At 72.2% G+C, this 217,720-nt stretch carries 235 protein-coding genes, 3 tRNA genes and 79 pseudogenes (2 of these 317 running past the window's edge); 199 read left to right on the top strand and 118 right to left on the bottom strand.

The genetic code is table 11. The features are described 5' to 3' along the window. Together G5V59_RS22230 and G5V59_RS22225 are read right to left on the bottom strand one after the other, a co-directional pair. Positions 1 to 600, bottom strand: partial view of an aldehyde dehydrogenase family protein gene (locus G5V59_RS22230; RefSeq protein WP_278259998.1) — the 5' portion only. 357 nt of this gene lie to the left of the window's left edge; 600 of the gene's 957 nt are visible here — the first part of the coding sequence; it begins with the start codon at positions 598 to 600; its stop codon lies off the left edge, out of view. 76 nt (positions 601 to 676) lie between these two features. Next, a pseudogene (locus tag G5V59_RS22225) lies at positions 677 to 1,879 on the bottom strand (aldehyde dehydrogenase family protein); the annotation flags it as partial. Positions 1,880 to 2,320: 441 nt separating this feature from the next. Between G5V59_RS22225 and G5V59_RS37415 the strand changes: the two are divergent. The 6 genes and pseudogenes from G5V59_RS37415 to G5V59_RS22200 all read left to right on the top strand — a co-directional run. After that, positions 2,321 to 2,536: pseudogene (locus G5V59_RS37415) on the top strand (hypothetical protein); the annotation flags it as partial. Between the two features lie 97 nt (positions 2,537 to 2,633). Then, positions 2,634 to 2,927 carry a TetR-like C-terminal domain-containing protein gene (locus tag G5V59_RS37410; protein WP_341351285.1) on the top strand — a complete coding sequence of 98 codons (294 nt, stop codon included), beginning with the start codon at positions 2,634 to 2,636 and terminating at the stop codon, positions 2,925 to 2,927. A 357-nt stretch (positions 2,928 to 3,284) separates the two neighbouring features. Further along, a pseudogene (locus tag G5V59_RS22215) lies at positions 3,285 to 3,776 on the top strand (alpha/beta hydrolase fold domain-containing protein); the annotation flags it as partial. Positions 3,777 to 3,867: 91 nt separating this feature from the next. Beyond that, complete coding sequence (locus tag G5V59_RS22210; RefSeq protein ID WP_278259997.1) at positions 3,868 to 4,080, top strand: hypothetical protein; 213 nt, start codon at positions 3,868 to 3,870, stop codon at positions 4,078 to 4,080. A 303-nt stretch (positions 4,081 to 4,383) separates the two neighbouring features. Then, on the top strand, positions 4,384 to 4,626 hold the full coding sequence (locus G5V59_RS22205) for a hypothetical protein (protein ID WP_278260334.1): 243 nt from the start codon (positions 4,384 to 4,386) through the stop codon (positions 4,624 to 4,626). 48 nt (positions 4,627 to 4,674) lie between these two features. Continuing rightward, positions 4,675 to 4,851, top strand: a complete 177-nt coding sequence (locus tag G5V59_RS22200; protein WP_278260333.1) for a hypothetical protein — start codon at positions 4,675 to 4,677, stop codon at positions 4,849 to 4,851. A 114-nt stretch (positions 4,852 to 4,965) separates the two neighbouring features. On the opposite strand, the pseudogene G5V59_RS37405 reads toward G5V59_RS22200, so the two are convergent. After that, positions 4,966 to 5,442, bottom strand: a pseudogene (locus tag G5V59_RS37405) (DnaB-like helicase C-terminal domain-containing protein); the annotation flags it as partial. After that, complete coding sequence (locus tag G5V59_RS37400) at positions 5,412 to 6,236, bottom strand: DnaB-like helicase N-terminal domain-containing protein (RefSeq protein WP_341351284.1); 825 nt, start codon at positions 6,234 to 6,236, stop codon at positions 5,412 to 5,414. The gene G5V59_RS37400 and the pseudogene G5V59_RS37405, both read right to left, overlap by 31 nt. 758 nt (positions 6,237 to 6,994) lie before the next feature. Here G5V59_RS37400 and G5V59_RS22190 point away from each other — a divergent pair. From G5V59_RS22190 to G5V59_RS22180, 3 genes are read left to right on the top strand one after another with little or no spacing between them, the layout of a single operon-like run. Continuing rightward, positions 6,995 to 7,786, top strand: coding sequence for an MATE family efflux transporter (locus tag G5V59_RS22190; protein WP_278257890.1), 792 nt, complete (start codon positions 6,995 to 6,997; stop codon positions 7,784 to 7,786). Then, entirely contained in the window at positions 7,693 to 8,187 is a 495-nt protein-coding gene (locus tag G5V59_RS22185) for an MATE family efflux transporter (protein ID WP_341351283.1), read from the top strand. Before G5V59_RS22190 ends, G5V59_RS22185 begins: the two co-directional genes overlap by 94 nt. After that, positions 8,184 to 9,020, top strand: a complete 837-nt coding sequence (locus G5V59_RS22180) for a hypothetical protein (protein WP_278257889.1) — start codon at positions 8,184 to 8,186, stop codon at positions 9,018 to 9,020. Before G5V59_RS22185 ends, G5V59_RS22180 begins: the two co-directional genes overlap by 4 nt. Positions 9,021 to 9,445: 425 nt before the next feature. On the opposite strand, the gene rplI is transcribed toward G5V59_RS22180, so the two are convergent. From rplI to rpsF, 4 genes and pseudogenes are all read right to left on the bottom strand, one after another. Beyond that, entirely contained in the window at positions 9,446 to 9,892 is a 447-nt protein-coding gene (gene rplI, locus G5V59_RS22175) for a 50S ribosomal protein L9 (RefSeq protein ID WP_278257888.1), read from the bottom strand. A gap of 28 nt (positions 9,893 to 9,920) precedes the next feature. Then, positions 9,921 to 10,157: a 30S ribosomal protein S18 gene (gene rpsR / locus G5V59_RS22170; RefSeq protein ID WP_038682917.1), complete on the bottom strand. Its 237-nt coding sequence runs from the start codon at positions 10,155 to 10,157 to the stop codon at positions 9,921 to 9,923. Positions 10,158 to 10,226: 69 nt separating this feature from the next. After that, positions 10,227 to 10,800 (bottom strand): annotated as a pseudogene (locus tag G5V59_RS22165) (single-stranded DNA-binding protein). Positions 10,801 to 10,921: 121 nt separating this feature from the next. Next, a pseudogene (gene rpsF / locus G5V59_RS22160) lies at positions 10,922 to 11,210 on the bottom strand (30S ribosomal protein S6). 214 nt (positions 11,211 to 11,424) lie between these two features. Between rpsF and G5V59_RS22155 the strand changes: the two are divergent. After that, positions 11,425 to 12,216: a deoxyribonuclease IV gene (locus G5V59_RS22155; protein WP_278259995.1), complete on the top strand. Its 792-nt coding sequence runs from the start codon at positions 11,425 to 11,427 to the stop codon at positions 12,214 to 12,216. Between the two features lie 4 nt (positions 12,217 to 12,220). On the opposite strand, the gene G5V59_RS22150 is transcribed toward G5V59_RS22155, so the two are convergent. The 3 genes from G5V59_RS22150 to G5V59_RS22140 all read right to left on the bottom strand — a co-directional run bounded on the left by G5V59_RS22150 (position 12,221) and on the right by G5V59_RS22140 (position 13,755). Then, complete coding sequence (locus G5V59_RS22150; protein WP_278257887.1) at positions 12,221 to 12,784, bottom strand: hypothetical protein; 564 nt, start codon at positions 12,782 to 12,784, stop codon at positions 12,221 to 12,223. Positions 12,785 to 12,976: 192 nt separating this feature from the next. After that, complete coding sequence (locus G5V59_RS22145) at positions 12,977 to 13,573, bottom strand: hypothetical protein (protein WP_278257886.1); 597 nt, start codon at positions 13,571 to 13,573, stop codon at positions 12,977 to 12,979. Continuing rightward, positions 13,510 to 13,755, bottom strand: coding sequence for a hypothetical protein (locus tag G5V59_RS22140; protein ID WP_278257885.1), 246 nt, complete (start codon positions 13,753 to 13,755; stop codon positions 13,510 to 13,512). Before G5V59_RS22140 ends, G5V59_RS22145 begins: the two co-directional genes overlap by 64 nt. An 86-nt stretch (positions 13,756 to 13,841) precedes the next feature. Between G5V59_RS22140 and G5V59_RS37395 the strand changes: the two genes are divergently transcribed. The 11 genes and pseudogenes from G5V59_RS37395 (at position 13,842) to G5V59_RS22080 (ending at position 24,345) form a co-directional block, all read left to right on the top strand. Continuing rightward, a complete protein-coding gene (locus G5V59_RS37395) occupies positions 13,842 to 14,747 on the top strand; it encodes an ATP-binding cassette domain-containing protein (protein WP_341351003.1) in 906 nt (301 codons plus the stop codon). Beyond that, the gene (locus tag G5V59_RS22130) at positions 14,636 to 14,926 is read left to right on the top strand and encodes a TOBE domain-containing protein (protein ID WP_341351282.1); all 291 of its coding nucleotides are present in this window, start codon (positions 14,636 to 14,638) and stop codon (positions 14,924 to 14,926) included. Before G5V59_RS37395 ends, G5V59_RS22130 begins: the two co-directional genes overlap by 112 nt. Before the next feature lie 737 nt (positions 14,927 to 15,663). Beyond that, entirely contained in the window at positions 15,664 to 16,884 is a 1,221-nt protein-coding gene (locus tag G5V59_RS22120; RefSeq protein ID WP_278257884.1) for an extracellular solute-binding protein, read from the top strand. After that, a complete protein-coding gene (locus tag G5V59_RS22115; RefSeq protein ID WP_278257883.1) occupies positions 16,877 to 17,062 on the top strand; it encodes a hypothetical protein in 186 nt (61 codons plus the stop codon). Before G5V59_RS22120 ends, G5V59_RS22115 begins: the two co-directional genes overlap by 8 nt. A 117-nt stretch (positions 17,063 to 17,179) precedes the next feature. Then, the gene (locus tag G5V59_RS22110) at positions 17,180 to 18,871 is read left to right on the top strand and encodes an aldehyde dehydrogenase family protein (RefSeq protein ID WP_278257882.1); all 1,692 of its coding nucleotides are present in this window, start codon (positions 17,180 to 17,182) and stop codon (positions 18,869 to 18,871) included. 105 nt (positions 18,872 to 18,976) lie between these two features. Next, positions 18,977 to 19,132, top strand: a pseudogene (locus tag G5V59_RS22105) (aldehyde dehydrogenase family protein); the annotation flags it as partial. A gap of 143 nt (positions 19,133 to 19,275) precedes the next feature. After that, positions 19,276 to 20,610 (top strand): annotated as a pseudogene (gene gabT, locus G5V59_RS22100) (4-aminobutyrate--2-oxoglutarate transaminase). A gap of 61 nt (positions 20,611 to 20,671) precedes the next feature. After that, a pseudogene (locus G5V59_RS22095) lies at positions 20,672 to 21,682 on the top strand (aldehyde dehydrogenase family protein); the annotation flags it as partial. A 163-nt stretch (positions 21,683 to 21,845) separates the two neighbouring features. Continuing rightward, the gene (locus tag G5V59_RS22090; RefSeq protein WP_278259993.1) at positions 21,846 to 21,989 is read left to right on the top strand and encodes an aldehyde dehydrogenase family protein; all 144 of its coding nucleotides are present in this window, start codon (positions 21,846 to 21,848) and stop codon (positions 21,987 to 21,989) included. Between the two features lie 118 nt (positions 21,990 to 22,107). After that, positions 22,108 to 23,216 (top strand): annotated as a pseudogene (locus G5V59_RS22085) (peptidoglycan bridge formation glycyltransferase FemA/FemB family protein); the annotation flags it as partial. Between the two features lie 832 nt (positions 23,217 to 24,048). Next, positions 24,049 to 24,345 (top strand): hypothetical protein, encoded by a 297-nt coding sequence (locus tag G5V59_RS22080; RefSeq protein ID WP_278257881.1) that lies wholly within the window; start codon positions 24,049 to 24,051, stop codon positions 24,343 to 24,345. Positions 24,346 to 24,372: 27 nt separating this feature from the next. On the opposite strand, the gene G5V59_RS22075 is transcribed toward G5V59_RS22080, so the two are convergent. The 6 genes and pseudogenes from G5V59_RS22075 to G5V59_RS22050 all read right to left on the bottom strand — a co-directional run. Continuing rightward, positions 24,373 to 24,699: a hypothetical protein gene (locus G5V59_RS22075; protein WP_278257880.1), complete on the bottom strand. Its 327-nt coding sequence runs from the start codon at positions 24,697 to 24,699 to the stop codon at positions 24,373 to 24,375. A gap of 2 nt (positions 24,700 to 24,701) precedes the next feature. After that, complete coding sequence (locus G5V59_RS22070) at positions 24,702 to 25,805, bottom strand: glycosyltransferase 87 family protein (protein WP_278257879.1); 1,104 nt, start codon at positions 25,803 to 25,805, stop codon at positions 24,702 to 24,704. A gap of 3 nt (positions 25,806 to 25,808) precedes the next feature. Continuing rightward, a complete protein-coding gene (locus tag G5V59_RS22065; RefSeq protein ID WP_278257878.1) occupies positions 25,809 to 26,219 on the bottom strand; it encodes a hypothetical protein in 411 nt (136 codons plus the stop codon). Beyond that, positions 26,135 to 26,935: a penicillin-binding transpeptidase domain-containing protein gene (locus G5V59_RS22060; RefSeq protein WP_278259992.1), complete on the bottom strand. Its 801-nt coding sequence runs from the start codon at positions 26,933 to 26,935 to the stop codon at positions 26,135 to 26,137. The genes G5V59_RS22065 and G5V59_RS22060 overlap by 85 nt, the downstream gene beginning before the upstream one ends. After that, positions 26,932 to 27,486 (bottom strand): transglycosylase domain-containing protein, encoded by a 555-nt coding sequence (locus G5V59_RS22055; protein WP_278259991.1) that lies wholly within the window; start codon positions 27,484 to 27,486, stop codon positions 26,932 to 26,934. The genes G5V59_RS22060 and G5V59_RS22055 overlap by 4 nt, the downstream gene beginning before the upstream one ends. Positions 27,487 to 27,595: 109 nt before the next feature. Continuing rightward, positions 27,596 to 27,679: pseudogene (locus G5V59_RS22050) on the bottom strand (transglycosylase domain-containing protein); the annotation flags it as partial. Between the two features lie 693 nt (positions 27,680 to 28,372). Here G5V59_RS22050 and G5V59_RS22045 point away from each other — a divergent pair. Together G5V59_RS22045 and G5V59_RS22040 are read left to right on the top strand one after the other, a co-directional pair. Further along, the gene (locus tag G5V59_RS22045; protein WP_278257877.1) at positions 28,373 to 28,873 is read left to right on the top strand and encodes a PadR family transcriptional regulator; all 501 of its coding nucleotides are present in this window, start codon (positions 28,373 to 28,375) and stop codon (positions 28,871 to 28,873) included. A 43-nt stretch (positions 28,874 to 28,916) separates the two neighbouring features. After that, positions 28,917 to 30,002 (top strand): annotated as a pseudogene (locus tag G5V59_RS22040) (inositol-3-phosphate synthase). Here G5V59_RS22040 and G5V59_RS22035 read toward each other — a convergent pair. Genes G5V59_RS22035 through G5V59_RS22025 form a run of 3 tightly spaced genes read right to left on the bottom strand, consistent with a single transcriptional unit; the run spans position 29,986 to position 31,912 of the window. After that, positions 29,986 to 31,242, bottom strand: a complete 1,257-nt coding sequence (locus G5V59_RS22035) for a hypothetical protein (RefSeq protein ID WP_278257876.1) — start codon at positions 31,240 to 31,242, stop codon at positions 29,986 to 29,988. The pseudogene G5V59_RS22040 and the gene G5V59_RS22035 overlap by 17 nt on opposite strands. 9 nt (positions 31,243 to 31,251) lie before the next feature. After that, positions 31,252 to 31,398, bottom strand: coding sequence for a hypothetical protein (locus G5V59_RS22030; RefSeq protein ID WP_278257875.1), 147 nt, complete (start codon positions 31,396 to 31,398; stop codon positions 31,252 to 31,254). 31 nt (positions 31,399 to 31,429) lie between these two features. After that, positions 31,430 to 31,912: an SRPBCC family protein gene (locus G5V59_RS22025; RefSeq protein WP_278257874.1), complete on the bottom strand. Its 483-nt coding sequence runs from the start codon at positions 31,910 to 31,912 to the stop codon at positions 31,430 to 31,432. Between the two features lie 221 nt (positions 31,913 to 32,133). On the opposite strand from G5V59_RS22025, the gene G5V59_RS22020 reads away from it, so the two are divergent. Further along, positions 32,134 to 32,784, top strand: coding sequence for a hypothetical protein (locus G5V59_RS22020; protein ID WP_278257873.1), 651 nt, complete (start codon positions 32,134 to 32,136; stop codon positions 32,782 to 32,784). A 16-nt stretch (positions 32,785 to 32,800) separates the two neighbouring features. After that, the gene (locus G5V59_RS22015) at positions 32,801 to 34,381 is read left to right on the top strand and encodes a fibronectin type III domain-containing protein (protein WP_278257872.1); all 1,581 of its coding nucleotides are present in this window, start codon (positions 32,801 to 32,803) and stop codon (positions 34,379 to 34,381) included. Here G5V59_RS22015 and G5V59_RS22010 read toward each other — a convergent pair. Next, positions 34,288 to 35,700 (bottom strand): annotated as a pseudogene (locus G5V59_RS22010) (CCA tRNA nucleotidyltransferase). The gene G5V59_RS22015 and the pseudogene G5V59_RS22010 overlap by 94 nt on opposite strands. A 129-nt stretch (positions 35,701 to 35,829) precedes the next feature. Here G5V59_RS22010 and G5V59_RS22005 point away from each other — a divergent pair. The 12 genes and pseudogenes from G5V59_RS22005 (at position 35,830) to trxA (ending at position 44,681) form a co-directional block, all read left to right on the top strand. Then, positions 35,830 to 36,267 (top strand): hypothetical protein, encoded by a 438-nt coding sequence (locus tag G5V59_RS22005; RefSeq protein ID WP_278257871.1) that lies wholly within the window; start codon positions 35,830 to 35,832, stop codon positions 36,265 to 36,267. Beyond that, entirely contained in the window at positions 36,213 to 36,794 is a 582-nt protein-coding gene (locus G5V59_RS22000) for a hypothetical protein (protein ID WP_278257870.1), read from the top strand. The genes G5V59_RS22005 and G5V59_RS22000 overlap by 55 nt, the downstream gene beginning before the upstream one ends. Next, positions 36,677 to 38,062, top strand: coding sequence for a DUF6049 family protein (locus tag G5V59_RS21995; protein WP_341351281.1), 1,386 nt, complete (start codon positions 36,677 to 36,679; stop codon positions 38,060 to 38,062). The genes G5V59_RS22000 and G5V59_RS21995 overlap by 118 nt, the downstream gene beginning before the upstream one ends. Beyond that, positions 38,059 to 38,274: pseudogene (locus G5V59_RS21990) on the top strand (lipid II flippase MurJ); the annotation flags it as partial. The gene G5V59_RS21995 and the pseudogene G5V59_RS21990, both read left to right, overlap by 4 nt. A gap of 25 nt (positions 38,275 to 38,299) precedes the next feature. Beyond that, a pseudogene (locus G5V59_RS21985) lies at positions 38,300 to 38,674 on the top strand (lipid II flippase MurJ); the annotation flags it as partial. 64 nt (positions 38,675 to 38,738) lie between these two features. Further along, positions 38,739 to 39,113 (top strand): annotated as a pseudogene (locus tag G5V59_RS21980) (lipid II flippase MurJ); the annotation flags it as partial. A 91-nt stretch (positions 39,114 to 39,204) separates the two neighbouring features. Continuing rightward, the gene (locus G5V59_RS21975) at positions 39,205 to 39,738 is read left to right on the top strand and encodes a lipid II flippase MurJ (RefSeq protein WP_278259989.1); all 534 of its coding nucleotides are present in this window, start codon (positions 39,205 to 39,207) and stop codon (positions 39,736 to 39,738) included. Between the two features lie 66 nt (positions 39,739 to 39,804). Further along, positions 39,805 to 40,539, top strand: a complete 735-nt coding sequence (locus tag G5V59_RS21970) for a protein kinase family protein (RefSeq protein ID WP_278257869.1) — start codon at positions 39,805 to 39,807, stop codon at positions 40,537 to 40,539. A 1,146-nt stretch (positions 40,540 to 41,685) separates the two neighbouring features. Continuing rightward, positions 41,686 to 42,402 (top strand): RNA polymerase sigma factor SigM, encoded by a 717-nt coding sequence (gene sigM, locus G5V59_RS21965; RefSeq protein WP_278257868.1) that lies wholly within the window; start codon positions 41,686 to 41,688, stop codon positions 42,400 to 42,402. Between the two features lie 39 nt (positions 42,403 to 42,441). Then, positions 42,442 to 43,197 (top strand): hypothetical protein, encoded by a 756-nt coding sequence (locus tag G5V59_RS21960; protein ID WP_278257867.1) that lies wholly within the window; start codon positions 42,442 to 42,444, stop codon positions 43,195 to 43,197. Positions 43,198 to 43,278: 81 nt separating this feature from the next. Next, positions 43,279 to 44,261: pseudogene (gene trxB / locus G5V59_RS21955) on the top strand (thioredoxin-disulfide reductase). 47 nt (positions 44,262 to 44,308) lie between these two features. Beyond that, positions 44,309 to 44,681: pseudogene (gene trxA, locus G5V59_RS21950) on the top strand (thioredoxin). Here the strand turns inward: trxA and G5V59_RS21945 are convergent. Continuing rightward, complete coding sequence (locus G5V59_RS21945; RefSeq protein WP_278257866.1) at positions 44,678 to 45,337, bottom strand: GNAT family N-acetyltransferase; 660 nt, start codon at positions 45,335 to 45,337, stop codon at positions 44,678 to 44,680. The pseudogene trxA and the gene G5V59_RS21945 sit on opposite strands and share 4 nt — an antisense overlap. A gap of 225 nt (positions 45,338 to 45,562) precedes the next feature. Here G5V59_RS21945 and G5V59_RS21940 point away from each other — a divergent pair, with 225 nt between their 5' ends. From G5V59_RS21940 to G5V59_RS21915, 6 genes are all read left to right on the top strand, one after another. Continuing rightward, a complete protein-coding gene (locus G5V59_RS21940; RefSeq protein WP_278257865.1) occupies positions 45,563 to 46,294 on the top strand; it encodes an aminotransferase class I/II-fold pyridoxal phosphate-dependent enzyme in 732 nt (243 codons plus the stop codon). Further along, positions 46,221 to 46,652 carry a hypothetical protein gene (locus G5V59_RS21935; RefSeq protein WP_278257864.1) on the top strand — a complete coding sequence of 144 codons (432 nt, stop codon included), beginning with the start codon at positions 46,221 to 46,223 and terminating at the stop codon, positions 46,650 to 46,652. The genes G5V59_RS21940 and G5V59_RS21935 overlap by 74 nt, the downstream gene beginning before the upstream one ends. A 101-nt stretch (positions 46,653 to 46,753) precedes the next feature. Continuing rightward, entirely contained in the window at positions 46,754 to 47,227 is a 474-nt protein-coding gene (locus G5V59_RS21930; RefSeq protein ID WP_278257863.1) for a lysophospholipid acyltransferase family protein, read from the top strand. Continuing rightward, positions 47,136 to 47,486, top strand: a complete 351-nt coding sequence (locus G5V59_RS21925; protein WP_278260332.1) for a hypothetical protein — start codon at positions 47,136 to 47,138, stop codon at positions 47,484 to 47,486. The genes G5V59_RS21930 and G5V59_RS21925 overlap by 92 nt, the downstream gene beginning before the upstream one ends. Before the next feature lie 5 nt (positions 47,487 to 47,491). Beyond that, on the top strand, positions 47,492 to 48,871 hold the full coding sequence (locus tag G5V59_RS21920) for a response regulator transcription factor (RefSeq protein WP_278257862.1): 1,380 nt from the start codon (positions 47,492 to 47,494) through the stop codon (positions 48,869 to 48,871). A gap of 8 nt (positions 48,872 to 48,879) precedes the next feature. Next, positions 48,880 to 49,446: an ATP-binding protein gene (locus G5V59_RS21915; protein WP_278257861.1), complete on the top strand. Its 567-nt coding sequence runs from the start codon at positions 48,880 to 48,882 to the stop codon at positions 49,444 to 49,446. Here G5V59_RS21915 and G5V59_RS21910 read toward each other — a convergent pair. The 11 genes and pseudogenes from G5V59_RS21910 to rpmH form a co-directional block, all read right to left on the bottom strand. Continuing rightward, positions 49,391 to 49,807: a hypothetical protein gene (locus G5V59_RS21910; RefSeq protein WP_278257860.1), complete on the bottom strand. Its 417-nt coding sequence runs from the start codon at positions 49,805 to 49,807 to the stop codon at positions 49,391 to 49,393. The two genes, G5V59_RS21915 and G5V59_RS21910, sit on opposite strands and share 56 nt — an antisense overlap. A 565-nt stretch (positions 49,808 to 50,372) precedes the next feature. After that, on the bottom strand, positions 50,373 to 50,621 hold the full coding sequence (locus G5V59_RS37390; protein WP_341351370.1) for a hypothetical protein: 249 nt from the start codon (positions 50,619 to 50,621) through the stop codon (positions 50,373 to 50,375). A gap of 37 nt (positions 50,622 to 50,658) precedes the next feature. Beyond that, positions 50,659 to 51,015 (bottom strand): annotated as a pseudogene (locus G5V59_RS37385) (ParB/RepB/Spo0J family partition protein); the annotation flags it as partial. 410 nt (positions 51,016 to 51,425) lie between these two features. After that, positions 51,426 to 52,279, bottom strand: a pseudogene (locus G5V59_RS21900) (ParA family protein). Positions 52,280 to 52,640: 361 nt separating this feature from the next. Next, positions 52,641 to 53,177, bottom strand: coding sequence for a 16S rRNA (guanine(527)-N(7))-methyltransferase RsmG (gene rsmG, locus G5V59_RS21895; protein ID WP_341351002.1), 537 nt, complete (start codon positions 53,175 to 53,177; stop codon positions 52,641 to 52,643). A 176-nt stretch (positions 53,178 to 53,353) separates the two neighbouring features. Further along, positions 53,354 to 53,860: pseudogene (locus G5V59_RS21890) on the bottom strand (R3H domain-containing nucleic acid-binding protein). 23 nt (positions 53,861 to 53,883) lie between these two features. Further along, positions 53,884 to 54,264 carry a YidC/Oxa1 family membrane protein insertase gene (locus G5V59_RS21885; RefSeq protein WP_278259988.1) on the bottom strand — a complete coding sequence of 127 codons (381 nt, stop codon included), beginning with the start codon at positions 54,262 to 54,264 and terminating at the stop codon, positions 53,884 to 53,886. 121 nt (positions 54,265 to 54,385) lie between these two features. After that, positions 54,386 to 54,895, bottom strand: a pseudogene (gene yidC / locus G5V59_RS21880) (membrane protein insertase YidC); the annotation flags it as partial. Between the two features lie 36 nt (positions 54,896 to 54,931). Then, positions 54,932 to 55,217 (bottom strand): annotated as a pseudogene (gene yidD, locus G5V59_RS21875) (membrane protein insertion efficiency factor YidD). After that, the gene (gene rnpA / locus G5V59_RS21870) at positions 55,214 to 55,588 is read right to left on the bottom strand and encodes a ribonuclease P protein component (RefSeq protein ID WP_278257858.1); all 375 of its coding nucleotides are present in this window, start codon (positions 55,586 to 55,588) and stop codon (positions 55,214 to 55,216) included. The pseudogene yidD and the gene rnpA overlap by 4 nt, the downstream one beginning before the upstream one ends. A gap of 54 nt (positions 55,589 to 55,642) precedes the next feature. Then, entirely contained in the window at positions 55,643 to 55,780 is a 138-nt protein-coding gene (gene rpmH / locus G5V59_RS21865) for a 50S ribosomal protein L34 (RefSeq protein ID WP_075018668.1), read from the bottom strand. Between the two features lie 518 nt (positions 55,781 to 56,298). On the opposite strand from rpmH, the gene G5V59_RS21860 reads away from it, so the two are divergent. From G5V59_RS21860 to G5V59_RS21790, 16 genes and pseudogenes are all read left to right on the top strand, one after another. Beyond that, a complete protein-coding gene (locus G5V59_RS21860; RefSeq protein ID WP_278257857.1) occupies positions 56,299 to 56,802 on the top strand; it encodes a hypothetical protein in 504 nt (167 codons plus the stop codon). Further along, positions 56,793 to 57,831: pseudogene (dnaA, locus tag G5V59_RS21855) on the top strand (chromosomal replication initiator protein DnaA); the annotation flags it as partial. The gene G5V59_RS21860 and the pseudogene dnaA, both read left to right, overlap by 10 nt. Positions 57,832 to 58,216: 385 nt before the next feature. Continuing rightward, positions 58,217 to 58,465, top strand: a pseudogene (locus tag G5V59_RS21850) (DNA polymerase III subunit beta); the annotation flags it as partial. A 76-nt stretch (positions 58,466 to 58,541) separates the two neighbouring features. Continuing rightward, positions 58,542 to 59,030 (top strand): hypothetical protein, encoded by a 489-nt coding sequence (locus G5V59_RS37380; protein ID WP_341351001.1) that lies wholly within the window; start codon positions 58,542 to 58,544, stop codon positions 59,028 to 59,030. Further along, positions 58,924 to 59,199, top strand: a pseudogene (locus G5V59_RS21840) (DNA polymerase III subunit beta); the annotation flags it as partial. The gene G5V59_RS37380 and the pseudogene G5V59_RS21840, both read left to right, overlap by 107 nt. Positions 59,200 to 59,398: 199 nt before the next feature. Further along, positions 59,399 to 60,307, top strand: a pseudogene (gnd, locus tag G5V59_RS21835) (phosphogluconate dehydrogenase (NAD(+)-dependent, decarboxylating)). A gap of 31 nt (positions 60,308 to 60,338) precedes the next feature. Continuing rightward, positions 60,339 to 61,470: pseudogene (recF, locus tag G5V59_RS21830) on the top strand (DNA replication/repair protein RecF). Further along, positions 61,463 to 62,731 (top strand): DciA family protein, encoded by a 1,269-nt coding sequence (locus tag G5V59_RS21825; protein ID WP_278257856.1) that lies wholly within the window; start codon positions 61,463 to 61,465, stop codon positions 62,729 to 62,731. Before recF ends, G5V59_RS21825 begins: the two are co-directional and overlap by 8 nt. Before the next feature lie 567 nt (positions 62,732 to 63,298). Continuing rightward, a pseudogene (locus tag G5V59_RS37375) lies at positions 63,299 to 63,905 on the top strand (ATP-binding protein); the annotation flags it as partial. Between the two features lie 107 nt (positions 63,906 to 64,012). After that, positions 64,013 to 65,352, top strand: a pseudogene (locus tag G5V59_RS21820) (toprim domain-containing protein); the annotation flags it as partial. A gap of 126 nt (positions 65,353 to 65,478) precedes the next feature. After that, positions 65,479 to 67,929: pseudogene (gene gyrA, locus G5V59_RS21815) on the top strand (DNA gyrase subunit A); the annotation flags it as partial. Then, the gene (locus G5V59_RS21810) at positions 67,924 to 68,559 is read left to right on the top strand and encodes a DUF3566 domain-containing protein (RefSeq protein WP_341351280.1); all 636 of its coding nucleotides are present in this window, start codon (positions 67,924 to 67,926) and stop codon (positions 68,557 to 68,559) included. The pseudogene gyrA and the gene G5V59_RS21810, both read left to right, overlap by 6 nt. 91 nt (positions 68,560 to 68,650) lie before the next feature. Further along, positions 68,651 to 68,724 (top strand) — tRNA-OTHER (locus G5V59_RS21805). Between the two features lie 63 nt (positions 68,725 to 68,787). Continuing rightward, positions 68,788 to 68,964 carry a hypothetical protein gene (locus G5V59_RS21800; RefSeq protein ID WP_278257855.1) on the top strand — a complete coding sequence of 59 codons (177 nt, stop codon included), beginning with the start codon at positions 68,788 to 68,790 and terminating at the stop codon, positions 68,962 to 68,964. Continuing rightward, positions 68,943 to 69,019 (top strand) — tRNA-Ala (locus G5V59_RS21795). The genes G5V59_RS21800 and G5V59_RS21795 overlap by 22 nt, the downstream gene beginning before the upstream one ends. Before the next feature lie 583 nt (positions 69,020 to 69,602). Next, entirely contained in the window at positions 69,603 to 70,223 is a 621-nt protein-coding gene (locus G5V59_RS21790; protein WP_278257854.1) for a hypothetical protein, read from the top strand. 222 nt (positions 70,224 to 70,445) lie between these two features. Here the strand turns inward: G5V59_RS21790 and G5V59_RS21785 are convergent, their stop codons facing one another. Next, positions 70,446 to 70,844 (bottom strand): hypothetical protein, encoded by a 399-nt coding sequence (locus G5V59_RS21785; protein WP_278257853.1) that lies wholly within the window; start codon positions 70,842 to 70,844, stop codon positions 70,446 to 70,448. A 348-nt stretch (positions 70,845 to 71,192) separates the two neighbouring features. Here G5V59_RS21785 and G5V59_RS21780 point away from each other — a divergent pair, with 348 nt between their 5' ends. Further along, positions 71,193 to 71,828: a hypothetical protein gene (locus G5V59_RS21780; protein ID WP_278257852.1), complete on the top strand. Its 636-nt coding sequence runs from the start codon at positions 71,193 to 71,195 to the stop codon at positions 71,826 to 71,828. A 237-nt stretch (positions 71,829 to 72,065) separates the two neighbouring features. Then, positions 72,066 to 72,632 (top strand): hypothetical protein, encoded by a 567-nt coding sequence (locus tag G5V59_RS21775; protein WP_278257851.1) that lies wholly within the window; start codon positions 72,066 to 72,068, stop codon positions 72,630 to 72,632. Between the two features lie 822 nt (positions 72,633 to 73,454). On the opposite strand, the gene G5V59_RS21770 is transcribed toward G5V59_RS21775, so the two are convergent. Beyond that, positions 73,455 to 73,709, bottom strand: coding sequence for a MarR family transcriptional regulator (locus G5V59_RS21770; protein ID WP_278259986.1), 255 nt, complete (start codon positions 73,707 to 73,709; stop codon positions 73,455 to 73,457). Further along, on the bottom strand, positions 73,679 to 73,906 hold the full coding sequence (locus G5V59_RS21765; protein ID WP_278260331.1) for a hypothetical protein: 228 nt from the start codon (positions 73,904 to 73,906) through the stop codon (positions 73,679 to 73,681). The genes G5V59_RS21770 and G5V59_RS21765 overlap by 31 nt, the downstream gene beginning before the upstream one ends. Before the next feature lie 142 nt (positions 73,907 to 74,048). Between G5V59_RS21765 and G5V59_RS21760 the strand changes: the two are divergent. From G5V59_RS21760 to G5V59_RS21705, 12 genes and pseudogenes are all read left to right on the top strand, one after another. Further along, positions 74,049 to 74,591, top strand: a pseudogene (locus G5V59_RS21760) (alpha/beta hydrolase fold domain-containing protein); the annotation flags it as partial. Between the two features lie 103 nt (positions 74,592 to 74,694). Continuing rightward, positions 74,695 to 75,012 carry an alpha/beta hydrolase fold domain-containing protein gene (locus G5V59_RS21755; protein WP_278257850.1) on the top strand — a complete coding sequence of 106 codons (318 nt, stop codon included), beginning with the start codon at positions 74,695 to 74,697 and terminating at the stop codon, positions 75,010 to 75,012. Between the two features lie 50 nt (positions 75,013 to 75,062). Next, positions 75,063 to 76,175 carry a hypothetical protein gene (locus tag G5V59_RS21750; RefSeq protein WP_278257849.1) on the top strand — a complete coding sequence of 371 codons (1,113 nt, stop codon included), beginning with the start codon at positions 75,063 to 75,065 and terminating at the stop codon, positions 76,173 to 76,175. A gap of 52 nt (positions 76,176 to 76,227) precedes the next feature. Then, positions 76,228 to 76,683 carry a DinB family protein gene (locus G5V59_RS21745; RefSeq protein WP_278257848.1) on the top strand — a complete coding sequence of 152 codons (456 nt, stop codon included), beginning with the start codon at positions 76,228 to 76,230 and terminating at the stop codon, positions 76,681 to 76,683. Between the two features lie 84 nt (positions 76,684 to 76,767). Then, positions 76,768 to 76,899: pseudogene (locus G5V59_RS37370) on the top strand (ergothioneine biosynthesis protein EgtB); the annotation flags it as partial. A gap of 130 nt (positions 76,900 to 77,029) precedes the next feature. Further along, on the top strand, positions 77,030 to 77,602 hold the full coding sequence (locus tag G5V59_RS21735) for an SUMF1/EgtB/PvdO family nonheme iron enzyme (RefSeq protein ID WP_278257847.1): 573 nt from the start codon (positions 77,030 to 77,032) through the stop codon (positions 77,600 to 77,602). Next, positions 77,508 to 77,906: pseudogene (locus G5V59_RS21730) on the top strand (L-histidine N(alpha)-methyltransferase); the annotation flags it as partial. The gene G5V59_RS21735 and the pseudogene G5V59_RS21730, both read left to right, overlap by 95 nt. Before the next feature lie 79 nt (positions 77,907 to 77,985). Continuing rightward, positions 77,986 to 78,492 carry an L-histidine N(alpha)-methyltransferase gene (locus G5V59_RS21725; RefSeq protein WP_278257846.1) on the top strand — a complete coding sequence of 169 codons (507 nt, stop codon included), beginning with the start codon at positions 77,986 to 77,988 and terminating at the stop codon, positions 78,490 to 78,492. Between the two features lie 259 nt (positions 78,493 to 78,751). Continuing rightward, positions 78,752 to 78,895 (top strand): hypothetical protein, encoded by a 144-nt coding sequence (locus tag G5V59_RS21720; protein ID WP_278257845.1) that lies wholly within the window; start codon positions 78,752 to 78,754, stop codon positions 78,893 to 78,895. Beyond that, positions 78,892 to 79,797, top strand: a complete 906-nt coding sequence (locus G5V59_RS21715; protein ID WP_278257844.1) for an alpha/beta fold hydrolase — start codon at positions 78,892 to 78,894, stop codon at positions 79,795 to 79,797. The genes G5V59_RS21720 and G5V59_RS21715 overlap by 4 nt, the downstream gene beginning before the upstream one ends. Further along, complete coding sequence (locus tag G5V59_RS21710) at positions 79,713 to 80,246, top strand: alpha/beta hydrolase (RefSeq protein ID WP_278257843.1); 534 nt, start codon at positions 79,713 to 79,715, stop codon at positions 80,244 to 80,246. Before G5V59_RS21715 ends, G5V59_RS21710 begins: the two co-directional genes overlap by 85 nt. A gap of 77 nt (positions 80,247 to 80,323) precedes the next feature. Further along, a complete protein-coding gene (locus G5V59_RS21705; protein ID WP_278257842.1) occupies positions 80,324 to 81,136 on the top strand; it encodes a hypothetical protein in 813 nt (270 codons plus the stop codon). A gap of 221 nt (positions 81,137 to 81,357) precedes the next feature. Here G5V59_RS21705 and G5V59_RS21700 read toward each other — a convergent pair whose 3' ends face one another. From G5V59_RS21700 to G5V59_RS21685, 4 genes are read right to left on the bottom strand one after another with little or no spacing between them, the layout of a single operon-like run. Further along, entirely contained in the window at positions 81,358 to 82,074 is a 717-nt protein-coding gene (locus G5V59_RS21700) for an MBL fold metallo-hydrolase (RefSeq protein ID WP_278257841.1), read from the bottom strand. Positions 82,075 to 82,107: 33 nt separating this feature from the next. Next, positions 82,108 to 82,629 (bottom strand): hypothetical protein, encoded by a 522-nt coding sequence (locus G5V59_RS21695; protein ID WP_278257840.1) that lies wholly within the window; start codon positions 82,627 to 82,629, stop codon positions 82,108 to 82,110. Next, positions 82,557 to 82,859 (bottom strand): hypothetical protein, encoded by a 303-nt coding sequence (locus G5V59_RS21690; RefSeq protein WP_278257839.1) that lies wholly within the window; start codon positions 82,857 to 82,859, stop codon positions 82,557 to 82,559. The genes G5V59_RS21695 and G5V59_RS21690 overlap by 73 nt, the downstream gene beginning before the upstream one ends. A 29-nt stretch (positions 82,860 to 82,888) precedes the next feature. Then, entirely contained in the window at positions 82,889 to 83,200 is a 312-nt protein-coding gene (locus tag G5V59_RS21685) for an FCD domain-containing protein (protein ID WP_278257838.1), read from the bottom strand. On the opposite strand from G5V59_RS21685, the gene G5V59_RS21680 reads away from it, so the two are divergent. The 5 genes and pseudogenes from G5V59_RS21680 to G5V59_RS21660 all read left to right on the top strand — a co-directional run bounded on the left by G5V59_RS21680 (position 83,199) and on the right by G5V59_RS21660 (position 86,526). Beyond that, complete coding sequence (locus G5V59_RS21680) at positions 83,199 to 83,627, top strand: hypothetical protein (RefSeq protein ID WP_278257837.1); 429 nt, start codon at positions 83,199 to 83,201, stop codon at positions 83,625 to 83,627. The genes G5V59_RS21685 and G5V59_RS21680 overlap by 2 nt on opposite strands. 87 nt (positions 83,628 to 83,714) lie before the next feature. Further along, positions 83,715 to 84,515 carry an SURF1 family protein gene (locus G5V59_RS21675; RefSeq protein WP_278257836.1) on the top strand — a complete coding sequence of 267 codons (801 nt, stop codon included), beginning with the start codon at positions 83,715 to 83,717 and terminating at the stop codon, positions 84,513 to 84,515. A 166-nt stretch (positions 84,516 to 84,681) separates the two neighbouring features. After that, positions 84,682 to 84,747: pseudogene (locus tag G5V59_RS21670) on the top strand (hypothetical protein); the annotation flags it as partial. Between the two features lie 358 nt (positions 84,748 to 85,105). Next, a pseudogene (locus G5V59_RS21665) lies at positions 85,106 to 85,649 on the top strand (peptidylprolyl isomerase). 19 nt (positions 85,650 to 85,668) lie between these two features. Continuing rightward, a complete protein-coding gene (locus G5V59_RS21660) occupies positions 85,669 to 86,526 on the top strand; it encodes a hypothetical protein (protein ID WP_278257835.1) in 858 nt (285 codons plus the stop codon). Between the two features lie 194 nt (positions 86,527 to 86,720). Here G5V59_RS21660 and G5V59_RS21655 read toward each other — a convergent pair whose 3' ends face one another. Further along, positions 86,721 to 87,158, bottom strand: coding sequence for a cell division protein CrgA (locus G5V59_RS21655; RefSeq protein WP_278257834.1), 438 nt, complete (start codon positions 87,156 to 87,158; stop codon positions 86,721 to 86,723). Between the two features lie 138 nt (positions 87,159 to 87,296). Then, positions 87,297 to 87,512 carry a hypothetical protein gene (locus G5V59_RS21650; RefSeq protein ID WP_278257833.1) on the bottom strand — a complete coding sequence of 72 codons (216 nt, stop codon included), beginning with the start codon at positions 87,510 to 87,512 and terminating at the stop codon, positions 87,297 to 87,299. Positions 87,513 to 87,639: 127 nt separating this feature from the next. Between G5V59_RS21650 and G5V59_RS21645 the strand changes: the two are divergent. After that, a pseudogene (locus G5V59_RS21645) lies at positions 87,640 to 87,819 on the top strand (DUF881 domain-containing protein); the annotation flags it as partial. A gap of 52 nt (positions 87,820 to 87,871) precedes the next feature. Continuing rightward, positions 87,872 to 88,012 (top strand): annotated as a pseudogene (locus G5V59_RS37365) (hypothetical protein); the annotation flags it as partial. Here G5V59_RS37365 and G5V59_RS37360 read toward each other — a convergent pair. From G5V59_RS37360 to G5V59_RS21575, 13 genes and pseudogenes are all read right to left on the bottom strand, one after another. Beyond that, positions 87,961 to 88,878, bottom strand: a complete 918-nt coding sequence (locus tag G5V59_RS37360) for a PASTA domain-containing protein (RefSeq protein ID WP_341351000.1) — start codon at positions 88,876 to 88,878, stop codon at positions 87,961 to 87,963. The pseudogene G5V59_RS37365 and the gene G5V59_RS37360 sit on opposite strands and share 52 nt — an antisense overlap. 467 nt (positions 88,879 to 89,345) lie before the next feature. Continuing rightward, a pseudogene (locus G5V59_RS37355) lies at positions 89,346 to 89,998 on the bottom strand (protein kinase); the annotation flags it as partial. Continuing rightward, complete coding sequence (locus tag G5V59_RS21625; protein WP_278257831.1) at positions 89,995 to 91,131, bottom strand: serine/threonine-protein kinase; 1,137 nt, start codon at positions 91,129 to 91,131, stop codon at positions 89,995 to 89,997. The pseudogene G5V59_RS37355 and the gene G5V59_RS21625, both read right to left, overlap by 4 nt. A gap of 357 nt (positions 91,132 to 91,488) precedes the next feature. Beyond that, a complete protein-coding gene (locus G5V59_RS21620; protein ID WP_278257830.1) occupies positions 91,489 to 91,791 on the bottom strand; it encodes a penicillin-binding transpeptidase domain-containing protein in 303 nt (100 codons plus the stop codon). Continuing rightward, the gene (locus G5V59_RS21615; RefSeq protein ID WP_278259985.1) at positions 91,788 to 91,931 is read right to left on the bottom strand and encodes a penicillin-binding transpeptidase domain-containing protein; all 144 of its coding nucleotides are present in this window, start codon (positions 91,929 to 91,931) and stop codon (positions 91,788 to 91,790) included. The genes G5V59_RS21620 and G5V59_RS21615 overlap by 4 nt, the downstream gene beginning before the upstream one ends. Continuing rightward, positions 91,868 to 92,356, bottom strand: a complete 489-nt coding sequence (locus tag G5V59_RS21610) for a penicillin-binding transpeptidase domain-containing protein (RefSeq protein WP_341351279.1) — start codon at positions 92,354 to 92,356, stop codon at positions 91,868 to 91,870. The genes G5V59_RS21615 and G5V59_RS21610 overlap by 64 nt, the downstream gene beginning before the upstream one ends. A 243-nt stretch (positions 92,357 to 92,599) precedes the next feature. Beyond that, entirely contained in the window at positions 92,600 to 93,007 is a 408-nt protein-coding gene (locus G5V59_RS21605; RefSeq protein ID WP_278257829.1) for a hypothetical protein, read from the bottom strand. Between the two features lie 157 nt (positions 93,008 to 93,164). Next, positions 93,165 to 93,617, bottom strand: a pseudogene (locus G5V59_RS21600) (FtsW/RodA/SpoVE family cell cycle protein); the annotation flags it as partial. Then, positions 93,514 to 94,011 carry an FtsW/RodA/SpoVE family cell cycle protein gene (locus G5V59_RS21595; RefSeq protein ID WP_278257828.1) on the bottom strand — a complete coding sequence of 166 codons (498 nt, stop codon included), beginning with the start codon at positions 94,009 to 94,011 and terminating at the stop codon, positions 93,514 to 93,516. The pseudogene G5V59_RS21600 and the gene G5V59_RS21595, both read right to left, overlap by 104 nt. Positions 94,012 to 94,099: 88 nt before the next feature. Then, a pseudogene (locus G5V59_RS21590) lies at positions 94,100 to 94,219 on the bottom strand (hypothetical protein); the annotation flags it as partial. A gap of 343 nt (positions 94,220 to 94,562) precedes the next feature. After that, entirely contained in the window at positions 94,563 to 96,437 is a 1,875-nt protein-coding gene (locus tag G5V59_RS37350; RefSeq protein ID WP_341350999.1) for an FHA domain-containing protein, read from the bottom strand. A 17-nt stretch (positions 96,438 to 96,454) separates the two neighbouring features. Then, complete coding sequence (locus G5V59_RS21580) at positions 96,455 to 96,889, bottom strand: FHA domain-containing protein (RefSeq protein WP_278259983.1); 435 nt, start codon at positions 96,887 to 96,889, stop codon at positions 96,455 to 96,457. Between the two features lie 42 nt (positions 96,890 to 96,931). Next, a complete protein-coding gene (locus G5V59_RS21575) occupies positions 96,932 to 97,192 on the bottom strand; it encodes an FhaA domain-containing protein (RefSeq protein ID WP_278257827.1) in 261 nt (86 codons plus the stop codon). 175 nt (positions 97,193 to 97,367) lie between these two features. Between G5V59_RS21575 and G5V59_RS21570 the strand changes: the two genes are divergently transcribed. The 3 genes from G5V59_RS21570 to G5V59_RS21560 all read left to right on the top strand — a co-directional run bounded on the left by G5V59_RS21570 (position 97,368) and on the right by G5V59_RS21560 (position 98,742). Continuing rightward, positions 97,368 to 97,451 (top strand) — tRNA-Leu (locus tag G5V59_RS21570). A gap of 288 nt (positions 97,452 to 97,739) precedes the next feature. Next, a complete protein-coding gene (locus G5V59_RS21565) occupies positions 97,740 to 98,282 on the top strand; it encodes a hypothetical protein (RefSeq protein WP_278257826.1) in 543 nt (180 codons plus the stop codon). 103 nt (positions 98,283 to 98,385) lie between these two features. Continuing rightward, positions 98,386 to 98,742, top strand: a complete 357-nt coding sequence (locus G5V59_RS21560; protein WP_278257825.1) for a hypothetical protein — start codon at positions 98,386 to 98,388, stop codon at positions 98,740 to 98,742. Between the two features lie 162 nt (positions 98,743 to 98,904). Here the strand turns inward: G5V59_RS21560 and G5V59_RS21555 are convergent, their stop codons facing one another. The 4 genes from G5V59_RS21555 to G5V59_RS21540 form a co-directional block, all read right to left on the bottom strand. Next, positions 98,905 to 99,036: a hypothetical protein gene (locus G5V59_RS21555; protein WP_278257824.1), complete on the bottom strand. Its 132-nt coding sequence runs from the start codon at positions 99,034 to 99,036 to the stop codon at positions 98,905 to 98,907. A gap of 492 nt (positions 99,037 to 99,528) precedes the next feature. Then, positions 99,529 to 99,945, bottom strand: coding sequence for a hypothetical protein (locus tag G5V59_RS21550; protein ID WP_278257823.1), 417 nt, complete (start codon positions 99,943 to 99,945; stop codon positions 99,529 to 99,531). Next, positions 99,942 to 102,233, bottom strand: a complete 2,292-nt coding sequence (locus G5V59_RS21545; protein ID WP_341350998.1) for an amino acid permease — start codon at positions 102,231 to 102,233, stop codon at positions 99,942 to 99,944. The genes G5V59_RS21550 and G5V59_RS21545 overlap by 4 nt, the downstream gene beginning before the upstream one ends. Beyond that, a complete protein-coding gene (locus G5V59_RS21540; RefSeq protein WP_278257822.1) occupies positions 102,197 to 102,511 on the bottom strand; it encodes a hypothetical protein in 315 nt (104 codons plus the stop codon). Before G5V59_RS21540 ends, G5V59_RS21545 begins: the two co-directional genes overlap by 37 nt. Before the next feature lie 115 nt (positions 102,512 to 102,626). Here G5V59_RS21540 and G5V59_RS21535 point away from each other — a divergent pair, with 115 nt between their 5' ends. Together G5V59_RS21535 and G5V59_RS21530 are read left to right on the top strand one after the other, a co-directional pair. Further along, positions 102,627 to 103,043, top strand: a complete 417-nt coding sequence (locus tag G5V59_RS21535; RefSeq protein ID WP_278257821.1) for a helix-turn-helix domain-containing protein — start codon at positions 102,627 to 102,629, stop codon at positions 103,041 to 103,043. Then, positions 102,994 to 103,191, top strand: coding sequence for a hypothetical protein (locus tag G5V59_RS21530; RefSeq protein WP_278257820.1), 198 nt, complete (start codon positions 102,994 to 102,996; stop codon positions 103,189 to 103,191). The genes G5V59_RS21535 and G5V59_RS21530 overlap by 50 nt, the downstream gene beginning before the upstream one ends. 105 nt (positions 103,192 to 103,296) lie before the next feature. Here the strand turns inward: G5V59_RS21530 and G5V59_RS21525 are convergent, their stop codons facing one another. After that, positions 103,297 to 103,731, bottom strand: coding sequence for a hypothetical protein (locus tag G5V59_RS21525; protein WP_278257819.1), 435 nt, complete (start codon positions 103,729 to 103,731; stop codon positions 103,297 to 103,299). Positions 103,732 to 103,749: 18 nt separating this feature from the next. On the opposite strand from G5V59_RS21525, the gene G5V59_RS21520 reads away from it, so the two are divergent. The 4 genes and pseudogenes from G5V59_RS21520 to G5V59_RS21505 all read left to right on the top strand — a co-directional run bounded on the left by G5V59_RS21520 (position 103,750) and on the right by G5V59_RS21505 (position 105,336). Continuing rightward, entirely contained in the window at positions 103,750 to 104,091 is a 342-nt protein-coding gene (locus G5V59_RS21520) for a hypothetical protein (RefSeq protein ID WP_278257818.1), read from the top strand. 120 nt (positions 104,092 to 104,211) lie between these two features. Continuing rightward, positions 104,212 to 104,646: pseudogene (locus G5V59_RS21515) on the top strand (MFS transporter); the annotation flags it as partial. Positions 104,647 to 104,725: 79 nt separating this feature from the next. Further along, on the top strand, positions 104,726 to 105,064 hold the full coding sequence (locus tag G5V59_RS21510; RefSeq protein ID WP_278260330.1) for a hypothetical protein: 339 nt from the start codon (positions 104,726 to 104,728) through the stop codon (positions 105,062 to 105,064). Further along, the gene (locus tag G5V59_RS21505) at positions 105,061 to 105,336 is read left to right on the top strand and encodes a hypothetical protein (RefSeq protein WP_278260329.1); all 276 of its coding nucleotides are present in this window, start codon (positions 105,061 to 105,063) and stop codon (positions 105,334 to 105,336) included. Before G5V59_RS21510 ends, G5V59_RS21505 begins: the two co-directional genes overlap by 4 nt. Here the strand turns inward: G5V59_RS21505 and G5V59_RS21500 are convergent. The 4 genes and pseudogenes from G5V59_RS21500 to G5V59_RS21485 form a co-directional block, all read right to left on the bottom strand. Further along, positions 105,291 to 105,653, bottom strand: a complete 363-nt coding sequence (locus G5V59_RS21500) for a hypothetical protein (RefSeq protein WP_278260328.1) — start codon at positions 105,651 to 105,653, stop codon at positions 105,291 to 105,293. The two genes, G5V59_RS21505 and G5V59_RS21500, sit on opposite strands and share 46 nt — an antisense overlap. A gap of 181 nt (positions 105,654 to 105,834) precedes the next feature. Continuing rightward, positions 105,835 to 105,972, bottom strand: a pseudogene (locus G5V59_RS21495) (hypothetical protein); the annotation flags it as partial. Between the two features lie 115 nt (positions 105,973 to 106,087). Continuing rightward, positions 106,088 to 107,320, bottom strand: a pseudogene (locus G5V59_RS21490) (MMPL family transporter); the annotation flags it as partial. Beyond that, on the bottom strand, positions 107,296 to 107,883 hold the full coding sequence (locus G5V59_RS21485) for a hypothetical protein (RefSeq protein ID WP_278257817.1): 588 nt from the start codon (positions 107,881 to 107,883) through the stop codon (positions 107,296 to 107,298). The gene G5V59_RS21485 and the pseudogene G5V59_RS21490, both read right to left, overlap by 25 nt. 131 nt (positions 107,884 to 108,014) lie before the next feature. On the opposite strand from G5V59_RS21485, the gene G5V59_RS21480 reads away from it, so the two are divergent. Further along, positions 108,015 to 109,178 carry a sensor domain-containing protein gene (locus G5V59_RS21480; protein ID WP_278257816.1) on the top strand — a complete coding sequence of 388 codons (1,164 nt, stop codon included), beginning with the start codon at positions 108,015 to 108,017 and terminating at the stop codon, positions 109,176 to 109,178. Between the two features lie 42 nt (positions 109,179 to 109,220). Continuing rightward, positions 109,221 to 109,799: a LuxR C-terminal-related transcriptional regulator gene (locus tag G5V59_RS21475; protein ID WP_278257815.1), complete on the top strand. Its 579-nt coding sequence runs from the start codon at positions 109,221 to 109,223 to the stop codon at positions 109,797 to 109,799. Between the two features lie 185 nt (positions 109,800 to 109,984). Here G5V59_RS21475 and G5V59_RS21470 read toward each other — a convergent pair whose 3' ends face one another. Both G5V59_RS21470 and G5V59_RS21465 read right to left on the bottom strand, forming a co-directional pair. After that, positions 109,985 to 110,956, bottom strand: a complete 972-nt coding sequence (locus G5V59_RS21470; RefSeq protein ID WP_278257814.1) for a UDP-N-acetylglucosamine 2-epimerase — start codon at positions 110,954 to 110,956, stop codon at positions 109,985 to 109,987. 26 nt (positions 110,957 to 110,982) lie between these two features. Further along, a complete protein-coding gene (locus tag G5V59_RS21465) occupies positions 110,983 to 111,663 on the bottom strand; it encodes a UDP-N-acetylglucosamine 2-epimerase (RefSeq protein WP_278257813.1) in 681 nt (226 codons plus the stop codon). 445 nt (positions 111,664 to 112,108) lie between these two features. On the opposite strand from G5V59_RS21465, the gene G5V59_RS21460 reads away from it, so the two are divergent. The 10 genes from G5V59_RS21460 (at position 112,109) to G5V59_RS21415 (ending at position 119,632) form a co-directional block, all read left to right on the top strand. Continuing rightward, a complete protein-coding gene (locus tag G5V59_RS21460) occupies positions 112,109 to 112,726 on the top strand; it encodes a hypothetical protein (protein WP_278257812.1) in 618 nt (205 codons plus the stop codon). Positions 112,727 to 112,980: 254 nt separating this feature from the next. Further along, complete coding sequence (locus G5V59_RS21455; RefSeq protein WP_278257811.1) at positions 112,981 to 114,600, top strand: sigma-70 family RNA polymerase sigma factor; 1,620 nt, start codon at positions 112,981 to 112,983, stop codon at positions 114,598 to 114,600. Continuing rightward, complete coding sequence (locus G5V59_RS21450) at positions 114,597 to 114,863, top strand: hypothetical protein (RefSeq protein ID WP_278257810.1); 267 nt, start codon at positions 114,597 to 114,599, stop codon at positions 114,861 to 114,863. Before G5V59_RS21455 ends, G5V59_RS21450 begins: the two co-directional genes overlap by 4 nt. 53 nt (positions 114,864 to 114,916) lie before the next feature. Continuing rightward, positions 114,917 to 115,522, top strand: coding sequence for a hypothetical protein (locus tag G5V59_RS21445; protein WP_278257809.1), 606 nt, complete (start codon positions 114,917 to 114,919; stop codon positions 115,520 to 115,522). Further along, positions 115,515 to 115,655 carry a hypothetical protein gene (locus G5V59_RS21440; RefSeq protein ID WP_278257808.1) on the top strand — a complete coding sequence of 47 codons (141 nt, stop codon included), beginning with the start codon at positions 115,515 to 115,517 and terminating at the stop codon, positions 115,653 to 115,655. Before G5V59_RS21445 ends, G5V59_RS21440 begins: the two co-directional genes overlap by 8 nt. Further along, positions 115,652 to 117,370, top strand: a complete 1,719-nt coding sequence (locus G5V59_RS21435; RefSeq protein ID WP_278257807.1) for a glycosyltransferase — start codon at positions 115,652 to 115,654, stop codon at positions 117,368 to 117,370. The genes G5V59_RS21440 and G5V59_RS21435 overlap by 4 nt, the downstream gene beginning before the upstream one ends. Before the next feature lie 124 nt (positions 117,371 to 117,494). After that, positions 117,495 to 117,881, top strand: coding sequence for a hypothetical protein (locus tag G5V59_RS21430; protein ID WP_278257806.1), 387 nt, complete (start codon positions 117,495 to 117,497; stop codon positions 117,879 to 117,881). 258 nt (positions 117,882 to 118,139) lie between these two features. Further along, complete coding sequence (locus G5V59_RS21425; RefSeq protein WP_341351278.1) at positions 118,140 to 118,343, top strand: nitroreductase family protein; 204 nt, start codon at positions 118,140 to 118,142, stop codon at positions 118,341 to 118,343. A 68-nt stretch (positions 118,344 to 118,411) separates the two neighbouring features. Then, a complete protein-coding gene (locus G5V59_RS21420) occupies positions 118,412 to 118,666 on the top strand; it encodes a hypothetical protein (RefSeq protein WP_341351277.1) in 255 nt (84 codons plus the stop codon). Positions 118,667 to 119,152: 486 nt separating this feature from the next. Then, positions 119,153 to 119,632 (top strand): glutathione peroxidase, encoded by a 480-nt coding sequence (locus G5V59_RS21415; RefSeq protein WP_278259980.1) that lies wholly within the window; start codon positions 119,153 to 119,155, stop codon positions 119,630 to 119,632. Between the two features lie 162 nt (positions 119,633 to 119,794). Here the strand turns inward: G5V59_RS21415 and G5V59_RS21410 are convergent, their stop codons facing one another. From G5V59_RS21410 to G5V59_RS21395, 4 genes and pseudogenes are all read right to left on the bottom strand, one after another. After that, complete coding sequence (locus G5V59_RS21410) at positions 119,795 to 120,391, bottom strand: MMPL family transporter (protein WP_278257804.1); 597 nt, start codon at positions 120,389 to 120,391, stop codon at positions 119,795 to 119,797. Continuing rightward, entirely contained in the window at positions 120,391 to 120,657 is a 267-nt protein-coding gene (locus tag G5V59_RS21405; RefSeq protein WP_278257803.1) for a hypothetical protein, read from the bottom strand. Before G5V59_RS21405 ends, G5V59_RS21410 begins: the two co-directional genes overlap by 1 nt. Then, positions 120,605 to 121,678 (bottom strand): annotated as a pseudogene (locus G5V59_RS21400) (MMPL family transporter); the annotation flags it as partial. The pseudogene G5V59_RS21400 and the gene G5V59_RS21405, both read right to left, overlap by 53 nt. 231 nt (positions 121,679 to 121,909) lie before the next feature. Then, positions 121,910 to 122,812: a TetR family transcriptional regulator gene (locus G5V59_RS21395; protein ID WP_278257802.1), complete on the bottom strand. Its 903-nt coding sequence runs from the start codon at positions 122,810 to 122,812 to the stop codon at positions 121,910 to 121,912. A gap of 62 nt (positions 122,813 to 122,874) precedes the next feature. Between G5V59_RS21395 and G5V59_RS21390 the strand changes: the two genes are divergently transcribed. From G5V59_RS21390 to G5V59_RS21380, 3 genes and pseudogenes are all read left to right on the top strand, one after another. After that, positions 122,875 to 123,381 carry a hypothetical protein gene (locus tag G5V59_RS21390; RefSeq protein WP_278257801.1) on the top strand — a complete coding sequence of 169 codons (507 nt, stop codon included), beginning with the start codon at positions 122,875 to 122,877 and terminating at the stop codon, positions 123,379 to 123,381. Between the two features lie 90 nt (positions 123,382 to 123,471). After that, positions 123,472 to 123,621, top strand: coding sequence for a hypothetical protein (locus G5V59_RS21385; protein ID WP_278257800.1), 150 nt, complete (start codon positions 123,472 to 123,474; stop codon positions 123,619 to 123,621). 77 nt (positions 123,622 to 123,698) lie between these two features. Beyond that, a pseudogene (locus G5V59_RS21380) lies at positions 123,699 to 123,914 on the top strand (SPFH domain-containing protein); the annotation flags it as partial. Positions 123,915 to 124,033: 119 nt separating this feature from the next. Here the strand turns inward: G5V59_RS21380 and G5V59_RS21375 are convergent. Beyond that, complete coding sequence (locus tag G5V59_RS21375; RefSeq protein ID WP_278260327.1) at positions 124,034 to 124,651, bottom strand: hypothetical protein; 618 nt, start codon at positions 124,649 to 124,651, stop codon at positions 124,034 to 124,036. Positions 124,652 to 124,673: 22 nt separating this feature from the next. On the opposite strand from G5V59_RS21375, the gene G5V59_RS21370 reads away from it, so the two are divergent. Further along, on the top strand, positions 124,674 to 125,015 hold the full coding sequence (locus G5V59_RS21370) for a hypothetical protein (RefSeq protein ID WP_278257799.1): 342 nt from the start codon (positions 124,674 to 124,676) through the stop codon (positions 125,013 to 125,015). 87 nt (positions 125,016 to 125,102) lie between these two features. Here G5V59_RS21370 and G5V59_RS21365 read toward each other — a convergent pair whose 3' ends face one another. From G5V59_RS21365 to G5V59_RS21355, 3 genes are read right to left on the bottom strand one after another with little or no spacing between them, the layout of a single operon-like run. After that, on the bottom strand, positions 125,103 to 125,573 hold the full coding sequence (locus G5V59_RS21365) for a response regulator transcription factor (RefSeq protein WP_278259979.1): 471 nt from the start codon (positions 125,571 to 125,573) through the stop codon (positions 125,103 to 125,105). Then, complete coding sequence (locus tag G5V59_RS21360; RefSeq protein WP_278259978.1) at positions 125,483 to 126,385, bottom strand: histidine kinase; 903 nt, start codon at positions 126,383 to 126,385, stop codon at positions 125,483 to 125,485. The genes G5V59_RS21365 and G5V59_RS21360 overlap by 91 nt, the downstream gene beginning before the upstream one ends. After that, entirely contained in the window at positions 126,271 to 126,879 is a 609-nt protein-coding gene (locus tag G5V59_RS21355) for a hypothetical protein (RefSeq protein ID WP_278257798.1), read from the bottom strand. The genes G5V59_RS21360 and G5V59_RS21355 overlap by 115 nt, the downstream gene beginning before the upstream one ends. Before the next feature lie 133 nt (positions 126,880 to 127,012). On the opposite strand from G5V59_RS21355, the gene G5V59_RS21350 reads away from it, so the two are divergent. Genes G5V59_RS21350 through G5V59_RS21325 form a run of 6 tightly spaced genes read left to right on the top strand, consistent with a single transcriptional unit; the run spans position 127,013 to position 128,636 of the window. Next, a complete protein-coding gene (locus tag G5V59_RS21350; protein ID WP_278257797.1) occupies positions 127,013 to 127,306 on the top strand; it encodes a hypothetical protein in 294 nt (97 codons plus the stop codon). Further along, positions 127,293 to 127,562 carry a hypothetical protein gene (locus tag G5V59_RS21345; protein ID WP_278257796.1) on the top strand — a complete coding sequence of 90 codons (270 nt, stop codon included), beginning with the start codon at positions 127,293 to 127,295 and terminating at the stop codon, positions 127,560 to 127,562. The genes G5V59_RS21350 and G5V59_RS21345 overlap by 14 nt, the downstream gene beginning before the upstream one ends. Next, complete coding sequence (locus G5V59_RS21340) at positions 127,549 to 127,854, top strand: hypothetical protein (RefSeq protein ID WP_278257795.1); 306 nt, start codon at positions 127,549 to 127,551, stop codon at positions 127,852 to 127,854. Before G5V59_RS21345 ends, G5V59_RS21340 begins: the two co-directional genes overlap by 14 nt. Then, a complete protein-coding gene (locus tag G5V59_RS21335; RefSeq protein WP_278257794.1) occupies positions 127,823 to 128,056 on the top strand; it encodes a hypothetical protein in 234 nt (77 codons plus the stop codon). Before G5V59_RS21340 ends, G5V59_RS21335 begins: the two co-directional genes overlap by 32 nt. Next, a complete protein-coding gene (locus G5V59_RS21330; protein ID WP_278257793.1) occupies positions 127,969 to 128,286 on the top strand; it encodes a hypothetical protein in 318 nt (105 codons plus the stop codon). Before G5V59_RS21335 ends, G5V59_RS21330 begins: the two co-directional genes overlap by 88 nt. Further along, entirely contained in the window at positions 128,283 to 128,636 is a 354-nt protein-coding gene (locus G5V59_RS21325; protein WP_341351276.1) for a cytochrome P450, read from the top strand. Before G5V59_RS21330 ends, G5V59_RS21325 begins: the two co-directional genes overlap by 4 nt. Positions 128,637 to 128,644: 8 nt before the next feature. On the opposite strand, the gene G5V59_RS21320 is transcribed toward G5V59_RS21325, so the two are convergent. Both G5V59_RS21320 and G5V59_RS21315 read right to left on the bottom strand, forming a co-directional pair. After that, positions 128,645 to 129,460 (bottom strand): tetratricopeptide repeat protein, encoded by an 816-nt coding sequence (locus G5V59_RS21320; RefSeq protein WP_278257792.1) that lies wholly within the window; start codon positions 129,458 to 129,460, stop codon positions 128,645 to 128,647. Continuing rightward, entirely contained in the window at positions 129,388 to 130,251 is an 864-nt protein-coding gene (locus G5V59_RS21315) for a hypothetical protein (protein ID WP_278257791.1), read from the bottom strand. Before G5V59_RS21315 ends, G5V59_RS21320 begins: the two co-directional genes overlap by 73 nt. A gap of 122 nt (positions 130,252 to 130,373) precedes the next feature. On the opposite strand from G5V59_RS21315, the gene G5V59_RS21310 reads away from it, so the two are divergent. From G5V59_RS21310 to G5V59_RS21285, 6 genes are all read left to right on the top strand, one after another. Further along, entirely contained in the window at positions 130,374 to 131,027 is a 654-nt protein-coding gene (locus G5V59_RS21310) for a hypothetical protein (RefSeq protein WP_278257790.1), read from the top strand. Positions 131,028 to 131,368: 341 nt separating this feature from the next. Further along, complete coding sequence (locus G5V59_RS21305) at positions 131,369 to 132,013, top strand: PE-PPE domain-containing protein (RefSeq protein ID WP_278257789.1); 645 nt, start codon at positions 131,369 to 131,371, stop codon at positions 132,011 to 132,013. A 78-nt stretch (positions 132,014 to 132,091) separates the two neighbouring features. Beyond that, on the top strand, positions 132,092 to 132,418 hold the full coding sequence (locus G5V59_RS21300; protein ID WP_278257788.1) for a hypothetical protein: 327 nt from the start codon (positions 132,092 to 132,094) through the stop codon (positions 132,416 to 132,418). A gap of 663 nt (positions 132,419 to 133,081) precedes the next feature. Continuing rightward, a complete protein-coding gene (locus G5V59_RS21295) occupies positions 133,082 to 133,894 on the top strand; it encodes a hypothetical protein (protein WP_278257787.1) in 813 nt (270 codons plus the stop codon). Beyond that, positions 133,879 to 135,450 (top strand): hypothetical protein, encoded by a 1,572-nt coding sequence (locus G5V59_RS21290; RefSeq protein WP_278257786.1) that lies wholly within the window; start codon positions 133,879 to 133,881, stop codon positions 135,448 to 135,450. Before G5V59_RS21295 ends, G5V59_RS21290 begins: the two co-directional genes overlap by 16 nt. Before the next feature lie 73 nt (positions 135,451 to 135,523). Then, positions 135,524 to 135,796, top strand: coding sequence for a hypothetical protein (locus G5V59_RS21285; protein ID WP_278257785.1), 273 nt, complete (start codon positions 135,524 to 135,526; stop codon positions 135,794 to 135,796). Positions 135,797 to 135,819: 23 nt separating this feature from the next. Here G5V59_RS21285 and G5V59_RS21280 read toward each other — a convergent pair whose 3' ends face one another. Further along, positions 135,820 to 136,017: a hypothetical protein gene (locus G5V59_RS21280; RefSeq protein WP_278257784.1), complete on the bottom strand. Its 198-nt coding sequence runs from the start codon at positions 136,015 to 136,017 to the stop codon at positions 135,820 to 135,822. Between the two features lie 55 nt (positions 136,018 to 136,072). On the opposite strand from G5V59_RS21280, the gene G5V59_RS21275 reads away from it, so the two are divergent. The 10 genes and pseudogenes from G5V59_RS21275 (at position 136,073) to G5V59_RS21230 (ending at position 142,117) form a co-directional block, all read left to right on the top strand. Next, entirely contained in the window at positions 136,073 to 136,402 is a 330-nt protein-coding gene (locus G5V59_RS21275) for a hypothetical protein (protein ID WP_278257783.1), read from the top strand. A 374-nt stretch (positions 136,403 to 136,776) separates the two neighbouring features. Further along, positions 136,777 to 136,959, top strand: coding sequence for a rubredoxin (locus G5V59_RS21270; protein WP_278259976.1), 183 nt, complete (start codon positions 136,777 to 136,779; stop codon positions 136,957 to 136,959). Next, entirely contained in the window at positions 136,959 to 137,159 is a 201-nt protein-coding gene (locus tag G5V59_RS21265) for a ferredoxin (RefSeq protein WP_341350997.1), read from the top strand. The genes G5V59_RS21270 and G5V59_RS21265 overlap by 1 nt, the downstream gene beginning before the upstream one ends. Before the next feature lie 9 nt (positions 137,160 to 137,168). Next, positions 137,169 to 137,552, top strand: a pseudogene (locus G5V59_RS37345) (TetR/AcrR family transcriptional regulator); the annotation flags it as partial. Positions 137,553 to 137,646: 94 nt separating this feature from the next. Further along, entirely contained in the window at positions 137,647 to 137,787 is a 141-nt protein-coding gene (locus G5V59_RS21255) for a hypothetical protein (protein WP_278259974.1), read from the top strand. A gap of 89 nt (positions 137,788 to 137,876) precedes the next feature. Next, positions 137,877 to 139,130 carry a M15 family metallopeptidase gene (locus tag G5V59_RS37340; RefSeq protein WP_341351275.1) on the top strand — a complete coding sequence of 418 codons (1,254 nt, stop codon included), beginning with the start codon at positions 137,877 to 137,879 and terminating at the stop codon, positions 139,128 to 139,130. Positions 139,131 to 139,226: 96 nt separating this feature from the next. Continuing rightward, positions 139,227 to 140,393 carry a CaiB/BaiF CoA-transferase family protein gene (locus G5V59_RS21245; protein WP_278257782.1) on the top strand — a complete coding sequence of 389 codons (1,167 nt, stop codon included), beginning with the start codon at positions 139,227 to 139,229 and terminating at the stop codon, positions 140,391 to 140,393. 324 nt (positions 140,394 to 140,717) lie between these two features. Continuing rightward, positions 140,718 to 140,807: pseudogene (locus tag G5V59_RS21240) on the top strand (DEAD/DEAH box helicase); the annotation flags it as partial. A gap of 61 nt (positions 140,808 to 140,868) precedes the next feature. Further along, positions 140,869 to 141,126 (top strand): annotated as a pseudogene (locus G5V59_RS21235) (DEAD/DEAH box helicase); the annotation flags it as partial. Positions 141,127 to 141,412: 286 nt separating this feature from the next. Continuing rightward, entirely contained in the window at positions 141,413 to 142,117 is a 705-nt protein-coding gene (locus G5V59_RS21230) for a C-terminal helicase domain-containing protein (RefSeq protein WP_278257781.1), read from the top strand. On the opposite strand, the pseudogene G5V59_RS21225 reads toward G5V59_RS21230, so the two are convergent. Next, a pseudogene (locus G5V59_RS21225) lies at positions 142,032 to 142,691 on the bottom strand (MerR family transcriptional regulator); the annotation flags it as partial. The gene G5V59_RS21230 and the pseudogene G5V59_RS21225 overlap by 86 nt on opposite strands. 180 nt (positions 142,692 to 142,871) lie before the next feature. Here G5V59_RS21225 and G5V59_RS21220 point away from each other — a divergent pair. The 13 genes and pseudogenes from G5V59_RS21220 to G5V59_RS21160 all read left to right on the top strand — a co-directional run. After that, positions 142,872 to 144,075 (top strand): annotated as a pseudogene (locus G5V59_RS21220) (acetyl-CoA C-acetyltransferase); the annotation flags it as partial. Between the two features lie 272 nt (positions 144,076 to 144,347). Then, positions 144,348 to 145,016, top strand: coding sequence for an enoyl-CoA hydratase-related protein (locus G5V59_RS21215; RefSeq protein WP_278257780.1), 669 nt, complete (start codon positions 144,348 to 144,350; stop codon positions 145,014 to 145,016). Then, a pseudogene (locus tag G5V59_RS37335) lies at positions 145,013 to 145,222 on the top strand (3-hydroxyacyl-CoA dehydrogenase NAD-binding domain-containing protein); the annotation flags it as partial. The gene G5V59_RS21215 and the pseudogene G5V59_RS37335, both read left to right, overlap by 4 nt. Further along, positions 145,128 to 145,466: pseudogene (locus tag G5V59_RS37330) on the top strand (3-hydroxyacyl-CoA dehydrogenase NAD-binding domain-containing protein); the annotation flags it as partial. The pseudogenes G5V59_RS37335 and G5V59_RS37330, both read left to right, overlap by 95 nt. Before the next feature lie 70 nt (positions 145,467 to 145,536). Continuing rightward, on the top strand, positions 145,537 to 145,797 hold the full coding sequence (locus G5V59_RS21200) for a 3-hydroxyacyl-CoA dehydrogenase NAD-binding domain-containing protein (protein ID WP_278259972.1): 261 nt from the start codon (positions 145,537 to 145,539) through the stop codon (positions 145,795 to 145,797). Between the two features lie 61 nt (positions 145,798 to 145,858). Then, positions 145,859 to 146,320, top strand: coding sequence for a hypothetical protein (locus tag G5V59_RS21195; RefSeq protein WP_278257779.1), 462 nt, complete (start codon positions 145,859 to 145,861; stop codon positions 146,318 to 146,320). A gap of 127 nt (positions 146,321 to 146,447) precedes the next feature. After that, a complete protein-coding gene (locus tag G5V59_RS21190; protein WP_278257778.1) occupies positions 146,448 to 147,197 on the top strand; it encodes an ATP-binding cassette domain-containing protein in 750 nt (249 codons plus the stop codon). A 43-nt stretch (positions 147,198 to 147,240) separates the two neighbouring features. After that, entirely contained in the window at positions 147,241 to 147,972 is a 732-nt protein-coding gene (locus G5V59_RS21185; RefSeq protein WP_278257777.1) for an SDR family NAD(P)-dependent oxidoreductase, read from the top strand. Further along, on the top strand, positions 147,867 to 149,720 hold the full coding sequence (locus G5V59_RS21180; protein ID WP_278257776.1) for a hypothetical protein: 1,854 nt from the start codon (positions 147,867 to 147,869) through the stop codon (positions 149,718 to 149,720). The genes G5V59_RS21185 and G5V59_RS21180 overlap by 106 nt, the downstream gene beginning before the upstream one ends. Positions 149,721 to 149,797: 77 nt before the next feature. Further along, the gene (locus G5V59_RS21175; protein ID WP_278257775.1) at positions 149,798 to 150,607 is read left to right on the top strand and encodes a VanZ family protein; all 810 of its coding nucleotides are present in this window, start codon (positions 149,798 to 149,800) and stop codon (positions 150,605 to 150,607) included. Between the two features lie 692 nt (positions 150,608 to 151,299). Next, on the top strand, positions 151,300 to 152,082 hold the full coding sequence (locus G5V59_RS21170; protein ID WP_278257774.1) for a hypothetical protein: 783 nt from the start codon (positions 151,300 to 151,302) through the stop codon (positions 152,080 to 152,082). A 45-nt stretch (positions 152,083 to 152,127) separates the two neighbouring features. Then, on the top strand, positions 152,128 to 153,441 hold the full coding sequence (locus tag G5V59_RS21165; protein WP_278257773.1) for a S8 family serine peptidase: 1,314 nt from the start codon (positions 152,128 to 152,130) through the stop codon (positions 153,439 to 153,441). After that, on the top strand, positions 153,383 to 153,880 hold the full coding sequence (locus G5V59_RS21160) for a hypothetical protein (RefSeq protein ID WP_278257772.1): 498 nt from the start codon (positions 153,383 to 153,385) through the stop codon (positions 153,878 to 153,880). Before G5V59_RS21165 ends, G5V59_RS21160 begins: the two co-directional genes overlap by 59 nt. Before the next feature lie 101 nt (positions 153,881 to 153,981). Here G5V59_RS21160 and G5V59_RS21155 read toward each other — a convergent pair whose 3' ends face one another. Both G5V59_RS21155 and G5V59_RS21150 read right to left on the bottom strand, forming a co-directional pair. Further along, complete coding sequence (locus G5V59_RS21155) at positions 153,982 to 154,467, bottom strand: hypothetical protein (RefSeq protein WP_278257771.1); 486 nt, start codon at positions 154,465 to 154,467, stop codon at positions 153,982 to 153,984. Beyond that, positions 154,415 to 154,708 (bottom strand): hypothetical protein, encoded by a 294-nt coding sequence (locus G5V59_RS21150; RefSeq protein ID WP_278257770.1) that lies wholly within the window; start codon positions 154,706 to 154,708, stop codon positions 154,415 to 154,417. Before G5V59_RS21150 ends, G5V59_RS21155 begins: the two co-directional genes overlap by 53 nt. A 159-nt stretch (positions 154,709 to 154,867) precedes the next feature. On the opposite strand from G5V59_RS21150, the pseudogene G5V59_RS37325 reads away from it, so the two are divergent. After that, positions 154,868 to 155,641, top strand: a pseudogene (locus G5V59_RS37325) (helix-turn-helix domain-containing protein); the annotation flags it as partial. On the opposite strand, the gene G5V59_RS21140 reads toward G5V59_RS37325, so the two are convergent. Both G5V59_RS21140 and G5V59_RS21135 read right to left on the bottom strand, forming a co-directional pair. Further along, the gene (locus G5V59_RS21140; RefSeq protein ID WP_278257768.1) at positions 155,590 to 156,228 is read right to left on the bottom strand and encodes an SDR family NAD(P)-dependent oxidoreductase; all 639 of its coding nucleotides are present in this window, start codon (positions 156,226 to 156,228) and stop codon (positions 155,590 to 155,592) included. The pseudogene G5V59_RS37325 and the gene G5V59_RS21140 overlap by 52 nt on opposite strands. A gap of 42 nt (positions 156,229 to 156,270) precedes the next feature. Continuing rightward, a complete protein-coding gene (locus tag G5V59_RS21135; RefSeq protein ID WP_278257767.1) occupies positions 156,271 to 156,459 on the bottom strand; it encodes a hypothetical protein in 189 nt (62 codons plus the stop codon). A 90-nt stretch (positions 156,460 to 156,549) separates the two neighbouring features. On the opposite strand from G5V59_RS21135, the gene G5V59_RS21130 reads away from it, so the two are divergent. The 6 genes and pseudogenes from G5V59_RS21130 to G5V59_RS21110 all read left to right on the top strand — a co-directional run bounded on the left by G5V59_RS21130 (position 156,550) and on the right by G5V59_RS21110 (position 162,143). Beyond that, positions 156,550 to 157,173, top strand: a complete 624-nt coding sequence (locus G5V59_RS21130) for a superoxide dismutase (protein WP_278257766.1) — start codon at positions 156,550 to 156,552, stop codon at positions 157,171 to 157,173. Positions 157,174 to 157,500: 327 nt separating this feature from the next. Continuing rightward, positions 157,501 to 157,671 (top strand): annotated as a pseudogene (locus G5V59_RS21125) (PadR family transcriptional regulator); the annotation flags it as partial. Positions 157,672 to 158,226: 555 nt separating this feature from the next. Then, positions 158,227 to 158,948: pseudogene (locus tag G5V59_RS21120) on the top strand (ABC transporter ATP-binding protein). Next, positions 158,945 to 159,481, top strand: coding sequence for a hypothetical protein (locus tag G5V59_RS37320; RefSeq protein WP_341350996.1), 537 nt, complete (start codon positions 158,945 to 158,947; stop codon positions 159,479 to 159,481). The pseudogene G5V59_RS21120 and the gene G5V59_RS37320 overlap by 4 nt, the downstream one beginning before the upstream one ends. 325 nt (positions 159,482 to 159,806) lie before the next feature. Beyond that, positions 159,807 to 161,600: an FtsX-like permease family protein gene (locus tag G5V59_RS21115; RefSeq protein ID WP_341351274.1), complete on the top strand. Its 1,794-nt coding sequence runs from the start codon at positions 159,807 to 159,809 to the stop codon at positions 161,598 to 161,600. A 255-nt stretch (positions 161,601 to 161,855) separates the two neighbouring features. Beyond that, positions 161,856 to 162,143, top strand: coding sequence for a hypothetical protein (locus G5V59_RS21110; protein WP_278257764.1), 288 nt, complete (start codon positions 161,856 to 161,858; stop codon positions 162,141 to 162,143). A 175-nt stretch (positions 162,144 to 162,318) separates the two neighbouring features. Here the strand turns inward: G5V59_RS21110 and G5V59_RS21105 are convergent, their stop codons facing one another. Continuing rightward, on the bottom strand, positions 162,319 to 163,065 hold the full coding sequence (locus G5V59_RS21105) for a hypothetical protein (RefSeq protein WP_278257763.1): 747 nt from the start codon (positions 163,063 to 163,065) through the stop codon (positions 162,319 to 162,321). A gap of 643 nt (positions 163,066 to 163,708) precedes the next feature. On the opposite strand from G5V59_RS21105, the gene G5V59_RS21100 reads away from it, so the two are divergent. The 32 genes and pseudogenes from G5V59_RS21100 to G5V59_RS20950 all read left to right on the top strand — a co-directional run bounded on the left by G5V59_RS21100 (position 163,709) and on the right by G5V59_RS20950 (position 178,978). Then, positions 163,709 to 163,942 carry a hypothetical protein gene (locus G5V59_RS21100; protein ID WP_278257762.1) on the top strand — a complete coding sequence of 78 codons (234 nt, stop codon included), beginning with the start codon at positions 163,709 to 163,711 and terminating at the stop codon, positions 163,940 to 163,942. Positions 163,943 to 164,071: 129 nt separating this feature from the next. Next, positions 164,072 to 164,215 carry a hypothetical protein gene (locus tag G5V59_RS21095; protein ID WP_278257761.1) on the top strand — a complete coding sequence of 48 codons (144 nt, stop codon included), beginning with the start codon at positions 164,072 to 164,074 and terminating at the stop codon, positions 164,213 to 164,215. Positions 164,216 to 164,263: 48 nt separating this feature from the next. After that, positions 164,264 to 164,911: a TIGR03084 family metal-binding protein gene (locus G5V59_RS21090; RefSeq protein ID WP_278259971.1), complete on the top strand. Its 648-nt coding sequence runs from the start codon at positions 164,264 to 164,266 to the stop codon at positions 164,909 to 164,911. 220 nt (positions 164,912 to 165,131) lie between these two features. Continuing rightward, entirely contained in the window at positions 165,132 to 165,434 is a 303-nt protein-coding gene (locus G5V59_RS37315) for a hypothetical protein (protein ID WP_341351273.1), read from the top strand. After that, positions 165,347 to 165,694 (top strand): annotated as a pseudogene (locus tag G5V59_RS21085) (acyclic terpene utilization AtuA family protein); the annotation flags it as partial. The gene G5V59_RS37315 and the pseudogene G5V59_RS21085, both read left to right, overlap by 88 nt. Before the next feature lie 61 nt (positions 165,695 to 165,755). Beyond that, positions 165,756 to 165,947 (top strand): annotated as a pseudogene (locus G5V59_RS21080) (acyclic terpene utilization AtuA family protein); the annotation flags it as partial. Positions 165,948 to 166,020: 73 nt separating this feature from the next. Further along, complete coding sequence (locus G5V59_RS21075; RefSeq protein ID WP_278257760.1) at positions 166,021 to 166,191, top strand: hypothetical protein; 171 nt, start codon at positions 166,021 to 166,023, stop codon at positions 166,189 to 166,191. After that, the gene (locus tag G5V59_RS21070; protein ID WP_278257759.1) at positions 166,188 to 166,820 is read left to right on the top strand and encodes a hypothetical protein; all 633 of its coding nucleotides are present in this window, start codon (positions 166,188 to 166,190) and stop codon (positions 166,818 to 166,820) included. Before G5V59_RS21075 ends, G5V59_RS21070 begins: the two co-directional genes overlap by 4 nt. Before the next feature lie 16 nt (positions 166,821 to 166,836). Then, entirely contained in the window at positions 166,837 to 167,496 is a 660-nt protein-coding gene (locus tag G5V59_RS21065) for an acyl-CoA dehydrogenase family protein (protein WP_278257758.1), read from the top strand. Beyond that, a pseudogene (locus G5V59_RS21060) lies at positions 167,496 to 167,543 on the top strand (hypothetical protein); the annotation flags it as partial. The gene G5V59_RS21065 and the pseudogene G5V59_RS21060, both read left to right, overlap by 1 nt. Positions 167,544 to 167,613: 70 nt before the next feature. Further along, positions 167,614 to 167,724 (top strand): annotated as a pseudogene (locus G5V59_RS21055) (hypothetical protein); the annotation flags it as partial. A 49-nt stretch (positions 167,725 to 167,773) separates the two neighbouring features. Continuing rightward, positions 167,774 to 167,911: an acyl-CoA dehydrogenase family protein gene (locus G5V59_RS21050; RefSeq protein WP_341351272.1), complete on the top strand. Its 138-nt coding sequence runs from the start codon at positions 167,774 to 167,776 to the stop codon at positions 167,909 to 167,911. Then, positions 167,908 to 168,390, top strand: a complete 483-nt coding sequence (locus G5V59_RS21045) for an SRPBCC family protein (protein WP_278259969.1) — start codon at positions 167,908 to 167,910, stop codon at positions 168,388 to 168,390. The genes G5V59_RS21050 and G5V59_RS21045 overlap by 4 nt, the downstream gene beginning before the upstream one ends. After that, positions 168,387 to 168,632, top strand: coding sequence for a hypothetical protein (locus G5V59_RS21040; RefSeq protein ID WP_278257757.1), 246 nt, complete (start codon positions 168,387 to 168,389; stop codon positions 168,630 to 168,632). Before G5V59_RS21045 ends, G5V59_RS21040 begins: the two co-directional genes overlap by 4 nt. Beyond that, positions 168,581 to 168,712, top strand: a pseudogene (locus tag G5V59_RS21035) (carboxyl transferase domain-containing protein); the annotation flags it as partial. The gene G5V59_RS21040 and the pseudogene G5V59_RS21035, both read left to right, overlap by 52 nt. A gap of 61 nt (positions 168,713 to 168,773) precedes the next feature. After that, positions 168,774 to 169,175 (top strand): annotated as a pseudogene (locus tag G5V59_RS21030) (carboxyl transferase domain-containing protein); the annotation flags it as partial. Further along, positions 169,148 to 169,396: pseudogene (locus G5V59_RS21025) on the top strand (carboxyl transferase domain-containing protein); the annotation flags it as partial. The pseudogenes G5V59_RS21030 and G5V59_RS21025, both read left to right, overlap by 28 nt. 112 nt (positions 169,397 to 169,508) lie before the next feature. Then, positions 169,509 to 169,982, top strand: a pseudogene (locus G5V59_RS21020) (carboxyl transferase domain-containing protein). 11 nt (positions 169,983 to 169,993) lie between these two features. Next, positions 169,994 to 170,266 (top strand): annotated as a pseudogene (locus G5V59_RS21015) (biotin carboxylase N-terminal domain-containing protein); the annotation flags it as partial. Positions 170,267 to 170,459: 193 nt separating this feature from the next. After that, the gene (locus G5V59_RS21010) at positions 170,460 to 171,485 is read left to right on the top strand and encodes a hypothetical protein (protein ID WP_278257756.1); all 1,026 of its coding nucleotides are present in this window, start codon (positions 170,460 to 170,462) and stop codon (positions 171,483 to 171,485) included. Between the two features lie 279 nt (positions 171,486 to 171,764). Continuing rightward, positions 171,765 to 171,914: pseudogene (locus tag G5V59_RS21005) on the top strand (biotin/lipoyl-containing protein); the annotation flags it as partial. Next, positions 171,908 to 172,066, top strand: a pseudogene (locus G5V59_RS21000) (hypothetical protein); the annotation flags it as partial. The pseudogenes G5V59_RS21005 and G5V59_RS21000, both read left to right, overlap by 7 nt. Positions 172,067 to 172,100: 34 nt before the next feature. Beyond that, positions 172,101 to 172,460: pseudogene (locus G5V59_RS20995) on the top strand (acyl-CoA dehydrogenase family protein); the annotation flags it as partial. 127 nt (positions 172,461 to 172,587) lie between these two features. Next, positions 172,588 to 172,806, top strand: a pseudogene (locus tag G5V59_RS37310) (acyl-CoA dehydrogenase family protein); the annotation flags it as partial. Positions 172,807 to 172,816: 10 nt separating this feature from the next. Continuing rightward, positions 172,817 to 173,152 (top strand): acyl-CoA dehydrogenase family protein, encoded by a 336-nt coding sequence (locus G5V59_RS20985; protein WP_278257755.1) that lies wholly within the window; start codon positions 172,817 to 172,819, stop codon positions 173,150 to 173,152. Between the two features lie 232 nt (positions 173,153 to 173,384). Continuing rightward, positions 173,385 to 173,771 (top strand): PLD nuclease N-terminal domain-containing protein, encoded by a 387-nt coding sequence (locus G5V59_RS20980; protein WP_278257754.1) that lies wholly within the window; start codon positions 173,385 to 173,387, stop codon positions 173,769 to 173,771. 45 nt (positions 173,772 to 173,816) lie between these two features. Beyond that, entirely contained in the window at positions 173,817 to 174,854 is a 1,038-nt protein-coding gene (locus G5V59_RS20975) for a sulfatase-like hydrolase/transferase (RefSeq protein WP_278257753.1), read from the top strand. Beyond that, positions 174,851 to 175,123: a hypothetical protein gene (locus G5V59_RS20970; protein WP_278257752.1), complete on the top strand. Its 273-nt coding sequence runs from the start codon at positions 174,851 to 174,853 to the stop codon at positions 175,121 to 175,123. The genes G5V59_RS20975 and G5V59_RS20970 overlap by 4 nt, the downstream gene beginning before the upstream one ends. After that, positions 175,008 to 175,469, top strand: coding sequence for a hypothetical protein (locus G5V59_RS20965; protein ID WP_278257751.1), 462 nt, complete (start codon positions 175,008 to 175,010; stop codon positions 175,467 to 175,469). The genes G5V59_RS20970 and G5V59_RS20965 overlap by 116 nt, the downstream gene beginning before the upstream one ends. Beyond that, positions 175,466 to 175,717, top strand: coding sequence for a hypothetical protein (locus tag G5V59_RS20960; RefSeq protein WP_278257750.1), 252 nt, complete (start codon positions 175,466 to 175,468; stop codon positions 175,715 to 175,717). Before G5V59_RS20965 ends, G5V59_RS20960 begins: the two co-directional genes overlap by 4 nt. Before the next feature lie 43 nt (positions 175,718 to 175,760). After that, entirely contained in the window at positions 175,761 to 176,684 is a 924-nt protein-coding gene (locus G5V59_RS20955) for an AEC family transporter (RefSeq protein ID WP_278257749.1), read from the top strand. A gap of 56 nt (positions 176,685 to 176,740) precedes the next feature. Beyond that, entirely contained in the window at positions 176,741 to 178,978 is a 2,238-nt protein-coding gene (locus tag G5V59_RS20950) for a YhjD/YihY/BrkB family envelope integrity protein (protein ID WP_278257748.1), read from the top strand. A 130-nt stretch (positions 178,979 to 179,108) separates the two neighbouring features. Here G5V59_RS20950 and G5V59_RS20945 read toward each other — a convergent pair whose 3' ends face one another. The 16 genes and pseudogenes from G5V59_RS20945 to G5V59_RS20870 form a co-directional block, all read right to left on the bottom strand. Then, positions 179,109 to 179,396: a tyrosine-protein phosphatase gene (locus G5V59_RS20945; RefSeq protein WP_278259968.1), complete on the bottom strand. Its 288-nt coding sequence runs from the start codon at positions 179,394 to 179,396 to the stop codon at positions 179,109 to 179,111. Positions 179,397 to 179,476: 80 nt separating this feature from the next. Further along, positions 179,477 to 179,869 (bottom strand): annotated as a pseudogene (locus G5V59_RS20940) (tyrosine-protein phosphatase); the annotation flags it as partial. A gap of 21 nt (positions 179,870 to 179,890) precedes the next feature. Continuing rightward, complete coding sequence (locus tag G5V59_RS20935) at positions 179,891 to 180,157, bottom strand: DUF1295 domain-containing protein (RefSeq protein WP_278259967.1); 267 nt, start codon at positions 180,155 to 180,157, stop codon at positions 179,891 to 179,893. Between the two features lie 103 nt (positions 180,158 to 180,260). Further along, positions 180,261 to 180,644 (bottom strand): annotated as a pseudogene (locus tag G5V59_RS20930) (DUF1295 domain-containing protein); the annotation flags it as partial. Positions 180,645 to 180,694: 50 nt separating this feature from the next. Continuing rightward, positions 180,695 to 181,741: a cyclopropane-fatty-acyl-phospholipid synthase family protein gene (locus tag G5V59_RS20925; protein WP_278257747.1), complete on the bottom strand. Its 1,047-nt coding sequence runs from the start codon at positions 181,739 to 181,741 to the stop codon at positions 180,695 to 180,697. 15 nt (positions 181,742 to 181,756) lie between these two features. Beyond that, complete coding sequence (locus tag G5V59_RS20920) at positions 181,757 to 182,482, bottom strand: class I SAM-dependent methyltransferase (RefSeq protein WP_278257746.1); 726 nt, start codon at positions 182,480 to 182,482, stop codon at positions 181,757 to 181,759. A 109-nt stretch (positions 182,483 to 182,591) separates the two neighbouring features. Next, a pseudogene (locus tag G5V59_RS20915) lies at positions 182,592 to 183,863 on the bottom strand (DUF1365 family protein); the annotation flags it as partial. After that, positions 183,761 to 185,302: an NAD(P)-binding protein gene (locus G5V59_RS20910; RefSeq protein ID WP_278257745.1), complete on the bottom strand. Its 1,542-nt coding sequence runs from the start codon at positions 185,300 to 185,302 to the stop codon at positions 183,761 to 183,763. The gene G5V59_RS20910 and the pseudogene G5V59_RS20915, both read right to left, overlap by 103 nt. Next, positions 185,302 to 186,075 carry an anti-sigma factor gene (locus tag G5V59_RS20905; RefSeq protein WP_278259966.1) on the bottom strand — a complete coding sequence of 258 codons (774 nt, stop codon included), beginning with the start codon at positions 186,073 to 186,075 and terminating at the stop codon, positions 185,302 to 185,304. The genes G5V59_RS20910 and G5V59_RS20905 overlap by 1 nt, the downstream gene beginning before the upstream one ends. After that, complete coding sequence (locus G5V59_RS20900) at positions 186,072 to 186,299, bottom strand: sigma factor-like helix-turn-helix DNA-binding protein (RefSeq protein WP_278259965.1); 228 nt, start codon at positions 186,297 to 186,299, stop codon at positions 186,072 to 186,074. Before G5V59_RS20900 ends, G5V59_RS20905 begins: the two co-directional genes overlap by 4 nt. A gap of 115 nt (positions 186,300 to 186,414) precedes the next feature. After that, a pseudogene (locus tag G5V59_RS20895) lies at positions 186,415 to 186,507 on the bottom strand (sigma factor); the annotation flags it as partial. Positions 186,508 to 186,718: 211 nt separating this feature from the next. Then, positions 186,719 to 187,162 carry a fasciclin domain-containing protein gene (locus G5V59_RS20890; RefSeq protein ID WP_278257744.1) on the bottom strand — a complete coding sequence of 148 codons (444 nt, stop codon included), beginning with the start codon at positions 187,160 to 187,162 and terminating at the stop codon, positions 186,719 to 186,721. After that, on the bottom strand, positions 187,114 to 187,398 hold the full coding sequence (locus G5V59_RS20885; RefSeq protein WP_278257743.1) for a hypothetical protein: 285 nt from the start codon (positions 187,396 to 187,398) through the stop codon (positions 187,114 to 187,116). Before G5V59_RS20885 ends, G5V59_RS20890 begins: the two co-directional genes overlap by 49 nt. A 32-nt stretch (positions 187,399 to 187,430) precedes the next feature. Next, positions 187,431 to 188,990 (bottom strand): molybdopterin-dependent oxidoreductase, encoded by a 1,560-nt coding sequence (locus tag G5V59_RS20880; protein ID WP_278257742.1) that lies wholly within the window; start codon positions 188,988 to 188,990, stop codon positions 187,431 to 187,433. Between the two features lie 37 nt (positions 188,991 to 189,027). Then, the gene (locus G5V59_RS20875) at positions 189,028 to 189,909 is read right to left on the bottom strand and encodes a succinylglutamate desuccinylase/aspartoacylase family protein (protein WP_278257741.1); all 882 of its coding nucleotides are present in this window, start codon (positions 189,907 to 189,909) and stop codon (positions 189,028 to 189,030) included. A gap of 74 nt (positions 189,910 to 189,983) precedes the next feature. Further along, positions 189,984 to 190,487, bottom strand: coding sequence for a RimK/LysX family protein (locus tag G5V59_RS20870; protein WP_278257740.1), 504 nt, complete (start codon positions 190,485 to 190,487; stop codon positions 189,984 to 189,986). A 24-nt stretch (positions 190,488 to 190,511) separates the two neighbouring features. On the opposite strand from G5V59_RS20870, the gene G5V59_RS20865 reads away from it, so the two are divergent. Together G5V59_RS20865 and G5V59_RS20860 are read left to right on the top strand one after the other, a co-directional pair. After that, positions 190,512 to 191,297: a hypothetical protein gene (locus tag G5V59_RS20865; protein WP_278257739.1), complete on the top strand. Its 786-nt coding sequence runs from the start codon at positions 190,512 to 190,514 to the stop codon at positions 191,295 to 191,297. Next, positions 191,186 to 192,454 (top strand): enoyl-CoA hydratase-related protein, encoded by a 1,269-nt coding sequence (locus G5V59_RS20860; RefSeq protein WP_278259964.1) that lies wholly within the window; start codon positions 191,186 to 191,188, stop codon positions 192,452 to 192,454. Before G5V59_RS20865 ends, G5V59_RS20860 begins: the two co-directional genes overlap by 112 nt. A gap of 9 nt (positions 192,455 to 192,463) precedes the next feature. Here the strand turns inward: G5V59_RS20860 and G5V59_RS20855 are convergent, their stop codons facing one another. Then, on the bottom strand, positions 192,464 to 193,042 hold the full coding sequence (locus G5V59_RS20855; RefSeq protein ID WP_278257738.1) for a TIGR00730 family Rossman fold protein: 579 nt from the start codon (positions 193,040 to 193,042) through the stop codon (positions 192,464 to 192,466). Between the two features lie 64 nt (positions 193,043 to 193,106). On the opposite strand from G5V59_RS20855, the gene G5V59_RS20850 reads away from it, so the two are divergent. The 3 genes and pseudogenes from G5V59_RS20850 to G5V59_RS20840 all read left to right on the top strand — a co-directional run bounded on the left by G5V59_RS20850 (position 193,107) and on the right by G5V59_RS20840 (position 196,574). Next, on the top strand, positions 193,107 to 193,580 hold the full coding sequence (locus G5V59_RS20850) for a hypothetical protein (RefSeq protein ID WP_278257737.1): 474 nt from the start codon (positions 193,107 to 193,109) through the stop codon (positions 193,578 to 193,580). 133 nt (positions 193,581 to 193,713) lie between these two features. Next, on the top strand, positions 193,714 to 193,992 hold the full coding sequence (locus G5V59_RS20845) for a hypothetical protein (RefSeq protein ID WP_278257736.1): 279 nt from the start codon (positions 193,714 to 193,716) through the stop codon (positions 193,990 to 193,992). A 353-nt stretch (positions 193,993 to 194,345) separates the two neighbouring features. Next, positions 194,346 to 196,574: pseudogene (locus G5V59_RS20840) on the top strand (UvrD-helicase domain-containing protein). Positions 196,575 to 197,127: 553 nt separating this feature from the next. Here the strand turns inward: G5V59_RS20840 and G5V59_RS20835 are convergent. Further along, positions 197,128 to 197,559 carry an RNA polymerase sigma factor gene (locus tag G5V59_RS20835; RefSeq protein ID WP_278257735.1) on the bottom strand — a complete coding sequence of 144 codons (432 nt, stop codon included), beginning with the start codon at positions 197,557 to 197,559 and terminating at the stop codon, positions 197,128 to 197,130. Positions 197,560 to 197,764: 205 nt separating this feature from the next. Here G5V59_RS20835 and G5V59_RS20830 point away from each other — a divergent pair, with 205 nt between their 5' ends. From G5V59_RS20830 to G5V59_RS20795, 8 genes are all read left to right on the top strand, one after another. Continuing rightward, entirely contained in the window at positions 197,765 to 198,211 is a 447-nt protein-coding gene (locus tag G5V59_RS20830) for an Asp23/Gls24 family envelope stress response protein (protein ID WP_278257734.1), read from the top strand. Next, a complete protein-coding gene (locus G5V59_RS20825; protein ID WP_278257733.1) occupies positions 198,211 to 198,519 on the top strand; it encodes a hypothetical protein in 309 nt (102 codons plus the stop codon). Before G5V59_RS20830 ends, G5V59_RS20825 begins: the two co-directional genes overlap by 1 nt. Continuing rightward, positions 198,516 to 198,785: a hypothetical protein gene (locus G5V59_RS20820; protein WP_278257732.1), complete on the top strand. Its 270-nt coding sequence runs from the start codon at positions 198,516 to 198,518 to the stop codon at positions 198,783 to 198,785. Before G5V59_RS20825 ends, G5V59_RS20820 begins: the two co-directional genes overlap by 4 nt. Positions 198,786 to 198,817: 32 nt before the next feature. Beyond that, complete coding sequence (locus tag G5V59_RS20815) at positions 198,818 to 198,979, top strand: DUF2273 domain-containing protein (RefSeq protein WP_278257731.1); 162 nt, start codon at positions 198,818 to 198,820, stop codon at positions 198,977 to 198,979. A 9-nt stretch (positions 198,980 to 198,988) separates the two neighbouring features. Next, positions 198,989 to 200,452: a hypothetical protein gene (locus tag G5V59_RS20810; RefSeq protein WP_278257730.1), complete on the top strand. Its 1,464-nt coding sequence runs from the start codon at positions 198,989 to 198,991 to the stop codon at positions 200,450 to 200,452. A gap of 50 nt (positions 200,453 to 200,502) precedes the next feature. Beyond that, positions 200,503 to 200,676, top strand: a complete 174-nt coding sequence (locus G5V59_RS20805; RefSeq protein ID WP_278257729.1) for a CsbD family protein — start codon at positions 200,503 to 200,505, stop codon at positions 200,674 to 200,676. A 62-nt stretch (positions 200,677 to 200,738) separates the two neighbouring features. After that, positions 200,739 to 201,596: an oxygenase MpaB family protein gene (locus tag G5V59_RS20800; protein WP_278257728.1), complete on the top strand. Its 858-nt coding sequence runs from the start codon at positions 200,739 to 200,741 to the stop codon at positions 201,594 to 201,596. A 9-nt stretch (positions 201,597 to 201,605) separates the two neighbouring features. Beyond that, a complete protein-coding gene (locus G5V59_RS20795; RefSeq protein WP_278257727.1) occupies positions 201,606 to 201,827 on the top strand; it encodes a hypothetical protein in 222 nt (73 codons plus the stop codon). Between the two features lie 10 nt (positions 201,828 to 201,837). On the opposite strand, the gene G5V59_RS20790 is transcribed toward G5V59_RS20795, so the two are convergent. From G5V59_RS20790 to G5V59_RS20740, 10 genes and pseudogenes are all read right to left on the bottom strand, one after another. After that, positions 201,838 to 202,248: a hypothetical protein gene (locus tag G5V59_RS20790; RefSeq protein ID WP_278260326.1), complete on the bottom strand. Its 411-nt coding sequence runs from the start codon at positions 202,246 to 202,248 to the stop codon at positions 201,838 to 201,840. Between the two features lie 102 nt (positions 202,249 to 202,350). Beyond that, complete coding sequence (locus G5V59_RS20785; protein WP_278260325.1) at positions 202,351 to 203,259, bottom strand: hypothetical protein; 909 nt, start codon at positions 203,257 to 203,259, stop codon at positions 202,351 to 202,353. Further along, the gene (locus G5V59_RS20780; RefSeq protein WP_278257726.1) at positions 203,259 to 203,930 is read right to left on the bottom strand and encodes a sulfatase-like hydrolase/transferase; all 672 of its coding nucleotides are present in this window, start codon (positions 203,928 to 203,930) and stop codon (positions 203,259 to 203,261) included. Before G5V59_RS20780 ends, G5V59_RS20785 begins: the two co-directional genes overlap by 1 nt. Positions 203,931 to 204,638: 708 nt before the next feature. Continuing rightward, positions 204,639 to 204,890 (bottom strand): annotated as a pseudogene (locus tag G5V59_RS20775) (ATP-binding cassette domain-containing protein); the annotation flags it as partial. Positions 204,891 to 205,348: 458 nt separating this feature from the next. After that, positions 205,349 to 205,720 (bottom strand): annotated as a pseudogene (locus tag G5V59_RS20765) (ATP-binding cassette domain-containing protein); the annotation flags it as partial. Then, positions 205,690 to 206,748: a hypothetical protein gene (locus tag G5V59_RS20760; RefSeq protein ID WP_278257725.1), complete on the bottom strand. Its 1,059-nt coding sequence runs from the start codon at positions 206,746 to 206,748 to the stop codon at positions 205,690 to 205,692. The pseudogene G5V59_RS20765 and the gene G5V59_RS20760, both read right to left, overlap by 31 nt. After that, complete coding sequence (locus G5V59_RS20755) at positions 206,745 to 207,956, bottom strand: ABC transporter permease (RefSeq protein ID WP_278257724.1); 1,212 nt, start codon at positions 207,954 to 207,956, stop codon at positions 206,745 to 206,747. The genes G5V59_RS20760 and G5V59_RS20755 overlap by 4 nt, the downstream gene beginning before the upstream one ends. 322 nt (positions 207,957 to 208,278) lie before the next feature. Next, positions 208,279 to 208,521, bottom strand: a pseudogene (locus tag G5V59_RS20750) (ABC transporter substrate-binding protein); the annotation flags it as partial. Positions 208,522 to 208,544: 23 nt separating this feature from the next. Continuing rightward, the gene (locus G5V59_RS20745) at positions 208,545 to 208,967 is read right to left on the bottom strand and encodes an ABC transporter substrate-binding protein (protein WP_278257723.1); all 423 of its coding nucleotides are present in this window, start codon (positions 208,965 to 208,967) and stop codon (positions 208,545 to 208,547) included. Then, on the bottom strand, positions 208,964 to 210,442 hold the full coding sequence (locus tag G5V59_RS20740) for a hypothetical protein (RefSeq protein WP_278257722.1): 1,479 nt from the start codon (positions 210,440 to 210,442) through the stop codon (positions 208,964 to 208,966). Before G5V59_RS20740 ends, G5V59_RS20745 begins: the two co-directional genes overlap by 4 nt. A gap of 223 nt (positions 210,443 to 210,665) precedes the next feature. Here G5V59_RS20740 and G5V59_RS37305 point away from each other — a divergent pair. From G5V59_RS37305 to G5V59_RS20730, 3 genes and pseudogenes are all read left to right on the top strand, one after another. Continuing rightward, positions 210,666 to 210,821, top strand: a pseudogene (locus tag G5V59_RS37305) (TauD/TfdA family dioxygenase); the annotation flags it as partial. Between the two features lie 88 nt (positions 210,822 to 210,909). Next, a pseudogene (locus G5V59_RS37300) lies at positions 210,910 to 211,275 on the top strand (TauD/TfdA family dioxygenase); the annotation flags it as partial. A gap of 64 nt (positions 211,276 to 211,339) precedes the next feature. Next, on the top strand, positions 211,340 to 211,543 hold the full coding sequence (locus G5V59_RS20730; RefSeq protein ID WP_278257721.1) for a TauD/TfdA family dioxygenase: 204 nt from the start codon (positions 211,340 to 211,342) through the stop codon (positions 211,541 to 211,543). A 35-nt stretch (positions 211,544 to 211,578) separates the two neighbouring features. On the opposite strand, the gene G5V59_RS20725 is transcribed toward G5V59_RS20730, so the two are convergent. The 4 genes from G5V59_RS20725 to G5V59_RS20710 all read right to left on the bottom strand — a co-directional run bounded on the left by G5V59_RS20725 (position 211,579) and on the right by G5V59_RS20710 (position 214,401). Continuing rightward, complete coding sequence (locus G5V59_RS20725) at positions 211,579 to 212,058, bottom strand: GNAT family N-acetyltransferase (protein WP_278257720.1); 480 nt, start codon at positions 212,056 to 212,058, stop codon at positions 211,579 to 211,581. A gap of 92 nt (positions 212,059 to 212,150) precedes the next feature. Further along, a complete protein-coding gene (locus G5V59_RS20720; protein WP_278257719.1) occupies positions 212,151 to 212,594 on the bottom strand; it encodes a PfkB family carbohydrate kinase in 444 nt (147 codons plus the stop codon). Then, a complete protein-coding gene (locus G5V59_RS20715; protein WP_278257718.1) occupies positions 212,591 to 213,073 on the bottom strand; it encodes a hypothetical protein in 483 nt (160 codons plus the stop codon). The genes G5V59_RS20720 and G5V59_RS20715 overlap by 4 nt, the downstream gene beginning before the upstream one ends. Beyond that, entirely contained in the window at positions 213,070 to 214,401 is a 1,332-nt protein-coding gene (locus tag G5V59_RS20710) for a TetR family transcriptional regulator (RefSeq protein ID WP_278257717.1), read from the bottom strand. The genes G5V59_RS20715 and G5V59_RS20710 overlap by 4 nt, the downstream gene beginning before the upstream one ends. A gap of 63 nt (positions 214,402 to 214,464) precedes the next feature. On the opposite strand from G5V59_RS20710, the gene G5V59_RS20705 reads away from it, so the two are divergent. Both G5V59_RS20705 and G5V59_RS20700 read left to right on the top strand, forming a co-directional pair. Next, the gene (locus G5V59_RS20705; protein ID WP_278257716.1) at positions 214,465 to 215,043 is read left to right on the top strand and encodes an FAD-dependent oxidoreductase; all 579 of its coding nucleotides are present in this window, start codon (positions 214,465 to 214,467) and stop codon (positions 215,041 to 215,043) included. A 450-nt stretch (positions 215,044 to 215,493) separates the two neighbouring features. Continuing rightward, entirely contained in the window at positions 215,494 to 215,967 is a 474-nt protein-coding gene (locus tag G5V59_RS20700; protein ID WP_278257715.1) for an FAD-dependent oxidoreductase, read from the top strand. Here G5V59_RS20700 and G5V59_RS20695 read toward each other — a convergent pair. The 3 genes from G5V59_RS20695 to G5V59_RS20685 all read right to left on the bottom strand — a co-directional run bounded on the left by G5V59_RS20695 (position 215,964) and on the right by G5V59_RS20685 (position 217,174). Next, positions 215,964 to 216,122, bottom strand: a complete 159-nt coding sequence (locus G5V59_RS20695) for a hypothetical protein (RefSeq protein WP_278257714.1) — start codon at positions 216,120 to 216,122, stop codon at positions 215,964 to 215,966. The genes G5V59_RS20700 and G5V59_RS20695 overlap by 4 nt on opposite strands. Next, positions 216,095 to 216,757, bottom strand: a complete 663-nt coding sequence (locus G5V59_RS20690; RefSeq protein WP_278257713.1) for a hypothetical protein — start codon at positions 216,755 to 216,757, stop codon at positions 216,095 to 216,097. Before G5V59_RS20690 ends, G5V59_RS20695 begins: the two co-directional genes overlap by 28 nt. Before the next feature lie 132 nt (positions 216,758 to 216,889). Next, positions 216,890 to 217,174 carry a hypothetical protein gene (locus G5V59_RS20685; protein WP_278257712.1) on the bottom strand — a complete coding sequence of 95 codons (285 nt, stop codon included), beginning with the start codon at positions 217,172 to 217,174 and terminating at the stop codon, positions 216,890 to 216,892. 64 nt (positions 217,175 to 217,238) lie between these two features. On the opposite strand from G5V59_RS20685, the gene G5V59_RS20680 reads away from it, so the two are divergent. Next, entirely contained in the window at positions 217,239 to 217,508 is a 270-nt protein-coding gene (locus G5V59_RS20680; RefSeq protein WP_278257711.1) for a hypothetical protein, read from the top strand. After that, positions 217,505 to 217,720 carry the 5' portion of a MarR family transcriptional regulator gene (locus tag G5V59_RS20675; protein ID WP_278257710.1) on the top strand. It continues 33 nt past the right edge of the window, so only the first 216 of its 249 coding nucleotides appear in the window; its start codon is at positions 217,505 to 217,507; its stop codon lies beyond the right edge, outside the window. The genes G5V59_RS20680 and G5V59_RS20675 overlap by 4 nt, the downstream gene beginning before the upstream one ends.

Here is a 217,720-nt window from a genome sequence, read left to right as displayed (position 1 = left end):
CTCGTCCGCGACGCGGTACAGCGAGACCAGGGGCCCGAACGTCTCGTGGGCATAGACCTCCATCGTCTCGTCCACGTCGGTGAGGATGGTCGGCTCGTGGAAGAACGGGCCCAGATCGGGGCGCGCCCTGCCGCCGGCGAGCACGGTCGCCCCCTTGCTCACCGCGTCCTCGACATGGCGCACGACGGTCTCCAGCCTGCTTGCGGGAGACCAGGGAGCCCATGTCGCCGGAGTAGTCGATGGCCGGGGACAGACTTCATCGCCTCGGTCGCAGCCGTGAACCTGGCCGTGAAGTCGTCCCAGATCGCGTCGGGCACGTAGATGCGCTCCATCGAGATGCACAAGCTGGCCGGTGTTGGAGAACGACGCCCGCACGGCCCCGCCGACGGCCTTCTCCAGGTCGGCGTCGTCGAGGACGAGCAGCGCGTTCTTGCCGCCGAGCTCCATCGAGCAGTCGATCAGCCGCTCGCCGGCCTGCGCGGCGACGGTGCGCCCGACGGCGGTGGAGCCGGTGAACATGAGGAAGTCGGAGCTCTCGATGATCGAGGATCCGAGCTCGGCACCGGAGCCGGTCACGACCTGGACCAGACCCGGCTGCATGCCGGCCTCCTCCAGCGAACTCGACGGCCCAGAGGGCGGCGTACGGCGTCTGCGCGTCGGGCTTGGTGAGCACGGCGTTGCCGGCCACGATCGCCGGCAGCGCGTCGCTGATGCCCAGGGTGAGCGGGTAGTTCCACGGCGAGATGACGCCGACCAGTCCCTTGGGGTGGTGCAGGCTCCCAGACCTTGGTCAGCGCGAGTCTGGGCGCCCTGGCGGCGCTTCGGCTTCAGGTGCTCCGCGGCGGTGTGGGCGTAGTAGCGAGCATTCATCGTGACGTCGAGGATCTCCTCGAACGCGTGCCGCCGGGCCTTGCCGTTCTCGAGCCTGGATCAGGTCGAGGACCTCGTCCTGACGGTCGAGCACGAGGTCGTGGAAGCGCAGCAGCACAGCCGCTCGCTCCTCGACCGGGCGTGCCGCCCAGGCCTTCTGGACAGCGCGGGCGCGCTGGGCTGCCGCGGCCACGTCGTCGGGCGAGCAGCGCGGCACCTGGCCGAGCACTCCCCCGGTCATCGCGTTGGTCACGGCCTGGCGGCTCTCGGCGTCGGCGGCCCGGACCCGCGCCGAGAGCGCGCGGAGCCGGAGCCGTCGATGTGGCGCGTGATGGCGGTACTGCTGGTGGTCGAGTCTCATCGTGGTCACCGGTCCGCGATCGAGACGGGTACGGGGATGTGCAGGGCGTTCTGGGCCTCGGTGGCGACGTCGAGGCGCAGGACCTTCAGCGGCTCGAGCGACCGCACGTCGTCGGTGAGACGTCCGGATCCCAGCGTCAGGGAGACCTTCCGCGGGAGCAGCGTGCTGCCGGTGGCGAGGTTGTTGGTCTGGCTCAGCGTGGCGTTCCAGCCCCCGTTGAGTCTCGGTGTACGAGGTCAGCGTGGAGACGCTCGTACCACTCGGGATCTGCTTCTGCTTCGGCGTGGCCACGTCGAGGGCGATGTCGGTGCCGCCGTCGTCGTTGGCGACCCGGGCGGTGGTACGACGCTCGTCGATGTCGACGTCGATCTCGGTCACCCACTTCGGGAAGCCGTAGCCGTCGTGACCGCGGACCTGGGCGATCTCGGTGTTCACCGGCAGGGAGAGCACGTAGGCGTGGGTGGCGTCGTTGGCGACCGTCGAGAGCAGGTCGGCCGTGCCGAGCCCGCCGTGCCGTGCGGGGCGGGTCGCGATGGCGACCGTGGCCTCGGTGTAGAAGTCGATGTCGCACACGTCGTAGCGGAAGAAGACCACGGAGAAGAGCCCGACACCGGGAGCGACCTGGAGCGGGTCGAGCCCGCCGGGCAGCCGCGAGCGCAGGGCGCGGGTCGGCGCGAGGTAGGTCAGCCTGGGCCTTGGACATCGCGTAGTAGAAGTTCGGGGTGCGGGTCGGGCCGATCGCCGACTGGACCTCGGTCTTGGGCAGGGTCCGGAAGAAGTCGACGCTCGGGACCCGCGGGTCCTTCGCGACCTCGTCGAGGTCGGTGTCCATGCGGTAGCGGTCGTACAGACCTCCCTGAGGAACCGAGACGGTGCGGCCGCCCAGGCTCCACCTCCACCGTCCCGCTGCTCGCCCGCGCCTTCGACCGTGTCATGACTGCTCCTCCACGTTTGAATGTTTGCATTGCTTACATCTAAGGTAGCAGCAATGTAAGCACAGTCAACATCGGAGGATCGCGATGTGGATCACGCGGCGGCAGCGGCGCCGGATGCCGGCGTTTCCGCCCACCGATCAGTGCCGCCGACTGCATGCTGAAGACTGGCGAGACAGCACGATGCGCACGAGGAGACAGGGCCCCACGATGTCCGAAGCAGCCAAGAGCAGCTTACCACCACGGTGATCTGCGCGCCACGCTCATCAGCACCGCCATGGGCATGCTGGAACGGGGCGAGCCGTTCTCGATCCGCGCCGTCGCGCGCGAGGCCGGCGTCTCGCCGACCGCGCCGTACCGACACTTCCCCGAGCGCGAGGCCCTGGAATCGGCGCTCGCGGCCGAGGGCCTCCGCGACCTCAAGGCCGACCTGGTGCGCGACCGCGCCCTGCCGACGACGACCGAGGAGCCTGGCGGAGCTCGGCGTCGCCTACGTCGACTTCGCCCTGCGCCGGCCGGCGCTGTTCCGGCTGATGTTCGGCAACGAGTGCAACACCGACGACGAGGAACGCGTCCGCGCTGCAGCCGACGTGCACGAGTCTGCTCGCGGCAGCCATCACCGGCGTCTTCCCCGACTCCGACCCGCTCGACCTCTCGCTGGGCGGCTGGGGGGTGGTGCACGGCCTCGCGTTCCTCTACCTGGACCGCAAGGCTCACCGCGTCCTCCATCGAGGAGGTCGCGGCACAGGTCCGCGCGTCCTTGATCGCCGTGTTCGCGACCCGACCGCGCAGGCTGAGGCCGGCGTCACCTCGCTCGTCTGACGCACGCCGCCATTGACTGCCTCGGGAGGTCGCGCTACCGTCGATGTAAGCACTGCACACATTAGGGTGCCTTGCTTCTCGGAGCGCCATGCGCAGACAGGAGACCATCATGACTGAACTGCCTCCCCCCGTCACCCCGTACCTCGAGCCCGAGGCCAAGGAGCCTGTGCGAGCAGACCGACCCCCACCCGCGGATCTACGAGGTCCCCCCGGAGGAGGGCCGCAAGATCCTGATCGACCTGCAGAGCGGCGAAGGCGTGGAGCGCCCCGCGACGTCGACGAGGAGTGGGTCGACGTCGATGCCGGCGAGTGGGGCACCGTCCGCACCCGCATCATCCGTCCCCAGGGTGCGACGGGTCCGCTGCCGGTCGTCTTCTACATCCACGGCGCCGGCTGGGTCTTCGGCGACGACAAGACCCACGACCGGATCTTCCGCGAGGCTGACGGTGGGCGCCGGTGCCGCCGGCGTCTTCCCGGTCTACGACAACGCCCCCGAGAAGGGCTACCCGACCCAGGTCGAGCAGAACTACGCCGTCGGCCAGTGGGTGCTCGAGCACGGAGCCGAGCACGGCCTCGACACCTCCCGGGTCGCCGTCGCCGGAGAGTCCGTCGGCGGCTGCATGTCCACGGTCTTCGCTCTCATGAACAAGGACCGCGGCGGCATCGACCTCAAGGCCCAGGTGCTGCTCTACCCGGTCACGAACGCCGACTTCGACACCCCCTCCTACCTGCAGTTCGCGGAGGGCTACTTCCTCACCCGCGAGGGCATGCAGTGGTTCTGGGACGCCTACACCACCGACCCCGCCCAGCGCGCCGAGAAGTACGCCTCCCCGCTCCAGGCCACGCTGGAGGAGCCTCCAGGGGCTCCCGCCCACCCTCGTCATCACCGACGAGGCCGACGTCCTGCGGGACGAGGGCGAGATGTACGCCAACAAGGCTGCGCGAGGCCGGCGTCGACGTCACCTCCGTGCGCGTCGCGGGGATGGTCCACGACTTCCTGCTCCTCGACAGCCTGCGCCACACCAAGGCCGCCAACGTGGCCCGCCACCTCGCGATCGACGCCCTCAAGACCGCCCTGCAGTAGCGCCGCACTGAACCAGCCCGCCGGCCCGGGTCCTATCGCCCCGGGCCGGCTGGCCCGCCTCCGCCCGAAGGACCAGACCATGACCCAGCGCATCCTCAACGTCGTCACCAACGTCGCCCACTACGACGACCCCGACCACCCCACCGGCCTGTGGCTCTCCGAGGCTCACCCACGCCTGGCACGTCTTCGAGGAGGCTGGCTACGAGCAGACCCTGGTCAGCCCCGCTGGCGGCGCCGTACCCCTGGAGCCGCGGGCACTGAAGTTCCCCAACTACGACAAGACCGCGAAGGCCTGGCGCGCCGACCCCGCCAAGATGGCGCTGCTGGAGAACACCCTCAGCCCCGACCAGATCGACTCCGCGCAGTACGACGCCATCTACTTCACCGGCGGTCACGCCGTCATGTACGACTTCCCCGACAGCGAGGGACTCCAGCGAATCACCCGCGAGGCTCTACGAGCGCGGCGCTGTCGTCTCCTCGGTCTGCCACGGCTACTGCGGCCTGCTCAACACCCAGGCTCTCCGACGGGTCCTTCCTCATCGCCGGCAAGAGGATGACCGGCTTCGCCTGGACCGAGGAGGTGCTCGCCCGCGTCGACAAGGCTGGTGCCCTACAACGCCGAGGAGGCCGCCAAGGAGCGCGGCGCGCTCTACGAGAAGGCCAAGCTCCCGTTCGTCTCGTACGCCGTCGTCGACGGCAACCTGGTCACCGGCCAGAACCCCGGCTCGGCCAAGGAGACTGCCCACAAGGTCGTCGCCGCACTCTCGGCCCCGGGCCGATAGATCGGCACCGGATCTGCGTCATCCGTCCCACGAAGGTCGCAGAAGGTGAGCGGTCGGCGACGGAGTCGGGGTTCTTCCTCGCGGCCCACGCCGACCTCAGCACCCGTCGAGGCGTCAGTGCGCCATGTCGACGAACCGGCTGTAGTGGCCCTGGAAGGCCACCACGATGTCGCGGGTCGCGCCGTTGCGGTGCTTGGCGACGATCAGGTCGGCCTCGCCGGGGCGGGTCGACTCCTTCTCGTAGACGTCGTCGCGGTGCAGCAGGACCACCATGTCGGCGTCCTGCTCGATGGAGCCGGACTCGCGCAGGTCGCTGACGGCGGGACGCTTGTCGGCGCGCTGCTCGGGGCCACGGTTGAGCCTGGGAGAGCGCGATGACGGGGATCTCGAGCTCCTTGGCGAGGAGGCTTGATCTGGCGGGAGAACTCGGAGACCTCGAGCCTGGCGGGACTCGACCTTCTTGCCCGAGTCTCATCAGGCTGGAGGTAGTCGATGACCATCAGGCTTGAGGTCGTGCTTCTGCTTGAGCCGGCGGGCCTTGGCGCGGATCTCGGTCATCGTCATGTTGGGCGAGTCGTCGATGAACATCGGCGCCGCGGAGACCTTCGCGACGTGGCGGGCGAGGCGGTCCCACTCCTCGGTGCCCAGGCTTTGCCGTTGCGGATGTGGTTGAGCGGGATGCGGGCCTCGGCGGAGAGCAGGCGCATCACGATCTCCGCGCGCGTCATCTCCAGGCTGAAGAAGCAGGCGGTGAGGTTGTTGTGGATGGCGGCGGCCCGGCAGAAGTCCAGCGCGAGCGTCGACTTGCCCATCGCGGGGCGGGCGGCGACGACGATCATCTGGCCCTTGTGGAAGCCGTTGGTGAGGCTCGTCGAAGTCGGCGAAGCCGGTCGGCACGCCGTAGATGCCGGCCTCGCGGTTCTCGATGGCCTCGATCTCGTCGAGGACGCCGTCCATGATGTCGGACAGCGGCGCGTAGTCCTCGGACTTGTTGCGGTCGGTGACCTTGTAGATCTCGGACTGGGCCTCGTTGACGATGCCCTCGACCTCGCCCTCGCCGGCGTAAACTCGATCTGCACGATCTTGGTGCCGGCGTCGACGAGGCGGCGCAGGATGGCCTTCTCGTAGACGATCTCGGCGTAGAACCCGGCGTTGGCCGCGATCGGGACGTTCGCCGCCAACGTGTGCAGGTACGCCGCCCCGCCGATCTTCTGCAGCTGGCCACGCCGCTGCAGGCCACCGGCGACCGTCACCATGTCGGCGGGCTCGCCGCGGCCGAACAGGTCGAGGATCGCCTCGTGGATCTCCTCGTGGGCGGGCCGGTAGTAGTCGACCCCGCGGATCACCTCCACGACGTCGGCGATCGCGTCCTTGGAGATCAGCATCGCGCCCAGCACGGACTGCTCGGCGGCGAGGTCCTGCGGTGGCATCCGCCCGCCCGAGGGCGCCTCGCCGGGCGCGTAGGGAGCCGGGCCGTCGTTCCACTCCTGCGGCGGGTCCTCGGTCCACGAGGGTGCGTTGTCGGTGACGCTCACGGGGCTGTCGTCCTCCTGTCTCGATCACGGGCGGCTGCTCCGCGGCCACCCGGGACGTCGTACGGTGACGATGCTGCCTGGGGGGTCCGACGCAAATCCCTGCGTGCCGAACCTAGGGGCCGCGAAATGCTGGCGCCACCGGCCTATCCACAAGCCTTGGGGATAACTCGGTGGTGGACGTGGACGACACGCGACGAAGGTGTGCACGGGTTGGGGAGGAACTTGTGGAAGCAGCACGGCGGGACACCGCGATGTGGCCTCTGACCTGCGCAAACACTGTTCCACAGGTGTGCACGGGAAATAGGTACGGAGGAATTCCGTTCACCTGGGCGTCACCCGGCCGTCCGCCCGGGGCTGCCCCGGTGACCGCCGGTCAACCCCTCCGCCTCGCAGTGTTTCCACAACTGATCACGAGTTTTCCACCGGTCCCGGGACCGGCTCGGGACCGGCGCCCGTGAGCGCCCGCGCTCTCGACCGGGAGATCGCCCGGCTCGCCGTCCCCGCCTTCCTGGCACTGGTCGCCGAGCCGCTCTTCCTGCTCGGCGACGCCGCCGTGGTCGGCCACCTCGGCACCCGGGAGTCTGGCCGGGCTCGGGCTCGCCGGAACCGTGCTCACCACCGTGGTCGGGCTGTGCGTCTTCCTCGCCTACGGCACGACCGCCGGGGTGGCCCGGCGGCTCGGCGCCGGGCACCGCCGGGCGGCCCTCGCCCAGGGCATCGACGGCCTGTGGCTGGCCGGCGTCATCGGCGTGCCGGTCACCGCCGTGACCAGCCTGCTGGCGCACCCGCTGGTCAGCCTGTTCGGGGCCTCGGGCGGGGTCGAGGACGCCGCGGCGACGTACCTGCGGGTGGGGGCGGTGGGCATCACCCCGCTGCTCCTGGTCCTGGCGACCACCGGGGTGCTGCGCGGCCTCCAGGACACCCGGACCCCGCTGGTCGTGGCCGTGCTCGGCAACGCCGCCAACCTCGCCCTCAACCTCGCCCTCGTGTACGGCGCCGGGCCGCTCCCGCGCCTGGGGCTGGCCGGCTCCGCCCTGGGCTCGGTGCTGGCCCAGGCCGGCATGGCGCTCGCGCTCACCGTCGTGGTGGTCCGCGCGGCCCGCCGGGAGGGCGCCTCGCTGCGCCCGGACCGGGCGGGCATCCGAGCAGCCGGGCGGGCCGGCGTCCCGCTCCTGGTCCGCACGCTCACCCTGCGCGTCTCGCTGCTCGTCACCACCTGGGCGGTGGTGCTCGCCGCGGGCAGCGCGGCCGGGGACGCCGTGCCGATCGCGACCCACCAGGCTGGCGCTGACGCTCTGGAGCCTTCCTGGCCTACGTCCTCGACGCGATCGCCATCGCCGCCCAGGCGATCACCGGGCGCCACCTCGGCGCGGGCGACATCGCCGCGACCCGGGCGGTGACCCGGCGGATGGTGCAGTGGGGCGTGCGCAGCGGGATCGTCACCGGCGTCCTGCTGGCCGCGAGCAGCCCGTGGCTGGGCGCCCTGTTCACCCCCGACGACGCGGTGCGCGACGCCCTGGTGCCGGTGCTGCTGGTGGCCGCGGCCGCTCAGCCGGCGGCCGGCGTGGTGTTCGTGCTCGACGGCGTGCTCATCGGTGCCGGTGACGGCCGGTACCTGGCCCGGGCCGGGCTCGTGGTGCTCGGCGGCTACGCTCCGGTCGTGCTGCTGACGAGTGCGCTGGGCGCGGGACTGGCCGGGGTGTGGGTGGCCTTCGGCGCGCTCTTCATCGGCGGCCGGCTGGTGACCCTGGTCCGCCGGGCGCGCAGCGAGGCGTGGCTGGTCACCGGGGCAGCGGCGTGAAGCCGCTGCACGCGGTCGCGCTGGGCCTGGTGCTGCTCGCGCTCGGCCCGGTGGACGCGCCGGTCGGCACCTTCGACCCGTTGCCCGACCCGCTCGGCTGGGTGCTCGTGCTGGTCGGCCTCCACGGCCTCGGCCCGGCGCTCGACCCGCGCCGGCTGGGCACCCTGCGCTTCGTGGGCGTCCTCGCGCTGTGCTTCTCGATCGCGATCGTGGTGCCGGCGGTGGCCCGGTGGCTGGAGACGGACCCGTCGCTGGGCTGGTTCGCCGACGTACCCCGCTTCGGGTTCTTCGCCCTGCTCTGCCACGAGCCTGAGCCAGGCCGCCCTCCGGGCACGCTCGACGGCCGGCGCGAGCGCCTTCAGCATCGCCGGGCTGGCCCTGCTCTTCGTGCTGGCCGCGCCGCCGCTGGCGTTCGGGGCCGGCTGGACCGAGGTCGGTACGACGGGCGAGGCGCTCGCCCAGGCCGTCCAGATCGCTCTCGTCGTCCTCTGCTTCGTCTTCGCCGGGCGGCGGTGGGCGGGCGCCCCGGAGCCCGAGACGCCCGCCGGCACCGACTCCTGACGGTGGCGGAGGCTCAGCCCTGCAGGCTGGCCAGCACCAGGCCGGCGAGTCTGGGCGCTGCCGGCCGACGGGTCGCCCTCGTAGCTGGGGGTGGAGTAGGCGAGGTCGACGTCGACGTTCGCCTCCTTGCTGCACGCGCGCTGCAGGGCGACGAGCGGCGGGGCGGAGCCTGGTCTTCCACCACGAGGTCTTCGCGCCCGCGACGTCGCTGGGCTCGACGTTGCCGTCGCTGTCGTCGGGCTGGATGCAGGGGCCGGCGTCGCGCACGGTGACCTTCACCGTGACGGTGCTGCCCGTGAAGGTGCAGGTGCCGGCTCCGGCGGGCTTCCCGGTGGCGACCGTCTCGCCGAGCGCCTTGGACACGTCGCCGTCGGTGAGCAGGTCGCAGGTGGGCAGCCGGGTGCTCGAGGTGGGCTCCGCGGTGGGGACCGTCGTGGTCGCGGTGGCCGACGGCGTCGGGGTCTCGGTGGGCGTCGGGGTCGGCGCCTCGGAGGTCGGCGTGGCCGACGGGGTGGGCTCGGCGTCGGGCTTGCCGTCGTCACCGCACGCGGCGAGGACGGGGGCGAGCACGAGGACGGCGGCGGGCCAGAGGCGACGCAGTCGCATCTTCACTCCTGGGGAAGTCGGGGAAGGACAACCCCAAAATGCCACGTGGCCGGGCCCCGGAGGGTCCGGCCACGCCGCAGAAGTGAACCGGTCAGGCCGGGATCACGTTCAGGGTCACCGCGACGGACACGTCGTCGTGCGACTTCACCGACACGGCGTGGTTGCCCAGCGACTTGATCGGGTTGCCGAGGACGATGGTCCGCTTGTCGATCGACTCGCCGGCGGCCTCACCGAGCGCGGCGGCGATGTCGGCGGGGGTGACCGCACCGAACAGTCGGCCGCCCTGGCCGGCCTTGACCTTGACGTCGACCGGGCCGCCCTCGAGCTTGGCCTTGATCTCGGCGGCGTGCGCCTCGTCGCGCACGGCACGCGCAGAGCGCGCGGCCTTGATCGAGTCGGCCTGCGCCTGGGCGCCACGGGTCCAGCGGATCCCGAAGCCGCGCGGGATGAGGTAGTTGCGGCCGTAGCCGTCCTTGACCTCCACCACGTCGCCGGCGGCGCCGAGGTTCTCGACCTCCTGGGTCAGGATGATCTTCATGAGTTCAGGCTCTCCTTCTCTACCGGGCTCAGCGGCCAGCGGAGGTGTAGGGCAGCAGCGCGACCTCACGGGCGTTCTTCACCGCGATCGCGATGTCCCGCTGGTGCTGGACGCAGTTGCCGGTCACCCGACGGGCACGGATCTTGCCCCGGTCGGAGATGAACTTCTTCAGAAGGGCGGTGTCCTTGTAGTCGACACCGGTGGCCTTCTCCTTGCAGAACTGGCAAACCTTCTTCTTCGGCTTGCGGACGACTGCCTTCGCCATTGTGGTGCTCCTCCTCAGAGCCCGGCCGCCTCAGTCAAAGGGCGGCCGGAATGGTTGATGTGTTGTTGCTCAGAACGGGGGCTCGTCGCCACCGGAGACGCCCGGGGCTGCCCAGGGGTCACCGGCCGGCGCTGCGCCGCCCGTGTTGGAACCACCGGAGGGCTGGCTGCCCCACGGGTCTCCGCCCGCGGGACGACCGCCACCCTGCTGGCCGCCGCCGTAGCCGCCGCCACCCTGCTGGCCGCCGCCGTAGCCACCACCGCCACCACCGCCGGAGCGGTTGGCGCGGGTGACCTTGGCGGTCGCCCAGGTCAGCGACGGGCCGACCTCGTCGACCTGCGGCTCGTTGACCGTGCGCTTCTGGCCCTCACGGTCCTCGTAGGACCGCGAGACGAGCCGGCCCTGGGCGATGACGCGCATGCCCTTCTGGAGGGACTCGGCGACGTTCTCGGCCGCCTGCCGCCAGATGGAGCAGCGCAGGAAGAGGGTCTCCCCGTCCTTCCACTCGCTGGTCTGCCGGTCGAAGGTGCGCGGGGTCGACGCCACCGTGAAGTTGGCAACCGCGGCGCCGGAGGGCGTGAAACGCAGACTCCGGGTCGTCGGTCAGGTTGCCGATAACGGTGATGACGGTGTCGCCAGCCATGGTGGTCTCCTGGTGAGTGGGTTCGAGTGGCCCGCCCGGGTCAGTCCCGGGCAACGGCCCCCATCGTGTCTGCTGCCGACGACATTGAACAGCCGTCTTCCACAGGCACGGGTCGTGCGCCTCAGACGGTGGGGCGCAGGACCTTGGTACGAAGCACGGACTCGTTGAGCGTCAGCCGACGGTCGAGCTCGTCGACGGTCGCCGGCGCGGCGGTGAGCCTTGACGATGGCGTAGATGCCCTCGGCGTGCTTCTTGATCTCGTACGCCAGACGGCGCTTGCCCCACACGTCGACGTTGTCGACGGTGCCGCCGTCGTTGCGGACGACGTTCAGGTACTTGTCGAGCGACGGCTGAACCGTCCGCTCGTCGAGGCTCGGGTCGAGGATGACCACGACTTCGTAGTTGCGCAAAGCGGTCTCCACCTCCTCTGGACTGACGGCCACGGACTCTCCGCGGCAGGAGGGCTCTGCATGTCCGCACCGGTTCGGCCCGGGCAGACGGACGTACGGCGCCTGTCGGCACCGGACAGGAGAGGTTAACCCCTCGACGAGCCGCTCACCCAATCGAGCCCGGGCCGAGCCGGGCTGTCCCCGGGCACTCCTAGAGTGGAGGTCATGAGCGAGCCTGCGCATCGGAGCCCACGTCGACCAGACCGACCCGATCGCCGAGGCCGTCGCCCGCAACGCCCCGCTCGTGCAGTTCTTCCTCGGCAACCCGCAGTCCTACAAGGGTCCCGTGCTCGCCTACGAGGGCGGCGCGGCGGCGCTCAGGGCCGCGGCCGAGGAGGCCGGCGTCGACCTCTACGTGCACGCGCCGTACCTGATCAACGTCGCCACGACCAACAACCGTCAGCGCATCCCCAGCCGCAAAGCTTGCTCCAGCAGCACATGGACGCCGCCGCCGGTACTCGGTGCGAAAGGGCTGATCGTGCACGGCGGGCACGTGACCGACGAGGACGACCCGGCCAAGGGCTTCGACAACTGGCGCAAGGCGATCGAGGCCACCGACCTCAAGATCCCGCTGCTCATCGAGAACACCGCGGGCGGCACCAACGCGATGACCCGCTACCTCGACCGGATCAAGGGCACCTGGGACGCGATCGCCAGCGCCGAGGGCGCCGACATGGTGGGTTTCTGCCTCGACACCTGCCACGCGCACGCGGGCGGGAACGCGCTGGAGACGATCGTCGACGACGTCCGCGCGATCACGGGTCGCATCGACCTGGTGCACGCCAACGACAGCCGCGACGCCTTCGACTCCGGCGCCGACCGGCACGCCAACTTCGGTGCCGGGCAGATCGACCCGGACCTGCTCGCCCAGGTGGTGCGCGACGCCGGCGCGCCGGTCGTGTGCGAGACGCCGGGCGGTGCCGCGGAGCACACGGCCGACTTCGCCTGGCTGCGCGAACGGGTCTGAGCGCTCAGGGCACCCGCACGGTCAGCGGCAGGTCCCCGCAGGGGATGGTGCCGGCGAACTCGGCCGGCTCCACCAGCCGGCCGGGCGGGATCCGCGGGTCGGCGGAGAGCACCACCCGACGGGCCTGGTTGACGACCGTCGCGCCCGCCTCGCGCACCGCGCCGAGCATCAGCGACTCGAAGGTGTCGAGCAGGGTGTCGGCGCCGACCACGCCGACCATCTCGCCGCCGACGTAGACGGGTGCGGTGGTGGTGAGCATGTACTCGTCGCTGCACACGTAGTCCACGAACGGACCGGTCACGTGCGCGCGGCCGGTCTCCAGCGGCGTGCGGAACCACTCGAAGCGGCTGTAGTCGAGCGGGTCGCCCGAGCCGGAGACCGTCGACTGGGCCAGCAGCTGCTGCTCCTCGCCCTGCCACCAGGCGAGGTAGAGGTGATGGTCGGCGAGGAAGCCGGGCGCGGCGACGAAGCCGCCGCCGAAGAGCGGGAGCCGGCCGAGCAGGTCCCGGGTGAGCGGGTACGCCGCCTCGACCACGTCGGCGGCGGCGAGCCGCTCGCGGCCGAGCACCCCGGTGAGCCCGTCGCGCAGGTGGTCCAGGCTCCGCGACCACGCTGCCGAAGTAGTCTTCGATCTCGCGGGCACAGGCGACCGCGGCCGGCGAGGCTCCTTCCACCAGCAACGACCCCATGGCACTTCTCCTTCCGAGGGCCCGGGCGGACCGGTCCCCGTCTGCTACGGAAAGGCACGACGGCCCGCGTGTCAAGGAAGCCGCCTCATCGCTGGGACGCCCGGAGCAGCGCGAGCTCGTCGAGCGCACCCCCAGCCTGTCGGCGTACGGCGCCGCGAGCCGCCGCCCCGTCGTGGGCACGCAGCGCGGCGAACAGGCTCCTCGTGGCAGCCGCGGGTGAACTCCTGGAACTCCGGGACACCGAGCGGCTGGCGCAGCAGGGCCCCGAAGTCGGCCTCCAGGGCGACCACCTGACGGGTCATCCGGGCGGACTGGCTGAGCGCGGCGAGGGAGAGGTACAGGCTCGGCGTCGGCGTGCCGCCAGTGCCCGGGGTCGGTGTCCTCGGCCGCGGGCAGCAGCGACGCCAGCACGTCGACGTCCCCCCCGTCGGCACGCTCGGCGGCGACCTCGGCGCACCCGGACAGCAGCACGACGTGCAGGGTGCCGCGGTCGTGCAGGCTCGACGATCGACATCGCCGCGAGCCGCTCGGCCTGAGCCTCGGGGTCGTGGAGCCGGGCGCGGGTGACGTAGGCTGCCGCCGTTGCGCCCGCGCACCGTGCTGATCAGGCCCTGGGCGCGCAGTGCGACCAGCGCCTCGCGGGCGGTGACGGTGGCGACGCCGAGCATGGCGGCCAGGCTCGGCCTCGCTGGGCAGCCGCTCGCCGTCGCGGAGCACGCCGGAGCGGATCGCGTCGGCGAGACGCTGCTCGACCCGGGTGGCCCGGCCGACCTCCTCGAGCGGGGCGAAGATCGCGTTGCGGGTGCGGGTGCCGTGGCGTGCGGTGGTGCCCATCGCCGTCCCCTCCCACCCGGCCTCCCACCCGGCCGATCGCGTCACGGAAACGTTACAGGGACGACTCTAGACATATAACCTCTGGGATCATATGTTTTCGGTGTGACCCAAGCCACCGCCCCCTCGGCCGACGCCCCTGCCGGCACCGCGACGCCGGCGATCCGGCTGCGCGGCCTCGTCAAGCACTTCGGTGACGTGGCCGCCGTCGACGGCGTCGACCTCGACATCGCCGACGGCGAGTTCTTCTCGATGCTCGGCCCGTCCGGCTCCGGCAAGACCACCGTGCTGCGGCTCGTCGCCGGCTTCGAGCAGGCCACCGACGGCACCGTCGAGCTCGGCGGCGTCGACGTGACCCGCAGCGCGCCCTTCGAGCGCGACGTGCACACCGTCTTCCAGGACTACGCGCTCTTCCCGCACATGAGCGTCCTCGACAACGTCGGCTACGGGCTGCGGGTGCGCGGGACGGGCAAGGCCGCGCGCCGGGCCAGGGCCCAGGAGGCGCTCGACACCGTGCGCCTGGGCCACCTCGCCACCCGGCGGCCCACCCAGGCTCTCCGGCGGCCAGCGCCAGCGGGTCGCGCTGGCCCGGGCGATCGTGCTGGAGCCGCGGGTGCTGCTCCTCGACGAGCCGCTCGGCGCGCTCGACCTCAAGGCTGCGCGAGCAGATGCAGGTCGAGCTCAAGCAGGCTCCAGCGCGAGCCTGGGCATCACCTTCGTCTTCGTCACCCACGACCAGGAGGAGGCGCTGACGCTCAGCGACCGGATCGCGGTCTTCGACGCGGGGCGGATCCAGCAGACTCGGCACCCCGCAGGAGATCTACGAGCAGCCCGCCTCGGCGTACGTCGCCGGGTTCGTCGGCACCACCAACCTCCTCGACGCCGCGGCCTCCGAGCGGCTGCTCGGCGTCGCCGCCGAGCACGCGATCCGCCCCGAGCGGCTGCGACTCTCGCCCGCCGGCGACGGCGGCCAGGCCGGTCCCGGCGAGGTCCGGATCGGCGCGGTCGTGACCGAGACGATCTACCTCGGCACCGGCAACCGGGTGCACCTGCGCACCGACGACGGGCTCGACCTGGTCGCCCTGGAGCAGTCCACCGCCTCCCTCGACGAGCGCGCCGACGGCGACCACCGCGGCGACCGGGTGACGGTGCGCTTCGCGCGCGCCGACGTCGTGCTGCTCTCCTCCTGACCCCGCAGGCTCCCGCACCACCACCCCCGAAAGAAAGCGGAGATCTCCATGAAATCCACCCTCCGGCGCAGCCGCGCGGCGCTCGCCTGCCTGTCCCTGGTGTCGGTCTCCGTCCTGGCTGCCTGCGGCAGCGACGACGACAAGAAGACCGAGGCCGTCGAGAAGCTCGGCAAGTTCGAGGGCAAGGTCTCGATCCTGGCCTGGCCGGGCTACGTCGAGGACGGCAGCAACGACCCGAAGGTCGACTGGGTCTCCGCCTTCGAGAAGAAGACCGGCTGCCAGGTGACGAGCAAGGTCTACGGCACCTCCGACGAGGCGCTCAACCTCGCCAAGTCCGGTGAGTACGACGTGATCGCCGCCTCCGGCGACCTGTCGCTGCGGCTCATCGCCTCCGACGAGGCGCAGGCCATCAACACCGACCTGGTGCCCAACTACGAGAACGTCTACGACTTCCTCAAGGACACCGAGTGGAACTCCCAGGACGGCAAGAACTACGGCGTCCCGCACGGCTACGGCGCCAACCTGCTGATGTTCAACAAGAAGAACGTGAACCCGGCGCCCACGTCGTGGAGCGCGGTCTTCGACAAGACCCAGGCTGGCGAAGAACAAGGGCAAGGTCACGGCGTACGACTCGCCGATCTACATCGCCGACGCCGCGCTGTACCTGATGAAGACCCAGCCCGACCTGGGCATCGAGAACCCCTACGCGCTCGACCAGAAGCAGACTCGACGCGGCCGTGGCCCTGCTCAAGGAGCAGCGTCAGTACGTCGGTGAGTACTGGTCGGACTACCTCAAGGAGATCCAGGCCTTCGAGACCGGCGACTCCGTCGTCGGCACCACCTGGCAGGTCATTAAGAACAACATCAAGGACAAGGACGTCGAGGTGACGCTCCCCGAGGAGGGCGCCACCGCGTGGAACGACACCTGGATGCTGTCCTCGCAGGCGAAGAGCCCCAACTGCGCCTACGCGTGGATGGACTACATCCTCAGCCCCGAGGCGAACGCCCAGGCGACGGAGTACTTCGGCGAGGCGCCGAACAGCCCGCAGGCGTGCGAGAAGACGACCGACCCTCAGCACTGCGCGACCTTCCACGCCGGTGACGAGGAGTACGCCAAGAAGGCTCTGGTTCTGGCGCACGCCCATCAAGAAGTGCCTCGACGGCCGCACCGACGTCGAGTGCACCGACTACGCCCAGTGGACGCAGGCGTGGACGGAGATCAAGGGCTGACCATGGCCTCCACCGTGACTGACCCGGCGCCGGCCCCCGCACTGCGGGGGCCGGCCGCCCGGCCGGCCTCCCGCCTGCTGCACCGCTGGGTGTGGCTCCGGCTGAGCCTGCTGCTGTCCGCGCCGCTCGCGTGGATGGTCCTGGTGTACGTCGTCGCGCTCGCCGCGCTGCTGATCACCGCCTTCTGGTCGGTCGACAGCCTCAGCAGCGAGATCGACCGCACCTGGACGCTGGAGAACTTCCGCACGATCCTCGAGAACGAGGTCTACCGCAATGTCACCGTCCGCACGGTCGGGGTGGCCCTCGCGGTGACCGTGATCGACGTGGCCATCGCGCTGCCGATCGCGTTCTACATGGCCAAGGTGGCCTCGCCGCGGGCCCGCCGGATGCTCGTCGTGGCCGTGCTCACGCCGCTGTGGGCGTCGTACCTGGTGAAGGTGTTCGCCTGGCGGGTGGTGCTCTCCGAGGGCGGCCTGGCGGAGTGGTCCGGCCTCGGCACGCCGGGCTACGGGCTGACCGCGGTGGTCATCGCGCAGGCCTACATCTGGCTGCCCTACGTGATCCTGCCGATCTTCGCCGCCCTGGAGCGGGTCCCCGACTCGCTGCTGGAGGCCGCCGGCGACCTCGGCGCGCCGACCCGCACCGTCGTGCGCACCATCGTCATGCCGCTGCTCGTGCCCGGCATCGTGGCCGGCGCGATCTTCAGGCTTCTCGCTCACCATGGGTGACTACATCACCGTCAACATCGTCGGCGGCACCAGCCAGATGCTCGGCAACCTCGTCTTCGTCAACGCCGGCGCGGCCAACAACCTGCCACTCGCGGCCGCCATCGCGATGATCCCGATCGTGGTGATGCTCGTGCTGCTGACCGCGATCCGTCGTACCGGCGCCCTGGAGAACCTCTGATGCGACTCAGGCTCCGCGTCCCGCTGGACGCTCGCCGCCCTCACCTTCGGCGTCCTCGCGCTGATCTACCTGCCGCTGCTCGTCGTCGTCGCGAACTCGGTCAACCCCAGCCAGTCGATGACCTGGCCGCCGGACGGGATCACCTTCGAGTGGTGGGACCGCGCCTGGCACAGCAGCGGTGCCCGCGACGCGCTGGTGACCAGCCTTCAGGTCGGTGCGATCGCGACGCTGGTCGCGCTGGTGCTCGGCACCCTGCTCGCCCTGGCCCTGCAGCGCTACGCCTTCTTCGGCAAGGACACCGTCAACCTGCTGGTGATCCTGCCGATCGCGCTGCCCGGCGTCGTGACCGGCATCGCGCTCAACAACGGCTTCAAGGGGATCCTCGGGATCGACCTGTCGCTGTGGACGATCGTGATCGCGCACGCGACCTTCTGCATCGTCACCGTCTTCAACAACGTCCAGGCGCGGCTGCGCCGGCTCGGCACCAGCCTGGAAGAGGCCTCGGCGGACCTGGGCGCGGGCGTGTTCACCACCTTCCGGCTGGTCACCCTGCCGCAGGCTCCGCTCGGCCTTGCTCGCCGGTGGCATGCTCGCCTTCGCGCTCTCCTTCGACGAGATCATCGTGACGACGTTCACCGCCGGCGGGGGTGCGAACACCCTGCCGATCTGGATCCTCAACAACATGTTCCGCCCGAACCAGGCACCGGTCGTCAACGTCGTCGCGGTCGTCCTCATCCTCTTCTCGATCGTCCCCGTCTGGCTCGCACAGCGACTGTCCTCCGACGTCGACCCCGTCCGCTGAGCCCCACCGAACAGGAGCACCCCATGACCGACCCCGTGCAGTACGCCGTCCGCAACCCCGCCACCGGAGAGCCTGGTCGAGACCGTCCCGACCGCCACCGACGCCGAGGTCCGCGCCGCGGTGGACCTCGCCGCCGCGGCGTACGCCGGCTGGGGGCGGACCTCCGCCGTCGCCGACCGGGCCGCGCTGCTGCACCGGGTCGCCGAGTCTGCACCTCGAGCGGACCGACGAGCCTCGCGGCCGCGATGGTGGAGGAGATGGGCAAGCCGCTGGCCGACGCCGAGGGCGAGGTCGAGTTCTGCGCCGACATCTATCGCTACTACGCCGACCACGCCGAGGCCTTCCTCGCCGACGAGCCGATCGAGCTCGGAGGTGGCTCGACGGGCAACGCCGTCATCCGCCGCCGGCCGGTCGGCGTGCTGCTGGGGATCATGCCGTGGAACTTCCCGGCGTACCAGGTCGCCCGGTTCGCCGCCCCGAACCTCGCCACCGGCAACACGATCGTCCTCAAGCACGCGCCGCAGTGCCCGCGCTCGGCGGCGCTGCTGCAGCGGATCTTCCTCGACGCCGGCTTCCCCGAGGGCGCCTACGTCAACGTCTACGCCACCAACGAGCAGGTCGCCGAGGTGATCGCCGACCCGCGCGTGCAGGGCGTCTCGCTCACCGGCTCCGAGCGGGCCGGTGCGGCCGTCGCGGAGATCGCCGGCCGGAACCTCAAGAAGTGCGTCCTGGAGCTCGGCGGCTCCGACCCCTTCGTCGTGCTCGGCAGCGACGACCTCGACGCCACCGTCGAGGCCGCGGTCGCCGCGCGGCTGGAGAACACCGGCCAGGCCTGCAACGCCGCCAAGCGGTTCATCGTCGTCGAGGAGCCTGTACGACGACTTCGTCTCCCGCTTCACCGCGGCCCTGCTGGAGGCCTCCCCCGCCTCCCCCGCTGTCGTCGGTCGCCGCCGCCGAGAACCTGGACCGGCAGGTCGACGAGGCGATCGCCGGAGGCGCCGCGCTGACCCGCACCGGCGAGCGCGAGGGCGCCTTCCACCCCAGCGGGGTGCTCACCGGCGTGACGACCGACAACCCGGCGTACCGCCAGGAGTCTGTTCGGCCCGGTCGCGATGGTCTTCAAGGCCGCCGACGAGGACGAGGCGGTGCGGATCGCCAACGACACCCCCTACGGACTCGGCTCCTACGTCTTCACGCCCGACCCCGCGCAGGCGCAGCGCGTCGCCGACCAGATCGACGCCGGCATGGTCTTCGTCAACGGCGTCGGCCCGGACGCGGCCGAGCTCCCCTTCGGCGGCGTCAAGCGCTCCGGCTTCGGCCGCGAGACTCGGCCGCTACGGCATGGAGGAGTTCGTGAACAAGAAGCTCGTCCGCACCGTCTGAACCACCCCCACCCCAGAGAGAACGCACCGTGCCCGACACCGCCCCGTCCCCCGAACGCCGCCTCGTCACCGCGATCCCCGGCCCGAAGTCGCTCGAGCCTGCACGCCCGCAAGGAGGCGGCGGTCAGCGGCGGCATCGGCGTGATGCTGCCCGTCTACGCCGTGGCGGCGGGCGGAGGCGTGCTGCTCGACGTCGACGGCAACTCGCTCATCGACCTCGGCTCCGGCATCGCCGTCACCACGGTCGGCAACGCGCACCCGCGGGTCGCCGCGGCCGTCGCCCGGCAGGCGGAGGCGTTCACCCACACCTGCTTCATGGTCACGCCGTACGACGGCTACGTCGAGGTCTGCGAGGCGCTGAACCGGCTCACCCCGGGCGAGCACGAGAAGCGCTCGGCGCTCTTCAACTCCGGTGCCGAGGCCGTCGAGAACGCCGTCAAGATCGCCCGCACGCACACCCGCCGCCAGGCCGTGGTCGTCTTCGACCACGCCTACCACGGGCGCACGAACCTCACGATGGCGATGACCGCGAAGAACATGCCCTACAAGCACGGCTTCGGGCCCTTCGCGAACGAGGTCTACCGCGCGCCGATGTCCTACCCCTTCCGTGACGAGGGCCTGAGCGGGCCGGCCGCGGCCGCGCGCGCCATCGACGTGATCGACAAGCAGGTCGGCGCGGGCAACCTCGCCGCCGTGGTGATCGAGCCGATCCAGGGCGAGGGCGGGTTCGTCGCGCCGGCGCCCGGCTTCCTCCCGGTCCTGGAGCAGTGGTGCCGCGACCACGGCGTGGTCTTCGTCGCGGACGAGGTGCAGACCGGGTTCGCCCGGACCGGCGACCTGTTCGCGTGCGACCACGAGGGCGTCGTACCGGACCTGATCGTGACGGCCAAGGGCATCGCCGGCGGCCTGCCGCTGGCCGCGGTCACCGGCCGCGCCGAGATCATGGACGCCCCGCACGCGGGCGGTCTCGGCGGGACCTACGGCGGCAACCCGGTCGCCTGCGCCGCCGCGCTCGCCGTGATCGAGGCGATCGAGGCCGACGGGCTGGTCGCTCGGGCGCGGGACATCGGCGCCCGGCTCACCGAGCGGCTCACCGCCCTGCAGGCGGTCGACCCGCGCATCGGCGAGGTCCGCGGCCGGGGCGCGATGATCGCCGTCGAGTCTGGTCGAGCCGGGCACCCTCGCGCCCGACGCCGACCTGACCCGCCGGGTCGCGACGACCGCGCACGCCCGGGGCCTGATCGTGCTCAGCCTGCGGCACCTGGGGCAACGTGCTGCGCTTCCTGCCCCCGCTCGACATCCCCGACGCGCTGCTCGACGAGGCCTTCGACGTGCTCGAGGCGATCTTCGAGGAGACCCGATGAGCACCTTCGCCGTCGACGACCCGGCCACCGGCGCGGTCCTGGCCGAGTCTGCCCGACGCCGGTGTCGCCGAGGCGAGCGCCGCGGTCGACGCGGCCGCCGCGGCCCTGCCCGGCTGGGCCGCCACCAGTCCGCGCGACCGGGCCGAGTCTCCTGCGGCGCACGTACGACGCGCTGCTCGCCGCCTCCGACGAGTCGACCGCCCTCATCGCCGCCGAGAACGGCAAGTCCCAGGCCGACGCCCGGGCCGAGGTCGCCTACGCGGCGGAGTTCTTCCGCTGGTACTCCGAGGAGGCGGTCCGCGGCGACGGCGACTACGGCCTCGCCCCGTCGGGCGCCGCGCGCACCTTCGTCACCAGCCGCCCGGTGGGCGTGGCGGCCCTCGTCACGCCGTGGAACTTCCCCGCGGCGATGGCCACCCGCAAGATCGCCCCCGCCCTCGCGGCCGGCTGCACGGTGGTCCTCAAGCCCGCGGCGGAGACGCCTCTGACGGCCATCGCGGTCGCCCGGCTGCTCGGGGAGGCGGGTCTGCCCGCGGGGGTCGTGTCCGTCGTACCGACCACCCGGGCGGCGGAGGTCGTCGGCACCTGGCTCGCCGACGAGCGGGTCCGCAAGATCTCCTTCACCGGCTCGACCGGGGTCGGGAAGGTGCTGCTGCACCGGGCCGCGGACCGGGTCCTCAACGCGAGCATGGAGCTCGGCGGCAACGCTCCCTTCGTGGTGACCGCCGACGCCGATGTCGAGGCGGCCGTGGCCGGGGCGATGATCGCGAAGTTCCGCAACGGCGGCCAGGCCTGCACCGCGGCCAACCGGTTCTACGTCCACGCCGACGTCGCCGACGCCTTCGTGCGCCGCTTCGGCGAGGAGGTCGCCGCGCTGCGGGTCGGCCCCGCGAGCGACGAGAAGAACCAGGTCGGCCCGATGATCACCGCTGCCGCGGCGGCCAAGGTCGCCGGGCTCGTGCGGTCCGCGCAGGAGGAGGGCGCCGAGGTCGCCGCCGTCGCCACCGCCCCCGAGGGCGCCACGTTCTACCCCCGACGCTGCTCACGGGGGTCCGTCCGGACGCGGCGATCCTGGAGGAGGAGATCTTCGGCCCGGTCGCACCGGTCGTCACCTGGACCGACACCGAGGAGCCTGCTCGGCTGGGTCAACGGCACCGAGTACGGCCTCGCGGCCTACGTCTACGCCGGCCGCCTCCAGGACGCGCTCAAGGCTGGCCGAGCGGATCGACGCCGGCATGGTCGGGCTCAACCGCGGCATCGTCTCCGACCCCTCGGCACCCTTCGGCGGGGTGAAGCAGAGCGGTCTGGGCCGCGAGGGCGCCCGCGAGGGGATCCGGGAGTTCCAGGAGACCCAGTTCTACGCGGTCGACCTCGGCTGAGGGCTCCTGATCCCCCACGCAACTACCGGATTCGTCGTGGATCCCGCCGATTCACGACAAATTCGGTAGGTGCGTCGCCGGCTCCGGGACCCGCCCGTGCACCCGATAGCCTCGGACCATGCCCAGCGTGCGCCCGATCAGCCCGACCGAGCACCGCGACTACCTCGCCTCGCTGCCGTCGGCGAGCCTTCCTGCAGACCCCCGGCTGGGGCACGGTGAAGAGCGAGTGGCGCAGCGAGTCGATCGGCTGGTTCGACGACTCCGGCGCCCAGGTGGGCGTCGCGCTGGTGCTCTACCGCCAGCCTGCCCAGGCTCAAGCGCTTCCTCGCCTACCTGCCCGAGGGCCCGGTCATCGACTGGGACCGCGACGACCTCGCCGACTGGCTGCGGCCGCTGGTCGCGCACCTGAAGCAGCAGGGCGCCTTCGCGGTCCGGATCGGACCGCCCGTGGTGACCCGGCGGTGGACGACCGCCCAGGTCAAGGAGGGCATCGCCGACCCCGACGTACGCCTGCTCAGCCAGGTCGCCCCCGCCGAGCGCAGCCCGGTCGGCGCCCGCGTCGTCGCCCAGCCTGCACGAGCTCGGGTGGCGCTACCAGGGCGTCGAGGGCGGCTTCGCGGCCGGCCAGCCGCAGTTCGTCTTCCAGGTCCCGCTGCGCCACCCCGACGGCACGCAGCGCACCGAGGACGAGGTCCTCAAGGGGATGAACCAGCCTGTGGCGCCGAAACATCAAGAAGGCCGTCAAGGAGGGCGTCGAGGTCACCGTCGGCGGCCGGGACGACCTCGGGGCCTTCCACGAGTCTCTACGTCCACACCGCCGAGCGCGACCACTTCACCCCGCGCCCCCTGCGCTACTTCCAGACCATGTACGACGCCCTGCGCGCCGACGGCGAGGAGCGCTTCACGCTCTGGCTCGGCCGCCACGAGGGCGACCTGGTCGCGGCCACCATCGCGATCCGGGTGGGCGAGCACGCGTGGTACTCCTACGGCGCCTCCTCCACCGAGAAGCGCGAGGTCCGCGGCTCCAACGCCGTGCAGTGGGCGATGATCCGCGACGCGATCGCCGCGGAGGCCGCGATCTACGACCTGCGCGGGATCACCGAGACCCTCGACAGCGACGACCCCCACGTCGGCCTCATCCAGTTCAAGGTCGGCACCGGCGGCGAGGCCGTCGAGCACGCCGGCGAGTGGGACCTGCCAGTCAACCGGCCGCTCTACAAGGCCTTCCAGGCTCTACCTCGCCCGGAGGGGATGATGGTCACGACAGGCTCGACCGGCGGGCTGACCCTCACCGTCGACGGCCCGCGCTGGCGGGCCCACCTGGAGTCCGTCGCCGCGGCCCACCCGGGCATCGTCCCGGTCGCCAAGGGCAACGGCTACGGCTTCACCCTCGGCCGGCTGGCGCGCAAGACCCAGTGGCTCGCCGAGCGCGGGCACGACGTGCGCACCCTCGCCGTCGGCCTCTACGACGAGCTCGCCGGAGGTCGCGCAGCGCTGGTCCGGCGACCTGCTCGTGCTCACCCCCTGGCGGCCCTGGGTGCCGCTCCCCGACGGCGCCCTGGGCCGTCGCCTGGTGCACACGGTGAGCCGCGTCGAGGACCTGCGCGCCCTGCTGCACGCCGAGCCGACCGCCCGCGTGGTCCTGGAGCGGATGACCTCGATGCGCCGCCACGGCATGGCCGCCCGCGAGCCTGTGGGAGGCCGGCGAGCCTGCTCCGCAAGCACCCCGGCGCCCGGGTCGAGGGCCTCGCCCTCCACCTGCCGCTGGGCCAGGGCGCCCACCTTGGCGAGACGACCCGGCTGATGAACGACTACGTCGCCGCCGAGGTGCCCTCGGGCGAGCGGCCCTCGGTCTGGGTCAGCCACCTCAGCGACGCCGAGTCTCGCCACCCTGCGCAGCCGGTACGCCGACTTCGCCTTCCGCCCGCGGATCGGCACCGGCCTGTGGCTCGGCGACCGCGGCGCCCTCACCGTCACCGCCACCGTCCTCGACGTGCACCCCGTGGAGCGGGGCGACGCGTTCGGCTACCGCGGCCGCACCGCCCCGAAGTCCGGGCACGTGCTGGTCGTCAGCGGTGGCACCGCGCACGGCATCGGCCTGGAGGCGCCCACCGGTGAGTCCTCCATGAAGGCCCGGGCGGCGACCCTGGCCCGCGGCGGTCTCGACGCGGTCGGGTTCGTTCGGTCGCCGTACTCCATCGACGGCAAGCAGCGCCTCTTCGCCGAGCCGCCCCACATGCAGGCCTCGATGCTCTTCGTGCCGCACGGTGCGCGGGTGCCCGCCGTGGGCGAGGACGTCGACGTGCGGGTGCGCTACACCGCCACGACGTTCGACCAGATCCTCGTCACGGACTAGTCCCCGGCGCCAGGACCCGCGTCCGGCTCAGGCCCGGCTGAGCACCGCGCCGCGCTCCCGCGCGGTGACCGGGTCCTTGTCGGGGCGGTAGAGGTCCCGCACGATCACCGCGGCGAGGTAGAGCTCGCCGAGGACCCGGACCACGATGCCGAGCCAGTAGAAGCCGGCGTCCCCGCCGCCCGCGGGCGCGAGGTAGCCGCCGAGGTACCACCAGACCGTGCAGAAGTAGACGACCTCGCAGGCCTGCCACACGATCTGGTCGCGCCAGCGCGGCCGGGCGAGCACGGCGAGCGGGAGCAGCCACAGGACGTACTGCGGGGAGTAGACCTTGTTGACGAGCAGGAAGCCGACCACGATCAGGTAGCCGAGTCTGGGCCAGCCGGGGGACGGCCGCCTCCGGGCGGACCCGCCGGCCGGAGGTCATCCCGATCGCGAAGACACCCACGCACCAGGCGCCGAAGAGGAGCCAGGACCAGACGTTGATGGTGTGCGCGCTGAACCCGACGTCGCCAGCCTGGTCGATCAGCATCCACACCGAGCCGAGGTCCGCGGTGCGCTCGGAGTTGAACTCCCAGAAGTGCTTCCACGCCTCCGGGCCGCTGAGGTAGCCGGGTGCGTTGGCGAGCAGCCAGGCGACGACGGCGCTCACCGTCGCGAGCGCGAAGGCGGCGTAGCGTCGCTGGCGCAGGCAGATGACCAACAGCCCGCCGAGCAGGAAGAGCGGGTAGAGCCTTGGCGGCGGTGCCCAGGCCGATCAGCACCCCGGTCAGCGCCGGCCGGTCCCGCGACCAGGACCACAGCGCGCCGGCGACCAGCGCCACCGCGATCATGTCCCAGTTGATCAGCCCGGTGAGCAGCAGCGTCGGTGAGAGCGCGAAGGCGGCCGCGTCCCAGGGCCGCACCCGGTGGACCCGGGAGAGCAGCCAGACCGCCAGCAGCGCGAGGGCGCCGAAGCCGACGGCGTTGACCAGCAGGAAGACGTTCTGCTCGTCGTCGACCGCCGGGTCGGCGGACAGGTCGGCGACGGGGGCGCGCCCGCGCGCCTCGACGTCCGGCGAGCCGGTCAGCCAGTGCGTGACCCAGGCGGACCCCCACGCCCAGTAGGAGATCCCGACGGGGTACTCCATCACCTCGTAGCGGGCGCGGGTCTGGGCGTCGTCGGAGTAGGGCCAGGCGTGCTCGGCCATGCCGCGCGGGACGTAGAGCGGCTTGAGGTCGGTGTAGCACATGTGGGAGTAGACCCACTGCTGGTCCTTGCCCTCCGCGACCGAGCACGGTGCCTTCTGCACGACGCCGAGCGCGAAGGTGCACGCGGTCAGCAGGAGCAGCACGCGCAGCGGCGTCCACCAGCGGTGCGGACGGGCGCGGGTGCCCATCGGTCCCCCGACGACCTCGCTCAGGCCGGTGACGACCGGGTCGTCGAGGGTCGGGTGGACGTGGGGCGCCCGCTCGTCGGCCATCGATCAGGCAGCGGTACGACGACGGCGCCGCGGGGACCGGCTGGGCTTGCCCACCTGCCCGGGCGGCGTGCTGGTCGGGTTGTCGGTCGGGCCCGTCGGCAGCGTGGGCAGGGTCGGGGTCGGCTGCTGGGTCGGGGTCGGCTGCTGCGTCGGGGTCGGCTGCTGCGTCGGGGTCGCGGTCTTCGACGGCTTCTTCGTCGGCTTCGGCTTCTTCGTCGGCTTCGGGGGCGGCGGCGGGGCCGGGGCGTGGCCGCTGTCGGGCGCGTCGCCCTTGACGTAGGCCGCACCCGGGAGGTCCTCGACGTCCTCGCCGTCGAGCGCCTTCTTCATCACCGCGGTCCAGGTGAGCGCGGGGTAGGTACCGCCGAAGTACTCCGGCAGCCAGCCCTTGAGCCTCCTGGGTGCCCGTGCCACGGACGTACATCACCGCGGTGGACAGGCTGCGGGGTGTAGCCGACGAACCAGGCCGAGGAGACCTCGCCCTTGCCGTTGGTCGCGGTGCCCGTCTTGCCGCCCGCCGGACGACCGAGCGAGAGGGTCTTTGTTCCCGAGCCGGACTTCACGACCTGCTGGAGCGCGTAGCCCACGTCGTCGGAGATGCCCTCGGAGATCGCCCGGTGGTCGGTCACCTTGTGGGTGTAGCGGACCACACCGTCCTTGTCGACGACCTTCTCGATGATGTAGGCGTCGGCGGCGACGCCGCGGTTGGCGACCGTCGCGTAGCCGTTGGCCATGTTGATCGGGCTCACCGTCTGCGAGCCGAGCGCGACACCGGTGATCGGCTCCAGGCCGGGCGACTTCGTCGGGATGCCGTAGGGCGGGTTGGCCGGCTCGGCCGGCGGGATGCCCATCTTCTCGGCGGTCTTGATGATCTTCTTCGGGCCGTCCGGGATGCCCAGCGTGAGGTCGATGTAGGCGGTGTTGATCGAGTCCTCGGTGGCCTTGATCAGGTTGACCCGGCCGTAGGGCTTGTTGCCCTGGTTCTCGAACGGCCGGCCGCCACCCGGCAGGTAGTAGGGCGAGTTGCCGTCGAAGGTGTCCTTGAGCTCGTAGCCCGCCTCGAGACCGGCCGCGAGCGCGAACGGCTTGAACGTCGAGCCGGCCTGGCCGCCGGAGACGGCCCAGTTCAGCCTGCGACTGGAGGTAGTCCTGGCCGGCGTAGATGCCGCGGACCGCGCCGGTGCCCGGCTCGACCGAGGCGACCGCGACGTGGAGGTTCTTGCCGAAGCCCTCCGGCTTCTCCTCCGCCACGCCCTCCTTGGCCGCGTTCATGGCCTTCTTGGTGAAGGTGGTGGTGACCTGCAGGCCGCCACCCTGGATCTCCTGCTCGCTGAAGCCGAGGGCGAGCAGACTGCTTGCGGACCATCGTCAGCACGTGGCCGCGCTGGCCGCCGTAGGTCGTGTCGTTCTTGATCTTGGGGAACTTCGGCAGCGCCTTGCGGATGCTCGCCACGTCGGCGGCACTGGCGGTCTTCATGGTCGCCATGGAGTCCAGGACGTACTGGTAGCGCCCGAGCAGCCGCTCCGCGGCGGCGGCACCGTTGGCCGGGTCGAGCGCGGCCGGGTTGTTGAGCACAGAGGCGAGGACGGCGGACTGGGCGAGGTCGAGCTTCTTGGCGTCGACGCCGAAGTAGGCCTGCGAGGCGGCCTGGATGCCGTAGGCGCCCCGGCCGAAGTAGATCGTGTTGAGGTAGCCCTCGAGGATCTGCTGCTTGCTCAGCCTGGTTCTTGATCTTGAGCGAGAGGATCGCTTCCTTGGCCTTGCGCTTCCAGGTGCGCTCCTGGGTGAGGTACAGGATCTTCACGTACTGCTGGGTGATCGTCGACGCGCCCTGGGTCGAGTTGCCCTGGGCATTGCTGAACGCCGCCCGCAGGATGCCCTTGGGGTCGATGCCGTTGTCGGTCCAGAAGGCTCTGGTTCTCCGCGGCGACCACGGCGTCCTTCACCGTCTGCGGCATCTCGTCGTAGGGGATCGAGTCCCGCTTCTGCACCGCGAACTGGCCGATCTCGGACTTGCCGCCGGAGTAGAGGACCCGGGTGGTCTGGGTCAGGTACTCCGCGTTGGGGTCGGGGATGTCGATCGACTTGTAGGCGATCCAGAAGCCCAGCACGCCGAGCAGGCCGAGGACCACCGCCGTGATCAGGCCCCACAGGGACCACTTCTTCAGGCGCTGCTTCCACGTGCGCGGCGCCGCGTCAGTGCCCTTGCCCGACCGCTTCGCGCGGCGGGAAGGGATGCCGGCTGCCTTGCGCTTACCCTCGACCACGCAGGACAGAGTACGGCTGTCACCTGGGTGTCCCCACTTCTCGCCCGCCGATCAGTCACCGCGCCGGCGTATCGCATCTGGTCATCGACGGCCCGGAGCCGTGACGCCGGTGGCCGCCGCACGCGTCCTGCCGTGCACCGCGGGGACACTCCCGATCCATCGCAAGTTCACGTTTCGCGGATATATCGCTACGATAGGTTGCATGGCACGGCGTGGTGACACCATCGAGTCGGCAGTCCTCGGACTGCTGCACGAGGGACCCATGCACGGCTACGAGCCTGCGCAAGCGGCTCAACCTGATGCTCGGTTGGGGCCGGCTGCTGTCCTACGGCTCGCTCTACCCGGCGCTGAAGAAGATGCTGCGCGGCAACCTCATCGAGGAGGCCGTGCCGTCGGGCCCGCAGAGCCGTCGGCAGCGCATCGTCTACCAGGTCACCGACCTGGGCACCGCCGAGTTCTCGCGCCTGATGTCGGAGGTGGGTCCGACCGCCTGGGAGGACGACAACTTCGACATCCGGTTCCGGTTCTTCTCCTCCACCGACATGGAGATCCGGCTGCGCGTCCTGGAGGGGCGCCGGTCGCGGCTCCAGGAGCGGTTGGACCGGGTGCAGCGCGAGCCTGGCGATGACCCAGGCCGAGGCCGACCGGTACGCCGCGGAGCCTGCAGCGTCACGGTGTGGAGTCGGTGGAGCGGGAGGTCCGGTGGCTCTCGGACCTCATCAACGCCGAGCGGAACGTGCAGGGCCAGCCAGCACCAGGCTCCGGAGACGCCGACGGCATCCCCGTCGTCGCCGTCCTGATCAGCACCTACGAGATGTCATGAGTACCAAGGAAGGAAACCCCATGGGTTCGGTTCGAGTAGCGATCGCCGGCGTGGGCAACTGCGCCACGTCCCTCATCCAGGGCGTGCAGTACTACCGGGGCGCCGACGCCACGAGCACCGTTCCGGGGCTCATGCACGTCCAGTTCGGTGAGTACCACGTCGGAGACGTCGAGTTCGTCGCCGCGTTCGACGTCGACGACCTGAAGGTCGGCAAGGACCTCTCCGAGGCCATCAACGCCTCGCAGAACAACACCATCAAGATCGCCGACGTCCCGACGCTCGGTGTCGAGGTCCAGCGCGGCCCGACGCTCGACGGTCTCGGCAAGTACTACAAGCAGACCATCGACGAGTCCTCCGCGGACCCGGTCGACGTCGTCCAGGTCCTCAAGGACGCCCGGGTCGACGTCCTCGTGTCCTACCTCCCGGTGGGCTCGGAGGAGGCCGACAAGTTCTACGCCCAGTGCGCCATCGACGCGGGCGTGGCCTTCGTCAACGCGCTGCCCGTGTTCATCGCCTCCGACCCCGAGTGGGCCAAGAAGTTCGAGGACGCCGGCGTCCCGATCGTCGGCGACGACATCAAGTCGCAGGTCGGCGCCACCATCACCCACCGCGTGATGGCGAAGCCTGTTCGAGGACCGCGGCGTGACGCTGGACCGCACCTACCAGGCTCAACGTCGGCGGCAACATGGACTTCAAGAACATGCTCGAGCGCGAGCGCCTCGAGTCCAAGAAGGTCTCCAAGACCCAGGCCGTCACGTCGAACCTCAACGGCCCGCTGGCCGACAAGATCGACGACAAGAACGTCCACATCGGCCCGTCCGACTACGTCGCGTGGCTCGACGACCGCAAGTGGGCCTACGTGCGCCTCGAGGGTCGCGCGTTCGGTGACGTCCCGCTGAACCTGGAGTACAAGGCTCGAGGTCTGGGACTCCCCGAACTCCGCCGGCATCATCATCGACGCCGTGCGCGCCGCGAAGATCGCCAAGGACCGCGGTGTCGGTGGCCCGATCATCCCGGCCTCGGCGTACCTGATGAAGAGCCCGCCGGTCCAGATCGAGGACACCGAGGGCCGCGCGCTGCTCGAGAAGTTCATCGCCGGGGAGTGAGGAGCCCCTCCGGAGGTACGCCGAGCGCCAGCGAGGTGTGCCGGAGGAAGGCACCGCGACTCACCGGCAGGTTCGGCATCGTCGGGGAGTGAGGAGCCCCTCCGGAGGTACGCCGAGCGCCAGCGAGGTGTGCCGGAGGAAGGCACCGCAGGCTCACCGGCAGGTTCGGCATCGCAGGGGAGTGATCAGCCGGCCCGAGCGCCCCGGTTCGTCGTACGACGGCCGGGGCGTTCGGCGTCCCTAGGGGGCGCCGACCTTGATGCAGCCGAGCTTCTCGTTGATCTGCAGCCGGGCCCAGACCGCGCGGTGGTCGGAGACGCTGGAGGCCAGCACCACCGACTGCAGCGGCTGGAAGAAGCCGTCGTGGAGCAGGAAGTCGATGCGCACCCGCGGGCTCGCGGCCGGGGCGGTGAACCCGCTGCCCGAGCCGACCGCCCACACGTCGCCGAGGCCGGCGGAGCGCAGCGTGTTCACGGCGGTCGAGCCCGGGCGGCTGTTGAGGTCGCCGCCCATGATCTTCGGGCGCGGGTCGCGCGCCATCACCTGGGCGAGGTAGCGCGCCTGCGCCACCCGCGCACCCTCGGACATGTGGTCGAAGTGGGTGGCGTAGACGCTCACCTCGGTGCCCTCGATGTCGACCACCGCGTGCACCGCGTGCCGGTCGAACTTCCCGCCGGCCTTGGGCAGGGCGATGATGTCGTGCTCCTTGACCGGGAACCGGGAGAGCAGCGCGTTGCCCGTCGGCCCGCTGCCGGCGATCCAGGCTCAGGCCGAGCGCCGTGCCGATCTGCTGGGCCTGGACCACGTTGCCCGAGCGGCCGCGGTTGGTGTCGACCTCCTGCATCAGGACCAGGTCCGGCTTCCAGGACTTGATCTCCTTGATCAGCGTGCCCGCCTCGAGCCCGCCGTGCTTGCGGATCGCGGAGTGGATGTTGAACGTGATGACCGTGAACGGGTGCTGCACGGTCAGCGAGGGACACAGGCTCGCGGGCACCGTGAGCGGGTCAGCGGCGAGCGAGGAGTTCGCGGTCGGCGCCGAGGACGGTACGGCGGGCGGGCTGGTCACCGCACCCGACGTACCGGGTGCAGGGGCCTGGGGGTCGTCCCGGCCGCCCTGGAGCGCGAAGACCACGCCGAGCACGAGGAGCACGACGATCGCTCCGGTGACCGTGGCGACCTGGGTGGCCGCGCTGGCGCCCGGCTTGGCCGCAGGCAGCGGCTTCGGGTCGTCGTCGCTCACGGGGGTCATTCAACCCCGTCGGCGAAGCGAGGCGGACCGGGACCGGCGGATCAGGCCTCGGCCTCGGCCTTGATCCGCTCCAGGGTCTGCCGGATGCCCTTGCGCAGGCTCGTCGGTGAAGCCCTGCTGGCCACCGAGCACGACCTTGGTGAGCACCAGCGAGACGTTCGAGACGCCCTGCGGGGTCTCACGGCGCTCGGTGAGCCGGGTGCCGCCGTCGGCGGTCGGCTCGAGCCTGGAAGGACCACACCGTGCGGTTCTCGCGGATCTTGAACGCGAACTCCCCCACGCCGCCGACCGGCGGGGTGAACCGGACGACCTTGCCGGCGGTCGGCCAGCGCTTGATGCCCTGCCGGTTGAGGTTCGAGAAGGTCGCACCGAGCCGGACCTCGCCGCCCTTGACGGACGACTTCACGACCTGCGGGCTCCACTTCGCCATCTTCGGCAGGTCGGTGACGAGGGACCACACCTTCTCCGCCGGCGCGGCGATCTCGATGGAGTCCTCGAGGAGCCTTCTCGTACGTGTCGGCCATGCCCGGACGCTAGCCGCCCCCGGCCCGGCGCGATAGGTGACGACGGCCACACGAGACGGCCACGACGAGGGTCGGGCCAGCGGGATCCCTGCCGATTCTGCTCCGGGCGGCGCCGTCCCCGCCGAAGATGGAGCCATGACCCGGCTCCGGCTGTCCGCAAGCCTGCTCGGCGTTGCCCTCGCGGGGGCGGTGCTCACGGCTCCGGCCGCGCCCGCCGCCCCGGCCGGCGGCGACGGTCCCCTCCTCGATCGCCCGGTCCGCGGGCAGGCGGCCCGCACCGCGCTGGCGGCCCTCGACGGCACCGAGCGCACGGTCGTCGCCCGGCGCAACGGGCGCAGCGTGGCCCAGGCTCGACCGGGTGCTCACCGACCCGACCGCCGGGCTGGCCCGCGACGGCCGGCTGTTCTACGCCGAGCAAGCTCGACGTCGCCGCGGCCCGCCGGGCCGCTGCCGCGGAGCCCGCGGCACCGGCCGCCGCGCTGAGCACGGCCGAGACCTTCACGCTGCACAGCCGCGCGGGCTCGGACCGCACCATCTACCTCGACTTCGACGGCTACACCCTGCCGCCGGGCGCCGCATGGAGCGGCGGCGGCATCCCGGCCGGCACCTTCGACGCCTTCGACGAGCGCGAGACCAGCGGCACCCCCACCTACGACCCGGCCTTCACCCCCACCGAGCCTGGCCTACGTGGCCGCCGTGTGGCGGGTGGTGGCGGAGAAGTTCTCCCCCTTCGACGTCGACGTCACCACCGAGGACCCGGGCGCCGCGGCGCTCGACCGCAGGCTCCGACAGCGACCCGACGTACGGGACCCGGGCGGTGTTCACCGACGACCGCGACGCCCGCGGGACCGTCTGCTCCTACGGCTCCGGCGGCTCCGGCTGCGCGGGCATCGCCTGGGTGGACGTCTTCGCCGACATCGAGACCGGCCGCCCGGCCGGCTACTACGAGCCGGCCTGGATCTACACCACCGTCGCCGACTTCCAGGCTCGACGCGAAGCAGGCCGGTGAGACCGCGGCGCACGAGGTGGGACACACCCTGAACCTCCTGCACGACTCCACCACGAGCCAGCCCCATGGCTACTACGACGGCCACGACGACTGGTATCCGCTGATGGGCTCCTCGAACCGCGAGGTCGGGCAGTGGGACGACAGCACCTACCCCGGCGCGTACACCGAGCAGAGCGTGAAGAGCGACGTCGCGACGATCACGTCGGCCGGGCTGACGACCCGCACCGACGACGTGCCCGGCTCGCGGCCGCTGAGCGCCGCGGCGCCGTACGACGGCGTGATCGAGACCCGCGCGGACACCGACGCCTTCGTCGTCGACCACACCTGTGCCGACCCGCTGGCGCTCACCGCGACCGGCATCGGCTCCGGCCAGACCCTCGACATCGCATTGCGGGTCACCGCGCCCGGTGGCGCGGTCACCACGGTCGACCCCGCGGCCGGCGGCGGCACCGGCACCTTGGCGGCGCTGGACGCGAGCGCCTCCTTCGCCACCGCGCCGGCGGGCACCTGGACCGTCGAGGTCTCCGGGGCCGGCGCGAGCGCGAACACCAACTCCACCGACTACGGCAGTCTCGGGCAGTACACCCTCACCCTGAGCGACCCCTGCCCGCCCGCGTCCGCCACGACGCCCCCGGGCCCACCCACCGGCCTGACCAGCGCCGTCGCACCGCGCGCCACCACCCTGGACCTGGGCTGGACCGCACCCGCGGTGACCGGCTCCCCCGCGCTCGACCACTACGCCGTGACCCTCTCCGGCAGCGGTACGACGACCAGCCAGGAGGTGAGCACGACCGCGGCGTCGTTCACGGGCCTCATCCCCGGCACGTCGTACGACGTCTCGGTGGTGGCGGTCAGCGCGGAGGCCGTCTCTGCGCCGCTGACCGCCACCGTCCGGGTGCCGACCTGGGCACCGCAGAAGGCGCCGTCGGTGACCGCGAGCGTCGGCGGGCCGCGCGCGACGATCACCTTCGCCCCCGCGGCGAACCCCGGCGGGGCGACCCGCACCGGCTGGACGGTCGCCCTGCTCCGTGGCACCACGCCGGTCGGCACGCCGGCGAAGCCTGCCCGCCTCGGCGACGTCGTGGACCAGCCCGGCGCTCGCGGCGGGCGGCTATCGCGCCGTGGTGACCCCGGCCTACACCGCCGACGACCCGTCGACCGTGGCCGGCGAGCGCGCCTTCGCGATCGTGCTCGCACCCACGGCCCCGGGGACCCTCACCCCGCTCAGCGGCGCGAGCGGCCGGCCCGTCACCGCCACCGCGCGCTGGACGGCGCCGGCCAGCAACGGGGGCGCCGCGATCACCGGCTACCGGGTGGTGGCCTACCGTCTCGACAGCAGGGGCCGCGTGGTCTCCACCATCGTCTCGACGCTCCGCCCGGCGAGCGCCCGCTCCTACGTCTGGACGCTGACCGCGGGCCGCTACCGGTTCCGGGTGCAGGCGCTCAACCGGATCGGCTGGTCGTCGTACTCGGCCGTGTCGGGCGTGGCGGTCGCACGCTGAGTCAGCGCGCCGCCCACCACTGCTTCAGCGCGGCGCCGGCGTCCTCCTCCGACATCGGCCCGTTGTCGAGGCGCAGGTCGAGCAGGAACTTGTAGGCCTCGCCGACCTCGCGGCCCGGGGGGAGGCCGAGGATCTCCATGATCTGGTTGCCGTCGAGGTCCGGGCGGATCGAGGCGAGTCTCCTCCTCCGCGGGAGAGCCGCTCGATGCGGGCCTCGAGGTCGTCGTAGGTGCGGCGGAGGCGGTCGGCCTTGCGCTGGTTGCGGGTCGTGCAGTCGGCGCGGGTGAGCACGTGCAGGCGCTCCAGGCTGGTCGCCGGCGTCGCGGACGTAGCGCCGCACGGCGGAGTCGGTCCACTCACCCGAGCCGTAGCCGTGGAAGCGCAGGTGCAGGCTCGACCAGGCTTCGCCGACGGCGTCGATCTCGTCGTTGCTGAACTTCAGCGCCTTCATCCGCTTGCGGGTCAGGCTTGGCCCCGACGACGTCGTGGTGGTGGAAGGTGACCCCGCCGTCGTCGGTGAAGCGGCGGGTGCGCGGCTTGCCGACGTCGTGCATGAGGGCGGCGAAGCGGGAGACGAAGTCAGGTCCCGCCGGCAGCCCGGCCCGCTCGGCCAGCCGCGGCTCCGGGTCGATCGCCTGCTCCAGCACGGTGAGCGTGTGCTCGTAGACGTCCTTGTGCCGGTGGTGCTCGTCGCGCTCGAGCTTGAGCGCCGGCAGACTCGGGCAGCACCCGGTCGGCGAGCCCGGTCTCGACGAGCAGCGCCAGCCCCCGGCGGGGGTACGGCGCACAGATCAGGCTTCACCAGGCTCCTCGCGCACCCGCTCGGCGGAGATGATGTCGATCCGCTCCGCCATCGCGGTCATCGCGGCCACCACCTCGGGCGCGACGGTGAAGCCGAGCCTGGGCGGCGAAGCGGGCGGCCCGCATCATCCGCAGCGGGTCGTCGGAGAAGGACTGCTCGGGGGTGCCGGGGGTGCGGAGCACCTGGTGCGCCAGGTCGAGCACGCCGCCGTAGGGGTCCTCGATGGTGCGGCCCGGCAGCCGCACCGCCATCGCGTTGACGGTGAAGTCCCGGCGGCCGAGGTCGCCGGCGAGGCTGTCGCCGTACTGCACCTCGGGCTTGCGCGAGGCCCGGTCGTAGGACTCCGAGCGGTAGGTCGTCACCTCGACCACCCAGTCGCCCTTGCGGCAGCCGATGGTGCCGAAGTCACGCCCCATGTCCCACCACGCGTCGCCCCAGGCGCGCAGCAGCCGCTCGGTCTGCTCGGGCCGGGCGGAGGTGGTGAGGTCGAGGTCGTTGGAACGGCGGCCGAGCATCGCGTCGCGCACCGGGCCGCCCACCAGCGCCAGGCTCGTGACCGGCGTCGGCGAAGAGCGCGCCGAGCTCGTCGACGACCGGTGCGATCCGGTCCAGGCTCGGCGGCCACGGACGCCTGGACGTCGACCAGGCGCAGCGGTGCGGCGGAGCGGTCGTCGTCGGTCACGGGCGAAGAGTCTAGGCGGGTCCCCGACGGGCACAGGTGGCCCCACTACCCTCGGGGGCGTGGTCGGCCGTCCTTCACTCCTGCGCGCACTCGCGGGAGTGGTGGCGGGACTGGCCCTCGCCACCGCCGGCAGCACCGCTCCGGCAGGCGCCGCGCCCCGCCCGGCCGCAGCCCCCGACGACACCTACGACGCCCCGCTGGCCATCACGATCGACGCGCTCTCACCGGCGGTGCTCCCCCGCAGCGGCCCCCTGGTGATCTCCGGCGAGGTCACCAACACCGACCTGGAGACCTGGACCGGCATCTCGCTCTACCCGGTGTTCAGCGCCGGCCCCGACTGCGCGCGGAACAAGCTCGCCCACCGGCGATCAAGACCTCGGCGGAGCTCAGCGACGCGGCCGCGTCCGACCCGACCTCGCTCGTCGGCACCCGCGACACCAACGTGCGCTACGAGGTCGAGCGGCTCGAGCCGGGCCAGACCCTGTCGTACACGCTGACGATCCCGCAGGCCGAGCCTGCGCGCCCGCTTCGGGAACCCGGAGACGGGTGTCTACTGGCTCGGCGTCCACGCGCTCGGCAGCACCGCGACCAGGGGCAACAACGGCAACGCCGTCGGCCGGGCCCGGACCTTCCTGCCCGCCGTCCGCAGCCCCAACGCGGCGTCGGTGAAGACCGCGATCGTGCTCCCGCTGCGGGCCCGGGTGGCCCACGAGGAGGACGGCAGCCTCGATCGCACCTCCGCCTGGGAGCAGGCGCTGCGCTTCGACGGGGACCTCGGCGGGCCGCTGTCCTTCGGAGCCGCGGCGAGCGGGATCGCGCCGGTGACGTGGCTTCTCGACCCGGCCGTCCCCGACGCCGTGCGCGAGTCCGGCGCTCGGCAACCCCGCGCGCTCGGTGCGCCCGAAGGTGCAGCCGGGCCAGGAGCCCTCGCCCAGCGACGGCGCCTCGCCGAGCGGGGAGAGCGGTTCGTCCGGCGTACCGGACACCGACACGCCGCTCGCCTCCTCCGCACGCACCTGGCTGACCCGCGCCGAGAGCGCGCTGCGCTCGGGCACCGTCGCCGCCCTGCCGTACGGCGACCCGGACGTGGCCGCTGCCGCGGACGTGCTGCCCAGCCTCTACCGCTCGGCGCGACAGACTCGCCGGCACCGAGGTCTCCACCTGGGACCTGGACACGCTGCCGGTGGTCGCCCCGCCGAACGGCTACCTCGACACCAACGGCATCGACGCCGTGGACGACGACGCCACCCTGCTGCTCGGCGAGCGGATGTTCCCGCGCGACGCCTTCTCCACCCGCCCGCCGGTCGGTGGGCTGATCGGCGAGCGACCGGTGGTGGTCAGGCTCGACCTCCGCGGCGACCGGTGGCCCGGGGCCCGACGAGCCGCTGGCCCCGGTGGCGCTGCGCCAGCGGATCCTCAGCGAGGCGGTGGTGCGGCTGCTGCGGACCGGCGGCAAGTCTCCTGACCCGCTCGTGGTCGTGCTGCCCGCCTCCGTCTCCACCACCGGCGCCCAGGACTTCTGGCGCGAAGCCTGGACGTGCCCTGGCTCGACCTGGTCGGTCTGCGCGAACTCGTCGTCCCGCCCGGCTCGCCGGCCGACGGCCAGTCCGCCGGCGGGCGTCAGGTGGACACCGACGAGCTCAGCCTACCCGCCCGCGCAGGAGAAGGCCGAGCTCGACGGCGACGTGCTGGTCGAGGCCGGGCAGCCTGATCCGCGCCGGCCGGACCTACCAGTCGATCCTCGGCGAGGACTACACCGTCGGCACCGGTTCGGTCGCCGAGGCGCTGACCGGCACGTCGTACGCCATGCGGGACGACGTGAACGCCGCGAGCCGGATGACCCGCACCAAGGAGTGGGCCCAGGACCGGCTCGACGCGATCAGCATCGACGCCCCGAGCGGCGTCACCCTGTCCGGTACGTCGGGCGACTTCAACATCGCGCTGCGCAACGACCTCGACCAGCCGGTGACCGTCGAGGTCGCGGCCACCACCGACTCCGGCGCCCGGGTCCGGGTCGCGAACCCGATCCGGCTCGCGCCGAACAGCCGCACCTCGGTGCCGGTCGACGCCGACACCACCCGCAGCGGCGTCCACAACGTCACCCTGCGCGTCGTCGACGCCGACGGCACCCCGCTCGGCGCCGAGGACGACCTGCCGCTGCGCACCGGCCAGGTCGGCGTGGTGATCTGGGCGATCATCGGCTCCGGCGCCGGCATCCTCTTCGTCGCGATCGCGATCCGCCTGGTCCGCCGCTTCCGGCGGCGCGGCGCGGCGGGCGCGGAGGCCGGATGAGCGAGACCGAGTCCGCCGACCAGAGGAAGATCCTCGCCAACACCGCGGTGATGGCGGCCGGCACCGTGGTGTCCCGGTTCAGCGGCTTCATCCGCTCCACGCTGCTGGCCGCCGCGCTCGGCGTCTCCCTGCACGGCGACATCTTCACCGTGGCCAACACGGTCCCGAACATGCTCTACGTCCTGCTCGCCGGCGGCGTCTTCAACGCGGTGCTGGTGCCCCAGCCTGGTGCGGGCGATGAAGAACGACGCCGACGGCGGGGCGGCGTACGTCGACCGGGTGATCACGCTCGCCGTGCTCTTCCTCGGTGCGGTCAGCGTGCTGCTCGTCGTCTTCGCCCCTGTCGTCATGGACGTCGTGCTCGGCTCCAAGTGGGACGACGCATCGCTGGTGGAGCAGCGGCAGTCCGCGATCGACTTCGCCCGGTTCTGCCTGCCGCAGGTCTTCTTCTACGGCATGTTCGTGCTGGTCGGGCAGGTGCTCAACGCCCGCGGCCGGTTCGGGCCGATGATGTGGGCGCCGATCGCCAACAACATCATCTCGGTCGCGGTCCTGGTGACCTACCTGCTCGTCTTCGGCCCGGCGACCCTCTCCGAGCAGGTCGGACCGTTCAGCGCGCACCAGGAGGCCCTGCTCGGCATCGGCTCGACCGTCGGCATCGCGGCTCAGGCTCGTCGTGCTGGTGCCGTTCCTGCGCTCGGCCGGCATCCGCTACCGGCCCCGCTTCGACTTCCGCGGCGTGGGTCTCGGCCAGACGATGCGGCTCGGCGTGTGGACGGTCCTCTTCGTGATCGTCAACCAGGCGGCGTACGTCGTGGTGGTGCGGCTCGCCTCCAACGGCACGGCCTCCGCCGACGACGGCACCGGCATCACGATCTACTCCAGCGTGATGCTCGTGGTGATGGTCCCGCACTCGATCATCACCGTCTCGCTGGCGACCGCCATCCTCCCCCGGCTCTCCGCTGCTGCCGCCAACGACGACCTCGGCAGCCTCGCCTCGACCCTGGGCAGCACCCTGCGCACGGCGCTGGCCGTCGTCGTGCCGTTCGCCGCGCTGCTGCCCTCCATCGCCCTGCCGCTCGCCCAGGTGATCTGGGCGCACGGTGCGACCAAGGACAGCTTACTACCGCTTCGAGCCCTCGATGGTGCTCTTCGGCTTCGGGGTGGTCGCCTTCACGGTGCACTACCTCGTGCTGCGCGGGTTCTACGCCCTGGAGCGCAACCGCACCGTGTTCTGGGTGCAGTGCGTGATCGCGGGGACCAACATCGCGCTCGCGATCCTCCTCACCCGGCTGGTGGACCCGTGGGACACCGCACCGATGCTGGTCCTCGCCTACACCTGCGCGTACGCCGTCGGCGGCGCGCTCTCCAGCATCGTCCTGGTCCGGCTGCTGCGTCGCGGCGGCCACCCCGCGAGCGGCGGGGCACGCGAGTGGCGCGGCTACCTGCTCCGGCTGCTGGCCGCCGCCCTCGTCGTCTACGCCGTCGCCCGGCTGGTGCTGATCGTCGTGGGCGACTCGATCGCCGAGTCTCACCGCCTCGCCCGGCTGGGTGTGGGCCGCGGTCGAGGTGGCGGTCGTCTCCGCCGCCGGCGGCGGTGCCCTGCTCGCCGCGGCGAAGGCCTTCCGGATCCGCGAGGTGAGTCTCGGTCGTCGGCACGGTCCTCGCCAGGGTGAGCCGCTGAGCCGCATCGCCAGGCGTTCCCGCCTAGGATGGGAGGCGATCATCAGAGAGGGACTGGGGTGGCGACGTCGACGCGGTCGGGGGATGTCCTCGCTGGCCGCTACCGGTTGATCGACCTGCTGAGCGAGAGCGGCGGCGGGCGGTTCTGGCGTGCCCACGACGCCGTCCTCGAGCGCTTCGTCGCGCTGCACGTCATCGACGTCGACGACCCCCGGGCACCCGGCCTGGTCGAGGCGGCACGCACCTCCGCCGGCGTGCTCGACCCCCGCATCCTGCGGGTGCTCGACGCCGAGCAGGAGGACGGGCGCTGCTTCGTCGTCAACGAGTGGGGAACGGGTACCTCGCTCGACATCCTGGTCACCCACGCCGGCCCGCTCGGGCCGCGCCGCGCCGCCTGGCTGGTCGCCGATGTCGCCGACGCGATCGCCCACGCCCACCAGGCGGGAGTCACCCACGGCCGGCTGAACCCGGAGAACGTCCTCGTCGACCGCTACGGCGCCGTGCGGATCATCGGCATGTGCGTCGACGCCGCCCTGCACGGCCTCGCACCGGGTGACACCCAGACCGACCTGGAGGACCTCGGCGGGCTGCTCTACTGCGCGCTGACCGGGGTGTGGCCCGGGCCGTCCGGCTCGATCGTGCCGGCGGCGCCCCGCGAGAACGGCAGGCTTCCTCAGCCCGCGACAGGTCCGCGCCGGCGTACCGAAGCCGCTCGACTTGGTCTGGCGCGAGTTCGACTGCACCAGGCTTCCACGGCCGGCGCCTGCTCGGCAGCAGCGACCACCCCGACGTGAGCAGCGCCCGCGGCATCGCCGACGAGCCTGCTGGCCTTCGTCGGCGACCCGACCGGCATGCCCGAGTCGCTGGCCCAGGCGATCCCGCAGGTCAACGAGCCTGCGCCCGGTGTGGCTGCCGGCCGTCCCCGACCCGCTGCCGCACGACGCCTCCCAGGACGACATCCCGGTCGTGCCGCCCGCGCCGGACCCCGCACCCGGCGACACCGGCGACATCCCCAGCGTCACCGAGCCTGCCCACCGAGGCCGGGATCCCGGTCTTCGGCGAGGACCACGACGCCGACGTGCAGTGGATCCGCACCCGCACCACTCCCCCCGCCGCCGCCTCCGCCCTTCGAGGAGCCGCCGGAGCGCCCGCTCTTCGCCCCCGACGGCGTACGACGGCCCCGGCCCGACCTCGGACCCGGCCCCGCCGGCAACGGCTGGCCGCCCGGCCCGGGTGAGGACGGTGCCCCGGCGACGGGGTACTGGCCGTGGGACACCGACCCGGGACCTGCCGCCGCCGACGCCTCCACCGAGACCGGCGAGGCGGTGCCCGGGCGCAGCCTGGCTGCGGCTCGCGATGGCCGTTGCCCTGGCGGTCATGCTGCTGGTGGCGATCGCCATCGCGTTCAACCTCGGGCGCGGCCGTGACGTCCTGGGCGGCGACCGCGGCGACGACGAGCCGACCAGCACCCCCTCGGCGAGCGCCGGCCAGGTCACCACGCTGCGCGGGATCACGGCCACCGACTTCGACCCGCTCGGCACCGACGGCGAGGAGAGCCCGGAGTCCGTCGGCAACCTGACCGACGGCGACAACGGCACGACCTGGCGCACGGCCACCTACAAGGACCAGGCTCGGCCCGCCACCCGGGCTCAAGACCGGGGTGGGCGTGCTGCTCGACCTCGGCTCGGTGCGCCAGGTGAGCGCGGTCGACGTACGGCTGGGCGAGGGGCGGACCACGCTGTCGGTCTACGCCTCGACCACCCGGCCGGGCCAGGCGCCGACGGGCGCCCCGATGGCGACCGAGTCCGGGTCCGGCGTGGTCACCTTGGTGCCGGCCGGCAAGCAGCCGGTCGCGGCCCGCTACCTTGTGCTCTGGCTGACGTCGCTGCCCGAGGTCGAGGGCGCGCAGTTCCGGGGAGAGATCGCGGAGGTGGTGGTGCGTGGCTCCTGAGCCCACCTCGACCGGTCCGGTCTCCGACGCCGCTCTCCTCGCAGCGCACGTCGACGGTGATCCCGACGCCTTCGGCACCCTCTTCGCCCGGCACCGCGACCGTCTCTGGGCGGTGGCCCTGCGCACCTGCGCCGACCCCGAGACCGCGGCCGACGGCCTGCAGGAGGGGATGATCGCCGCCTTCCGCCGCGCCTCGTCCTACCGCGGCGACGCCGCGGTCACCACCTGGCTGCACCGGATCGTCGTCAACGCCTGCCTGGACCGCCTCCGTGCCGCGAAGGTACGACGCGCCGAGCCTCTCCCCGAGGACCTCGACCAGGTCGAGCCGGTCCGCGCCGCCCCGAGCGCGCCGGCGGACCCCGCCGACCGGGCGCTGGCCGGCGAGCGGCGTGAGCAGGTGCGCGCCGCGCTCGCCACCCTGCCGCCCGAGCAGCGCGCCGCGGTCGTGCTGGTCGACATGGAGGGCTACCCGGTCGCCGAGGTGGCCGCGATCCTGGAGTGCGCCGAGGGCACGGTGAAGAGCCGCTGCTCCCGCGCGCGGGCCCGCCTCGCGGTGCTGCTGGCGGAGGTCCTGGACGTCGCCGAGCCGTCGTCCCCCGCGCCACGCACGGCCGAGGGGAACCCGGTGGCGGGGCCGGACGTCGGATCGCTGTCCCGTCGCGGGCCACCGGCCGAGGCCACCGCGCCCGCTCCCACCGCCGACTGACCTGCCGCTCGCGGCACGGATGACCAGGACCCCCCGCTGATGACCGAACCCACCGATCCGTCCCTCGACCCCGCGCGCGAGGAGGCGGTCCGCCGCGCCCTCGCCGAGGCGGGCGGACCCGAGCCGCTGCCGCCGGCCGTGGCGAGCCGGCTCGACGACACCCTCGCCGGCCTGGTCGCCGAGCGGGCGAGCCTGTCGCACCCGGAGCACCCCGGCGTCGTCCCTCTCGACGCCGCGGCACGCCGGCGCCGCCTGCGGGTCCGGGCGCTGCTCGGCGCCGCGGCCGCGGTGGTCGCGGTGGCGCTCGCGGCGGGCTACCTCTCCGACGACGGTGATCCCGACGTCTCGGCGACCAGCACGTCCGACCAGGCGCCGGCCCGCAGTCCGGAGGCCTCCGGCGACGCCGGGGCGCTGAGCCAGAAGGACGGGAGCCGGTCGGCGGCGAGCGCGGCTCCCGAGGTGGCCTCTCCCGGGGCACCGCGCCGGGTGGTCACCGACGAGCCGGTGCGCGACGTACGCCCCGACCACCTGCGCGAGGACCTGCTCGCGCTCCAGCGCGCCGCGCTGCCGCACCCGGCAACCGCCGACTACGCCATCGCCACCCTCACCGCGCCGGCCGACTTCCTGTGCCAGCCGGCGGACTTCGGCGCGGGCCACCTCGTCGCCGTCCGGTACGCCGGCCAGCCCGCCGTGGTCGCCTTCCGGCAGCCCGCGGGGTCGAACCAGGCGGCCGACGTGCTGGCCTGCGGCACCGGCGACGTGCTGCACTCGCTCACCCTGCCTGCCGCGGGCTGAGCCGAGGTCGCCGTGGGGAATGCCGGCGCCTACGATCGGGTTCTGGAGAGTGCAGTTCCGTCCTACTACGTGGGGAGTCCCATGACCGAGTCCGCCGAGCCCCGCAACCTCATCGTCATCGGGTCCGGGCCGTCCGGCTACACCGCAGCGATCTACGCCGCGCGGGCCCAGCCTGAGCCCGCTCGTCTTCGAGGGCTCGGTCACCGCCGGCGGTGCGCTCATGAACACCACCGAGGTCGAGAACTTCCCCGGCTTCCGCGACGGCATCCAGGGCCCCGGGTCGATGGACGAGATGCGGGCCCAGGCCGAGCGTTTCGGCGCCGAGCCTGGTCGCCGACGACGTCGTCGAGGTGGACCTCACCGGTGAGATCAAGGTCGTCAAGACCGCCACGGACACCTACACCGCCCGCGCGGTGATCCTGTCCACCGGTTCCGGCTACCGCAAGCTCGACCTCCCCAACGAGGAGAAGGCTCTCCGGCCGCGGCGTGTCCTACTGCGCCACCTGCGACGGCTTCTTCTTCCGCGAGCAGCACATCGCGGTCGTCGGCGGCGGCGACTCCGCCGTCGAGGAGGCCACCTTCCTCACCCGCTTCGGCTCGAAGGTCTCCCTGATCGTGCGCCGCGACGAGTCGCGCGCCTCCAAGATCATGCAGGAGCGCGCCTTCGCCGACCCGAAGCTCGAGATCGTGTGGAACTCCGTGGTCGACTCGATCAACGGCGAGGACTCCCTGGAGTCGCTGACGCTCAAGGACACCGTCACCGGCGAGACCCGCGAGCCTGGCCGCCACCGGCCTGTTCATCGCCATCGGCCACGAGCCCCGCTCGGAGCCGCTGACCGGCCAGGTCGACCTCGACGACAACGGCTACGTCCTGGTCCGCCCCGGCTCGACGGCGACCAACATCCCCGGTGTCTTCGCGGCCGGCGACCTCGTCGACCACGTCTACCGCCAGGGCGATCACCGCGGCCGGCACCGGCTGCTCCGCGGCCCTCGACGCCGAGCGCTACATCGCCGAGCTCGACCACGCCGCCGCGACCGCCGGGAATGCCTCGGTCTCCGCATAGGTTCACCTACCAGACTTCACGTTCACCCCGATCCGAAGGAGGCCCCCGTGGCCGACAACATCTCCGCTGTGACCGACGCCGAGTTCGACGCCCAGGTCCTCAAGTCCGACAAGCCCGTGCTGGTCGACTTCTGGGCCGAGTGGTGCGGCCCGTGCCGCCAGGTCGCGCCGATCCTCGACGAGATCGCCGGCGCCCACGGCGACAAGATCGCCTTCTACAAGTCTGAACGTCGACGAGAACCCGGTCACCCCGGCGTCGTACCGGGTCACCGGCATCCCGACGATCAACGTCTACCAGGGCGGCGAGGTCGTCAAGACCATCGTCGGCGCGCGCCCCAAGGCCGCGATCCTCAAGGAGCCTGGACGAGTTCATCAACGCGTGAGAGCGCCTGAGAACGCTCAGGAGCCCCCGGTCCGCTAGGGCCGGGGGCTTCGTGCTTCCCGGGGCACGGGCGCCGGTGCCGGTGCCGGTCGTCGTACGGCCCCCACGATCCGCTCCCACGCGGCCTCCATCTCACCGCGCCAGGTCACCAGCGAGCGCATCTCCATCCGCATCCGCGGGGTCCGCGGGTGGGGGCGGTGGGTCTTGAAGCCGACCCGGGCCAGGAAGTCCGCCGGCACCACGCACTCCGCGTGGCCGCTCGGTGCCGTCCCGCCGGTGCGGGCGAAGGCCTCGACCGCCCGGACGCCGTCCCGGCCGACCAGGTCGCGGGCCATGCCCTGGACGAGCAGGCGGCCCAGCCCTCCGCCGGTGTGCGCCGGGTCGATCCAGGCCGTGGTGAGCAGCACCGCGTCGGCGGAGACCGGGGCGGTGGGGAAGGCCGCGGCGCCGGGCACGAAGGCGGCCGGCGCGTAGACGAGGTAGCCGACCGGCGTGCCGTCCACGACCGCGACGCGCCCGCACGAGCCCCACTCCCGCAGCACCTCCGAGACCCAGGCCTCCTTCTCGCGCGCCCGCTCGGCGGGCGAGAGGCCCTGGCGCTGCACCGGCTCCCGCTCCCAGAACAGGCAGGTCCGGCACGGCGCGTCCAACGCGTCGAGCAGGTCGAGGGTCAGCGGGACCGTCGTACGGGCCACCTCTCGATGGTAGGCCGAAATCGGGTGGCGTGGACCTGAGAGGATGGGGTCCGTGCGCAAGATCCGGCAGTCCAAGAAGGCTCGCCAACGTCCGCTACGACGTCCGGGGACCCATCCTCGTCGAGGCTCAGCGGCTGGAGGCCGAGGGCCACAAGATCCTCAAGGCTCAACATCGGCAACCCCGCGCCCTTCGGCTTCGAGGCGCCCGAGGCGATCGTGGCCGACATGGTGCACAACCTGCCCGACGCGCAGGGCTACAGCGACTCCCGCGGCATCTACTCCGCACGCACCGCGGTCGCGCAGTACTACCAGTCCCGCGGTCTCAAGGACACCGCCGTCGAGGACGTCTTCGTCGGCAACGGTGTCTCGGAGATGATCTCGATGGTGCTCCAGGCCTTCCTGGACGACGGCAACGAGATCCTGGTCCCCGCGCCGGACTACCCGCTGTGGACCGGCGCGGTGTCGCTGTCCGGCGGTACGCCGGTCCACTACCGCTGCGACGAGGAGAACGGCTGGATGCCGGACCTCGCCGACATCGAGTCGAAGATCACCGAGAACACCCACGGCCTGGTGATCATCAACCCGAACAACCCGACCGGGGCGGTCTACAGCAAGCAGATGGTCGACGGGCTGGTCGACATCGCCCGCCGCCACGACCTGGTCGTCTTCGCCGACGAGATCTACGAGAAGATCCTCTTCGACGACGCCGTGCACCACCACGCCGCAGCGTCGGCCGGCAGCGATGTCCTCTGCCTGACGTTCAGCGGTCTGTCCAAGGCCTACCGGGTGTGCGGCTACCGCGCCGGCTGGGTGATGGTCTCCGGACCGCAGGAGGCTCGCCGAGGACTTCCTCGAGGGGCTCACCACGCTCTCCAACATGCGCATGTGCGCCAATGTCCCGGCCCAGCACGCGATCCAGACCGCCCTCGGCGGCTACCAGTCGATCAACGAGTCTGATCGTGCCGGGCGGACGGTTCTACGAGCAGGCGATGCTCGCCGACCGGCTCCTCAACGAGATCCCCGGCGTCTCCTCGGTGCGGCCCTCGGGCGCGCTCTACTGCTTCCCGCGCCTGGACCCCGAGGTCTACGCGATCGACGACGACGAGCAGTTCGTCATCGAGCCTGCTGCGCGCCAAGAAGATCCTGGTCACCCACGGCACCGGCTTCAACTGGTTCGCGCCCGACCACTTCCGGCTGGTCACCCTGCCGGACGTGGACGTGCTGGAGGAGGCCATCGGGCGGATCGCGGACTTCCTGGCCACCCGCCGCTGAGTTTTGTTCGCCGGGAGCAATTCCTCCCGTGCGATCTGCGTGACAGGCACTCGCGTTCTCTCAGGTTCGGCTGTCAGACTCCAGCGGTGCTCGACATCACGTACCCGCCTGTCATCGTCACCGCCAAGGTGCTCTTCAAGGCTCATGCGTCAGCGCGTGGTGGTGTCCGGCTCGGAGGCGATCCCGCGCAAGGGCGGCGCGCTGCTGGCGATCAACCACACCGGCTACGTCGACTTCATCTACGGCGGCGCGGGCGCCGAGCCGCGCAAGCGCCTGGTCCGGTTCATGATCAAGAAGGAGATGATGGACGCCCCCGGCGTCGGTCACCTGCTGCGGTCCTTCCACCACATCCGGGTGGACCGCGCCTCCGGCGTGCAGTCGATGAAGGACGCGCTGGCCTACCTCAAGGCCGGCGAGGTCGTCGGGATCTACCCCGAGGCCACCATCTCCCGCTCCTTCGAGATCAAGGAGGCTCAAGTCCGGGGCCGCCCGGATCGCCGCCGACGCCGGCGTCCCGCTGATCCCGGTGATCGTCTGGGGCGCCCACCGGCTCATGACCAAGGACCACCCGCGCGACTTCTCCCGCTCGCCGAAGACGATCATCGTCAAGGTCGGTGAGCCGATGTACCCCACCGGCGAGGACGTCGCCGCCGAGACCGAGGCGCTGCGCGAGGCCATGAAGCGGATGCTCGACGAGGTGCTGGCCGAGTACCCCGAGGACGAGAAGAAGCCCGGCTCCTGGTGGATCCCCGCCCGCTTCGGCGGCTCGGCGCCGACGCCGGAGAAGGCCGACGAGATGGACAAGGCGGAGCCTGCGCGAGCGGGCCGCCAAGCGGGCCGCCAAGGCGGCGGAGCAGCGCGACGCATGATGGACTGACCCGCGTGGAGCGTCCCCTGGTGCTGCTCGTCGAGGACGACGAGGACCTGCGTACGACGACCCGGCTGGTCCTCGAGTCCCGGGGCTTCGACGTGGTCACGGCCGCCGACGGCGAGGCCGGCTGGGCGTCGTACCGGGCACGGGAGGTGGACCTCGCGGTCATCGACGTCGTGCTGCCCCTGCTCGACGGCTTGCGGCTGACCGAGCGGATCCGGGCGCACGGCGGGCAGACGCCGATCCTGCTGCTCACCGCGCGGGACCTGCCGCGCGACCAGGTGGTCGGCTTCGAGGCGGGTGCCGACGACTACGTGGTGAAGCCCTTCGACGGCGACGTGCTGGAGGCGCGGCTGCGAGCGCTGCTGCGCCGGCGCGGCGGGGCCGCGCCCACCCGGGAGGTCGCGCACGGCGCGCTCCCGGTCGACGTCGACGGGATGACGGTGCAACGCGACGGCGTGCCGGTCGACCTGTCGGCCACCGAGTTCCGGCTGCTGGCGGCCTTCCTCGACAACCTCGGCATCGTGCTCAGCCGCTCCCAGGCTGCTCGACCTGGTCTGGGAGGGCGCGCACTGGGGCGACGCGCGGGTGGTGGACGTGACGGTGCAGCGGCTGCGCGCCAAGATCGGCGCCGAGGAGATCACCACCGTGCGCGGCGCGGGCTACAAGATGGCGCGACGGTGAGGCACTCGCTGCGCACCCGGATCACCGTCGCGGTGGTGGGTGCGGCGCTGGCGACCCTGCTCGGTGTCGGGCTGGTCATCGACCACCTGGCCGCCACCAGCACCCGCGAGCGGCTGCGCACCGAGGCGTTGACCCAGGCTCGACGCGGCGATCCTGGTCTGGGAGCAGCCGGAGGCGACCCTGCGCTACGGGTTGAGCATCGACGGAGACGGGGTTCCCGACGCCCTGGCCGGGCTTCGCTCGGGCTCGGCGACGTACTACACCGACGGCCGGATGTGGGCCGGGCGACGGCTCGAGAACGGGCGGATCGCGGCCCTCGCACTGTCGGACGCGCCCGTGCGGGACGCCCGGAGGGACCTGCGCCGGCAGATGCTGGTGGCGGGTGGCGCCGCCGTACCGCTCACCGGGCTGCTCGGCTTCGCCGTCGCCACCGGCCTCAGCCGCCGGCTCCGGCGCGCGGCGGCCGCGGTCGCCGCCGGGGACACCGCCCGGCTCTCGGTCGGCGGTCGCGACGAGGTCGCGGCGCTCGCCGGGGCCGTCGACGAGATGGCCGCCACCCTCGACGACCGGCTGCGCGCCGAGCAGGCCTTCTCCGCCGATGTCGCCCACGAGCTCCGTACGCCGGTCGCAGGGCTCGTGAGCGCGGCCGAGCCTGCTGCCGCCGGGTGAGTCGACCGACCTGGTCCGGCGGCTCGTGGACCGGCTGAGGCGGCTGGTGGAGGACCTGCTCGAGGTGGCCCGGCTGGAGAGCGGCGCCGAGGAGGTCGCCCTCACCCGTACGCCGCTCTCCGCGCTGGTCCCCTCCGCCGCGGTGCTCCGCGATGCCGACGTGCTCGCCGACCCGCGCCGCGTGGAGCGGATCGTCACCAACCTGGTCGCCAACGCGGAGCGGCACGGGGGTGGCGAGGTGTCGGTGACGATCGAGGGTCCGCGGCTCGTCGTACGCGACCGGGGGAGGGGGTTCCCACCCGAGATCCTCGAGCGCGGCGCGATCCGCTTCCACAGCACCGGCCGCGGCAGCGGGCTCGGCCTCACCATCGTCCAGGGTCAGGCGCGGGCGCTCGGCGCGTCGGTCGAGCCTGCGCAACCCGCCCGGCGGCGGCGCCGAGGCGAGCATCACCTTCAGGAGCCCGGACCCATCTCCGGGTCGACCGGGTCGGTCGTCCTCAGGGTGATCTCCTGCTCCGGGTCCATGCCGTCGGGGAGCGTCCCGGTGACCCTGATGGTCAGGCTTTGCCGTAGGTCGCCGAGGCCTCGCCGTCCACGAGGTCGCTCGCCGTGACCCGGACCCGGGCCTTGACGTCGGTGCCCTCTGCACGCCTCGGGTCGCAGTTGTTGGCGACCACGGTGCCGGTCGCGATCGCCTCGTCAGCCCCCCAGTTGCTCCACTCCAGGTCCGTCAGGCTCTGGTTGCCGTCGGCGCACGCGACGGTGAACGAGGTGGGCTTGCTGACCGGCTCGTCGACGCAGTCGAGCAGGAAGGTGACCCCGGCCCGCGACGCCGCGGTGTCGGCCGAGGTCTCGACCCGGGGATGAGCGGCGACGGGCGTGGTGTCCTCGACCCCGCAGGCCGCCAGGCCGCCGACGAGGAGGAGCACACCGCCCGCGAGCGCGACGCGGTTGCTGGTCCGCTGGATGATCATGAGGATCCTTTGCTGTCCGTGCGTCGGCGGCTCTCGCCGACGACGCTAGCCTCCGCGTCGCCCCTCACACGAGGGCGGCACCACCATCACAGGACCGTGACAGTCGGATGACGATATATCGCTATGTCGGCTTGTTGCTTTGTCGACATATCGGCGATTCCGCGAGAGGAGGCCCTTGGCGACGGCTGCCCGCCCTTCAGGTCCTGAACTGGGCAGGCGCCACGCGACGCCAGTGGACGAGAGAAGGGTGCAGGCCGGGCATCCTCCGCCGGGTGACGGAAGCGGCGCTCGCACAGCGGGTGTCCACCCGTCCCGTCGGCGCTAGCGGTGCCGTCGCGCTTCGCCGTCTGCGTCGATAGCCGGTAGACGTGGCCGAGGTCGCGCGCGTCGGGCGCATAGGGAACCGAGCCCGGCCAGTGTCGGGCGTCGTTGCTGCAGACGGTGCCCTGCCCCACGTCCACCACAAGGGTCTCGCGAGGCCCTCGACGGCAGCGCGGGACCTGAGAGCCCTGCGTTTCCCGTGAAACAGTCGTTTTGTCGACATGTCGCCTTGTCGACGACGCGCTCAGATCACCCGGTCGTTGCGGTTGCGCGGGTCGATCAGGTCGACGATGCGCTGCAGGTCGCCGGTATTGGCGAACTCGATGCTGATCTTGCCCTTCGCCTTGCCGAGGTCGATCTTGACCCGGGTCTCCAGACGGTCGCCCAGGCGCTCGGAGAGCCTCGGCCAGGCCGGGGGCCTTCGGCTTGTTGCGTGTCGGCCGGCGCGTCGGGCCGCCGGTCTCGCCGACCGCCACGATCTCCTCCAGACCACGCACCGAGATGCCCTCAGCGACGACCCGCTGGGCGAGGCGGTCCTGCACCTCGGCGTCCGGTACGCCGAGCAGGGCGCGTGCGTGCCCCGCGGACAGCACGCCCGCGGCGACCCGGCGCTGCACGGCCGGGGAGAGCCTTGAGCAGGCGGAGGGTGTTGCTGATCTGCGGCCGCGAGCGGCCGATGCGCTGGGCCAGCCTCGTCGTGGGTGCAGGAGAAGTCCTCGAGCAGCCTGCTGGTAGGCGGCCGCCTCCTCGAGCGGGTTCAGGTTGCTGCGGTGCAGGTTCTCCAGGAGGGCGTCCCGGAGCATGTCGGTGTCCTCGGTCTCGCGCACGATCGCGGGGATCGTGGCGAGCCCGGCGGCCTGGGTCGCGCGCCAGCGGCGCTCGCCCATGACCAGGCTCGTAGGCCTCGGGGCCCATCTTGCGGACGACGACCGGCTGGAGGAGGCCGATCTCCTTGATCGAGTGGACCAGGCTCGGCCATCGCCTCCTCGTCGAAGACGGTCCGCGGGTTGACCGCGTTGGGCCGGATCGCGTCGACAGGCAGGCTCGGCGAAAAAGGCGCCCTCGACCGGCGCCAGACCCGAATCTTCGATCTGCGGGCCCGAAGTGGAGCCGGTGGACCTGAGGTCCGGCGACCCGCTGGGAGGCGCTCCTGCCGAAAGGTCCGAATTCTGGGCGTCCTGGTTGACAACGGAGGCCTCGGCCCGGTCAGATCCCGCACTCGGCGTCGGAGCCGGGGGAGCGGTCGGGATCAGCGATCCCAGGCCTCGGCCGAGTCCGCGGCGGGGCGCTCCAGCGTTCACGACAGGCTCCCTCGGGTGACGATCTCGCGCGCCGCTTCAAGGTAGCTTGAGCGCGCCGGGTGAACCCGGATCGTAGGTCATCACCGTCTGACCGTACGACGGCGCCTCCGAGACGCGTACCGAGCGCGGGATCGCCGTCTTGAGCACCTGGTCGCCGAAGTGCTCGCGCACCTCCTGCGCGACGCCGGCGGCGAGTCGCGTCCGGGCGTCGTACATGGTCAGCACGATGGTGGACACCGCGAGCTCGGGGTTGAGGTGGGCGCGCACCATGTCGACGGTGGCCAGCAGCTCGGCCCAGGCCCTCCAGGGCGTAGTACTCCGCCTGGATCGGGATCAGCATCTCCGCACCCGCGACCAGTGCGTTGAGCGTGAGCAGGCCGAGCGAGGGCGGGCAGTCGATGAAGACGTAGTCGAAGCGCTCCTCGCCGGCCGCGTCCGCCGTCCCGATCCGCGGGTGGGCGTCGATCGCCTTCTTGAGCCGCTGCTCCCGGGCGACCACGCTCACCGACTCGATCTCGGCGCCGGCGAGGTCGATCGTCGCCGGGACCACCCACAGTCCGGCCGCCTCGGGGCAGGGCTGCGCGATGTCGACGATGGCGAGCCCGTCCACCAGCAGACTCGTACGTCGAGGGCGTGCCCTGGCGGTGCTCGATGTTCAACGCGGTGGACGCATTGCCCTGGGGGTCGAGGTCGATGACCAGCACGCGCTGACCGAGTCTGGGTCAGCGCGGCAGCCAGGTTGACCGTCGAGGTGGTCTTGCCGACGCCACCCTTCTGGTTGGCGACGACGAGCACCCGGGTCTCCGAGGGCCGGCGCAAACTGCTCCTGCGGGATACCAGCGCGGACCATGACGGTCGCCTGCGCGGCGCGGGCCAGGGGCGTGAGGTCGTCATCGAAGCCGGCGTTGCGCTCGGCGAGCCTGCGCGGCCGTCAGGACCGTCGGCGTGGCCGTTTCACGTGAAACATCGCCGGGTGCCGACGCCCCGCCCACCTGTGGATAAGTAGGGGCAGACTGTGGATGCTCACGCTCAGCACCCCCTTCTCCGTCGGTGGAAAACCCGCCGGGGAACGTAGAGTCGCTCACGACTTCCTCCTCTTGCTCCGGCCACGGGTGGGGCGCGGACTCCGAGATCCACGCGACGACCGGGACGGCAACGATACGCGGGCCGGGTCGGCCCAAGTCACCCGCACGATGCGGATCGGACTGACATCAGCAAGGGCGGCGTCCTCGCCGCCCAGGATCTCGACGACCGGCTCCGCACAACCGAGCCGGGAGAGCACCGTCGACGCCGCCTCGATCTCCTCGGGAGCCGAGCCTGCCCTTCATCGCCAGCAGCACGCCCTCGGGCGCCACCAGGGGCATGGACCACTCCAGCAGCCGGTCGAGCGGCGCGACGGCGCGCGAGGTGACCACGTCGAAGTCGGCGGTGCCGTGGAGCACGTCCGCCCGGCCGCGCACCACCTCCACGTTGGTCAGACCCAGAGCGGCGACGCACTCCTCGAGGAAGGTCGTACGCCGCAGCAGTGGCTCGATCAGGGTCACGGTCACGTCAGGACGGGCGATCGCCAGCACGAGGCCCGGGAGACCGGCTCCGGAGCCGATGTCGGCCACGCGCGCACCCTCGGGGAGGGCGGGGGCCAGCAGGGCACAGTTCAGGACGTGCCGCTCCCACAACCGGGGCGCCTCGCGGGGCCCGATGAGGCCGCGGACGACACCGTCCGTGGCCAACCGCTCGGCGTACGCCACGGCTGCGTCGACCCGATCCTCGGGGAACAGCGCGGTGACGGCCGGCGGGGGAGGGGGCAGCGGGCTACCGCCCTCAGCAACGACCCCCGGGTCTGCCGGATCCACAGGATCCGGAGACGCCGGGGGCGTGCGGGATGCGTCGTGTTTCACGTGAAACGTCGAGGCGGGAGATCGGCTCAGGCGTCCGCGGGGAGCACCACGACGTAGCGCCGCGGCTCCACGCCCGCGGACTCCGAGCGCAGGCCGGCGGCCGCCACCGCGTCGTGCACGATCTTCCGCTCGAACGGGGACATGGGCTCCAGCGAGACCGGCTCACCGGACTCGGCGACCTGGGCGGCCGTCTCAGCGCCCAGGCCTGGGAGAGCCGGGTGCGCTTGTCCGCCCGGAAACCGGAGACGTCCAGCATCAGGCGCGAGCGCTCGCCGGTCTCGCGGTAGACCGCCAGCCGGGTGAGCCTCCTGGAGCGCCTCGAGCACCTTGCCGTCCTGGCCGACGAGCCTGGCTCAGGCTCGGCACCCACGATGGACACGGCGGCCCGGTCGGCCTCCACGTCGATGTCCAGGTCACCGTCCAGGTCGGCGATGTCGAGCAGGCTCCTCGAGGTAGTCCGCTGCGATGTCACCCTCCTGCTCCAGGCGGGACACCCGGTCGCTCTCCGCGACGGGGGCGGTCTCCTCGGTCACGGCCTCGGTCTCGATCTCGGCGCTCACTTCTTCTCTCCCTTGCTGGGTCCGGAGTTGCCGGACGGGTTGTTCTTGGGGGTCGCGCCGGTCGTGCCGCCCTTGCTGCGCTGCGAGCGGGTCTGCCGCTTCGGCTGCTGGCGAGCACTCGGACGCACCTCGGTGGCGGTCGTCGTACCGGGCTCGGCGGGCTCCTCGGTCACGGTGTGCCCGTGCCGCGCCGCCTTGGCCTTGTCCCGGTCCTGCTTGGCCTGGAAGGCCGGCGTCCCCGGGGCGGGGTTGTTGCGGATGACGTAGAACTGCTGGCCCATGGTCCACAAGTTCGAGGTGGTCCAGTAGAGGAGGACACCGATCGGGAAGGCGATACCGCCCAGGCCGAAGGCCACGGGGAGGATGTAGAGCAGCATCTTCTGCTGCTGGGCGTACGGCCCGCTCATCGCCTCGGTCGGCATGTTCTTGGCCATCAGGCTGGCGCTGCGTGGTGAAGGTGGTGGCGGTCATCGCCAGCACGAGGATCGCGGCCACGATCATGACCAGCGCGTGCGGGTCGTCACCCCAGGTGCGGGAGGCCCAGAAGTTGCCGTTGATCGGCAGGCTGCCGAAGATCTTCGACTCGCCGAACTCGTGTGCCTTCTCCTTGGTCAAGAAGCCGTGCGCCTTGTCGCTCTTGGCCGCACCGGAGAGCAGCCGGAAGAGCGCGAAGAAGATCGGCATCTGCAGGAGGATCGGCAGGCAGGACGCGAACGGGTTGGTGCCCGCCTCGCGGTACAGGCTTCATCGTCTCCTCGGCCGACCTTCTGCCGGTCGTGGCCGTACTTCTTCTGCAGGCTCCTTGACCTTGGGCTGCAGCAACTGCATGTTGCGGCTGGACTTGATCTGCTTCACGAAGAGCGGGATGAGGGCCGCGCGGATGACCAGCGTCAGGCCGATGATCGACAGGGCCCAGGACAGGCCGCCCGAACCGTCCAGGCCGATCAGGGTGAAGAACTTGTGCCACCCGAGCAGGACCGCCGAGATGATGTAGTACAGCGGCACCATGATGAAGTGACCGATGTCGCCGATGAAACCCACGAGTCAGGCTCCTTGCTGGGAGTCGGAACCGCCGGCGGTCGCCGGCAGAAGAACGGGTTGGTGCGGGTCACCGCGCCGCGGCGGGACGTGGTCCACGCCGCCGGGGGACCAGGGGTGGCAGCGCAGCAGGCGCCGGCCGGCGAGCCAGGTCCCCTTGATCGCGCCGTGCACCCGCAGCGCCTCGACGGCGTACGCCGAGCACGACGGGTAGTAGCGGCAGGTGGGCCCCAGGAAGGGGCTGACCACGAGCCTGGTACGCCTTCACCAGGCCGATCAGCAGCCACTTCATCGGGCCTCCGTGACACGCTGCAGACAACGGTCGAGGTCCGCGGCCAGTTCCGGGTACGACGCGGCGGCCGCCGCGGGCTGGGCCCGGACCACGAGCACCGACCCCACGGGGACGGTCGCGATCCGCTCCCGGACCGCGTGCCGCAGGCGCCGCTTGACGCGGTTGCGGACCACTGCGGTGCCGACGGCTTTGCTCACCACGAAGCCGACCTGCGGACCGGTCGTCGTACTGGTTCCGGACATGGCGACGACCTGCCGCTCCGAGGGGAGCAGCAGGTGCGTGACGACCGTGCGGGAACCGGCCCGGTGGCCACGGCGGCCCGCGGCCCGGAAGAGATCCGGGTCGCGCAGCCGGTGACCGGCGTCGAGCATGGACTCAGCCCCGCGGGTTCCGCTGAGCGGACACCCCCGGATGCCTGCCCGTCCTCAGACGGACAGGCTCGAGCGGCCCTTCCGGCGACGGTTCGCCAGGATGGCGCGACCGGCGCGGGTGCGCATCCGCAGTCGGAAACCGTGCACCTTGTGGCGACGACGGTTGTTGGGCTGGTACGTCCGCTTGCTCACGAATCGGCCTCTCAGGTGCAATGATCGGGAAGGGTCTGCCCACGCGCGACTCCGATCCGGAGCCGGTGGGCACGTCGGCCGCCACCGCGCAGCCACGAGCGCCCCCGGAAGGGGAGACTTCGTGGACATGCGGCACCGGTCGACTTGACCAATGAACGGTACGCGCAGGCCGGAGCAGGGGTCAAACCGGCGCCGCCCTCGCGCGGGCGCGCGTGAGATGTCCCGTCAATTGTCACCGTGCTCCTCAAAACCTGTGGATAGCGGGTTGATCGACCCCCACTCCGGCAGTTAGGTTCGACAGATCCGGGTTTCCCCGCCGGTCTCGAAGCATCCCGACGTCGCTTCTCGCCGCCCGTGCTGCTGTCCCTCCGACAGCGCTCTGACCTGCGGAAATGCCGACGAAACGGCGCTCCGGGCGGCCTCGGTCAGGCATCGTCGGCCCCGATGATGCAAATGTTCACAACCTGTGGACAAACTTGTGGACCAGAGCAGGCCACCAACAGCGAGAGGTGTGAGGCGTGACCGGCAACCCCGATCAGCCCCCGAACGACGCCACCCCCGAGAGCGCCACCGCGCGTCTCGAACGTGAGTGGGCGGTGGTCGTCGGCGACCTCCAAGCCCACCAGCGGGCATGGCTGCAGTCGAGCAAGCCGGTGACCCTGCACGGCACCACCGCGATCGTGGCCGTTCCCGACGACTTCACCCGCAAGCGGCTCGAGGGCCGGCTGCGCGGCCAGCTCGAGGACGTGCTCACCGAGCGCTTCGGTCACGAGGTCCAGGCTCGCCGTCACCGTCGACAAGCTCGCTGCAGGCCGAGCCCGGCTTCGAGGGGCACGCGTACGACGACACCCCGGCCGAGCCGTCGATCGACATGTCGACAAGTCGCCAGGTCGACACATCGACGTACGACGCCCCGCGGACCGGCGCCCCCGCCTTCGACACCGGGTACGACGCCCCGGACCGCCCGGCGCTGCTGCCGAGCCCGAGCACCCCGCCCGCCACCAGCGGGGAGTCGCGGCTGAACCCGAAGTACACCTTCGAGACCTTCGTCATCGGCTCCTCCAACCGCTTCCCGCACGCCGCGGCCGTCGCGGTGAGCGAGGCACCCGGCAAGAGCCTACAACCCGCTCCTCGTCTACGGCGAGTCCGGACTCGGCAAGACCCACCTGCTGCACGCGATCGGTCACTACGTGCGCACGATCTACGCCGGCTCCAAGGTGCGCTACGTCTCCAGCGAGGAGTTCACCAACGAGTTCATCAACGCGATCCGCGACGACCGGCAGGACCGGTTCAAGCGGAAGTACCGCGACGTCGACGTGCTGCTCATCGACGACATCCAGTTCCTGGAGGGCAAGACCCAGACCCAGGAGGAGTTCTTCCACACCTTCAACACGCTGCACAACGCCAACAAGCAGATCGTGCTGACCTCCGACCGCCCGCCGAAGCGGCTCGAGGCGCTGGAGGACCGGCTGCGCAACCGGTTCGAGTGGGGCCTGATCACCGACGTGCAGCCGCCGGACCTGGAGACGCGGATCGCGATCCTGCGCAAGAAGGCCGCGATGGACCGCCTCACCGCGCCCTCGGACGTGCTGGAGTTCATCGCCAGCAAGATCCAGACCAACATCCGCGAGCTCGAGGGTGCCCTGATCCGGGTCACCGCCTTCGCCAACCTCAACCGCCAGGACGTCGACATGACGCTGGCCGAGATCGTGCTCAAGGACCTGATCCCCGACGGCGGCGAGCCGGAGATCACCGCGCCGCTGATCATCGCCCAGACCGCGGCGTACTTCGGGCTGACCATCGAGGAGCCTCACCGGGCCCAGTCGCGGGCGGCACCTGGTGATGGCCCGCCAGATCGCGATGTACCTGTGCCGCGAACTCACCGGGCTCTCGCTGCCGAAGATCGGCGCGCAGTTCGGCAACCGTGACCACACGACGGTGATGTACGCCGAGCGGAAGATCAACCAGGCTCCTCGGCGAGCGCCGTGCGGTCTTCAACCAAGTCTCCGAGTCTCACCAACCGGGTGAAGATGCAGGCCCGCCAGGGCTGATTCCTCCTCGTCCGGTGCTGTGGAGAACTCACCCGGAATTGTGAGAACTACACGGGGAGGATTCCGTGGAGGCGCCGAGAGGTCCCTCCACACGGCCGCGCCGGTCCCCATGCCGGGCTAGGCCGTACACAGGCTCTCCACAGCCGTCGTCCACCCCCGGATCGGCCGCTGACCTGCACAGACGTGGGTTCTCCACAGATTCCACCGAACCTATGACCACTCCGTACCTACTCACGGATCCATCGAGCGCCGCACCTCTCCCGACCACCGACCTGTGGAACGACGCCCACCCCCTCGATCCGACTCGCCGACGGGCAGTGTCACGCTCAGGACGCTCGTGGCAGGATGCAACCCCAACCGATCCCAGTGATGAGGTACGACGAACGTGAAGTTCCGAGTCGAGCGCGACGTCCTCGCCGACGCCGTCGCCTGGGCTGCGCGCAGCCTTCCGGTCCGTCCGAGCGCCCCGGTGCTCGCCGGCCTGCTGATCGAGGCCAGTGACGAGGGCCTGGTGCTCTCGACGTTCGACTACGAGACCTCCGCACGGGCCACGCTCTCGGCCGAGGTGCACGACGAGGGCAAGGCCCTGGTCAGCGGCCGGCTGCTCGCCGACATCTGCCGCAGCCTGCCGAACAAGCCGGTGGAGCCTGACGCTCGACGGCACCCGGGTCTCGCTCACCTGCGGCTCCTCGCGCTTCTCGCTGCAGACGATGCCGGTCGAGGACTACCCGACGATCCCGGAGATGCCGGCCGCGACCGGCACCGTGCCGAGCGACGCCTTCGCGCACGCGGTGGGCCAGGCGGTGACCGCCGCCGGCCGCGACGACATGCTGCCGGTGCTCACCGGGGTGCGGATCGAGATCGAGGGCGACACGATCGCCCTGCTCGCCACGGACCGCTTCCGGCTCTCCCAGCGCGAGCCTGACCTGGAACCCGGGCACCCCCGACGCCACCGTCGCCGCGCTGGTGCCGGCGAAGGTGCTCGGCGACACGGCCAAGTCCCTCACCGCCGGTCCCGAGGTCACCATCGCGCTGTCCGCCTCCGGCTCCGGCGACGGGATCATCGGCTTCGAGGGCACCGGACCGGGCGGCGTGCGTCGTACGACCACGCGACTGCTGGACGGGGAGTTCCCCAAGGTCCGCAGCCTGTTCCCGAGCGAGAAGCTCACGGTCGCCAAGATCGACCGCGCCGAGGCTGATCGAGTCGGTCAAGCGGGTCTCGCTCGTCGCCGACCGCAACACCGCGGTGCAGACTCAGGCTTCCGCGACGGCGCGCTGATCCTCGACGCCGGCTCCGGCGACGACGCGCAGGCATCGGAGTCGGTGCCCGCGCAGATCGAGGGCGAGGACCTGGTGACGGGCTTCAACCCCGCCTTCCTGCTCGACGGCCTCGGCGCCATCGACCAGGCCGTCGTCGAGTCTCGCCTTCACCCAGGCCGCCAAGCCCGTGGTGATCAGCGGGACCAACGAGGAGGACGGCGAGGACGGCGGATCGTTCCGCTACCTCTTGATGCCTCGGCGACTCTTGAGCCTGAAACCACCACGACACCGAAGGGAAGTGCATCGCATGCACATCGGACTGGTCGGACTCGGCAAGATGGGTGGCAACATGCGCACCCGCCTGCGCAATGCCGGGCACACGGTCGTCGGCTACGACCGCAACCCGGACCTCGCGGACGCCGGCAGCCTCGCCGAGATGGTCGAGGCGCTGCCCTCGCCCAAGGTCGTCTGGGTCATGGTCCCCGCCGGGGACCCGACCCGCTCCACGGTCGCCGAGCTCAAGGAGGCTCCTCGGCGAGGGTGACCTCGTCGTCGACGGCGGCAACTCCAAGTACACCGACGACGCGGTCAACGCCGCCTCGCTCGCCGAGAAGGGCATCGGCTTCGTCGACTGCGGCGTCTCCGGCGGGGTCTGGGGCCTGGAGAACGGCTACGCGCTGATGTACGGCGGCTCGGACGAGGACATCGCCAAGGTGCAGCCGGCGTTCGACGCGCTCAAGCCCGAGGAGGGCGGTGCGGTGCACGCCGGCACCACCCCCGGCGCCGGCCACTTCGCCAAGATGGTCCACAACGGCATCGAGTACGCCATGATGCAGGCCTACGCCGAGGGCTGGGAGCCTGCTCGAGAAGGTCGATCTCGTCGACAACGTCCCGGAGGTCTTCAACTCCTGGCGGCACGGCACCGTGATCCGCTCGTGGCTGCTCGACCTGCTGACCGAGGCGATCGAGGCCGACACCCATCTCGACAAGGCTGCGCGGCTACGCCGACGACTCCGGCGAGGGCCGGTGGACCGTGCAGGCGGCGATCGACAACGCCGTACCCATGCACGTCATCGCGGCCTCGCTGTTCGCCCGGTTCACCTCGCGCCAGGAGGACAGCCCGGCGATGAAGGCGATCGCGGCGATGCGCAACCAGTTCGGCGGCCACGCCGTGCACACCGACCCGCCTCCGGGCGGCGAGGCCAACCCGGACTGATCGCGGGGCCCGGACGAGGGATGATGGTGCGGTGCACGTCGCCCACCTGACCCTCCACGACTTCCGGTCGTACGCCGACGTGGACGTCGCGCTCGAACCGGGCGTGACGGCCTTCGTCGGCCGCAACGGGCAGGGCAAGACCAACCTGGTCGAGGCGATCGACTACCTGTCGCGGCTGTCCTCGCACCGGGTCGCGACCGACGCGCCGCTGATCCGAGCGGGCACCGAGCAAGCGGTGGTGCGGGCCGCGGTGGTCCGCGGCGGACGCACCGCCGTGCTCGAGGTCGAGCTCAACCCCGGCCGTGCCAACCGGGCGCGGATCAACCGCTCCCCGCTGCCGCGGGTGCGCGAGCCTGGCCGGGCTGGTCCGCACGGTCGTGTTCAGCCCCGAGGACCTGGCCCTCGTCAAGGGCGATCCCGGCCAGCGCCGGCGCTTCCTCGACGACCTCCTGGTGCTGCGCACCCCGCGCTACGCAGGGGTCATCGCCGACCACGACCGGGTGCTCAAGCAGCGCAACACTCTCCTCAAGACCCTGTACGCCGCCCGCGGGTCCAGTCGCGAGGCGGCGCTCGCCACGCTGGCGGTCTGGGACGACCACCTCGTCGCGACCGGCACCGAGCTGCTGCGGTCCCGCCAGGCGCTGACCACGGACCTGGCGCCGTACCTGGGGAAGGCCTACGAGGCGGTGGCCCGGGGGGCGAGCCGCGACGATGCCCGGATCGAGTACGCCGCGACGGTGCCGGCCGCCGACGACCTCGCGGAGTCCTTCCGCGCCGAGCCTGGCGCGGCGTCAGTCCGAGGAGATCCAGCGCGGGGTGACCCTGGTCGGCCCGCACCGCGACGACCTGCTGCTGACCCTCGGGCCAGGTGACGAGCACCGGCTGCCGGTGAAGGGATACGCCAGCCACGGGGAGTCGTGGTCCTTCGCCCTCGCGCTGCGGCTGGCGTCCTACGACCTGCTGCGGGCCGACGGCGACGACCCGATCCTGATCCTCGACGACGTCTTCGCCGAGTCTCGACGCCGAGCGTCGCGAGCAGGCTGGCGGCGCTGGTGGCCGGCGCGGAGCAGGTGCTGGTGACCGCGGCGGTGGAGGCCGACGTACCGGAGGCGTTGCGGGGCACCACCTTCCAGGTCGCGGCCGGCGAGGTGACCCGTGCCTGAGCCCGAGGACGACCTGCCTGTCGAGGAGGAGGTCGAGGAGCACCGCGCGGACGGGCTGGACCTGGCCCGGGCGCAGACCCTCGGCGCCGCGGGCGCGGCGACGACCCCCGCCCGCCGGCGCCTGCCGCGCACCGGGACCACCGCCTCCGGCACCCGGCGCGGTCGCGGCCGGCCGGGCGAGGCGCAGCTGAGCGGAGCGCGCCCCGACGGCCGCGACCCGCAGGGCTTGGGCTCCGAGGTCGACCGCCTCGTCGGCGACCGCGGCTGGGGGCTGGACCTGCAGGTGCGGGGCGTGTTCGGGCGCTGGACGGAGATCGTCGGCGACGAGATCGGTGCCCACTCCACGCCCGAGACGCTCACCGACGGCACCCTGGTCGTGCGCACCGACTCCACCGCCTGGGCCACCCGAGCTCAAGGCTGTTCGCGGCGAGCCTGGTCAAGCGGCTCAACCAGGAGCTCGGCGACGGCACGGTGCGCGTGGTCGAGGTGCTCGGGCCGCACGCGCCGTCGTGGAAGCACGGTCGCCGTGGCACGCGCGACGGCCGCGGGCCGCGCGACACCTACGGCTGAGATTTCTTGTCCTGCCCTCGCGGCCGGACCCCGCTACGATGCAGCACGTTCGCAGGGGATCGTCCCGCAGGGTGAGGAGACCGTCATGAGCAACTTCGAGCCGCCGGCACCGCCGCCGCCTCCGCCGCCCGGACCGCCGGGCCCGCCGGGTGGCTACGGCGCGCCGCCGCCCGGTCAGCCCTACGGCGGCCCCGGCGGTCCGCCGTACAACGTGGGGGAGGCGTTCAGCCTACGCCTGGGCCAAGTTCCAGGCGAACATGGGCCAGATGATCCTCGCCGCGCTGGCGATCTTCGCCGGGGCGATCGTCATCTTCGGCATCTACGCCATCCTCGTCTTCGGCGTCCTCGCCGGCGACGGCCTGGAGTGCAAGAGCCGCGACGTCGCCGGCTACTGCACCGAGTACGACGCGGGCGGGCTCGGGTTCTTCGCCACCCTGCTCCTGACCGCGCTCTTCATCGGCGTCTTCTTCGTCTTCGCCCAGATCGTCGGCGCCGGCCTGATCCGGGAGGCGCTCGGCGTGACCCAGGGCCGGGCGTTCAGCACCGCCGGGGTCTTCAAGTTCGAGAACCTCGGGCCGGTCGTCGTCACCAGTCTCCTGGTCGGCGCGGGCGTCCTCGTCGGGACGGTGCTCTGCTACCTGCCGGGCATCGCCTTCGGGTTCTTCAGCAGCCTACTCGCTCTACTTCCTGATCGACAAGAACCTCGCACCGGTCGACGCGATCAAGGCGAGACTTCCGCTTCGTCCTCGGACAACCTGGGCCCCACCATCTTGTGGTACCTCGTCACCCTGGTCATCGTCTTCGTCGGCGAGGCTCCTCTGCGGTGTCGGCCTGCTGGCCGCCATCCCGATCGCGCTGGTCGGCACGGCCTACACCTACAAGCGGTTGAACAACGAGCCGATCGCTGCCTGAGCGATTCGCGGCGCTCGTGCCGGGCCGGTCCCCCTGGGGGCCGGCCCGGCGTTCTTTGGCCGCTCGGGCGTAGGGGGGACCCGGCGGCCCCCCTGCGCGGGCCTCCGACAAGGCATTCCGGGCCGCTCAGGCGGCGTTCTCGGATCCGGACCTCCCCTACGACGGGTCGCTCACGTGATCTGAGGCCCTCAGCGGGCTAGAATGGGTTCCTGGCCGAGAAACCGTCTCCTGACCACCGTCTTCCGACGCGACTCGGCCTTCGCCATGCCATCGGCGTCGGCGTTCTCCCCGTTGAGCAGAAGAGGTCACCCGCGTGTCGACTGACGACCAGGCCACCCCGCAGGGCATGGAGTACGACGCCTCCGCGATCCAGGTGCTGGAGGGCCTCGAGGCCGTCCGCAAGCGCCCCGGCATGTACATCGGCTCCACCGGTGAGCGCGGTCTGCACCACCTGATCTGGGAGATCGTCGACAACGCGGTCGACGAGGCGCTGGCCGGCTACTGCGACGTGATCAAGGTGAGCCTCAACGCCGACGGCTCGGTCACCGTCGTCGACGACGGCCGCGGCATCCCGACCGACACCGCGCCGGGTCAGGAGCCTGCCCGCGGCGACGCTGGCGCTGACCGTGCTGCACGCCGGCGGCAAGTTCGGGGGCGGCGGCTACAAGGTCTCCGGCGGCCTCCACGGCGTCGGCTCCTCCGTCGTCAACGCGCTCTCCGACCGCCTGCACCTGCAGGTGAAGAACCGCGGCTACCTCTGGGAGCAGGAGTTCTCCCTCGGCGTCCCCGACTACCCGCTGCGCCAGGTCCGTGCCCTCGAGGAGGGCGAGCGCACCGGCACGACCGTGACGTGGTGGGCCTCGCCGGACATCTTCGAGACCACCGACTACACGCTCGAGACGATCTCCACCCGCTTTCGCGAGATGGCCTTCCTCAACAAGGGCCTGCGCATCGGTTCGTGGACGCGCGGCCCAAGGCCGAGGAGATCGCCGAGGCGGTCGAGGACGGCACTGCCTCCGACGTGGACGGTGTCGCCGACGCCGCGACCGAGATCCACGCGGCCGACGTCGACGGCCACAAGGCGCTGGAGCAGGTCTTCCAGTACGAGCGCGGCCCGGCCGACTACGTCGACTTCCTCAACAAGCGCAAGACGCCGATCGGCTCGATCATCGCCGCCGAGGCGGACACCGGTGAGGACGTCCCGAACCCGATGAGCCTCGAGATCGCCATGCAGTGGCAGGCCTCGTCGTACAACGAGTCGGTGCACACCTTCGCCAACACGATCAACACCCCCGAGGGCGGCACGCACGAGGAGGGCTTCCGTGCGGCGCTGACCTCGCTCGTCAACCGCTGGGGCGAGGAGTGGGGCCTGATCAAGAAGAAGGAGGACCGGCTGACCGGTGACGACATCCGCGAGGGTCTCACCGCGATCATCAGCCTCAAGATCTCCAACCCGCAGTTCGAGGGTCAGACCAAGGCCAAGCTCGGCAACACCGAGGCCAAGGGCTTCGTGCAGTCGGTCGTGAACGACCGGCTCGGTGCCTGGCTGGAGCAGAACCCGAACGAGGGCAAGGAGATCATCCGCAAGGCGCAGGCCGCGGCGACCGCCCGGATCGCGGCGCGCAAGGCCCGCGACCTGGCCCGCAACCGCAAGGGCCTGCTCGGCGGGGGAGGCCTGCCGGGCAAGTCTGCGCGACTGCAGGCTCGCGCAACCCCGAGGAGTGCGAGGTCTTCATCGTCGAGGGCGACTCGGCCGGCGGCTCCGCGGTCATGGGCCGCGACAACAACATCCAGGCGATCCTCCCGATCCGCGGAAAGATCCTCAACGTCGAGAAGGCCCGCATCGACAAGGTCCTGGCCAACCAGGAGGTCCAGGCGATCATCTCCGCGCTCGGAACGGGCGTGCAGGAGGAGTTCGACCTCGACAAGCCTGCGCTACCACAAGATCGTGCTGATGGCCGACGCCGACGTCGACGGCCACCACATCAACACGCTGCTGCTGACCCTGCTCTTCCGGTTCATGCGCCCGCTGATCGATGCCGGCCACGTCTACCTCGCCCAGCCGCCGCTGTACCGGATCAAGTGGAACAAGCCGCACGAGCACGAGTACGTCTACTCCGACTCCGAGCGTGACGCGGTGATGCGCGACGGCGTCGAGCAGGGCAAGAAGTTCGCCCAAGGAAGCGCCGATCCAGCGCTACAAGGGTCTGGGCGAGATGAACGCCGACGAGCCTGTGGGAGACCACCCTCGACCCCGACCAGCGGGTGCTGCTGCAGGTGACCCTCGAGGACGCCGCGCAGGCCGACGAGATCTTCTCGATCCTGATGGGGGAGGACGTCGAGCAGCGGCGCTCCTTCATCCAGCGCAACGCCAAGGACGTCCGATTCCTCGATATCTAGGTCTCTAACACCCGTCCTAGACATCGATAGATCGAAGCAGAGAGAGCAATCGTGACCGAGATCCAGAGCAACCTCGCCGATGGCGGCGGCAGCGGGCGCGTCCAGCCCGTCGACCTGCAGGAGTCGATGAAGCGCTCCTACATCGACTACGCGATGGCCGTCATCGTCGGCCGGGCCCTGCCCGACGTACGCGACGGGTTGAAGCCGGTGCACCGCCGGGTCCTCTACGCCATGTACGACGGCGGCTACCGCCCCGACCGTGGCTTCAACAAGTGCGCGCGCGTCGTCGGCGACGTGATGGGTAACTACCACCCGCACGGCGACTCCGCGATCTACGACACCCTCGTCCGCCTCGCCCAGCCCTGGGTGATGCGCAACCCGCTGGTCGCCGGCCAGGGCAACTTCGGCTCTCCGGGCAACGACCCTGCCGCCGCCATGCGCTACACCGAGTGCCGGATGGCGCCGCTGGCGATGGAGATGGTGCGCGACATCCACGAAGAGACCGTGGACATGGTCGCCAACTACGACGGGAAGACCGAGGAGCCGACGATCCTGCCGGCCCGGTTCCCGAACCTGCTGGTCAACGGCTCGGCCGGCATCGCGGTCGGCATGGCCACCAACATCCCGCCGCACAACCTGCGCGAGGTCGCCGAGGGCGCCGTCTGGGCGCTCGAGCACCCCGACGCCAGCCGCGAGGAGGCTGCAGGACGCGCTCATCGAGCGCGTCAAGGGCCCCGACTTCCCCAACGGCGCGCTCATCGTGGGCCGCGAGGGCATCGAGCAGGCCTACCGCACCGGCCGCGGCTCGATCACCCAGCGCGCGATCATCGAGGTCGACGAGGACAAGGCCGGTCGCACGGTCCTGGTGATCACCGACCTGCCCTACATGGTCAACCCGGACAACCTGCTGGTGAAGATCGCCGAGTCGGCCGACGCCGGCAAGGTGCAGGGCATCAGCGACGTCCGCAACGAGACGTCCTCGCGGGTGGGCCAGCGCATCGTCATCGTGCTCAAGCGCGACGCCGTCGCCCGGGTGGTCCTCAACAACCTGCTCAAGCACACCGGTTCGCAGACCAACTTCTCGGCCAACATGCTGGCGCTGGTCGACGGCGTGCCGCGGACCCTGACCATCGACCAGTTCATCAGCAACTGGGTCGAGCACCAGGTCGAGGTCATCCGGCGTCGTACCGAGTACCGGCTGCGCAAGGCCGAGGAGCGGGCCCACATCCTGCGCGGCCTGGTCAAGGCGCTCGACGCGCTCGACGACGTCATCGCGCTCATCCGGCGCTCGCCGGACGTCGCGGAGGCGCGCCAGGGCCTGATGGAGCCTGCTCGACATCGACGAGTCCGGGCCACCGCGATCCTCGACATGCAGCTGCGTTCGCTCGCGGCCCTGCAGCGGCAGAAGATCATCGACGAGTCTCGCCGACTGGGGTCTCAAGATCGCCGACTTCAAGGACATCCTCGCCAACGTCGCGCGCCAGCGCTCGATCGTGGTCGAGGAGCCTGGGCGAGATCGTCGAGAAGTACGGCGACGACCGTCGTACCCAGATCATCGCGGCCGCCGGCGACATGTCCATGGAGGACCTGATCCCCGATGAGGACCAGGTCGTCTCGATCACCCGCGGCGGCTACGCCAAGCGGACCCGCGCCGACCAGTACCGCACGCAGAAGCGCGGCGGGAAGGGCGTGCGCGGCGCCTCGCTGCGCGGCGACGACGTGGTCGAGCACTTCATCGCGACCACCTCGCACCACTGGCTGCTGTTCTTCACCACGGCCGGCCGGGTCTACCGGACCAAGGTCTACAACCTGCCCGAGGCCTCGCGCGACGCCAAGGGCGGCCACGTCGCCGGGCTGCTGTCCTTCCAGCCGGACGAGTCGATCGCCCAGGTGCTCGCGATCCGCGACTACGAGCAGGCGCCGTACCTCGTCCTGGCGACGAAGAAGGGCCTGGTCAAGAAGACCCGCCTCGGCGACTACAACAGCCCGCGCCAGGCCGGCGTCATCGCGATCAACTTCCGCGACGACGACGACGAGTCGATCGGCGCGGAGCCTGGTCAGCAGCGACGACCACATCCTGCTCGTCTCCCGCAAGGGCCAGGCGATCCGCTTCCCCGCGACCGACGACCAGCTTGCGCCCGATGGGCCGGGCGACGTCCGGCGTGACCGGGATGAAGTTCCGCGACGGCGACGCGCTGCTGTCGATGGCCGTCATCCGCGCCGAGGAGGTCGCCAACGAGGAGGCCGAGGGCGACGCCGAGGCGCCGGTCCAGTACGTCTTCTCGATCACCGACGCCGGCAAGGCCAAGCGGAGCCGGATCGCGGAGTACCGCGTGCAGTCCCGCGGCGGCATCGGCATCAAGGCGATGAAGTCTGGAGAACGAGGAGCGCGGCTCCCTCGTCGGCGCCTTCATCGTCGTCGACGGCGACGAGATCCTCTCCATCACCGCCTCCGGCCAGGTGGTCCGCTCGCCCATCAACGACGACTTCCGGCCCACCGGCCGCTCCACCCAGGGCGTCAACTTCGTCACGCCGAAGAAGGGCGACACCGTCGCCGTCGTGGCCCGCTCCGTGGAGGCCAAGGACCCCGAGGAGGAGGCGACGGAATCGCCCGATGAGGCCCCGGATGCCACAATCGGAGGAACCGCCGAGCCCGTCTCGGGTGAGGAAGGGACCACTGGGGATCCCGGGGAGAGTGAGAGCCTGATGAGCGAGCGTGTCGACGAGACGGCGATCCGTCCGCCCGTGGACGGATCGCCGAGTGGCCCCCCGGCGACCCCGCCGCAGCCGCCGTCGACCGCCCTGCCGGCCGCGCCGGCCGGTGCCCGTCCCCGCGCGCCGCGCCGCGCCCGCCTGCGCCTGACGCGCGTGGACCCCTGGTCGGTCATGAAGACCTCGTTCCTGCTCTCCATCGCCTTCGCCGTGGTCACCGTGGTCTCGGTCGCGATGGTCTGGCAGGTCCTCGGTGCCGCCGGTGTCTGGGACTCGATCAACTCCACCATCCAGGAGAGCATCGGCGGCGAGGACGTCGCCGGCTTCCGGATCGAGGACTACCTCGGCACCAGCCGCGTGCTCGGCTTCACGATGCTGGTGGCGGCCATCGACGTCGTGCTGATCACCGCGGCGGCGACCCTCGTCGCGTTCCTCTACAACATGTCCGCCGCGCTCCTGGGCGGCGTCGAGATCACCTTGGCAGAAGACAACTGAGCCCTCGTTTTGTTAGCGGCTCCGCTGCTCCGGTAAGGTCTGTCCTCGGCTTGCTGCCGCGGGGCTTCCACCCAACAACAGCAGGCCACCCGGGCCTATAAACCAGACGGTTAGAGCACCACACTGATAATGTGGGGGTCAGAGGTTCAAGTCCTCTTAGGCCCACGGAACACCCCGGCCGCGGTCACCGCGGACCGGGGTTTCTCGTTAGAAGCAAGGAGTGGAGCAGTGAAGAAGCTCGTTCTCGCGGTCCTCGCCGCCGTCGGCGTCGTCGTGGCCGGCAAGAAGCCTCCAGGAGAGCAAGGCCGAGCAGGCCCTCTGGGCCGAGGCGACCGACACCCTCCCCAAGAACTGACCACCCCGCCCGTCGTACGACGGGCTGCGGGGCCTTGGCGCAATTGGTAGCGCACCTGCTTTGCAAGCAGGGGGTTAGGGGGTTCGAGTCCCCTAGGCTCCACCAGAACAGGCTCTGACCTGCAACGGAGCATCTAGCACTAGTCGGGCTGGATGGTCTGTTACCCACATGCTTACCGTCGACGGCGTCTGAATCGTCCCAGATGCGCTGCGAGGTCCGACTTGTCACCGTCGAAGTCTTGGGCGAGATAGACCCTCAAGGTCGTGTTCGTGTCGAAGTGCCCGAGTCTGGTCAGCGATGCGACGAACGGGCACCCCCACCTCTCCGAGACGAGTCGCCACCGTACGGCGGAACGTGTGTCCAACAGCCCACGTGAACCCAGCGCCGTCGAGAACAGCACGGATGCCATCGGCTAGCGCCCGCCCACCTGGGTCTACTCGCCGCCGACGCAAGTGGGGAACTTGCGCAGACGACACGAGACAGCCTGCTCAACAGCAACGGTCCCAGGAGTGCGCCCTGCGCGAGGAAGGTCTCGATCGTTACGAAGAGCCTCTGACTTACGAGCCAACCCGGCGTGCCCGGTCTCGTGTCGGAGACCACGTCTAGGGTCTCAGCGTGCTCACCTCCCGCGAGACTCGCGAGCCTCCTCTGGCTCGCCGTCGCGGCGATCTGGATCGTGGTTGTTGCCGTGCGGTCCAAGGACATGCGATCGAGCATCACCTCGATCCTGGTCGTGGCGATCAAGCCGCCGATCTCTCTGGTCTTGCTCGGGTTCTACGCCTACATGGCGGCTCTGGTCTGGTTGGCGTCGAAGGTCGGACTGTGGAATCCAGACCTCCTGAAGGAGACGGTCAGTTGGGGTGTCGTCTCTGGTCTCGCGCTCGTCTTCACGGTGACGAAGGCCGATGACCCGGCGTTCTTCCGCAAGGCGATGCGGGAAACCTTCGCTGCCACGGTGTTGATCGAGTTCTTCTTCGGGATCGTCGGCTTCTCCCTGCCGGTGGAGATCCTGATCCAGCCGCTGCTCCTGCTGCTGGTGGGTGTCGAGATCGCTGCGAAGAAGGATCCGTCTTCGGCTCAGGTCGCAAGTTGCGTCAGCACGCTCCTCGCCATCTTCGGCTTCGTGTTCACTGCTGGTACTGCCTTCCTCATCTGGAAGGACCCGAGCGCGATCGAGTGGGACGACGAACTCCTGATCCTCGGGATGTTGGTGTGGCTCCCGTTGGGAGCGTTGCCTTACCTGTACCCGCTGACCTGGGGCATGAGCCTACGGCGTCTTGGTCCGGATGGTTCGCTGGAAACGGGATGAGCGCCCCGTCCCGATCAGCGTTCGTGCAGCGATCGTTGTTGGCTTCAACCGCCACCGCGTCGACCTGGCTCGTGCACGCTTTCACCCGGCGCTCGAACTGGCGCGGACGTCCTCTTTCCGGGATGCGCTAGCCGTGGTCAAGGAGTTCCGAACCAACTTGCCCCCCGCAGAGTCGAGAACCGAACCGGACGACTGATCAGGTCAGTTCGGATCTGATCCCGGTCAGCCCGAAGGCAGTTCCTCTTCCGACTCTTCGTTGAACCTTCCTCGGCTGAGCATGAGCGCATGAGCTCGCTGGGCGACAGGCTGGATCTTGCTAGGCCAGCCGCTGGCGATCATCTGCAAGTGATCCATTCCGGAGGTCGCTTCGAGGGCTGCGAGCATCGATGCCAGCACGTCCTCAAGGGCTGACACTTCCTCCGCGGTGTAGGTCGAGAGGGACCGCCAGGCCCTAGGAAGATCGTCATCGATGAAGTCGAAGAAGAAGTTGAAGTACTCGGTGTCGCCGACGGCCAACACACCGCGATCACCCTCGGCAACGATCTCCACGGCCTCGATCACGCGGTTCCGCAAGCGTTGGTCGATCAACCGTTGGGATACCTGGTCTGCCATGGCGCTCATGGTTGCATCCCTAGGACCTGGAAACCTGCGCAGGATGACTGCTGCTATGACGTAGCGGTAACTGTGGGCCTGGCAAAAGGGGGTCATACCCCAGTCGCGGCTTCCGGGACGCTTCGGCTTCTAATGGCGAGCGACTCCTGCGGGTGTCGCGTAGCGTCGTCCCGTGCTCGCAGATGTGCGTCAGAGCGTTTCCCTGGGAGTGAAGGAGAAGCGTGCGGCCATCGCCGTGCCTACGCCCAAGCCTGCTCCAGGGACGGCGTTCCCGCCTCGCCGTCTCCAGGCTGAACGGTCGGTCGATCTTCGAGCCTGAACCTCTGGTGCGGCACATCCCCTGCCCTCTTCAAGAAGTTGGCTGAGCCTGAGCGCGCTGACCTTGCGCTTGCCAACGATCGCCTCAGCGGGACCGTAGAGCAGATCGACGACGGTGTGCTGCGGGCGTACGGAAAGGTGCTTCCCCGCTCGGAGTACACGGCGTTGCTCCCGGAGGTGGCTCCGCAGCTGGTGGAGCCGGGCAGCCCCTCGGACTACTTCACCCACGAACAGATCGCGACGTGGGGAGTGGACCCAGCGGTCGGATCGCCAGAGAACCCGGGGACCGCGTACTACCGAACCTTCGAGTCTCCGATGCCCAACGATGGCCACCTGTACGAGTTCGTCGTCCCGATGGTCCCGCCGAGTTGGAACGACCCTGCTCGGGTCGCCGAGTACGCGGGAGCCGTCGAGCCGGGAACCGCCGTGGCGTACTCGCTGCTCGACGTGATCCAGCCAGCGATAGACGAGGGCGAGGACTACTACGAGCACTGGGTCCTGAGCCACTTCCTCTTGGACGGGCACCACAAGTTCGAGGCCGCAGCGGCAGGAGGCCGTCCGATCCGGCTGCTTGCTCTAGTCGATCAGCGGATCAGCATCGCCAGCCCGGAAGAACTTGCGGTCATGGCCAACGCTCGTGGTGGATCGCGGCAAGCGCGTGAGGGCGCAAAGTGAGTGAGTCCAAGTCCGCGATGAAGCGAACCGCTGACCCCGAGGAGGCGATGGCCTGGCTTGCGGACCTCCCGCCCGAGGGGAGTGTCACTGGTTACGACGCTGAACGCTGGCCAGTGTCAACGTGGGGTGCTTCACGCCATGCATGAGAACCGATCCCTCGAAGGGCTTGGTAGCCACGATGACCTTCACAGGCGCAGGTGGGATGCGGGCGACGTTGCTCCGCTCATCATCGGGGACGTGAACCTCGACGAGTCCACAACTGTGACCGGGACACCCCTTGGCTTCGTGGTCCACCCGGGCAGCCCGTGGGTTCGAGTGACCTGGGCTGACTATCTGGCCAGGTTCCCCGACTTCGCTGGGACGCGGGAGTATCCGCCTTGCCACCGCTGGTTTCCCAAGGGGAGCTGGCCGGCCTCCGTGTCCGCGCCTCCGGAAGGCTCCCTCGACCAAGAGAGCCTCACGGCCTTGCTGAGAGTCCTCGCGGATCACTCCGAGGCAGGAGAAGAAACGCGCTGCTACGCCTTCTACGCCTCGCTTCCAGCCGGAGGTGACTTCGACTGCACGCACCTGTGGGAAGGGCCGCTCCGTGGCGTGGAGGACTTGATCTCTGAGAAGGGCGGGCACTACGACTTCTCGCCCACGAACATCTGGCCGGCGGATCATTCTTGGTTCGTCTGGACCGACTACGACCTCCAGGGCACGAAGGTGTCGGGGGAGCCGGGACTACTCGATGCCTTGAAGTCTGATCGCGTCCTGGAGTGCGTGGACTGGCAGCCAGAGGCGACCGATCGGGAGCGGACGTGAGAAGAGACGCCCCCGTTCCGGTTGCCCGGGAACTACTGGTCGGTGTGCGGAGACTCCCTGGTCGTGGCCGGCTCCGTAAGAAGAGGTACGAGCTTCGGTTCCGTGACGGTGGCTCGGCGTGCTGCGACATCACGAGACTCGACACCATGCTTGACGCGAGGCGTTGGCCAGCCGACTCCTCGGCTGTCCTGGCCGAGGTAGATCGGGTCTGTGAGGGCAGGGACGACTGGACGATCATCGACTGGCCGACGGGGCAGTCGTTGCAGGGCGATCGCTCAGAGGCAGGTATCGAGTCCCTCCGACATCGCAAGGGCTGGATCGATTCCTCTCCTGGGTACAAGGTGCGAGCGACGGGACGCGCAGGGCTCGACTACGTCGACTCGGACGGCGACCTGCACATCGACTCGGAGATGATGGCCGTCCCAGCCGTCGTCATCTATCGAGAGTCCATCCCAGATCACCGCAGCCGGGCCCTGGAGCGAGTCACCCGAGCCGTGGCTCTGGGCTGGCCTCGACGTGGACGTCATCCCCCGCTCCAGACTTTCAGACGATGGTCGCTCGGGCTGAGCCGCCAAGGTGCGCTCAGATCAGTGTCGTGACCTGCACGGTTACCCGTGCAAGTCGTTATCGACCGTGTCGGTCGATGTGGGGTCATGCGACTCACGGGCCGCGATCTATGCGCGTCCACGCTCAGGCTGTGGTGGTCGATGATCTGCCATGGTTCGGGATGTTGAGCCCGCGAGAGATGCAGGGGGTTAGGGGTTCGAGTCCCCTAGGCTCCACCGACAGACCCACGGCCGTAGGCCGACGGCTTCCTGTCCGTCAGTCTTCCGTTCGTCCAGCCACGTTCGCGCTCAGGTGCTCGAGGCTGTCCTTCAACGTCGCGAACTCACCCGGCTCCAGCGCCATGACCTCGGCGATCGAGTCCGGGATGCTCACGGCCTTCGTGCGCAGGTCCATCCCGGCGTCGGTGAGGGTGACGTGGACGGTGCGCTCGTCCGCGGTGCTGCGGGTCCGGGCGACGAGGCCGGCGGCCTCGAGGCGCTTCACCAGGGGAGTGACGGTGCCGTAGTCCAGGCCGAGGCGGGTGCTGAGACTCGCCCATGGTGAGGGGCGCCGACTCCCAGAGGGCCAGCATCGCGACGTACTGCGAGTAGGTGAGGCCGAGCGCGTCGAGGATCGGGCGGTAGGCGGCGGTGACGAGCCGCTGGGCGGTGTAGAGCGAGAAGCACAGCCTGCTCGCCGAGGTCGAGGCTGTGCTTCGGCGTGGCCATGGCTCAAGGGTAGGGCGCAACTACCTTGCGTGAAAGGTTTTCGCCTATAAGCATTGCGCGCAAGGTACTGGCGACGTAATATCTTGTGCACAAGGTAATTCGCCTTGGTCGTTCCCCCCGACAACCACAGGAGCCTGCTGCCATGACCGCCAACCCGAAGAACATCGCGCTGGAGCCGGCCGCCCAGGCATTCGTCGAGGCCACCAGCCAGCCGCCCTTCCTCTACCAGCCGCCCCCCGCCGAGGGCCGCGCCGCCGTCGACGGCGTCCAGGACGACCCGATCTTCAAGCCGGAGGTCGACGAGGAGTGGACCGAGGTGCCCGGCGGGCCGACCGGCACCGTGCAGGTCCGCATCGTCAAGCCGCAGGGCGCGACCGGCGACCTCCCCGTCATCCTCTACGTCCACGGCGCGGGCTGGGTGTTCGGGGACGCGCACACCCACGACCGGCTGGTGCGCGACCTCGCGGTCGGCGTCGGCGCCGCCGTCGTGTTCCCGGAGTACGACCGGGCGCCCGAGTATCAGTACCCCCACCAGATCGAGCAGGCGTACGCCGTCGCGCAGTGGGTCACGCAGCACGGCGCCGACAAGGGGCTGGACGGCGGCCGGATCGCGGTGGCCGGCGACTCGGTCGGCGGCAACATGAGCGCCGCGCTGACGTTGCTGGCCAAGGAGCGAGGCGACGTCGCGTTCCGCTTCCAGGTGCTCTTCTACCCCGTCACCGACGCCGCGTTCGACACGCAGAGCCTACCACGACTTCGCGGAGGGCTACTTCCTCGCTCGCGACGGGATGAAGTGGTTCTGGGACCAGTACACGACCGACCCCGCTCAGCGCGCCGAGATCACGGCCTCGCCGCTGCGCGCCACCACCGAGGACCTCACCGGCCTGCCGCCGGCGCTGGTCATCACCGCCGAGGCCGACGTGCTGCGCGACGAGGGTGAGGCGTACGCCGCGAACCTGCGCCGGGCGGGCGTCGACGTGACCGCGACCCGCTACCTCGGCATCGTCCACGACTTCGTGATGGTCAACAGCCTGCACGAGACCGCCGCGGCGAAGGCCGCGATCGCGCAGGCGGTCGGCGCGCTCCGGGGCGCGCTCGCCGAGTAGTCCCCGGCGCGGAGGAGCCCCGGGCCCGTGGCCCGGGGCTATCCTGCGTCGTGCTCCGAGGACTCCCCACCGTCGTACGACGACTGACGCCGGGCGCGGCGGCGGTCCTCCTGCTCGCCGCCTGCACGACGAAGCCCGGCGCCGCCGCGCCCCAGGAGCGACCCGCGCCGGAGTGCGTGACCGGCACGCTGCAGTACACCTGGGACAGCGCCGAGGACGGCGACGAGGACGGCGGCCCGGTCCCGATCACCGGCCCGGTCCGCGCGTCCGACTGGGAGCCTGTGGCCGGCGGGGCAGGCGGAGGAGCCGCTGGCGACGGGGATCACCGACGACGAGGGGCGCTTCGACGCCTGTGTCGACGGCGACCTGCCGGCCGGTGCGATCCTGCGCTTCCCGGCGTCCTCGCGCGGGCTGTGGCAGGTGGTCGACGACGTGGGCGGCCGGGTGCACACGTTCAGCGTCGACGTCACCGGCGAGGACATGGGCACGGTCGCCGTTCCGCCCAAGGACGCGGGAGCGTGGAAGATCGTCGACACCGCCGGCGAGCCTGTACGCCGATCGCGGCACCGGCTCGCCCTGCTGGACCGCGCGGGAGACGAGCGCCGCGGACTGCTCGACGCTCAGGCCTTCGTGTGGGCGGCCGGCCGCAAGGACGGCGGCTACTTCGACATTGGCGAGAGCAACTCCCCGATCCTGGCCGGCGAGGACGCCGCCTCGCGGCACACCATCGTCCACGAGGCCGGGCACTGGTGGCAGTGGCGAGCTCTACGGCGAGCACTTCCCGGCGGTGCAGAACTGCACCCCGCACTTCATCGACAAGGTCACCTCGCGCAGCCTGCGCGTGGACCGAGGGCTTCGCGGACGCCGTCGCGGCGTACGTCCTGGGCGACGACGTCTACGTCCACGACGACGGCCTGGTCCAGTCCTTCGCCTCCACCCCCGACCTGCCGGTGGCCGACGGCGACGCCGTCGAGGGCAACGTCGCCGCGTCCCTGCTCGGGCTGTGGGAGCTCGACGGCGGGTGGGAGGACGACCTCGCGCTGATGACCCGCGAGCCGAGCGGGGACTTCGCGGAGTACGTCACCGAGGACCGCCCGGCCGCGGGGCTGCCCCTGGACGCCGACGTACGCGCGCTGCTGGGCGAGCACACCATCGACTACTGACGTTCACGGCTCGCCCCTGTTTGATGTCGGCGCCGCGGCCTACTGTCGGGTCATGACCACCGCGCAGTGGACGGCCGATGCCCTCCTGACCCGCTACGACGAGGTCAGGTCCCACACGGAGCGGCTCGCTGCGCCGTTGTCGCCGGAGGACCAGACCGTGCAGTCCATGCCGGACGTGTCGCCGACGAAGTGGCACCGGGCGCACGTGACGTGGTTCTTCGAGACCTTCCTGCTGGCCGAGAACGAGGCGGGCTTCGCGCCGTACCAGGACCGGTACTGGTTCCTCTTCAACTCCTACTACGAGGCGGTCGGCCCGCGCTACGCCCGCGCCGAGCGCGGGGTGATCAGCCGCCCGGGCGCGCACGACGTGGGGCTCTACCGCGCCAACGTCGACGAGCGGGTCAAGACACTGCTCGACAGCCTCGACCAGGGCTCGATCGACAAGCCTGGCGGGCACGATCGGTCTCGGCTTCCACCACGAGCAGCAGCACCAGGAGCCTGCTGCTGATGGACATCAAGCACGTGCTCTCGCTCAACCCCCTGCAGCCGGTGTACGCCGGGCGCCCGGCTCCGGCCTCGACCCCGGACGAGCCTGGGCTGGGTCGAGGTCGCCGGCGGGCTGGTCGAGATCGGCCACCGCGACGCCGGCTTCTGCTTCGACAACGAGCTCCCGCTGCACCAGACCTGGCTGGAGCCCTACCGCCTGGCGGACCGCCTGGTGACCAACGGCGAGTGGCTGGAGTTCATGGCCGACGGCGGCTACCGGCGCGCCGAGTTCGTGGCTCTCCGACGGGTGGGGCCGGGTCAACGGCGAGCAGTGGGAGGCGCCGTTCTACTGGCAGCAGGTCGACGGGGTGTGGTTCGAGCACACCCTGCACGGCACCTTCCCGGTCGACCCGGGGGTGCCGGTGAGCCACGTGAGCCACTACGAGGCCGACGCCTACGCGACCTGGGCGGGCAAGCGGCTGCCCACCGAGGCGGAGTGGGAGCACGCCGTCCGTCGCGACGCCGGCGAGGAGACGCCGGGCAACCTCGCCGACACCGAGACCTTCCACCCGCGCGCCGCGGGTGAGAGCACGGGCCGGTTGCGCCAGGTCTTCGGCGACTGCTGGGAGTGGACCTCCTCGGCGTACCTGCCCTACCCCGGCTTCCACCCGGCGGCGGGCGCGATCGGGGAGTACAACGGCAAGTTCATGTCGAACCAGATGGTGCTGCGCGGCGGCTGCGCGCTCACCCCGGCCGGCCACGCACGGGCCGGCTACCGCAACTTCTTCCCACCGGGCGCACGGTGGGCACTGTCCGGCTGCGCCTGGCCGACGGAGGGGAGCCCCGATGAGCGCGCGACGCGAGCCCGAGATGACCGTGCTGCTGGACCCCGACTGGGCCAGCGGCAGCCTCGTCGACGACGTACGACGCGGCCTGACTAGGCACCCGCGCACCCTCCCGCCGCGCTGGCTCTACGACGACCACGGCTCGCGGCTCTTCGACGAGATCACCCGGCTGCCGGAGTACTACCCCTTCGCGGCCGAGCGCTCGATCCTCGAGGCGCACGCCGACGAGATCGTCGCGGCGAGCGGTGCGACCACGCTGGTCGAGCTCGGGAGCGGGACCAGCGAGAAGACCCGGCTGCTGCTGGACGCCTTCACCGGTGCCGGCCGGCTGGAGCGGTTCGCGCCGGTCGACGTCTCCGAGGGCACCTTGCGCGAGGCGGCGGACCAGATCGCCACGGCCTACCCCGGCCTGGAGGTCGTCGCGGTCGTCGGCGACTTCACCCTGCACCTGGCCCAGCCTGCCGCAGGGCGGGCGGCGGATGGTGGCCTTCCTCGGCGGCACCATCGGCAACCTCTACCTCGAGGAGCGCAAGGCCTTCCTCGGCGCGCTCGGCGACCTGCTGCAGCCCGGCGACTCGGTGCTGCTGGGCACCGACCTGGTCAAGAGCGCCGACCGGCTGATCGCGGCCTACGACGACAGCCAGGGCGTGACGGAGGCGTTCATCCGCAACTCCCTCACGGTCGTCAACCGTGAGACTCGGGGCGGACTTCGACCAGGACGCCTTCTCCTACATCCCGTTCTGGGACGGCCACATGGAGCGGATGGACATGCGGCTGCGCGCGGAGGTCCCGCAGCGGGTCAGTGTGCCGGGTGCCGACCTGGTGCTGGAGCCTGGCCGTCGGCGAGGAGCCTGCGGGTGGAGATCTCCACCAAGTTCCGCGTCAGCCGGATCGCCGCCGAGCTCGAGGCCGCCGGCCTCGCGGTCGCGCGGGTGTGGACCGACGAGCCGGGCGACTTCGCGCTCACTCTTGCGGTCAAGCCCTGATCCGACCGGAAAATCTGCGCCGAGGGGCTGGACGCATCGTCTCCGAGCAGGCAGGGTCGAAGGGCCGGGCTGCGGCCCGGTCTATCTACTCGGAGGTATTCCACGTGAAGAGAACGCTGACGATCGTTGCGTCAGGACTGACCGCCGCGGCACTGCTCGTGCCGACGGCCAGCAGCACGGCGGCTCCCGCCGACCGTGCCCCCGGGGGACGCACGGCCGGCGTGCCGTCGTACACACCTCCGGCGCCGGTGTGGGGCGAGTGCCCCACCGCACGGCTCAGGGCTGCCGGCGCCCAGTGCGCCAACCTCGAGGTCCCGCTCGACTACGCGCGGCCGAACGGCAAGAAGATCCAGATCGCGGTGAGCCGCAAAGCTGCACACCGACCCCGACTACAAGGGCATGATCGCGGTCAACCCCGGTGGTCCCGGCGGCTCCGGCCTCGCCTACGCCACGCTCGGCGGCGCGATCCCGAACGGCGTGGGCGCGAAGTTCGACTGGTACGGCTTCGACCCGCGCGGCGTCGGTCGCAGCACGCCGTCGCTGCGTTGCGACCCGGACTACCCGGGCGCGGGCTACGACCGCCCGAACTACGTCCCGACCCGGGCCGCGGACCTGCGCTGGTGGCGCCAGACCACCAGTGACTACTCCCGCGCCTGCGCGAAGGCCGACGCCAAGGGGCTCCTGCCGCACCTGCGCACGACCGACGTCGCCCGCGACCTCGACAGCCTGCGCAAGGCCGCCGGCCAGGAGAAGGCTCAACTACTACGGCTTCTCCTACGGCACCTACCTCGGCCAGGTCTACGCGACCCTGTTCCCGAAGCAGGTCGGCCGGTTCGTGTGGGACGGCGTGCTCAACGCCAAGAACGCCTTCTACCAGGCCAACCTCGACCAGGACATCCAGTTCGACAAGAACCTGGACACCTACTGGAAGTGGGTCGCCGACCACGACGCGCACTTCGGCCTCGGCACCGACTGGCGCGCCATCAAGCGCGGCTACTACCGCCTGCGGGCGCAAACTCGACCGCAACCCGGCCGCCGACGGCAAAGCTCGGCCCGGACGAGCTCGACGACGTGATGCTCAGCGCCGGCTACTACGTCTACGACTGGGTCGCGCTCGGCGACGCCTACGCCAAGCCTGGTCAAGACCGGCGACGGCAGCGACGTGCTCGCCAGCCTACGGCGGGCCCGGAGACGACAACGGCTTCGCGATCTACAACGGCGTGCAGTGCACGGACGCGAAGTGGCCGGGCTGGAAGCGCACCCAGGCCGACTCGTGGCGCATCCACCTCAAGCACCCCTTCCTGACCTGGGGGAACACCTGGTACAACGCGCCCTGCCTGAACTGGCCGGCCGCGTCGCAGCAGGCGGTGCGCGTCGACGGGTCGCGGATCTCGACGAAGATCCTGCTCATCGCCGAGACGAACGACGCCGCGACCGTCTACTCGGGGGCGCTGGCCACCCGCAAGGCGTTCCCGTCGTCGTACCTCATCGAGGGCGTGGGGGGCACCACCCACTCGGGCTCGCTGTCGGGCATCGACTGCACCGACAACACCATCGCGACCTACCTCGACACCGGTGCGCTGCCGGCCCGCAAGCCCGGCAACCGCAGCGACCAGCAGTGTGACCCGGTGCCGGCTCCCGAGCCGGCCGCCGCTGCGGGGCTGCGTGCCCGCAAGGCGACGGGCGGCAGCCCGGACCGGATGCCGGCCGACCTGCGTGCGGGTCTGCAGGAGGCCCAGGCGATCGGGCGCTGAGCCCGGTTCTCCCACCGGTGGCGGACGTCGTGCAGTACGGCGTCCGCCACCGGCGCGTCTCTGGCAGACTCAGCGCCGTGAAGCACCCCCGGTCCCGCGCAGCCCTCGCCTGCGCGGCGCTGGTCGGGGCCGTGCTCACCGGGTGCACCAGTGAGCCGGAGCCGGTCTACCAGGACGCGGCGCCTCCGGCGCCCGTGGCGACGGGGTACGACCCCTCGCTGGAGCCCTCGGCCGCCGCGTTGACCCTGGTGCCCACGAGCGCCACGTCGCTCACGGTCACCGACTTCGACCAGGCTCCGCCTGGTCCTGGGCTACGGCTCCCTGACCGGCGCCAGCCCGGCCGCCGAGCGGGCCGCCTTCTGGCGCAAGGCACCCACCACGGCCACGCTCTCGCTCGGTCTGCTGCGGCCCGACGACGCGCGCCTGCGTGCCGACTTCGGGATCGGCCAGGACGACGTGGCCTGGGAGGCGACGTACGACGGCGGCTGGATCCTGGTCTTCCACGAGACCGTCCCGATGGCGTCGGTGCAGCGCGCGGTCAAGGCAGGCGTCGGCCGCCTCCGGGGGGCGGTCGTCGACACCGCGCGCCACCTGGTCACCTCGGCCGCTCCGCCCGACGTCGCCCAGTCCTGGGGGGCGCAGGCGAACCTGCTGGCCCTGGTCGGTCGCGAGGCCGTCTCGACGTACGTCGACCGGTCCTGCCTGTCCTTCGACAGCGTCTTCGGCCAGGGCATGCAGGCCCAGGCTGGCCGATGCTCCGGCGGCCGCCCTGCGCGCGCTCGACGAGCCTGGACGCCTACTCCGTGGCGCTCGGCACCGAGTCTCGCCACCGTCCAGGCTCGGGCCGACCCGCAACGACGCCTTCGACCGGGTCCGGCTGGCCGAGGTGATGCCGCCGACCCGGCCGGACTTCGCCCTCGCGATGAGCCGCGGGGTGGCGGACCCGGCCAGCGGACGGCTCGGCTACACGTTGAGCAACCCCGCCGCCGCGGCCGAGCTCACCCGGACCCGGCAGACTGCCGTTCGCGGTCTGCCGCAACGGCGGCTGAGGCTCAGCCGCGCAGCGCGTCGAGCCTGTGCCTTGTCGTGGGCGCAGAAGACGGTGACCTGGTCACCGTTCGCCCGGGCCAGGCTCCTGCAGCCGCTCCAGGTTGCGCACCCGGGCCTTGTTGTCGACCGCCATCACCCGCTGGAAGGCGCTCAGCGCGGGCGGGCGACTCGCCGGCTCGCGGACCTGGTCGCCGTGGAAGAAGGCGTCGCCGGCGTGCAGCAGCCAGCGGCCGTCGTCCTTGCGGACCGCGACGCCGGAGTGCCCGCGGGTGTGCCCGGGCAGCGGCACGATGACGACGTCGTCGGCGAGCGCCGTGACGGAGGCGAACCCGAACCAGTCGTCACCGCCCTCGACGTGGGTCTCCCAGCGCGGCCCGTGCGCCCACTGGGCGGGGAGGTAACGCTGCTTCTCGGCCAGCGAGGGGTGCTGGGCGGCCTCGGTTCCGGTGGCGTGCACGTGCACCCGCGCGTGCGGGAAGTCGCCGATCCCGCCGGCGTGGTCGAGGTCGAGGTGGGTCAGCACGATGTCGGTCACCGCCGCCGGGTCGTGGCCGAGCGCACGGACCTGGGCGAGCGCGGTCTCCCCGGGGTCGAGGGCCGGGCGGACCGCCGCGAGGAACGGTCGGCCGAGCCGGTGCTTGTCGGCCAGGTCCGCCGTGCCGAACCCGGTGTCGACGAGGGTCAGCCCGTCGGGCCGCTCGAGCAGGAGCACGTGGGCGACCATCCGCGGTGCCAGCGGCGGCCGCATCGTCGCGCAGTTGAGGTGAGAGATCCGCACGGCCCGATCCTGGCGTCCCACCGCGACCGGTGACTACCTCCCGCGGGAGGATTTGTCCCGCGGTGTGGTCACCGGGACAGGTCGTGCAGGCGCTGGACGGTCGGCGAGGTGGGGACCGTGCTCGGGTCCGGCGCGGTGCCGAAGAGCCGGTCCGCCGTACCGGCCGTGGTGACGGTGAACCAGTAGTGCTCGCTCTTGTAGTGGTGCAGCCGGTGGTTGCGCCAGACCTTGCGGTACCACGCCGACCTCGGCCGGTAGTCGCTGTGCAGCAGGTAGTGGGTCCACTCGTAGCCGGACTTGATGGTGTAGATCGCCACCAGCAGCGTGAACATCGACGTCCAGGTGGGCATGACCAGCCAGGCCAGCCCGGTCCAGGCGGGCGCGAGCCACGGCCTGGGCCTGCCAGGGGATGAAGACGAGCGGGATCGCGCGCGGGTCGGCGTGGTGGAGGCGGTGCTTGCGGGCGAGCAGCGGGTCGAGGGTCAGCGGACCGACGCGGCGCGGCTTCCAGTGCAGGATGAACACGTGGACCAACCACTCCACGACCGGCAGCACCGCGACCAGGCCGACGGGCACGAGCAGACTCCCACCACGAGCCGGGCCCGGCCAGCACGCGGCCGGTGATCGCGGCGCCGAGGGCGGTGCCGAGCAGGTAGGGGCTCGGGTGCCGCCAGAACGCGGCGAGGACCTCGCCCATCCCCTGGTTCGTACGACGCCCGGCGGCCTTGTCGCCGACGTACTTGCCGTCGAGCCTTGCCGTCGATCCGGGCCTGGTCGGCTGCCACGCGACGCAGGGCGTGCGCCTCGCGCGGGCTCACGAGGCGTCCCCGATCGAGGCCAGTGCCGTGAGCAGCGCCTCGGCGGTGGGCGTCAGCACCCGGACCGCGGCCGCCCGCGCGGTGGCGGCGTCACCGGCCCGGACGGCGGCGGCGAGCAGCCGGTAGGGCTCGGCCTGGCCGACCTCCGCGGCGAGGACGGAGCCGAGCGCGGGCAGGGCCGGCTCGTAGGCGGTGCGCAGGCTGTTGAACATCAGCCGGTAGACGATCGACTCGGCGCCGTCGACGAGCAGGTCCCAGTAGTCGAGCGCGAGCTCCTGCCAGCGGATCGCCTCGGAGTCGCCGTCCATGGCGGCGACGACGTCGAGGAGCCTGGTGGGCGAGGCCCGGCCCGCCGCGTTGCGCGGCGAGCGCGGCGATGCCGGGACCCACCTCGGCCCGGACCTCGATGACGCTGCGGGCGATGGCGGTGTCGAGCCGTCCGCCGCGGACGAGCAGCCGCGGCAGCAGGTCCAGACCCGCGGACCTGCGGAAGTCGCGGACCGTGGTCGCACCGCCGTGGCGCACCTCGACCAGCCCGGTCTGCGCGATCCGTTGCAACGCCTCCCGGACGGCGGGCCGGGAGATGCCGAGCACCTCCGCCAACCGGCGCTCGCTGGGCAACGGCTCGCCGGCGGCGAGTCTCGCCGTCGAGGACGTCGTCGAGCACCTGGTCGAAGACCTGGTCGGCCACGGAGCGGCGGGTCACGGGTCGCAGAGCCATGTCGAGGACGGTAGTGCCGACTGCCCTGGTGGTCAAGTGGTCAGACCAGCGGGCAGGAGGGCGCTTTCCCGGGGGGACTGCACCGCCCGTACCCTGAGGAGGTGGTTCGGTGGTGGAGCGTGCGGCTGTGGGGCGTGCACCTCCTCGCGCTGGTCGGCGTGAGCTTCGCGGCCGGCATGGGGGTGTGGCAGTACGACGCCTGGCAGGACCGCCGCGCGGCCGAGCAGGTCGATCTCACCCATGCCGACCCGGTCCCGATCACCGACGTGCTCGGTCCCGACGACCCGTTCCCGACCGCCGGCCTGGGGCGCCCGGTCGAGGTCACCGGCACCTTCCTCACCGCGGGCACCGTGCTGGTCACCGGGCGCGAGGGCGCCGACGGTGCCGACGGGTCGTGGCTGGTCACCCCGCTGAGCGTCGGCGCGGCGGACCGCCCCGCCGTACCGGTCGTCCGCGGCTGGGTGCCGGCGGGCACCCGCATCGCCGACGTCCCGCCGCCGCCCACCGGCGAGGTGGACCTCCTCGGCTGGCTGCAGCCGACCGAGTCCGCCGAGGCCGGCGACGACGACCCCTCCGACGGGACGATCGCCCACCTGCGGGTGGCCGACCTGGTGCAGACTCGTCGACGGCCAGGACCTGTACGGCGCCTACGTGGTGGCCGAGCGGACCGCGCCCAGCGACGCGGCGGCCGGCGTGGTCGCCGCGAGCCTGGACCAGGCTTTCCCCCGGCGAGCCGCTTCACCGGCCTGCGCAACATCCTCTACGCGATCGAGTGGTGGGTCTTCGCCGCCTTCGCGGTCTTCCTGTGGTGGCGCCACGTGCGCGACGTCACGACCGAGCGGCCGGCCGAGGAGGCCGCCGACGAGACCGAGCCGGACGACGCCGTACCCTCGAAGCCGTGACCAAGGCTCTTCACCGCCTACCGCGTGCTCGCACTCGTGGTGGGTGTCCTGCTCGTCGTCGGGACCCTCGGCTCGCTGTGCAAGTACCTGCTCACGGACGGCTCCGCGCTCCAGCAGACTCGGCGACGACCTGACGCCCATCTGGCTGGTGCACGGCTGGATCTACATGGTCTACGTCGTGGTGGCGTTCGTGCTCAGCCAGAAGGCTGCGCTGGAGCATCCCCCAGGCCTGGGCCTGGTGCTCGTCGCCGGCCTGATCCCCGGCCTGATCTTCTGGGTCGAGCACCGGGTGGTCGTCCGGGTGCGCCAGGACCACCCGGACTCGCGCGGACCTGACTCAGGGACGCGGCTCGGCGGACTGCCACTGCTGCTCGCCACCGGCCTGCAGCCGCTTGGCGACGGCGGCCACGGCCGCGCCGACCAGGCCGACCAGGACGAGCCTCTTCAGGGTCTTCATCGCGTTCTCCTCGGTGTCGTCGGACGGGACCTGAGGTCCAGCATGGTCCCCTGCGCAAGCCCTCGTAGGATCGTGGCGTTGCCGGCTCACCCCGGACCGGTACGACGACATCGCTCACGAGACGAGGAAATCCATGGCAGACCAGCAGGCCGTCCTGAAGACGAACAAGGGCGACATCACGGTCAACCTGTTCCCGAACCACGCACCGCTGACGGTCAAGAGCCTTCGTCGGCCTGGCCACCGGCAACCCGGTCGAGGTCACCCCCGACGGCCCGTTCACCGCCGACCGCCGCGGCGGTACGACGGGCGAGGGCCCGTTCTACGACGGCCTCACCTTCCACCGGATCATCCCCGGCTTCATGATCCAGGGCGGCTGCCCCGACGGCACCGGCACCGGTGGCCCGGGCTACCAGTTCAAGGACGAGCCGCACCCGGAGCTCACCTTCGACAAGCCCTACCTGCTCGCCATGGCGAACGCCGGCCCGGGCACCAACGGCTCGCAGTTCTTCATCACCGTCGGCGCGACCACCTGGCTGAACTTCAAGCACACCATCTTCGGTGAGGTGGCCGACCAGGCCGGGCGCGACGTGGTCGACGCCATCGCCGCCGTCCCGACCGGCCGCAACGACAAGCCGGTCGACCCGGTCGTCATCGAGTCGGTCGAGATCAAGGGCTGACCTCGAGGACGACGAGGCGATGACCAACCCTCCGGTCGGGGTGCCGACCTGCTACCGGCACCCCGACCGGGAGACCTGGATCCGCTGCCAGCGCTGCGACAAGCCGATCTGCCCGGACTGCATGCGCGACGCCTCGGTGGGCTTCCAGTGCCCGTCGTGCGTCAACGAGGGCAGGAAGTCGGTGCGTCAGCCGACAGCGGCCTACGGCGGGCGGCCCTCCCGCAACCCGGCGCTGACCTCGATCGTGCTGATCGTCGTCAACGCGGCGGTCTGGCTCGCGATCACGCTCACCGGCGGCCTCACCAGCCGGCTCGGTGACCTGCTGGCGCTGCGGGCGCGGGGCGTGTGCTTCGACGGCGACGCGGCGATCCTGACCTCGAAGGCCGCCTGCGACGCGGGTGCCTCCGCGACCTGGGTCCCCGGCGTGCACGACGGCGCCTACTGGGAGTCTGGTCACCAGCATGTTCACCCACGTGCAGCCGCTGCACCGGCGTTCAACATGCTGGCTCTGTGGTTCCTCGGCGCCCAGGCTGGAGCAGGTGCTCGGGCGGGCCCGCTTCCTCGCGGTCTACTTCGTCTCCGGCCTGGCGGGCTCGGTGTCGGTCTACTGGCTGGCGGGCGAGTTCAGCGCGACGGTCGGCGCCTCGGGGGCGATCTTCGGCCTGATGGGCGCGCTGGTCGTGCTGGCCCTCAAGGTCGGTGCGCGGCCGCAGGAGCCTGCTGCTGTGGATCGGCATCAACGTGGTGCTCACCTTCACCCTGCCGAACGTCTCCTGGCAGGGCCACTTCGGCGGCCTGGTCGGGGGTGCGGTGGTGGCCGCGCTGCTGGCCTACGCACCGCGGGAGCGCCGCGGCGCGGTGCAGGCGGGCGGCCTGATCGCGATCGGTGCCCTGCTGGTCGTGGCGACCCTGCTCCGCAGTGCCGCCCTCGCCTGATTTCCCCAGGCTTTTCCACCGTTGTGGACGAATGACACCCATGTAGTTCTCCCCAGGCTGGGGAGAACCTTGTGGAAAACGAACGGCGCCGGTGACCCGAAGGTCACCGGCGCCGCGTCGTACGGACGGGGAGGACTACTCCCAGCGGGTGGCGAAGGTGAAGCCGACCGCCATGAAGGCGATGCCGACGAACAGGTTCTTCTGCCCCAGGTCGGTGAAGACCGCGATGTAGTCGGGGTCCTTGCCGGTCAGGAAGATGTAGAAGATGCAGATCCACAGCAGCCCGATCAGGAAGCAGCCGAGCATCCCGACCACGACGCCCCGGCCGCGACCGAGCGGGGTGCTCGGGTGCGCCGAGACCGCGAGGCCGAGGAAGAGCAGCACGAAGCCGATCAGGTAGTTCTTGCCCTCGAGATCGGCGAGGAACGACGGGCCGCCCGGCTGGACCGGCTTGCCCTGGTCGTTGAGCGCGCCGAAGCCGCCCTCGGGCCGGATCCCGAAGTAGTAGTAGAGGATCCACCCGATCCCGGCGACGATCAGCAGCAGCGCGATCGCGAAGCGGACGGTCAGCAACGGTCCGCGCTCAGGGGCGAACGGATCGTCGTCCTTCTTCTTCGACAGGCGGGGCAGGCTTCGCCACGTCTCGGCTCCTCGTGCATTTCGCCCAGCGGTGGGCTCGGGGTGGACACTGTCAGTATGACGGGTACGCACTCAGGCGCACCGCCGGGCCATCGCACCAGCAGGTCGCTGGCCTGGCGGGTCGGTACGCCGCTCGTCGCGCTCCTCAGTGGCAGCCTGCTCGCGGTGTCCGCCGCCAACAGCGACGGGACCGACCTCCGGCCCGGACGGTACACCGATCTGGCCGGTCTCGTGGAAGCCGAGGCGCAGGACTACCAGCGCGTCGAGGACCGGTTCAACGAGACTCACGGCCGAGGTGGACCGGTTGGGCGGCAACGTCAGCGACCGTGGGGTCGACAAGGTGCGCAAGCGCGCCGCCGCGCTGCGCGACCCCGCAGGCCTGACCCCGCGCGAGGGCCAGGGTGTGCGGATCACCATGGCGGACGCGCCGACCGACCTGGTCGAGGACGCCATCAAGCGCAACAAGGAGACCGACGACCCCGACCAGCGGCTCAACCTGAACCGCTTCGTCGTGCACCAGCAGGACATCCAGGCGGTCGTCAACGCGCTGTGGGACGGCGGCGCGAGCGCGGTGACCATCGCCGGCCAGCGGGTGATCTCCACGACCGGCATCAAGTGCCGCGGGCCCGTCGTCCAGACTCCAGGGCGTGCCCTACTCCCAGCCGTTCGTCATCGAGGCGGTCGGGGACCAGTCGTCGCTGCTCCACGCCATCGACGACGACTCGCTGGTCAGCGGCTACCGCACCGACTCCCTCAACCCGCTGATCGACATCGGCTGGTCGCTCGACGTCGAGGAGCGGATCAAGGCGCCGGCGTACGACGGCCTGCTGGACCTGCAGTACGCCCGTCCGCTGCGCCAGAAGTAGCCGCTAGCCGGCCGGGTTCTGCCCCGGCGGCGGGTCGAGCGGGTTCTTCGGGTCAGTGCCGGCGGCGACCTCCGGCCGTCGCTGATCCCGTCGCCGTCCGTGTCGGGGTTGTTCGGCAGGGTGCCGCGGGTGGCCTCGTCGGCGTCGGACAGCCCGTCGCCGTCGGTGTCGACCGGGCTCGGCGGGGGAGTCGGCTTGACGTAGATCGAGACGAAGATGACGACCTCGTCGCCCTGGTCGCGAGGCGTGCCCTTGGCCGGCACCTGGTCGGTGATCCGGCCCTTGGGCTGGCTGTCGTCGCTCGCGGCGGCATTGCGCACCACCGGGACGAAGCCGGCGTCGGTGATCATCTTCTCGGCCTGCGCACGGGTCTTGCCGACCACGTCCGGGACCTCGACCGGGCCCTTGGAGATGCACAGGCTGACGGCGTCGCCGGTGCCGATCGGCGTGGCCGCGGTCGGCGTCTGCTTCACGACGGTGCCCTTGGGCTCGTCGGAGGTGCACTCGGTCTCGGTGATGTCGGCGCGGGCGATGCCGGCCTTCTCCAGTGCGGCGATGGCGGGCGTGCGGCGCTGGCCGGTCACCGAGGGCATCGGGAAGTCGCAGCGGCCGCTGGAGACGGTGAGGTAGACCGTGGCGGTCGGGGCGACGTAGGCGTTGGCGGCCGGGTCCTGCTTGATGACCGTGTTGGCGTCGTAATCGTCGCTGCAGGCCACCGCGCTGTGGTCGCTCTCGAGCCCGGCCTCGCCGATCTCGCTGCGCGCGGTGTCGACGTCCTTGCCGACCACGCCCGGGACCGCGACATCGGTCGGCGAGTCGTCGAAGAGACTTCGGCCAGACCAGGTACGCCGTGCCGAACAGCGCCAGCAGGAGCACCGCCAGCAGCACCCACAGCCCGGCGCGGCCGCGGCGCTCGTCCTGCGGGGGCGGTACGGCGGCGCGCACCGCCGTCTCGGCCGGGGCCGGTCGCGGCACGGGGACCGGCACCGGCACCGGCACGGGACCGGTCGCCGGGTCGGCGACGACCGCCTGCACCGGTCGGCCGGCGAGGTAGCGCTCGATGTCGGCGCGCATCTGCGCGGCCGACTGGTAGCGGTCCTCGACCCGCTTCGCGAGCGACTTCATCACGATCGCGTCGACCTCGGGGGTGAGGTCGTGCTCGTGCCGCGACGGGGGCACGGCCGGCTCGCGCACGTGCTGGTAGGCCACCGCGACCGGGGAGTCGCCGACGAAGGGCGGACGGCCGGTGAGCAGGCTCGTAGAGCAGGCAACCGGCGGAGTAGACGTCGGAGCGGGAGTCGACGGTCTCGCCGCGGGCCTGCTCCGGGGAGAGGTACTGCGCGGTGCCGACGACGGCGGCGGTCTGGGTCATCGAGGACTGCGCGTCGCTCATCGCCCGGGCGATGCCGAAGTCCATCACCTTCACGTCGCCCGACGGGGTGAGCATGACGTTGCCGGGCTTGATGTCGCGGTGGATGATCCCGGCGCGGTGGCTGTAGTCGAGGGCCGAGAGCACGCCGCTGGTGATCTCCAGGGCCCGCTCGGGCAGGATCTTGCGGCCCTCGCGGAGGATGTCGCGCAGGGTGCGCCCGGCGACGTACTCCATCACGATGTAGGGCACGACCTCGTCGCTGCCGTCGGGCTGGCGGGTGTGCTCCTCGCCGGTGTCGTAGACCGAGACGATCGCGGGGTGGTTGAGCGAGGCCGACGACTGCGCCTCGCGGCGGAAGCGGGCCTGGAAGGTCGCGTCGCTGGCGAGGTCGGTGCGCAGCCGCTTGACCGCGACGACCCGGCCGAGCCGGGTGTCGGTGCCCTTGCGGACCTCGGCCATCCCGCCGCGGCCGAGGAGCCTCACCGAGACTCGTAGCGGCCGCCGACGACCGGGCCGTCGTTCGGTGGGGTGCTCATCCGGTCGCGCCTCCCGTGACGTCGGTGCCGAGGTCGGTCGGCAAGGTGGGCTGGGTGGCCGGCTCGGTGGGCGTGGTCGGCTCCGTCGGGGTGGTCGGCTCGGTGGGCTCGGTCTGCTCCACGGGGCCCCAGTAGTAGATGACGACCGAGTCGCCCTTGTTGAGCGTCCCGGAGCGGGAGAACTCCGCGACCGAGTCCTCCGGGCACCGGCCGTCGTTGGCCTGGTCGTAGCGCTGCGTGGAGACCTGCAGGCCGAGGTCCCTCAGGTCGCTGCGCGCGTCGCGGTAGTTGGCGGTGCACACGTAGTCGTCGGCGTTGAAGTCGACCGAGGAGTCCTCGGTGGTCGGCTCGCTGCTCGGGGTGGTCGCCTCGCTCGTCGGCGCCGAGGTGGTGTCCTCGACCGTGGGCTGCTCGCCGTCCTTGCCGCCCAGCAGCAGTGCAGCCACCACGACGGCGGCGATCACGAGGAGCAGGACCGCGATCACGACCGGCCAGGGCGACTTGCGCCGCTCCTCGGGTGTCTCCTCCCCGGCGTACGCGGCCGGGGTGTCCAGACGCTGCATCGGCGTCGCCGGTCCGGGAACCGGCACCGGGACCGGCGGCAGCACCTGGGTCGCGCCCTCGGCGGGCGTCGGCGGCGGGACCGCGGCGGCGGCGCTGGAGGGGTTGCGCATCGCGGCGGCGAAGGCGGCACCGTCGGCGTACCGCTCGGCGGGGTCCTTGGCCAGGGCGCGGGTGACCACGGCGGCCAGCGGCGCGGGCACGCTCGCGGGCAGTGCCGGCACCGGCTCCTGCAGATGGGCGAGCGCGGTGGCGACGGGCGTCTCGGCCTCGAACGGCCGGCGCCCGGTGAGGCACTCGAAGGCGACGACGCCGAGGGAGTAGACGTCGGAGGCGGGCGTCGAGGGGTTGCCGCGGGCCTGCTCCGGGCTGAGGTACTGCGGGGTGCCCATCACCGAGCCGGTGCGGGTCAGCGCGACCGCGTCAGCGGCACGGGCGATGCCGAAGTCGGTGATCTTCACGGTCCGGTCGGAGGTCACCAGGATGTTCGCGGGCTTCACGTCGCGGTGCACGATGCCGGCGGCGTGCGCGACGCCGAGTGCCTCGCCCGCCCGGGCGATGAGGTCCTGCACGACCGCGGCGTCGAGGGTGCGGCCGTTGGACCGGGCGGTCGCGAGCAGCGAGGAGAGCGGCTGGCCGTCCACCAGGCTCCATGACCAGGTACGGCGGCAGGGCGCCCGTCTCGTCGGCGCCGTAGTCGTAGACGCCGGCGATCCCCGGGTGGTGCAGGGCGGCGGCGCTGCGGGCCTCGCCCTCGAAGCGGGTGCGGAACATCGGGTCGTCGGCGAACTCCGCCTTCAGCACCTTGACCGCCACCGGCCGGCTCAGCCGGGTGTCGGTGCCGCGCCAGACCACGCCCATGCCGCCCGTGGCGATCACGGAGTCCAGGTGGTAGCGACCGGCCCGGTCGGCGTACTGGCTCTGCTCGGTCACTTGTTCAACACCGCTTCCATCACTGCCTTGGCGATCGGTCCGCCGAGTCGGCCGCCGGCGATCTCCTTGCCGGGTGCCTCCTGGATCATCACCGCGACCGCGACCTGAGCGTCCTTGGCCGGCGCGAACGAGGTGAACCAGCCGTAGGGCGGCTTGCCCTCGACCCCGCGCTGGGCGGTGCCGGTCTTGCCGGCGACGCTGACGCCGGGGATCGCGGCGGGTGAGGCCGTGCCGTTGTCGACGGTGGAGACGAGCAGGTCGGTGAGCCTGCGCGGCGGTCTGCGGGGAGATCGCGTCACGCAGGCTTCTCGGGCTCGGTGGTCTCCAGGACGTCGAAGCTCGCGGTCTGGATCTGGTCGACGAGGTAGGGACGCATCAGCGCGCCGCGGTTGGCGATCGCGGAGACGACCATCGCCATCTGCAACGGCGTGGCCTGCACCGAGAACTGGCCGAAGCCCGAGCGGGCCGTCTCCGCGTCGTTGAGTCTCGCGCGGGTCCTGGACCTTGCCGTCGATGGTGTCGACGACGTCCTCGGGGAACACCGAGCGGGCCTGCGGGCCGAGGTCGAGCAGGTAGTCGCTGTTGAAGCCGAAGGCCTCGGCCGTCTCCCGCAGACTTCTCCGGGCCGACCTTGACCGCCATCTTGGCGAAGGCGGTGTTGCAGGAGTTCTCCATGGCGGCGGCGAAGGAGATCTCCGCCGGGCTGCAGCCGGCGCGGCCCTCGTTGTCGATGAGGTTCTGCTCGCCGCGGGTGCCGGGTGCCTGCCAGGTGGAGCCGGCCGGGACCTTGTCGTCCTGCTTGTAGTCGCCGTTCTCGATCGCCGCGGCGGCCGTGACGATCTTGAACGTCGAGCCCGGGAACAGCCGGGTCTGGATCGCCCGGTTGAGCAGCGGCTGGTGCTTGTTCGCCTCCAGCCGGGCGTAGGCACTCTCCCGCGTCTCGCGGTCGTGGGAGGCCAGCCTGGTTCGGGTCGTACGACGGGAAGGAGACCATCGCCAGGATCCGCCCGGTCTTCGGCTGGATCGCGACCACGGCGCCCTCGCCGTCGGGCCCGACCGTGTCGCGCAGCGCCTGGTACGCCGCGCGCTGCGCCTTCGGGTCGAGGGTCAGCGAGACGTTGCCGCCCTGGTTGGTGTCGCCCTTGAGCAGGTCGACCAGCCGGTTGACGAACAGGCGTGGGTCCTCGCCGGAGAGCACCTTGTTCTGGCTGCGCTCGATCCCGGTCTGGCTGCCGAGCCTGGAGGTAGCCGGTCACCGGCGCGTAGAGCCTGCTTCTGCGGGTAGACCCGCAGGTACTTGTAGCGGTCGTCGATCGGCTTGCTCTGCGCGATCGGCGTCTCGCCCACCTGGATCAACCCCCGCTCGCGGCTGAACGCCGCGGCCGCGACCCGGGCGTTGCGCGGGTCGGTGTTGAGCTTGTCGGCGTGCCAGAACTGCAGGTAGGTCACGTTCGCCATCAGGGCGAGGAAGAGGAACATGCAGAAGATCGAGACGGCGCGGATCGGCTTGTTCATCGGACCGATGACCTCCTTCCACCGTTCGCAGCGAGCGGCGCATCCGCGGGATGCCTCGCAAGGCGCCGCTGCGACGGCATACCGGGTCGTACGTCGAGCGGCGGCAACGCAGCGAGGCGCCCGCGGGGCGTCGCGCAGCCGGACGTGTGGGAGGAGGTCATCGGTCGACCACCTTCACGATCTGTGTTGCCTGCTCGTCGGCGTCCTCGGTCTCGGTCAGGTCGGGCAGCGGTCGCCGCGCCTGGTCGGAGATCCGCAGCAGGATCGCGATGATCACCCAGTTCGCGACCAGCGAGGAGCCGCCGTAGGACAGGAAGGGTGTGGTCAGGCCGGTCAGCGGGATGAGCCGGGTGACGCCGCCGATGACCACGAAGATCTGCAGCGCGAAGACCGCGGCCAGACCGGTCGCGACCAGGCCTTGCCGAAGCCGTCACGCGAGATCAGCGCCGCGCGCAGGGCGCGCTCGACGACGAGGCCGTAGAGCAGCAGGACGGCCATCACCGCGGTCAGGCCGAGGCTCCTCTCCGATGGCGGCGAGGATGAAGTCCGACTCGGCGTAGGGCACCTTCTCGGGCATGCCCTCGCCGAGGCCGCGCCCGATCAGGCCGCCCCAGGCGAAGCCGTAGAGCGCCTGCACCAGGCTGGTAGCCGTTGCCGTCGGCGTCGGCGAAGGGGTGCAGCCAGATGTCGACCCGGGACTGCACGTGACTGAAGATCCGGATCGCGGTCGCCGCGCCGCCGAAGAAGAGCAGGCCGCCCACCACCAGCCAGCCGGGGCGCTCGGTGGCGACGTACAGCATGACGAGGAAGAGGCCGAAGAAGAGCAGGCTGGAGCCGAGGTCGCGCTGCAGCACCAGGATGCCGAGGCTGACCACCCACATCATCAGGATCGGGCCGAGGTCGCGCCCGCGGGGCAGGTCGATGAAGACCACCCGGCGCCCGGCGAGCGCCAGCGCGTCGCGGTGCACGACCAGGTAGCCGGCGAAGGTGATGACCAGCAGCACCTTGGCGACCTCGCCGGGCTGGAAGGCTGAACGGCCCGAGCGCGATCCAGATCCGGGCGCCGTTGATGGTGCGCCCGATCCCCGGGAGCATCGGCAGGATGAGCAGCACGATGGCCGCCAGGCCCGAGGTGTAGGTGAACCGGGCGAGCAGCCGGTGGTCCGGCAGCACCACGAGCGTGATCACGAAGAGCACCACGCCGAGGGTCATCCAGGTCAGGCTGCTGGCTGGCCAGGCCGGTGTCCTTGGCCAGGTCGAGCCGGTGGATGATCGCCAGCCCCATGCCGTTGAGCGCGGCCACGACGGGCAGCAGCACCGGGTCGGCGTACGGCGCGACGAGGCGCACCGCGACGTGGGCCGCCACGACGAGCAGGGTCAGCCAGCCGCCGTAGGCGAACAGGTTGGCGGGGACCTCGCCGTCGACACCCAGCCCGACCGAGGCGTAGGCACCGATGCCCACGATCAGCGCGAGCACCAGGAGGAAGAGCTCCGCGCCCCGCCGGCGGCGGTGGACGAAGCCCATCAGGGCGGAGTTGGTGGCCATGTCAGCGGGTCACTCGATCGGGGAGAGGTCGCTGGTGCCGGACGACGGCGTCGGGTCGGGGACCGTGGTGTCGTCGTCGGAGCCTGGACTGCGCGGCCTGCCGGGCGAGCCTGCTGGACCTTGTCGCGCGCGGAGGCGTAGTCGTCGGCGGCGATGCCGTCCTCGACGCTGGAGCGCTGGGCGTCGCTGAGTCTTGTCGACGGCCACGTCGGAGACCTCGAAGACCGAGGAGAGGCCGGGGACCTCGACGCCGCGGTAGATCACGACCTTGCCGCTGTCCTCCCCCACGTAGTACTGCCGCTGGCTCCACCAGTACGCCGTGCCGAGGACGACCCACACCAGGCCGACCAGCACCGCCAGGGCCAGCAGGCGGCGCGGCCAGATGAACCGCGGCGGCGGCTGCGGCGCGTAGCGGATCGCCTCCGGGTCCAGCGGCGGGTCGGCGCGGATCGCGTGGTCGATGCCCGGCGGGATCTCGGCGGTGACCGGCTCGAGCTCGCCGGTGTCGCCGGAGCGGTGACCGCGGAAGAGCGCGCGCGGGCGGCGCTGGCGCAGGTCGGCCGCGGCGCCGACGATCATCGGCTCGGGCGGGACGGCGCCCGCGACGGCCTCGCCGACGTCGGCCACCACGCAGGTGACGTTGTCGGAGCCTGCCGGCGTCCAGGCTGGCCCGGACCATCTCGATCGCCGAGAACTCCGGGCTGCCGCCCGACAGGATCGCGGTGATCCGCGGGTTGTCGAGCACACCGCACGCGCCGTCGCTGCACAGGAAGAGCCGGTCGCCGGCGACCAGCTCGAGGGTGAACAGGTCCGGGTCGACGTCCTGGTGGCCGTCGAGCGCCTTGAGGATGAGGTTGCGGTGCGGGTGCACGCGCGCCTCCTCCTCGGTGATCCGGCCCTCGTCGATGAGGCTCTGCACGAACGTGTGGTCGCTGGTGAGCCTGGGAGAGCTCGCCCTCGCGCAGGAGGTAGGCCCGCGAGTCGCCGACATGACCCAGGCCGAGCCGGGAGCCGTCGAAGAGCGCGATCGTCGCGGTGGTGCTGGTGCCGTTGAGGGAGGCGTCCTGGTCCACCTGCGCGCCGATCGCCACGTGCGCGTCGTGGATCCCGTCGGCGACCCGGTCCAACAGGTCCGTCCCGGTCGGGCTCGCGTCGAGGCGGCGCAGGCTCGTTGACCGCCGTACCGGAGGCGATGTCGCCGCGGGCAGCACCGCCGACGCCGTCGCACACGGCGAGCAGCCACGGCCCGGCGTACCCGGAGTCCTGGTTGTCCTTGCGCACCCGGCCGACGTCGGAGACCGCGAAGTAGTCCAGCCGCAGCGTGGGCTTCTCTGCCCGCGGCGGCGGATCGACGGTGTCCTCCTCGAAGACCCGCGGCACCTCAGCCGTGGGGTCGGGGACGGGACGCTCCGGGCTCACCGGATCCGTGGGGTCGGGCATTACTTCCTCAGGCTCCACGATGGTCTTTCCGATCCGGATCTGCGAGCCGAGACCGATGGGCACGGGCTGGGTCAGCCGCTGGCTGCCGAGGTAGGTGCCGTTCGTCGAGCCGAGGTCCTCGACGTACCACTGCCCGCCCGAGGACACGATCCGCGCGTGGCGGGTGGAGACGTAGTCGTCGTCGAGCCGGATCGCCGCGTCGTTGCCGCGGCCGATCAGCACCGGCGCCTGCGCCAGGTCGGCGGTGATGCCGGTGTTGACACCCTGGACGACCGCCACGTGGGTGGGCTGGCCCCGCCGCGGGGCCGGCGGCGGCTTGGGCTGGCGCGGCTGCTTGCCCGGCGCCGCGGGCGTCGGCACCCGCGCACCGAACATGTCGGAGCGGATCACCGAGATCGCCGACAGCACGAAGATCCACAGGATCGCGAGGTACGCGATGCGCACCAGGAAGAGGGTCAGGCTCAGACATCGGGCGTCTCCTCGAGGAGCCGGAGGACAAGAGAGGTGTGGCCCACCTGGACCCGCGAGCCGTCGCGCAGGGTCGCTCGCGCGACCTTCTGCCCGTCGACCCGGATGCCGTTGGTGGAGCCCATGTCGTGGACCTCGACGTGCACCGGACCGGCGCCGGGCGTCGTCGTACCGGTCGGTGTGGTGATGAGGAACTCCGCGTGCCGCCGGCTCACGCCGGGGTCGTTGATCCGGATGTCGGTCTCGCTGCCGCGACCGACCACCAGGCCCGGCGGCTGCAGCGGGTGCTGGGTGCCGTTGACCTCGATCACCGCCCGCGTGCGCTGGTTGCCGCGCCGCGCGTGCCCGGTCACCGCCGCCTCCGCCTGGCTGCGCACGCGGAACCGCCCGGTCCCCAGGTCGTCGGCGGGCTCGAACGCGATCCGCACCGGGCCCGGGAAGACGTAGGACTGCAGGCTCCGCGTGCTCGGTCAGCCTGCTCGGTGAGTCTCGCTCTCCAACGCCGAGTCGTACGGCGTGAGCCGCTCCAGGTCGCCCCCCGACAGGCTCCACCACGAAGCCTGTTCGGCACCAGCCGCCGCTGCCGCGAGAGCACCTGCGCCTTGTTGTCGAGTCTCGCGCTGCAGAGCCGCGGCGATCTCCACCGGCTGCACGGCGCTGCGGAAGGTGCGGGCGAAGACCCCGGAGATCGCCTGCTCCAGTCGCTGCTCGAAGCGCTGCAGTCCACCCATGCCTCTGCCCTCCTCTCCGCGGTCCGGTGCATGCTGGCCGAAAGGTCCAGCCGGCCAAGGTCACTCGATCGTATCGGTGGCGGCCCCAGCCGCCCGGAACCTCACCCCCGTCGCGGGTCAGTGCCCCCGGTTTTGGGTGCCGAGGTCGGACTGGGATAGCCTTGCGGGGCTTCACGCGCGAGTGGCGGAATAGGCAGACGCGCACGGTTCAGGTCCGTGTGTCCGAAAGGACGTGGGGGTTCAACTCCCCCCTCGCGCACGTGAACGAAGGGCCCCGGTCGATGACCGGGGCCCTTTGTCGTCTTGGGAGCCTTCGTGAGCGCGCGTGGGGGCATGCGGATCGACGCTCTCCCTGATGCCCGGAAATTCCTCTTTGAGATGTCCTTGACCGACAAGCCAGGTCAGATACGCTCGCGCAACGGCGCACGCCGGTGCGTCCGTTCCACATGGGTTCCCGGCGCGCTGCCCTGGCCCGGGTAGAGAGGAGCCGAGCATGGTCTCGCTGGGTCCGACACACGATCCCATCCTGCGACGTGCCGTCGAGGAGGTGCTGCGCCGGCACCGCCAGGTCGCACGGGTGAAGCGTCCCAGCACGCGGGTCCTGCGCGAGGCGAAGCGCCTCGAGGCCGTGACGCGGCTCGAGGTGGCGGCCTATCCCTACGCACGGCAGATCCACGCCTTGATCTCGGGAGAGGAGAGGCCGGAGCTCGACGACTGGTGCGACGCCGTGCTCGCCATGCGCGGGCGGATGGCGTTCAAGTCCGACGTCAAGCGGCTGGAGTGGCTGCGGTGGACGTCCGTCCCGTTGCCGAGCCTCGACGAGATCGAGGAGCTCGCCGTCGTGGCCTGTGTCGCTCACCACCCCGTCACGCCGGTCCCGCGGCAGCCGGACAGGGTGAGCGTGCCGGCCCCCCGCCCGGGGAAGAAGCGGAACGGCCGCTCGCGAAGCGCTCGTAGCCAGCGCCGTCGCGCAGGCGAGCGTCGGCTCCGAGCAGCGCTGGCTGCTCTCGAGATCGGCAGCATGGCGGTGCTGAACCCGGGGTCGGACGAACTGGACGTCCTGACGACCGGGTCGATCGACCGGGACTGAGTCGATGCCTCCGGGACCGGACGACGAGCCTGACCGCTCGGTACGCCAGACCCTGCTCCGCGGGTGGAGGATCGCGACGGTCCTCACCGGGATCGCGTGCCTGGTGGCCGCGGGCTTCGTCCTCGTCAAGGGCGACGAGGGACCGTTGAGCGAGTGCACGACGAGCACCACGAGGAAGCTTCCCGCGGAGCAACCCGCGCCGAGCACGGGTGCGCCGCCGATCGCGCGCCCCGCGCCGTCGGTGGAGGATCGCGCCTTGGTCGTCACCGAGGAGGTGACCAAGTGCGAGCCGACGACTCTGACGGGAGGCCTCGCGTTGCTCCTCGGCCTCGCCGCCGTCGCGCTCATCCTTCCCGCGTGGGTCAGGGCGATGCCGGACGGGGACCTCGAGACGCCGTGGGTCAAGGCTCAGCAAGGGTTCCCTAGTCTCGAAGGAGGAGGCACGGGAGAAGGCTCATGACGCGTTCACCCAGGCCAGAGTGCTGGCATCGGTGAACGACGCGATGCTGGTCGCTGCCGTCGGCCTCCCCGAGGACCCGGCAGCAGAGGAGCCGGCAGCCGACGCTCCCCCGGAGGATGCAACGACCGGAGGCACCCGGCCGCCGAGCGGCTGAAGGCGCTCCTAGGACGCCATCCGTGACGGGTCGCGGGTGGCGAGGAACTCGATCCGCTCCTTGAACGTGCGCAGCGCGATCTCGGCGGCCTGGGCGGCCTCGGCCGACTCGGCCTCGTCCCCGCTGTCGGGCCGCTGCATGTCGAGTCTCGACGTAGGCGCGCAGGGCGTCGATCGTGGGCTGGGCCAGACTTGACCCAAAGACGGACCGCCGCCACGCCCTGCGGCGATCGCAGGAACTTCTGCGCATGCTCGGAGAAGCCTGGCAGGGCAGCGACGACGTCGGTCTTGTCCGTGGCACCGCGGCCGACGTCCTCGATGACCTCGAGTGCCGCGTAGTCGTCGTACAGCCTGGGTGAGCCTTCGGGGGAGGGATCGTCGGCTTCGGCATGTGCGCCTCCTGATGGGCTAGCAAGTCTCGTCCCGTGATCGGCATCCGTCCAGTGCCGGCTGACGAACGATGGCCGGGTTCCGTCGGCTGCTGACGTAAAGATCGTGAGTTATAGCAAGTCAAATAGCAGGTAGGCGCGCCGAGACATTTGCCGGGCGGGCGTCTAGCATTTCAGTTGCTATGACTCCTGCACAGGCCCCGCGCGAGGCTCTCCGTTCGCGATGCGGCGTGGCTTGCCCGGGTCAACGACGACACCGTCCGCACGTGGTTCCTCCACCCTCGCTATCCCGCCGCCCCCGACGGCGAGAAGCGGACGACGACGTCCTGGGACGACCTCGCGACGTACTGCGCACTGTCCAAGCGTGTCGAGCCCTTGCCGGTGGAGGCTCTTGGACATCGACCCGCGAGAGGTCCATCGCCTTCTCCAGCCGGACGCGGGCAGCGCCGGGCCGGAGGCCCCGATCGCCGACCTCGAGGCCCGCCTCGAGCGCGCTCTCCTGCGGGAGGACGGGTTGCGCCGGGCGCTGCGCGAGCAGGCGATCGCGACGGCCTCGAGCCAGGACAGCGCCACCGCGCAGCGCCGAGCGCTGATGGAACTGGTCGAGGTGAGTGAGCAGCAGCGGCGACTCGACGACCGCTGACCGGCCGACCTGGCTCACCAGGGCCCGGCGAGCGCCGAGACCGGGAACCCCGGGCTGCGGTGCCCGTCCCGGCCGGTCATGGTCTGCGCGGCGACCAGTGCGTTGAGCACGCTCTCCTCGCTCGCCTGCACGACGGCCTCGTAGAGCGGGTCGATCGCGCCCCAGGGGAGGAAGTCCATCCGGCTGAGCCGCTCGGGCGCCGGGCCGATGGCGCTGTCGAGGGCGCCGCGGTTGGCGGTGGAGAAGGCCAGGAAGATGTCGCCGGAGAAGTGGCTGCCCGTCGTACCGGTGCGGGCCAGGCCGAGCGGGACGCGGCGGGCCAGAGCCTTGCACTGGCCGGGGAGCAGGGGCGCGTCGGTGGCGACGATGCCGATGCAGGAGCCGGCGCCGGGCGGCGCGAGCCAGTCGGAGTCCTCCATCGGGTTGTCGGCGACGTGCTCGCGGCCGACCTTGCGGCCGGCGACGGTGAGTCTCGCGGCGGGAGCCGAAGTTCGCCTGCAGGAGCACGCCGACGGTGTAGGTGTTGCCACCGACCCGCACCGCGCGCGAGCCTGGTGCCGGTGCCGCCCTTGAAGGCGTAGCAGTTCATCCCGGTGCCTCCGCCGACCGAGCCCTCCTCGAGCGGACCGGAGGTCGCGGCGTCGAGGGCGGCCTCCGCGTGGTGGGGCTGGACGTGGTCGCCGTTGATGTCGTTGAGGTAGCCGTCCCAGGTCTCGCCGACCACCGGCAGGTGCCAGGCGTTCTTGATCGCGGGGTTGGTGCGCAGCGACCAGGCGAGGACGCCGCGGTGGACGGCTCCGACGGCGTGGGTGTTGGTGATCCCGACCGGCAGGGCGAGGCTGCCGGACTCCTCCAGCCAGTGGCTGCCGGTGAGTCTCGCCGTTGCCGTTGAGGGAGTGGAAGCCGGCGGCGCACGAGGTACCGACGCCCTCGCGGCCCAGCGGCAGGATCGCGGTCACACCGGTGCGGACCGGGCCGTGGCCCTCGTCGAGGGCGCCGGAGCCCTCGACGAGGGTGGTGTACCCGACCTCCACGCCCGGTACGTCGGTGATCGCGTTCCACGCGCCGGGCTCACCGTCCAGCGGCAGGCCGTGGTCGCGGGCGCGCTTGCGGAGGGGGTGGTCGAGCGGCATCAGATCTCCTTGACGGTCGCGCCGAGGCCGAGACTCGCCGGGGAGGATCTCCTCGGGAGCCGCGCTCAGCATGGTCCAGCGGTCCGCGCTGCGGGGGCGCAGGTAGGCCAGGTAGTAGAGGAAGCCGACGGCGAGCGCGCCCAGCGCGATCACGATCTGCCAGAGGTTGGCCTTGCCGACCTCGTAGGTCACGTAGGCGAGGGCGATCACGATGATGACCGGCGGGAGCGGGAAGAGCGGCATGCGGTACTCCGCCGCGCCCGTCGCCCCTGTACGACGCCCGACGAGCGCCGAGAGCGCGACGAACACGTAGAGCGCGACGAGGGTGGCCCCGGTGCTGGTGATCAGCGACGCGATCGGCACGAAGGCCGCGAGGGTGGCGGCGACCAGGCCGACGAAGAGGGTCGCGAAGGGCGGGGTCTGCAGGGTCGGGTGCACGTAGCCGAACAGTCGGCTGACCGGGTCGGGGAAGGCGCGGTCCCGGGCGGCGCTGAAGAGGGTGCGCCCGGCCTGCAGGATGATCGCGACGGTCGCGTTGATGATCGCGATGGCGATGGCCAGGCTGACCGCGACGTTGACGCCGTGGGAGCCGCGCGACTCCATGAAGTACTCCATCGGGTTGTCGGCGCCGACCAGCCGGGCCATGTCGGGCGCACCGAGGAGCACGGCGGTCAGCGGCAGGATCTCGGCGGCCACCGTGACGGCGAGGGCGACGAGGACGACCTTGCCCATCACCTTGCGGGCGCCGTGGGTCTCCTCGGCGAAGTAGATCGCGGCGCCGTAGCCGTTGTAGGCGAAGAGCGCGGTGGCCGTCTGGCCGGCGATGAGGCCGAGCCCGACCCCGACGAGGGTGCCGTGGTCGCCGATGGTCTGGGCGTCCCACAGGGTGCTGACCGGGCGGGAGACGTTCGCGAAGCCGAGGGCGCAGACGACCACCACGGCCACCATCTCCAGCGCCAGGAAGACTCCGGTGATCCAGGCGTTGGTGCGGATGTTGAGGACCGCGACGCCCGAGCACACCACGATCACCACGACCCCGACCCACTTCGAGTTCGCGCCGGAGAAGGCGGCGGCGAGGTACTCGCCGGTGCCGAGCGCGATGACGCCGATGATCATCGTCAGGCTGAGCGCGTTCATCAGGAACAGCGAGAAGCCGGCGGCCCGCCCGAGCACCCGGCCGGCGAAGGCGTACTCGCCTCCCGCGATCGGGAACGCCGAGGCGAGTCTCGGCGTAGCACAGCCCCATGCACGCGGCGACGCCCGCGGCGAGCAGGAAGGCGAGGAAGGACGCGCCCCCGACGGCGGCGATCACCGTGGGGATGATGATGAAGACGCTGGAGGCGGGGGTGACCGAGGAGAGCGTGATGAGCACGTTGCCGCGCAGGGTCAGCGAGCGCGAGAGCCTGCTGCTCGTAGTGGGCACTGTGCTCGGTCGGTGCGGCTGAGGACATCGAGGTCTCCTCGGGTCGGCGGTATTCTTCGAAACATTCATCGAACAACCGCCGCGGGTCAATCGTCACAGAGCAATGCCCGCGGTCGAGCGGATGCGTCGGGAGGAGGGCGTGGGTGCCCCGGAAGCGCGACCAGGCGGCTCGCCGGCAGGGGCTGCTCGCCGCGGCCGTCGCGGTCATCAACGTGCGCGGCCCGGCGGGGGTGCGGATGAAGGACGTCGCGCGCGAGGCGGACATGGCCACCGGCTCGGTGTACTACTACTACGACGACGTCGACGAGTCCGCTCCACCACGTGCACCTGCTCGCCTCCGAGCGCTACCTCGACGAGCGCCGTACGGCGACCGCGGCCCTCGACGACCCGCGCGCCCGGCTCTCCACCATGGTCGACCTGGGCCTGCCCCGTCCCGAGGACGAGCCGCTTTCGCTCGCGCTCTACCAGGTGGCGGTCGCGAAGGCCCGGGACCCGCGCCACGCCGCCTTCATGACCGAGCCTGTGCGGCTCGCAGCGCGCGCTCTACGAGGAGATCCTGACCGAGGGCGTGCGGGCCGACGTCTTCCGGCTGACGGCGCCGGCGCGCACGGTCGCGGAGAGCCTGATCGCGCTGGAGGACGGCTTCGGCCTGGGGATCTGCTGCGGCAAGGAGGGCTTCACCTACGCGTTGTGCCGCGAGCAGGCTGATGAGCGCCGCCGCCGGGTGGACCGGCTGTCCCGACCTCTCCGAGGAGCGCTACGCGCCCGCCGCCCGCAGGTGGTGCTCGGTGCCCAGCCACGGCTTGACCCAGGTCATGTCCTCGGGCCGCAGCACCTCCCCGCACGCCGAGCACCGCTCGGCCTCGTGGGTCTCCGCGCCGCACACCGCGTGCACGAGTGCCATGTGCGCCCCGCCGTCGGGCTCGGCCGTGTGCCGCTCGCCCCAGATCGCGAGCCTGGTGGAGCAGGGGGAGCAGGTCGGCGGCGGCCTCGGTGGCGACGTACCGCTGCCGGGTGCGGCCGCCGCGGGTGTAGTCGACGGTGTCCAGCAGCCCCGCCTCGCGCATCGCCCGCAGCCGGCGGGACAGCACGGCCTCGGAGATGCCGAGGTTGTCGCGCAGCCTGCTCGAAGCGGCCGTTGCCGTGCAGCACGTCGCGCACGATCAGCAGGATCCACGGGTCGCCGAGGACGTCGAGCGAGCGGCGGATCGGGCAGTGCTCCGTCGACCAGTCCGAGCGCAGGGGCATGGCTGCTAGCCTACCCGCGTGACTTCGCTCAAGAAAGCCAGCCGGATCCACCCGGCGTGGCCGGTCGCCGCGGTCGCCTTCCTCGCGCTGATCGGGGCGGCCGGCTTCCGCGCGGCGCCGGGGGCGCTGATGGTGCCGCTGCACGACGAGTTCGGGTGGTCGACGAGCATCATGTCGCTGGCGGTGAGCATCAACCTGGTGCTCTTCGGGCTGACCGCGCCCTTCGCCGCGGCCCTGATGGACCGAGCTCGGGGTACGACGCGTCGTGGCCGGCGCGCTCACCCTCGTCGCCGCGGGGGCCGGTGGCAGCGTGTTCATGACCGCCTCCTGGCAGGCTCCTCCTGTGCTGGGGCGTGCTGATCGGGCTCGGGACCGGCTCGATGGCACTGGTCTTCGCGGCGACGATCGCCAACCGGTGGTTCGAGCAGCGTCGCGGCCTGGTGATGGGCGTGCTCACCGCGGGCTCGGCGACCGGGCGAGCTGATCTTCCTGCCGATCGTCGCGAGCCTGGCCGACGGCGCGGGCTGGCGCGCGGCGTCCCTGGTCGTGGCGGGGGCGGCGCTGGCCGTCGTACCGGTGGTGTGGTGGGTGGTCCGCGACCACCCGGAGGAGCGCGGTGCCACGCCGTACGGCGCCGCGGCGGACTGGACCCCACCGCCGCGCCAGCACGGTGGCGCCGCCCGGCGCGCGATCGAGGGGCTGACGTACGCCGCCCGCCGGCGCTCGTTCTGGGCGCTGGCCGTGGCCTTCGCGATCTGCGGTGCGACGACCAACGGCCTGATCGGCATCCACTTCATCCCCTCCGCCCACGACCACGGGATGGCGAGCACCACCGCGGCCGGGCTGCTGGCGGTGGTCGGGATCTTCGACATCGTCGGGACGATCGCCTCGGGCTGGCTGACCGACAAAGCCGACCCGCGCGCCCTGCTGGTGGCCTACTACCTCTTCCGCGGCCTCGGCCTGCTCCTGCTGCCGCAGACTGCTCGCGGCGAGCGTGCACCCGAGCATGGTGCTCTTCATCGTGATCTACGGCCTGGACTGGGTCGCGACCGTGCCGCCGACGGTGGCGCTGTGCCGGGAGGCCTTCGGCGAGCGCGGCACGATCGTGTTCGGCTGGGTCTTCGCCGCGCACCAGATCGGCGCCGCGGTCGCGGCCCTCGGCGCCGGCGTCGTCCGGGACAAGCTTCGGCTCCTACACCTACGCGTGGTGGGCGGGTGCCGCGCTCTGCGCGATCGCTGCGGTGCTCTCGGTGCTGACCGGGACCCGGGACTCAGGGGAGGAGCCGGCGACCCTGCCAGGTGCCGTGCTCCGCTAGCGGCCGGAACCTCATGAAGGCCGACTCGTGGTGGAAGTCGCGCCGCCGCTGCTCGGCCATCGCCACCGCGTGCGCCGGCGCCTCGGCGACCGCGTCGTCGCGCCCGTGCACCATCGAGGTCATCTCGCGCACGGTGCGCCAGATGGAGAACGTCGAGAAGGTGCGCGGCGGCCGCATCGCCGCGGTCGAGAACACCGCCGCCGGGTGGCCGGCGACGAGCCGCTCGACCGGCTTGCCCCAGACTCAGGAAGCGGGGCAGGCTCGGGCAGCCGGAGCCGGGCCAGGGTGACCGCCACGACCGGCTCCTCCGGGTCCCAGTCGCCGGCCCGCTGCGGCAGCGGCGCGAGCGCGGCCACCTCGCCGTAGCGGCGCAGGAACTGCAGGCGCACGTGCCAGCCCTCCGCGAGCCGGCGGCCGAGCGGGTCGCGGTCGAGGTAGCGGTCCAGAGCCGCCTCGTCGTCCCAGGCCGCGAACACCGCGAGCCGGCGCAGGCTGCAGCCGCTCGGGGGACACGGTCGGCGAGCCGAGCCGCATCATCGCCAGGGACTCCGCATGCCGCAGCCCCGGTACGGCGGCCGGCGGGCGCACCAGCGCCCGCGCGGTCACCGTCCGGGGCAGGCTCGGCGAGGTGGAAGGAGTGCAGCACCGCGCCATTGAAACAGGCGATCAGCGGCCCACCGGCACCAGCAAGCTCGTCGGGCAGCGTCCCCGGAGCGACCACCGGCCCGGCCGTCCGTCGGCGCCGCGGCCAGGCCCGCTCGCCGAGCAGGACCAGCACGGCGGGGAGCACGACCAGGCGGATCAGGGTCGCATCGACGAGGATCGCGGCGGCGAGCCCGACCCCCATCATCTTCATCTCGAGCATGGAGAGCGTCGCGAAGATCGCGAACACCGAGACCATCACCGCCGCGGCGCTGGTGATCACGCCCGCGGTGTCGGCGATCCCGCGGTGCACGGCCTGGCGCACGGGCAGGCCGCTGTCGACCAGACTCGCGCACCCGGCTGAGCACGAAGACGTGGTAGTCCATCGACAGCCCGACGAGCACGACCAGCACGAAGACCGGGATCCAGTCGATCACGAAGCCGGGGCTGGTGAAGTCGAGCAGCGACTCCCCGACCCCGTGCTGGAAGACGATCGAGAGGATGCCGAAGGCGACCCCGACCGACGCCAGGTTGAGCACCGTCGAGATCACGCCGAGCAGCACGCTGCGGAAGGCCGCGATCATCATCACCATCGTCAGCAGGAGGACGAAGCCCAGCAGCAGCGGCATCCGCCCGCCCTGCTTGTCGGCGTTGTCGAGCGACTCCGCGGCGCCACCGCCGACCTTCACCTCCGCCCCGCTGCCCGTGAAGACCTCGGGGACCAGGGTGGAGCGCAGCCGCTCGATCGCGGCCGTGGCACGGTCGTCGGACTCGTCGTACGGCATGCCGAGGTCGATCACCGACGTGCGGCCGTCCTCGGAGGTCTGCACGGTGGCACCGGTGGTGGCGAAGTCGGCGGACCTCGCCGCGGCCGCAGCGAGCCGGTCCAGCCCGGCCCGCGCAGCCTGCTCGTCCACGCCGGTCACGACGACCTGGGCCGAGGTGCCCTCGGCGGGGAAGGCCTTCGTCAGCGCGCGGTAGGTCTGCACGACCGGGATGTCGCGCGGCAGCGTCTCGGCGCTGGCCTGGTGGGTCCTCATCGACAGGGCCGGCACGGCGAGCGCCACGATGCCCAGACCGGCGACCACCAACGCCGCCGCGGGGTGCCGTACGACGGGCCCGAGCAGCCGGCCGCTGACGGATCCCGTGCGGGCCCGGGAGGTGAGCCGCCACAGCAGCGGCACGCGCGGCCTGTCGACCCAGCGCCCGAGCTTGACCAGCAGCGCCGGCAGCACGGTGATCGAGCCGAGCACGGCGATGGCCACGACCAGGATCGAGCCGGTCGCCAGCGAGTTGAAGGTGACGTCGGTGAGCACGAAGAGGCCCGCCAGGGCGGCGATCACGGCTCCGCCGGAGACCAGGATGGCGTGCCCGGAGGTCTCCGCGGCGATGGCGACGGCGTCGAGCGTCGTCCGCCCGGCAGCCCGCTCCTGGCGCTCGCGCTTGAGGTAGAACAGCGAGTAGTCGACGCCGACCGCCATCCCGATCAGCACGATCATGCTGGTGACCGTCGACTCGGCCGGGACCAGGTGCGAGATCGGTGCGGAGATGCCGATCGTGGCGACGGTGCTGGTCGCGGCGAGCAGCACCGGCAGGCCGGCGGCGATCAGCGCGCCGAACGCCAGCAGCATGAGCACCAGGGTGATCGGCAGGCTGACCAGGCTCGGCCGAGTGCAGGTCCTCGGCCACCCGGTCGTTGACCGCGTCGTCGATGGTGACGTCGCCGGCCTGGGCGAGCCGGAGCCCGGGATGGGCCTTCTGCACGGCGGCGGTCGCGGCCACCAGCGGCCCGGCGTCGATCTCGTCGGAGGTCAGGCTCCACCGGGACCAGCACGGCACTCCGGTCGGCGCTCGTCACCGGGTCGCCGACGTCCGCCACCCCCTTCAACCCGGTCATCCTGGCCCGCACGTCCGCGGCGGCGGCCCGTGCGTCGGCGGCGTCGAGGGCACCCGAGCGGGCGGTGACCAGGACGTTCTCGGTCGGCGGGCTGTCGAGGCCGGCATCGTCGAGCAGCGTCTCGGCGCGACCGGAGTCGCCGGTGCGGTAGTCGGCGTCGCTGACCTGCTGGGTCGGCACGGCGGCGGCCAGGCCCACCGCGACGACGACGAGCAGCAGCCAGGCGCCGATCGCCCGCCAGGGGTGGGTGGCGCTCCAGCGCGCGGCGCGGGTGGGCAACGCGGAGAGGTGGGACATCGGGGCTCCTGAGGGGTGCGGAAGAGATGCTCCGAGCCTCGCGGCGCGGGCGCCGCCGGTCAGGGGTGGTGCGTCCCGACCGGAGGTGGTGCCTGCACCCCTGCGCGGACCGGGTGAGCACGACAGGATGGATGCGTGAACAGGTCGTCCGAGCCCGAGGTCCCGCCGCGTGCCGGACGGTGGGAGGCGACCGGGTACGCCGCTCTCCGGTGCTCCTCCTCGTCCCGCTCGTGGTGGTCCTCGTGCTCACCCTGGTCAGCGCCGTGCTCGTCGTGGTGTGGGTCGGCGTGCTCCTGCTCGCCGGCCTCCTGCCCGTGCTGCGGGTGCTCGTCGGCTGGCACCGCACGATGGCCGGCCGGGTCCTCGGCGCACCGGTCACGGCGTCGTACCTGCCGCTGCGGGGTGGCCCGCTCGCCGGCCTCCAGGTCCGCGCCGTGGACCCGATGACCTGGCGCGACCTGCTCTGGGTGCTGTGGGCGGTCACCGCCGGCTTCGCGGTCTCGTTGCTGACGCTGGTGCTGCTGCTGGCCGTGGTCACCTGGCCCCTGTGGTGGTACGGCGCCGGCCCGCTCCTGCGCGCCCGGGCGTGGGTCGACCGCGCCCTGCTCACGATCGGACGCACCGAGCACCTGGAGCGCCGGGTCGAGGCCTTGACCGTGTCGCGTGCGGTCGTCGTCGACCACTCCGCCGCGGAGCCTGCGCCGCATCGAGCGCGACCTCCACGACGGCCCGCAGGCCCGCCTGGCGGCGGTGTCGCTGAGCCTGGGCCTGGCCGACGACCTCTTCGAGACCGATCCGGACGCCGCCCGGCGGCTGGTCAACGACGCCCGCTCGACCTCCTCGACCGCGCTCGGCGAGCCTGCGCGACGTGGTCCGCGGGATCCATCCCCCGGTGCTGGCCGACCGCGGGCTCACCGGCGCGGTGTCCGCGCTGGCGCTGGACATGGTGCTGCCGGTGGAGTCTCGCGCTCGACGTACCCGAACGGCTGCCGGCGCCCGTCGAGTCGGCGGTCTACTTCACCGTCGCCGAGTGCCTCGCCAACGCCGCCAAGCACGCGGAGGCGGACCAGACCTGGATCAGCCTGCGGCACGCCGACGGCGTGCTGCGCGGCGAGGTCGGCGACGACGGCCGCGGTGGTGCCGACCCGGCCTCCGGCTCCGGTCTCCAGGGCGTCGCCGCACGCCTGGCCGCCTTCGACGGCACGATGTCCGTGTCGAGCCCGCCCGGTGGCCCGACCGTCGTGGTCTGGGAGGTCCCGTGCGCATCGTCCTCGCCGAAGACCACGCGCTCCTGAGGGCCGGGCTCATCCAGGCTCCTGGAGGCCAAGGGCTTCGAGGTGCTGCACGCCGTCGACAACCTGCCGGCGCTGGAGCGCGCCCTGGCGGACCCCGCGGCGGACGCGGCGGTGGTCGACGTGCGGATGCCGCCGTCGTTCACCGACGAGGGCCTGCGGGCCGCGATCGCCGCCCGGGCCCGGCGTCCCGGCTTCCCCCGTCCTGGTCCTGTCCCAGTACGTCGAGCAGGCTCTACGCCCGCGAGTCTGCTGGCCAGCGGCGAGGGCGCCGTGGGCTACCTGCTCAAGGACCGGGTCTCCGACGTCGCGGAGTTCGTCGACGCCGTGCGCAGGGTCGCCGACGGCGCGACGGTGCTCGACCCCTCCGTGGTCGCCGCGGTGCTCGAGCGGCGCCGGGACTCGCCCCTCGAGCGGCTCACCGACCGCGAGCGCGAGGTGCTGGCACTGATGGCCGAGGGCCGCGCCAACGCCGGCATCGCGCAGGCCCTCGTGGTCAGCGAGAAGGCCGTCGCCAAGCACATCAACGGCATCTTCGCGAAGGCTCGACCTGCCCGCCGACACCGACGACCACCGCCGGGTACGGGCGGTGCTGGCCTGGTTGCGGGTGTAGCGGAGACCTAGCGGGCGAGCTCGTCGATGAGCCTCCGGGCCGCCTCCGGGCTGACCGGCAGGCTCTCGCTCCACGCCCGGCACCGGCCCTGGCTGGGCGAGAGCCTGCAGCCGCCGGTCGAGGTCCGTGACCACTTGGGCCAGCCGCCGGTGCAGGTCCGGCGAGCGTCGTACCAGGCCCACGAGGCGGCACGCGTTCAGGCTCCGCCACCTGCGCGCACTCGGGCAGGCGCTGGCGGAGCAGGTCGGCGGCGGTCGCCTTGCGCAGCGCCTTCTCCATCCGGGAGAAGCCGGCGGCGAGGTCGTCGCGCACCCGCGGCAGGTCGATCACGACCAGCGTGTGGCTGTGAGCGATGTCGGCGTCCACCAGCCACCCGTCGCCGGCCGCGCGGTAGAGCGCCGCCACCTGCGACTGCACGTGCTGGATGCTCGGCAGGCCGGTGAGCGGGTCCGCGCAGTCGAGGCTGTTGTAGCGCTGCTGCGTCGCCTCCGCCCAGCCCAGGGACACCTGCCGCGACAGCACCGGGTCGGCGGGCTCGCCGCTGACCGCCCGGCAGGTGTCGTCGAGACTCGGCGAGGCAGACGTCGAGGCCCTCCCCGTCGTCGGCGTACGACGCACCGAGGGCCCGGCCCGCCTCCTCCAGGTCACCGTGGTGGATCAGCGCGTCGGCGAGGTCGCGCGCCCGGTGCGGGACCAGCGCGGTCGGCCGCGCGCCGCGTCGTACCGGCCGGAACAGCGACATCAGGCCACCGCCGCCGCCACACCGACGCCCAGCGAACTCGGCGATCGCCTCGGCGCAGCGCAGGCCGGCGGTGCCGTCGCCGAAGGGGTTCGGGATCCGGGCCATGGAGCGGTAGGCGACCGGGTCGTGCAGCAGGCGCAGCGCCTCGGTGACGAGCAGGTCGGGGTCGGTCCCGACCAGCCGTGCGGTCCCGGCCTCGACGGCCTCGGGCCGCTCGGTGCTCTCGCGGACGACCAGGATCGGCTTGTCGAGGCTGGGTGCCTCCTCCTGGATGCCGCCGGAGTCGGTGACCAGCAGGTCGGCCGCGGACAGCAGCGAGACGAACTGCGGGTAGGCCATCGGCGCGCAGACGGTGATGTCGGGGCAGCGGTCGACGACGTCGCCGAGGCTGGCGCGGACCTGCGGGTTGGGGTGCAGCGGCAGCACGACCTTCAGACCGGGGGAGCGGCTGGTCAGGCTCCTCCAGCGCCTCCGCGACCCGGCGCAGCGGGGCGCCGTGCGACTCGCGGCGGTGCAGGGTGGCCACCACCAGCCGTTCGGCGGAGTCGATCGTGGCCCGCACGGTGGGGTCCTCGATCGGGTGCGCCCGCTCGCTGGTCTCGAGCAGGGCGTCGATGACGGTGTTGCCGGTGACGACGATCGCCTCGTCGCGGACCCCCTCGGCGAGCAGGTTGGTCCGCGAGAGCGCGGTGGGCGCGAGGTGCAGGTCGGCCATCACCCCGGTGAGCCGGCGGTTGAGGCTCCTCCGGGAACGGCGAGAGCAGGTCGTGGGTGCGCAGGCCGGCCTCGAGGTGCACGACGGGCACGCCGGCGTACCGGGCCGCGAGGGCGCCGGCCATCGACGTCGTGGTGTCGCCGTGGACGACCACCGCCGCCGGCCGCAGGCTCCTCCAGGCTGGGCGGTCAGCGCGGTGAGCACCCGGCTGGTGAGGCCGGGCAGGCCCTGTCCCTCGGTCATCACGGCGAGGTCCACGTCGGGCTCCATGCCGAACCACGCGTGCAGGCTCGCGGAGCAGGTCGCGGTGCTGCCCGGTCGAGATCAGCACCGGGCGCAGCCGCGGATGGGCCTGGAGGGCGCGCCACAGCGGGGCGACCTTCACCGCCTCGGGGCGGGTGCCGTAGACGATCGCCACGGGATGGCGGGTGGGCGCGTGCTGCAACGGTTCCTCCGGGGGCTCGGGTGGTGGGCGGCCTCCCTCCAGCCGCCCACCACGTCTCCGACACCGTTGGTGCCGGTTCCTTACGCGCCTGCGCGGGCGAGTGTTGCCGGATCCGGTTGCAGTCCGTGCGAGAAAAACCGGAATCGCGTAAGGAAATGCCTCCTGGGCCGTCTAGGTGGTGTCGGCTTCGCCGAATCGGTCCACGCGCGCCGAAGCGTGGACGCGAAGAACCACCAGCAGTACCGGGGACCAACAGTGGAGCAACGAGACCGAGTGACGGCGCTGCCGCCACGGCGGGAGCCTGCGCCCGCGCCGGACGGGAGCGCCCGTCATCGCGCCGGATCGCTCCGCCGCGCGCCCGCCGAGCGCCGTCGTCTCCGTGTGCTCGTCACCGCCGAGCCTGGTGCTGACGGCCAGCGTGCTGACCCTTCTCTACCTCGGTTGGTACCTCGTGGTCGACGACCGGATCGCCGCCCACCGGCAGACCTCCGCGGCGACCGAGCTCGAGCAGCGGTGGGACGACGCCGCGACGCCCGCGCCGGAGCCGAGCGCGCCGCGCACCGGTGAGGCGTTCGCGACGATCCGGGTGCCCCGCTTCGGGACGCAGTGGCGCCGCGAGGTCGTCGAGGGGACCGGTCTGGACGAGCCTGGCCCGCGGGGTCGGTCACTACCTCGGGACCGCGCTGCCGGGCCAGGTCGGCAACTTCTCCGTCGCCGGGCACCGGCTCACCCACGGCAGTGCCTTCACCGACATCGACCGGTTGCGCACGGGCGACGTGGTCGGCGTACGGACGGCGGGCTCGTGGTTCGTCTACCGCGTCACCGCCCACGAGATCGTCGAGCCGGGCGCACTGGACGTGATCGCCCCGGTCCCCGACACTCCGGGCGCCACGCCGAGCCGAGCGCTGATGACGCTCACCTCCTGCCACCCGCTCTACGGCAGCAGCCAGCGCTACGTCGTGCACGCCGAGCCTGGTGCGCAGCCAGCCCGCCGCGGACGGCCTGCCCGATGAGCCTGCGCCAGGTGGTGGGCTGATGTACGCCTGGCTCTGGCGCCACCTCCCCGGTGGCCGGCGCGCCCGTCTCGCCCAGGCTCGTGGCGGCCGCCGTCCTCCTCCTCCTCGTGTGCTTCGTGTGGGTCTTCCCCGCGATCAGACTCGCTCTCGGACCGTCAAGGCGCGACCGTCGGGTCCGCGCCCTCCTCCACCGAAGGAACAGGCTCCGTGACCGCACAGATGGTCGACCCCCTGCAGGACGGCGATCCCGTCCTGCTCAGCCGGGTCCGCGCCGGTGATCCCGACGCCTATGCCCAGGCTCTTCGAGCGCCACCGCGGCGCCGCCACCGCCTTCGCCGGCAGCCTCGCCGGCCACAGCCACGCCGACGACCTCGTCGCCGAGGCCTTCGCCAAGGTGCTCGACGCCCTGCAGCGCGACCTCGGCCCGACGGTGTCCTTCCGCTCCTACCTGCTCACCTCGATCCGCAGCATCTGGAGCAACACGGTCCGCACCGAGCGGCGCTACGACCTCGTCGAGGACTACGACGCCCTGCCGCCGACCGAGGCGCTGAGCCTGAGCGACGACCCGGACCAGCGTTTCGACAACCAGGCCGTCGCCGAGGCCTACCGCAGCCTGCCCGAGCGCTGGCAGGCCGTGCTCTGGTACACCGCCGTCGAGGGCCTCCCGCACCAGGAGGTGGCCCTGCACCTGGGCATCAAGGCCAACGCCGTCGCCGCGCTGAGCTTCCGCGCCCGCGAGGGACTGCGCCAGGCCTACCTCTCCGCGCACCTCGGCGCCGCGTCCGAACCGGCCTGCCGGACCTGGGCGCCGCTGCTCCCGGCGTACGCCCGCGGCGCGCTCGACCGCCGCAAGAAGCCCGGCCTGATCGCCCACCTCGACGGCTGCCTCGACTGCACGCTGGCGCTGGCCGACCTCGGCGAGGTCAACGACCGCCTCGGTGCGCTGCTCGTCCCGATCGTGCTCGGCCCCGGCGTCCTGGGCCTGTACGGGCTGGGGACCTCCGGTGCCGCCACGACGGCCGCGGCTCCCGGGCACGGTTTCCTCTCGGCCGCGAAGACCGGCATCGCCGCGACCGTCGCCGCCGGTGTGGTGGGCGGCGCCATCGCGCTGCCGATGGTGCTGACCGGAGCCGGGCAGCACTCGCCGGACCGGGCCGTGGCCACCACCGCGCACGTGGTCGACCCGGTCCCGACCGACCTGGTGCCCGCGCGGCGCACGGTCCTGCCGCCCCGGCCGGACACCGTCGTCCCGCCGGCCACGCGGACCACGCGGAGCGTGCCGGTCACCCCGGTCACCCCGGTCACCCCGGCCGCCTCGGTCCCGCCGGCCGTCCCGGCGGCGGAGAAGCCGACCTCACGGCCGACGCCGGAGCTCGTCGTACCCACGAAGCCCACGAAGCCCGTCCTGCCGTCGCCGGCCCCGGTGACACCCACCGCGCCGACCACGCCCACGTCGCCGACGACACCGACCACGCCGACCACGCCGACCACCCCGCCGGGCATCTCGCCCGACGTCGCCGTCGGGCAGCCCTCGACCGGCGTCACCAGCGTGCTCGGCCAGGCGCTGACCCGGATCACCGTGCCACTCCTCAACGTGCGCACCGGCACGGAGGTGAGGGTCGTGGTCACCGATGTCGTCGGGTTCCCGATCAAGGCTCGCCAGCGACGGCTGGCAGTGCCCGGGGGCCGTCGGCGGACTGCCCGGCGAGGTGATCCGGCCCGAGGCGTCGATCAGCCTGCCGGTGGAACGGTCCCGACACCGCCGTCACCCAGGCTCAGCGTCGGCGTGCTCACCTCGGGCGCCTCGCAGGCCACCGTCACGGTCGCCCAGGTCGCCGGCGTGGTGGACCCCGATCCGGCCAACAACGTCGCGACGGTGACGATCGCCCGATGAGCACCCTCGCGGACGAGGCGGTCGCGCGGGACGTCCTCGACGGCGTCGACCGCTCGGACGCCCTGCTGCTGGACCAGCCGCACATCCTGGTGTGCACCGACCACGGGACCGGCGTGACGACGTACACCGGCCCCTTCCCGACCGGGTACGACGCGCTGGCCGCCCTCGACGAGCACGAGGCCGGCCAGCAGCCCGTCCCCGGCGGGCAGTCGGTCGTCTGCGCGCTCGCCCCGCTGCTTTCCCGCGGCTGCGACGAGACCTGAGCAGAAAACTTCGCCGACTCGCGTAAGCAACGGCGCCCTGTGTTGTCAGGAGAGTGACAGCACGAGAGCAGCGCGAAGCGAGGGACGATGTACAACGGCGGTACGACGGTCACCGGGGCCACCGGAGGCGTCCTCGCGGCGACCGGCTTCGAGGGCGTCGGATTCCTGCTCCTGGCCCTCGCCGGCGCGATGGCCGGCCTGCTCCTGCTGCGCTACGCGGCGATCGACCTGAACCAGCGGACCCGCTGACGTGGCGCGAGGCAAGCGCGCGGCCGAGCGGCCGCGCCGGTTCGCACGCCGTCACCTGGTCGCGCTCGCCCTGGTGGCGCTCGCGGTGCTGCTGTTCGTCGTCGCCCGCGAGGTCCGCATCGGCGAGGCGTGGGTGCAGACCCGGCTGCTGGAGCCTGGGCGGCATCGACGCCCAGCAGATCGGCACCGCGGTGCTCGTGCGGATCGACGGCCACCTGGCGGGCGTGAGCCTCGCCGCGGGCTGCAGCATCGGCCCGCTGCTGGCGATCCTGACCCTCTGCTGCGCGCCCTTCGTCTGGTACCGCTCGATGCCGGTCAGCCGCGTCGCGGTCTCCGTCGCCCAGCTTCGCCGCCGTGCTGGTGCTCGCCAACGAGATCCGGATCGCCGCGATCATCCTCTCGATGCGTGAGTGGGGCTTCGAGCGCGGCTACGACTTCTCGCACGTCTTCCTCGGCAGCGCGATCACCACCGTCGGCTTCGTGCTCGGTGCCGTGCTCTTCGTCCGGCTCTTCGTCTCCCGACCGAAGGACGCCCTGCGGTGATCCTCGGCTCCGCCGCGGTCGACCTGGCCGCGCTCGTCCTCTGCGTGCTCTTCCTGGCCTACGTCCTCGCGATCCTGGTGCCCTTCCTGCGCCGGCGCCCGGAGCCGGCCGGCGACGCGCGCGACCTCGACGTGCACCTGATCCTGCCCTGCCTCGACGAGGAGGTGGTGATCGCGCGCACCGTCGCCCGGCTGCGCCACGACCACCCGACGGCCCACCTGTGGTGCGTCGACGACGACTCCGCCGACGCGACCGGCACGATCCTCGCCGGGCTCGCCGCGGCCGACGACCACGTGCACCTGGTCAGCCGGCGCGCGCCGGAGGCCCGTCAGGGCAAGGGTGCGGCGCTCAACGCCGCCTGGCGGCTGATCAAGGCCTGGCTCGCGACCCACGACCCGTCGTACGACGCGGCGAAGGTCGTCATCGGCGTGGTCGACGCCGACGGCCGGCTGGCCCCTGACGCGCTCGACGTGATCGCCGGTCCCGGTGGCTTCGGCGACCCGCGGGTGGGCGCCGTCCAGGTCCAGGTGCGGATGATGAACCGCGGTCTCGCCGGTCGTCCCGACGCCGGCGACCCGGCCGCGGAGACCCGGCTGGGCCGACTGCTGGTGACCTTGCAGGACCTGGAGTTCCGCACCGTGATCGCGGCGATGCAGCACCTGCGGCACCGGATCGGCTCGGCGGGGATGGGTGGGAACGGCCAGTTCACCCGGCTCGTCGTCCTCGACGCGATCGCCGCGGAGAACGACACACCCTGGCACGGTGCCCTCCTCGAGGACTTCGAGACTCGGCCTGCACGTGCTGCTCGCGGGCTGGGACAACCGCTACTGCGACGACACCTGGGTCGCCCAGGAGGGCCTGCCGCAGGTGCGCCCGCTCATCCGCCAGCGGGCACGGTGGGCGCAGGGCGGCATGCAGTGCGCGAAGTACTTCCGGCGGGTGCTGCTCAGCAAGCAGATCTCGACGCCCTCGGCGGTGGAGATCTCCTACTTCCTGATGATCCCGTGGACCCAGCTGATCGGGACCGTCGTCTACACGGCCTCGACCGGGATCCTCGCCTACTGGGCGCTGATCCACCCGACCGGCGTGACGGGCTGGTTCCTGGAGGGTGCCTGGGGCCTGATCCCGCTGGTGGCGGCCTTCGGCATCGGCCCGCTCGTGGTGTGGGGCCTGGTCTACCGGCTGCGCTGCGAGCCGACCCTGTCGCGCCGTGCCGCCGTCGGCCTCGGCCTCGCCTACTGGGGCTACACCTACCTGATGCTCGCCTCCGTGTGGACCGGGTTCTACCGGGTCCTGCGGTCCCAGCACGGCTGGGCCAAGACCAGCCGCGTGCTCGCTCCCAGCACCCCGGCCGTCGTACCCGACGGCTCCTCGATGTCCGGCGCCAGCAGGGCTCCGGCGATCCAGTGAAGGAAACCAACATGTCCCGTGTCCCCGGACTCCGCGGCCTCACCCATGGGTTGCGGATCGTCTCGGCCGCTGCGGCGCTGACGTTGCTGTCGGCCGGAGCGGCCCAGGCCGCGACCGTCAGCCAGGCCGAGGCGTCGGCGATCCAGATCGCCGCGCTGACGGTGCCGCTCATCCCGGACTCGAACGCCGCCAACGACGGCTCGACCCCGAAGGTGACCAGGCTCCCTCGACGGCCTGATCCCACTGTTCCCCGGCGTCACGCTGACCAACACCGGTCTCTACGACCAGACGGCCGTTGCCCGTGACAACGGCACCTCGGCCGCGTGCGCCGGCATCGTCGGCAACGGTGGGACCCTGTCGGTCGGCGACGACGGCAAGTGCGTCGCGTCCACCTCCGGCCCGGCGCTGGTCAACCTGCCGAGCTTCGCGGTGGCGGGCACCGGGTTCCGGTTCCGGCTCGAGGCCAGCCTCGCTCTACTCGTACTGCACCGCCGGCCCGGCCGACGGCACCACGGGGTTCTCCGCGGGCTCGACCCTGGCGAACGTCACGCTCGTCGCGCAGACGGTGATCCTCGGCATCCCCGGCCCCGAGGTGCGGATCCCGGTCAACGCCGACGGCTCGTTCTCGATCCCGGCGCCGTTCTCCTCGGTGATCAGCCTCGACGTCAACAAGGTCGACACCACCGGCCCGCAGACCTCGGCCACCGCGCTGCACATCGGGATGGGCCCGAACAGGCTCCGTCGCCTCGATCGACATCGGCAAGACGGTCTGCGGCGACAACGCCCGGACCGCCGACGTCCCCGGCCTGCCGCTGACCCCGGCCGGCCTCGCGACCGCCTCGGCCACCGCCGCGGTCCTGGGCGGCTCGGTGTACGCCGGTCGCAAGGCTGCGCAAGGGCTCGGCCACCGCCGCCTGAGTGCACACCCAGCGCCCCGGGTGTCCTGACGTCCTCAGGGCACCCGGGGTCCGGACATACTCGGGGACATGAACCCGGTCGACATCGCCGAGCCGCTCCGCTCGCGCTGGAGCCCCAGCGTCTTCGACGCCGAGCACGAGTCTCTCCGCCGCCGAGATCACCCGCCTCCTGGAGGCCGCGCAGTGGGCCCCGAGCTCGGGCAACCGCCAGCCGTGGCGCTACGTGGTCGCCCCCCCGCGGGAGCGCGGCGCACCAGGTGCTCGTGCCGCACCTGAGTCGTGGCAACTCCGGCTGGGTGCCGCGCGCCTCGGTCGTCTTCCTCTCCGTGGCCGTGGTCGGCCAGGACGGCAACGAGCCTGAGCGACCTCCTCGTGCCGCTGCACGACGTCGGCCAGGCCTCCGCGCACCTCACCCTCCAGGCGCGTGCGATGGGCCTGCACGCCCACCAGTTCGGGGGCTTCGACCACGACGCGGTCGCCGCCGGTCTCGGCGTCCCGGCCGACGCCCGCCTGGTCGCGGGCATCGCCGTCGGCGTGCGCGGCAACCCCGAGGAGGTGCCGGAGCGCGACGCCGAGCGGGAGCACCGGGTCCGCTCCCGCCGCCCGCTCCCCGAGACGGCGTACGACGAGCAGTGGGGGCACGCCTGGCCGGGTCTCGACCCGTCCGGGCCCGAGACGGCATGACCTCGGAGGTCATCGTCAGCAGCACCTGCGCCGGGTGAGGCTTCGGGCAACCGATCCCCAGCCCTCCCAGGAGGAGACATGACCACTCTCGCCACCACCTCGGCCCCCGCGACCCGGCTCCGTCTCTGGTTCGGCGCCGACGCCGTCATCACCGGCGCGAACGCGCTGGTCTACCTCGTCGCCGCCGGACCGCTCGCGGACCTGCTCGGCGGGGACGCGGCGACCTACCGCGTGCTCGGTGCCTTCCTCGCCGTCTACGCCGCCGGCGTCGCGCTCTACGCCCGCGGCGCGCTCGGTCCGGCGGGTGGCTGGACCATCGTCGGCGCCAACGCGGTCTGGGTCGCGGCGTCCCTCGACGTCGCCGTCACGGGCGCCCTCGACCTGGGCACCGCCGGACGCGTCTGGGCGGTCGCGCAGGCGCTGGTCGTGGCCGGTTCGCGCTGCTCCAGGCGCGCGGGCTGCGGCGCCGGTGACACACTGGACGTCATGACCAGCCTCAGCGACTTCTCCGCCACCGGCATCGACGGGCAGCAGGTCGACCTGTCGTCGTACGACGGCTCGGTGGTCCTCGTCGTCAACACCGCCTCCAAGTGCGGGTTCACGCCGCAGTACCAGGGGCTCCAGGAGCTCTACGACAAGTACGGCGACCGCGGGTTCACCGTGCTCGGCTTCCCCTGCGACCAGTTCGGTCACCAGGAGCCGGGCGACGAGGACGAGATCGCCACCTTCTGCGAGCGCAACTTCGGCGTCGACTTCCCGCTGTTCTCGAAGATCGACGTCAACGGCGACGACACCCACCCGCTCTACGAGTGGCTCAAGAAGGAGCAGGGCGGCCTGCTCGGCGGCAAGATCAAGTGGAACTTCACCAAGTTCCTGGTGGGCCGTGACGGCCAGGTCATCGACCGCTTCGCCCCCACGACCAAGCCCGAGAAGCTCACCACCGACATCGAGAAGGCCCTCGGTTGAGTTGGGGGTTCCCACCCGCGAGTTGGGGGTTCCCACCCGTGAGTTGGGAGTTGTCCGCCTCCTGAACCAACCGTCCCCCGGCGCGGCCCGAAGGCCACGACCGGGGGACGGTCATGTCAGGTGGGAAGTCCCAAGTCGACGGTGGGAAGTCCCAAGTCGACCTCAGACGCCCGCGAGCTCGCGGTCCTGGTCGAGGTCGTCGTCCAGGTCGCCCCGGGCACCGGGGGCCCGGCGCTCGAGGGACTCGCCCTCGACGTCGACGTTCGGCAGGACCCGGTCCAGCCACTTCGGCAGCCACCAGGCCTTCTCGCCCAGCAGGTAGAGCGTGGCCGGGATGAGCACCAGGCGGACGATGAAGGCGTCGAACACGATCGCCGAGGCGAGCGCGAAGCCCATCGACTGCACGATCGGCTCGCTCTGCAGCATGAAGGCCGCGAAGACCGCGATCATGATCGTCGCCGCCGCGGTGACCACGCGGGCGCTGTTGCGGAAGCCGTCGACGACCGCCTCCCGGGTGCTCATGCCGTGCACGTGCGCCTCGCGCATCCGGGTCACCAGGAACACCTGGTAGTCCATCGCCAGGCCGAACACCAGGCCGATCAGGAAGATCGGCATGAAGCTCACGATCGGCTGCGGCTCGAAGAGACCGAAGGTGCCGTTCTGGAAGATCGCGACCGTGGCGCCCAGGGTGGCGAGCACCGAGAGCAGGAAGCCGAGGGTCGCGGTCAGCGGGACCAGGATCGAGCGGAACACCAGCATCAGCAGCAGGAACGCCAGGCCGATGACGATCGCCAGGTAGATCGGCAGGGCCGAGCCTGAGGCGGTCGGAGATGTCGGTCGTGATGGCGGTCAGGCCGGTGATCCCGATGGTCGCGCCGGTGTCGGACTCGATGCCCGCCTGGCCGTCGCGCAGTGCGAGCAGCAGGTCCTGGGTGGCGGTCTCGTCCGGGCCGGACGACGGCGTCACCTGGATCAGCGCGCCGGTGCCCTCGGGGTTGGGCTGCACGAGCCTGGGCGTTCTTCACGTCGTCCAGGCCACCGGCCCACGCGGTCACGTCGGCGAACGCTTTGCCACGGTCGGCCTCGGCCACCTTGCGGGCATCCACGACGACCAGCAGCGGGCCCTCGCGGCCGGCGCCGAAGTGCTCGGTCATCAGGTCCGAGGCCTTGCGCTGGGTGGTGTCGCTCGCGGCGGTGCTGTCCGTCGGGAACGCCAGGTGCAGGTCCTTGAGCGGCAGGGCCAGGGCGCCGAGGGCGACGACCACGACCGCGGTGAAGGCGAGCGGGTACCTGCCCACGGTGCGGGCCCAGCGCACGCCGTTGTTGAGGACGCGGCCCTCGTCGTCGCGCTTCGGCTCGTAGCGACGTACCCGGCCGGCGAACGCCTTGCCCTTGAGCATGCCGAGGATCGCGGGCAGCAGCGTCAGCGCCACCAGTACGGCGACGAGCACCGTCGCCGCGGCGGCGAGACCCATCGCGGTGAGGAACGGGATGTTGACCACCGACAGCGCGGACAGCGCGATGAGCACGGTCAGGCCGGCGAAGACGACGGCCGACCCGGCGGTGCCGACGGCGAGGCCGATGGCGTGCTCGCGGTCGTCGGTGTGGTGCAGGCTCGTTGCGGTAGCGGGCCAGGATGAACAGCGCGTAGTCGATGCCGACCGCGAGCCCGACCATCGAGGCGAGCATGGTGGTGGAGGAGTTGAGGTCCATCACGGCGGTCATCGCCGTGACGCCGGACAGGCCGATGCCGACACCGAGGACGGCGGTGACCAGCGGCATGCCGGCGGCGACCAGGGTGCCGAAGGTGAGCACCAGCACGATCAGGGCGACGGCGATGCCGATCGCCTCGGAGGTCATGCCCATCTCCGGCTGGGTCTGCGAGCCGGGACCGTTGAACTCAGCGACCAGCCCGGCGTCCTGCGCCTTGCCGATCGCCTTCTCCAGCGCCTCGATGCTGCCCTGCTTCACGTCTGCGGGCTTCTTGACGTCCCAGGAGAAGCTCATCAGGCCGAAGCGGCCGTCGTCGGCGACCGGAGAGGTCGCGGCCGCGTCGGCGCGCGCCTGGGCGACGTCGCCGCCGGAGTCCTGGGCGCCCTTGACGTAGCGGTCGAGGTCGGCCTTGGCGAGTCTCGACGGGGTTGGCCAGCCGCTGGTTGTCGGCCGGGTCCTTCGACATCTGGGGCAGGCCCTTGATGGCCTGGATCAGTTCGGCGACGGCCGGGGCGGTCGCCGCGTCGTCGAGCGTGTGCCCCTCGCGGGCGCCGATGACGACGTTCACGCTCGCGTCGTCGAAGGCGTCCCCGGACTCGGGGAACAGACTCTTTCTGGATCTGCGCGGCCTTCTCGGACGGGATGCCGGGGATGCTGAACTCGTCGTTGAAGGGCTTCGAGACGGTGCTGGCGAGGGCGCCGACGACGACGGCGAGCAGCAGCCATGCGGAGATGAAGATCGGCCAGCGCCGGTAGGCGGTGGAGCCGAGCCTTGTAGAGCAGGCGGGCCATGGTGGAGGTCTCCTGGTGGGAAGGGCCTGACCGGGGTTCTCCGGGCAGGTGCTGCAGGGGGAGGGGGTGGAGGGAGATCAGGTGAGGATCGTGCGGAGGTCGTCCACCGTCGCGTCGAAGTGCTCGGCGAAGGTGTGCTCGGCGTCGTCCGCCGTGCGCTCGAGGGCATGGTCGAAGCAGGTCATCAGCGTGCGCAGGAGCAGCCGGACCCGGTCGTCGGGGAAGTCGGCGCCCTCGCGCTGCCGCACGCAGTCGCCCAGCAGGGTCGCGGCCATCTCGAAGCGCTCGTGCACCAGGCGGAGCAGGCGCGGGTCGCCCATCACGGCCTCGCGCACGGCCGCGAGGTCGTGCTCCGAGGAGGCCTTCTCGCGGGTCGCCTCGTGGGCGAGCGCGAGCAGGTCGTCGAAGAGCCGGCCGGTGGGACCGCCCGCGACGAAGGCGTCGAGGCGCTCCTCGGTCGACCTCGGGCTCCGGTCCGAGGACGACCTCGGCCTTGCCGTCGAAGTAGTTGAACACCGTGCGGCGCGAGACGTCCGCGGCGACGGCCAGGTCGTCGATGGTCCAGCCGTCGAAGCCCTTGTCCACGGTCAGCCGCACCGCGCACTGCTGGAGACGCAGCGCGGTCTGGTGCCGCTTGGCCTCCCGGCGATTGCACAGGCTGATCCATGAGTGCATCTTTGCACTCTTTAGTACGACGGTGCAACTTTGTGACGACCGTCACGTGGGTTTCCGGCGAGGTGGGCCTGGATACGATTCGCGGCACCTGCCGGATCCGCCGGCCCCAGTGCTGGAGCGTCCGTGACCGTCTTCCTCGTCCTCGGCCTCGTCGGGCTCGCCGTGCTGCTGGTCTCGCTGGTCGCCGGCGACGTCCTCGACGGTCACCTCGACGCGCTGGAGGCCGACTGGATCTCGACCGCCGTGATCGGCGGCTTCGTCTCGGCCTTCGGCTTCGGCGGCGCGATCGCCGACGGCGCAGGTGCGCCGATGGCCGTCAGCCTCGCGGTGGGCGCGGGCTCGGGTGTCGTCGTCGGCTGGTTCGCCTCGTGGCTGACCCGGCTGGTCAAGGACGGCCCGAGCGACGGCACCGTCAGCATCTCCGACAGCGTCGGGCGCACCGCCCGGGTGATCACCGCCATCCCCGCCGAGGGGTACGGCGTCGTCCGGGTCCTCGTCGGCGGTCACCCCCTCCAGGCTCAACGCCAGCGCGCACCTGCCCATCGAGGCCGGTGCCGAGGTCAACGTGACCGGCGTGCTCTCCCCGACCGCGGTCAGCGTGACCGAGGTCTGGCAACCCCCTCTCCCCGAGTGAAAGTCGAGACCATGGATTCCGCTGTGTGGGTGCCGATCGCCGGCATCGTCGTCCTGCTGGTGCTCCTCGTGCTGCTGGTCACCAGCCGCTACAAGGTGGCCGGTCCCAACCAGGCGTTCATCGTCACCGGCCGCAAGGGCAAGGCGGTGATCAACCCGGAGACCGGCGAGCCTGACCACGGACCTGTCCGGGCAGAAGGTCGTGCTCGGTGGCGGTGTCTTCGTGGTGCCCTTCGTGCAGAAGCTCGCCACGATGGACCTGTCGAGCCGCCGCATCTCGGTGCAGATCCGGGGCGCGGTCTCGGGCCAGGGCATCGAACTCAACCTCGACGGCGTCGCGATCGTCAAGGTCGGCGGCAACGCCGACCAGATCCGGCTCGGCGCACAGCGCTTCCTCTCCCAGCAGGCCGACATCGAGACCTTCACCCAGGAGGTGCTCGCCGGCGCCCTGCGCTCGATCGTCGGCGGCCTCACGGTCGAGCAGATCATCCGCGACCGCGCGGCCTTCGCCCAGCGCGTCGCCGACGAGTCGGAGAGACTCGCTGACCGGCCAGGGCCTGATCCTCGACGCCTTCCAGATCCAGGACGTCACCGACGACGGCAGCTTACCTCGCCGACCTCGGCCGTCCCGAGGCCGCCCGGGCCAGCCAGGCCGCGCGGATCGCGGAGGCCAACGCCCGGCAGGCCGCCGAGCAGGCCCAGATCGCCGCGGAGCAGGAGATCGCCGTCTCCCAGCGCACGCTGGCGCTCAAGCAGGCCGAGATCAAGGCCGAGACCGACGCCGCCGCAGCCCAGGCCGCCGCCTCCGGCCCGCTCGCGCAGGCCGAGCGGGACCAGGCGATCCTGGCCGAGCAGGAGAAGGTCGCCGTCCAGCAGGCCGCGCTGACCGAGCGCCGACTCGAGACCCAGGTCCGCAAGCCCGCGGACGCCGAGCGCTACCGCGTCGAGCAGGAGGCCGAGGCCCGCCGTACCGCCGAGATCGCGGCGGCCGACGCGCGCAAGGCCGCGACCATCGCCGCGGCGCAGGCCAAGGCGGAGGAGACCAAGGCTCAGCGGTGAGGCGGAGAAGGGCCGCCGTGCGGCGCTCGCCGAGGCCGAGGCGATCGAGGGCATCAAGCGCGGTGAGGCGGAGAAGGGCCGGCGTCTCGCCGAGGCCGACGCCACCCGGGCCGAGGGTGAGGCGCAGGCCGCCGCGACCCTGGCCATCGGTCAGGCCGAGGCGGAGGCGATGGACAAGCGCGCCGAGGCCTTCGCCAACTACAACGACGCCGCGGTGCTGCAGATGCTCATCGAGGTGCTGCCGCAGGTGGCCAAGGAGGTCGCGGCCCCGATCGCCGCGATCGACCGAACTCACCGTGCTGTCCACCGACGGTGCGGGCGCCCTGCCCAAGCAGGTCACCGACAACGTCGCGCAGACCCTGCAGATGCTCAAGACCTCGACCGGTCTCGACCTGGAGGCCCTGATCCACAAGTCCGTGCAGCGGGCGGCCTCCGTCGACGGCAAGGACGGTACGACGCCCGTCGAGTGAGCCCTCAGGACCGGCCCGGCCGCACCAGACCGTTGTCGTAGGCGTAGACGATCGCGGCGGGCCGGTCCCGCAGGCCCAGGCTTGGTGAAGATCCGGCCCACGTGGCTCTTCACCGTCAGGCTCGGAGATCACCAGGCTCGTCGGCGATCTCCCCGTTGGAGCGGCCCAGCGCCATCGCCTGCAGCACCTCCAGGCTCGCGGGCGGTGAGCGGGTCGACGGCCGCCCGGGCCGGCACCGCCGCGGGGCCGGTGCGGAACTGCTGCAGCACCCGGCCGGTCACCGAAGGGTCCAGCCAGTGCCCGCCGTCGGCGACCGTGCGCACCGCCCGGATCAGGTCGTCGGCGGAGGAGTCCTTGAGCAGGAAGCCCGCCGCCCCGGCGCGCAGTGCACCCGAGAGCATCGCGTCGTCGTCGAAGGTCGTCAGCACCAGCACCGGCGGGCCGTCGCCCCGGCTCGCGACCTCCGCCGTCGCGGTGATCCCGTCCACGGTGCGCATCCGCAGGTCCATCACCACCACGTCCACACCGCGATCGGCGCCGTCCGCCAGCCCGTCCAGGGTGGCCGGCACCTCGCTGCCGTCTCCGCACTCGGCGACGATCTCGAAGCCGTCGCGGCGGCGCAGGATCCGCCGCAGCCCCGAGCGGACGAGCCTCCCGGTCGTCGACCAGCACCACCCGGACCTCGCTCACAGGACGCTCGGCTTCCGCAGCGTGCGGCCGCAGGGCAGCCCCAGCCCCGACCGGGTCCGTACGTCGACCGCCCAGCCGTCCTCGTCCGGCCCGGCCTCCAGGCTCGCGCCCAGGCCTGGGCGGCGCGGGCCTGCATCCCGGCCAGCCCCGAGCCCAGGCCGTCGCCGCGGGGGCGGCCGGCCGGCAGCGGGTTGGTGATCCGCAGGTGCGCTCCGCCGCCGGCGACCCGCAGCCGGACGTGGGCGCGCGCGTCCGTGCCGCCGTGGCGCGCGACATTGGCCAGCGACTCCTGCACGATCCGGTAGAGACCGAGACCGGTGGCGGCGGGGAGCGAGGCGGGGTCGCCCTGCTCGTCGTATTCCACCGCGAGGCCGGCGCCGCTCATCTCCCGCACCAGTGCGGCGATGTCGCCGCCGCCGGGCAGCGGGTGCCGGTCGGCGCTGCCGTCCGCCATCGCACTGACGGTGCGGCGGATGTCGGTCATCGCCCGCCGCCCCACCTGCTCGGCGTCGGCCAGCGCGGCGTCCACCTCGGCGACGGCCTCGGCCGACCCGGTGACGTCGCGCAGCGCCCGGCGGGCGCCGGTGACCTGCAGCAGCGAGATGCTCAGCGAGTGCGCGACGAGGTCGTGGATCTCCCGGGCGATCCGCTCCCGCTCGGCCGTGGTCGCCTGGTCCCAGGCCCGTTCGCGGGCCGCGCGCTCGGCGACCAGGGCCCGCATCTGCCACAGCAGCATCGCGCCGACGACGAACCCGAGCACCAGGCTCGAGGGTGTGCACCGGGGCGCCGGTGAGCCCCGGCCCGATCGTCGCGCCCACGATCACCACCTCGCCGATCGCCGCGACGGCGAGGCCCTCGCGCAGGCCGTCGCGCGCGGTGATCTCCGCGGTGGCGAGGGCGAGCAGGGCCGGCGCGAGGTCCACGACCCCGTCGACGGGTTGGGTGAGCAGGAGCACGGCGGCGAGGACCGGACCGAGGATGTCGATCCACCACGGCAGCCAGGCATGGGTGCGGAACTGGACGACCGGCGGCGCCAGGACCAGGAGCACGCAGAGCAGCAGCGGGTCCGGCGGCCACAGTGCGTCCCGGGCCCAGAGCGAGCCGACCACCGCGACCAGGCTGGCCGAGCGTGCACACCGCGGGGACCCACCAGGGGTAGAGGATCCCGTGGCGGTCGAGGTTCGCCTCGATCCCGGACCGCAGCCAGCGCAGCATGACAACAGCGTAGGGAGCGGGGCGCCGCCGGTCATCCCGCCGGGGCAGCAGCGTCGTCTCCTCCCTGGGTAGGACACCGAGTGCCTGCCGTCGGCCGATGCCGGGGGCGGCGCGTGCGCCGTACCGTCGTGCCATGACCTGGAACGAGACGCACCGGCGCTGGCACGCCCTGCGTGCCATCGAGGAGCAGACTCGCGGCCTCGGAGTCCGCGGAGCCTGCCGTGGAACGACGACCACGCCCTGGTGTTCGGCAGCCGGGCCGGGCTGGTCGCGGCGCTGCGCTACCGCTGGCGGCTCACCGTCGACGCGCAGGCTCGACACGCACCTGACCGAGGGCGCGCTCGAGGAGCAGCGCCGGGTGCTGGAGCGGCGCGCCCGCGGGGTGCTCCGGGTGCTGGAGGCGGAGGACGCTCGTGCCGCGGCCTGACGAGCGGGTACGACGCATCGCCGGCACCCCGCGCTCGTTCACCGCGTGGGCGCTGGCCCACGGCCTGCAGCGGGCGATGATCCAGCGCGGCGCGCGCAAGGGCGACCTGATCAGCCGGATGGTGACGGACCCCGCGCTGCGCGAGGACCCGTTCCCGGCGTACGAGCCTGCTGCGGGAGCACGGGCCGATCGCGGCGAACCCGTTCATCTCCGCCAGCGTCGACCACGCCGTGTGCAACGAGGTGCTGCGCAGTGACGCGTTCGGCACTGCGGGTGGCCAGGGCGAGTCTGCCGAAGCCCCTGCAGTGGCTGCACCACCGGGTGATCCAGGACGACACCCTCGGGCCGGTGGACCCGCCGTCGATGCTGGCGGTGGACCCGCCGCTGCACACCCGCTACCGCAAGCAGGTCGCGCGGGCCTTCACCGCGCGCAAGGTCGGCCGGATGGGCGACCGCGTCGAGCAGGTCGCGGCCACGCTGCTCGACGACCTGGCGGGGAGCAGCGGCTTCGACCTGGTGGACCGCTACGCCTCGCAGCCTGCCGGTGACCGTGATCGCGGACCTGCTCGGGGTGCGCGAGGAGGACCGGCAGCGGCTGCTGGAGCTCGGCAACGAGGCCGCGGTCACCCTCGACCCGGGCCTGTCCTGGGTGCAGTTCCGCCGTGCCGAGGAGGCGCTGCGCGAGCCTGCACACCTGGTTCCGCGGCCACGTCGAGGACCTGCGCGCGAACCCCGGCGACGACCTGCTGAGCCGACTCGCGATCGACGACGGGCCGGACCGGCTGGACCCGGTCGAGCCTGCACCAGGTCGGCCTGCTCGTGCTCGCCGCCGGCTTCGAGACGACCGTCAACCTGATCTCCAACGCCGTCGTCCTGCTCGACCGGCACCCCGAGCAGGTGGCCTGGCTGCGGGAGAACCCCGACGGCTGGGCGAACGCCGTCGACGAGGTGCTGCGCCACCAGTCACCGGTGCAGGCTGACCCTGCGGATCGCGCTGCGCGAGACCGAGGTCGCGGGCAAGAGGTTCGAGCCCGGCCACGGCATCCTGCTCTACGTCGGCGGGGCCAACCGGGACCCGGGCGTCTTCCCCGCCCCGGACACCTTCGACGTGACCCGGCCCAACGCCGACCAGCACATCGCCTTCTCCGCCGGGGTGCACTACTGCCTCGGCGCGAGCCTGGCCCGGCTAGAGGCGGCGGTCGCGCTGCGCTCGCTCTACGAGCGCTTCCCCGGCCTGTCCGTCAGCGGCACGCCGCAGCGGCGCCCCACCCGTGTCCTGCGCGGCTACGAGCGGCTGCCGGTCAGCACCGGCGCCCGGGTGAGCGCCTGACCCCACGATCACTCGCGGCCGGCCCACTCTCCCGCCGCCGGGCCGGAGGCAACGGAACCTCCCACCGACCTCCCGGCCACGGCGGCTCTCGCAACAGCCCACCGGGCCGGCCGCGAGCTCAGGCGGACCTCGCCGTGAGGGCGACGATCGCCCGGGCAGCCTGGTCGGCCCGGGGGAGCCCCGGACTCGGCGTAGCGGGTGTGCGCCTCGGTCCAGTGCGCCACCGCGTCCTCCGCGTCGCGCCGACGGGTCGCGGCCTCGGCCAGCCCGGCGTGCGCCCGGGCCTCCTCGTAGCGGTCGCCCGCGGCCGTCGCGCCGGCGAGCGCCCGCTCGTGCGCCTCCGTCGCCGCGGCCGGGTCGTCGTCGCCGAGAAGCACCTCGCCGAGGGTGTTGAGCAGGTCGGTCTCCACGCCGTCGGCGCCGACCGAGCGGGCCAGGGCGAGCGCCTCGTCCAGGTGCTCCCGCGCGGTCGCGAGCTCCCCGCGCGCGGCCTGGATCTCGCCCAGGTTGCCCAGCGCCCGGGCCGATCCGCCGCGGTTGCCGAGCCGGTCGAAGAGAGCCAGCGCGTCCTGGGTGTGCCGCAGCGCGACGTCCGGCTCGCCGAGCCGCAGGTGCACGATGCCGATGTTGATGCCGAGGGTCGCCACGCCGTGCTCGAGGCCGAGGTCGCGGGCGATCGTCCACGCCCGGTCGTACGACGCCAGGGCGTCGGCGTACGCGCCCTGCTGCTCGTGCACGTTGCCGAGGTTGTTCAGCGCCCCCGCCTCGGTGTACCCGTCCCCGGTGCGGCGGGCGATCTCGATGACCTCCCGGTAGTGGGCCACCGCCTCCCCGGGCCGGCCCAGCCGCAGGCAGCCCGCGCCGAGCGTCGAGACCAGCGACAGACTCCTCGCTGACCAGCCCCTGGGCGCGGGCCGCGGCCCGCCCCGCCTCCAGGACCCGGATCCCGTCGAGGTGGCGCCCGCTCTCGTCGAGGTGACGGCGCAGGCCGCCCGCCAGCGCGGTGGTGCGGGCGACCTCGCCCGCCGCGAGGGTGGCGCCCACGAGGTCGACCAGGTCGCTCCAGTGCCCGTCGAGCCAGCGCCGCGCGGCCGCGACGTCCGCCTCGCTCGGGACCTCCCGGCGCTCCAGCGGGTGGAGCACCTCCACGGCCGCCCCGAGCCGCGCGAGGAGGTGGTCGAGCAGGCGCTCGCGCGCCGCGGCGAGACCGGGCTCGTCGACCGCCCGGTCGCGGCTGTAGTCCGCGAGCAGGTCGTGCATCGTGGTCGCCCCGCGCGCGTCCCGGCCGACCAGGTGCGCGTCGACCAGGCTCGGCCAGCGCCTCCTGCGCGGCGCCCGCACCCACCCCGAGGTACGCCGCCAGGTCGTCCGGCTCCAGGCCGGCGACCGGTGCCGAGCCGAGCAGCCGGAAGGCCCGTCCGGCGGCCGGGCTGAGCCGCTGCTCGGACCAGCCGAAGACCGCCCGCAGCGACGTCGCCGGATCCCCGCTGTCGCCGCTGTCGAGCCCGTCCAGGCCGTCGAGGGCGCCCGGCTCGCTCGCCAGCCGGGCCGCGACGACCCGCAGCAGGAGGGGCAGCCCACCGCACCGGGCGGCGAGCTCGGGCACGCCGCGCACCCCCCGCAGCCTGCGCGCGCAGCAGGCTCGCCGCGGCCCGCGGTGCCAGCGGCTCGAGCGCGAGCGAGCGTGCGCCGGGGCTGACCGCGAGACCCGAGAGCGAGCGGCGGCTGGTCACCACGGTGAGCGACGCGCTGCTGCCCGGGAGCAGGGGGCGCACCTGCTCGGCGTCGAGCGCGTTGTCGAGCAGGACGAGGAGTCTGTCGCCCCGCGACGGTGCTGCGCCAGCGGTTCACCCGCTCGTCGGGATCGGTGGGGATCGCCGCGTCGGGCGTGCCCAGGCTGCGCAGGAAGGCCGCCAGGACGTCGTACGGGTCCCGGGGGTCGCGCGCGGAGAAGCCGAGCAGGTCGGCGTAGACGATCCCGTCGGCGAAGCCGTCGGCCACCTGGTGGCCCCAGTGCACGGCCAGCGCGGTCTTGCCGACGCCGGGCTGGCCGGAGACCACGACCACGCCCGGCCCACCGGCCTCGGCCTCGGCCCGGGCCGCGTCGAGCGCGGCGCTCTCGGCCTTGCGTCCGGTGAAGGGCGCCGGGGCGATCGGCGGCTCCCGCGGCACCACCGCCAGCGGTACGACGGCCGGCGGGCGTGGCCGGCGCCGGCGGGTGTCGAGCTCGTCGCGAGCGGTGCTCAGCGCCCGCGCCGCCTCCGCCGGCACGGCCAGGCTCGTGCAGCAGGAGGTCGAGGACGTCGCTCGGCGGCAGGGTGGTGCCGGCGAGGTAGGCGTAGAGCGTGCTCTGCGAGATCCCGAGCCGTTGCGCGAGCGCGCCGACCTTGAGGTGCCGCAGCGGGCTGACCTGCAGCGCCCGCTTCAGGCTCCTCCCCGAAGGTCCTCACCGAGTGAGCGATCATCCCGAGATTCCAGACTTTTCCAGAGTTCCCCACTTCGCGACGAGGCCCATGATGCGCTAGCCCCGGCCCGCTGACAATCGGCGGTCCCGCCACGACCATCTCGGGAAAGGTACGTCGTGAACCCCTCCACCCTGCGTGCGCGCGTGCGCCGCCTCCTGCTCGTCCTCTTCCTCCTGCTCGGAGGACTCGTCCTGCCCGGCGTGACCCTCGGGTCCAGCCCCGCGGCGGCCGCCGGGCCGCACTACTACGTCCTCATCGGGGGGACCTGTGACGGCAACGCCACCGTCTACAACGGGCTGGACCTGCGCGGCGGCGTCCCGCTCGTCGTCGACCTACCCCGCGGGCGGCGTCGGCCTGCCCAACTGCAACCAGACCCCGATGGACCAGTCCTGGGAGATCGGCCGGCAGAACGCCCGCCAGGTGATCCTCGACCACTGGGACCCGACCGCCCGCTACACGCTGGTCGGCTACTCGCTCGGCGCGATCGTCGTCAACAAGGTGCTGGCCGACATCGTGGACGGCCGGCTGCCGCTCGACCGCAGCCGCTTCGACGCCAAGATGTACGGCGACCCGATGGCCCCGGTCGGTCCTCCGGGACGCGGCGTCGGCGCGGTCATCCCGGCCGGCTGGGGCGTGCCCTCGCCGTTCCTGGGCTACGTCTCGCCCGGCGCCGGCCGCACGTCGTACCCCGGCATCCCCTACGTGCGCTACTGCATCGACACCGACGGTGTCTGCGACTTCGACGACATCCAGGGCCCGGGCGGCTACTTCGCCCAGCACTGGTGCTACCGCTGGGTCCGCCCCAGCGACGGCCGCTCGATCATGGGCGACACCATCGCCGACGGCTTCTACAACAACGGCCCCGTCGCGATCCCCAAGCAGGACTGCTGGGGCGGCCCGATCAAGCCGTAGCGCGTCCGCTCGACCACCCCTCGTCCGCACGAACTGATGGGAATACCCATGTCCGTACGCTCGTCCCTGCCTGCCCGCATGGCGCTGCGCGCCGTCGTCCTCGGCGCTCGCCGCGCTCGCGCTCGTCGTACCGCTGAGCCAGCAGACCACGCCCGTCGCCGCTGCGGACTCCGCCGTCGACGGCCCGATCACCCGCACCGAGATCCTGCAGCGCGCGGAGTTCTGGGTGAACCGCAACGTCCCCTACAGCCAGGAGGCGTGGTACCCCGACCCGCAGGGCCGCAACTACCGCACCGACTGCTCGGGCTTCGTCTCGATGGCCCTGCACCTGTCGTCCTCGCCGAACACTGTGTCCCTGCCGGGCTTCCTGGTCCCGATCGCGTGGGCGGACCTGCGTCCCGGTGATGTCGTTGGCACGCTCGGTCCGGGCACCAGCGGGGACGCCGGCCACGTGGTGCTCTTCAACGGCTGGTCCAACGCCGCGCACACCCGGTTCTTCACCCTGGAGGAGCAGGGCGGGGCCGGTGCGGTGCGCTACGAGCGGCCGATCAACTACACGGTCGGCTCGTTCGTCGCCAAGCCCTACCGCTACCCCAAGGTGATCGAGGACGCACCGCAGGCGCGCTCGGCACAGGAGTCCGGCCGGGTGGTCTCGGCGCAGTCGGCCGACGGCCGCCTGGAGGCCTTCGCCGCCGGTGCCGACGGGGTCTGGCACGCCTGGCAGACCAAGGTGAACGGCGACTGGTCGGCCTGGGAGAAGATCGGCGGACCCACCAACGCCGAGTCTCGCCCTCGCCCCCAACGCCGACGGCCGCCTGGGGCTCTTCGCCATCAACGGCTCGACCTTCGACCACAAGTGGCAGACCGCCCCGTCCGGCTCCTGGTCGGGCTGGGAGAACTTCGGGGGCGGCGGCACGGACATCGCGGCCGGGTTCAACGCCGACGGGCGGATCGAGGTCTTCGCCTCCAGCAACGCCGGGGTCTTCCACAAGTGGCAGACCGCGCCCTCGGGCGGCTGGTCGGCCTGGTCCGGCACCCAGGGCGGGCCGGCGAACGCCCAGGCTCGCCGTGGAGTCCAACACCGACGGCCGCCTCGAGGTCTTCGCGCTCAACGGCTCGACCTTCGGCCACCTGTGGCAGACCGCTGCCTCTGGTGCCTGGTCGGCGTGGGAGACCTTCGGCGGTGGCGGCACGGACCTGACGGTCGACCACAACGCCGACGGCCGCCTCGAGGTCTTCGCCTCCGGCCCGGTCGGGGTCTTCCACAAGTGGATGACCGGCGCGACCACCTGGTCGGCGTGGGAGTCGCTGGGTGGCCCGGCCAACTCGGACCTGACCAGCGACCGGTCGACGGACGGGCGGATCGAGGTGTTCGCCATCAACGGCGACACCGCCGGGCACACCTTCCAGACCGCCCGCAACGCAGGCTTCGCGGCCTGGGAGTCGTTCGGCACCGGGGGCACCGAGATCGCCGCGACGCACAACCGGGACGGCCGGATCGAGGTCCTCGCCGGCAACCCGACGGGCGTCTTCCACAAGTGGCAGACCGGAGGCAGCACCTGGTCCGCCTGGGCGTGGCTGCGTGACGCCGGCCCGGGCCTGAGCCTGACGACGGACAGGAGAACGACGATGAACCGCAACCGCTCGCTCCGTGCCGGCCTCGCCGCCGTCGCGGGCCTGGCCCTCGCCCTGTCCGTCGCGGCGCCCGGCTCCGCCAAGCCGCGACCCAGGGACCCGGACGAGATCTATCCGAGTGACACCGCCGAGTCTCGTCGCGGCCGCCACCGTGCCGTGCGTGGCCGGCGGCCCGACCGCCGACGACAACGCCCTCGCGGCGCGAACCAACGGCCAGGCTCACCAACAAGATGGCCGGCTACATGAACGGCTACCGCGTCTCCTGCGCCCGTGCCGTCGTGCAGACGGTCAAGGGCGACGGCTTCAACCAGAAGGCGGCGGCGATCGCGATCGCCACCACCATCGTCGAGTCGAGCATCGACAACCTGCGCGACCCGGTCGACTACGACTCCGTCGGGCTCTTCCAGCAGCGGCCCTCGGCCGGCTGGGGCACCGCCGACCAGTGCCGGGACGCGGTCTACGCGACGCGCTCGTTCCTGCGGGTGATGCAGCAGTTCTACCCGAACGGCTCGTGGGACAGCGCGCCGATCGGCGAGGTCGCTGCCGACGTGCAGCGGCCCGCGGCGCAGTACCGCTACCGCTACGGCGTGGAGGCGAACGACGCGGTCAAGATCGTCGCGGCGCTGTGGAACCGCGGTGCGCGGGGCCGCTCGGCGCAGGAGTCCGGAAGGATCGTCTCCGCGCAGTCGGCCGACGGCCGGCTGGAGGCCTTCGCCGCCGGTGCCGACGGGGTCTGGCACGCCTGGCAGACGCAGGTCAACGGCGAGTGGTCGGCCTGGGAGCGCATCGGTGGCCCGGCGAACGCCCGACTCGCCGTGGCCCCGAACGCCGACGGCCGCCTGGAGTCGTTCGCGATCAACGGCTCGACGTTCGACCACCGGTGGCAGACCAGCGCGTCGGGCTCGTGGTCGGGCTGGGAGAACTTCGGCGGGGGTGGCACGGACATCGCCGCAGGTTTCAACGCCGACGGGCGGATCGAGGTCTTCGCCTCCAGCAACGCCGGGGTCTTCCACAAGTGGCAGACCGCGCCGTCCGGCGGCTGGTCGGCCTGGTCCGGCACCCAGGGCGGGCCGGCGAACGCCCAGGCTCGCGGTCGAGTCCAACACCGACGGCCGCCTCGAGGTCTTCGCGCTCAACGGCTCGACCTTCGGCCACCTCTTCCAGACCGCCGCCTCGGGATCGTGGGGCTCCTGGGAGACCTTCGGCGGTGGCGGGACGGACCTGACCGTCGACCACAACGCGGACGGCCGGATCGAGGTCTTCGCCTCCGGCCCGGTCGGGGTGTTCCACAAGTGGATGACCGGCGCGACGACCTGGTCGGCGTGGGAGTCGCTGGGTGGCCCGGCCAACTCCCAGGCTCACCAGCGACCGGTCCGTGGACGGGCGGATCGAGGTGTTCGCCATCAACGGCGACACCGCCGGGCACACCTTCCAGACCGCGCGCAACGCCGGGTTCGCCGCGTGGGAGTCGTTCGGCACCGGGGGCACGGAGGTCGCGGCCACCCACAACCGGGACGGGCGGATCGAGATCCTCGCCGGCAACCCGACCGGGGTGTTCCACAAGTGGCAGACCAGCGGCACCACCTGGTCCGCCTGGGCGTGGCTGCGCGACGCCGGACCGGGGATCGGCTGAGCGTCGTACTGCGGGGGAGGGCCCGGTGACCGGAGACGGTCGCCGGGCCCGCTCTTGTGTGGCCCCCGCCACTTTACAACCGGCACCCTCTTGTCAAAGTACCTTTACAAGTCCTACCGTTCTGTCAAGCAGCCGACGATGGCGGCGCGGAAGGAAGGCACGACGATGACCGGATCGACGCAGATCGGACAGACCGTCCCCGACGGCTCCACGGAGATGTGGAAGGACAAGAAGCGGTATCTGTGGCTCTGGGGCCTGATGGTGCCCGGCTTCGGGGTGCTCTTCGCCGTCGCCTACATCGCGACCGGCGGCTGGTGGGGCTTCACCCTGGTGGCGCCCTTCCTGATCAACTTCCTGATCCCGCTCTTCGACCTGGTGATGGGCACCGACCAGAGCAACCCGCCGGACGAGGTCATCGACGAGCTCGAGAACGACAAGTACTACCGCTGGGTCGTCTTCGCCTACGTGCCGATGATGTTCGCCCTCGTCTTCGCCGGCTACTACATCATCGGTGAGGGCAACCCGGTCGCCTGGCTGGTCAACCACGTCGGCCTGGGCGACTGGGGTGACGCGCACCTGAGCGCGAACCTGATGGCCGACCACCTCGAGCCTGCCCTGGTGGGAGAAGGCGCTGTGGGCGCTCTCGATCGCCGGCGTGGTCGGGATCGGCATCAACACCGCGCACGAGCCTGGGCCACAAGAAGGAGTCCTCCGAGCGGTGGCTGGCGAAGATCACCCTCGCGCCGACCTTCTACGGCCACTTCTACATCGAGCACAACCGCGGCCACCACGTGCGCGTCGCCACCCCCGAGGACCCGGCGTCCTCGCGGCTGGGCGAGAGCCTCTACCGCTTCTGGCCGCGCACGGTGTGGGGCTCGCTCAAGAGGCTCCTGGGAGGTCGAGGCGAAGCGCTACCGCCGCAAGGGCACGCACCCCTTCCACGTCGGCAACGACGTGCTCAACGCCTGGGCCATGTCCGTCGCGCTGTGGGCCGCGGTCATCGCGCTCAACGGCTGGGAGGTCGCGGTCTACATCCCGATCACCGTCGTGTTCGGCTTCTCGCTCCTGGAGGTCGTCAACTACCTCGAGCACTACGGCCTCAAGCGCCAGCGGGTCGGTGAGAAGCAGCGCTACGAGCGGGTGCTGCCGATGCACAGCCTGGAACAGCAACAACATCGTCACCAACATCTTCCTCTACCACCTGCAGCGCCACAGCGACCACCACGCCAACCCCACCCGGCGCTACCAGGCGCTCCGCGACTTCAAGGAGTCCCCGGCCCTGCCGACCGGGTACGCCGGGATGATCAACCTCGCGCTGATCCCGCCGCTGTGGCGCAAGGTGATGGACCACCGCGTGGTCGAGCACCTCGACGGCGACGTCACCCTGGCCAACATCGCCCCGGGCAAGGAGGCGAAGTACCTCGCCAAGTTCCCGCCGCCGGTCGAGCACGCGCTCAAGACCGACGACCTGTTCGCCCAGAAGTTCGAGGGCGAGGTGCTCGCCGCGAAGTGCCCCGGCTGCGGCTACGTCTACGACGTCGCGGCGGGAGACGAGCACGAGGGCTTCGCCGCCGGTACGGCATGGGCGGACATCCCCGACGACTGGTGCTGCCCGGACTGCGGGGTCCGCGAGAAGATCGACTTCATCCCGTTCGACCCCGAGAAGGTGGAGGCCTGATGACCATGAAGATCGTCGCCGACCTGGACAAGTGCGAGGGCCTCGGCATGTGCGAGGCCATGGCCAACGACTACTTCGAGGTGGACGAGGACGAGGACCGCGTCCGCGTCCTGGAGGAGAACCCGCCCGAGTCCGAGCGGGGTCACGTCTACGCCGCGGTGCAGGCCTGCCCGGTCCTGGCGCTGACCCTCGAGGGGTAGATTCGAGCCATGTCGATCCTCGCGGGACGCTCGACCGCGCGGGAGCAGGGGGCCTTCGCCGCACAGGACCCCGCCCCGCTGCGGGAGCGTCTCCTCGAGGCCGCGGTCGACCTGATGACCACCGCCGGCTGGGGCCGGGTCACCATGGCCCGCCTCGCCGACGAGGTCGGGGTCAGCCGGCAGACGGTCTACAACGAGATCGGCACCAAGAACGACCTCGCCGAGGCGATGGTCATGCGCGAGCTCGACCGCTTCCTCGCCGGCGTCAACCGCTCCTTCGACGAGAACCCCGACGACCTGATCGGCGCGATCCGCGACTCCGCCCGCCGCGTCCTGAAGTACGCCGAGGACAACGCGCTCCTGCACGCCGTCGTGTCCGCCACCCACGGTGCCGACACCGAGCTCCTGCCGCTGCTGACCACCCACTCGGAGTACCTCCTGGAGGGCGCCAAGCCTGGTCGTCGCGGAGCGCGTCGCGTCGTACGACGTGGACCTGCCGGAGGGACGCCTCGACGCGAGCATCGACATGGTCGTCCGGCTGGTCCTCAGCCACGTCATGCAGCCCACCTCGACCCCGGCGCAGACGGGCGACGACATCGCCTGGATCGCGGCCCGGGTGCTGGCCTGACCTGCGACGTTCCGCCCCTGGCCCTGTTGCGACGTACTACCCTCGGTCCCGGGAGGACTGCCGGGAGGACCGGTGGCGGGGAAGGTGCCATGCGGTTGGCGCGACGCGCGCGGACGAGTGCTGGGCTGACGACAGGGGCGGCAGCCCTGCTGGTCGCTGCCCTCCTGTCCGGCTGCGGCACGCCGAGCAAGGACGCCGGTGAGAAGAAGGACGACCCGACCCCGGCGTCGGCCTCCACCAGCCCGGTCCCGACGAACGCCCTCGACCCCGCGCACGCGGTCTCCGCGCCGGGCAGGTTCGACGGCACGCAGTACGGCGACGACCTGCTGCTGGTCAGCGACGAGACCCTCCCGGCCGATGTGCTGAAGCAGGTCGTCGAGATCACGGTGGGCACGGGCAAGGCCAGGAAGAAGGGGATCGCGGCCTACGACCTGCTGTCCTACGGAAACTTCTCGGTCGAGAACAAGTTCTACAACATCGCGGCCGTCGACGCCGCGAAGTACCGCGCCTTCACCGGCTCCCGCAGTGCGGAGTTCCAGGAGCAGTGGGACCGCATCGCGGGCGGCGAGATCGCGATCATGGACCGGTTGCAGAAGGAGATCCCCGTCGACGGCGAGGGCTACGTCGACGTCGGCAAGCAGCGCCTCCACGTCGGCGCCTGGTCGCCCGCCGAGGTCGACGCGATCGATGCGATGGTCAACGAGAAGTGGGGCGAGACGCTCGGCCTGCCGAAGGACAACGCGATCCTCATCAACACCGGCATCGCCTCGCCCCAGGCCGTCCGCGAGGTCATCGAGAAGAGGTTCGGCGTCAAGCGCTTCTCCATCACCGCGCTCGACATCGTCGCCTCGGAGGGCCTGGACCTCAAGGCCTACCAGAACGTCATCCCGGTCGGCGCGTTCAGCGACGCCGTCGGGGTCTTCCGCTACCGCCCGATCGGCGGGGGCCGGATCGCGCCGGACCCGGGCTGGGTCAGCTCGCACATCGTCAGCGAGGTGGTGCCGATCCTCGGGCGGGTCAGGCTGCAACAAGTTCATGATGCCGCAGGCCAAGGCCGCGCTCCTGGAGATCCAGGCGAGCAAGGCTCGCCGACAAGATCCACCCGGGCGAGTACGCCGGGTGCTACTACCCGCGCTTCATCGCCGGCTCCAACAAGGCTCTCCAACCACTCCTTCGGCCTCGCCCTGGACATGAACGTCCCCGGCAACCAGCGCGGCACGGTCGGCCAGATGGATCGTGGCGTGGTGGCGATCTTCAAGCGCTGGGGCTTCGCCTGGGGCGGCGACTGGGCCTTCACCGACCCGATGCACTTCGAGCTCGCGCGGATCGTCAACCCCGGCTGAGCCGATGGCGCGAGCGCGTCGCTCCTCCCGCGTCGGCTACTGGACAGTAGGCGACTGTGACAGCACTACTGTCATCTTCCGTGCCAGAATGCGGCCATGACGTTCGCGCTGGGTCAGGGAACCGGTCCGCTCCAGGGCCTCAAGGTCGTCGAGATCGCCGGCATCGGGCCCAGCCCGCACGCCTGCATGATCCTGGCCGACCTGGGTGCCGACGTGATCCGCGTGGAGCGCCCCGGTGGTCAGATGCTGACCGGCGGCTCGCACGACCTGCTCAACCGTGGCCGCCCGAGCGTCGCCCTGGACCTGAAGAACCCCGAGGCGGTCAGCACCGTGCTCGACCTGGTCGAGCAGGCCGACGTGCTCGTCGAGGGGATGCGCCCGGGCGTCGCCGAGCGGCTCGGGTTCGGGCCGGAGGAGTGCCACGCCCGCAACCCGCGGCTGGTCTACGGCCGGATGACCGGCTGGGGCCAGGAGGGCCCGTGGTCGCAGGCGGCGGGCCACGACATGAACTACATCGCCATCACCGGCACCCTGCACGGCCTGGGCCAGGTCAAGGAGAAGCCGCAGTTCCCGACCAACCTGGTCGGTGACTTCGGTGGCGGCTCGACGTACCTGGTCATCGGGATCCTGGCCGCGGTGCTGGAGGCCAGGACCTCCGGGCAGGGCCAGGTCGTGGACGCCGCGATCGTCGACGGCACCGCGCACCTCAACGCGATGACGGCGGCCTTCCTGGCCGGCGGCGGGTTCAAGGAGGAGCGGGCGGCGAACCTGCTCGACGGCGGCGCGCCGTACTACGACATCTACGAGACCGCCGACGGCGAGCACATGTCGGTGGGCGCGCTGGAGCCGCAGTTCTACGACCTCTTCCTGGAAGCCTGCTCGGCATCGAGGAGACGGCGCCGGACCGCTGGGACCTGGAGAAGACCGACGAGCCTGCGCACGCTGATCGCGAGCACCTTCGCCACCAAGACGCGCGACGAGTGGTGCGCGGTCTTCGACGGCACCGACGCCTGCGTCGCGCCCATCCTGAAGATCAGCGAGGCTCCCGACCACCCGCACATCAAGGCCCGCGAGGTCTTCGTCGAGCACGAGGGGATCGTGCAGCCGCAGCCCGCCCCGCGCTTCTCCCGGACCGGCGCCACGCTCTCGCACCCGCCCGCCCCGGGGGCCGGAGCGCACACCCGCGAGGCGCTCGAGGCCTGGGGCGTCGCGGACGTGGAGGGACTGCTCGAGCGCGGCGCTGCGGTGCAGGTCACGGACTGAGCGTCCGCCGGGATTGAGCCGCCCGGCACGCCGGCGGGTAGGCTGACCACGTCGATCCGGCCAGTCTTGCCCCGGATCTCGGCGCACCGCGCAAGCGGCCGCGCCCCTCACCAGAGGCACCGCTCCGACGCTCGTCGCCCGACGAGCAGCACGGCGAGACGCCCACCTGAGGGGATCGCCGCGCCTGCGCAGCGCTCTCCGGAGAGAAACACCGTGACTTCCACCTTCGCCGACCTCGGCGTGCCCACCGACCTGCTCACCGTCCTGGACGCCGAGCAGATCACCGTCCCCACTCCGATCCAGGCCGCGACCCTGCCGGACTCGATGCGCGGACGCGACGTGCTCGGGCGGGGCCGCACCGGCTCCGGCAAGACCTACGCCTTCGCGCTGCCGCTGGTCGCCCGGCTCTCCGCCGCGCCGCGCAAGCCCGCGCCGCGCCGGCCCCGTGCGCTGATCCTCGCGCCGACCCGGGAGCCTGGCCAGCCAGATCGCCGCGACCGTCACCCCGCTCGCCGAGGCGGCCGGCCTGCGCACCACCGTCGTCTTCGGCGGTGTCGGCCAGGGCCCGCAGGTCACCGCGCTGCGCACCGGCGTCGACGTGCTCATCGCGTGCCCCGGCCGGCTCGAGGACCTGATCGGCCAGGGCCACTGCAGCCTCGCCGACGTCGAGGTCACCGTGCTCGACGAGGCCGACCACATGGCCGACCTGGGCTTCCTGCCCGCCGTACGACGGCTGCTGGACCAGACCCCCAAGGGCGGTCAGCGGATGCTCTTCTCCGCCACGCTCGACAACGCGATCGACGTGCTGGTCAAGCGCTTCCTCAAGGACCCCGCGGTCCACGAGGCCGACTCGGCGCAGTCGCCGGTCGCCAAGATGGACCACCACGTGCTGCACGTCGAGCGCGAGCACCGCCTGCCCGTGCTGCTCGACCTCGTCAGCGCCCCGGGCCGCACGGTCGTCTTCACCCGCACCAAGCACGGCGCCAAGGCACTGGCCCGTCAGCCTGAACAAGAACGGCGTGCCCGCGGTCGACCTGCACGGCAACCTGAGCCAGGGCGCCCGCACCCGCAACCTCGACGCCTTCCACAGCGGCACGGCGACCACGCTCGTCGCGACCGACATCGCCGCCCGCGGCATCCACGTCGACGACGTCGCCCTGGTCGTGCACGCCGACCCGCCGGCCGAGCACAAGGCCTACCTGCACCGCTCCGGCCGGACCGCCCGCGCGGGCGCCGCCGGCACGGTGATCACGCTGATGACCTCCGAGCAGCGCAGCGACGTGCGGGCGCTGACCCGTGCGGCCGGCATCACGCCGACCACCACCAAGGTCAACAACCCCAACCACCCGCTGCTGCAGGACCTCGCCCCCGGCGAGCGCTCCCGCCCGGGCGGCATCGACCTCACCCCGGCCACGCCGCAGGGCGGCGGTGCCAGGAGCGGCGGCAGCGGCGGTGGCGGCCGGCGTCGCAACGGCCCGAAGAAGCCGGCGGCGAAGAAGGCCACCGCGGCCAAGCCCACCGGCCAGGGCTCCGGCGGCGGCCGCAACCGCTCCCGCGCGCGTCGCGGTGGCAGCGGTCAGGGCGGCTCCGGCGGCGGGCACAGCGCCGCCGGCTTCACGCTCCGGCCGGCGCTGAGCCTCAGCGGGTCGCGCGCGGGTTGCGCGCGGCCCGCGCCACCGCCGCCTCGTAGGCCGACACCAGGCCGCCGACCGACAGCGGCTTGAGCCGCTCCATGATCTCGCGGAAGTGCTCGGAGGCTCCGGCGTCGTCGTACAACGGCGCGAGCTTTGTCGTGCACCACCTCGGCGAGTCTCCTTGGCCATCTGCTCGCCGTGCTCCTGGTAGACCGATGCCGCGGCGACCGCGACCTCGCGCGGGAAGCCGAGCTCGAGCAACCGGGTGCCGATGGTGAGTCTGGTTCGCCGCCACGAGGTACGACGAGCCGCGCACCCGCAGCACGCCCAGCGCCTGCAGCGTGGCCAGGTCCTCGCCCGACAGCGCCCGCCCGGCGGTGCGCTCCAGGCTGGGCGCGGTCCATCTCGACGGGCAGGTCGGACTGCCAGGGCGCGAGCATCGTCCGGGCCAGCGCGATCTCCTCGGGCGTGGCGTCGGCGGGGATCCCGGCGACGTACCGCTCGATGGCCGACAGCGTGAACCCGTGGCTCTGCAGGCTCCAGGACCAGGCTCGATCCGCGCGACGTGCACCGCGGAGTAGTAGCCGGACCGCCCGCGCCGGATGGGCGGCGGGACCAGGTTGCGCGAGGTGTAGAAGCGCACCGTCCGCACGGACAGCCCGACCCGCTCGGTGAGACTCGTCGAGGGTGAGCAGCGCGGGCTCCTCGGCGCTACGGGATGCGGCGTGCGTCACACCCTCGGATGGGCCCTCGCTCTTGACCATGACAGTAATAGTGTCACAATCGTCGGGTGGGGACACCCCACTCCACGCCCAACGAACCAGGCAGAGAAACAAGGACGGTCATGGCAGAAGCATTCGTGTACGACCACCTCCGCACGCCGCGCGGCAAGGGCAAGGCCAACGGCTCCCTCCACGAGTCGAAGCCGGTCGACCTCGTCGTCGGGCTGCTCGACGCGCTGCAGGAGCGCAACCCGGGCCTCGACCCGAACCGCGTCGACGACGTGGTGCTCGGCGTCGTCTCGCCGGTCGGCGACCAGGGCGGCGACATCGCCAAGACCGCGGCCATCGCCGCCGGCCTGCCGGACACCGTGGCCGGTGTCCAGCTCAACCGCTTCTGCGCCTCGGGCCTCGAGGCCGTCAACCAGGCCGCGAGCCGGGTCCGCGGTGGCTTCGAGGACCTGATCATCGCCGGTGGCGTGGAGTCGATGAGCCGCGTCGCGATGGGCTCCGACGGTGGCGCCTGGGCGTCCGACCCGTCGACCGCGTTCAAGGCGGGCTTCGTGCCGCAGGGCATCGGCGCCGACCTGATCGCCACGGTCGAGGGCTGGAACCGCGAGGACGTCGACGCCTACGCCGCCGAGTCGCACCACCGTGCCGCCAAGGCGTGGGCCAACGGCTACTACGACAAGCCCGTCGTCCCGGTGAAGGACATCAACGGCCTGGTCCTGCTCGACCGTGACGAGACCGTGCGCCCCGACACCTCCGTCGAGGGCCTCGCCGGCCTCAAGCCGTCCTTCGCCCAGGCTGGGCGCCGACGCCGGCTTCGACGACGTCGCGCTGGAGAAGTACCACTGGCTGGAGAAGATCAACCACGTCCACCACGCCGGCAACTCCTCCGGCATCGTGGACGGCTCGGCGCTGACGCTGATCGGCAGCGAGCAGGTCGGCCAGGACCTCGGCCTGACCCCGCGCGCCCGGATCATCGCGACGGCCGTCTCCGGCGCGGACCCGATCATCATGCTCACCGGTCCGGCCCCGGCCGCCCGCAAGGCGCTGGCCAAGGCCGGCCTCGAGGTCGGCGACATCGACCTGTTCGAGATCAACGAGGCGTTCGCCGCCGTGGCCATGCGGTTCATGCGCGACATGGACATCAGCCACGAGATCACCAACGTCAACGGCGGCGCGATCGCGATGGGCCACCCGCTCGGTGCGACCGGCGCGATCATCCTCGGCACCCTCATCGACGAGCTCGAGCGGCGCGACCTGCGCCGCGGCCTCGCCACGCTCTGCGTCGGCGGCGGCATGGGCATCGCCACGATCGTCGAGTCTCGTCTGAGCAGCGGACCAGAGACCTCAGGACAAGGAACGACATTGAGCACCGAAACCCAGACCGCTGTCCGCTACGACCGGGACGCCGACGGCATCGTCACCCTCACCCTCGACGACCCCAACCAGAGCGCGAACACGATGAACGAGGCTCTACCGCGCGTCGATGGCCGAGGCGGTCGAGCGCCTGTACGCCGAGCAGGACGACATCTCCGGCGTCGTCATCGCCTCCGCGAAGAAGACCTTCTTCGCCGGCGGTGACCTCAAGGCTGATGGTCCAGACCACCAAGGAGAACGCGGGCGACGTCTTCGCCCAGTGCGAGAGCATCAAGCAGGCGCTGCGCCGCCTCGAGCTCTTCCCGAAGCCGGTCGTGGCCGCCATCAACGGCGCCGCGCTCGGTGGTGGCTACGAGATCACCCTCGCCACCCAGCACCGGATCCTGGTCAACGACCCGAAGATCAAGGTCGGCCTGCCCGAGGCGACCCTCGGCCTGCTCCCCGGCGGCGGCGGCGTCACCCGCGCCGTGCGCAAGTGGGGCCTGCAGACCGCGCTGATGGACGTGCTGCTGCAGGGCACCCAGTTCAACCCGGAGACCGCGCTGAAGAAGGGCGTGGTCGACGACCTGGTCGCCACCCAGGACGAGCCTGATCCCCGCCGCGAAGGCGTGGATCAAGGCCAACCCCGAGGCTGCCCTCTCGCCGTGGGACGCCCCCGGCTACAAGATGCCCGGCGGCACCCCGAAGAGCCCGGCCCTCGCCGGCTTCCTCCCGGCCTTCCCGGCGCTCCTGCGCAAGCAGACTCAAGGGAGCGGACTACCCCGCCCCGCGGGCGATCCTCTCGGCCGCGGTCGAGGGCGCGCAGGTCGACTTCGACACCGCCTCGCGGATCGAGTCGCGCTACCTGGCCAACCTCGTGGTCAACCAGGGCTCGAAGAACATGATCCAGGCGTTCTTCTTCGACCTGCAGGCCATCAACTCCGGCTCGCTCCGGCCGCAGGGCATCGAGCCCTACAAGGCCAAGAAGGCCGTCGTCCTGGGCGCCGGCATGATGGGTGCGGGCATCGCCTACGTGCTGGCCAAGTCCGGCACCGAGGTCGTCCTCAAGGACATCTCCGTCGAGGCGGCCGAGAAGGGCAAGTCCTACTCCGAGGGCCTGCTCGACAAGGCGATCAGCCGGGGCAAGTCCACCGAGGAGAAGAAGGCCGAGTCTGCTCGGCCGGATCACCGCGACCGACGACCCGGCCGCCGCGGCCGGTGCCGACATCGTGGTCGAGGCGGTCTTCGAGGACCCGGCCCTCAAGGCCAAGGTCTTCGCCGAGATCCTGCCGCACCTCGCGCCCGACGCCGTGCTGTGCTCCAACACCTCGACCCTGCCGATCACCGAGCTGGCCGCCGGCCTGGAGAACCCCGAGGACGCGAAGCGGTTCATCGGCCTCCACTTCTTCTCCCCCCGTGGACAAGATGCCGCTGGTCGAGATCATCGCCGGCAAGGAGACCTCCGACGAGGCGCTCGCCAAGGCCTACGACGTCGTCCTGCAGATCCGCAAGACGCCGATCGTGGTCAACGACAGCCGCGGCTTCTACACCTCGCGGGTCATCGGCTTCATGGTCAACGAGGGCATGGCGATGCTCGCGGAGGGCGTGGCGCCGTACTCCATCGAGCGGGCCACCACCTCGGCCGGCTACCCCGCCCCGGTGCTGCAGGCTCTCCGACGAGCCTGAACCTGGAGCCTGATGGCCAAGATCGCCAAGGCGACCATCGAGGCCAACCCTGAGTCTGCCGGTGCACCCGGGCCAGGCCGTCGTCGGCAAGATGCTGGAGGCCGGCCGGGCCGGTCGCCTGCGCGGCGCGGGCTTCTACGACTACGAGGACGGCAAGCGCGGCTCCATCTGGGCCGGTCTCGCCGACCTCTTCCCGGTCGCCGAGGAGCAGCCGCCGATCCAGGACATCCGGGACCGGATGCTCTTCGCCGAGGCGCTGGAGACCGCGAAGACCTTCGAGGAGGGCGTCATCACCTCGGCGGCCGCCGCGAACATCGGCTCCATCATGGGCATCGGCTTCCCGCCCAACACCGGTGGCGCCGCGCAGTTCATCACCGGCTACGAGAACAAGGCCACCGGCGAGATCGGCATCGACGCGTTCATCACCCGGGCGGAGGAGCTCGCGGCGAAGTACGGCGAGCGGTTCCAGCCCACGCAGTGGCTGCGCGACCTCGCCGCGTCGGGCAAGGGCTTCCCCGCCTGATCGAGCAGCCTGATCGAGCAGCCTGATCGGGCAGCACTGATCGGCTGACCGGGCCGGCACGAACGGACTATCCGTTCGTGCCGGCCCGGTCCTTTTCGCGGTGCCGCGCCCTCGCGAGGATGGGGGCATGACGGGGAGGGCAGCCTTCCGCGGCGTCCTGGTGGACGGACTGCGGGTGCGCCTCGGCGCGGTCGAGGCGGTGACAGGGGTGGACCTGCGGGTCGAGCAGGGCCAGGTGCTGGGCCTGCTGGGCCGCGCCGGTGCGGGCAAGTCGACGACGATGCGGGTGCTGGCCGGCGTCATACCGCCCAGCGAGGGCACCGCCCTCGTGGGTGGGTACGACGTGCGTGAGGCCACGATCGAGACGAGACGCGCGATCGGGTACTGCCCCGACGCGGGTGGCCTGGTGCCCGGCGCGACGCCCTGGGAGCACCTGCAGACCAGCGCCCGCCTGCGGGAGTCTGTCGCGCTGGGAGGCGCGGGGTCGCGCACTGCTGGAGCGCTTCGACCTCGGCGGCGTGGCGCACCGGGCGACGGACGGCTTCGGCCCGCGCCTGTCGCGCCGGCTCCGCGTGGTGCTGGCAGCCCTGCACGAGCCGGAGGTGCTGCTCCTCGACGAGCCCTTCGACGGCGTGGACCCGGTCGGGGTGGCGGCGACCCTCGAGGTGGTCGAGGAGGCGCGGACCCGCGGCGCCGCGGTGATCGTCTCGACGCGCCTGCGCGACCTCGCCGTCGAGACGTGCAGCGAGGTGGCGGTGCTGAGCGGAGGGAGCCGCATGATGACGATCTCCGCGGGCTTCATGGCCGGCGACGACGGCGCCCGGGCCTACCGGGCGCTCCTCGCCGGCTGATCCCGGGACGACCCGGGACCGGGTGAACACACGACGCTGCCGCGGCCCGGGATCGGTAGGGTCGGCCGGGTGACCGATCAACCCCTCCGCGTCCTCATCACCGGCGCCGCCTCCGGACTCGGCGCCGCGCTCGCCTCGGCCTGGGAGGGTCGTGGGGCGCAGGTCCTGCGTACCGACCGTGCGGACGCCGACGGCATCTTCCGCCTCGACATCACCAGCGACACCGACTGGGCCGCCGCACGCGAGCACGTCGAGCGGACCTGGGGCGGGCTGGACGTGCTCGTCAACAACGCCGGCATCGCGGGCGGCGGCCGGCTCGACGTCTCCGGCATCGACGAGTGGCAGCGCCTCGTCGACATCAACCTGCTCGGCGCGGTGCGCGGAACGGCGACCTTCACGCCGCTGTTCAAGCAACAGGCTCTCCGGGAGGATCGTCAACGTCGCCTCGCTCGCCGGCCTGGTGCACCCCGCCGGGATGGCCGGCTACAACGCCACCAAGGCCGCGGTGGTGGCGCTCACCGAGACCACCGGCCACGAGTCGGCGGCCCACGGGGTGAGCGCGCACGTGGTCTGCCCGTCGTACTTCCGGACCAACCTGATGGCCGGCGTCGAGGGCCGCGACGCCGCGCTGCAGCACGTGATGAGCAAAGCTCGTCGAGGGCAGCCCGATCAGCGCCGACGACATCGCCACCGCGGTGCTGGAGGCGATCGACGCGGGCACCGAGTCGATCGTCCCCGACGAGGCGGCGCGTGGGGCCTACGGCCTCAAGCAGACCGACCGGGCGTCGTACGACGCCGTGATGCGCGCTCAGGCCCGCAAAGCCTGGAGGCGATCGCCGATGAGTGAGCCGCGCGAGGAGTCCCGCCCGGTCCGCGACGAGGACGCCTTCGACGTCGCGGCGGTCGCCGACTGGCTCGGGCGCGGCCCGATCGCCGAGGTCCGTCAGTTCCCCGGCGGCGCGTCCAACCTGACCTACCTGCTGCGGATGGCCGAGGGCCCCGAGCCGATCCTGCGCCGCCCGCCGGCGGGCACCAAGGCCAGGGGCGCGCACGACATGGGCCGCGAGTTCCGGATCCAGGAGGCGCTGCGGCCGGTCTTCGCGCAGGTGCCGGCGATGGTCGCCTACTGCACCGAGGCGGACAGCCCGATCGGCAGCGAGCCTCTACGTGATGGAGCGCCTGCACGGGCTCATCCCGCGCCGCGACTTCGGGTTCCCGGTCAGTGCCGAGCAGGCGGACGCGCTGTGCAGCAACGCCGTCGACACCCTCGTCGCCCTGCACGCCATCGACGTCACCGCGGTGCCCGGCCTGGCGGCACTGGACAAGGGCCAGGGGTACGTCGCCCGGCAGGTCGGCGGCTGGGTCAAGCGGCTCGAGAACGCCCGCACCGACGACACCGGCGACTGGTCGGACATCACCGCCTGGCTCGAGGCGAACCAGCCCGCCGATGTCGGCTCGGCCATGATCCACAACGACTACCGCCTCGACAACATGGTGCTCGCGGCGGACGACGTCACGCGGATCATCGGGGTCCTGGACTGGGAGCTGGCCACCGTCGGCGATCCGCTCATGGACCTGGGCTGCGCGCTGTCGTACTGGGTGCAGGCCGACGACGACGACTTCTTCACCATGACCCGGCGCCAGCCCACGGCCGACCCGGGGATGTGGACCCGCCAGCAGGTGATCGACGCCTACCTCGAGCGCAGCGGGCTCTCGATCACCCCGGAGCAGTGGCAGTTCTACGAGGTCTTCGGGCTGTTCCGCTTCGCCGTCATCGCCCAGCAGATCTGGTACCGCTACTTCCACGGGCAGACCACCAACGAGGCCTACGCCTCCTTCGGTCCCGCCGTCGCCGGCTTCGAGGCGCGCTGCCGCCGGATCCTCCGCGGCTGATGGGCCTGCTGCTGCTCGTCCGGCACGGCCAGGCATCCTTCGGCGCCGACGACTACGACGTGCTCTCCGCGACCGGCTGGGAGCAGGGCCGGGTGCTCGGGCGCTGGCTCACCGCGCACGGTCCCGCGCCCGTCTCGGCGGTCCACGGCGGGATGCGCCGCCACCGCGAGACCTGGGAGGCGATGGAGATCGGCGGGCCGGACGCCGCGATCGACGAGGACTGGGCCGAGTTCGACCACCTCGCCGTGCTCGCCCGCCACGCGGAGGCCACCGGCGTCACCACGAGCCACGACGCCGACCGCCGCGCCTTCCAGGAGCACTTCGAGGTCGCCACCGCGCACTGGACGACGGCCGGCGGGGACGCCGGCTACCCCGAGCCGTACGACGCCTTCGTGGCCCGCGCCCGCCGTGCGCTCGCCGCGGCGGCCGGCCTGCCCGGGCCCACCGTGGTGGTCACGTCGGGGGGTGTGATCGCGGCACTGGCGGCTGCTCTCGTCGTACCCGACGGGGGAGCGGTGGGACCCGTCTGGGCCCGCTTCAACACGGTCATCGCGAACACCTCGGTCACCCGGGTGATCGTCGGCGCGACCGGCGCCCGGCTGCTGACCTTCAACGAGCACCCGCACCTGCCGCGGGACCTCATCACCTACCGCTGAGATGTCCGACCAGGCTGAGCAACGCCCTGATCGCGACCGTCCTCGGCACCGGGGTCGCCGTCGTCCTGCTGATCCCGGTGGCCGCGGTGCAGTATCGCCGCGACGGCCGGCTCGGCCCGCGCGACCTGATGGTGCTCCTGTCGGGCGCGATCTACGGGCTGGCGCTGTGGACCTACACCCTGCTGCCGATGCCGGTGGACGGCGACTACACCTGCGTGGGCCGGCAGACCACACCCTTCGGCACCATCGGCGAGATCGCCTGGCGTGACGCCGGGACCCGGGAGGGGCTGGCGGCACTGGCCCGGGACCCGGCGTTCCTGCAGGTGGCGCTCAACGTGCTGCTCTTCGTGCCCCTCGGGTACTTCGTGCGCCGGGTGCTGCGCCGCGGCGTGCTCGTCGCCACCGTGCTCGGCCTCGGCACCTCGCTGCTCATCGAGACCACCCAGGCCACCGGGGTGTGGCACCTCTACTCCTGCGCCTACCGGCTGCTCGACGTCGACGACCTCATCCTCAACACGCTCGGCGCCACCGTCGGCTCGCTCGCGGCGGCCGTCGTGGTCCGGCGCAAGCGGCCCGAGGTGGTCTGGCCGACCTCGCTCACGGCGGGCCGGCGGCTCGTCGGCATGGTGTGCGACGTGCTCTTCGTGCTGCTCCTCGGCTCGGCCCTGGCGGTGACCTACCGCGGGGTGCAGGCTCTACCTGCTCGACGTGCCCCTCGCGGACCTGGAGACCACCCCGCAACGCCTGCTGCAGTGGGGCGTCCCGGCCCTGGTGGAGGTGCTGGCCGTGCTGCTCGCGGGCCGCACGATCGGCGAGTGGGTCGTCGCGGTGCGGCCGGTGGCCCGGGCGCTCCCGGCACCGCTGGCGCGGGTGGTCAAGGCTGCTGACCGGCATCGGGCCCTTCCTCGTGCTCGGCGCGGTCGAGGCCGCATGGAGCGGGCCCTCGCTGCTGGCCTTCGCGGTCCTGACCGTGATCGGCGTGCTCTGCAGTCGTGGTCGCCGGGGCCTGTCACATGCTCTCGCCGGGATGGAGCCTGGAGATGGTGCGACCAGCCCAGGGGCCTTGACGGGACCGGTCCCCGGTGGGTTGGGTGACGAGGGCGGACCGATCTCCGCACCTCTCGGACCCGAAGGACCGCCATGTCTCTCGCACCGTCTCGCCTCCCTCGCGCCCGCTCGCGCGGCGCGATGATCGCCCCGGTCGTCGCGCTCTGCGCCGCGCTGGCCCTCTGCGCGCCGGCGCTGGCCGACCCGCGCGATCCGGGCCCGGGTGCGGCCGACGGTGCGGGGCTGACGGCGCAGAAGGCGGACCTGAGCCCGTACAAGGCCGGCCGGTACGTCGTGATGCTGGCCGCGCCGCCGGCCGCCACGGCCGACGCGACCCGGGCGGGCGCGGGCGAGCAGTTCGACGCGCGAGGCACGGGCGTCGCGTCGTACACCAAGAAGGCTGCGGGCCTCCCACGACGCCCTCGGCAAGGACCTCGGCTTCGACGTCGAGCGGCACTACACGATCTCCGCCAACGGTTTCGTGGCCGACCTGAGCGCGAAGCAGGCCACCGAGCTCGCGACCGATCGGCGGGTGCTCACCGTCGAGAAGGACTCGCTGGTCTACGCCGACACCTGGAACACCCCCGACTTCCTCGGCCTGACGGGCAGGAAGGGCGTGTGGAAGCAGGTCGGCGGCCAGACCGCGGCCGGTGACGGCGTGGTGGTCGGGGTCATCGACTCGGGGATCTGGCCGGAGTCGCGCTCCTTCCGCGGGAGCCCGCTCACCGCGGCCCCGCAGGGCCGGTGGGGTCTGAAGATCAGCGGGTCGGCCACCTCGATGCGCAAGTCCGACGGCGGGCTCTTCCGGGGCCAGTGCCAGGCCGGCGAGGAGTTCGCGGTCACCGACTGCAACAGCAAAGTCGGTCTCTGCCCGCTCCTACGTCCAGGGGTACGGCGCCGCGCGCACGGTCGAGGCCGACTACCTCTCCCCGCGCGACGGCAACGGCCACGGCTCCCACACCGCGTCCACCGCCGTGGGCGACCCGGTCACCGGCGTCTCGACCGAGGGCGTCGACTTCGGCGACATCAGCGGGATCGCGCCCGGCGCGAAGCTCGCGGTCTACAAGGCACTGTGGGAGACCCCCGACGGTCGCGCCTCGGGTGCAACCTCGGACCTGGTCGCGGCGATCGAGCAGGCCGTGACCGACGGCGTGGACGTCCTCAACTACTCGATCTCCGGACCGCGCGAGACGACCGTCGAGGCCGCCGAGACTCGCGTTCGAGGGCGCGGCCGAGGCGGGTGTCTTCGTCGCGGCCTCGGCCGGCAACGAGGGCCCGGGCGCATCGACCGTCGCGCACAACAGCCCGTGGCTGACCACGGTCGCGGCCAGCACGCACACCAGGCTTCGAGAACACCGTGGTGCTCGGCGACGGCACCAAGATCGTCGGGGCCTCGATCAGCCGGACCGCGCTGCCCAGCACGCGGCTCGTCGACGCGGCGAAGGCCGGCAACGGCTCCGCCTCGGCCACCGACACCGCGCTCTGCGCGCCCGGGAGCCTGGACCCGGCGAAGGCCACGGGCGTCATCGTGGTCTGCCAGCGCGGGGTCTACGACCGGGTGGCCAAGAGTGCCGAGGTGCACCGTGCGGGCGGCGCCGGCGTCATCCTCGCCAACATCAGCGAGGGCAGTCTCGACGCCGACTTCCACGAGGTGCCGACGATCCACGTCGCGGACACGGACTCGCCGAAGGTCTACGCCTACCTCGACGCGGCCGGCTCCTCGGCGACGGCGAGCTTCGTGCTCGGCAACCAGACCGGCAAGGTGACCCCGGTGCCACAGGTCGCGGGCTTCTCCTCGCGCGGCCCGGCGGCCTCCGACGACAGCGACCTGCTCAAGCCGGACATCACCGCGCCCGGCGTCTCGGTGCTGGCGGCGGTCGCGCCGCCGTCCAACCACGGCCGCGACTACGACCTCTACTCCGGTACGTCGATGTCGGCCCCGCACATCGCCGGCCTCGCCGCACTCGTGCAGGGCGTGCACCCGGGCTGGACGCCGATGCGGATCAAGTCGGCGATGATGACCACCGCCACCGACCTCAAGACCTCCGACGGCGGCCGGTCCACCGATCTGTTCGCCCAGGGAGCCGGGCACGTGGACCCGAGGGCCTTCCTCGACCCGGGTCTCTTCGTGCTCTCCGACGGGGAGCAGTGGAACGGCTACCTCACCGGCCGGGGGCTCGACACCGGCGTCCCGGCGCTCGCACCGAACGCGGTCAACGTGCCCTCGCTCGCCGCGGGGCGCGTGATGAGACTCGGTGACCCTGTCCCGGACCTTCACCGCGGCCCGCACGGGTGCCTGGCGGGTGCGCATCGACGTCCCCGGCTTCGTGAGCACGTCCAGCCGGAAGACCGTCGTGGCCCGGCGGGTGGGCGCGGAGACCAGGCTCGACCTGACCTTCCGGCGGACCACCGCCCCGCTCAGCCAGTGGGCCTTCGGCCACGTCACGCTGACCGGCCCGACCACGGTCCGGCTGCCCGTCGCGCTGCGCCCGGTCTCGGTGAAGGCGCCCACCTCGGTGGCCGGCACCGGCACGACCGGGACGGTGGAGGTCCCGGTGACCGGCGGCTTCACCGGCGGCCTGCAGGTCTCACCCGCGGGCCTGGTCAAGGGCCAGGTGCAGGAGGGCTCGCTGGCCGTCGGGAAGTACGCCCTGGCATGCGTCAGGATCGGTGAGGGCAACGACCTGGCCCGGTTCGACCTGGTCGCGCCGGACCAGAAGAGCGACCTCGACATGTACGTCTACACCGCCTCCTCCTGCGACCCGGCCACCATCACCGGCGTCGCCGGCGAGGTCGCGACGCCGTCGCCGGGCGAGACCTTCTCGCTCGAAGGCGCGCCGGCCGGCACCTACCTCGTCGAGGTGGACGCCTACGCCGCCGGCAGCCCCGGCGCCGCGGTGCCGTACTCGCTGCGGGTCTACGACCTCGGCGGCACGCCCTCGGTGGGTGGGCTCGCAGTGCGCCCCGACCCGGTGCCGGTCACCACCGGCGGCAGCACGTCGTTCGCCGCCTCGTGGAGCGGGCTGGACCCGGGCGCCCACTACCTCGGCCTGCTCGGGTACGACGGATCCCCCGGCTCGACCGCGCTCTACGTCGACACGAGCGCGCCGTAGGGGCGGTGGGCTCAGCGGCCGTCGTCGTACCCCCACCGGATCCCGAAGGCTGCCGGGACCGAAGCCACGTCGGACGGCGTGCACGCTGTTCCCGGACGAGCTCACGGAGCACGGGTGGCGAGCCGTCGTCGGCGAACTCCTCCACCCAGTCCGGCGGGGCTTCGGGCGCGAAGCGCACCCAGATGAGGGTCTCGCGGTTCTTGCGGGCCAGGCCGTGGGCGACCTCGCGGATGGCGGGGAAGCCCTCGGGCAGCACGGTGCACCAGTCGAGGATGGCGGTGTCGGGCGCGGTCAGTGGCTCGTCGAGACTCGAAGACGACGCCGAACAGCCGCCCGCCGGGGTGCTGGTGGCGACGAGCGACCCGCACCCCCGGTCCGGGCTGGATGTGCAGGATCTCCGGGGTGGGCTCCGGGGAGGAGTCGGTGTAGGGGATCTCGTGGATGGTGCCGGAGGTCGCCTGGACCAGGATCCGGGTGTGCCGGCGCCGTAGCCGGCCCTGGGCGTCGACGTCGACGACGACGGTCGCCGAGAGGTCACGCAGGTTGCGGACCGTCGACGCGCCGAGCGCCTCCAGGGTCTGGTGCACCTCCGTGCGGAGCCCGTCGCCGTGGAAGCCTGACGGCCTTGCCCACCGGCACGGTGCGCCGGCTGTCGCCGACCAGGTCGAGCAGGCTCGCCGGGCACCAGGCCGAGCAGACTCCTCGATCTCCTCCAGCGCCGCGAGCGAGCCCCGGCCCTCGGGCCGGCGTCGTCCCGAGCGCCAGTAGGCTGAGCGTGGTCAGCGAGACCGGGCTGCCGCGCTCGGCGAGCCGCTCCCGGAGCCACACGAGCGTGACGCCCCGCCGTGCGATGGCCGCGCTCAGGGTGGGCGCGAGCCCTGCGGGCTCCGCTGGTCGCAGAGGTTTCACAGCAGACCCCCGGTATGTGAAAGCACCCAACTAGCGTGATGGTACGGCTGCTGCCGACGAACACGAGGATCTCGGGGGATGATGACGATGAGGGTGGGGGACCCGGTGGTGGAGGGCCTGCTGGACAGGCTGTCGCGGGCGAGCAAGGCGGGACCGTCCCGCGCGGCCGGTCAGGGGCGGATCCTGGCCAACCTGGCCCGGGTGGTCGAGCGCGGCGCCGCGGAGGACTTCCGGCTGCTGGCCCGGCTGGCGAGCGACCACGATCCCGAGCGCGTCGCCGCGATCCAGCGTGAGGTCGACCGCCACCTCGGCTCGGGCGAGCGGCTTCCGGTGACCACCGCCGCGGTGATCGCGATGTGCGACCGCGCGCGGGTCCGCCGGGTGCTGGCCGAGGACGGCGCGACGCCGGAGGAGGCCGCGGCGATCGCCGAGGTCGTCGAGCGCCAGGCCTGGTACCTCCTGGTCTCCGGGATCGACTCCTCGGGTGACGCCGACGTCCCGCCCCCGGCGATCGGTACGGCGGAGACCTTCGACGCCGCGCGCTGGCGGGTGCTGCTCGCGCCGCTGCTGACCGCGCCCTGGTCGGGTCGCGCCGACCACCTGCAGCGCGAGGTGGCCGCGAGCGGGGACGCCTGGCTGGTCCGCCTGCTCGACGGCTGCTCCGTGGTGATCCGCGACCTCCAGGCCGAGTGGGACCGGCAGGCGATCGCCCGCGAGATCCGTCGGCTGGTGGCCTCCAGCGGGGTCACCCAGCGCGACTTCTCGGCGCTGGTCGGCACGTCGCAGTCGCGCTTCTCGACCTACATCAACGGCCGGGTGACGCCCTCGGCCACGATGATGCTGCGGATCTCCCGCACCGCGCGGACGCTGCGCAAGCGCGCCGCCGGGGAGCCCGGCGGCGAGATCAGATCAGGCTTCTTGAGGATGCCGAGGGGTGCGTGCCTCATGACCGGGGCCATCGCGGCCCAGGGCAGCGGCGGCACGCACGCGTCGGCCACCTCCTTCTCGATGGCCGCCACCATGGCGGCGACACCCTTCTCGGTGGAGGCCATCAGCGGGGTCGACTGCTCGACCTTGTCGTTCATCTCCGAGCGGATGTAGCCCGGGTAGAGCACGCTCACCTTGATCTTCTTCTGCAGCCGGGTGCCGTGGAGCTCGGTGCGCAGGCCCTCGGCGAGGTGGGCCACGCCGGCCTTGGTCGCGGCGTAGGTCGTCATCGACGACGGCATCCCGCGCATCGCGGACATCGAGGAGATCATCACCAGGTGGCCGGCCTCCTGGGCCCGGAAGATCTCCATCGCGGCCTCGGTCTGCGCGAGCGCCCCGACGAAGTTGGTCATCGCCGTCTCCAGGTTGGCGTCGAAGCGGCCCGTGCCGAGCTTGGCGCCCTTGCCGAGGCCGGCGTTGACGACCACCCGGTCGAGCCGGCCGAGTCTCATCGCGCAGCGTGCGGAAGACCCGGAAGACCGCCTCGTGATCGGTCACGTCGAGCGCGGCCAGGGCCACCCGCCGGTCGGGGTGCGCGGCGAGGATCTCCTCGCGCAGGCTCCTCCAGCCGCTCGGTACGACGCGCGGCCAGGCCCACGTCGTAACCGCGGGCCGCGAGCCTGCCGGGCCATCTCGGCACCCAGCCCGCTGGACGCACCGGTGATCAGGATCGTCTTCGCCATGGCTTCAGTCTGACGCATCTCCGCGGGTTGCTAATTGCAAGTCAATTGCAATAGCAATGAGACATCAACAATGTCGATCGAGGAGTTCCGGTGTCCGTCTACGCCCTGCCCGACCTGCCCTACGACTACGCCGCCCTGGAGCCGTACCTCTCCGGCGAGATCATGGAGCCTGCACCACGACAAGCACCACCAGGCCTATGTCACCGGCATCAACACCGCCGTCGAGCAGGCTCGCCGAGGCGCGCGAGAAGGAGTCCTTCGGGAGCCTGTCCACGCTGGAGAAGAACCTCGCCTTCCACCTCGGCGGGCACGTCAACCACTCGGTGTTCTGGCCGAACATGTCGCCGGACGGCGGTGACAAGCCCACCGGGGAGCCTGGCCGCCGCGATCGATGAGTTCTTCGGCGGCTTCGACGCCTTCCGGGCGCACTTCCAGGCCAACGCGCTGGGCGTCCAGGGCTCGGGCTGGTCGGTGCTGACCTGGGACACGCTGGCCCAGCGGCCGTACATCATCCAGCACTTCGACCACCAGGGAAATGTGCCGATCTGCATGACCCCGCTGCTCATGCTCGACATGTGGGAGCACACGTACTACCTGCAGTACCGCAACGACAAGGCGACCTTCGTCCAGCAGTGGTGGAACGTCGTGAACTGGGCGGACGTGCAGCGCCGTTTCGAGGCCGCTCGCGCGCAGACCCCGGGGCTGATCGGGTGAGCGCGCGCCGGGCGGACCTGGCGCCGGTGGTCGAGGCGGGCCAGCGGGTGGCCGGCCTGCTCGCCGCTCGCGGGCGCGGCGACCGCGACGGTGCCGCGGCGCTGATGGCCGGCTTCGCCGACGACCGGGAGAGCCGCCGGCGGCGCGCTGCTCGTGGCCGAGCTCTGCCTCGCCCAGGCTCGGGGCGGAGCGCGGCGAGGACGTCGGGGAGTCGGCCCGCCGGCTCTGCGTGGACATGGAGGCGGCGCTGGGCTGAGGGCTCGACAAGGGTGGGGCATACCGGGTATACATATCCATACCCGGTATGTATCCCCCTCGGAGGCCTCGATGTCCGTCAAGCACGCCCTGCTCGCCCTGCTGGAGCAGCAGCCGATGTACGGCTACCAGCTGCGCGCGGAGTTCGAGCAGCGCACCGGCACCACCTGGCCGCTCAACGTCGGGCAGGTCTACACGACGCTGACCCGCCTGGAGCGCGACGGTCTCGCCGCGGCGGAGGGTGAGGACGCCGAGGGCCACCAGGTCTACCGGATCACCGATGCCGGCCGCGACGAGGTCGCGGCGTGGTTCACCACCCCGGTCGCCCGCACCCAGCCGCCGCGCGACGGTCTCGCGATCAAGGCTCGCCCTCGCGGTGACCGTGCCCGGCGTCGACGTCGGCACCGTCATCCAGCAGCAGCGCAGCGCGACCATGGCCGCGCTCCAGGACTACACCCGGCTCAAGCGCCGGGCCGGGACGCCGACCACCGCCGAGCCCACCGACCTGGCCTGGAGCCTGGTCCTCGACTCGCTCGTCTTCGGCGCCGAGGCCGAGCCTGCGCTGGCTGGACCACTGCGAGGCGCGACTGCGCCGGGCGGCCACCACCCGCCCCACCGGCAGCGCGACCACCCCCGCCCCCGCCACCGAACGGAGCACCCGATGAGCGGCACCGTCCTCGACCAGGCCCGGCGCCTCGACAGCGTCGAGCGGCGCTGGCTCGCCGACGCGCGGGACCGGCTGAGCCGGACCCGCCGGACCCGCCGGACCGTCGCCGTCCCGGTCCCGAAGGCCGCGCGATGAGCGTGGTGCTGCGGCTGAGCGAGGTGAGCCGGGTGCACGGCTCGGGCGCCGGCGAGGTGCGCGCGCTCGACCGGATCTCGTTCACGGCCTCCGCCGGGGAGGCTGGTCGCGGTGATGGGGCCCTCGGGCTCCGGCAAGTCGACCCTGCTGACCATCGCCGGCGGGCTGGACACCCCGACCGCCGGCGCGGTGCACGTCGAGGGCACCGACCTGGCCGGACTGTCGGCGGAGGGTCGCGCGCGGATGCGCCGGACCTCGATCGGGTACGTCTTCCAGGACTTCAACCTCATCCCGGCGCTGACCGCCGCCGAGAACGTCGCCCTGCCGCGCGAGCCTGGACGGGGTCCCGGCCCGCCAGGCCCGGGAGGAGGCGCGGCGTGCGCTGACGGAGGTGGGCATCGGTGACCTCGCCGACCGCTTCCCCGACGACATGTCCGGCGGGCAGCAGCAGCGGGTCGCGATCGCCCGCGCGGTCGTGGCCGACCGCCGGCTGATCCTCGCCGACGAGCCCACCGGCGCGCTCGACACCGAGACCGGTGAGGAGATCCTGCGGCTGCTGCGTGCCCGCTGTGACGCGGGAGCGGCCGGTGTCATGGTCACCCACGAGGCGCGGCACGCGGCCTGGGCCGACCGGGTCGTCTTCCTGCGTGACGGCGTGGTGATCGACGAGACCGGGGCGGACCCGGTCGAGTCGCTGACCGAGCCGGCCACCCGATGAGCACGCGGGGCGGGTGGCGGGTCGCCCTGAGGCTGGCCCGCCGCGAGGCCGTGCGTCGCAAGGGCCAGACGCTGCTCATGCTGCTGCTGATCGCGCTGCCCGTGCTGGCCGTCACCGCGGCGGCGATCGTGTGGCGCACCCAGGACGTGTCCTCCGTGGAGAGCATCCAGCGGCGGATGGGCGCCGCGGCGGCCGTGGTCGAGGACAGCGGCTCGAGCGTCGTCTACCAGGCCGGCGACCCCGACGAGCGGGTCGAGCTACAGCGAGGAGGCCGCGCCCACGCAGCGCACCGAGCGCGACCTGCGCGCCGTGCTCGGCGACGAGCGCCCGATCGTGCCCTACCTGCGGGACTCGCTCGTCTTCGTGACCGACAAGGGCCGCGCGGACGTGAGCGTCGTCGCCACCGACCTCGCCAGCCCGCTCACCGCCGGCCTCTTCGAGCACGTCGCCGGGGCGAGGAGTCCCGGGCCGGGGGAGGTGCTCGTCAGCCCGGAGGTCGTCGAGCGCGGGCCGGGCATCGGCGAGCAGGCTGACCCTGCTGCGTGCCGTCGACGGCAAGGAGCGGCGGATCCAGGTCCGGGTCGCGGGGATCGTCGAGGCGACCGACACCCGCGGCGCTCCCTTCGTCGTCGGCGCCCCTGCCACCTTCGGCACCGTCGAGGGCTTCGGCCGGTGGCTCGTCGGTGGCGGCCCGGTGACCTGGGCGGACGTCCGGGCACTCAACGCGGCCGGGTTCATCGGCGCCTCCCGCGCGGTCCTCACCGACCCCCCCACCGGACTCCGCGCTCGCGCCCGAGACTCGTGGACGACGGCGGGACCGACCAGGCGGCGCTGACCGCCCTCGCCACGATCGTGGCGATGGTGATCCTCGAGGTCGTGCTGCTCGCCGGCCCGGCGTTCGCCGTGCGGGCCAAGGCCCAGGCGCACACCCTCGCCCTGGTGGCGGCGACCGGCGGCACGCCGCGCCAGGCGCGTCGTACCGTGCTGGCGACGGGGGTCGTGGTCGGCCTCGTCGGCGCCACCGTGGGCGTCACCCTCGGCATCGCCGCCGGAGCACTGGCCGTGCCGGTGGCCCAGCACTTCGACGTGACCCGCTTCGGGCCGTTCGACGTGCCGTGGCTGCTGCTGGTGCCCGTCGTCGCCTTCGGCATCGTCTCGGCGCTGCTCGCGGCCGTCGTACCTGCCCTCTCGGCCTCGCGCCAGGACGTCGTGGCCGTGCTCGCCGGGCGTCGCGGCGAGGGACTCCCCGGCCGCCGCTCGCCCCTGGTCGGGGTGGTCCTGCTCGGCGTGGGCGTCGTCGCCGCCGTGCTGGGCAGCGGACCGGGCTCGGCCGCACCGGCGTTGGTCGCCGGCTCGGCTCTGGTCTCCGTGCTCGGCATGATCCTGCTGGTCCCGGTCGCGGTGGCCCTCGCTGCTCGGCTGGCGGCCCGGCTGCCGCTCGCGCTGCGCTTCGCGACCCGCGACGCCGCCCGGCACCGCACCCGCACGGTCCCCGCGGTCGCGGCCGTCGGCGCCACCGTCGCCGGCGTCGTCGCGCTGGGCATCGCGCTCAACAGCCAGGAGGTCGCCAACGCGGAGCGCTACTCCCCGCAGGCTGCAGGAGGGCTACGGCTCGGTCTCGATCGGCGACGGCAGCGATCGCGCGGCCATCGAGACGGTGCTCGCCCGCTCGCTGCCGGCCGACCGGGCGATCCCCCTGGAGGGGGTCAAGACCTGGGACGACGAGGGCGGCTTCGACGAGTCTGCAGTTCCGCGAGGGCGAGGACGTGCTCGAGTCTGGAGTACATGTCGAGCCTGGGCTCGCCGTACCTCGTCGCGAGCGGGATCCCCGACTGGATGGGCATGACGGAGGCGGAACGCCAGCGTGCCGACGCGGTGCTCTCCCGGGACGGCATCGTCCTGCTGACCGAGCCGGGCGCTCGGGACGGAGCCGGTCCGGCTCCCCGGCTCGCCGGGGACCAGGTGACGGTGGACGTGCTGCGGTCCTCCCCGGAGACCGACGCGTCGGCCACCGGCCCGGTGCGCACGGGCTCGGCGACGGCGCCGGCCCGCGTCGTGACGGTGATCCGCGCGTCGCCGGTGATGGCCGTCCTCGCGCCCCGCCTGGTCCAGCGGATCGGTCTGGAGCGCACGACCATCGGCCTGCTGCTGCCGGGCCCGATCAGTCGCGCCGCGCAGCAGGACATCACCGAGGCCATGTCGGCGATGTCGAACGGCGGCTACCTCTACGTCGAGCGCGGCTACCAGACCGGGACGGACGTCAAGGTCATCCGCGCGGTCCTCGTCGCCCTCGGCCTGGTCCTGATGCTCGGCGGCACCTTGACCGCGACCTTCCTCGCCCTCTCCGACGCTCGTCCGGACCTGGCCACGATGGCCGCCGTCGGCGCACGGCCCCGGACGAGGCGCGCCGTCGCAGCGTCGTACGCCGCGGTGGTGGGCTTCGTCGGTGCGCTGCTCGGTGCCCCGGTGGGCTTCGTCCCGGGCCTGGCCGTGAGCCGCCCGCTCACCCAGGACTACGAGACCGGCGCGACGGTGCTCGCCGTCCCCTGGCTGCTGGTCCTGGTCGTCGTCGTGGGCCTGCCGCTGATCACCGCACTGGTCGTGGGGGCGTGCGCGCGGGGTCGGCTGCCGATGACGGCGCGCCTGGGGTGAGGGGATTCTACGAACAGTCCAACCTGACCCGTCGAGCGAAGAGAGTCCCGCCTCAGCCTGCGCTTCGCCCTCTCGCCCTCCGGCGTCCGTGCCGACCCGGCCGGAATCACGCGCTTCGTCGGCACCGGGAGTGACCGACCGGTCGCTAAGGGGCACGACGGTGATCGCGACGCGGTCCCCGAACGCCTCTCGTATAGCCCGCCCGAGACCGGCAGCCGCTGGCCCACGTTTCGACTTCTGGACCACCTCGCGGCCGTGCTCGCCGTCGACATCGCGGTGCTGGTTGAGGAGACCTTCGCCGCCGCCGAGCAGCGTCACGACCTCGCCGAAGAGGTCGCCACAGCCGCGTCCGGATTCGTGAACGCGATCGGGGACCGGGACGCCTTCGACCGGTTCCTCGTGGCGGTCCGCGCATGGGAGGCCGCGCTAGCGAACCCGGTGCGTCTTGACGACGAGAAACCCCCTTGCCGCCGACTGACGGACAAGGGGGTTTCTGCGTGCGAAGGGACTAGTCGCGCAGTCGCTCCGGGCGAGCCTGCCTGATCAACATGACATGCACAGCGATCGCCACCAGAAGCACCAGCCCGACCTCAACGGAGCCGACGGTAGCGCCGAGCTGACTCACCGCAACGATCAGGGCAAAGGCGCCCAAGTACACCAGTGCAGTGATGACGATTGCGCGGAACATCATGCGTGTCCTGAGTAGGTGAACGTGCCGTTAGCCTTCAGCCGGATCTCGATCCAGGGGTAGTAAATAGCGTAGCAACCGAACTTCACGATACAGAGACTCAACGTGGCGCTCGATCCTGGACCAGGCCTGTTCGGTGCCAATGCCACCCTGCTGGTCGAGCGTCTTCTCACGCCAGTACGCGACAACGTCCGGGTTTTCCCAGTAGTCGAAGCGGTTTACCCACCTCGTTACCTTCCACCCCGTGGTGCAGTAGTAGATCTTGTTGAAGTACTTGTAGGTCGTGAACCCCAGGGTGGACTTGCGCTTGAACCAAGCCCGCACCCAGCCGCCGCAGTTCGCGGACGTTGCGGCGGCGACACCGGGGGTGGACGACTTCCCAGCCGCTCCCTCAGGCGGGACCTCGTCCTCTCCCTGATCGGCGCCCAGTTCGATGGGCTGAGATGGGTCAGGGACCTGAGCCGCAATCTCGGGGTCGGTCTTGATGTAGTTGATGTCCTCGGTGCGCCAGGTTCCGTCGCCGATCCGCCAAAGTGCTTCCGCCATTCGGGGATCGGGAACATCGTCCCAAAGGTCGGGGAAGCCCAGGCACCCCACGGCGGAGTTCGGGAAGTAGTCCTGTTTCAGGTTCGCGATGGCAGCCTTGTCCTCCTCCGACTCCACGAAGACGGCGTAGGGAGGCTTGCCCTCGACGCATCGGTAGTAGGGACTGAACGGCTCGTCCGCAGTGGCTGGCATCGCCAGCCCCGCGAAGACCGTTGCGATGGCTGCGAGCACCGCGAGGACGGTGCCGCGCGTCCTCCGTGACCAGCCTGAGATGAGTGGTTGCACGGTCAAATCCTCCCCAAGAGTAAGGTCTAGCCGCTGAGTTTGGCAGACGTGCAATGCCGCTGCAATCACTCTTTCGACCGCGACTGATAAACCCCGGATGTCACCACCGGCGACCGTGCTGATCCGCGAGTGCGACACGCGCGCGGCAGATCTTGCGGCATAGCCCGGCGATTGATCTGAAGCAGTACGGGGGCCGACACCAAATGTCATAACGAAGGTTGACGGCTCATACTCGTATGGTCGTTCCGGAAATAATGCTCCGGTGGTGGAGGGCTGGGCCCTGGTGCGGGTGAACCCTTACAAGCGTTGTACCGCTCGCCCGGGCGGTCGCGACAAGCCGGCTCGACTCTTCCCTGGCGGGTCGGCGAATCACCACGGCCCTTCCCTCAGGCGCAGCGGCAACTGCGTGGCCTCCTCAAGCGACTAACAGTCAGTCTTGACTGTTTGTTTGTCGGGGGCCATGCTGGGCCCATGACCGCCACCACCCGCGTGCCGCAGGAGGAGCGCACCCGCGCCATGCGGCAGCGGCTGATGGAGGCGACGGTCGAGCCTGCTGGTCGAGCGCGGCTTCAGCGGCACGACGACCACGTTGGTCTCCGAGCGCGCCGGCGTCAGCCGCGGGGCCCAAGCTGCACCACTTCCCGACCAAGAACGACCTGGTCGTCGCGGCGGTGACCCACCTGACCGAGATCCGGGGCTCGGACCTGGAGGCTGCGGTGGCCCGGCTGCCGCGGGGCAGGCACCGCACGGCCGCCATCATCGAGATGCTGGGCGACCACTTCGCCTCCCCGGTGTTCACCGCGGCGCTGGAGTCTGTGGGTAGCGGCCCGCACGGATCCCGCGCTGCTGGAGGCGGTCGCGCCGCTGGAGCAGCGGGTGGGCCGCGAGACCCACCGGCTGACCGTCGAGCCTGCTGGGCGCGGACGAGTCGCGCCCCGGCGTCCGCGAGCTGGTGCAGGCCACCCTCGACCTGGTCCGCGGCCTGGGCCTGGCCAACACGCTCGGCGACGACGCGCGTCGGCGCCGCCGGATCCTCACCCAGTGGGCGCGCACGCTCGACGCCGCCCTCGACCCCGACTCCCAGGAGAACCGATGAGTGTCCTCGACGACGTGGTCGCCGACCTGACCGCGGAGGGCGACCAGGCTGCGAGCAGCGGTCGCCTCCCTCGACGAGGCGGGCTGGCGCACCGCGACCCCCGCCGAGGGCTGGGACGTGGCGACCACGGTCGCCCACCTGCTGTGGACCGACGAGGTCGCCGTGCTCGCGGCCGGCTCGCTCACCGACGAGGGCAAGCAGGCCTGGGACGCCGTGGTGCTCGACGCGATCGCCGACCCGACCGGCTTCGTGGACACCGAGGCGCTGCGGATCGGCAAGGAGGCGCCCGAGGCGCTGCTGTCGCGCTGGGACGCCGCCCGTCCCGCCCTCACCGACGCACTGCGGGCCTACCCGGACGGACTCAAGATGCCCTGGTTCGGCCCGCCGATGGCGCCCACGTCGATGGCGACGGCGCGCTACATGGAGACCTGGGCGCACGCCCTCGACGTCTACGACGCGATCGGCGCCCGCCCGGAGGTGACCGACCGGATCCGCCACGTCGCCCACATCGGCGTGCGCACCCGCAACTTCGCCTACGCCAACAACGGCCTCGAGGCTCCGGGCGAGGAGTTCCGCGTCGAGCTGACCGCGCCCAGCGGCGCGACCTGGACGTGGGGGCCGGAGGACGCCTCCCAGAAGGTCACCGGCTCGGCGTACGACTTCTGCCAGCCTGGTCACCCAGCGGGTGCACCGTGACGACACGGACCTGGTCGCCGTCGGCACGGACGCCGAGAAGTGGCTGAGGATCGCGCAGGCGTTCGCCGGACCGGCCGGCGGCGGGAGGGACCCCCGATGACCAGCATTAAGATCGCCAACTGCAGCGGCTTCTACGGCGACCGGCTCTCCGCGCTGCGGGAGCAGGCTGGAGGGCGGCGAGGTCGACGTGATCACCGGCGACTACCTCGCCGAGTCGACCATGCTCATCCTCGGCATGGACACCCTGCGCGACGCCGACCTCGGCTACGCCCGGACCTTCCTGCGTCAGGCTGGAGGGCACCCTCGGCCCGGCGCTCGACAAGGGCGTCAAGATCGTCACCAACGCCGGCGGGCTCAACCCGGCGGGCCTGGCGACGCAGGTGCAGAAGCTCGCGGCCGAGTCTGGGTCTCGACGCGAAGGTCGCCCACGTCGAGGGCGACGACCTGCGCGCGGCGAACCTGTTCGAGGGCGCGCTCACCGCCAACGCCTACCTGGGGGCCTTCGGCATCGCCTCCGCCCTGACCCGTGGCGCCGACATCGTCGTCACCGGGCGCGTGACCGACGCCAGCGTCGTCGTCGGCCCCGCGATCGCCCACCACGGCTGGACGCCGACCGACCACGACGCCCTGGCCGGCGCCGTCGTCGCCGGGCACGTCATCGAGTGCGGCACCCAGGCCACCGGTGGGAACTTCTCCGGCTTCACCGACCTGTTCCGCGCCGGCGCCCCGATGGACAAGCCGCTCGGCTTCCCGATCGCCGAGGTCGCCGCCGACGGCAGCAGCGTGATCACCAAGCACGCCGGCACCGGCGGGGCGGTCACCGTCGACACGGTCACCGCGCAGGCTGCTCTACGAGATCCAGTCCACGCGCTACCTCAACCCCGACGTCACCACCCGGCTCGACTCGATCCGGCTGCGCCAGCAGGCCGCCGACCGGGTCGAGATCACCGGTGTGACCGGGGCGCCTCCGCCGGAGCGGCTCAAGGTCGCGGTCAACACCCTCGGCGGCTACCGCAACCAGGTGGAGTTCGTGCTCACCGGCCTCGACGTCGACGCGAAGGCGGAGTGGCTGCGTGCGCAGGCTCGGCCCGCAGCTCACCGCCGCCGAGGTGACCTGGGCGCAGACGCCCGCCCGCGGCGGCGACTCCGAGACCGAGGAGGGCGCCTCGGTGATCCTGCGCTGCATCGGCAAGGACGCCGATGCCGGCCCGCTCGGCAAGCCGTTCACCGGCCCCGCCGTCGAGTCTCGCGCTCGCGAGCCTACCCCGGTTTCACCATGACCACGCCGCCGCAGAAGCCCAGCCCGTTCGGCATCTACCGCCCCGAGTACGTCGACCGGAGCGCCGTCGAGCACACCGTGGTCCACCACGACGGCACTCGCGAGGTGATCGCCGACCCCACCGAGTTCGCCAGTGCCGAGGAGCTCGACGGCGACCTGGGCAAGCGGCCCTCGCCGTACCCCGCGCCGGCGGACACGATCACCCGTCGCATGCCGCTGGGCACCTTCGTGCACGCCCGCTCCGGGGACAAGGGCGGCAACGCCAACCTCGGCCTGTGGGTGAAGAACGACGGCTCGGACAAGTACGAGGCGCGCGTGCAGTGGCTCGCCAAGATCGTCAAGGACCGCAAGATCCGCGAGCCTGGTGCCCGAGGCGAAGGACCTCGACATCGACGTCTACGTGCTGCCGAACCTCGGCGCCGTCAACGTCGTGATCCACGGCTTGCTCGGCGACGGTGTCGCCGCGTCCACCCGGTTCGACCCGCAGGCCAAGGGCCTGGGCGAGTGGGTCCGCAGCCGCATCGTCCACATCCAGGAGGACTTGGTATGACCAGAACTTCGACCACGGCTGGACCGAGGAGCAGCGCGCCCTCAAGCAGTCCGCCATCGCCTTCACCCAGCGCGAGGTGACGCCCTACCTCGACCAGTGGGAGAAGGACGGCGAGCTCGCCGCGCGAGCCTGCAGAAGAAGCTCGCCCACGCGGGCCTGCTCGGTGTCGGCGTACCGGAGGAGGTCGGCGGCGACGGCGGCACCCTGCTCGACATCTGCGCCGCCCAGGAGGGGTTCATGGAGGCCGGCTGGTCCGGCGGCGCCATGGCCAGCGCCTTCACCCACGGCATCGCGATCCCGCACATCATCCAGAACGGCAGCCCGGAGTCGGTCGACGCCTGGGTGCGCCCCACGCTGGCCGGCGACCTGATCGGCTCGATGGCCGTCACCGAGCCGGGCACCGGCTCCGACGTCGCGAGCATCAGCACGCGTGCGGTCCGCGACGGCGACCACTGGGTGATCAACGGGGCGAAGACCTTCATCACCTCCAGCGTCCGCGGCGACTTCGTCACCACCGCGGTCCGCACCGGTGAGCAGGGCGCGCACGGCATCTCGATGATCGTGGTGCCGAAGGGCACGCCCGGCTTCACCGTGTCGCGCAAAGCTCGACAAGATGGGCTGGCTGGCCTCCGACACCGGCGAGCCTGTCGTACGTCGACGTGCGGGTCCCGCTCGGCAACCTCGTCGGGCAGGAGAACCACGGGTTCTACTACATCGCCGAGAACTTCGTCACCGAGCGGATCTTCCTGGCGCTGATGGGCTACGGCCACGCGCTGCGCTGCCTCAACCTGAGCGTGCAGTACTGCAAGGACCGCGAGACCTTCGGCAAGCCGCTGGTGAAGAACCAGGTGGTGCGCGCCAAGGCTCGTCGAGATGCACCGCCAGGTCGCGATCGCACGGACCTACACCCTCGAGGTCGCCGAGCGGTACGTCGCGGGCGAGAACGTCATCGCCGAGGCCTGCCTGGCGAAGCAGACCGCCGTCGACACCGCGGTGTGGGTGGCCGACCAGGCCGTCCAGGCTGCACGGCGGGATGGGCTACATGCGCGAGTCCGAGGTCGAGCGGCACTACCGCGACGTCCGCCTGCTGCCGATCGGTGGCGGTGCCACCGAGGTGCTGACCGACCTGGCGGCCAAGGCTGCTGGGCTACTCCTGAGAGGGCGACGATGAACCTGGTGAAGCCGCTGGGCGGCGAGGTGACGGTGCACATGAAGGCGCCCGTCGAGGACGTCTGGGCGCTGGTCAGCGACGTGACCCGGATCGGGGAGTTCTCCCCGGAGACCTTCGAGGCCGTCTGGACCCACGGGGCGACCGGCCCGGCGGTGGGCGCGCGCTTCAAGGGACACGTGAAGCGCAACGGCGTGGGACCGGTCTACTGGACGCCCTGCACCGTGACGAGGTGCGTGGAGAACGAGGTGTTCGAGTTCGGCGTCGGGCTCGACGCCAACCCGATCAACACGTGGGGCTACCGGATGCAGGCCGAGAACGGCGGCACCCGGGTCACCGAGTACTTCCGGCTCACGCCGGCCTGGTACGTCCGCGGCTACTGGCTCCTCCTGGGCCGGCTGCGCGGCAAGACCAACGAGCGCGGCATGCGCACGACCCTGGAGAGGATGAAGGCGGTGCTTGAAGAGGTGAGCGAGGCGTGACCACGCAGACCCCCGAGCAGGAGCGTCGTACGGCCATGGAGGCCAAGCTCGAGGCACTGCACGCGGAGCAGGCCAAGGCCGTCGAGGCCGGCGGCAAGTACATCGCCCGCCACAAGGAGCGCGGCAAGGCTCACCGCCCGCGAGCGCATCGAGTCTGCTCGTCGACGAGGGCTCGGCGTTCCTGGAGGCGATGCCGCTGGCCGGGTGGGGCAGCGACTTCGCGGTCGGTGCCAGCCTGGTGACGGGCATCGGCGTCGTCGAGGGCGTCGAGGTCATGATCGTCGCCAACGACCCGACGGTGAAGGGCGGCGCCCTCAATCCGTGGTCGTTGAAGAAGTCCTTCCGGGCGGCGGAGATCGCCGAGAAGAACGGGCTCCCCCTCGATCAACCTCACCGAGTCCGGCGGCGCGGACCTGCCCACCCAGAAGGAGATCTTCATCCCCGGCGGGCGCGGCTTCCGCGACCTGACCCGGTCCAGCGCCCGCAAGCAGCCGACCATCTCGGTGGTCTTCGGCAACTCCACCGCGGGCGGCGCCTACGTCCCCGGCATGAGCGACTACGTGATCATGGTCAAGGAGCAGGCCAAGGTCTTCCTGGCGGGTCCGCCGCTGGTGAAGATGGCGACCGGCGAGGAGTCCGACGACGAGACCCTCGGCGGCGCCGAGATGCACTCGCGGGTCTCCGGCTCCTCCGACTTCCTCGCCGTCGACGAGCACGACGCGATCCGGCTCGCCCGCCGGGCGGTGGCCCGGCTCAACTGGCGCAAGAAGGGCGATGTCCCGACCGCGCCCTTCGCCGAGCCGGACCTCGACCCCGAGGAGCCTGCTCGACCTCATCCCGACCGACCTCAAGGAGCCCTTCGACCCGCGCGAGGCGATCCTGCGCATCGTCGACGGCACCGGCGCGGACAACGAGTCTCGCCTTCGACGAGTTCAAGCCGCTCTACGGCTCGGCGCTGTGCGTCGGATGGGCCAAGCTGCACGGCCACCCGATCGGCATCCTCGCCAACGCCCGCGGCGTGCTGATGAGCGAGGAGGCCCAGAAGGCCGCCCAGTTCATCCAGGCTGGCCAACCAGAAGGACACCCCGCTGCTCTTCCTGCACAACACCACCGGCTACATGGTCGGCGCGGAGTACGAGCAGGGCGGCATCATCAAGCACGGCGCGATGATGATCAACGCGGTCTCCAACTCGAAGGTGCCGCACCTGACGGTCATCATGGGCGCGTCGTACGGCGCCGGGAACTACGGCATGAACGGCCGCGCCTACGACCCACGGTTCCTCTTCACCGGCCGTCCGCGAAGTCCTCGGTGATGGGCCCGGCGCAGGCTCGCCGGCGTGCTGGAGATCGTCGCGCGCGAGTCGGCGGAGAAGAAGGGCCAGGTCTTCGACGCCGAGGGCTTCGTCGCCATCAAGGAGATGGTGGAGACCCAGATCGAGGAGCAGTCGCTGCCCTACGTCCTGTCCGGGATGGTCTACGACGACGGGGTCATCGACCCGCGCGACACCCGGACGGTGCTGGGCATCTGCCTCTCCGTCATCGACAACCAGCCGATCGAGGGCGCCATGAACTTCGGCGTCTTCCGGATGTGAGGGCGACTCCCATGACCATCACCCGACTGCTCGTCGCCAACCGCGGCGAGATCGCCCGCCGCGTCTTCCGCACCTGCCGCGACCTCGGCATCGAGACCGTGGCCGTGCACTCCGACGCCGACGCGGGGATGCCCTTCGTGCGCGAGGCGGACGCCGCCGTACGGCTGCCGGGGAACACGCCCGGCGAGACCTACCTGCGCGGCGACCTCGTGATCGAGGCCGCCCGCAAGGCCGGCGCCGACGCGATCCACCCGGGCTACGGCTTCCTCTCCGAGAACGCCGCCTTCGCCCGCCAGGTCGCCGAGGCCGGCCTGACCTGGGTCGGCCCGGACCCCTCCTCCATCGAGCGGATGGGCTCGAAGATCGAGTCCAAGAAGGCGATGGAGGCCGCGGGCGTACCGGTCCTCGGCAACTTCACCGCGGACACGGCCTCTGTGGAGGATCTCCCGCTGCTGGTCAAGGCGTCGGCGGGCGGCGGTGGCCGCGGCATGCGGATCGTGCGCGCGCTCGACGAGGCTCGCCGGCGAGATCGAGAAGGCCTCCTCCGAGGCCGAGTCCGCCTTCGGCGACGGCACGGTCTTCGTCGAGCCGTACGTCGAGAGCGGGCGCCACATCGAGGTCCAGGTGCTCGGCACGCCGGAGGGCACCATCGTCCTCGGCGAGCGCGACTGCTCGGTGCAGCGCCGCCACCAGAAGGTGATCGAGGAGGCTCCCGCCCCCGCGCTGCCCGAGGCCACCCGCACCGCGCTCCACGACGCGGCGAGGGCCGCGGCGGAGGCGATCGACTACCGCGGCGCCGGCACGGTGGAGTTCCTCTACGACCCGGCCAAGGACCGCTTCTACTTCCTGGAGATGAACACCCGCCTCCAGGTGGAGCACCCGGTCACCGAGGCGGTCTACGGCGTCGACCTGGTCGCGCTGCAGATCGCCGTGGCCGAGGGCCACTCGCCCTCGGTCTCCGTCGGCGAGCCGAACGGGCACGCGGTCGAGGTCCGCCTCTACGCCGAGGACCCGGCGCACGACTACCAGCCGCAGAGCGGGCGGATCAGCCGGTTCGACGTGCCGGGTGTCGTCTCCGCCTTCGAGGGCCCGGCTTCGTACGGCGTCCGGCTGGACTCGGGCGTCGGCTCGGGCGAGGAGATCGGCACGTTCTACGACGCGATGATCGCCAAGGTGATCGTGCACGCGCCGACCCGCGAGCAGGCGCTGCGCCAGGCTCGCCGGTGCGCTGGCGAAGGCCCGCCTGCACGGCCTGGTCACCAACCGCGACCTGCTCGTCAACCTGCTGCGCGACCCGGTGCTGGTGGGCGCGAGGATGCACACCACCTGGCTCGACACCGCCGACCTGGCCGCCCTCGCGGCCGCGCCCGGCGGCGAGGGCACGGTCGAGCTTGTCGGCGTTCGCGGCCGCCGTCGCGCTCGCTGAGCGGGCCCGGCTGTCACGTCCGGTGCAGGGCGCGATCCCCGCCGGCTGGCGCAACGTCGTCGCCGCGCCGCAGGTGACGACCTTCCTGCACGGCGACGAGGAGGCTCCCCGTGCGCTGGTACGGCGGCCGGCGCTTCCGCTCCGCCGACCACGAGTCGGTGACCGTGGCCGCCGCCGGCCCGGACCGCGTGGAGGTCGAGGTCGACGGCGTGGCCCGGACCTTCGAGGTGTTCGTCGACCCCGGCGACACCGACCGCGTCGACGTCGAGTCCTCGCTCGGCCACGTCGCGCTGCGCCGCAAGCCGCGCTTCGTCGACCCCTCCACCCAGGTCGCCGAGGGCTCGCTGCTGGCGCCGATGCCGGGCAGCGTGGTCACTGTGCGCGCCGCGGTCGGCGACGTCGTGAGCGAGGGCCAGCCCATCTTGGTGATGGAGGCCATGAAGATGCAGCACACCATCGCGGCGCCGTACGCCGGCACCGTCACCGAGCTCTCGGCCACCGCCGGGCAGCAGGTCGAGGCGGGCACCGTGCTCGCCGTCGTCGAGCCGGCCGAGGCCGCCTCGGAGGAGGAGGACTGATGAGCACTTTCACCGAGCCCGAGGAGCGCGTGGCGCTGCGCGAGGCGGTCAGGAAGGCTGGCCGGCAAGTACGGCCGTGAGTTCGTCGAGAAGCAGGCCCGCGAGGGCGGCAAGATGACCGAGATGTGGCTCGAGATGGGCCAGGCCGGCTTCCTCGGCGTCAACATCCCCGAGGAGCACGGCGGCGGGGGCGGTGGCATGGCCGACCTGGCCGCGGTGCTGGAGGAGTCGGCCGCGGCCGGCGCCCCGCTGCTGATGATGGTCGTCTCGCCGGCGATCTGTGGTTCGATCATCGCCCGCTGCGGCACCGACGAGCAGAAGCAGCGCTGGCTGCCCGCCATCGCCGACGGCAGCCTGCTGATGGCCTTCGGCATCACCGAGGCCGACGCCGGCTCCAACTCCCACCAGATCACCACCACCGCGACCCGCGACGGCGACGGCTGGGTGCTCAAGGGCCAGAAGACCTTCATCTCCGGCGTCGACGAGGCGCAGTCGGTGCTCATCGTGGCCCGCACCGAGGACGCCAAGACCGGCAAGGCTGAAGCCGGCCCTGTTCGTCGTGCCGACCGACGCGGAGGGCTTCACCAAGCAGCCCATCCCGATGTCGTGGCAGGCCCCGGAGAAGCAGTTCACCCTCTTCATCGACGACGTCCGCCTGCCCGCCGACGCGCTCGTCGGCGACGAGGACGGCGGCCTGTGGCGACTCTTCGCCGGGCTCAACCCCGAGCGGATCATGGGCGCGGCCATGTCGTGCGGCCTGGCGCGCTACGCGCTGGAGCGGGCCACGGCGTACGCCAAGGAGCGCTCGGTCTGGAAGGACCAGCCGATCGGTGCCCACCAGGGCATCGCGCACCCGCTGGCGAAGGTCAAGATCGAGTCTGGAGCAGGCCCGCCTGCTGTGGCAGAAGGCCGCGGCGCTCTACGACGCGGGCGACGACTTCACCGCGGGCGAGTACGCCAACATGGCCAAGTACGCCGCCGGCGAGGTCGCCTGCAACGCCACCGACGTCGCGGTGCACACCCACGGCGGCAACGGCCTGACCCAGGAGTACGGCCTCGGCAACATGCTCGTCGCCGCCCGCCTCGGCCGGATCGCCCCGGTGAGCCGGGAGATGATCCTCAACTTCGTCGCCATGCACTCCCTCGGCCTGCCGAAGTCGTACTGAGTCGGTCGGCGCGAGCGCAGTTGCCTCGGGAGATGGTCGAGGCCGCCTGGCGGCTAGCCGGTCGGTGCGCGGCAACGCCGATTCCTCCGCTCCGGTCGCTCGTGCCTCGCTCCCTCCGCTCCGTCGCTCGGCGTCCCCGCGGCGACCGACGGGATGGGCCGGGGTTTCTGGATCCGATACCGGGCCGCCGCGATCTGCGGACACGGCGGCCCGGCTCGGGCATGATCCCGCCATGCTGCGCTTCCTGCCCTACGCCGCGGTCGGCGTCCTGTGGCTGTTCTGCCTGGTCGACGTGATCACCTCGCGCGAGGACAGCGTGCGCAACCTCGCCAAGACGTGGTGGCTGCTCATCGTGCTGTTCTTCCCGCTCGCCGGCTCGATCGTGTGGCTGGTCGCGGGCCGGCCGCAGCCGGAGCGGCCGATGACGCGCGGCCAGGGCGCGGCGCCGGGCTTCCCGGAGTACGAGCGGCGGGGCCGGTTCGCCTCGGCGGACCCGGAGCGGGACGAGGACTTCCTGCGCAAGGTGCGCGAGCGGGCCGAGGAGCAGCGGGCACGCTACGAGGCCGAGCGGCGCGAGGAGCAGCGCCGGCGCGAGCAGGGTGAGGATCCCGTTCCGTAGGACCACCCGATGAAAGTCGAGTAAGTCTGTGTACTATCTCGGCTTATGACTCGGCATGACCTGCTCCCCTCCCGTCGTACCGTCCTGCAGGGCGCGGCGGCCGGCGCCGCCGGCACCCTCGTCCCGCTGGCCGGCACGAGCGCGGTGGACGCCCTGCCCGCCCGCGGCCGCGCCGCCGTGGACCGGCCGAACATCATCGTCGTCACCATCGACGACCTCGGGTGGGACGAGACCGGTTGCTACGGCAACCGGTTCAACGAGACCCCGAACATCGACCGGCTCGCGCGGGAGGGCACCCGGTTCACCCAGGCGTACGCCGCCGCGCCGCTGTGCTCGCCCACCCGGGCCGCGCTGGTGACCGGTCGCTACCCGGGCCGGACCGGGATCACCGACTACCTGCGCGGCGAGGGCGCGGCCAGCGACCTGCACCTCTCGCCGCGGATCCCGGCCATCCCCTCGGTCCTCAAGCCGCGCGGCTACCGGGTCGGGCACATCGGCAAGTGGCACCTGACCGAGACCTACCACGGCAACTACCGCTCGCGGCCGGGCAACCCCTACGCCTTCGGGTTCGACGAGGTGATCGCCTCCGAGCGCCGCTACATCGGCGGAGGCGACTACTTCGCGCCGTACGCCCACCTGCCGGGGCTGCCGAAGGGCGCCTCGCACGAGTACCTCACCGACCGCCTCGGCCTGGAGGCCGACCGCTTCATCCGGCGCCACCGCAACCAGCCCTTCTTCCTGCACGTGTCCAACTACGCCGTGCACACGCGGCTCGCGGCGAAGTCGCGGCTGCTCGCGAAGTACCGGCACAAGCGCGGGGCAGGGCACGCCGGCGCGCGGCCCACCCTCGCGGCGATGCTGGAGAGCGTCGACGACCAGGTCGGCCGGATCGTGCGGACGCTCAAGGAGGCTCGGCATCGCCCGCAACACGCTGCTGCTCGTCACCAGCGACAACGGCGGCCAGAACCGGCCGGCGAACCGCCCGCTGCGCGGGGGGAAGGGCGAGCTCTACGAGGCCGGCATCCGGGTGCCGCTCGTGGCCTGGTGGCCCGGGCAGGCCCCGGCGGGCACCGTGACCGGTGAGACTCGCCAGCACGATCGACCTGCTGCCCACCGCGGCGGCGCTGGCCCGCGGCCACGTCCCCGCGGGCGTGGACGGGATCGACCTCAGCACGGTGATCCGGGGTGGGCGCAGCAGCCGCGACACACTGTTCTGGGCCTACCCGCACCACATCGGTGCCTGGCACCCGGCGGCCGCCGTGCGCCAGGGCGGCTTCAAGCTGGTCCGGCGGCTGCGCGACGGTCGCGACCAGGCTCTTCGACCCGGTCGCCGACCCGGCCGAGACCACTGACATCGGACGGCGCGCGCCCGACATCCGCAACCGGCTCGCTGGCCTGCTGACCCGGCACCTCGACGAGACTCGACCTGTACCCGCCGCCGCCGAGCGCCACCGACTACCCCCACGTGGCTGCGGCGACCGGATTCCAACGGGTCGCCGGCCGCCCGCTGCGGCACAGTGCCCAGCACCTCACCTCCGGCCGGTTCGCGCTCACCCTGGACACCGCGCCGCTGGTGCGGGCCGGGCACCGGGAGATCCGGCTCGGCGTCGTCCAGGACGCGGGCAACCTGCTGGTCCTGCACTACTCGCACCGACGCCGCGCGATCCGCTGGGAGTCTGCGCCACCGGGGCCGGTTGATCACCCAGGGCGCCGAGCCGCTCCGCGGGCTGGACGGCACCGTCGACCTGGGCCGGCCGGGCGCGCGGCTGGCGTTGTCGGTGCGCGGCAGCCAGCTGACGGCCTACGCCGACGAGGGCTCCGGACGGTGGGAGATGCTGTTCCGCGCCGACGTCGGCGGGGTGCTGGACTTCGCCTCCGCCGCGACCCGGCGCCGCTACCGCTACGCCACCACCGGGGCGAGCCGGCTCCAGGTCCGCATCGCGTGAGACCCGACGGCCGGCGAGCGTGCGGCCGTGATGGGATCGAGCCGTGGGAGGTGTGCTGGAGGGCTTCGCGACCCTCGCCGTCGTCATCGCCCTCGGCGCCCTGCTCGCCCATGTCGGGATCATCGACCTCACCGGGCAGCGCAGCCTCTCGCTGACCGCCTTCTACGTCGCCAGCCCGGCCCTGCTCGTCACCGTCCTGGAGGACTCCGACCCCTCCCGGGTGCTGTCCGGACCGCTCGTGGCCACCGCGGCCGGGGTCGTGGTGAGCGCGGGCCTGGTGGTCGCCCTCGCCCTGTCCCGCCGGCGCGACCCGGGCACGACGGTGATCGCGATGCTGTGCGCGGCGTACGTCAACGCGGGAAACCTGGGCATCCCGATCGCGGCGTACGCCCTCGGGGACGCGGCGCTCGTCGTGCCCGCGCTGATGATGCAGTCTGCTCGTCCTGCAGCCGCTCGCGCTGACCGTGCTCGACGTGGTCACCAGCCCACAGCGGCCCTCGATCGGCAAGATCCTGTCCCGCCCGGTCACCAACCCGCTGACGATCGCCTCCTTCCTCGGCCTCGCCCTCGCGATCACCGGCTCCGAGTCTGCCGCGAGCGGTGCACCAGCCGCTGGAGCCTGGTCGGCGGGATGGCGGTGCCCGCCATGCTGATCGCCTACGGCGTGGCGCTCCGCCTGGGCCCGCTGCCCGGGCGCGGTGTGGCACCCGAGGTGCTCGCCTCCGTCGCGGTGCTGAAGATGGTCGTGCAGCCGGTCGCGGCGTACCTCGTCGGGAGGTTCGCGGTGGGCATCGAGGGCCACGACCTGTTCGCGGTGACCCTGCTCTCGGCCCTGCCGACGGCGCAGAACGTCTTCGTGATCGCGACCCGCTACGACCGGGGGACCCTGCTTGCCCGGGACGCCATCTTCGTCACGACCCTGGCCTCGGTGCCGGTCGCCGTGGTGATCTCCGCGCTGCTCGCGTGAGCCCGTTCCGGGCGCCGGTCCGACGGTCGTCGCACCCGATGTCATAGGTTTCGTCCGTGGGACTCGTCGGAGACATCGATCGCGGTCAGCGCCGCCATTCGGTCTTCGGCTTCCCCCTGGCGGTGCTCTACAAGTTCTTCGACGACCAGGGGAACTACCTCGCGGCGATCCTGGCCTTCTACGCCTTCCTCTCGATCTTCCCGCTGCTGCTGCTCGCCACGTCGATCCTCGGCTTCTTCCTCGACGGCAACCCGCGGCTGCAGGAGCAGGTGCTGGACTCGGCGCTCGGGCAGTTCCCGATCATCGGTGACACCCTCGGCCGGCCCGGCGGGATCAAGGGGTCGACCGGCGGCATCATCGTCGGCTCGCTGACCGCGCTCTACGGCGCGCTGGGCCTCGGCCTGGCCCTGCAGAACGTGCAGTCCGCGGCCTGGGCGGTGCCGCGCAACAGCCGCCCGCATCCCGTGATGACCCGGGTCAACAGCCTCTTCATCCTCGCTGTCGCGGGCACGATCATCTTCACCATCTCGATCGGGTCCGCGGTGCTGACCGAGACCCGGCTGGTCGGCGAGTTTGTCGCAGCACGGCTGGTTCCACTGGCTGGTGCGCCTGCTGACCGTGCTCATCCTCGGCTTCGCGATGACCCTGCTGCTGCGGATGGCCGCCGCGCGGGCGATCCGCGCCAATGTCGTCCGCGCGGCGCCGGGCGGGTTCACCATCGCGGTACTCTGGCAGTTCCTGCAGTGGATCGGGACGGCGTACGTCACCAACGTGATCGCCAGCGCCGACCGCAACTCGATGGCGCAGGTCTTCGGCATCGTCCTGGGCCTGATGGGCCTGCTCTACATCGGCGCCGTGATGGGCGTGCTGGGCATCGAGGTCAACGTCGTGCTGGCCCGGCGGCTGTGGCCGCGGGCCCTGCTGACGCCGTTCACCGACTCGGTGGACCTGACCGACGCCGACCGTCGCGCCTACGCGATGTACGCCCAGATGCAGCGGCACAAGGGCTTCGAGACCGTCGCGGTCCGCTTCGAGGGCCGCGACGGCGACACCCACGACATCGTGCTCGACCCCCGTACGGAGAAGGTCATCAAGCAGCACCTGCCCGGCATGCCGCCGCGTGCCGAGGCGGCGGACGAGCCGACGCAGCCGTTCCAGTCTGCCCCCGCCCCCGGCGATCTGAGGGCTCACTCCAGGCCGGGTGCTCCCGGCGCTCGCGGCTCGCGGCTCCCGGCCCCCGGCCCTGCGCGGTTGCGTCATACGAAGTGGTCGCCCTGACGACCACTTCGTATGACGTCCCGGACGTTGTCCCCAGGCCGGAAAGTGGCGGGTGTCGGGGTGTGGTGATGAGGGCACATCCGCCCCCATGGACGAGGTACGGCGGGAGCGCGTCGATGTGCTGGCCGGACAGCAGTGCGGCGTGCTCGGCCGGCGCCAGGCTCTACGCGGCGGGGATCACCCGCGGCGAGGTCCGCGCGGCACTGCGCGCCGGTCGCTGGCAGCGGGTGACCGACCAGGTCGTGGCGACGCACAACGGCCCGCTCGACGATCGCGCGCACCGGTGGGCGGCTGTCCTGCACGGTGGGCCGCGGGCCCAGGCTCGATGGCGTGTCGAGCCTGCTGGCCTCGGGACTGGAGAGGTACGCGGCCGAGCGCGTCCGCGTCTCGGTACCGCGCGGCGCCCGGGTGCGTCGTACCCGTCGCTCCAACGTGCGCCAGACCCGCCGCTGGTCCGCCGAGGACCGGGCTCCGGTCGGCATCCCGCGGACGAGGGTCGCGGTGGCCGCGATCCGCGCGGCGCTGTGGGCGGCGGGCGAGCAGCAGGCTCGGCTGCTCCTCACGATGACGGTCCAGCAGGGCCTGGCCACGGCGGAGCAGGCTGGGCGAGGAGGCACTCCGGATCCGCCGCGACCGGCGGCGCACCTTGGTGCACGTCACGATCCTCGACCTCCTCGACGGGGCCCGCGCCCTCGGCGAGCTCGACATCAACCGCGAGTCTGCGCCGTCGCCGGCTCCCTGCGGCGCGTCGCCAGGTCGTGCGCCGCGATCGGCAGGGGCGGTACTTCCTCGACCTCGCGTGGCCGGACCTCGGTGTCGTGGTGGAGGTCGACGGCATCCACCACGGGTGGGCGGAGAACGTCGTCGGCGACGCGCTGCGTCACAACGCCCTCGTCCTCGACGGCGACATCGTCCTGCGCCTCCCGCTCCTCGGCCTGCGGCTGCGGCCGGACGAGTTCTTCGCCCAGGTCGCGCGGGCACTGGAGACCGGGCGGCGGCGTCATCCGGCGGCCTGAGCAGCGCGGGTGTGCTCCTCCGCCAGCCGGTCACCGCGACGTCATGCGAAATGGTCGCCCGAGCGACCGTTTCGTATGACGCAAGCCGGACCCGGGGACGGGAGCAGGAGAGGAGAGGCGGAATGGCGGCTCACTCCGCGCGCAGCAGCCCCCGCAGCGTCTCGAGGGTGGCCTCCTCGAGCCCCAGCCCCTCCCGCAGGTACGACGCCCGGTCGCCGTGGACGTCGGCGATCGTGGCGGCGGCGGCCCGCAGGTAGGTCACGTCCACGACCAGGGTCGGCTCGAACACCTCCACCGCGTCCGGCCCGAGGTGCCGGGCGATCTCCGCCTCGGCCCGGGCGCGGGAGGCGGCGGTGCGGGCGTTGGTGAGCAGGTAGTCGGCCTCGATCGTGGCGTCGTCGACACCCGCGAGGTGCAGGAGCAGTGCGGCGACCCAGCCGGTGCGGTCCTTGCCGGCGGAGCAGTGGAAGAGCCTGCGGCCCGCCGGTGGCGAGCCTGGCGGAGGACGGCGCCGAAGGCGGCGAGCGACTTCGGGTGCGTGACGAAGGCCCGGTAGACCTCCTCCATGATCGCCACGGCCTCGGCGCGCGAGGTGAGCCCGGCGATCCGTTCCATCGGGATGCCGATGGCGTCGAAGTGCAGCGGCTCGGCGCCGGGCACGTCGGGGTCGGGGTGCAGCGCGATCTCGGCGGGCGAGCGGAGGTCGATGACCGCGCGCAGGCCGATCCGCTCGAGCAGTCCGTGGTCGGCCTCGGTCAGCCGGAGGTCGTTGGACCGGTAGAACACCCCGGTGCGGACCCGGCCACCGTCCGTCGTGGCGTAGCCGGGACCGGCGACGTCGCGGAAGTTGTCGGCCGAGGCCAACCGGAGGTACTCCTCGTTCTCGCTCACGACGAGCAGCCTAGGGACCTCTCAGCGACGCGGTGGCAGCGGCAGGAACCCGGAGGTGCGGGCGGCGTACTCGGGATAGCCGGGGCGCTGCATCATCGTCTGCTCCAGCAGGCGGGCCCCGGTGGCGAAGACCAGGAAGTAGGTCATCACGACCGGCGCCAGCACGGTGGCCAGGCCGGCGGCCCAGCCGGAGGCGAGCCCGCCGGCGAGCCAGATGCCCCACCACACGCAGGCGTCGCCGAAGTAGTTCGGGTGCCGGGTGTAGCGCCACAGCCCGGTGTCGAGCACCTGCGGGCGCTGGTCCCTCGGCTGCGCACGGTACGACGCCAGCCTGGGCGTCGCCGACCGCCTCGAAGAGCACGCCGACGAGCCACAGCACGGCACCGACCACGACGAGCGGGGACCAGCGCACGTCGAGCGCGGCGCCCACGGCCACCGGCAGCGCGACGAAGGTCAGCGCGACGCCCTGGATCCCGAAGACCTTGCGCACCGCCACGCCCATCCCGACCTCGCGGAGCGGGCCGCCGAGCACCTTCTCGTAGCGGGGGTCCTCGTCGGTGTGCGCCGCTGTCCGGCGGCCGATGTGCCAGGCCAGCCGGCCGCCCCAGATCGCCACCAGCGCGACCAGCAGCACCGTGCGCCACGAGTCGCCGGAGTCGCGGAGGAGGCCGACCGCTCCGGCCGCGAGGGCGGCGACCACGAAGCCGAGCCCCCAGGCCACGTCGACGACCGCGACCCGGCCCTGCCGCTGGGCGAGGAGTGCGGTCACCGTCATGACCGCCGCCGCGGCCACGACGACGGCCAGGACCGAGAGGAGGACGTCCATCACCAGGTCCGGGTCCACGGCAGGCCGTGCGGAGCGCCCGGACGCACCAGCAGGAACTGGTCGACGCCCATCCGCCCGTCGCGGAAGGCCATCGACCCGCCGACCAGGTAGAGCCGCCAGACCCGCACCAGGCTCCTCGCCGGCGAGACTCGGTGATCGCGTCGATGTTCTTCTCGAAGCGCTCCAGCCAGCCCGCCACGGTCAGCACGTAGTGCTCGCGCAGGGCGTGCACGTCGCGCAGGCTCCAGCCCCGAGGCCTGGAGCAGGTCCGCGGTCTCGCCCGCCGGGCGCATGTACATGTCGGGGGCGATGAAGGACTCGATGAACGGCCCGCCGCCGGGCCACTTGCCGCTGCGCGACATCTGCTGCACCAGCACCCGGCCACCGGGACGGACGTGGTCGTGCAGCACCTGCGCGTACGTCGGGTAGTTGGACCTGCCGACGTGCTCGCCCATCTCGAGGGAGACGACGGCGTCGTACTCGCCCTCGACGTCGCGGTAGTCCTGCAGCCGGATGTCCACCCGGTCGGACAGCCCGCGCCGGGTCGCCTCGGCGGCGGCGTAGCCCTGCTGCTCGGCGGAGATAGTGAGCCCGGTGACCTTCACGCCGTGGTGCTCGGCGGCGTAGAGGGAGAACGAGCCCCAGCCGCAGCCCACGTCGAGCACCCGCATGCCCGCCTCCAGGCCGAGCTTGCGGCAGACCAGGTCGAGCTTGGCGCGCTGCGCGTCGGCGAGCGGCTGCGTGGGGGAGGAGTGGTAGCCGCAGGAGTACGCCATCGTCTCCGGATCGAGGATCTGCCCGTAGAACTCGGCGCTCGTGTCGTAGTGGTGGCTGATCGCGTTCCGGTCGCGCTGCTTGCTGTGCAGCCGGCCGCGGATCTTGGCCTGGGTCGCGGGAGGAGCGGGCGGACGGCCGATGAGGTCCAGTCCGAAGGCCGTCCGCACCGCTCCCGTCAGTGCCCGCAGGTTCGGGCGGCGACCCGTCAGCCCGCGCTCCTCGGCGACGGAGAAGGCGTGCGTGAGGGCGACGTCCAGGTCGCCCCACACGTCCAGGCTCGCCGGTCACGTAGGCCTGGGCGGCGCCCAGGCTCGCCGGGGTGCCACAGCAGCCGCCGCAGCGCGTCGGGGGAGCGCAGGCTCGACGACCGGCGCGCCCTCGGGCCCGGCGTAGGAGCCGTCCCAGGCGACCAGCCGGACCGGAAGGTCGCCCCCGATGAAGGGACGCAGTGCCTCGGCGAGGGTCTCTGCGACGGCCGTCGTCGGCGCGGTCATCGGTTCTCCTTGGTCAGCGTCAGGCTGGTGGTCGTCGATGTAGCCGGCGGTGAAGCCGGCGCGGCAGTACTCCAGGTAGAAGTGCCACATCCGGGCGAAGGTCTCGTCGAAGCCGAGGGCGGTGACCTCCTCGGCCGCGGCCACGAAGGCCTCGTCCCACAGCCGCAGGGTGGTCGCGTAGTGCTGGCCGATGGCGAGGTCGTCGCTCACCCGCAGCGCGGTGTGACGTGCGGTGACCTCCTCGATCGCCCGCACCGACGGCAGCGCCCCGCCCGGGAAGATGTACTTGGTGATGAAGGTGTGCGTCGAGCGGGTCGCGAGCATCCGGTCGTGCGGCAGGGTGATCGCCTGCAGCGCGACCTTGCCGCCGGGCACGAGCACGTGGTCCAGCGTGCGGAAGTACTCCGGCCAGAACTCCGCGCCCACCGCCTCGATCATCTCCACCGACACCACCGCGTCGTACGCCGCGCCGGGCTCGTCCAGCAGCGCGCGGTAGTCGCACAGGTCGACGACCACCCGGTCGGCGTGCCCGGCGGTGGCGATGCGTTCCTGGGCGAGCCTGCTGCTGCTCGACCGAGAGCGTGATCGAGCGGACCTGCGCGCCGCGGGCGGCGGCCCGGATCGCGAGCTCGCCCCAGCCCGTGCCGATCTCCAGCAGCCGGGTGCCCGCGCCGACGCCGGCCTGGTCGAGCAGGCGGTCGATCTTGCGGTGCTGCGCGGCCACGAAGTCCGCCGGGCCGGCGCTCGCGGGGTCCTCGAACAGGGCGGAGGAGTACGACAGCGTCGGGTCGAGGAAGGCGGCGAAGAGGTCGTTGGAGAGGTCGTAGTGGTGCGCCACGTTGGCCTGGGTGTTCTCCCGCGTCCCGCGCTGGCTGTGCGGCAGCCGGGGCACGACGAAGGCGCGCAGGCGCTGCAGCGGCCGCGGCACCAGGCTGGACATCTCCGCGGCGAGCACGGTGAGGAAGTCCCCCAGCACGCCGTCGCCGGGGACGCCGTCCTCGGACCAGGCCCCGGTCAGGTAGGCCTCGCCGAACCCGATCAGGTGGTCCCGGCCGACCCGCGCGAAGAGACCGGCCGGGCGGTGCACCACGATCGCGGGACCGCCACGGCCGATCACCTCCTCGGCGTCTCCGGATCCCCCACGGATCCGGACGGTCACGTCCAGCCGGCCGACCGCGGAGCGGAAGAGCCGCTCGGCGATGCGAGCGGCCACGCCACCGGGCGCGGGCGCCGGGTGCAGGTCGGGCCAGGTGCGGACGTCGGGAGACTTCGTGACGGTCATCGGAGACTGCCTTCGCGGTGAGAGCCTGCGGGGGGAGACGGGCGGCTGCGGTGCGGACTGCTGGGGGGCGTGCTCGGGGCGGGGCTGCACGGGCAGCCGCCGGGCCCACAGCGCGATGCCGTGGGCTCGGATCAGGGCGGCGCCGCGGAGCCCGGCGAGCGGGACGCGGGGAGCCGGCGCCGGCTCCCCGCGCACGGCGGCGTCGAAGCGCGCGCCGTCGGCAGTGACCAGCCGGACCGCGATCCGCAGCCGGCCGGTGACCGGGTCGGGCGGCGGCGCGACGACCTCGTAGTGCCCGTCGGTGCCGTGGAAGGGCGAGACGTAGAGCGCCTTGTCGACGCGGCCGTGGCCGTGCTCGTCGGCGTCGAGCAGGTAGGTGTGCCGCTCGCCGTAGGTGTTGTGGACCTCCACCACCGTCGCGTCCGGGCGACCGGTGCCCTCGGCGTCCCGCCACACCCAGTGCACGGTGATCGGGTTGAAGCAGTGGCCCAGCGCCCGCGGCTGCGCCGCCATCAGGGCGCGACCGCCGCGCAGGTCGATCCCGTTCGCGTCGAGGAAGCGGTCCAGGCCCTCGCGCACGCTCGCGGTGTCGCCGGCGAAGTGGTCGCGACCCAGGAAGCGCCCGCGCCCGCCGGGCACCCGGCCCTCGTCGTCCACCCGGTCGAGGTCGACGACCCAGCCTGCGGGTGCGGTGCTCGAAGCGGTGGTCGATCGGCTGGCGGCGGTGGTGCACCAACGTGGTCCGGTACGACGTCGCGGCCGGCGCCGCCCAGGACAGGCCCAGCCGCTCGGCGGCCCGCAGGCCCGAGCGCGCGCCGTCCTCGTGGAAGCCCCAGCCGTGGTAGGCCCCGGCGAAGACCAGCCGGTCGGAGTCGATCTCCGGCAGCCGGCGCTGCGCGGCGACCGACTCCGGGGTGTAGAGGGGGTGCGCGTACTCGCGGCGCACCAGCACCTTCGCCGGGTCGACCAGGTGCTCGCCGCCGAGGGTGACGAGGTAGCGGGTGTCGGTGGGCAGGCGCTGCAGCCGGGTCAGGTCGTAGGTGACGAGCACCTGCGCGCTGGGCTCCGCCGGACGGCGGAAGTTCCACGACGCCGAGGCGTCGCCCGCGCGCGGCAGCAGCCGGTCGTCGGTGTGCAGCACGGCGGTGTTCGGGCTGTAGGGCATCGCGCCGAGCACCTCGCGCTGCGCCGCGGTGGGCTCGGTGAGCAGCCGCAGGGCCTGGTCGGGGTGCGTGGCGACCACGACGGCGTCGTACCGCTCGGGTCCGGCGGCGGTGGTCACCTCGACCCCGTCGAGGAGCTCGCGGATGCCGAGCACCGGGGTGCTGCGCCGGACCTCGCCGCCACGGGAGCGGACGGCGGTGCTGAGGGCGTCGACGTAGGTGCGCGAGCCGCCGCTGACGGTGCGCCAGGTCGGGGAGCCGAAGACCTGCAGCATCCCGTGGTGGGCCAGGAAGGAGAACAGGTACGCCGCGGGGTAGTCCAGCGCGGTGTCCGGGTCGCAGGACCACACGGCCGCGACGAGCGGCTCCATGAAGTGCCGGCGGAAGTACGGCGAGAAGCCGCCGGCGTCGAGGAAGTCCGCGAGCGTCGTCGGGTCCGCGGCGGGGTCGGTGCACGCGTCGAGCAGCCGGCGGGCGCGCCGGTGGAAGCGCGGGATCTCGCCCAGCATCCGCAGGTACGCCGGGTTGCGGTGGTTGCCGGTCCCGCGCGGGAAGATCCCGCGCCGGCCGAGTGCGCCGGCCCACTCCAGGCCGGTGCCCTCGTCGCTGATCGACATCGACATCTCCGACTCCTGGGTCGGGACGCCGAGTCTCCTGGAAGAGCCGCAGCAGCACCGGGTAGGTGTGCCGGTTGTGCACGATGAAGCCGCTGTCGATGCGCAGCATGCGGCCCGACGGGTCGGGGATCACGTGGGTGTCGGCGTGCCCGCCGATCCGGTCGTCGGCCTCGATCAGGGTGACGTGTGCGGTGCGCGAGGCGACGTACGCCGCGGTGAGGCCGGCGACGCCGGACCCCACCACGGCCACGTGCCGTGGCCGGGGCGTGGTCATCACGTCTCCAGGGGGAAGAGCGCGATCGGCTGCGTGGTCGGGTGGTCCGAGCCGCCGGCCGGCTCGACGGTGATCCCGACGCCGGTGGCCTTGGAGGCGTCGCCGTCGAGGACGAAGGTCGTGTCGGACTGCTTCGGCATCACGCCGGCCGGCACCATCTCCCCGGCGGGCGACTGCAGCCACAGGCTGGTAGGCCTTGCCGCTCGGGGCGGGCGCCATGTGCCGGGTCTGGATGACCGCCTTGCCCTGGCTGCGGGAGACCACGATGGTCGCCCGCGCGCCGTCCGGGAACTCCTTCGCGACCCGGGTCGCGTCGGCCGCGGAGAGCACCTGCTCCGCCGCGGTCGGCAGGCTCCCGCGGGGTCTGGTCGCTGGTCCACGGCTGCAGGAAGGCGGTGCCGACGGCGAGCAGCAGGACCACGGCGGCGGCCACGAGCAGCGGGGTGCGGGTCAGCCGGTGCACCAGGCCCCGGCGGGCACGGCGCTCGGCGAGGCTCGTCGGTCGTGGACACGGTGCTCGCGGGAGTCTCGGCGGTCTCGACGACGGGCGGGAGCGGACGGATCGACTGGATGCTCGCGAGCACGGCGTCGCGGACGGCGGCCGGCGGCTCGGCCGAGTCGGTGCCCAGCAGGGCGGCAGCCTCTCGGAGGCTGGCGACCTCCTCCTGGCAGTCCCGGCAGTCGTGCAGGTGCGCCTCGAATCGAGCGCGCTCCTCGGCGTCGAGGGCGTCCACGGCGTACGCGCCGGACAGCGCGTGGTCGTGATCGGTCATCGTCCTACTCCGATCGTGTCGCGAAGCCTGATCAGGCCGTCGCGGATCCTTGTCTTTGCGGTCCCGACCGGTAGGTCGAGGAGAGCGGCCACCTCCGTGTGGGTGTAGCCGCCGAAGTACGCCGACTCGATGGCCTCGCGCTGCACGTCGGTCAGCCTGCCCGAGCGCGGTCCGCACCCGGTGGGCCTCGAGCGAGGCGTGGGCCGCCTCGGCCGTCTCGTCATGGGGCACGGTCTGGTTGCCGTGCTCGTAGGTGAGGTCGCGGCGGGTGGCGGCCTCGGCGCTGCGGACCCGGTCGACCGCCTTGCGGTGGGCGATGGTCATCAGCCAGGCCAGGGCGCTGCCCCGGGCGGCGTCGTACCGGCTGGCCTGGCGCCAGACCTCGAGGAACACCTCCTGGGTGACCTCCTCGGCCTGGGCCCGGTCGCGCACCACGCGCAGCACGAGGCCATGGGCGCGGGCCGCCGTGGCGTCGTACAGGCTCGGCGAAGGCCGCGCTGTCACCACGGGCGGAGCGCTTCAGGAGCGCGCCGAGGTCGGGAACGGCGCCGGACGGCGCCCCCACGTGGGGAGCGCCGCCCGGGTTGCCGGGGACCGGATCCATGCTGCTGATCCTTCCGCCTTCTGCTCTGGCTGACGAGGGTCACTTGACCCCGGTCAGCACCTTGTCGATCACGTAGACGGTGGCGTTGGCGGTGGGGATGTTGCCGCAGAGGACGTTCGCCGTGACCGTGCCGTCAGTGACGGTCATACCCGACTCGGGGTCACCCGAGACGGTCGACTTGTCGCCCTTGAGGGTGGTCTGCTCGCCGTCGATGCCGTCGGCCTTCAGGTTCGAGCCGATCACGTGGTGCGCGAGGATGCCGTAGAGGGCGGACTTGTCGCCCATCTTCTTGCCGTCGGCGACCATCGCGTTGAGGTCCTTCTCCGGGATCGCGGCGAAGGCGTCGTTGTACGGCGCGAACACGGTCAGCGCGGCGGCACCGTTGAGCGTGTCGCCCAGGCCGTCGATGCTGCCGACGGCGGTGACCAGGGTGCTCAGCAGCGGGTTGTTGCTGGCGGCGGTGGCGACCGGGTCCTTGACCATGCCGTCGAAGGAGCCCTTGCCGGAGGTCGGGATCTTCGAGCAGCCGGGGCCGAAGGTGTCGGCGGCGGCGCCCTGCGCGTCCGAGCCTGCTGTCGCCCATCGAGTCGGACGAGGAGCCTGTTGTTGTCCGAGCCGCTCGCCTTGGTGTCGTCGTCACCACAGGCGGCGAGGCCGGCGGAGAGGGCGAGGACGCAGGTCGCGATGCCGGCGTTGCGGCGGAGGTTCTGGAGCTTCATGGTGATGCCTTCCTTAGCGGGGTATCTGTGAGTTATTCGGAGTGTTGCGTCGACCGGATGGGTCGATTTCTCGGGCTTTTTCGGGCTACTTCACGGTGACGAGCGAACTCGTGGAGACCACTGGCGCCGTCGGGGAAGGGCTCGGCGCGGACGGCGGTCTGCGCGTCGCCGTTGCCGGCGACCGCGCGCACGGCGATCCGGTGCGATCCGGAGGACGCGCCGTCCCAGCGGTAGAACCACTGTCGCCAGTAGTCGTTGCCGCCGTCCGGACCCGGCTGGGCATCCGTCCAGGCGCCGCCGTCGATGCGGACCTGGACCTTCGCGACCCCGTCGCGCTCCTGCGCCCAGGCGACCCCGCCGACGACCACGTCCCCGGCGTCGACCTGGGCGAGCGCCTTGGGGGTGTCGATCCGGGCGGAGATCTTGATCGGGGCGTCCGTGGCCCAGTCGCGCTCGGTCCAGTAGGCCTGCTGGTCGTCGTAGGTCGTCAGGGTGAGCCGGGTGACCCACTTGGTCGCACTGATGAACCCGTAGAGCCCGGGGATCACCATCCGCACCGGGAACCCGTGCTCGCGCGGCAGCGCCTTGCCGTTCATGCCGATCGCCAGCATCGCGTCGCGACCGTCGGTCGCCAGGTCCAGCGGGGTGCTGATCGTCATCCCGTCGAAGTCCGTGGACAGGATCTGGTCGGCCTTGGTGCCGTCGATGCCGGCCTTGGCCAGCACGTCGGCGAGCGGTACGCCGAGCCAGCGCGCGGCGCCGACGTACGGGCCGCCGACGCTGTTGCTGACGCAGGTCAGCGTGATGTCGCGCTCGATGAGGTCCATGCCGAGCAGGTCGTCGAAGGTGAGCGTGACCTCGCGATCGACGTCCCCGTCGATCGTCAGCGTCCAGTCCTCGCTGTCGACGACCGGTACGTCGAGCCGGGTGTCCACCCGGTAGAACTTCCCGTTGCTCGTGCGGAACGGCGTGATCCCGGGGACCTGGTCGTCCAGCCCGCGCGGGAACGGGGGCGCCGGATCGGCGGGCTTCGGCAGGGTGATGTCCTCCGGGCGGCGCTTGACTGCGGCGATGAGGCGGCCCGCGACGCCGCCGACGGCCGCGGTGGCGCTCACCGCGGCGATCGTGATCAGCAGGGTGCGCCGGCTGCCGTCGCCCTCGTGCGTCTTGCGGTCCGTGGTCGCCAGCAGCCGCAGCGCCAGCGGGCCGACGACCAGGGCGACCAGCGTCGGCACCAGGTCGACGACCTCCGCACTCGGCCGGTCCAGCACCGCACCGCCGGCGACGAGGACGAGGACCGCGAGCAGGCCCATGCCGGCTGCCAGGCGGCGCCGTGCCAGCACACCCGCCAGCGCAGCCAGCAGGAGCACCCCCGCCATCACCGAGCCGACGAGGATCGTCTTGTCGGCACTGCCGAACTGCCGGATCGCCCACTCCTTCATCGGCGTGGGGGTGCGGTCGATGACCCCCGAGCCGACGGCGAGCACTGGCGAGGAGGCGGGATCGACGAGGCCCGCCGCCAGGTGGGCCAGCCCGATGCCGAGGAGGGTCGCGAGGACGCCGTACCAGGCCCAGAGGAGTCGTGCCTTCATGGAGGTGATTCGGAGCGGACCACCCGATCGGATCGGTCTAGGGCGTGTGCGGTGTCGCCACGTGCACCAGCGCGTCGCCGGCGTTGACGATCGGCGCCCGGGTCAGCCCGATCACGATCCCGGGCCGGTCGGCGTGCACCAGCCGCACCCGGCGGCCGAAGGTGTCGGAGAGCCCGCCGAGCCGCTGACCCGCCTCGACCCACTCGCCGAGGTGGACGTCGAGGTGCAGGATCCCGGTGCCGCGCGCCCGGACCCAGCCGCTCGCCCGGGACTCGACGACCTCGACCGGGCCGTCGTCGGGCGCGGGCTCGTCGTCGATCATGCCGAGCGAGCCGAGCACGCGTCGTACGCCGCGCACGCCGACGGCGATCGCGTCCTCGTCGAAGCGCAGCGCCTCGCCGGCCTCGTAGAGCAGCACGGTGGCGCCCCGGTCCCGCCCGGCCTGGCGCAGCGAGCCGTCGCGTAGGCGCGCGTGCAGCATGACCGGGGCGCCGAAGACCTCGGCCGACTCGCGGGTGCGCGGGTCGTCGAGGTCGGCCCTGATCTGCGGCAGGTTCGCGCGGCGGTCGGCGGCGGTGTGCAGGTCGATGCCGACGTCGCACTTGCTCACGACCTCGGTCATGAAGAGGTGCGCGATCCGGCTGGCCAGCGAGCCGCGGGCCGAGCCCGGGAAGGAGCGGTTGAGGTCGCGGCGGTCGGGCAGGTAGCGGTCGCCGGTCATGAAGCCCAGCACGTTGACGACCGGTACGGCGACCAGGGTCCCGCGGAAGGTCCGGGCCGACAGCGTCGCCATCACCTGCCGGATCACCTCGACGCCGAGCACCTCGTCGCCGTGGATCGCGGCATTCACCCACACCGTGGGGCCGTCCTCGCGCCCGTGCAGCACCCGGACGGGCAGGCTCACGTCGCCGCCGGTCACCAGACGGGTGATCGGCAGACTCGACCTCCTTGGTCGAGCCGGCGCGGACCCGGACGTTGCCGATCGCGAAGGACTCACGCAGTGCCACGTGGTGGGACCCCCCGGTTCTTGCGGCGCACGCGGCGCGGTGGTCGGCCGCCCAGGTAGGAGCGCCCGGGGTCGACCAGGAAGCCCTGGCGCAGCGCCTCGCGACCGACGAGCATCCGGAAGCCCATCTCGTCGCGGCGGCTCAGGGTGAGACTCGGTGGTGACGGTGCGGCCGAGCAGACTCGATCTCGGTGAGCACGACGAAGCGCTCCTGGGTGTGGCCGGTCGAGTCTGCGCACCACCCGCCGGTCGTGGACCGGGCACTCGACGAGGACGGCGTCGTCGGCCGAGCGCTGCCAGGGCTGCACGGAGAACCGGACCCACTCCGCGCCGTCGAGCTCGAAGGGCTCGAGGTCGAAGGCGTGCAGGGCCGACGTCCGGGCGCCGGTGTCGAGCTTGGCCTTGACCGCTGCGACGCCGAGCCCGGGCAGGCGTACCCACTCTCGCCAGCCGGCGACGACCGGCGGGCTGCTTGAATGGGTGTCCACCACGCCAGCAATCCAATCAGGTCGGGAATGAAGCTCGCGATCCTCTCCCGCGCACCGCGGTCCTACAGCACCCAGCGTCTCCGCACGGCGGCCCTCGATCGAGGCCACCAGGTGAAGGTGCTCAACACCCTCCGGTTCGGCATCGACCTGTCCGGCGACCTGCCGGACCTGCAGTTCCGCGGCAAGCGGCTCTCGGACTACGACGCCGTGCTGCCGCGCATCGGCAACTCGATCACCTACTTCGGCACCGCCGTGGTGCGGCAGTTCGAGCAGATGGACGTCTACACGCCCAACACCGCCAACGGCATCTCGAACTCTCGCGACAAAGCTGCGCGCCTCGCAGATCCTCTCCCGGCACAACATCGGCATGCCGGCCACCACCTTCGTGCGCGACCGGGCCGACGTGATCCCCGCGATCGAGCGGGTCGGCGGCGCACCGGTCGTGATCAAGCTGCTGGAGGGAACCCAGGGCATCGGGGTGATCCTGGCGCCGGACATCAAGGTCGCCGAGGCGATCATCGAGACCCTGCAGAGCACCAAGCAGCAGGTGCTCATCCAGCGCTTCGTCAAGGAGTCGCGCGGTCGCGACATCCGGGCCCTCGTCGTCGGCGACCGGGTGGTCGCGGCGATGCGCCGGGTCGCACAGGGCGACGAGTTCCGCTCCAACGTCCACCGCGGGGGCAGCGTCGAGCGGGTCGAGCCTGGACCCGGAGTACGAGCGGGTCGCCGTCCGCGCCGCGCAGATCATGGGCCTCAAGGTGGCCGGTGTCGACATGCTGGAGGGCGACGAGGGCCCGCTGGTCATGGAGGTGAACTCCTCGCCCGGCCTGGAGGGCATCGAGCAGGCCACCAAGCTCGACGTCGCGGGCGCGATCATCGACTACATCGACAACCAGGTCGCCTTCCCGCAGATCGACGTGCGCGAGCGGCTCTCCGTCTCCACCGGCTACGGCGTCGCCGAGGCTCCTCGTGCACAGCGACGCCGACGTCGTCGGCAAGACCCTCGGCGACTCGGGCCTGCGCGACCGCGACATCACCGTGCTGACCCTGCACCGCGGCACGAACGTCATCCCGAACCCCTTCCCGCACCACGTGCTGCAGCCCGACGACCGGCTGCTGTGCTTCGGCAAAGCCTGGAGGAGATGCGCTCGATGATCCCGGCCCGCCGCAAGCGGACCCGGGTCAAGAAGCTCGCCGAAGCAGCCCATCCACGATGCGGCAGGATGACGCCCATGACGGACGCACCCGCTGAGCCTGGTCCACCTCGACGTCGCGGACGGCGTCGCGACGATCACGCTCGACTCGCCGCACAACCGCAACGCGCTGTCGCGCCAGCCTGGTCACCGAGCCTGGTCGACCACCTGACGGCGGCGGACGCCGACGACGACGTCCGCGTGGTGCTGCTGAGGTCCTCGGGCCGGGTGTTCTGCTCCGGTGCGGACCTCTCGGAGGCCGCCACCACCCCGATGCAGGAGGGCGCGCGGGCGATCGTCGCCCTCCAGCGGCAGATCGTCGCGCTGAGCAAGCCCGTGGTGAGCGTCGTCGAGGGCGCGGCCCGGGCCGGCGGCATCGGCATCGTGGCGGCCTCGGACGTGGTGGTCGTCGCCGAGGACGCGACCTTCGCGCTGACCGAGGTCAAGCTCGGCCTGACGCCGGCGGTCATCTCGCTCACCGTCTTCCCGCGGATGACCCCGCGTGGCGCCGCCTTCACCGCGCTCGGCGGCGAGGTCTTCACCGGTGCCGAGGCGGCGGCCTACGGCCTGGCGACCTTCGCGGTGCCCGCGGCCGAGCCTGCAGGCCAAGGTCGACGAGGTGGTCGCGAAGATCGCCACGGGTGCCGCGCAGGGCCTGCGCGAGACCAAGGGCCTGCTCGCCGCCGACCTGCTGGAGCGCATCGACGCCCACGGCGAGGAGCCTGGTCGGGCTCAGCGCGCGGCTGTTCGGCTCGGACGAGGCGCGCGAGGCGATGACCGCCTTCCTCAACCGGAAGAAGGCCTGACCCGGCTCGCCAGCCCGGCGAGCGCGCTGTCGAGGTCGTCGGCCACGACCGCGTCGTCGAGCGTGGACTGGCGCAGGAACCCCGCGTCGACCAGGCCCTGCAGCGCGCCGAGCAGCGGCTGCCAGAAGCCGCCGACGTCGTAGAAGCAGACCGGGTCGTCGTTGAAGCCGATCTGGCGCCGACTCCAGACCTCGATGACCTCCTCCAGGGTGCCGAGGCCGCCGGGCAGGCAGAGGAAGGCGTCGGCCTTCTCGGCCATCAGCGCCTTGCGCTCGTGCATGGTCTCCACGACGTGCACCTCGGTGAGGTCGTCGCGGCCCCACTCGCGCTCGACCATCGAGCGCGGGATCACGCCGATCACCTCGCCGCCCGCGTCGAGCGCGCCCTGCGCGACCGCACCCATCAGCCCGCTCCCGCCGGCGCCGTAGACCAGGCCGAGTCCGCGCTCGGCGAGTCCCTTCCCGACGTCGTACGCCGAGCGGACCAGGGCCTCGTCCCTGCCGGGCGAGGAGGCGCAGAAGACGGCGACACGGCGCAGCCCGGGGCTCTCGGTGCTCATGGCGTCGAGGCTAGGCCAGCCGCCGGCTCGCCGCTGCGTGCGGGCGCGTGGCAGCATCCGTGCCGTGACGACCTCGACGACCCACGGCGTGGTCTCGGTGCGCGGATGGAGCGTGACCGCGGTGCCGGAGGGACGGTGCGTGCTCCGGGACGAGGCGGGACGGGTCCGCGCGTCGTACCCGGTGGTGCCGGGCCGGCCCCTGGCGATGGGTGAGGTCGCGGTCAGCCTGCCCCAGGGCGAGGCCGTGCTCTTCAACGGCCGCCCCGGTGCCGCCCGGCGCTCCTCGCACGACGGGCACGTGACGTTGGACGGGCGCCGCTACACCTACCGGCACCGTTGGTGGCGTCGTCCCCTGGAGGTACGTCGCGACGGCGTCCTCGTCGCGGTGCTGCGCGCGCCCCGCGGCGGGGTCCGGGTCGTCCACGACGCGGTCGCCGACGACACCGACCGGCTGGCCGTGGCGCTGGGCGAGGTCGCCGTGCGGCCCGGGCGCGAGGGCGCGATCTCGACCCTGCTCGACGGGCTCAGCGGGCTCTGACCGCTCAACCCTCCAGGTACGACGTGAGCGCGGCGACCAGCGTCGTGTGCGCCCGGTCGACGTCGATCGAGGTGCCGAAGACCTGGTCCATCCGCAGCCCGCGCATCGCGCTCGGCAGCACCTCGGCGACGTCGTGCGCGCGCTGGTCGCTGTAGCCCTCGCCGAGGCCGTCGAAGAAGACGAGGAAGGCCCGCTCCCACAGGCTCGTCGAGGTGGGCGAGCGAGGCCGCGGTCCTCGGGTGGGTCTCGGCGAGCACGTCGCGAGGCCGGGGGAGCCCGGCCCGGATCGTCTCCACCGCGACGGCGTACGGCGACGCCAGCACCCCGCGGTAGAGGTCGGCCACCTCGGCGACCCGGCCCGCGACGGTCTCGCTCACCGGCTCGGCCCACAGCCCCGGGCCGGCGTCGATGATCAGGTCGACCACCGCCGACCAGAACCCGTCCGAGTCGCCGAACAGGTTCTGCACCGATCCCCAGCCTGAGCCCGGACTCCTTGGCGACCAGGTTGATGGAGACCGCCTCCGGTCGTCCGTCCCCCAACAGCCGCAGTGCCGTCGACAACAAGCTTGCTCCCGCGCCGCGACCCCGCGGCGGTTCGGCTTGCGTGTCGAAGCGGTCGGATCATTTGGCGTCGTACTCATCAGCCCCCCTCGGCGATGCCCTGCCCGCATTCTGACACTGCCTTGGGCCTGTAGAGTTGACTGCTTGCTGAACGGAATCCGTTCGGCGCCGGGATCGAGAGCGGACAGCGGGGGCATCGAGTCAGTGGCAGACGAGCTGGTGGCGCGCGAGGTCGCGGCCGAGCAGGTCTTCGTCGACCGGGTCTACCGGCAGCCTGGAGGAGGCCGGGAAGGCCGCCCAGCAGCCTGGCGAAGGAGGGGCACTCCCGCGGTCGGCTGGGGCACGAGGGTGGTCTCGTGGAGCGGGACGCGATGGTGTTCCAGGCGGCCAAGCGGATCGCCCAGCCTGGACGCCGCCCAGGAGGGCCTGGTCTTCGGGCGCCTGGACCTCGACGCGGCCCTCGACCCGCAGCCGCGCTACGTCGGCCGGATCGGCCTGCGGGACGACAACCGCGACTCGCTCCTCATCGACTGGCGCGCCCCCGCGGCCGCCGTGTTCTACCAGGCGACCGCCGCCGAGCCGCAGTCGGTGATCCGCCGACGCGTGCTGCGCAGACTCCGGCGCGCGCGTGGTCGGCGTGGAGGACGAGTCTGCTGGACGCCGATGCCGCGGCCGCCGCCGAGGAGCAGGGCCGCGAGCCTGCCCATCGTCGGCGAGGGCGCGCTGATGGCGCAGGCTCTCCCGGGCCCGCGACCGCTCCATGCACTCCATCGTCGCGACCATCCAGGCCGAGCAGGACAAGGCGATCCGGGCACCCGCCAAGGGCGTCGTGAGCATCTCCGGCGGTCCCGGCACGGGCAAGACGGTGGTCGCGCTGCACCGGGCGGCGTTCCTGCTCTACACCGACCGGCAGCGCTACGAGCGCGGCGGCGTCCTCGTGGTCGGCCCCTCGGGCGTGTTCATGCGCTACATCGAGCGCGTGCTGCCCTCGCTGGGCGAGACCGCGGTCGCGCTGCGCAGCCTCGGCGAGGTCGTCGACGACGTGCGCACCACCCGCCACGACGAGCCGGCGGTCGCCGACGTCAAGGGCTCGGCGCGGATGGCGGAGGTCATGCGTCGTACGGCTCGGCAGCAGGTGCCGGGCAGCCCGCGGGAGTACCGCGTCTTCTGGCGCGACGACCGCCCGGTCCTCGACCGCGGCCGGCTCGGCCAGATCCGCCGCCAGGCTGATGTCCTCGGGCCTGCGCAACAAGCAGGCTGCCTCGCGTGTCGAACGCTCTGCTCGACGCACTGTGGCGCCAGGTCCGCGGCGAGCGCGGCCGGGAGCAGGGCCGGGAGAAGTTCAACGAGGAGATCCTGGGCCGCGACGACTTCCTCGACTTCGCGCTCGCCTTCTGGCCGCCGCTGGACGCGCCGACCGTGCTCTGCTGGCTGCGCGACCCCGAGTTCCTGGCCCGGGTCTGCGACGGCGTGCTGTCGGCCGAGGAGCAGCGCCTGCTCGCGAAGTCCTGGGCGCACCTCGATCCCAGTCGCCCGATCAGCGGACAGATCGCCATCGAGGACGTGCCGCTGCTCGACGAGTCTGCGCTACGCGCTCGGCGACGTCCCGCAGAAGGCCGAGGACGAGCGTGACGACCCGCTCGCCGTGATCGAGGGGGCGGTCAACATCCAGGAGCCTGATGACCGCCTCGGACCGTGAGTTCGCCAGCGGGCCCGCCCGGCGCCCGCCGACGTCGAGCATCGAGGACGACGGATACGCCCACGTCCTCGTCGACGAGGCGCAGGACCTCACCCCGATGCAGTGGCGGATGGTCGGGCGCCGGGGCCGGACCGCCTCGTGGACCATCGTCGGCGACCCTGCCCAGTCCTCCTGGCCGCTGCCCGCCGAGGCCCGTGACGCGCGCGCCGCGGCGCTGGAGCGCAAGCAGGTCCACGAGTTCCACCTGTCCACGAACTACCGCAACTCCGCGGAGATCTACGCCCACGCGGCGGCGTACGCCGAGCGGGTGGGTCTCGACGCCGACCTGCCCGACGCCGTACGACGCACGGGCGAGGAGCCGCGGGTGCTGCCCGCCGAGCCGGACCTCGAGTCCGCCACCCGGGCCGCGGTGCTGGAGGTCGCCGGGCGCGTGTCCGGGACGGTAGGCATCGTCGTACCGGTCGCCCGGAGGTCGGAGGTCAACGCCTGGCTGGCCTCGTGGCCCGAGCTCGCCGAGGACGCCGCCGGTGCCCGCGCCGCCGTCGACTCCTCGGTCACGCCCTCGGGCGAGGACCGGGTCGTCGTGCTCACCGGCCTCGACACCAAGGGCCTGGAGTTCGACGGCATCGTCGTGGTCCGCCCGCAGGAGATCGAGGACGAGTCGGCCACCGGGCGCGCGACCCTCTACGTCGTGCTGACCCGCGCCACGCAGGCTGCTCACCACGGTCGGCTGAGCGGGCTCAGACCTCGCGCGGGTCGCCGGGGACGACGTCCTCGAAGGCGATCTCGACCTGCGCCGGGCCGAGGCCCGGGTCGGGGCCCAGCAGGTCGCGGACCACGGCGAGCACCTCGGCGCGGACCTGCTCGGCCAGGCTCGGGCAGGCTCGACGCCGTACGCCGCGGCGAGGCGCACCCGGACGGCGCTCAGCCGACGCTCGTGCACCTCGAGGTCGAGACCGGTCGGGGCGTGGGTGGGCGCCGACTGCAGGAGCCGGCGCAGCGCGGTGGTGAGGATCCGGCTGGACAGGTAGGTGCGCGAGCCGGCCGCGTCCTGCGCGGCCTGGCCGGCGGGGGTGTGCACCAGCAGCGGCTCGCCGGGCCGGGCCAGCGAGGCCACCCGCCGCATGACGGAGGAGGACACCTCGACCCAGCCGGGCTCGGTCCGCCGGGCCGCCGCCAGGGCGCGGGTCAACGGGTCGTCGGGCTCTAGCGCCATCTCGCCATCCTTTCCGAGACGGTCCGCCGGGCACGGTACAGGCTGTCCGCGCACGCTGCCCACCGGCAACGTCAGCGTGGTCGCGATCTCCTCGTAGGCTCATCTCCTCCAGGCTCCCGCAGCAGCCACACGGCGCGCTGCTGCCAGGGGAGGCTCGTCGAGACACTCCTGCAGCGCCTCCAGCAGGCTCCTCGTCCAGCACCTGGCGCAGCGCGTTGTCCTCGGTGCCCGGCACCAGGTGGGAGAGGAGCCTGGTCGTCGACGGGGACCGCCTTGCGCACCCGCAGGAGGTCCGCGGCGCGGCGGTGCACGATCCGGAACAGCCAGGTCTTCAGGCTCGAGGTGCCGGCGAAGGTGGGCAGACCCTGCCAGGCCGAGACGAGCGCGTCCTGGGTGACCTCGGCCGCGTCGGCGTCGCTGCCGCCGACCAGGCGCAGGGCGTAGCGGTGCATGCCCGGACCGTGTCGCTGGACCAGCACGGCGAACGCCTCCTCGTCGCCCACGCGCGCGGCGCGGACCAGTGCCTCATCGCTCGCGGCACCCAGGTGCGCGCGCCCCCCGTCTCCCCCGACACACCTGGGGGGTGCCCGAAGTGCCGTCGCGGATACCCGGCGGCGCACTGTGTCCCACCTCACAAGGGCTGGTGCGTGACGAATCGGGGCCGGCGCACGACCAACCTGTGTCAACGCAGACGTCCAAGGAGAGAACATGAGCGAGAAGCAGGCCACCACCACCCCCGAGGTACGCCGCGACGCGGGGGCCCTGGTCTCCGAGCAGGGCCGCACCTCGATCGCCGACACGGTCGTGTCGAAGATCGCCGGCATCGCGACCCGCGAGATCACCGGCGTGCACGACCTCGGTGGCGGCACGGCCCGCGCCGTCGGGGCCATCCGCGACCGGATCCCCGGCTCCCGCACCAACCTCGCGCAGGGCGTGGCCGTGGAGGTGGGCGAGCGGCAGGCCGCCGTCGACCTCGACATCGTCGCCGAGTACGGCGTCGCGATCGCCGACCTCGCCGGCGCGGTCCGCCGCAACGTCATCACCTCGGTCGAGCGGATGACCGGCCTCGAGGTCACCGAGGTCAACATCACCGTCCACGACATCCACGTCGAGGACGAGTCCGACGACGACGCGGCGGCTGCGCGGGTCGAGTGATGTCCAGCGAGGTGCAGCCCATCGAGCCGGCCGAGCCGGCCGAGGCGGTCGCGGCCGCCGTGCGCGCCGTGCCCGGGGTCCTCGACCTGCACGGCGGGCTGCTGAGCGAGGTCGCGACCTACCTGCCGGGCCGCATGGTCCGCGGGGTCCGGCTCCGCGAGCCCGGGGCCGAGGTCCACGTGGTCCTCGCCTGGGGTGCGCCGCTGGAGGAGACGAGCGCCGCGGTGCGCGCCGCCGCGGCCGGCGTGGTCGGCCTGCCGGTCGACGTGTGGGTGCAGGACGTCCGCGACCCCGCGGAGTCGTCGTGACCCCCTCGGAGCGCCGGGCGCTGCTGCGCCGGCACCACCCGGACCTGGGCGGCGACCCGGACGACTTCGTCCGGCTGCTCGCCGCCCTGGACCGGGATCCCGCGCCGGCGAGCGTCACCGCCGGGCCGGACGCCGGGACGACCACCGTGCTGACCCATCGGCCGCTGCGCTCGGCGTGGCGCCGTCGTACCCGTCTGCTGGCCCTGCGGGTCAGCACGGGCCTACCGCGCCGCCTGCCGGGCGCGCGGCGCTACGGCCGGCTCTGAGACCCGGCGCCGGACTCTCGAAAGGAAGCACCATGACCACCTCCACCCTCGGGCTGATCGCCGGCCTGCTCCTCACCGTCGCCGTCGTCACCGGCGGCCTGGTCGGGCTGCTGCTCGGCGTCGTCCTCGGCACCGCCGGCTACCTCGTCGGGGCGCACGTCGACGGCCAGGCTCGACCTCGGCGAGCCTGCTGAGGAACCGTCGTGGCTGACGCGATCGATCCCGCCGAGCGCGGCCGGCTCGACGTCCGCGACCGGGTGCTGACGCGGATCGTCGAGCAGGCGGTCCGCGGCCTGGGCGCGAGCTCGGAGCGCACCTCCGTCCTCGGCGAGGGCGTCGGCAGGCTCACCGGCCAGCAGGCTGCCCCGCGCCGACGTCCGCGTGGTCGGGCGGGCCGTGCACCTGCACGTCGAGGTCGGCTGCGCCTGGCCGCGGCCGCTCGGCGCCTTCGCCGAGCAGGTGCGCTCCACCCTCCGCGAGGAGGTACGACGCCAGACGGGCCTCGAGGTCCGCACGCTCGAGGTCGTGGTGCACCCGCTCGTGACCGCGACCGGCGGAGGGAGGGTCGCATGAGCACGCAACCTGTCCCGCGCGGGCGCCCGGCCGTCGCGGCCACGGGCGTGCTGCTGGCACTGCTGCTGCTCGCCGCGGGTGCCGCCCTCGTCGTGGACGCGCTCGGCAGCGGCGGGCGGGAGCGCTCCGCGTCCGTGCGCTGGCTGCTGGAGCAGGCTCGACGGCCTGCGCCCGGACGGGGCCACCACGGCGATCGGCGTCGGTGTGGCCGTGGTCGGCCTCGCCCTCGTCGTGCTCGCGCTGCGGCCGCGCCCCCGCACCCACCTTCCCGCCGGGGAGCCGGACCTGTGGCTGACCCCCGGGCGGCCGGCGTGCTCGCCGCCGAGGAGGCCGAGCAGCACCGGGACGTGCTCTCGGCGCGTGTGGCCTCGGCGAGCCGGCGCCGCGTCGTGCTGGCCGTGGTGCCCCGCGAGATCGACCCGCCGGCCGAGCCTGGCCGCGGCCGTGCGCACCGCCGTCGTCGAGGCGGTGCCCGCGCTGCAGCGCAGCCGCGTCGTCGTCCGGGAGGAGGAGGGATGAGCGAGCGACACCTGACCGATCGCCTCCTGGTCCTGCTGACCGGGCTCGGCCTGGTCGCCGGCGGCCTGGTCCTGGTGGACTGGCGCCAGGAGCGGGTGCTCTCCCTGGAGCCGGTCCTGCGCACCACCTCCGCGCTCGACCTGCTCGACCGCGAGTGGTGGCCCTGGGCCCAGGGCGGCGCCGGGGCCGTGCTCGCGCTGCTCGCGCTGTGGTGGCTGCTCGCGCACCTGCCGCGCCGCGGCCCGTCGTCCCTCTCCCTGCCGGCGCCGGAGGGCTCCGACCGGTTCGAGGTGGCCACCGGTCCGCTCGGCGACGTGCTGGCCGAGCGCCTGGAGAGCACCGGGACCCTCGACCGTGCCCATGTCGGCTTCCGGCGCCACCGCGGCCGGACCACCGCGACCGTGCGGGCCCAGGTCGCCGCCGACGCCGACCTCGCCGCCGTCCGGGCCGCGGTCGCGGAGGTCGCGGCGGAGGCCGAGGCCGCGGCGGACGTCGACGTGCAGTTCCGGCTCGCCGCCCCGCGCCGCGCGGGCAGCCCGCGCCGCAGCCGTCGCGGCACCGTGCGGCTCCAATGATCAGCCGGGGGCACACCGCCCCCGGTCCCCCCACCCCAAGGAGGAAGAAGATGGGTTTCACCGAGAAGGCCAAGAACGCCGCCGAGGACCTCGCGGGCAAGGCCAAGGAGGCCGCCGGCAAGGTGACCGGCAACGAGGAGCTCGAGGCCGAGGGCAAGACCGACCAGGCGAAGTCCTCCCTCAAGGACGGCGTCGAGGACGTCAAGGACGCCTTCAAGAAGTGAGTCGTCCCGGAGGGCCCGGTCCGCGAGGGCCGGGCCCTTCCGTCGTCCCGCACACTGGAGGGATGAGCGTGCGCGACCGCCTGGGCCAGGCGATCTTCCACCGGGTCGCCGGTCCCGACGGTGCCCGCCACCGGGACCGGATCCACGGCCGCCCGGGCCCGCGCTGGTTCGCGCCGGACAGCGCGATCGTGCGGGTGCACGGGGATGCCTCGATGTTCGTCGGCGGCATCCGCGCGCTGCTGCTGCAGAGCCTGCACCCGGCCGCCATGCGAGCGGTGTCCGAGCACTCCGGCTACCGCGGAGACATGTGGGGCCGCCTGGCCCGCACCAGCCGCTTCCTCGCGGTGACCACCTTCGGCACGGCCGAGGACGCGCAGCAGGCCGTCGACGCGGTACGCGCGATCCACGACCGGATCAGCGGGACGATGCCCGACGGCTCGTCGTACGCCGCCTCCGACCCGCACCTGCTGCGCTGGGTGCACGTCGCCGAGGTCGACAGGCTTCCTGCGCGCCCACCAGCGCTACGGCGCCGCGCCTCTCGACGCCGCCGGCCGCGACGAGTACGTCGCCCAGACCGCCGAGGTCGCCCGCCGCCTCGGCGTCGTCGACCCGCCGGCCACCGAGGCGGAGCCTGGCCGCCGTCCTCGCGGGCTACCGGCCCGAGCCTGCGCGGCACCCCCGAGGCCCGCGAGGCGGTGACCTACGTGCTGCTCCGCCCGCCGTTGCCCCTGCTCGCCCGTCCGGCCTACGGCGTCCTGGCCGCCGCCGCCGTCGGCCTGATGCCCACCTGGACCCGGCTCCCGCTGCGGCTGCCGTGGCTGCCGGTCACCGAGCGCACCGTGGTCCGGGTGCTCGGTGGGGCGGCGGTCGACACCGTGCGCTGGGCGATGACGCCTCCGCCGGCCCGCGCGGCGACGTAGCATCGCCCCATGGAGCGGGACGAGGACGAGCCGCAGCCGTGGCTGCCCGGCGAGCACCTGCCGAACGACGCCCGGCGGATGGGGCTGAGCCGCAACGTGCCCGACGGCGCGATGCTCGACTTCGCCGGCGCCCTCGACAGCCGCAAGACCTCGCACCGGCTGGTCGCCTGGGTGCTGCTCGCGGCCTTCCTGGTGCCGGTCCTGCTGACGGTGCTGCGCCTGCTCGGCTGAGCCGGCCCGCTCACTGCACGACCAGGGCGGCCTCCACCTGCTGCTCGACGCTGGGCTGCAGCGCGTCCTCACCGGTCGCGATCGCGACGCTCTCGATCCGGCCCGTGAACGCGAAGCCGTCGCGGGTGCCGTAGTCGGGCGTGACCGGCGTGCCGCGGTCGATGCCCACGTCGAGCGTCTGGTCCATCGAGAACATGTACGGCAGGGTGCGCTCGATCCGGCCCTCGCCGACCTCGACGCCGTCCACCAGCAACCGGATCCCGGCGCCGAGCCCGAGCCCGCCCCCGTCGTAGGCGACGTGCAGGCTCGGCGACGCGCGCGCCGGCCGCCAGGGGGACGCTCGCGCGCACGTGGGTCCACTCGATCGCGGCGTAGCCTGTAGGCCCAGGTGAGCAGGCCGTCCTTGACGTAGAGCGACCACCCGCCGAACCAGCCGCCCTGCGCGACCAGCACCCCGTCGCCGGGCGCGGCGAGGCGGACGGTGACCCGGTGCGAGGCGTTCCGGACGGCCGGTACGGCGTCGTCACGCAGCCGTCCCGCGCCCGGCCCGAGCACGATCGAGGCCGGCGGGGCGGGCCGGCCGGAGCCGGCGGCGGAGAAGCGCCGGGCCGGCCTTGTCGTCCATCGGCAGCACGTGGTTGCGCCGCGCCTCGGCCAGGAAGAGGCTCCTGCAGCGCGGCCAGCCGCTCCGGCTCGGCGGCCGCGAGGTCGCGCGCCTGGGTCCAGTCCGTGGTGGTGTCGTAGAGCCTCCCACCGGTCGTCCTCGAAGCGCGGCGTCTCCACCGAGGCGGGGTGCCAGGGTGCCTTGTGCGCGGCCACCGCCGTCCAGCCTTCGTGGTAGATCCCGCGGTTGCCGAACATCTCGAAGTACTGCGTGGTGTGCCGCTCGGCGGCCGCGGCGTCGTCGAAGGAGTAGGCGAAGGAGACCCCGTCGAGCGGCTCCTGCGGCACTCCGTCGATCGTCTCCGGGACGGGCACGCCGGCGACCTCCAGCAGGGTCGGCAGGACGTCGTTGACGTGGTGCCACTGGTGCCGCAGGCTCGCCGCGCGCGCGGATCCCGGCGGGCCAGTGCACGACGAGCCCGTTGCGGGTGCCGCCGTAGTGCGAGGCGACCTGCTTCGTCCACTGGTACGGCGTGTCCATCGCCACCGCCCACCCGGCCGGGTAGTGCGCGTAGGACTCCGGTCCGCCCAGGCTCGCCGGGGTGCTCCTCGAGGAAGGCCGCGATCCGCTCCGGTGACTCGGCGATGCCGTTGAAGTGCAGGGTCTCGTTGAGGGTGCCGGCGGGGCCGCCCTCGGCCGAGGCGCCGTTGTCGCCGAGAACGTAGAGCACGATCGTGTTCTCCAGGCTCGCCCCGTGCCCGCAGCGCCTCGACCACGCGGCCGACCCGGGCGTCGGTGTGCTCGGCGAAGGCGGCGTACAGGCTCCATCAGGGCCTGCCCGGTCTCCCGCTCCAGACTCGGAGATCTCGTCCCAGTGGGGGACCCCGGGCGTCCACGGCGCCAGGCTCCGCGTCCTCCGGCACGACGCCCAGGGCCTGCTGCCGCGCGAGGGTGATCTCGCGCTGGCGGTCCCAGCCGTGCGCGAACTCCCCGCGGTAGCGCTCCCGCCACTCCTCGGGCACCTGGAAGGGCGCGTGGGTCGCGCCGAACGCGAGGTAGCAGAACCACGGCTTGTCCGGTGCGTGCGTGCGGACGTCGCCGGTCCACGCGATCGCGCGGTCGGCGAGGTCCTCCGACAGGTGGTAGCCCTGCGCCGGGGTTCGCGGCGGGTCGACGAAGGTGGTGCCGTCGACGAGGGTCGGCTCGAACTGGCTCGCCTCGCCACCGAGGAAGCCGTAGAAGCGGTCGAAGCCCTCGTGCGTGGGCCAGCGGTCGAACGGGCCGGCCGCGGTCTGCTCCCACGGCGGGGTCTGGTGCCACTTGCCGAACGCGCCGGTGCTGTAGCCGTTGGCCTGCAGCACCTGGGCGAGGGTGCCGGCGCTGCGGGGGCGCAGGCCGTCGTAGCCGGGGGCGCCGGTGGAGATCTCCATGACGGTGCCGACGCCGACGGCGTGGTGGTTGCGGCCGGTCATCAGCGCGGCCCGGGTGGGCGAGCACATCGCGGTGGTGTGGAAGCGGGTGTAGCGCAGGCCGTCCTCGGCGAGTCTGCTCGGCGACCGGCGTGCGGCACGGCCCGCCGAAGGCGGAGGAGGCGCCGAAGCCCATGTCGTCGAGCAGGACGACGAGCACGTTCGGCGCCCCCTCCGGGGCCCGCAGCCGCTCGCGCCCCGGGAGAGGCGCGTCCTGGTCGCGGACGTCGAGGGCGGCCTCGAAGGCCGGGCGGGTGCGGTGGAAGGGCAGGTGGCGGCGCTCGCTCACGACGCGAGCCTCCTTCACCCGACGGCCGCGGCGGGCCGGGTCCGGCACCGGGACCGCGTCGAGCAGACGGCGGGTGTAGTCCTCGGCGGGGTGCGCGAACACCCGCTCCACCGGCCCCTCCTCGACGAGCCTGCCCGCGCGCAGCACGGCCACCCGGTCGGCGACGCGGTGCACGACGGCGAGGTCGTGGCTGATGAACAGGCACGCGAAGCCCAGGCTCGGCCTGGAGGTCCGCGAACAGGTCGAGCACCCGCGCCTGCACCGACACGTCGAGCGCGCTGGTCGGCTCGTCGGCCACCAGCAGGGTCGGCTCCAGCGCGAGGGCGCGGGCCAGGGCGACCCGCTGGCGCTGGCCGCCGGAGAGCTCGCGCGGTCTCCGGGCGGCGTACGACGGCGGGAGCCTGGACCGCGTCGAGGAGCGCGGCGACGCGGGCGTCCCGCTCGGCCGTCGTACCGACCCGGTGGATGTCGAGCGGCTCGCGGATGCTGGCGCCGACGGTGAACCGCGGGTCCAGCGAGGCCTCCGGGTCCTGGTGCACGAACGCCAGCCCGCGGCGCAGTGCGCGGCGCTCGGAGCGCGGCGCGGCGAGCACGTCGGTGCCGCCCAGCAGGACCTGACCGCCGGCGAGCGGGACCAGCCCCGCGGCCAGCCGGCCGAGCGTGGTCTTGCCGGAGCCGGACTCGCCGACCAGTCCGACCACCTCGCCCGGGCGCACCGCGAGGGTGACGTCGTCGACGGCGGGGAAGGCCCGGCCACGCCGGCGCGAGCCGTAGCGGACGTGGACGTTGCGCAGGCTCCACCACCGGCGTCTCCTCGCTCGCGGCCGCCTGCTCGGCAGCCACCGGCGTCGCGTCCAGGTCGGGCAGCCGGAGCACGGACCCCAGCAGCGCCTGGGTGTACGGCTCGCGCGGCCGGGCGAAGAGCCTGGCGGGTCTCGCCGCTCTCGACCACGTTGCCGGCCTGCAGCACCACGACCCGGTCGGCGATCTCCGCGACGACACCCATGTTGTGGGTGATCAGCACGATGGCGGTGCCGGTGCGCTCGCGGATCGTGTGCAGCAGCCGCAGGATCTCGGCCTGCACGGTGACGTCGAGCGCGGTGGTCGGCTCGTCGGCGAGCAGCACCTCCGGCTCGTTCGCCAGCGCCAGGGCCAGCACCACGCGCTGCTTCTGGCCACCGGAGAGCCTGGTGCGGGTACGACGCCAGGCGCCGCTCCGGCTCGGGGATCTCCACCTGGCGCAGCAGGCTCGACGGCTCGCTCCTGGGCGTCCTTGCGGGAGACCTTGCCGTGGGCACGCAACGCCTCGCGGAGCCTGCCAGCCGATGGTCCGCACCGGGTTGAGCGCGGTCTGCGGCTCCTGGAAGACCATCGCGATCCGCCGCCCGCGCACCCGGTTGAGGGCGCGCTCGTCGAGCGCGAGGAGGTCCCGGCCGTCGTACCGGATCGTGCCGCTCGCCCGCGCTCCGGGCGGCAGCAGGCCGAGCACGGCGCGGGCGGTCATCGACTTGCCGGAGCCGGACTCGCCCACCAGGGCGAGGATCTCCCCGCGTTCGAGGACGACCGAGACGTCCTCGACCGCGGGGCGCGGGTGGGCGAAGGAGATGGCGAGGTGCTCGATCGCGAGCACCGGGGACTCGGTGGTCTCGGCAATCTCGGGAATCTCAGGCACGACGGGCCTCCGCGAGGGACTGGGAGATGAGCAGGAGACCGAGGACCAGCGCGACCACGACGGCCAGCGGGCCCACGGCGAAGAACGGGGCGTCGTGCAGCAGCCGCACGCCGTCCTTGATGAGGGAGCCGAGCGAGGGGTGCGGCGGTCGTACGCCGAGCCCGAGGAAGGCTCATCGCGCCCTCGATGAACACCGCCACCGACATCGACACGGCGAGACTTGCACGGTCAGCGGCTCCAGCGAGTTCGGCAGCACGTGACGACGCAGCACCCACCAGGGGCCGGCGCCGGCGACCTGGGAGGCCTCCACGAAGGGCATCTCGCGCACGGTGCGCACCGAGGTCCGCACCAGCCGGCCGAAGACCGGGACCTCCAGCGTCACGATCACCACGCCCACCGTCAGCAGACCCGGCCCGAGGAAGGCGGTGATCAGGATGCCGAGGATCAGCGCGGGGAAGGCCAGGAGCAGGTCGAACACCCGCTGGGCCAGCACGTCGGTCACCGTCCACCAGCCTGGTGACCAGGCCGATCAGCACGCCGAGCAGCGCGCCTACCGGCACAGCCGCGAAGACCACGACCAGGTCCGCCCGCACGCCGTAGAGGGTGCGGGAGAGCAGGTCGCGGTTGACCTCGTCGGTGCCGAACCAGTGCTGCGCGGAGGGCCCGAGCAGGTTGGCGCCGCGGATCTGCTCCGTCGGGGAGTACGGCGCCAGCAGGGGAGCCAGCACGCCGAGGGCCACCACGAGGGCCACCAGCACCACGCCGGCCAGGCCCTTGCCCCGGCGCAGCGCGTGCAGGATGCCGTGGCGTCGTACCGGATCGGTGTCGGCGGGCAGCGGCCCCTCCGGCAGCGGGCTGAGCGGCTCGCCGGGCTCGACGGCGGTCACGGTCGGGGTCGCGGACATGTCAGGACACCCCCTGCAGGCGGACCCGCGGGTCCAGCCAGGCGTGGACGAGGTCGGTGGCGAGCCTGGGTGAGCACGAAGACCAGGACCGAGAGCAGCAGGAGCACCTGCACGACGGGGTAGTCACGCGCCGAGATGCCCTCCTCCACGAGCCGGCCGAGGCCGGGCCAGGCGAAGACCGCCTCGATGAGCACGGCGCCGCCGAGCAGCGTGCCGAACTGGATGCCCAGCACGGTCACCGTCGAGGGCAGGGCGTTGCGCAGGGCCTGCGTCGTCACGATCCGGCGGCGCGGGATGCCCAGCGCACGGGCGGTCGTGACGTAGGGCTTGCCGAGCTCGGTGTGCAGCGCCTCGGTGAGGAAGCGGGTCAGCGCCGCCCAGGCCGGCAGGGCCAGCGCCAGGGCGGGCAGCACGAGGTACTGGATCGCGATGTCGATGCGCTGGAAGAACCCGTCGGGCGGCGTACCGCCGGCGGGGAGGACGCGCAGCTGCACGGCGAACAGCAGCACGAGCAGCAGCCCGGTGGCGAAGGTCGGCACCGCGACGGCGAGCGTGTTCGCCGCCGAGAGCAGGGAGTTGAGCCACCGCTTGTCCCAGACCACCGCGGCGGTGCTGGTCGCGATCGCGCCGACCGAGGCCAGCACCAGCGCGGTCAGGGTGAGGACGATCGTGTTGACCGCGCCCGCGCCGATCAGGTCCGCGACGTCCCCCCCGAGCAGGTACGACGGACCGAGGTCGAGGTGCACCAGGTCGCCGATCCAGTGGAGGTACTGCGACCAGAAGGGCCGGTCGAGGCCGAGCTCGGCCCGGATCGCGGCCCGCGAGGCCTCGGTCGAGTCGGGGCCGGCCAGCACCGAGGCCGGGTCGCCGGGGACCCAGCGGATGAGGGCGAAGATCCCCAGGGAGGCGACGACGAGCACCAGGCCCGCCGACGCCACCCTGGTCAGGACGTAGCGCAGCACGGTGTCACCCGAGGTAGGCGCCGACGAGCCTGCGGCTCGCCCCGCTTGGACTCGTCCAGGTCGTGCACCTTCGCGGTGGAGGCGGTCTGGGGGAAGCGGACCGCGAGCCTCCAGCAGGAAGGCACCGTCGAGCAGGTCCTTGTTGAGCGCGGCGTAGTCCGCGGTCGTGACCTCGTCCGGCTTCTTCTTCCAGGCGGCGTCGGCGTGCTTGGCGTAGTCGGCGTTCACGTAGCGCGAGGCGTTGTGCTCGGCGTTGAACGGGTACGCCGAGACCGACAGCGTGGAGGGGTTGTACTGCGCGTAGGAGTGCTGCAGGATCCACAGCCCGTCGAACTTGGCGCCGATGAGCCGCTTGATCACGTCGGCCTGCTCGATCGGGTCGAGCCTGACCTCCACGCCGATCTCCTTCAGGTCGGCCTGGACGATCTGCGCGATGGCGTCGTAGTCGGGGTCGCCGGCGGAGTAGGTCAGCGGGATCACCGGCAGACTCGCCCTGGTCCGCGACGACCTGCTTGACGAGGTCACGCGCGGCGTCGAGGTCGTAGTCGTAGGTCTGGTTGGCCTTCGCGTCGTACGCCGGCGAGGTCTTCGACCACGGCAGGTTCACCGCGTCGGCGGTGCCGCGGTAGACCTCCTTGACGATCCGGTCGCGGTCCAGCGCGTGGGCGATCGCCTTGCGCAGGCGGATGTCTGCGAGGGCCTTGTTCTCGACGTTCGCGCCGACGTAGGTCTGGACGTCGGCGCCCTTCCACTGCTGGACGTCGAAGGCGTCGTCCTTGCCGAGGGACTCCAGGTCACGCTTGGTGCCGGCGAGGATCAGGTCGAGCCTGGCCCGAGCGGAGCCTGGGAGACCTGGGCCTGCGGGTCCGGGATGATCTCGACGTCGATGCCGTCGAGGTGGGCCTTGTCTCCCCAGTACTTCTCGTTGCGCTTCAGGGTGATCTTCGAGCCCGGCGCCCATCCCTCGAACGTGAACGGCCCGGTGCCGACGAACGCCTTCCCGGCGCGCACCTGCTCGAGCGAGCCGGAGTCGATGATCGGCAGGGTGTCGAGCAGGTCGAAGACGTTGCTCAGCGGGTGCGCGAAGGTCAGCGTGATCGCGTGCTCGTCGGAGGTGTCGAAGCCCGTGACGGCGGCCGCGGTGCGCTGGAACTGCACCGTCCACTTCGGGTCCGCCCAGGTCTTGATGCTGGCCTCCACGTCCTTGCTGGTGAAGGGGCGTCCGTCGTGGAAGGTCACGTCGTCGCGCGCACTGCAGGGTGAGCCTGGGTGCCGTCGTCGTTGAACTTCCACGAGGTGGCCAGGCGCGGCTTCGGCTCGACGCTGTCGAGCGGGTAGTCGACCAGGGAGTCGTAGACGTTGCCGATCAGCACGTTCGCCGCGTCGCTGGAGTTGGTGAAGATGCTCGCCGGCACGATGTCCTGGGCCGCGCCGACCCGGATCACCCCGCCGTCCTGGGGCTTGCCGGACCCCGAGCGCTGCTCGCCGACGGCCGAGGAGCACGCGCTGGCCAGGACCAGGGTGAGGGCGACGACGAGCGCGCCGAGCACGCGACGGTACGAGGATGCTGCAGGAGACACGGAAGTTCCTTTCGGGGAGGCAGGAGTGCCGAGAGAGAGGACGATCGAGCCTGGGGTCAGGCGCCGCGGCGCCGCGGACAGGCGCCGTCGGCGCCGACCGCTCCCAGCGGGTCGTCCAGCACCGGCCCGAGTGCCACGGTGCACGCGCTGATCGCCTGGATGTCCGCACCGAAGCGGGTGAACGAGACGGGCACCGGGTGCTCCAGTGCCGTGTGCGCGTCGTAGGAGTCGACGATGTCGTCGAGCAGACTCCGGGTCCCCGGTGAACGCCTGGCCGACGAGCACCACCCGGTCGGGGGAGAGCATGTCGCGCACCGAGCCCGCGAGCGCGCCGAGCGTGCGTGCGCGCTCGGCCGGGGCCAGCGTCGGGAGGGTGGCGGCGATGCAGCCCGTGCGGCCGCACGGGCACCGCACGGCAGAGCCGGTGGGGAAGTGGGTCAGGCTGGCGGCGCGGGTGACGTCGGTCTGCACACCGCGGTCGACGGCGACCGACCAGCCGATGGTGTCGCGGGCGTAGAGGTAGAGCGTCATCCCGCCCGTGCCGTGCCGTCGGTGCAGGAACTCGGTCGCCGCCACCGCCGAGATGTGGTCGCCGGTGCGCACCAGGAGACCTGTCGGCCGTGCAGGCTCGGCCTCCCGGTCCGAGGGCACCAGTCCGATCTCCCGCCACGGGGCGACCAGGCCCGCCGACAGCGGGACCCGGCCGGGTACGGCGCCGAGCAGCGTCGCGGCGATCCGGCTGAGTCTGCTCCAGGTCGGGCTCGGTGCCGAGCGGGCGTCGTACCGTGCGGGAGGAGAGGACGCGGCCGGTGAGACTCGCCGAGCGCGACGGTGGCGATCCGGCGCCCGACGTGGACACCGATGGTGACGTAGTGGGTGGGGTCGACCTCTACGGGTACGCCGGGCCGGCCGGTCACGCCCGCCCGGGCCTGGTCGGGACGCTCGCGCAGGAGGCCGGACTCGACGAGCCTGGGCGACCGTGCGGCCCACCGTCGCGATGCTCAGCCCGCTCGCGGCGGCGATCTCGTCTCGGGAGGCGCTGCGCGCACCCCGGACCTGCTCCATCACCTGGGCAGCGGCCGGGCTGAAGCGTCCCCGGGACACGGTGATGATCGGCGAGCGTGGCACGGGCACCTCCTCATTGACTAGTAAACGACTCGACAAACTGTAGGAGGTTGCGGCACCTGTGCAAGCCGGGTCCCGCAGAGTGGCCGGGTTCGGATCACGGTGAGCGAAAGCCTTGTCGCCACGCGGCGGGCTCTCCACCGTTGGGCACTCCTGTCCCCGACCTGCCGAAGGACCTCCCTCATGACCGTCAGCATCGACCGCGAGACCCCCACCCTCACCGTGCAGCAGCCTGGGCAGCCGGATCGGCGCCCGCATCGACGGCGTCCGGCTCGGTGGCGACCTCGCGCCCGAGACGGTCGCCCAGATCCGGGAGGCCCTCAACCGCCACAAGGTGGTCTTCTTCCGCGGTCAGGACCACCTCGACGACGAGGCCCAGATCGCCTTCGGCGAGCCTGCTCGGCCCGCTCACCACGGCCCACCCGACCGTCAACACCGGCAGCGCCCGGGTGCTCGCGCTCAAGGCCACCAAGGGCATGGCGGCCAACTCCTGGCACACCGACGTGACCTTCGTGGACCGCGTGCCGGCGTTCTCCATCCTGCGCGGCGTCACCATCCCGGCGTACGGCGGCAGCACGGTGTGGGCCAACACGGTCACGGCCTACGAGGCGCTCCCGCCGCAGACCAAGGCGCTGGTGGACGACCTGTGGGCCGTGCACTCCAACGACTACGACTACGCCAACCACTACACCGAGGAGGGCGACGCGAACACCCAGTTCAGCCGCGAGCAGTTCGCCTCCACGATCTACCAGACCGAGCACCCCGTCGTCCGGATCCACCCCGAGACCGGCGAGCGCTCCCTCCTGCTCGGGCACTTCGTGAAGAACTTCGTCGGCTTCAACGCCAAGGAGTCCTCCGCGCTCTACAACCTGCTCCAGGAGCGGGTCACCAAGGCTCGAGAACACCGTGCGCTGGGCCTGGGAGAACGGCGACGTCGCCATCTGGGACAACCGCGCCACCCAGCACTACGCCGTCGCCGACTTCGACACCCAGGCTGCGGGAGGTCCGCCGGATCACCGTCCAGGGCCCCGTCCCGGTGAGCATCGACGGCCGCACGAGCCGGGTGCTCGAGGGCTCGGCGGACGTCTACAACCGGCTGGACGAGCCTGATCAGCCTGACGACGGGGACCACGACGCCGCCGGGCTCAGTCCGGCAGGCTCATCTCCACCTGGGCCAGCAGCGGGTCGCGCAGCCCGGCGGCGTCGTGCTCCCACCACACGTCGCGGTAGACGACCCGTCCGGTCATCCACGGCTCGTGCCCGCGCAGCGCGATCACCTGGAACGCCGGGCCGGGGATCCGGTGCGACGGCGCCTCGAGGCCGTACGACGACGCGGCCGACCAGCCGTGCCGGGCGTAGTAGCCGGGGTCGCCCTCCAGCACGACCACCGGGGAGCCGAGCCGCTCGGCCTCCGCGACGGCGGCGGCGAGCAGGGCGGCGCCGATGCCGGCGCCCTGGCGCTCCGGGGCGACGCTGAGCGGGCTCAGCACGACGATGTCGATCGACTCCGAGCGGGCGTCCAGCCAGGCGTGGCTGAGACCGACGTGCCCGACGACCTCGTCGCCGTCGACCGCCACGAGCCTGGGCGCGGTCCAGGCCGCGGGCGACCACCTCGGCCCACACACCGCTCACCTTGGCGCCCTCGTCGCCGAAGGCGGTCTCGACCACGCGCCGGACCCCGTCGGCGTCGCGGGGCTCGTGGGGGCGGACCTGGACGTCACTCACCCGCGAACTCTCGCACGTGCGCCCAGGTGTACGCACCGGCGTCCGTGCCGAGCCCCTGCGCCACCTGGGCGGCGCTCGCACAGCCCAGCCGGGCGGCCTCCTCCGGAGCCATCCCCTCGGCGAGGGCGCGCAGGAAGCCGGCGGAGAAGGCGTCCCCGCAGCCGGTCGTGTCGACGACCTCGACCGGGAAGGCCGGGACCTCCACCACGCCGTCGGCCGAGGCGACGAGCGCGCCTCGCGCGCCCTGGGTGACCGCGACGCAGCCGACGCCGTGGTCGAGCAGCGCCCGCGCACCGTCGGCGAGCGAGCCCGCGCCGGTGAAGCCGAGCACCTGCTCGTCGTTCGGGAGCAGGAAGTCGGTGTGGGGGAGGGCCGCGGCGATCCAGGCGAGCATGTCCGCGTCCCCCGGCGCCAGTACGTCGACCGAGGTGGTCACGCCCGCAGCGCGGGCCCGCGCGAGCAGGCTCCCCGGCCGCGTCGCCGCCGAGGAACTCCGGGCCGCCGAGGTGCAGGTGGGTGAGCCCGTCGAGCAGGTCGCCGGGCAGGTCGTCGAGGGTGAAGGCGCCGTTGGCACCGATGCAGTGCCAGGCGGGGCGCTCGCCGTTCGGGCGGACCGGGATCACGGAGGCGGAGGTCTGCGCGCTGTCCTTGCGGACGAGCCCGGAGGTGTCGACGCACTCGCGGCCGAGGAGGGCGAGCAGGGTGTCGGCGACCGCGTCGTCGCCGACGGCGCCGTAGGAGCGGACGGTGGCGCCGAGCCGGCTGAGCACGACGGCGGTGCCGCCGGCGGTGCCGGCGGGCGACATCCGGATGGTCTCGACGAGCCTGGCCCTCGGAGCCCTCGGGGATGGAGGCGATGCCGAGGACGTGGGTGTCGAGGACGTGGACGCCGACGGCGGCGACGGTCATGGTCACGGGATCTCCTGGGGTGTGCCGTAGCCGCGCTCCAGCGCGGCCCGGATGACGTCGGCCTGCTGCTCCTCGGTGAGCGCGCGCGGCGTGCCGAGGGCGCTGGCGCGGTGGTGGAGCCTGGCACAGCCATTCCAGCAGCAGGGCGTTCTCGACGGCCTGGTCGAGCCCGGCCCCGAGGGCGACCGAGCCGTGGTTGGCGAGCAGCGCGGCGCTCCGGCCGGCGAGGGCCGTGCGGACGTGGGTGGCGAGGGCGGCCGTCCCGAAGGTGGCGTACGGCGCGACCCGGATCGCGCCGCCGAGCGCGAGCCTGTTGGTAGTGCAGCACCGGCGACTCGTCGAGCACGCAGGCGAGCGCGGTGGCGAAGGGTGCGTGGGTGTGCACGACGGCGCCGGCCGGCCCGTCGTCGTAGACCCCGAGGTGGAGGGCGAGACTCGGAGGTGGGCGCCAGCCGTCCGGCGAGGACCTCGCCGGAGCGCGAGACGACGGTGACGTCGTCGTCGGTGCAGGTGCCGAGCGTGACGCCGGTGCCGGTGACGGCGACCAGGTCGCCGTCCCGGGCGCTGACGTTGCCGGCCGTGCCGACGAGCAGGCCGGCTGCCGCGAGCCGGCGCGCCGCGGTGGCGACCCCGGCGCGCAGCGCGTCGGTCACCGCGGGTCCGCCGTGACCCGGGCCAGGTAGCCGGTGACGAGCTCGACGGCCTGGTCGATGAGGAACTCGTCGCCGTGCGGGTCGCGCTCGAAGGCGAGCCTGGAAGGCGCGGTCGCCGAGGCTCGACGGCGAGACTCGCCGATCGCCTGCACCTCGGCCTCGCTGTAGCGGCGGGAGTCGACGAGGCCCGCGTCGACGGCGAAGGCGAGCAGGTTCTCGGTGATCCGCTTGTTGTGGTGGCGGCCGTAGTCGTAGACGGCGGCGTTGGTCCGCCCGCGCATCCAGATCTGCATGAACGCCGGACGCCGGTGGTACACCTTCACGAACGCGCGCATCGAGGTCTCCACGAGGGAGGCCATGGTCAGGCTCACCGAGCGCCGCGAGGTCGGCGGCGACCTGGTCGTCCATCTCGGCCATGTCCCGCTCGCAGAGGGCCAGCAGGACGGCCTCCTTGTCGGCGAAGTACTGGTAGAGCGAGGCGACCGGGAGCCCTGCGGTGTCGGCGATGGAGCGGGTGGTGAGCCCGTCGACGCCCTCGGTGACGACCAGCTGCGCCGCCCCGTCCAGGATCCGCTCGACCCGCTCGCGCGAGCGTGCCTGCGTCGGCAGTCGGCGGCGGGTGGGGCCGACAGCACCCGAGGATCCTTCGGTCGTCGAGCCGTCGACGGTGGCGGAAGGCATGGCGGCAGTGTAGCCTCCCGAACCAGAAACTGACACAGATTCACGTTCTGCTGGAGGTCCGCGATGCTCCCCGACGACGCGACGAGGGTGGGCCGGCGCGGCCTGCTCGCCGGAGGCGCCCTGGCGCTCGGCGTCCTGGCCACCGAGGCGCTCGATGCCGAGGTCACCGCCGCCACCCTGCAGGAGGGGCTGCCGCCCGCGGTCGACGTCGTCGTGGTGGGCGCCGGCATCGCCGGGCTCGTGACAGCCGACCGGGTCGCCCGGGCCGGCCGCTCGGTCCTCGTCGTCGAGGCGCGCGACCGGGTCGGTGGCCGGGTGCTCAACCACGCGCTCGACAGCGGGGGGACCATCGAGGCGGGCGGTGCCTTCGTCGGCCCCACCCAGACCCGGATCAAGGCGCTCGCCGACGAGACTCGGCATCGCGACCTTCCCCGAGCACGCCACCGGGAAGAACGTCTACGTCTCCTCCAACCCGCTCCTGGGACGGCAGGAGTTCACCGGCACCGTGCCGCCCGACCCGTTCATCCTGCTCGACGCCGCGCTCGCGCTGCAGCGCCTCGACGCGATGGCCGCCCAGGTGCCCGTCGCCGCGCCGTGGACCCACCCGAAGGCCGCCGCGTGGGACGCGATGACCCTCGGTGACTGGATCCGCTGCAACACCCTCAACAGCAGGGGCATCGACAACCTCATCAAGGCCTGGACCCAGCCCGGCTTCGGGGCCGACCCCGACCAGGCTCTCGCTGCTCTACGTCCTGCACTACATCGCCTGCTCCGGCGACGAGACCCACGTCGGCACGTTCGCCCGCAACTCCGACGTGACCGGAGGCGCCCAGGAGAGCCGCTTCGTCGGCGGCTCGCAGCGGGTGCCGCTCGCCCTCGCGCAGCGGCTCGGCGCGCAGGTCGCCCTCGACGCCGCGGTCACCCGCGTCGAGCACGTCGTGGACCGGGCCGTCGTGCACACCACGCGGGGTCCGGTCTCCTGCCGCCGCGTCGTGATCTCCGCTCCGCCGAAGCAGGTGCTCGACATCGACCTGCCCGGTCTGCCGGCCGAGCGCCGCGCCCTGCTCACCCAGACTGCGGATGGGGCGGCTGATGAAGTGCGACGCGGTCTACGAGACCCCGTTCTGGCGTGCGGCCGGCCTGACCGGCTTCGGCCTCGCCGACACCGGCGCGGTCCGGGTCGCCTTCGACAACGGCGTGGCAGACACCGGGCACGGCATCCTGCTGGCCTTCGTCGGCGGCTCGACCTGGCAGCAGTACGGCAGCCTGTCGCTCGACGAGCGCCGCAGTGCCGTGCTCGCCGGCTTCGCCAAGATGTTCGGCCCGCAGGCGTTGCGCCCGATCGACTACACCGAGCACGACTGGACCCGCGAGCAGTGGACCCGCGGCGGTCCGGTCGCGACGTACCCGCCCGGGGTCATGGCGACCCTCGGCCGGCACGTCCGCAGCCCGTACGGCCGGGTGCACTGGGCGGGGACGGAGACCTCGACGTACTGGACCGGCTACATGGACGGCGCCGTGCGCTCGGGCGAGCGCGCGGCCGCGGAGGTGCTGAGCGCGCTCTAGTACGCCGTGCGCCGGGTCAGGCCGCGCACCGACGGCGCTCCCAGCGAGACCAGCGCGCTCCCGCCCATCACGGCGGCGACCACGACCAGCCACCGGTCCGTGCCGACGACCGCCGCGACCGGCCCGGTCAGGGCCAGGCCGAGCGGGCGGCACACGAACGAGCCGACCAGGTCGAAGGCGTAGACGCGGGAGAGCTTTGTCCTCCGCGACGTTCTCCTGGATGGCGAGGTCCCAGGCCTGACGCTGAAGAGCCTGCAGCCCGACGCCGTGCACCGCCGCGCCGGCGAGCACCAGCCAGAGGTCGCCGGCCAGCGCCATCGCGAGCGGGAACGCCGCGGTCAGGCTGAGCATCAGCACTCCCCAGCCCAGCAGGTGGTTCGGGCGCCAGCGCAGCGCGATGAGGCCGCCGATCACGAAGCCCGCCATCAGGGCGGCCATCGCCCCGCCCCACGCCTGCTCGCCCCACGTGTCGCCGACGACGATCGGGCCGAGCACGCCCTGCGCCCCGCCGAAGCACAGGTGGTAGAGCAGCGCCTGGGCGATGAGCAGCCACAGCCAGGCTGTGGCGCAGCACCTCCCGGGCGCCGTCGGCCGACTCGGCGAGGAGTCGTTCGCCGGCGGGGTTGGTCGGCGCCTCGGCCCGGATCAGGGCGAAGCAGCCGGCGGCCAGGGCGTAGGTGAGGGCGTCGACGGCGATCGCCCAGCCGGGGCCCGCGGTGGCGACGACGATGCCGGAGAGCGCGAACCCCACGGCGTACGACGTCTGGTTGGCCAGGCTGCGCACGACCACCGCGCGCGGCAGCCTGCTCCTCGGTCACGGTGAACCGGGTCAACGCGTTGGAGGCGGGCTGCGCGATCGCGCCGAGGCAGCCGTTGACGGCCCCGATCGCGCCGAGGAAGAGGATCGAGCCGTGCCCGGTGATCAGCACGGTGGCGCAGATCGCCTGGCTGACGCAGGTCGCGGCCGCCGAGCCCTGCATGAGCAGACTGGCGCGGGAGACGGTCGCCGAGCACGCCGCCGTAGAGGATCGTGACCACCTCGGCGAGCGCGAAGACGGCGACGACGGCGCCGAGCCTGGGTCGCCGTCCCGCCGAGGTGGAGGACCGCGAACGCCAGCGCCACCGGGGTCATCGCGGAGCCGAGGCCGCTCACCGCGATGCCGGAGACGAGCCAGCGGAAGTCGCGGGACGCGAGGGGGGACGACACCCGAGGAGAGTAGTTCGCTACCGAAGTATTCGGCAACTAAGTAGTCAGCGGCTAGCCTGACCGCATGGCTGAGGACTGGACCGACCGCCACGTCGCGCGGTGGCGGGACCACTGGCTCGACCTCGACTTCGACGAGCAGGTCGAGGGTGCCTTCGCGCGGATGAGCCGGATCTCGCACTACCTGCGTCACGCCAAGCAGCGTGCGGTGGCCGAGGTCGGCCTCACCGACTTCGAGTACGACACCCTGCACGTGCTGATGATCCGCGACACCCCGGGCTCCGCCTCGCCGACCGAGCCTGGCCGCCGAGACTCGCCGTCTCCGGCGCCGGGATGACCGGCCGTCTCGACGGGTTGGAGCGGGCCGGCTGGATCCGCCGGATCCCCTCGGTCGAGGACCGGCGCCGCGTGATCGTGGAGGCGACCAAGGCGGGGATCGCCGTCTGGCGGCGGGCGATGGACATCCGCGGCGAGGCCGAGAACGACCTGGCGGGCGCGCTCTCCGAGCGCGAAACCGCCACCTTGAACCGGTTGCTCAAGAAGGTCGCG

It is taken from the genome of Nocardioides convexus, assembly GCF_011090295.1.
This window is presented reverse-complemented; position numbering and strand designations above follow the sequence as displayed.

What these genes read in the sequence shown, in the direction of transcription:
- rpsR (WP_038682917.1), bottom strand. Translation starts at nt 10,157, where the DNA reads ATGGCGAAGGCAGTCGTCCGCAAGCCGAAGAAGAAGGTTTGCCAGTTC.
- G5V59_RS20815 (WP_278257731.1), top strand. Translation starts at nt 198,818, where the DNA reads ATGACCACCTCCACCCTCGGGCTGATCGCCGGCCTGCTCCTCACCGTC.
- G5V59_RS21420 (WP_341351277.1), top strand. Translation starts at nt 118,412, where the DNA reads ATGGGCCTGCACGCCCACCAGTTCGGGGGCTTCGACCACGACGCGGTC.
- G5V59_RS21480 (WP_278257816.1), top strand. Translation starts at nt 108,015, where the DNA reads ATGCGTGAACAGGTCGTCCGAGCCCGAGGTCCCGCCGCGTGCCGGACG.
- G5V59_RS22090 (WP_278259993.1), top strand. Translation starts at nt 21,846, where the DNA reads ATGGTCGGGCTCAACCGCGGCATCGTCTCCGACCCCTCGGCACCCTTC.
- G5V59_RS20910 (WP_278257745.1), bottom strand. Translation starts at nt 185,302, where the DNA reads ATGACCACGCCCCGGCCACGGCACGTGGCCGTGGTGGGGTCCGGCGTC.
- G5V59_RS21755 (WP_278257850.1), top strand. Translation starts at nt 74,695, where the DNA reads ATGAAGTGGTTCTGGGACCAGTACACGACCGACCCCGCTCAGCGCGCC.
- G5V59_RS37315 (WP_341351273.1), top strand. Translation starts at nt 165,132, where the DNA reads ATGCTCATCCTCGGCATGGACACCCTGCGCGACGCCGACCTCGGCTAC.
- G5V59_RS22045 (WP_278257877.1), top strand. Translation starts at nt 28,373, where the DNA reads ATGCTCGGTTGGGGCCGGCTGCTGTCCTACGGCTCGCTCTACCCGGCG.
- G5V59_RS21680 (WP_278257837.1), top strand. Translation starts at nt 83,199, where the DNA reads ATGGCGGCGACGACGTCGAGGAGCCTGGTGGGCGAGGCCCGGCCCGCC.
- G5V59_RS20865 (WP_278257739.1), top strand. Translation starts at nt 190,512, where the DNA reads ATGAAGCTCGCGATCCTCTCCCGCGCACCGCGGTCCTACAGCACCCAG.
- G5V59_RS21215 (WP_278257780.1), top strand. Translation starts at nt 144,348, where the DNA reads ATGGTCCAGACCACCAAGGAGAACGCGGGCGACGTCTTCGCCCAGTGC.
- G5V59_RS20905 (WP_278259966.1), bottom strand. Translation starts at nt 186,075, where the DNA reads ATGACCGATCACGACCACGCGCTGTCCGGCGCGTACGCCGTGGACGCC.
- G5V59_RS22205 (WP_278260334.1), top strand. Translation starts at nt 4,384, where the DNA reads ATGGCGCTGCTGGAGAACACCCTCAGCCCCGACCAGATCGACTCCGCG.
- G5V59_RS21530 (WP_278257820.1), top strand. Translation starts at nt 102,994, where the DNA reads ATGACCGAGCCTGTGCGGCTCGCAGCGCGCGCTCTACGAGGAGATCCT.
- G5V59_RS21360 (WP_278259978.1), bottom strand. Translation starts at nt 126,385, where the DNA reads ATGCGGGCCCTGGTCGCCGAGCGCGCGGCCCGCGAACGGGCCTGGGAC.
- G5V59_RS21660 (WP_278257835.1), top strand. Translation starts at nt 85,669, where the DNA reads ATGACCAACCCTCCGGTCGGGGTGCCGACCTGCTACCGGCACCCCGAC.
- G5V59_RS20825 (WP_278257733.1), top strand. Translation starts at nt 198,211, where the DNA reads ATGTCCAGCGAGGTGCAGCCCATCGAGCCGGCCGAGCCGGCCGAGGCG.
- G5V59_RS22025 (WP_278257874.1), bottom strand. Translation starts at nt 31,912, where the DNA reads ATGGCTCCATCTTCGGCGGGGACGGCGCCGCCCGGAGCAGAATCGGCA.
- rnpA (WP_278257858.1), bottom strand. Translation starts at nt 55,588, where the DNA reads ATGCTCGACGCCGGTCACCGGCTGCGCGACCCGGATCTCTTCCGGGCC.
- G5V59_RS20705 (WP_278257716.1), top strand. Translation starts at nt 214,465, where the DNA reads ATGCTCCCCGACGACGCGACGAGGGTGGGCCGGCGCGGCCTGCTCGCC.
- G5V59_RS21785 (WP_278257853.1), bottom strand. Translation starts at nt 70,844, where the DNA reads ATGAGCGCCATGGCAGACCAGGTATCCCAACGGTTGATCGACCAACGC.
- G5V59_RS20805 (WP_278257729.1), top strand. Translation starts at nt 200,503, where the DNA reads ATGGGTTTCACCGAGAAGGCCAAGAACGCCGCCGAGGACCTCGCGGGC.
- G5V59_RS21115 (WP_341351274.1), top strand. Translation starts at nt 159,807, where the DNA reads ATGGTGATCCTCGAGGTCGTGCTGCTCGCCGGCCCGGCGTTCGCCGTG.
- G5V59_RS21135 (WP_278257767.1), bottom strand. Translation starts at nt 156,459, where the DNA reads ATGGCGAAGACGATCCTGATCACCGGTGCGTCCAGCGGGCTGGGTGCC.
- G5V59_RS21715 (WP_278257844.1), top strand. Translation starts at nt 78,892, where the DNA reads ATGATCGCGGTCAACCCCGGTGGTCCCGGCGGCTCCGGCCTCGCCTAC.
- G5V59_RS21765 (WP_278260331.1), bottom strand. Translation starts at nt 73,906, where the DNA reads ATGGCCACGCCGAAGCACAGCCTCGACCTCGGCGAGCAGGCTGTGCTT.
- G5V59_RS20830 (WP_278257734.1), top strand. Translation starts at nt 197,765, where the DNA reads ATGAGCGAGAAGCAGGCCACCACCACCCCCGAGGTACGCCGCGACGCG.
- G5V59_RS21485 (WP_278257817.1), bottom strand. Translation starts at nt 107,883, where the DNA reads ATGTCCCACCTCTCCGCGTTGCCCACCCGCGCCGCGCGCTGGAGCGCC.
- G5V59_RS21290 (WP_278257786.1), top strand. Translation starts at nt 133,879, where the DNA reads ATGGCCGGCTACATGAACGGCTACCGCGTCTCCTGCGCCCGTGCCGTC.
- rplI (WP_278257888.1), bottom strand. Translation starts at nt 9,892, where the DNA reads ATGAAGATCATCCTGACCCAGGAGGTCGAGAACCTCGGCGCCGCCGGC.
- G5V59_RS20890 (WP_278257744.1), bottom strand. Translation starts at nt 187,162, where the DNA reads ATGGTCAAGGACCCGGTCGCCACCGCCGCCAGCAACAACCCGCTGCTG.
- G5V59_RS21190 (WP_278257778.1), top strand. Translation starts at nt 146,448, where the DNA reads ATGACGGGGAGGGCAGCCTTCCGCGGCGTCCTGGTGGACGGACTGCGG.
- G5V59_RS21245 (WP_278257782.1), top strand. Translation starts at nt 139,227, where the DNA reads ATGACGTTCGCGCTGGGTCAGGGAACCGGTCCGCTCCAGGGCCTCAAG.
- G5V59_RS21940 (WP_278257865.1), top strand. Translation starts at nt 45,563, where the DNA reads ATGGTGCACAACCTGCCCGACGCGCAGGGCTACAGCGACTCCCGCGGC.
- G5V59_RS21745 (WP_278257848.1), top strand. Translation starts at nt 76,228, where the DNA reads ATGACCACCGCGCAGTGGACGGCCGATGCCCTCCTGACCCGCTACGAC.
- G5V59_RS20795 (WP_278257727.1), top strand. Translation starts at nt 201,606, where the DNA reads ATGGAGCGGGACGAGGACGAGCCGCAGCCGTGGCTGCCCGGCGAGCAC.
- G5V59_RS22070 (WP_278257879.1), bottom strand. Translation starts at nt 25,805, where the DNA reads ATGGCCGACGAGCGGGCGCCCCACGTCCACCCGACCCTCGACGACCCG.
- G5V59_RS21045 (WP_278259969.1), top strand. Translation starts at nt 167,908, where the DNA reads ATGAACCTGGTGAAGCCGCTGGGCGGCGAGGTGACGGTGCACATGAAG.
- G5V59_RS20885 (WP_278257743.1), bottom strand. Translation starts at nt 187,398, where the DNA reads ATGAAGCTCCAGAACCTCCGCCGCAACGCCGGCATCGCGACCTGCGTC.
- G5V59_RS21200 (WP_278259972.1), top strand. Translation starts at nt 145,537, where the DNA reads ATGCCGCTGGTCGAGATCATCGCCGGCAAGGAGACCTCCGACGAGGCG.
- G5V59_RS20700 (WP_278257715.1), top strand. Translation starts at nt 215,494, where the DNA reads ATGAAGTGCGACGCGGTCTACGAGACCCCGTTCTGGCGTGCGGCCGGC.
- G5V59_RS20880 (WP_278257742.1), bottom strand. Translation starts at nt 188,990, where the DNA reads ATGAAGGCACGACTCCTCTGGGCCTGGTACGGCGTCCTCGCGACCCTC.
- G5V59_RS21350 (WP_278257797.1), top strand. Translation starts at nt 127,013, where the DNA reads ATGACCTGGAACGAGACGCACCGGCGCTGGCACGCCCTGCGTGCCATC.
- G5V59_RS20785 (WP_278260325.1), bottom strand. Translation starts at nt 203,259, where the DNA reads ATGGAGCCTGTACGCCGCCTTCGCCGAGCACACCGACGCCCGGGTCGG.
- G5V59_RS21300 (WP_278257788.1), top strand. Translation starts at nt 132,092, where the DNA reads ATGGCGCTGCGCGCCGTCGTCCTCGGCGCTCGCCGCGCTCGCGCTCGT.
- G5V59_RS20780 (WP_278257726.1), bottom strand. Translation starts at nt 203,930, where the DNA reads ATGTGCTCGCCCACCCGGGCCGCGCTGATGACCGGCCGCAACCACCAC.
- G5V59_RS22115 (WP_278257883.1), top strand. Translation starts at nt 16,877, where the DNA reads ATGGGTGACTACATCACCGTCAACATCGTCGGCGGCACCAGCCAGATG.
- G5V59_RS21540 (WP_278257822.1), bottom strand. Translation starts at nt 102,511, where the DNA reads ATGTCCTCAGCCGCACCGACCGAGCACAGTGCCCACTACGAGCAGCAG.
- G5V59_RS21355 (WP_278257798.1), bottom strand. Translation starts at nt 126,879, where the DNA reads ATGCTGCGCTGGCTGCGGTCCGGGATCGAGGCGAACCTCGACCGCCAC.
- G5V59_RS37380 (WP_341351001.1), top strand. Translation starts at nt 58,542, where the DNA reads ATGCCGGTCGAGGACTACCCGACGATCCCGGAGATGCCGGCCGCGACC.
- G5V59_RS21440 (WP_278257808.1), top strand. Translation starts at nt 115,515, where the DNA reads ATGCGTGAGTGGGGCTTCGAGCGCGGCTACGACTTCTCGCACGTCTTC.
- G5V59_RS21375 (WP_278260327.1), bottom strand. Translation starts at nt 124,651, where the DNA reads ATGGCCAGGGTCGCGGCGGCCTGCGCCTCACCCTCGGCCCGGGTGGCG.
- G5V59_RS21685 (WP_278257838.1), bottom strand. Translation starts at nt 83,200, where the DNA reads ATGGACGGCGACTCCGAGGCGATCCGCTGGCAGGAGCTCGCGCTCGAC.
- G5V59_RS21555 (WP_278257824.1), bottom strand. Translation starts at nt 99,036, where the DNA reads ATGCAGCGGCCCGACAGCGGGGACGAGGCCGAGTCGGCCGAGGCCGCC.
- G5V59_RS37320 (WP_341350996.1), top strand. Translation starts at nt 158,945, where the DNA reads ATGAGCACGCGGGGCGGGTGGCGGGTCGCCCTGAGGCTGGCCCGCCGC.
- G5V59_RS20855 (WP_278257738.1), bottom strand. Translation starts at nt 193,042, where the DNA reads ATGAGCACCGAGAGCCCCGGGCTGCGCCGTGTCGCCGTCTTCTGCGCC.
- G5V59_RS21050 (WP_341351272.1), top strand. Translation starts at nt 167,774, where the DNA reads ATGGGCTACATGCGCGAGTCCGAGGTCGAGCGGCACTACCGCGACGTC.
- G5V59_RS20680 (WP_278257711.1), top strand. Translation starts at nt 217,239, where the DNA reads ATGGCTGAGGACTGGACCGACCGCCACGTCGCGCGGTGGCGGGACCAC.
- G5V59_RS21910 (WP_278257860.1), bottom strand. Translation starts at nt 49,807, where the DNA reads ATGATCATCCAGCGGACCAGCAACCGCGTCGCGCTCGCGGGCGGTGTG.
- G5V59_RS21725 (WP_278257846.1), top strand. Translation starts at nt 77,986, where the DNA reads ATGGTGGCCTTCCTCGGCGGCACCATCGGCAACCTCTACCTCGAGGAG.
- G5V59_RS21395 (WP_278257802.1), bottom strand. Translation starts at nt 122,812, where the DNA reads ATGCACTCATGGATCAGCCTGTGCAATCGCCGGGAGGCCAAGCGGCAC.
- G5V59_RS21370 (WP_278257799.1), top strand. Translation starts at nt 124,674, where the DNA reads ATGGACAAGCGCGCCGAGGCCTTCGCCAACTACAACGACGCCGCGGTG.
- G5V59_RS37340 (WP_341351275.1), top strand. Translation starts at nt 137,877, where the DNA reads ATGCGGTTGGCGCGACGCGCGCGGACGAGTGCTGGGCTGACGACAGGG.
- G5V59_RS21415 (WP_278259980.1), top strand. Translation starts at nt 119,153, where the DNA reads ATGACCAGCCTCAGCGACTTCTCCGCCACCGGCATCGACGGGCAGCAG.
- G5V59_RS21960 (WP_278257867.1), top strand. Translation starts at nt 42,442, where the DNA reads ATGACCGAACCCACCGATCCGTCCCTCGACCCCGCGCGCGAGGAGGCG.
- G5V59_RS21410 (WP_278257804.1), bottom strand. Translation starts at nt 120,391, where the DNA reads ATGCTGGTGTTCCGCTCGATCCTGGTCCCGCTGACCGCGACCCTCGGC.
- G5V59_RS22110 (WP_278257882.1), top strand. Translation starts at nt 17,180, where the DNA reads ATGACCTGGCCGCCGGACGGGATCACCTTCGAGTGGTGGGACCGCGCC.
- G5V59_RS22145 (WP_278257886.1), bottom strand. Translation starts at nt 13,573, where the DNA reads ATGCTCGGCGTCGCCACCGTCACCGCCCGCGAGGCGCTGGTCGCACTG.
- G5V59_RS20900 (WP_278259965.1), bottom strand. Translation starts at nt 186,299, where the DNA reads ATGACGAGACGGCCGAGGCGGCCCACGCCTCGCTCGAGGCCCACCGGG.
- G5V59_RS21975 (WP_278259989.1), top strand. Translation starts at nt 39,205, where the DNA reads ATGGTGCTCTTCGGCTTCGGGGTGGTCGCCTTCACGGTGCACTACCTC.
- G5V59_RS21930 (WP_278257863.1), top strand. Translation starts at nt 46,754, where the DNA reads ATGCGTCAGCGCGTGGTGGTGTCCGGCTCGGAGGCGATCCCGCGCAAG.
- G5V59_RS21525 (WP_278257819.1), bottom strand. Translation starts at nt 103,731, where the DNA reads ATGCCCCTGCGCTCGGACTGGTCGACGGAGCACTGCCCGATCCGCCGC.
- G5V59_RS21070 (WP_278257759.1), top strand. Translation starts at nt 166,188, where the DNA reads ATGACCACGCCGCCGCAGAAGCCCAGCCCGTTCGGCATCTACCGCCCC.
- G5V59_RS21935 (WP_278257864.1), top strand. Translation starts at nt 46,221, where the DNA reads ATGTGCGCCAATGTCCCGGCCCAGCACGCGATCCAGACCGCCCTCGGC.
- G5V59_RS21450 (WP_278257810.1), top strand. Translation starts at nt 114,597, where the DNA reads ATGAGCACCCTCGCGGACGAGGCGGTCGCGCGGGACGTCCTCGACGGC.
- G5V59_RS21505 (WP_278260329.1), top strand. Translation starts at nt 105,061, where the DNA reads ATGAAGGCCGACTCGTGGTGGAAGTCGCGCCGCCGCTGCTCGGCCATC.
- G5V59_RS21140 (WP_278257768.1), bottom strand. Translation starts at nt 156,228, where the DNA reads ATGAGACTCGGCCGGCTCGACCGGGTGGTCGTCAACGCCGGCCTCGGC.
- G5V59_RS37400 (WP_341351284.1), bottom strand. Translation starts at nt 6,236, where the DNA reads ATGCTGATCTCCAAGGACGCGATCGCCGACGTCGTGGAGGTGATCCGC.
- G5V59_RS21605 (WP_278257829.1), bottom strand. Translation starts at nt 93,007, where the DNA reads ATGAACAAGCCGATCCGCGCCGTCTCGATCTTCTGCATGTTCCTCTTC.
- G5V59_RS21885 (WP_278259988.1), bottom strand. Translation starts at nt 54,264, where the DNA reads ATGCTGCTCTACATCCTCCCCGTGGCCTTCGGCCTGGGCGGTATCGCC.
- G5V59_RS20800 (WP_278257728.1), top strand. Translation starts at nt 200,739, where the DNA reads ATGAGCGTGCGCGACCGCCTGGGCCAGGCGATCTTCCACCGGGTCGCC.
- G5V59_RS21575 (WP_278257827.1), bottom strand. Translation starts at nt 97,192, where the DNA reads ATGGGTGGACTGCAGCGCTTCGAGCAGCGACTGGAGCAGGCGATCTCC.
- G5V59_RS20980 (WP_278257754.1), top strand. Translation starts at nt 173,385, where the DNA reads ATGCTGCGCTTCCTGCCCTACGCCGCGGTCGGCGTCCTGTGGCTGTTC.
- G5V59_RS20710 (WP_278257717.1), bottom strand. Translation starts at nt 214,401, where the DNA reads ATGCCTTCCGCCACCGTCGACGGCTCGACGACCGAAGGATCCTCGGGT.
- G5V59_RS21265 (WP_341350997.1), top strand. Translation starts at nt 136,959, where the DNA reads ATGACCATGAAGATCGTCGCCGACCTGGACAAGTGCGAGGGCCTCGGC.
- G5V59_RS20975 (WP_278257753.1), top strand. Translation starts at nt 173,817, where the DNA reads ATGACTCGGCATGACCTGCTCCCCTCCCGTCGTACCGTCCTGCAGGGC.